Origin of the sequence: Cobetia amphilecti (assembly GCF_020217465.1) — a bacterium.
GTDB lineage: Bacteria > Pseudomonadota > Gammaproteobacteria > Pseudomonadales > Halomonadaceae > Cobetia > Cobetia amphilecti.
Genome location: NZ_CP084115.1, coordinates 2,644,814 through 2,875,499 on the forward strand (window position 1 = coordinate 2,644,814; position 230,686 = coordinate 2,875,499).

A 230,686-nucleotide genomic window follows, 5' to 3' on the forward strand; every position below is an offset into this window, starting at 1 on the left:
CAGCTTGCTCCCGCTTCCTCATCCTCCGCCGGGGTCAACGGGAAGTCTTCGCGCTGAATGAGTTGACGCAGAATGGGGAGCAGATTGAAGGATTCATTCTCCACCTCAACGCCCAACGCAAGATCGAACCAACCATCCTCGGCAGGCTCGAGCGCTCCATACCAGTTGTCTGGCGATAGATATTCAGGCTCTTGCGGGAAGTCGTCACTGAACTCAACCACACACCCCGCCTGACGTAATTGCAGGATCATATCCCACCATTCCTCAGGAGCGGAAAGACATGTCCTCCATTGCGCCGCATTTTCTGGCACCTGCCTATCTATCGGCAGCAGCAAGCTCCACGAGGGCAACTCCAACCCATCCGGTACATCGTGGTGCGCAGCGAGTTCTTCCAACGTGACCATGCCTGGCGGAATGGCGCGAATCAGCGCGATTTCCGCCTGTTGATCACGTGGTATCGTCAAACGCTGCCCATCGCGCAGCCCCTGGGCCACCTCTCCCTCCTCTGGGGGTATCTCGATACCGGCATAGCTCAGGCTCACGACACCAGCGCCCAACCGAATAGGAGTTTCGTTCCAGACATGGCGGCGCGTTGGCAGACGTGCCTGTGCGACACACATGGTGATTTTCAGCTTGGGTTTCACATCCTCGAGCGTTGTTTCCACGAGGGTTCTCGGAGAGGGGACTTGGGCTGCCAGCCCCGAGACATTCTGGAGGCGAGAGGTCAACCACTCGCTCATTTCCGGCGGTAACGCGGGAACGTGCTGGAGTTGGCGCCAAAGCTCAACATCCCCCTCCAGAGGGCCAAACTGCTTATTCTGAGGGTCAAGATAACAAAGCGACTTGCCGACACTGGCTACGATAGCCGCGGGAGACAAGATATCTTCAGGTATCGTGGACATCTGCAGCCGCTGCACACCCTGCTCATCCATCTGCCAGGTCGGGGCGATACGGCAGGTCGGCCCAATACCAAGCTGCGGGCCCGTCTGCTTCTGATGGAAAAGCAAGGGGGAGGCATCGCTTGCCAGCAGGGACCAGAGCGCTTTCGCCTGGAATGCCTTGTTCAACGTCAAACCTTTGGATTGCCCAGGAAAGTACCATTGCGAATCTTTGCTGCCATGCAATAACTGCTCGATGGCCTCCTCCTGCGCCGGCTGCCATCCCATTGCAGGAACAGGTGACAACTCCCCCACGTGAGAGACTTCAACTTTCACTGGCGAGACCCATCGATCAAGCTGCGTCTTGCTCTTGGAGGGCCTCAACCACACCGGCTGCACCGTCAGCGCGGGAAGCCCCCTGTGGCCGGACTGCACATCAAGGAACAACCCGAGACGGTGGTTGGCACCTAACTGCGTGGCTGACGGCACCGCTGGAGCTTGACTATGGTGTTGAAGCCAGATTGTCCACTCACGTTTCGCCGCCTGAGGTGACGGCGCTTGCTCCACTTCGTCGGGCTCAAGCGTGTCAGGAACCTCCAGGGCTTTCCCCAAAGGGCCGCTACTCAGGAAGGTATCGATCAATGCGACTGCGTGCTTGCAGGTACTGCCCACCGGACAACTACAAGCTGTTCGCATCTGGTGCCGAGTACCCACAGGAGCCAACATGATCATCGTGCGATAAGGGGTGCCCAGACTGCCCGCGACATCGCCAGAAAGCGTCAAACCACCCTTCTCATCCAACTCTACCTGCCACTGCTCATCCACTCGCTGCTGGCGCGCGTAACGCAGACCACGCTCCAAGGTGCCTGCATCAAACTCATCACGCCATCCATGCTGAAGGAGTGCGATATTCAAGGCGAACGATGCATTACTCAAACCAGTGGCTGCCACAGCGGCACTCTCCATAGAAATATGACGATATTGGAGCAAATTACGCGACTACTAGTAAACCAGACGGATTCGCCGCCATCGGGCAGGCTTAACAAGCCTCATGAACCGAAGCAAACCTCTATGCAAAGAGGCTTGCTCCGATAGCCAGAGAAGTGAGCGAACACCATGAGAATGAAAGTATCAGTCGCGATGCCACCTGAGACTCTTTGGTGTAGCGTCCTCCTCCATTTCGGTATCCTTGCCCTTCCAAAGCCCACCAGGACAGCTCCCCATGAAGCGTTATGAACGCTTTGCCGCCGAGATCTCCAACCTGATCCGTACCGGAATTCTCGCGCCGGGTGAGCGAGTGCCGTCGGTGCGGCAGGCCAGCAAGGCACATGGCATCAGCCCCTCTACCGTCTTTCAAGCGTATTACCTGCTGGAGAATCAAGGCCTGGTCAGTGCGCGGCCGCGCTCGGGATATTTCGTGCGTGACAATGCCTCGCGGATACTCGATGAACCGCATGTCGCCCTGCAGCAGCAAGCCCCTTCCGACGTCGCCGTCAGTGAACTGGTGTTCTCGGTACTGGGTTCACTGAGCGACAACGATACCGTCCCCTTCGGATCTGCCTTCCCGAGCCCGGAGCTCTTCCCGCTCGCGCGGCTTGCAACCAGCATGACGCGCGGGCTGCGCCAGCTATCGTCGCATGCCGTGATCTCCGACATGACCACAGGCCATCCTGACCTGTGCCGACAGATCGCTCAGCGCTACATGGTCAATGGCATGCAGCTGCCGACAGAGGAGTTGGTGATCACCAATGGCGCCATGGAGGCGCTCAATCTTGGCCTGCAATGTGTCACCCAGCCCGGAGACCTTGTCGCCATCGAAGCGCCGGCCTTCTATGCCACGCTTCAGGTGCTTGAGCGGCTCAAGTTGCGCGCAGTGGAAATTCCGGTACACCCGCGAGACGGGATTGATCTCGAGGTGCTAGAGAATCGTCTGGAGTCGCTGCCCATCAAGGCCTGCTGGTTCATGAGCCACCTGCAGAATCCGCTGGGTGCCAGCCTGAGCGATTCGCGCAAGGCCGAACTGTATGCGCTACTCTGCCGTCATCAGCTTCCGATGCTGGAGGATGATGTCTATGCGGAACTGTATTTCGATCAACGTGCCGAGGTGTCGCCCCCACAGCCCGTCAAGGCGCTGGATGTCGAGGGTCTGGTGATGCACTGCGGGTCATTCTCCAAGTGCCTGGCGCCGGGCTATCGGGTGGGCTGGATATCCGCGGGACGGCATACCCGGGAGATTTCGCGCCTCAAGCTGATGACGACCATCTCGCCATCGCTGCCTGCCCAGGTAGCCCTTGCCGACTACCTCCAGCATGGCGGCTACGACCGCCACCTCCGCAAGCTACGCCTGGCGCTCGAGACCCAGCAGACGGCCATGCTGTCAGCCATTGATCGCTACTTCCCCGAAGACACCCGCGTGACCCATCCCCACGGGGGCTACTTCCTGTGGTGCGAGCTTCCCGAGCACATCGACTCGCTGGCCCTTTTTCAGCAGGCGCTGGCCCACGGCATCAGTCTGGCGCCGGGCCCCATCTTCTCGGCCACCCAGAGCTTCAAGCATTGCATTCGCTTGAGCTACGGCCACCCGTGGGACGCGGCGTCAGAGCGCGCCATGCAGACATTGGGGGAATTGCTCAAGGCAGCCTGAAACGCGGACCGCTCAGACGAGATGCGAGAAGTACCTTGAGTATGTGCGCGCATGAGTGCGCGCAAATGCCGCAGCCCTTGCGGCCGCCTTGCCACACAGTCTTCATGCGTTATCCGCTGGGGCGAAAACAGCCTTGCGCGGCGCCTATCACTTGCTCGAGAGCCACTTGCCACGCCTGGATATCGCACCTTGCTGCGTACCTTGATTGCATCCCTGATGCCGCACGCGTGCCCCTGCAGGAAGCGCCAGAGCCCGCCATGGCAGGGCCTGTCACCAAGGGCGATGCGACAAACACCTGATCCCATCATGGTGCTGGCATCAATCAGAGTGCGCCCTCCTGCCCGGCTCGCCTTGCTGGCTGCTCGCCATACCACCTGGCTGGCCGGCTGACTGGCTCACGCGCCTTTAACGACTGATCAGAATTCGGCACGCAACTGATATGGTTTTTTCTCGCACAACTGAGCCTGTTATGGCTTCCGGTGGCTCCCTAGAGTAGCGGCGAAGATTCAGGCAGGGCCGTCCCCCTTGCCGCCTACTCAGGAGACATTGCCATGTTCGGCACCGAGGCCATCGACCTGGCCAGGATACAGTTCGCCTTCACCATCTCGTTTCACATCATCTTCCCGGCCATCACCATTGGCCTCGCCAGCTATCTGGCGGTGCTGGAAGGCATGTGGTTGAAGACAGACACACAGGTCTACCGCAACCTCTATCATTTCTGGTCGAAGATATTCGCGGTCAACTTCGCGATGGGCGTGGTGTCAGGACTGGTCATGGCCTACCAGTTCGGCACGCATTGGAGCGGTTTCTCGGCCTTTGCCGGCAGCGTGACCGGGCCGCTGCTGACCTATGAAGTGCTGACCGCCTTCTTCCTCGAAGCCGGCTTCCTCGGCGTGATGCTATTTGGCTGGAATCGCGTCGGCCGCGGCCTGCACTTCTTCTCGACCTGCATGGTCGCGCTCGGCACACTGGTCTCGATGTTCTGGATCCTGTCCTCCAACAGCTGGATGCAGACCCCTCAGGGGCATGAGGTCATCGATGGCACCGTCGTGCCGGTCGACTGGTTCGCGATCGTTTTCAACCCTTCCTTCCCCTATCGCCTGGCCCACATGGCACTGGCCGCCTTCCTGAGCACCTCGCTGTTCGTGGCAGCCTCCGCCGCCTGGTTGCTGCTCAAGAAACGCGACACCCCGGAAGTGCGCAAGATGCTGGTCATGGCGGTACTGATGTTGATGGTGACCGCCCCGCTGCAGGCCTTCGTCGGCGACATGCATGGCCTGAATACGCTCAAGCACCAACCGGCCAAGATCGCGGCCATCGAAGGCCATTGGGACAACAGCCATGGGGAACCGACGCCGTTGATCCTGTTCGGTGTGCCCGACATGCAGCGCGAAGAGACGCGCTTCGCGCTCGAGATTCCGGCCCTCGGCAGCCTGCTGTTGATGCATGACATTGACAAGCAGGTACCGGCGCTCAAGGACTTCCCCGCCGCGGACCGCCCCAATTCGGCCGTCGTGTTCTGGAGCTTCCGCCTGATGGTCGGCCTGGGCCTTGCGATGATTCTGCTCGGCCTCTCGGGTGTCTATCTGGCTCGCAAGGGCAGGCTCTTCACCTCGCAACGCTGGCTGAGGCTGGCCGTCGCCATGGGACCGGCCGGTCTGATCGCGATACTCGCGGGCTGGTTCACCACCGAGGTCGGCCGCCAGCCGTGGGTGATCTACGGATTGATGAGAACGGAAGATGCCGTCTCTGCCCACAGCACCGCTCACCTCAGCATCAGCCTGACGGCCTTTGTCACGGTCTACTTCATCGTCTTCGGCACGGGGATCAACTACCTCTTCAAGCTGATCAGGAAAGGGCCTGCGGGTGATGACAGCCACGCCCCCAGCGGCGGCCCTGGCAAGCCGCGCACACCTTCCCGCCCACTATCGGCCATCGAGGAATCTCTCGACGGCCAGACTCACTGACCGGAGCGATGAACGCTATGGGTATCGACCTTTCTGTCATCTGGGCGGGCATCATCCTGTTCGGCCTGATGATGTACGTGATCATGGATGGCTTTGACCTGGGTATCGGCATTCTTTTTCCGTGGGTGGAGGACAAGGTGGACCGCGATGTGATGATGAACACCGTGGCCCCCGTGTGGGATGGAAACGAGACATGGCTGGTCCTGGGCGGGGCCGGGCTATTTGCGGCCTTCCCACTGGCCTACGCCGTCTTGCTGGAAGCCCTAAGCATTCCTCTTGTCGCCATGTTGATCGGCCTCATCTTCCGCGGCGTCGCCTTCGAATTCCGCTTCAAGGCCTCGGACGCGAGTCGCCATTGGTGGGACAAGGCCTTCGTGGGCGGCTCTGTACTGGCCACCTTCAGTCAAGGTGTCGCACTGGGAGGCTACATCCAGGGCATCGCCTTCGATGGGGGACACTTTAGCGGCGGTTCGCTGGACTGGCTGTCCCCCTTCCCGCTGTTCTGTGGTGTGGCGCTACTGTTCACCTATGCGCTTCTCGGCAGCACCTGGTTGATCATGAAGACCGAAGGCATTCTCCAGGCACGCATGTTTTCCCTGACGCGCCCACTGACACTGTGGGTATTGATCATGATCGCGGCCGTCAGTCTGTGGACTCCGCTGGCGCACCCCGCCATCGCCGAGCGCTGGTTCACACTGCCGCAGCTGTTCTGGTTCCTGCCGGTGCCAGTGCTGGTAGTGCTGGCCGGTTATGCGCTGATCCGCGCTGTCGCCTTTGAATATCATGCCCAGCCTTTCCTGCTGGTGCTGGTCCTGATCTTCCTGGGCTACAGCGGTTTCGGCATCAGCATGTGGCCTGACATCATTCCCGGTCACGTGACGATCTGGGAAGCGGCCTCTCCGCCACAAAGCCAGGGCTTTGCCCTCGTCGGCACGCTCTTCATCCTGCCGATCATCCTGGTGTACACGGCGTGGAGCTACTTCGTGTTCAAGGGCAAGGTCCGTCATACCGATGGCTACCATTGAGAGGTGCTGACATGACATCCCCGACTCGCGAGACACATTCAGCGCCACTGCATGCCCCCATAACCAGACTCGACGACGAGCCATCCGGGACGCCCGCGCGCCCAGCCAGCTGGCTCAGCAAGATCGGCTGGCTGGTGGTGATCTGGGGAGGCAGCGTCAGCGCGCTGGGACTCGTCTCTCTGGCACTGCGCCGCTTCATGCAGGCCGCGGGCCTTACGCCCTGACAGCAGCGAAAGAAGACATCACGTAGACACAAAAAGACGCCGGAGCAGCGAATGCTTCGGCGTCTTTCTTGTTGGCCTGATGGCTTGATGAACCGATGGGCCACAATGACCTGTCAATGCAGGGCACAAACGTGACGGGTCACTTCCTCGCCCGAATCCCGGAGGCTTTAGACATCAACCTCCAGTGCGGCATAGGCGACCATCTCCACCAGCATCTCTTCGCGTGCAAACCCGGAGACGATGATGGCAGCCCGATTGGGATACGGCTCACGCACGTACTCAGCATAGATGCCATTGACCGTCGCCAGGTGCTCGCGATCAGTCACATAGATCAGCACCTGGGTCAGCGAGGAAGCGTCACCACCGGCGCATTCCAGTGTATGAATCAGATTATCCAGCGTCTGGCGGGTCTGAGCCGCAATTCCCCCCTCCACGACATTGCCAGCGGCGTCGATTGGAATCTGCGCAGTGAACAGGATGCCATTGCCGACACTCGCCCATGACAGGGGCGCACGAGAGGCAAACAGATCAGTCTTGACGGGATGAACCATGGGTTATTCCTCGAATATCTTTCGATAGGTGCACTCCATGACTCGCCGGCGCAAGAGCGGCGAATCATGGAATGTTGGGGCGTATTGAGAAGCGAGAGGTCAGTCGTTGTCGGTGATACCGGCGCCGGCACCACTGCGAGAATCTTCCGTTGCCTCGACCAGCAGGCGTGTCGAGAGCGCTTTCAGGCGTGACCAGAGTTCGTCATCCACCTCGATCCCTTCCTGCATGGCTCGTTGGCGACAGGCAAGCAGCTTCGACTCTTCATGACAGGCCAGCAGGTCAACGTCATAGTCGGAGCGAAGGGATGGCAGCAGATCGACATGGTTGGCCATCACTAGGGTGATGCCGTTATTGGGCTCATTCTCTTCTGGCACTTCACGCACGGCATAGACCCGTATCTCGGGGACCGAGCTGTTGGCCCTGAAACCCACGACCTGCTCGATCATGGGGCAGCCGATCGCCTCATCCACATCCTGGGCGTTGCGCCAGAAGGCGGTAACATTCATGCCACGCCCCGCAAGACGCGCCAGATAGCCCATGATCAGCTGCCGATTGTGGCAATGCTGGATCTTGATGACAGCGAGGCCACGCGCACGGGCCTTGGCGAAACCGAGTTCCAACGCCAGCGATGAGCTCTTCAATACGCTGTGGCCGTGACTATCGAGTACTGCGAGGTCTCCATCGGCATAGACAATTTCCGGCGGACGCTCCTCGGTGTCCTCCAGCAAGAAACGCAGTCCGCGATTGAGCGCCGCCAGCCCTTCCAGCTCATAGAGCTGCATCCAGGCCACCATGTCGGCGGCATCACCGGCGTCACCGTCTTCGAACCCCATCGCCTGAAAGGCCTTGCGACACAGTCCGTGAAGCTCGTTGTAGGAGACCTTCATGACATCCCTCCCACTGTCGTGGTGTTGCCCTGCCGAGGATCGGCGGTCATCTCTGGCCTCGTCGTGCTTGCAAGCTGCGGTGCCAGCGGGAAGCTCCAATCATCAAACGCGACAGGATCCTCTGGCTCGGCGTTGAGTTCCTCCACCAACGGCGCCCCCTGGAAGAGCGTGATACGCACCCAACGATCAGACTTCGGGTCGAAACGGCTGGCACCGAAGAACGAGAGCTTGGTCCGCAACAGGTGCATGGGCTTCATGTCCCGCGCCCACAGGTTGGCGCGTATCTCGCCAAAGCTGGTGTTGGCCATGCTCTGGATGCGGCGCACGATATCCTTGTGACGTGGGCAATGGATGAGGAATTCCACCACCAAGGCACGAGGGTGGTCTTCCAGGTACTGACTGATCGCCGCATGGGTATCCGCGACGCGCGGGGCAATCGCCAGTTTCATTTCCTTGTCGGCGCCCGCCTCCCTGTCGCGGACCCCCAGACGAGGCTCCTCCTTCTCGACCGAGCGATACCAGAACCAGTGACGATTCTCGGGAAGTGAAAAATCGAAGCGCAACGCCCAGTCGTAGTGCGTTTCGATCACCTGCTTGAGGTGAACCAGTGGCATGTCCGGGGTCAGCTCCAGACTTTCCTCCACCGCCATCAGGTCCTCATAGCGGTCGACGATGCTCGGGTACAGTTCCAGCAAGAGGGTATTCACCAGCTCCTGGGCTTCGAGCCCATGCTGCTGGTGGCTCCAGTCGATCAACTCCTGCCAGAGCTCCGGCGACAGCGGCACAAGCTCGAGCCAGGTCATCAGCTCAGGCAAGGACGCCACCGTGGCCTGGTTGCGCAAGGTCTGCTCGTGATCATCCGTGACCGTCTGGCGAAGATGGGTCTCGGCGCGCTTGAGGAGAGCCAGCAGACGTGAACGCTCCTGCTCTCCCGGCACCTGTGCCGTCACTTCGGCAAGCGCCAGTTCTCGGCTTTCCACCCAGCGCTGTACCAGCTGGGGATGATTGATCAGGAACGGCGCCATTCCGAGGCCAGTGGAGTTGCCAATGCCCAGATAACGCTTCAATGGGGTTGCCAGAGGTGCGGCGGTCTCGGGGGCCTGGGCATGGGCCATGTGCTCTATCTGCTGGATCGAGAAATGACGCAGCAGGTAGACGCCCAGCATCTGGGCAGAAAAGGGGCGATGGAAATCCGCGTTGTCCTTGAGGCGATCATAATCCGCGATGCCGAACTTGCCATTGCCGTAGACGGCCGTGGTCCGATACAGATAGCCGACCCGGGTCAGCCACTCAGGATCAGGTTGCTGGCCTGCACTCAGAGCCTTCAGGAAGCTTGCGAAGTTACGCAAGCTGCGATTGGCACGCGACAGGACCAGCAGTCTGGGATGCTGGCGTCCGGCCTCCTGCAACGGCACATTGGCCGCCATCTGCTCGAGAAGCGCATCATCCACATCACCCTCCACGACACCGAAGGTGACATCCCATGCCTCGGCGATGACGCGGTCAGAGCGTGCGGAATCCTCAAGCGCCTGGGAAAATATGACGCCGTGATAGCGCTTGCTGGGCGTCTGCAGGCAGTAGATCGCCACACCGTGACCGAGAGCATCCAGTTCGAAGCGGGTCGTGGTGATCTTCCATTTTTCATGTGCCATCTGGCGCACCAGACTTCTCACGAAACTCAGACGACTAGCATGCAGGCTGCCGAGGCGCTCCAGCTGCATCACATCGTCCGGTGCCCGCAGCCGAAGCCGCTGCTCGGTGGATGAGAGGCGTGCGCCCTGGTGATTGCGCGACATATCAACGCTCTCCTTCGTGTTCCGGGGCCGGCATGGCTGACCGCTGGCTGGTGATTCCCTGCGCACGTGCCATCGCGAAGGCTGATTGGGGTCCTGTCCACAATGAGGGCAACAGTACCAGCGAGACAGGGATGGCCGTGATGACGATGAACTGCTGAAGTGCACTGATCTGGCCGGCGCCCATATAGAGGAGTATCGCAGCCATCAACGCCATGCTGATGCCCCAGAAGGCACGCACCAGCGGGCTTGGATCATCGTGTCCGGCACTGACGACGGCGATCGCGTAGCTCATCGAGTCACCAGTGGTGGCGACGAAGATGGTGGTCAGCGTCAGGATGGCAGCTGCCATTGCGGTTCCGCCCGGCAATGCCTGCGCCACGGTGAGGGTCGCGACATCGAACTGGAAGTTGTTGAGCGCTTCGGTGAGGTCGATCACGCCGGTGAACTGATAGAAGATGCCCGCCCCGCCCAGTAGCGTGAACCAGACAGCGGTCGCCAGGGGCGCCAGTACGGCAACGGTCAGGATCATCTGGCGGATGGTTCTGCCCTTGGAAATGCGCGCCACGAAGATCGCCATCAGCGGGCCATAGCCGAGGAACCAGGCAAAGAAGAACACGGTCCACCACTGCATCCACCAGTCTGGAGCGCTCTGTGCCGTCATGGTCGACATGGTGAAGAACGAGCTCAGATACTCGCCAAAGCCCTGAGTGAAGGCATTGACCATGAACAGGGTCGGCCCGAAGACGAAGATCACCGCCGCCACACCCAGCGCCAGGAAGACGTTGAAGCGCGACATGATCTGGATGCCCTTGTCGATGCCAGTCACGGCCGAAGTGACATAGATCACCCCAAGCACTACCAGCACGCTCAGCTGCGTCGAATAGTCATTGGTCACGCCAAAGAGTTCATGCAGGCCGAAACTAACCTGGGTGGCCAGAAAACCGATGGGGCCCACCGTTCCCGCCACCACGGCGATGACGCACATGGCATCCACCACGCCCCCCAGCTTGCCCTTCATGATCTTCTCGCCGAAGACGGGATACAGCAGCGTTCTCGGCTGCAGGGGCTGGCCCTTGTCGTAATGGGCATGCGCCAGCACGATGGCAGTCAGGCTGCCCAGGATGGCCCAGGCAAGAAAGCCCCAGTGCATGAAGGATTGCGCCAGTGCAGGCGCAATGGCGCTCGCAGTGCCCGGCTCGGTATCAAAGGCAGGCGGCGTCACCAGGAAGTGGTACACCGGTTCGCCGGCAGCGAAGAAGACTCCGCCTCCCGCCAGCAAGGTGCACATGATGATCGACACCCACTTGAAGGTGGATAGCTCAGGCGTTCGCGTGCCACCGATACGGGCACTGGCCGCGGGCGTCGCGGTCAGCCCCAAAGCAATGAAGAAGGTGAGCAGCAACAGAATCTGGAAGTAGCTGCCCAGTGTTCTGGCAGTCCAGGCAAAGCCGGCACTGATGGCTTGCGCGACCCCCTCAAGATCAAACAGGGACAGGCCGACGAACAGCAGAATGAAGCCGATGCTGCAGGTCAGTACGACAGGGTCGCCAAAGCGGTACTGACCTTCCGGTAACGCATCCGACGTGGCAGCCGTCGTGGTCTTGCGAGATGAAGTCATGTGGCATTCCTCTGACGAGCTCTCGTCATTGGCAGGCATTTATTATGGTTGTTGGTTGCCGAGCGATACCCTGAGGATTCCTGGCTCGGCACAGGTGCCATGGCATAGCGTTACGGCGATCAGGCAGGCGTGGTCTCCTGACGGGTCGCGGCGCGCTCGAGGAGTGCGACCCAGTTCTTGCCCATGATGCCGGCCACTTCGTCCTCGGACATGCCTACCTTGCGCAAACCGGCAATCAGGTTGGGGAAGTCACGACTGTCTCGCAGCCAGGACAATGGACGCGGCCAGTCAGCGTTGCTGGCACTGCCTTCGCCGTAGTCCATGTCCTTGGACCAGCGACCATTGCGCATCCACTCAAGAATGGACACCGGCTGGTTCTGACACAGGTCGGTGCCGATTCCCAGGTGTTCGATGCCCATCAGGTCTGCGGTTCTGGCGATCATTTCGCAGTACTCGGTCAGAGTGCAGTCGGAGCCATTGCGCAGATGGAAGGGATACGCCGAGAACCCCAGCAGCCCATCACTCTCCGCGATGGCCTTGAGCACCTTGTCGGACTTGTTGCGCCTTGCCGGATGGAAGCTTTCCGGGTTGGCGTGGGAAATGATCACAGGGCGCTCGGATATCTCGATCGCCTCGAGCGTGGAGCGCTCTGCGCTGTGCGACATGTCGATGACCATGCCGACGCGATTCATCTCACGGATCACCTGACGTCCGAAGCGAGTGATCCCGCTGTCTTGTGCCTCATAACACCCGCAGGCCAGCAGACTCTGGTTGTTGTAGGTCAGCTGCATGATCATCAATCCGAGGTCACGCATCACCTCGACCATGTCGATATCGTCCTCGATGGGCGAGCAGTTCTGCGCCCCCAGAATGATGCCGACACGACCGCTGGCTTGCGCAACCGCGATATCCTGCGGCACATGCACGGGCATGATCAGATCAGGCCAGGCCTCGAAACGTCGATTCCACTCGCCAAGACGCGACAAGGTCTCTCGCGTCGTCTCGTGGTACACGAGAGTGGCGTGTACGGCGTCCAGCCCCCCTTCTCGCATCTGCTCGAATATCTCGCGTGACCAGTTGGAATACTGCAGGCCATCGATCGTCAGCATTGTCTTTGACATGGGGCCTCCTCACGCCTTGATGTAGCAGGTCTTCACGACGGTGTAGAACTCGCGCGCGTATCGCCCCTGCTCACGAGGCCCGAAGCTTGAAGCCTTGCGACCACCGAAGGGCACGTGGTAATCCGTCCCCGCCGTCGGCAGATTGACCATCACGCAGCCGGTCTCGGCACGCGCCTTGAAGCTGCTGGCCAGTTTCAGGGAGTTGGTGATGATGCCCGCCGTGAGCCCGAAGTGTGTGTCATTGAGCACATCGATGGCCTCTTCTGCGTCGCTCACCTTGATGACGCAGGCGATCGGACCGAAGATCTCCTCGCGATTGATGGCCATGTCGTTGGTGGTATTTACCAGCAGCGCCGGGCTCATGAAGTAGCCGTCGGTGGCGCACTCCACACGCTCGCCGCCACAGACCAGCGTTGCCCCCTCTTGCTGGGCGCGCTGCACCCAGGACAGGTTGGACTCGAGCTGCTTGGCATCGACGGCCGGCCCCATGTGCACGCCCTCTTCCAACGCGTGACCGACGCGGACCTGAGACAGGCGCTGAGTCAGCTTTTCCACGAACTCGTCATGGACCGATTCCATCACGATCAGCCGCGAAGATGCCGTGCATTTCTGGCCGGTGCCTGAGTAGGCACCATTGAAGGCTGCCTCGACGGCCAGCTCCATGTCGGCATCATCGGCGATGATCAGGGCGTTCTTGGAGCCCATTTCCAGCTGGCACTTGACCAGATTGGCAGCAGTGGCCGCCGCCACTCGACGACCCACTTCCAGAGAGCCGGTGAAGGACAGGGCATGAATGTCGGGGCTGGAGATCAGTTCATCCCCGATGCTGCTGCCCGGGCCCATCACCAAATTGAAAGTGCCTGCCGGGAGTGACTGGCGATGAATGATTTCGGTCAGCGCCCATGCGCTCGCAGGGACCAGATTGGCCGGCTTGAAGACGACCGCGTTGCCGAAGGCCAGCGCAGGCGCAATCTTCCAGACCGCTGTCGCCATCGGGAAATTCCAGGGGCTGATCACACCGACGACACCAACGGGCTCCCGACGGACCTCGACCTCAACGCCAGGACGCACCGAGTCTGCGCGCTCATCAATCTGGCGCAAGACTTCGGCACCGTAGTAATGGAAGAACTGCCCGGAGCGATGAACCTCACCCACTCCCTCCGCCAGGGTCTTGCCCTCTTCACGCGCCAGCAGCTCACCCAGCTCCGTCTTGCGGGCGATCAGCTCATCGCCGATGGCCATCAACACGGAATAACGTTGCTCGAGACCTGACTGGGCCCATTGTGCCTGGCCACGCTTGGCCGCCTGGATGGCATCGGCAACCTTATCGACACTGGCCTGCGCATAATGGCCGATGACATCGCGGGTATCGGACGGATTGAGATTGGCGATGCTGCCCTGACCTGCGACCCACTGACCATCGATGTAGAGATCGTGAACAGCGTCGTGAGTGGCGGTAGTGGTGTGGTGTGACATGTGAACCTCCTTGAACGCGGTGACAACAGATTAGGAGGACCAGAGGGATAAAGATAATCAATAATAAATACCCTATGATAAATTTCCCTTACCACTCTGAAGAGGATCGACGCGATGGTCGCAGAGCTGAAGATCACGCCGCTGCGCTATGTCTTGGCAGTGGTGGATCACGGCGGTTTTCACGCTGCTTCTCGTTATCTGCATCGCACCCAGCCGGCCCTGTCGATGGCCATCCGCGAGCTGGAAAACCGCCTGGGGGAGGCGTTGTTCGAGAAGGGTGCCAAGGCGACCCTGACCCCCTATGGCAGCTACTGCGTGCCGCGCTTTCGGGAGCTGATCAATCAGCATGATCGTCTGAGCCGGGAACTACAGGCGCGCGCCGCCAAGGAGGCAGGCCAACTGGACATGGCAGTAGTGCCGTCAGTGGCCAGCCGACTGATGCCGAAACTGCTCTCCGAGTTCGTCAGTCGCTATCCGGGAATAAAGGTCGGCCTCCACGATGGCAACGCCGATTTCGTTCGCGAGCAGGTCATCAGCGGTCAGGTCGACATCGGCATCACCAGCCTGTGGGGGTTGGAGGAAGAATTGCTCTTTCATCCGTTGTTTCATGACGAAGTCGGCGTGGTCTGCCGTGACGATCACCCCCTGGCCGAGCGCCAGACTCTGACATGGCAAGCACTGGAGACAGAATCCCTGATCGGCAATGGCACCTCGCGGCTGTTGCAGGGCACGGCGGCCAAGTCACTGCTCGAAATGCATGCCTTGTATATTTCCAACATGATTTCGCTGACAGCCACGCTGGTCGCCGGGATGGGGGTCACGACGCTGCCCCGCCTGGCGTTTCCGCAGGAATATGAGCGCCTGCGATTCATTGAGCTCGCTGAACCGCGAGTCAGTCGCGAAGTGGGCCTGATTCGCCGCAAGGGCGCCAGCTTGTCGCCGGCGGCGCAGGCCATGGAGAGCTTCATCATAGAAAGCCTCGGCGCCGGACAATGAGCCCTTCATGTCCCGCCGCCCGAGCCGTGGCCTGCGCCATTCGATGGTGACCCTGTCGCCCACGGGATGTCGGCCCGGGTGGCGGCCGTGCGAAGATAGCGCTTTGAAACGCCCAGGGCGTTACCCCCGTCAGGTTTTGACAGGAGGCATGCGTGTATTCGATTCGTCTGTGGGCCGCACGTCACGCGCGACTGCTGGAGCTCACCTATCAGGCCGTCGAGACGGAAGGGGACCATGGATCAGACGGTGGAGGGCCGGGACACCTGCATCGAGATGATCCAGCCATTGCGTGAGATTGAGGGCGTTAGCGGCGTGCATATCATGGCGCATCGCCAGGAGGCCTTCGTGCCCGAGATCATCCAGCGCGTGGGCATTCTGGGGGCGCGTAGGCCATACATGCCGCAACCTCCGCTGGACACTACAGGGTCCATTGGTTGAGCGTGACGGGACCAGCGAGCCTTTAGATAACATGCACAGCCGGAGCACCATGAACGAGATCGACATCCGCCCGGGCACGCCTACCGATATCGTGTACCTCAATGCACGTATCCCGGAGTTCACCGAAAGGGCCACCCTGGGGCGTGTGGCAAGCCGACTGCTGAATGGCTCTGCGCCTTCCTGCAGCCTGATTCTTGTGGCCTATCGACAACAGCTGCCGATTGCCTACAAGGCTGGGTATGCGCTGAATTCAGAAGAGTTTTACAGCTGGCTGGATGGCGTACTGCCTGATCACCGCCAGACAGGGATAGCCACTCGCCTACGAGAGGCACAGGAACGCTGGGCACGTGAGCAGGGTTACCAACGTATCCGGGTCAAATCAATGAAACGATATCCCGCCATGCTCAAATTGCTTGTCTCGGCGGGCTATCAGGTCTGCGCATATGAAGATGCTGGCACGCCTGAGGCCAGCAAGATCGTGTTCCAGAAAATGCTATAGGCTCGCCAGTCCAACCTGTTCGAAGCAATGTCACTATTACTCAATCAGCAATCGCTGCCTCACGCACTGACGCGGCACCTGTATCAGCGATAGTCTGAGGGTTTCCTTGAGGACATGCCTCCAATGCCTCGACTTCCTCACGCTTGCCCTTGCCGGTGACGCTTGCCGGTGACGCTTGCCGGTGACGATGGCTTCCAGGTAATCGCAGAAGTCACTCAACGCATCGTTGACATGGCTCGGCGAGCGATGAAGCTCGATTTCCACATGACCAAGCGGCAGCAAGCCTTCGTCATCGCCGACGGTTCGACAGCCGGAGGGCACGGTGGCCGAGTCACTGCTCGAGATGCATGCCCTTCATATCTCCAACATGATTTCGTTGACAGCCACGCTGGTCGCCGGAATGGGGGCACGGCGCTGCCCCGCCTGGCGTTTCCGCAGGAAAATGAACGCCTGCGGTCCATCTAACTCGCCGAACCGCGGGACAGTCGCGAAGTAGGCCTGATCCGCCGCTAAGGCGCCAGCTTGTCATCGGCGACGCAGGCCATGGAAAGCTTCATCATTGAAAGCCTCGCCGTCGAACAATGACTCTTTCATGGCCCGTCGCCTGCGCCTTGGCCTGCGCCTTTCGATAGTGACGCTGTCGCCCACGGGATGTCGTCCCGGGTGGCGGCCATGCGAAGATAGCGCTCCGAAACGCCCAGGGCGTTACCCCCGCCAGGCTTTGACAGGAGGCATGCGTGTATTCGATTCGTCTGTGGGCCGCACGTCACGCGCGACTGCTGGAGCTCACCTATCAGGCCGTCGAGCCGGTGATCATCAAACTGCAGCCGCTGTGGAAGTCCGTCGGTTACGCACGCGCCGAGAAGCCCGTCGCCAGACTGGAGCAAGCCTGCAAGGGCTTGCTGTTTGACTGTCAGATGTGTGGCCAGTGCATTCTGAGTTCGACCGGCATGTCCTGCTCAATGAACTGCCCCAAGCACCTGCGCAACGGCCCCTGCGGCGGTGTCATGCAGAATGGCAACTGTGAAGTCGAACCGGACACGCGCTGCGTGTGGGTGGAAGCCTGGGAAGGCAGCCAGCGGATGAAGGACAGCGATGCGATCCAGATCGTGCAGTTGCCGGTGGACCATCGCCTGCAGGGCTCCTCATCTTGGTTGCGCGTGGCCCGGCAAGCCGCTGAACGCCGAGAGAGCCTGAAATGACTTCCAGACTCACTATCCCCGACAACACCCAACTGCCACCTGCCGAGGACGCTGGCAACGTCGGTCGCCTGGAGCGAGTACTTCGCAGCGGTCAGTTTGCCGTCACCGCCGAGCTGGCACCGCCCGACTCGGCCGATCCACAGGAAGTGCATGCGCGCGCGCAGCTGTTTGCCGGCCATGTGGATGCCATGAACGCCACCGATGGCTCGGGCGCCAACTGCCATATGTCGAGCGTGGCGATGTGTGCCCTGCTGGCCCGCGAAGGCCATGAGACGGTGATGCAGATCTCGTGTCGTGACAGAAACCGCATCGCCATCCAGGGCGATGTACTGGGGGCTACGGCGCTGGGCATCCGCAACCTGCTGTGTCTGACCGGGGATGGCGTGCAGGTCGGGGATCACCCCGAGGCCAAGCCGGTGTTCGATCTCGACTCTCTATCACTGCTGGAAATCGTCGCCGGGCTGCGTGACAAGCACGTCTTCGCCAGCGGGCGAACACTGACCTCAGCGCCCCAGGTATTTCTGGGCGCCGCCGCCAACCCCTTCGCCCCGCCCTTCGCGTTTCGCCCTCATCGTCTGGCCAAGAAGATTGCCGCCGGCGCCCAGTTCATCCAGACACAATACTGCTTCGACCTGCCGCGCTTTCAGGACTTCATGCATCGTGCCCGTGATCTGGGGCTGTTGGAGAAATGCTTCATCCTGCCCGGCGTCGGCCCGCTGGCCTCGGCACGCACCGCCGAGTGGATGCGCCGCCATGTTCCCGGCGTGCATATCCCGGATGACGTACTCAAGCGCTTGGAAGGGGCCAGGGATCAGAAGGCGGAGGGCCGGGATATCTGCATCGAATTGATCCAGCAATTACGTGAGATCGAAGGCGTGAGCGGCGTGCATATCATGGCGCATCGTCAGGAGGCCTTCGTGCCCGAGATCGTGAAGCGCGCGGGCATTCTAGGAGCGAGTAAATCATAAACACCCGAACCTCGCCCAACCCCTTCTCCATAAACCCGCTAGCCTGTGATTGATAGCGTCACACTTCAGGAAGCAATGACAGGGTGATGACCAACAACAAGATTGATATCCGCCCGGGCACCCTTGTCGATATCGCGTCGGCGAGGCTGGTGGCGGCGTTCGTGTTCTTCTGTCTGATGTCTGTTCAGGTTTTGGCCTATGGCCAGTACTACCTCAGGAAGCCGATAAACGATACGAGATGCTGTCAAATGAATCATCTGATACCCTGAAGAGGTATCAGATGAAGTCACGGGAGAGAGCTATGCAAGCCGCTATCAAAGAGTATCGCCCAAAACCAACCGCTCGGAAGGACGACTTCTGGAGGGCTCTGGGTCTCCCCTCGCGTGGAGCCAAACTGCATGAAGCGCTGAGTGCCGGCATCTCGTACAAAGTCTATACCAAGCTCACCGAGGCCTCCGGGCTTGAGAGCAAGGAGCTGGCACGGTATGTGGTCATTCCTCCGGCAACCCTGAAGCGTCGTGCCGATACTGGCTACTTCAAACCTGCCGAGGGCGATCGGCTTTACCGTTTCGCTGAGGTGTACAAGAGCGCGATGGACTTGTTCGAAGGCGACAAGGCGAAGGCGAAAGAATGGTTGCTCAGCCCCGTGCGTGGGCTGGGGGGCCGTCGACCGGTCGAGATGGTGGCTACCACTGCTGGCGCTGAAGCCGTTCTAGATCTGATCGGCCGGCTTGAGCATGGCGTCTTTGCATGACTGTGGTGCGCGGTTATCGGCTCGTTAAGCGGAAGTGGCTAAAGACAGCCTTTGATGGGGAAGGGGCTCGGCTGTACGGCGGGCGCTGGAACAGCAAAGGTAAGGCCTGTGTGTACCTCGCGAGCACAGAGTCATTGGCCATGCTCGAGGTGATGGTTCATCTGGAAGACAACCAACTGCTGAAGGAGTATGCGCTCCTGGAGGTGACATTCCGACAAGAGGTGCTAATGCAGCTCCCGGAGGACGTTCTGCCAGCAGATTGGCGAGCTGAGCCGGCGCCACCTTCCACAGCCGAGATCGGTGACGACTGGCTTGAGGGACAGTCGAGCCTAGTTCTGGCGGTTCCGAGTGTGGTCGCGCCCCGAGAAACGAACTACCTCGTTAATCCAGAGCACCCCGATTTTCTGGCGCTGGCCCAGAATGCCGAAGAGGTAGATTTCACTCCAGATCGTCGACTGTAGCACCCGCCCCTCAGTGTCAGCGCTTCCCTGTGACCGGGAAAGCCGTGTGTTGCTCTTTCTTTCTGTCAGAAGCGCTATTGCCTCGCTCCCTCACCCCCTGAGCCAGCTACTTCTATCGTGCCATGGAAGTAGAGCCTTTCCGCAGAAAATGCCCCCCCCTATCCAACCACGAAGTGGCATGTCGTAAGCCCCCTACGCCTGATCCTTTCAGAACAGAATACTCAGGCGCAGGGATAGCCCCATCTCGATGCCCAATAAATAGTCGGAAGTGGTGATACTTACTTGGTGAGAGCCAAAAGCTCAACGGCGATATGCTGCAATAAGGCAACGCCCCTTGCCAAACGCTTCTCTCAGCGGCCCTAATGCAGCCGCCTCATTTCAGCATGACCTATCTGGTGCTACCTCCATGACAGGCTCAGGAACATCGAAACGGGCGATGATCCAGTCAACCAAGGCCTGCTTGGCTTCGGAATGCTCGGAGGGATCAACCTCTATCTGAAGTGGACCCCATCCTTTGGACCACCTGACGGGTCGCCTAAGCTCGGATCAGGTCATCATCGGCGTCAGGCCGCCTGGGTCAGTGATTGAGAGAAGTACACTTCATCAGGTATAGCATCGCCCAGCCCTTGATGGGGCCGCTCCGTGTCAGTACTTTCCTTTGACCGGGGAAGCCGTGTGTCGCCCTTTTTTGTCAGGAGCGCTATTGCCTCGCTCCTTCGCCCCCTCTGACACTGTCTTACTGTACAGCAATAGAGAGGGGACGTTGCCCTTCCAACATGATGACGCTACCCCTTGCGGAGTCGAGGAGCACAGAAAAATCAGGTGGTTAGCAATATCTCAGCAACAGCCACCTGAATAGCTAGTTATTTTCATTGCTTAGTAAATCAATCGCGTGGCTACCCAGCCCAAGGCAGGCTCACCCTCTTCCTCAAAATAAATTTGACTCCAGCCCTCGCTTTCTCCCAAAACATACACATCAGCTCCTCGAGCCAGCTGCGCTAGCCTAGTATTATCAGTTCCAGGGGCTGATCGAATGTTCACACGTGCTCCAGCGATCTTCTTATTCTGGAGTCTCGATAAGCTGGGCTGAATATTCGTCTTAGCCATATCATTTCCATTGCGCGATGCAGTGGCAAACCAAAATACCGCCCAAGCCTGATTAGCTTCTACACCACGCCCCCGGGCATAGAGGGCCCCCAGATTATTCTGTGCCATAGCATCACCCTGCCTAGCCGCCTGACTGAAGTAATCGAAGGCACGAGAAAAATCCTGCTCGACTCCGCGCCCATTTTCGTAGAGGCTACCGATATTGTTCTGAGCTCGAATATGCCCCTGATCAGCCGCCTGCTTAAACCAGCGTGCCGCTACGACCGCATCCTCCTCGACGCCAAAACCTTCTAGATACATTAACCCTAACTGGAACTGAGCACCGGCATGCCCGGACTGTGCAGCACGCTCCAGCCACTCCACGGCATCCGCTGCGTCACGCCCATCAACTTTCCCACTCAAATACAATTCGGCAAGCTTTACTTGAGCATCGAGCACATCATTACCAGCCGAAAGCCGATACCACTTATAGGCCTTGCTCAGGCTTTTCCGAACGCCGGTTCCATTCTCAAACAACTGGCCTAACGCAAACTGTGATCGTCCCTCGCCCTGTTCTGCGGCTTTTCTCCACTCATACGCCGCCGAAGCGAAGTTTCTCTGTCGAAACTCAGCCAAACCAGCACCGTAATCAGCATATGCCAGCGTGCTAGCGGCCAGCAGCACCATTCCTAGGAAGAACTTTGCTCTCATGAATCAATAGCCATGGTTAACAGAACGAAAGAAAACGCGTCGCGTCAGAAGCATGCTGCATGTGTCAGAAGATAATGCAGCATGCAACAGTTCAATTGGCGCTCATTGTTATCGAATCACGCCTGTGGTGCCACGTTCTTAACCATATCACTTAGTATCCGAGCATAGGTATTGCGAGCAGTCTGCATGATCGCTAGCTGGTCCTCCAACCGACGAATTTCTTGGTCGGTAACCCGGAGATTCTGCAGCTGTTCATGCCCCTGGTCTCCCAAGCTCTCCAAAGTATAAGTGACCCCATCGATAGTGACCGATGACTTATAACCTCGCTCTTGCTTATTAGAAACCACGGCTTCTTTTTCGCCATGCGACTCGATATACATACTGTTCAGCTGACTAGTACGTCGCTCGCTCATTGTTCTATCCTAGTAATTCTCTGTCATTTTTATCTGCCACTGGGCTCACCCACCCACCGATCCACTAATCGTGATCTCCACACGCCTATTAGGGCTTAGGCACTCCGTCACGCTCTGCTCAGCCACGATTCCCGGACAAGTCACCACGGGCTCGGCCTCCCCGTGCCCGATGGCACGGATATCACCACGGCTGATCCCGTGTGTGGAGAGGTAGCCTGCCACGTTATCGGCTCGCGACTGAGAGAGCTTCTCGTTATACGCTGCGCTACCGAAATGATCCGTATAGCCTTCTACCAACATGCGAGGAGACTCAAACTCGCTAATCGCTGACCGAGCTACCTGCGCCAGTGCGCGGCGCCCTTCCAAGGTCAACCGATCACTGTCGAAATCGAACAGCACATCACCAGAAAGTATCAGAGTCTGATCTTCCTTCTGCTCAAGAGGCACCAACAACGCCGAGCACTGCGTATCACGCCAGCGAGTGGCCTCTAGGGCCATAACTTCATCGAATTCCACCTGATACTGACAGGTGATGTAGTCTCCACTCTTTTCAGGTGTATACAGGTTGAAGACATAGTTCCACTCTCGAACACCAAAGAATCCCTCACTAAAATGCGGGTTACCTAGCAGCTGTCGCACTTGATCCTTGGACTGTCCCTGATTGATGCGCAGAATCCTCTGCGGATCGACGAAAATACCACCATCATGCCAGTTGCTGTCCAATGCTGGGAAGCCATCCCCCGCATCTCGAATATCGGTGCGATAGTTATTCTGCGAGCTGGCACAGCCCGCGATAATTACCAGGCTCGCGACACTGACAGCCCCAGAGGCCATCTTAAGCAGTACAGGTAGTCTCGATACACTCACAATCGCCTCCTTACCAATGCCAGCCAGCACCAATGCCAGCACCGAAGTTGCTCTGAGAATCCCCCGTCACCTTACCCTGGATAATGAATCGCCCATTATCAGAGAGGCGTGATACACCAATCGAAATGGCAGACTCACCTCCGTAGGTACCAGCACCTACACCCACCATGCTTTTGCCGGATATCCAAGCTTGGGGAACAGTACTCGCTGCAAGGGCACTTGCTGTACCTGCATTCGCACTCTTTTCCACTTCGTTGATGCGTCTGTGGACGTTGTTAAACTCTTGAGCGTAGTGCCGATTGAGTTCTTGCATCTGACCAACGTTTACGGCATCGCCAGCTTCGACCCCTGGCGCCACGTTGGTGATCCGTTTACCTCCACCGTCGATACCATCGACCGTCATGCTGGGGCCACCTTCGATCGTCACACCCCGGTCACTGACCGTGGTCCTTCCGGCAGCCACACTATCGACATTTAACTCCTGATTCAGAGTCACCTGCACCCCATCGTCGGAGGTCCGTGTCGTAATGTTGTTATCGCCGGTGATGGCGACGGTATCGCCCAGCTTGCGGTTCACCGCATCACCTTCATCGGCTGCGAAGTCCATACCGCCATCCAAAGAGTTATTGATGTCTCCAACCTCTTCCTTGACATCGTACAGCTGGCTGCCATTCACGACATCCGTGCTGTCAGCACTGACTTCTCCTCTGCCAACGCCGGCAATGATGGTATTGCCATCTCTATCGACATTGTCTTTGTCGATGGTGACAGAGCCAATATCCATCTTGTCGAACTCCACCTCGTCAGCGGTAGCAACTTCATAGATGGTCTGGCCGTCACTACCGGTCGACTCGATGACAGAGATATTCTTGCCCTCCGTGACCTCGGTCTTGGCTGCCGCCACATCATCTCCGATATCACCGGCCACCTGCTGGAGGTCCCCCACATTCACGGCATTCATCAGGTCATCACCGCTGATCTGATCCAGCGACTGCCCCCCTAGGCCACTACCTACGTTAGTGATCTGTATGCCACCAGCATTGATACCGCTAACGGTCACGCTCGGCCCACCAGTAATGACCAGACCACTTTCGTCCAAGACCACATTATCCCCAACGCGCACACCGTCGCCGTTCATGATGGTGTCACCGGTGGCAATACTTCCCTCAGTGCCGTCTACCGTAATGACACTGTCGCCTTCGCCCAGAGTAAGAGTGTCGTTCAAAGCCACCTGAATCACGCCCGCATTGTCGGTACCGATCTGTGCCACACTGATGTTGTTATCACCCTGGAAGTCCACCGCCCCCTCCGGCCCGATATTCACCTCATCGGCGCCGGAGCCGGTCAGGTTCCAGCCGGCGTTAGCGATCTGCTGTACGTCATATAGCTGGCTACCGTTGATGGCATCGCTGCTGATCTCGCTGACATTACCCGCGGCCACACCGGTGATCTTGCTTCCCCCCGCGTTGATACCGCCCGCCGTGACGCTCGGCCCACCAGCGATCTCGAGCCCCGTATCGCCCAGAGTCACATCATCGCCAACGCTGACACCGCCTCCATTCACGAGGGTATCGCCGACACCAATCTCACCCTTCTCGCCATCCACGTTGATAGCGGTTTCGCCATCACCCAGCGTGATGCTATCAGCTAGATTGAATGCCAGATTGGTGCCGTCGCGGTTGATAACGACATTGCCGTCCTCGCTGGTGAAGTCCACTACCTCACCGGGACCGACATTGTTGCTACCGTCTGACTGGGCCCCCTCACCATCCACCGACACGCTCCAACCAGCGTTGGCTACTGTATAGACCTGACCTAACTGGTCTTCTGTAGCCGCCTGACCACTGGTGAAGTTATCCGGATCGAAAGTCGTATTGGTCAATCCACCGACGGTACCGCTGTTGGCATCGATTACGATCTCGTTGGCCGAGCCAGTGGTCGGGTTAGCCGCCAGCGTGATCGTGCCCGCTTCTACCGAGGTGGTGGCCGTCGGATTCGCAGTGCTGTCATTTACCACCAAGCCCTCAGTATCGAGCGAGGTATCTCCTGCGGTGACGCTGTCTACGTCCAAGTCAGGATTCAGTGTGATATCAATCTTCCCGTTATCATCCTGACCGCTCTGCACCACGCTGAGGTTGCTGTCGCCCTGGAAGTCCACTGCGCCGTTCGGTCCGATGTTCACCTGATTGGCATCGGAGCCGCTCAGATTCCAGCCGGCACTGGCGGTCTGGTTGACCAGGTCTAGCTGCTCCTCAGTAGCTGCACGACCCGCTTGGGCGAAGTCGTTACCGTCCAAATCGATGTTAGCCAGACCTGTGATATCACCGGCCCCACCATCCATGGTGATGCTGTTGCCACCACCGGCTACGTTGATACTGCCTGCGCTTACCTTGGTGGAGTGGGTACCGTCATCGAGGGTCAGTCCATCGGTATCGAGCGTGCTGTTGCCGGTAGTGATGCTGTCGACGGCAATGTCGTCGTTCAGCGCGACCTGGACCTTGGCGTCATCGTCAGCGCCAGACTCGGTGACAGTGACATTGCTGTCGCCGTCAAAGGTCACCTGGCCGTTGGGACCGATGTTGTGGCTGTTGCCGTTGATGTCGGCCACGTTCCAACCGGCATTGGCGGCGGTGTTGGCCGAGCGGATGGCGTCATCGATGGTGCTCTCGCCGGTACCGCCCACATCACTCATGCTGAAGTCGTTGCCGGTGTAGTTGGCATTACCGCCCAGCACGTTGCTGGCCAGGCTGTCGCCCGCCGCCTGCAGCTGGCTGCCGTTGATGGCATCGCTGCTGGTGCTGTTGATGGCGCCATCGGCCACACCGGTGACCGTGTTGCCGGCCGCATCGATGCCACCGGTAGTGACGCTCGGCCCGCCCGCAATGGTCATGCCCTCGGCACCGTAGGCGGTGCTGTTGATGCCATCGGTAACGCTGGTGCCGGTCGCAGTCACCTCGGTGACATTGCCGGCGCCGTCGTCGACGGTCAGCCCATCGGTGTCGAGCATGCTGTTGCCGGTGGTGACGCTATCGACGGCAATATCGTCGTTCAGCGCGACCTGGACCTTGGCGTCATCATCAGCACCAGACTCGGTGACAGTGACGTTGCTGTCGCCGTCGAAGGTCACCTTGCCGTTGGGGCCGATGTTGTGGCTGTTGCCGTTGGTGTCGGCCACGTTCCAGCCGGCATTGGCGGCGGTGTTGGCCGAGCGGATGGCGTCATCGATGGTGCTCTCGCCGGTACCGCCCACATCACTCATGCTGAAGTCGTTGCCGGTGTAAGCGGCATCACCGCCCAGCACGTTGCTGGCCAGGCTGTCACCCGCCGCCTGCAGCTGGCTGCCGTTGATGGCATCACTGCTGGTGCTGTTGATGGCGCCATCGGCCACACCGGTGACCGTGTTGCCGGCCGCATCGATGCCGCCGGTAGTAACGCTCGGGCCACCGGCAATAGTCATGCCGTCAGCGCCGTACTCGGTGCTATTGATGCCGTCATCGACGATCAGGCCATCGGTGTCGAGCGTGCTGTTGCCGGTGGTGACGCTGTCGACGGCAATATCGTCGTTCAGCGCGACCTGGACCTTGGCGTCATCATCAGCACCAGACTCGGTGACAGTGACGTTGCTGTCGCCGTCGAAGGTCACCTTGCCGTTGGGGCCGATGTTGTGGATGTTGCCGTTGGTGTCGGCCACGTTCCAGCCGGCATTGGCTGCGGTGTTGGCTGACTTGATGGCGTCATCGATGGTGTCTTCACCGGTGCCGCCCACGTCACTCATGGTGAAGTCGTTGCCGGTGTAATCGGCATTGCCGCCCAGCACGTTGCTGGCCAGGCTGTCACCCGCCGCCTGCAGCTGGCTGCCGTTGATGGCATCGCCGCTGGCGCTGTTGATGGCGCCATCGGCTACGCCGGTGATCGTGTTGCCGGCCGCATCGATGCCGCCGGAGGTCACGCTCGGCCCGCCCGCAATGGTCATGCCGTCGGCGCCGTAGGCGGTGCTGTTGATGCCATCGGTAACGCTGGTGCCGGTCGCGGCCACCTCGGTGACATTGCCGGCGCCGTCATCGACGGTCAGCCCATTGGTGTCGAGCGTGCTGTTGCCGGTGGTCACGCTATCGGCTGCCACACTATCGACCGTAATGTCGTCATTCAGCGCGACCTGGACCTTGGCATCATCGTCAGCACCAGACTCGGTCACCGTGACGTTGCTGTCGCCGTCGAAGGTCACCTTGCCGTTCGGGCCGATGTTGTGGCTGTTTCCGTTGGTGTCAGCCACGTTCCAGCCGGCATTGGCGGCGGTGTTGGCCGAAGCGATCGCCTCGTCGATAGTGTTCTCGCCGGTACCGCCCACGTCACTCATGGTGAAGTCGTTGTCGGCATAGGCAGCATCACCACCCAGCACGCTGCTGGCCAGACTGTCGCCTGCCGCCTGCAGCTGGCTGCCGTTGATGGCTTCACTGCTGGTGCTGTTGATGGCGCCATCGGCTACGCCGGTGATCGTGTTGCCGGCCGCATCGATGCCGCCGGAGGTCACGCTCGGCCCGCCCGCAATGGTCATGCCGTCGGCGCCGTAGGCGGTGCTGTTGATGCCATCGGTAACGCTGGTGCCGGTCGCGGCCACCTCGGTGACATTGCCGGCGCCGTCATCGACGGTCAGCCCATTGGTGTCGAGCGTGCTGTTGCCGGTGGTCACGCTATCGGCTGCCACACTATCGACCGTAATGTCGTCATTCAGCGCGACCTGGACCTTGGCATCATCGTCAGCACCAGACTCGGTCACCGTGACGTTGCTGTCGCCGTCGAAGGTCACCTTGCCGTTCGGGCCGATGTTGTGGCTGTTTCCGTTGGTGTCAGCCACGTTCCAGCCGGCATTGGCGGCGGTGTTGGCCGAGCGAATGGCGTCATCGATGGTGCTCTCGCCGGTACCGCCCACGTCACTCATGGTGAAGTTGTTGCCGGTGTAGTCGGCATTACCACCCAGCACGTTGCTGGCCAGACTGTCGCCCGCCGCCTGCAGCTGGCTGCCGTTGATGGCATCGCTGCTGGCGCTGTTGATGGCGCCATCGGCTACGCCGGTGATCGTGTTGCCGGCCGCATCGATGCCGCCGGAGGTCACGCTCGGCCCGCCCGCAATGGTCATGCCGTCGGCGCCGTAGGCGGTGCTGTTGATGCCATCGGTAACGCTGGTGCCGGTCGCGGTCACCGCGGTGACATTACCGGCACCGTCGTCGACGGTCAGGCCATCGTTGTCCAGCGTGCTGTTGCCGGTGGTGACGCTGTCGACGGTAATATCGTCGTTCAGCGCGACCTGGACCTTGGCATCATCGTCAGCACCAGACTCGGTCACCGTGACGTTGCTGTCGCCGTCGAAGGTCACCTTGCCGTTGGGGCCGATGTTGTGGCTGTTGCCGTTGGTGTCGGCCACGTTCCAGCCGGCATTGGCGGCGGTGTTGGCTGACTTGATGGCGTCATCGATGGTGTCTTCACCGGTGCCGCCCACGTCACTCATGGTGAAGTCGTTACCGGTGTAATCGGCATTGCCGCCCAGCACGTTGCTGGCCAGGCTGTCACCCGCCGCCTGCAGCTGGCTGCCGTTGATGGCATCGCCGCTGGAGGCGTTGATGTCGCCATCGGCCACGTTGGTGACCTTGTTGCCAGCCGTATCGATACCGCCGGTGGTAACGCTCGGGCCACCGGCAATGGTCATGCCGTCGGCGCCGTACTCGGTGGTGTTGGTGCCATTGGCGACGCGGGTACCAGCGGTTGTCACCTCGGTGATATTGCCGGCACCGTCGTCGACGGTCAGCCCATCGGTATCGAGCACACTGTTACCGGTGGTCACACTGTCGGCTGTGAGGTTGGCGGCAAGATCGAAGGTGACATCGTTATCGGTGGCGGTCTTGCTGACCACGATATTGCCATCACTGTTGTTCAGATCGACGCTGTCGTTCGGCCCCACATTGGTCGAGTTGCTGCCCTGGGCACTGATGTCCCAGCCGGCATTGGCGGCGGTATTGGCCGAGGCGATCGCCTCGTCGATGGTGTTCTCGCCGGTACCGCCCACGTCACTCATGGTGAAGTCGTTGTCGGCATAAGCAGCATCACCACCCAGCACGTTGCTGGCCAGACTGTCGCCTGCCGCCTGCAGCTGGCTGCCGTTGATGGCATCACTGCTGGTGCTGTTGATGGCGCCATCGGCCACGCCGGTGACCGTGTTGCCGGCCGCATCAATACCGCCACTGGTGACGCTCGGGCCACCGGCAATGGCCATGCCATCGGCGCCATACTCGGTGCTGTCGGTGCCATCGCTGACACTGATGCCCGCGGTCGACACCTCGGTGACATTGCCGGCACCGTCGTCGACGGTCAGCCCATCGGTATCGAGCACACTGTTACCGGTGGTCACACTGTCGGCTGTGAGGTTGGCGGCCAGATCGAAGGTGACATCGTTATCGGTGGCGGTCTTGCTGACCACGATATTGCCATCACTGTTATTCAGATCGACGCTGTCGTTCGGCCCCACATTGGTCGAGTTGCTGCCCTGGGCACTGATGTCCCAGCCGGCATTGGCGGCAGTGTTGGCCGAGGCGATCGCCTCGTCGATAGTGTTCTCACCGGTACCGCCCACATCACTCATGGTGAAGTCGTTGTCGGCATAGGCAGCATCACCACCCAGCACGCTGCTGGCCAGACTGTCGCCTGCCGCCTGCAGCTGGCTGCCGTTGATGGCTTCACTGCTGGTGCTGTTGATGGCGCCATCGGCTACGCCGGTGATCGTGTTGCCGGCCGCATCGATGCCGCCGGAGGTCACGCTCGGCCCGCCCGCAATGGTCATGCCGTCGGCGCCGTAGCCGGTGCTGTCGGTGCCATCGCTGACACTGGTGCCCGCGGTCGTCACCTCGGCGACATTGCCGGCACCGTCGTCGACGGTCAGCCCATCGGTATCGAGCACACTGTTACCGGTGGTCACGCTGTCGGCTGTGAGGTTGGCGGCCAGATCGAAGGTGACATCGTTATCGGTGGCGGTCTTGCTGACCACGATATTGCCATCACTGTTATTCAGATCGACGCTGTCGTTCGGCCCCACATTGGTCGAGTTGCTGCCCTGGGCACTGATGTCCCAGCCGGCATTGGCGGCAGTGTTGGCCGAGGCGATCGCCTCGTCGATAGTGTTCTCACCGGTACCGCCCACATCACTCATGGTGAAGTCGTTGTCGGCATAAGCAGCATTACCGCCCAGCACGTTGCTGGCCAGGCTGTCGCCCGCCGCCTGCAGCTGGCTGCCGTTGATAGCATCGCTGCTGATGCTGTTGATGGCGCCATCGGCCACGCCGGTGATCGTGTTGCCGGCCGCATTGATGCCGCCGGAGGTCACGCTCGGCCCGCCCGCAATGGCCATGCCCTCGGCACCGTAGGCGGTGCTGTTGATGCCATCGGTAACGCTGGTGCCGGTCGCGGCCACCTCGGTGACATTGCCGGCGCCGTCGTCGACGGTCAGCCCATTGGTGTCGAGCGTGCTGTTGCCGGTGGTCACGCTATCGGCTGCCACACTATCGACCGTAATGTCGTCATTCAGCGCGACCTGGACCTTGGCATCATCGTCAGCACCAGACTCGGTCACCGTGACGTTGCTGTCGCCGTCGAAGGTCACCTTGCCGTTCGGGCCGATGTTGTGGCTGTTTCCGTTGGTGTCAGCCACGTTCCAGCCGGCATTGGCGGCGGTGTTGGCCGAGCGAATGGCGTCATCGATGGTGCTCTCGCCGGTACCGCCCACGTCACTCATGGTGAAGTTGTTGCCGGTGTAGTCGGCATTACCACCCAGCACGTTGCTGGCCAGACTGTCGCCCGCCGCCTGCAGCTGGCTGCCGTTGATAGCATCGCTGCTGGCGCTGTTGATGGCGCCATCGGCTACGCCGGTGATCGTGTTGCCGGCCGCATCGATGCCGCCGGAGGTCACGCTCGGCCCGCCCGCAATGGTCATGCCGTCGGCGCCGTAGGCGGTGCTGTTGATGCCATCGGTAACGCTGGTGCCGGTCGCGGCCACCTCGGTGACATTGCCGGCGCCGTCATCGACGGTCAGCCCATTGGTGTCGAGCGTGCTGTTGCCGGTGGTCACGCTATCGGCTGCCACACTATCGACCGTAATGTCGTCATTCAGCGCGACCTGGACCTTGGCATCATCGTCAGCACCAGACTCGGTCACCGTGACGTTGCTGTCGCCGTCGAAGGTCACCTTGCCGTTCGGGCCGATGTTGTGGCTGTTTCCGTTGGTGTCAGCCACGTTCCAGCCGGCATTGGCGGCGGTGTTGGCCGAAGCGATCGCCTCGTCGATAGTGTTCTCGCCGGTACCGCCCACGTCACTCATGGTGAAGTCGTTGTCGGCATAGGCAGCATCACCACCCAGCACGCTGCTGGCCAGACTGTCGCCTGCCGCCTGCAGCTGGCTGCCGTTGATGGCTTCACTGCTGGTGCTGTTGATGGCGCCATCGGCTACGCCGGTGATCGTGTTGCCGGCCGCATCGATGCCGCCGGAGGTCACGCTCGGCCCGCCCGCAATGGTCATGCCGTCGGCGCCGTAGGCGGTGCTGTTGATGCCATCGGTAACGCTGGTGCCGGTCGCGGCCACCTCGGTGACATTGCCGGCGCCGTCATCGACGGTCAGCCCATTGGTGTCGAGCGTGCTGTTGCCGGTGGTCACGCTATCGGCTGCCACACTATCGACCGTAATGTCGTCATTCAGCGCGACCTGGACCTTGGCATCATCGTCAGCACCAGACTCGGTCACCGTGACGTTGCTGTCGCCGTCGAAGGTCACCTTGCCGTTCGGGCCGATGTTGTGGCTGTTTCCGTTGGTGTCAGCCACGTTCCAGCCGGCATTGGCGGCGGTGTTGGCCGAAGCGATCGCCTCGTCGATAGTGTTCTCGCCGGTACCGCCCACGTCACTCATGGTGAAGTCGTTGTCGGCATAGGCAGCATCACCACCCAGCACGCTGCTGGCCAGACTGTCGCCTGCCGCCTGCAGCTGGCTGCCGTTGATGGCTTCACTGCTGGTGCTGTTGATGGCGCCATCGGCTACGCCGGTGATCGTGTTGCCGGCCGCATCGATGCCGCCGGAGGTCACGCTCGGTCCGCTCGCAATGGTCATGCCGTCGGCGCCGTAGGCGGTGCTGTCGGTGCCATTGCCGGCACCGTCGTCGACGGTCAGCCCATCGGTATCGAGCACACTGTTACCGGTGGTCACACTGTCGGCTGTGAGGTTGGCGGCAAGATCGAAGGTGACATCGTTATCAGTGGCGGTCTTGCTGACCACGATATTGCCATCACTGTTGTTCAGATCGACGCTGTCGTTCGGCCCCACATTGGTCGAGTTGCTGCCCTGGGCACTGATGTCCCAGCCGGCATTGGCGGCGGTATTGGCCGAGGCGATCGCCTCGTCGATGGTGTTCTCGCCGGTACCGCCCACGTCACTCATGGTGAAGTCGTTGTCGGCATAAGCAGCATCACCACCCAGCACGTTGCTGGCCAGACTGTCGCCTGCCGCCTGCAGCTGGCTGCCGTTGATGGCATCACTGCTGGTGCTGTTGATGGCGCCATCGCCCACGCCGGTGACCGTGTTGCCGGCCGCATCGATGCCGCCGGAGGTCACGCTCGGCCCGCCCGCAATGGTCATGCCGTCGGCGCCGTAGCCGGTGCTGTCGGTGCCATCGCTGACACTGGTGCCCGCAGTCGTCACCTCGGCGACATTGCCGGCACCGTCGTCGACGGTCAGCCCATCGGTATCGAGCACACTATTACCGGTGGTCACGCTGTCGGCTGTGAGGTTGGCGGCCAGATCGAAGGTGACATCGTTAACGGTGGCGGTCTTGCTGACCACGATATTGCCATCACTGTTATTCAGATCGACGCTGTCGTTCGGCCCCACATTGGTCGAGTTGCTGCCCTGGGCACTGATGTCCCAGCCGGCATTGGCGGCAGTGTTGGCCGAGGCGATCGCCTCGTCGATAGTGTTCTCACCGGTACCGCCCACATCACTCATGGTGAAGTCGTTGTCGGCATAGGCAGCATCACCACCCAGCACGCTGCTGGCCAGACTGTCGCCTGCCGCCTGCAGCTGGCTGCCGTTGATGGCTTCACTGCTGGTGCTGTTGATGGCGCCATCGGCTACGCCGGTGATCGTGTTGCCGGCCGCATCGATGCCGCCGGAGGTCACGCTCGGCCCGCCCGCAATGGTCATGCCGTCGGCGCCGTAGGCGGTGCTGTTGATGCCATCGGTAACGCTGGTGCCGGTCGCGGCCACCTCGGTGACATTGCCGGCGCCGTCATCGACGGTCAGCCCATTGGTGTCGAGCGTGCTGTTGCCGGTGGTCACGCTATCGGCTGCCACACTATCGACCGTAATGTCGTCATTCAGCGCGACCTGGACCTTGGCATCATCGTCAGCACCAGACTCGGTCACCGTGACGTTGCTGTCGCCGTCGAAGGTCACCTTGCCGTTCGGGCCGATGTTGTGGCTGTTTCCGTTGGTGTCAGCCACGTTCCAGCCGGCATTGGCGGCGGTGTTGGCCGAAGCGATCGCCTCGTCGATAGTGTTCTCGCCGGTACCGCCCACGTCACTCATGGTGAAGTCGTTGTCGTCATAGGCAGCATCACCACCCAGCACGCTGCTGGCCAGACTGCCGCCTGCCGCCTGCAGCTGGCTGCCGTTGATGGCATCGCCGCTGGAGGCGTTGATGTCGCCATCGGCCACGTTGGCAATAACCTGATCACCGGCATCGATGCCACCGGAGGTCACGCTAGGGCCACCGGCAATGGTCATGCCGGCGGCTCCGTAGGCGGTGCTTGCGGTGCCATCGGTAACGCTGGTGCCGGTCGCGGTCACCGCGGTGACATTGCCAGCGCCGTCGTCGGCGGTCACGCTGGCGACGTCGATGTCATCGGCCAGATCAAAGGTAACGTCGTTATCGGTGATCGTCTTGCTGACCTCGATATTGCCATCACTGTTGTTCAGATCGACGCTGTCGTTCGGCCCCACATTGGTCGAGTTGCTGCCCTGGGCACTGATGTCCCAGCCGGCATTGGCGGCGGTATTGGCCGAGGCGATCGCCTCGTCGATGGTGTTCTCGCCGGTACCGCCCACGTCACTCATGGTGAAGTCGTTGCCGGTGTAGTCGGCATTACCGCCCAGCACGTTGCTGGCCAGGCTGTCGCCCGCCGCCTGCAGCTGGCTGCCGTTGATAGCATCACTGCTGGTGCTGTTGATGGCGCCATCGGCCACGCCGGTGATCGTGTTGCCGGCCGCATCAATACCGCCACTGGTGACGCTCGGGCCACCGGCAATGGCCATGCCATCGGCGCCATACTCGGTGCTGTCGGTGCCATCGCTGACACTAATGCCCGCGGTCGTCACCTCGGTGACATTGCCGGCACCGTCGTCGACGGTCAGCCCATCGGTATCGAGCACACTGTTACCGGTGGTCACGCTGTCGGCTGTGAGGTTGGCGGCCAGATCGAAGGTGACATCGTTATCGGTGGCGGTCTTGCTGACCACGATATTGCCATCACTGTTATTCAGATCGACACTGTCGTTCGGCCCCACATTGGTCGAGTTGCTGCCCTGGGCACTGATGTCCCAGCCGGCATTGGCGGCAGTGTTGGCCGAGGCGATCGCCTCGTCGATAGTGTTCTCACCGGTACCGCCCACATCACTCATGGTGAAATCGTTGCCGGTGTAGTCGGCATTACCGCCCAGCACGTTGCTGGCCAGGCTGTCGCCTGCCGCCTGCAGCTGGCTGCCGTTGATGGCTTCACTACTGGTGCTGTTGATGGCGCCATCGGCCACGCCGGTGACCGTGTTGCCGGCCGCATCGATGCCGCCGGAGGTCACGCTCGGCCCGCCCGCAATGGTCATGCCGTCGGCGCCGTAGGCGGTGCTGTCGGTGCCATCGCTGACACTGATGCCCGCGGTCGTCACCTCGGTGACATTGCCGGCACCGTCGTCGACGGTCAGCCCATCGGTATCGAGCACACTGTTACCGGTGGTCACGCTGTCGGCTGTGAGATTGGCGGCCAGATCGAAGGTGACATCGTTATCGGTGGCGGTCTTGCTGACCACGATATTGCCATCACTGTTATTCAGATCGACGCTGTCGTTCGGCCCCACATTGGTCGAGTTGCTGCCCTGGGCACTGATGTCCCAGCCGGCATTGGCGGCGGTATTGGCCGAGGCGATCGCCTCGTCGATGGTGTTCTCGCCGGTACCACCCACGTCACTCATGGTGAAGTCGTTGTCGGCATAGGCAGCATCACCACCCAGCACGTTGCTGGCCAGACTGTCGCCTGCCGCCTGCAGCTGGCTGCCGTTGATGGCATCGCTGCTGGTGGCGTTCACATCTCCGTCGGCCACGCTGGCAATAACCTGATCACCGGCATCGATGCCACCGGAGGTCACGCTAGGGCCACCGGTAATGGTCATGCCGGCGGTGCCGTACTCGGTGCTGTTAGTGCCATCGTTGACGGTGAGGCCGCCGGTGTCGAGCACGCTATTGCCGGTGGTGACACTGTCCAGCTCGGTTAGGTTGCGCGCCATTACCAGGTTGAGCTGATTGCCGTCGCTATCCACGCGCAGGTTGGCGCCACTGGAAGCCTCGCCCAACGCCAGCCCACCGGAAACCGTCAACGGGGTGGTGTCTCCCAGCGTCTTATCGATGGCACCCCCGGTGTTACCGGCAAAGCTCAGACCGTCGGCCTGGGTCGCGATTTCATTACCGTCATAGGTGACAGTATCCCCGGCCACGACGAAGGTATCACCACCAACCGTCAGGTTGTTGGTCGTGACGCTGTCACCATCGACAACGGTATCGCTACCGACGCTGACGCTTCCGTCGACGCCGATATCCTCCGCGAGGTTGAACACCAGGTCGGTGCCCGCGCGGCTGATGGCGATATTGCTGTCGGTGCTGCTGAAATCCACCGAGTCGCCGGGCGCGACATTGGCACCGGCATCATTGTTGGCGGTGACATCCCAGCCCTGAGCGGCATACTCGATGGCATCGTTGAGGGTATCTTCGCCGGTGCCACCCACATTGTTCATCGTGACCTGGTGGGTCTGCGGATCATAGGCAGCGTTGCCACCCATCACGGCGGCCACAGAACCGCCGGCAGTGTCCAAGTTGTCGGCCAGTGCATCGACTGCCTGGTTGGTGCCATAAAGCTGACTGCCGTTGACGGCGTCGGTACTGGCAGCGCTGACGCGTCCGGCGGCGACGTTAGTAAGAGTACGCTCTTCACCCAAGCCCCCCACGCTAACAGTCGCTACAGGAGAGGTGCCCGCGAAGTCGTAGGTATTCTTGTCGACCGTCATTTCATCAGTGGAGACTGGCGCCGCTGTGACCGCGTTGCTCCCCAGGGCCACCGAGCCCTGGTGGTTGGCCAGGGCTCCAGCGCCGATCGCCGTGGCGGACTGGGCCTCGGCGCGCGCCCCGGAGCCCATGGCCAGGGCCTCGATGCCCTCCGCTTTGGCGCTCTGGCCGAAGGCGGCGGCGTTCTGCGCGGTGACCCCTGCGCCGGCCCCGACGGCTAGGCCGCCCTGGGCGGTGTCCGAGGCTTCGGCCCCATCGCCGATCGCCGTGGCGGACTGGGCGCGAGCCTGGGCCTCGACGCCGAGCGCCAGCGCATGCTCTTCGTCCGCACGGGTCTCATTGCCAATCGCGATACCTCCAGAGTTGCGCAAAGGGTCGAGGTTATTGGGATCATCGAAGCCTGCCTGGGCTCCAGTGCCCATGGCGATACCGTCGCTGGCATATCCACGCGCATCCGTACCTGATGCGATGGCATTGGATCCACTCGCGGAAGCCCTGGTACCGCTGGCCTGAGCATCGGTACCGCTGGCGCGGGCATCGGTGCCACTGGCCTGAGCATTAGAACCGCTCGCCTGAGCTCTGGTACCGCTAGCCTGAGTGTCGACGCCACTGGCGTTGGCATCGGTGCCGCTGGCCTGAGCGTTGGCGCCACTGGCGCTGGCACGGGTGCCGCTGGCCTGGGCGCTGACACCACTCGCCCGGGAGCCTGTACCGACAGCCATGGCGTCATCCGCCGTTGCCTCGGCATTATCACCCTGTGCCATAGCTCTTTCGGCATTTACGAGGGAATCTCTGCCGATAACGATCCCTTCGCGCGCTGTCGACTGGGAGTCCGTACCGATGACGATGGAGTTTTGGACATTAGTACCATCCTGGTCGTCCGACTCAGAGCGGGTACCAATAACGATCGAGTTTGTGCCACGGCTTTGCGAGTCCGCGCCAATGGCCACGCCGCTTTCGTCGCGCGCTTCGGTCTGTTGGCTGCCGATGACGACCGAATTATCGTTTAGCGCCTGGACATCGTGGCCCAGAACAACCGAGGAAGCCCCTTCCGCCGATACACTGGAGCCAATCGCTGTCGCATCGTCGGCCCCATTACTGGTAGAGGCATCCGGACCAATCGCTAATGACCTGACGCCTAGCGCCCCACTGTTATCTTTGTTGTTCCTGTCGGTGCCGCCATCCTCGATACTGACATAAGACAGCAAGTTCTGATCGATCTGGTCCTGCAGATCCAGGATCACGCCATCGGCGAAGTCAGGATCCGTCAGGTCGATATTATTCACTGCATACTGTAGCTGCCGTACGTTTACCGCATCAGTGTCCTGTGCGCCATCCTCCACATTAACGATACGCCGCGTCAGGCCTGTCTCGCTATTCCCCACAGAAACGGCGCTGCCCGAGAACGCACGATTGGTCAGATAGCTACTTCCATTAACATCACTTTGTAAGGCCTGGGTGCCAGAGCCCAAGGCAACATAGCCGGTGGCTGCCTCAGCGTTTTCACCCAAGGCCACGCCTGCACCACTCGTTGCTGCACCACTACCCAATGCAAGACCGTTGGTGCCGGAAGCGACAGCCTCGTGACCGATGGCAACGCCATCGGTACCCGCCGAGGCATCCTCGCCGATGCCCACAGCGCGATTCTTCCCTCCCCCATCAGCGTTGTTAGCATTCAAACCAATGCTGATATTACTGTCACCTTCCAGGCTGTTACCAGCCCCGGAGCCAAAGGAAATGTTGTCGTTCCCATCGGCAGCATTGCCCGCCCTGCTTCCCATTGCCACATTACGTTGGCCGGCAACGTTCTGACCAGCCTGGGCGCCGATGGCGATATTATTTACCTGATCGTCGGCTGTAACAGCATTTGTACCAACGCCTGCTTCCTCACCGATCGAAATATTGTTTGTAGCGGCCGCCACGGCATCTTTACCTAAAGCAATGCTAACCGCACCACCTGCTTGCGCCCCAGCGCCTGCGGCGAAGCTGTTGGCACCGCTCGCGGTGGCATTATTGCCGCCGGCGAAGCTGTTGGCACCGCTCGCAGTGGCGCCGGGGCCAATGCTGACGGCGCCACCTGTGGCGGTCGCATTGCGGCCGATGCCAACCGCATTACTTGACGCGCTGGCCCTATCTCCGATGGCAACGCTGGAGTCACCGGCTGCGATGGTGCCGACGCCAAGCGACACACTGTTCTTGCCCGAGGCAAGATTGGCGCCGGCCTTCAACGCACTGATAAACTGATTAACGCCGTCTTCGTCCACCGCCACACCGGCAATTTCGGTAATCTGGTCTGAACCGGTGGGGTTGTAGGTCCCATCGGGGTTGAGCGGCGTGCCGATTGCCGTCACCGGTACGCCATTGATCGACGTCAAGTCGGCGCCATCAACAGCCAAATCCAGAATCGTGATGGGATCGCCAGTCGTACCAATGGAAGTGGCATTCTCACCCAGGGCTAGAGTTTGCTTGCCTAAGGCAATCGAGTTTTCGGCCTTCGCCTGCGCTTGGTTGCCAATGGCCGTTCCGGACTCCAAGGCCGCGTTGGCCTGGTTCCCCACCGCCAAGGTGTTGCCCGCCTCGGCACGGGCCTGGTTGCCCAGGGCAATGCCGTTGTCTGCCAAGCTGCTAGTCGTGGCACCCAATCCTGCGGCTAAGCTGTTGGTGCCGCCAGCGACGCTGCTGGGGCCAATGGCGACAGACTCAGAGCCGTTAGCCTGAGCATCAATATCGTCAGAATTCGCACGAAAATATTTGACGCCTGGGGAGTTCTCATCGACACCCAGATTGGTCAGAGAATCGTTGATTGTAATGATGTCGGTTTCATTGTCACCGACTCGGGTGTCGAGATTGCCAAGATCGGTATCCAGGCCCGCTATATCAGTTTCATTAGTGGCAACGCGACCATCGAGGGCCGTGATGGCCGACTCATTGTCACCGACTTGGGTGTCGAGATTGCCAAGATCGACATCCAGGCCCGCAATATCAGTTTCATTAGAGGCAACGCGACCATCGAGGCCCGTGATGGCCGACTCATTGTCACCGACTCGGGTGTCGAGATTGCCAAGATCGGTATCCAGGCCCGCTATATCAGTTTCATTAGTAGCAACGCGACCATCGAGGCCAGTGATGGCCGACTTATTGTCACCGACTCGGGTGTCGAGATCGCCAAGATCGACATCCAGGCCCGCAATATCAGTTTCATTGGTGGCAACGCGACCATCGAGGCCCGTGATGGCCGATTCATTGTCACCGACTCGGGTGTCGAGATTGCCAAGATCGGCATCCAGGCCTGCAGTATCAGCTTCATTTGTGGCAACGCGACTATCTAAGCCCGCAATATCAGTTTCATTGGTGGTAACGCGCCCATCCAGGCTAGTGATGGCTGACGCATTGTTACCGATACCGGCAATATCACTGACTGTGGCAACATCCTCGCCACCGACGGTGAGCGACCCAGTGATAGTAGCGGCTCTACTCACCTCTAGGGCGCCAAGAATAGCGTCGTCGTTGATCGTCAGGTTGTCGAAAGTGGCGTCCTCTGCGGTAGCCATAGCACTCACCCCACTACCGACCAGTCCTATCGCCACGACCAAGGGGCGCAAGATACCTGCAGGTAAGACTTTCACAGCTTCCGCTGGCACCACCTGGAGCCGCTGCCCACTTGGCTTACCCTTAGAGTGAGCCGCCTCCGACGTAACTACCAGGCGGCCAAGAGTGCTGTTCCAGATGACTTTAAATATCTTGTTCATACTCACCTGCGAGGTATCGTTCTAATTGACTGACGCGACCTTAGTTTGTATTGCAGCAAGCAAACCACCCCGACCCAAAAGGGTAGTTTGATACAAGGCCTCAAATTTTCTACTGAAAATCAACACAATATTAAATATTTTTTCAAATACTTAATGATGCACAAAAAATCACACTTCAGCAATCATATTTAGGCTCTTCGACGCCAGGTGTGGAATTAGTGCCCTGGAATGGTCCAGGATATGGGCCCCGAACAGACTGGAGAATTGACATGGATGGTACTCAGGTCCTGACCCTTGGCTTGGGCTTGCAAGCGCCTTGGAAACTCAAGGACCAGCATCTGGATACCACGTCATCTCCGCATCGTCTCGAGCTTTACGTGGAAGCCGACCGGGGGAGCCTTTATGCCTGCCCGGAATGCGGCAAGGCATGCCCGGCGCATGACTTTGCCGACAAGTCCTGGCGACACCTGAACTTCTTCCAGCATCATTGCTATCTCTATGCCCGCGTCCCTCGCACCCGGTGTCCAGAGCACGGCGTCAAGCGAGTCGAGGTGCCCTGGGCTCGCCCTGATAGTGGTTTCACACTGTTGTTTGAACAGGCTGCCATGTCGTTGGTCAGGGAGATGCCTGTGCTCGCCGTCTCTCGGCAATTGGAAGTCACTGACAAGCGTTTGTGGCGCATCGTGCATCATTACGTAGGCCGTATGCTGGGAGACCTGGATCTTTCTCAGGTTGCCAATGTCGGGGTAGACGAAACGGCATCACGTCGAGGGCAACGTTACGTCACCGTATTTCTCGATATGCAACGCCAACAAGAGCCGGTGATCTTTGCTGTCCAAGGACGTGGCAAAGAGACGATCAAGGCGTTCAGCGCCTTTCTAGAGGCACATGGCGGCGCCCCGGGCAATGTGGTTGAAGTCGTGTGTGACATGTCGCCGGCCTTCCTCAATGGCACTGCTGAACATCTTCCTGATGCTCGAGTGACGGTTGACTGGTTCCATATCGTGCAGACGTTCACCAAGGCGTTGGATGAAGTGCGTAAGCGGGAACGTCGAGAAAAAACCCATCCCAAGGCCCTGCGCTGGGCAGTGCTGAAAAGCATGGATAACCACAACCTGACGGAAAAGCAGCTGGTCGCCCTCCGGGAGCTGGTTGCTGACCAAGGGGCTACCGCGAATGCATGGATTATCAAGGAAAAGCTGAGGTGGATTCGTCGCGCACCGACAGCGCGCGGGGCTCGTTGGCGCATCACGAATTACCTCAATGTGATGCGTGAGGCAGTCGCCGGCCACACGCTCCTCAAGCCAATGGCAAAAGCACTCAATACGTTGGAGCGACATGCCGACCAGGTTGTGAGGCGCTGGTGTTCAGGCCTGACGAACGCACGTCTGGAAGGCATGAACGGCCTCTTTCAGGCTGCCAGATCTCGCGCTCGCGGCTACCGAAACGAAAGCAATTTCATTGCGATGATCTACCTGATCGGCAGCCCCGTGGGGCGCATGCTGGATGAAGCCAAATCCACATGAAACGTCGAAGAGCCCATATTTACCTAGATTTGTAGAATAAGTGCACGCTAGCCATTCAGAGCCTCGTCTTGTGCGATAGAGAGCTTCGAGAATACTAATCTTGCCCGGCGGCAGTGAAGCGGATCCGGGAATTCGGACTAGGCGCTAAGCTCTGACCAGACCGACCAGGAGAGCTTGATCATGAGCAGGAAACGTCGACAGTACAGCAGAGGGTTCAAAGCCAAGATAGCCTTCGCCGCCCCCCCCAAAAAAAGGGGGGGGGCAGACCACGTCGGAGATCGCGGCCCGCTTCGAGATCCACCCAACCATGGTGAGCCAGTGGAAACGCGAACTGATGGACAACGCCACCGGCATCTTCGAGAGCCAGAATTCCAGTCTTGCCTGAGGCTACCAAACCGAGATGCCCTCCATCTCCTCCCAAGCCCTAGCCACCGAACCTGAATTCACCGACGAGGAAAACGTAGCTTGAAGGAGTTGGCACGTTAACAACTCATCACCCTAAGAAGTGAGCGAGCTCATGATCGAATGTTTCGACTTTCAGCTGAACGAAAAGCCGAAATGGTGCCACCCACTCATCATTGTCGAGAAAAGGCTGCCGTAAGGGCTATCTGGGCAAAGGCATATCACAAGGCATTCCTAACCCTCTCCGAACAACCTACGACGGAGGGCGACACATGAGACGTCGATCGCAAAACCGTCTACTGAAGGGCAACTCCCCCTCGCGTGGCTGGCAGGCACGATGCATCGAAACCGCGCTGCAGACATTGAGAGAGGACCGCCCTCACTTCCTATGTCAAGCCATCCCGGGGGGGGTCGGAAAAATGCTGGTGTCGGCGGTTCTGGCTGAAGAGCTGATACTTCTGGCAGCATCGATCAGGCTCTCTACTTGGGCCAGACAACGGCGATCGTTCAGCATGCAAGAACACAGTTTGAACAGGTGCTGAGACGCCCATTGTGAGGAAACCTCCACGACGTGGGCACCTGCGTAACCCATTACGCGCTTCAATATCGACTCGAGGAGTTGAAGACGCTTTGTCAGTGATGCCGAGTCTTGATGGCTTGAGATGAAAGTCATATGCCGCCAGCCAAACCAGCCTCGATGGCGAGCATATCCCGGGACTGAATCAATGGGGGAAAGCCCTGCCACCCCTTGAGCGACACATTCGTTTCACCTTCGCGCTTTCCGGCACATCGTGACGGACAGATGGTAGTTGTCTCCCGCTATTGCATTACCATGAGCACGAAACATACTTATCGCTCAAGGCTCCGCACCGCCCTACTCGTCACCAGGTTCCAGGCTTCGTCTACTCGCTGCGAGACGCCATCAACGATCAAGTGTGCAGCCCCCCTAACGATTCATCTGCTGGATAATCGCGACATTCTGCTGCGAACCAGGTCAGCAAGCGCCTATCACACGACGGTATAGCGCTATCAAAACCTTCCCGCACTGATGCGGCACCTCAAAGTGTCGTATGCAAGTCTGGTACGCCATCGCTAGCTTAACAGGCATCTTCTGATGCTGGCCGCTGACAGCCTAGCTCGATGGCGGGAGCAAGATCCACAGGCATGTGGATTGGTTATCGCATCCGATATTGCCCATGCCAACGCCATTGCCCTCTGCTAGAGCAGCAGAGGTATATCTCACCTGCCTAGCCGCCAGCCAGTCACCTGATGCCCACAAGAGATTAGCGAGCTTTCAGCAGGCTCGGACGCAATGGATCGTCTCGGTCAATATGGCCAGCGAAGGCGTCGGCCTACCGCGGCTTCGCGTGTGTTGTTATTTGAGCCATATCAAGACCGAGCAGTACTTTTGACAGGCATTGGGCCGAATCTCTCGTCGTCAGCACCACCATGATGCACTTTGTAATTTCTATATACTCCAAGACCCCTTTGCCAAACGCATGCTGGAAGACCTGCCGGAGCCGCACTCGCGAATCCAGTACTCAAGCTTCGCCGGCAGCCCCGTCCAGCGCTCGTCTCGTGCACTACCGATATGCCAAGCACCAAATCTCGACTACACATCAGACAGCGATGTGTTGCTGCCCTCTCCCAGACGGCCACCCAGCACTCTCCCACCCTATCATTTACCTGCGCTAGCAGCAGGGAGACGCCTTTCCGATACAGATCAGGTACTGATCTCGGGTATTCATTTCTCTCAAGACTACATCACGCTGCGGCTACCGGCACGTCAGATGACACAGTGGACATGCCAGCCCCGGGTCGCGGTATGTGAAAGGCTGTCAGGCCATCGTCGCGCCCTCTTTCGTATTCTCTTGGTCGAACACGGAACGACACACCCGTCATCAGGAGGAGGCGATGTCCTTTGAGGACAGCCACCTGCTGCCGCATGAAGACACCTCTGCATCCCTTCCCGACTGGCCATATTCCATGATGTCCCCACACCGGGCCCGGCCGGTTAGCGGCTCGTGAAGGTCATACGAGTAGGGCTATCCATCGGGGATATCTGCCCAGAGAGGCAGCGCAACCCGCTTGGCTTCCTGGATGCAAAGCCACGATATGGCGTAATCAGTCAACACCCTTTATCTCCACACCACAAATAGTGAATACAATAAATCATATAATAACGTGGCACTCACCATAATCTAACACCACAAATTACTTCCCTTTCGCCATGGCACCGCGTTACGATGTCACCTCACTTATCCTCGCACCACACCACTCGACATTCCTTCAGAGACGGAAATTTCCGGTCAGCGCGCTGCGCTCGACCCACACCTCCTGCAGCCAGCATAACCTCTTGACCTAACTCATAAAATTGGCATATTTTGCTGAATGACAAGGAACGCCGAACCCTAGAATGGCTTACCATATGACAACAAAGTGCGATTTCGCACCTATTGCCCTACAGCAAGTGATTGATTTAATTAAGCACATAAAATAACGGGGATTACATTAATTCTGGACCGAAGTAAGTTTCTAGGAAAATACTCAGGAGGCCTAGATACCGCAGGTGCTGCGCTTATTGCTTGAATTCAGGCCCTGCAACTACTCGAAGTGAGCATCACTGAATCCTTGTATCAATTTACCAGTACGCATCACGGGTCATTTTCTCGGGTTCTATCCACCCCATAAGAAAAATGCATACCCTCCGATAACACTCACCCCCTACTTAGGTCCCATGCCTCGCTCCCATAATGGCCACGATATACAACCGTGCTAATGGAGAGATGCCTGCATGTCCCTGACCAATGCCCTGTCCGATGCGCTGCCGCTGACCCTGAGCGAGTCGCCGCTGTCACTGAACCTGATCACCGCCGAAGGCCTGGAGCCGGTCAGCCCGCTGTGGCTGCGCGAGCGCACCCAGGACCCGGAGCAGCTCGATGAGGTGACCACCCAGCGTCTGTTCGATTCGCATGCCATCGACGTCAACCTCGAGCTGACCGCGGCGCGCCCGGTCGATGAGACGCACGTGGAATTCACCTTCAGTGACGGGCATTGCGAGGTGTATGACCTCACCATGCTGGCGCATGAACTGCAGGGCATCACGCCGTTCCCCAAGCCCGAGAGCTGGGATGCGAGCATCGATCAGCAGGCGCAGCGCGTCGACTGGGAGAAGATGGGCAACAATGAGGACTTCCAGAAGGCATTGAAGGCCTATCTGCGCTTTGGCTACATCATCGTGCAGAACGTACCGACCGATCCGGAGCGCATTCTGGAAGTGGCCGGTCACTTCGGCTACGTGAAGGACACCAACTTCGGCAGCTACTTCGAGGTGTACTCGCGTCCGACGGGCAATGACCTGGCCTACCGCAGCGTGGCGCTCGGGCCGCACACCGACAACCCGTATCGTGATCCGGTGCCGGGCATCCAGATGCTGCACTGCCTGGTCAACGAGACCACCGGCGGCCTGTCCACGCTGGTCGACAGCCTCAATGCGCTCAAGCAGCTCAAGGCCGAGATGCCGGAAGGCTATGAACTGCTGCGCACCACGCCGGTCGGCTTCCGCTTCCTGGATGCCGGTACCGAGCTGACCACCCGTCGCTGCGTGATTCGCGAGAATTCCGATGGTGAGCCCATCGGCGTCAACTACAGCCCGCGCCTCGATCACCTGCCGCACATGTCGCTGGAAAACACTCGCCGCTACCATCAGGCGCGCCAGCGTCTGGGGCAGCTGTTCCAGAACCCGGCCAACGAGATTCGCTTCCAACTCGAATCCGGAGAGCTGATGATGTTCGACAACACCCGCGTGCTGCATGGCCGTACGGCGTTCGACACCAATGAGGGGCACCGCCACCTGCAGGGCTGCTACATGGATAGCGATGGCCCGCGTGAGCGCTTCGCCACTACCCTGATGCGTCAGCGTCAGCAGCAGGCACAACAAGAAAACCGTGAGGAAATGGCGTAATGGATCAGGTTTCATTCACTCAGATGAAGGACGGCACCGCAGAAGACTATGCGTTGCTCGAGCGTCTTGAAGACCAGTTCAATGAAGGGCTGGTGGAGCGCCTCAAGCTTGCCCTGCGCAAGCTCGATGATGGCCTGAGCGGCTACAAGGTCAGCCGTCTGGAGCATTCTCTGCAGTCGGCGGCGCGCGCCGAAGCCGATGGCGCCGATGACGACCTGGTCGTCGCCACTCTGCTGCATGATCTCGGCGATGAGCTGGCGCCCTACAATCACTCGCAGCTGGCCGCCGCCATCATTCGCCCGTACGTACGTGCCGAAGTGACCTGGATCATCCATCACCATGGCCTGTTCCAGAAGTTCTACTACGGTCACTTCTACGGCGAGGACCGCAACGAGCGCGAGATCTACAAGGACCACCCCTGGTATCAGAAGTGCGTGGATTTCTGCGAGCGTTATGATCAGGCGGCCTTCGATCCCGACTACCCGACCCCGCCGCTGGAGCACTTCGAACCGGCACTGCGTCGCGTCTTCGCGCGCAAGCCCTTCGATCCGGACGTGATCGGCGAAGAGCCGGCCGGCGGTTTCGACAGCCGCGTCTGAGCATGTGAAGGCGGGGGCGTGAAACGCGCCTGACCTGCTCCGCTCCCCCGCTTGACCATTGCCCTCACTGGCCTGCCCAGTGGGGGCAATCTGGTTTGTGGGCGTTGCGTTGAGTGCTCCACGTCAACAAGGGGTTGAACCTCGCCACTCAACCTTCATCATCATTGGCTAACGTCAGCGTCAATGAAGGCGGTGCCGGTACGGCCGTCTTTCCCTCGCGGATCATCCCCCTTCCCCAACCCGACAGGCAGACGCATGGAACATCTCTTCATCTACGGTCCACTGGGCCCCGGCGGCCTCAACGAACATGTCATCGCCAATATCGACGGCGAATGGAGCTCGGCCTATCTACGCGGCCGACTGGAAAACACCGATCACGGCGATGAACACAACTTCCCGGGGCTGGTCGTCGACAACACGGGCCAGGTGATACGCGGCCACGTGTTCTCCTCGGCGCAATTGCCCGAGCATTGGGATGCCCTCGATGACTTCGAGGGCCCCATCTATCAGCGCACCGTCACCACCGTCATTCTCGATGACAATCGTGAACTCGAGGCCTATGTCTACGCCCTGCCGCAGTGAGACTCACGCGCGGCACGGATAGCGATTGCTGGCCCGTGGCAAGAGATGGATGGATCGTGGCTAGTGATGGATGGATCGTGGCAAGTGATGAATGGCGGCCCGCCGCCTTGCGCCCGGATGGAGTAACATTGCCCTTCGGGCGATGCATGGCCAGTCAGCGCCAGCGTCCTCATTCATGCATCACAAGGGAGATTCCTCATGCAGCTTGAAGGTTCCTGCCACTGCAAGGCCGTCACATTCCAGCTCGAATCGCCGCACCCCTATCCGTATCAGCGCTGCTATTGCTCGATCTGTCGCAAGACGGCGGGCAGCGGTGGCTACGCGATCAATCTGGCGGGCGATGCCAACACCCTGAAGGTGGAAGGCCGGGACAATCTCTCCATCTATCACGCGGTGACCGACGGAGTCGAAAGTCCGGCGGAACGCCACTTCTGCAAGCGCTGCGGCAGTGCGCTGTGGCTCTACGATGCCCGCTGGCCGGAGCTGATTCACCCTCAGGCGGGGGCGATCGACACCCCGCTGCCCGTGCCGCCGGAACATGTCCACATCATGCTCGACAGCAAGGCCAACTGGGTGGAAGTCGCGCACGAAGCGCGTGATGCTCATCACGCCGAGTATCCCGAAGAGAGCATTGCCGCCTGGCATGCGCGAATTGCCGAGCGCGACACCGACTGATATCGGCGGCGCGTCAATCAGGACCAGCAACGCCTCGATCAGGATCCGATGCGACGCTGGTCAGGATCCGTTGCGACCTCACGGCCGGCTCTACCGGGCTGAGCGTTGATGTCATTCGCTGCGTCGCGTATAAGTGCCGCCTATACAAGGCGGCACTCCTGTTCGTATCCGGTGATCCTTGGCTGATGCCTTCTCATGCCTTATCCAGGCAATCGCCCGAGCCATCAGCCAGGCCATCATCTAGGCCAATGCAGTACGACAGGAGCGCCGCGACAGCGCATCACAGTGAGGACTCTCGTGCCGGCCCGAAAGACAAGCTCCCCAGCGCCGCTGGAAAGCGCAAGCCCTCTGGATGACCTGCCCTCCCTGCGCGGGCTGGTCGCCTTTGACGTGACGGTCCGCCTGGGGTCGATGACGGCCGCCGCCAGTGAGCTGGATACCACCCAGCCCACCATCTCCCAGCGCATCCGAGCGCTGGAGGAGCACCTGGGCCATCCGCTGTTCGATCGCCAGGGCGGCCGGCTGATCCTCAATCACTACGGCGAGACCTTCCATGCCGAACTGGCAGGCGGGCTTGGCAAGGTATGCAGCGCCGTCACGGAAGCACGTCGCAAGGTGCACAAGCCGACCCCGCGTATCACCATCGCCGCGGGCGCCGGTTTCGCGCATGTCTGGCTGCGCCCGCGCCTGGAGCGGCTGGAACAGGATTTCCCCGACTGCCATTTCACGCTGCTGCCGATCGATCGTGATGAAGACCCGCAGATGCAGCAGGCCGACATCGCGATCCGCTTCGGCCCGCCGCTGACGGGCGATCATCGCGATACGCTGGTGGTCGCGGAGCGCGCCTTCCCGGTCTGCTCCCCGGACTACGCCCGGCGTCATGGGCTCGAGAAGGGGCTGGATGCCGAGGCGCTGTCGCGTATCACCCTGCTGCACCTGGACATGCGCGACACCCGCTGGCTGGACTGGGCCACCTGGTGCCGCCACGCGGGACTGCCGGTGCCGCGCCTCGACAAGGCCTTCCCCTACAACAACTTCCCGCTGACGCTCAATGCCGCCGTCAATCATCAGGGCGTCGCGCTGGGCTGGAGCCACGTCATCCAGGACCTGCTCGACAACGGCTCGCTGATCGCCCTGACGCCGCATATCTCGCGGGACCGCCACGGCTATCGCATGAGTGTCCGCCATCCTAACAGTGCCGTGATCCAACCCATCACCCGCTGGCTGACACGCGAATTTTCCGGCCTCGAGATTCCGGGGCCTACCTCAAGGCAGCCATGAGTTGCCGCAAGCCCTCGCTCCGTCCGGCGCGCGCCGCCGAGACAGGCTTCTCCCCCCGACGAACGACAGAGACTCCCATGCAGCATCTATTCATCTACGGCACCCTCGGCCCGGGCGGCCCCAACGAACACGTCATGCTCGACATTGGCGGCAGCTGGACACCCGGCACCCTCAAGGGCCGCCTGGAGGCAGCTGGCTGGGGGGCTGAGATGGGCTTTCCGGGGCTGAGACTGGATGAGGCGGGCGACACCATCCGCGGTCACGTCTTCTACTCCGACAACCTGGCCGATCACTGGCAGGCGCTGGATGATTTCGAAGGCAGCGAATACCTTCGCCAGCCGGCCACGATCACGCTGGAAGATGGCAGCACCCTGACGGCACAGGTCTACGCGCTGAGCCAGCCGTAAGCTGCTCCATGAACTGTTTCATGAACTGCTCCATAAGCTGATCAGTGCGCTGATGCCCGGCGTCGCTGCCTGGGTGTCGAGGTCTGAGCGCTGATGCCCGGCGTCGAGGTCTGAGCGCCGAGGTCTGAGCGTCAATGCCTCGGCGCGCTACAGCGAGACCTTCAGATACTCCAACACCCGTCTGGCGCGCGCCGAGAGCGGCCATTCCGCTCGCGTGAGCAACCATAGGGTATCGACCACCTCCGTGCTGCCCTCAGGCGGTGGCACCACCCGGATGGCCTGATGATCAGGGAAGGCCTCGCGGGCATGGCGCGGCACGACGCTGAAGCCCAACCCACGGGCGACCGGCTCCAGAATCAGGCTGATCTGGTTGGTGGAGCCACTGCGCGGCAATGAGCTGATGCCCGGATTGCCCGGAAAGCGCCGACTCAACAGGCGCGAGGCCATGTCCTGACCATCCGGGTGATCGATGAAGCCCAGTGTCTCGAGATCCCCCCAGTCATGGATCTCGACCCCCGCCGGCACCACCAGCTCAAGGGGCTCACGCGCCCACTCCGTCACGCTCAGGCGCGGGTCATCCGGCTTGAGCGTGACGATCCCCAGCTCGAAGCGATTCTCCAGCACGGCCTCCACCACCTCGCGCGTCGGCGCGAAGCGATGGTGGACATTGAGGCCCGGCGACTCCTGCTGAAGCGCCAGCAAGCGCGGATAGATCGCCAGGCCGATACTGCCCGGCGTGATCAACCGAATGTCGCCATGACTGTCTTCATTGCCCGCCAGGCGCTGGGCCAGGCGCTGCTCGGCGGTTTCCATCTCGCGCGCGAAATCCAGCAGTGCATGGCCGGCCGGCGTCAGTTCGATCTTGCGCGGATGACGAATCAACAGCGTGCCAAGCCGGGTTTCCAGCTGGCGCACATGCTGACTGACGGCGGCCTGGGTCAGATCGAGCCGCTCCGCGGTGCGCGTGAAGTTGCCGACACTCACCAGGGTGCGAAAGGTGCGTAGCCATTGGGGTTGCAGCATTCAAGCTCCTGGGGGCTGGAAGAATCAGAGGACAGAATCAGGGAGTCAGCGTCAGAGGAGTAGCATCAGCAAGATTGCGACGGATAACCCCTACCGCCATAAGCAAGTCTTATCATTATCATAACAGCCACGCAGTTTTCATTATTGCTCATGACGCCCAAGATGGCATCCAACGTCACGCAGGCAGTGACCGAGCCATTTCTTCACGACTCACATATCGAGGTGACTCATGAGCAACGAAAAGAACACACCGTATCCGCGCACCTTCTCCCACATCGGCCTGTCCGTTGGTGATGTGGAAGCCGCAGTCAAGTTCTACACCGAAGTGCTGGGCTGGTACGTGGTGATGGAGCCGACCACCATCACCGAAGATGACTCCGCCATCGGCGTGATGTGCAGCGATGTCTTCGGTCCGGGCTGGGGCAGCTTCCGCATCGCCCACCTGTCCACCGGCGACCGTATCGGTGTCGAGATCTTCGAATTCCCGAACCACGAGACACCGGAAAACAACTTCGAGTACTGGAAGACCGGCATCTTCCACTTCTGCGTCCAGGACCCGGACGTCGAAGGTCTGGCCGAGCGCATCGTCGCCGCCGGCGGCAAGCAGCGCATGCCGGTACGCGAGTACTTCCCGGGTGAGAAGCCGTTCCGCATGGTCTACATGGAAGACCCGTTCGGCAATATCCTCGAGGTCTATAGCCACAGCTATGAAATGACCTACGCCGCCGGTGCCTACCAGAACTGAGCACGGCCGCAGACGTCAGATACAGCAAGGCCCCGCCATGGCGGGGCCTTGCTGTATCTGACATTTGTGCTCGAGACATCCCGACAGGAACCTCGAGAGCAACTCACGATGACCTTCGTCGGGGCGAGTCCAGCGAAAGCCCACCCGCTCACGCCTCAATGGATGACGGGCATGCTGCGCACACGACGGTAAAGACTCTGACTGGCGAGTTCCGGACTGAGCAAGGCAATCCGTGCCTTCTGCACTGCAAGCTCACGTTGCAACAACGACCAGGTGCCGATGAACTCGGCACACTCACCACAGTGCACCAGGTAATCGTCAGAGCGCTCATGATATTGGTAATCCATGCTCAGGCAGTTACATACCGGGCAGGACAGAACGGCGTTGGCTTTCTCATCCATGATTCGATTCCCTGGAGCCACACTGATTGAATTCACGGCAATGATCACACGCGTTCAGGTAATCATTACGGGTGTGAAAATCCCTCATACTCTGCAAAACCCGCTGAACTCACACTATCCATGATGTGATATCTGTACAACTCTCACTTGTGGGCGACATTTCTCGAAACGTTAACCAGTGGTAACTTGCTGGCGTGTTCAGCACGTTGATCTCATCGCGACTCGCCAGTCACCATGACCGCGACGAACACCCCGATAGCAAATCACTTCTCCATGATTACACAGCGATACGCAAGACTACATTCGCTGACCGATGACGTGCCGGCTTCAGACTCGCGAAACCGCAAAGCGCGCATGCCCTGCAGGTTCTGTCGCCAAACGGGCATGAAAAAACCCACCCTGGAGGGTGGGTTTTACGTGAATCCCTTCGGCTGTTACCGCCAGCAGATCATTTCATCTTGCGCGCCGAATCATCCTGCTCGATACGGGTCAGTAGCTTGTCAAAGACGCCAGTCGCCAACAGCACAAAGGTGACGGCCAAGCCAAGCCCCATCCAGATAGCGATATTGCTCATTGTCCCTTACCCCTGCTGTTTTCTTGGTTTTTTCAGCCCTTCTGCGACGCAATATGGCGTAAATTCAATATTTGTACAACATTTGATCATGAAAACATCGACCGCCGTCAGGCGCTGAGGCTGCCGGTGCCATTCCAGACCTCTGACCGGCGTCATCACACTACCAACGGCCATGATTTGAGCAATCGCTCAACAACGGGTAGTCTTGCGTCATGAAGAAAGTGACGCGGGCTTGCCAGCGCTGATTCCTTGGCGCTGATCCGCTGGTGCTACCCCTTGACGCTACCCGTCGGTCGGCTACCTCGCTTCGCGCCCACTGCATGTCTGAAATATCACCCCAGGAGTCACCATGTCTGACACGACCTTTCCCGACGTACTGGTGTTCGACGTCAACGAGACACTGCTCGACATCACCACTCTCTCGCCGTTGTTCGCACGCGTGTTCGGTGATGAAAGCGTGTTGCGCGAATGGTTCGCACAGCTGGTGCTGTACTCGCAGACCATGACGCTCTCACAACGCTATACCCCCTTCGGTGCGCTCGGCGTGGGCGCCCTGAAGATGGTCGCCGACATTCATCAGGTCAGACTCGCGGATGACGATATCGATGAGCTCAAGTCGCGCATGGCCGAGATGCCGGCCCATCCCGATGTCGCCCCGGCGCTTGAGCGCCTCAAGCAGGCCGGTTTCCGCCTGGTGACGCTGACCAATTCCCCCGCAGGCGCCTCCCCGACGCCGCTGGAGAAGGCCGGTATCAGCGAGGCCTTCGAGCAGCACTTCAGCGTCGACAGCGTCAAGCAGTTCAAGCCAGCGCCGGCCACCTATCAGCATGTCGCCGAGCAGCTCGAGGTCGAACTGGGCGACATGTGCATGATCGCCTGCCATGTGTGGGACACCATCGGTGCCCAGGCCGCCGGCATGCAGGGTGCCCTGCTGACGCGCCCGCACAATGCCGTGCTGCCCGCCGAGAATGTGCCGACCCCGGACTTCATCGCCGCGGAGCTGATGACCCTGGCGGACCAGCTGATCGCGGCCAGGGAGGCCTGAGCGAGCCCTGGCCTCTGAGCTCTCTTGCTAGACTCTCTTTCTAGACTCTCTTTCCAAACTCTCTTTCCAAACTGAGTTTCTCAGCTCTGTCTCTGAGTGCTGCCTAGTAAATAAACGCCGCTCGCCCATTCGGGTGAGCGGCGTTGCTGTGCCTGCCTTTCTGTTCGCCCTCTCCACTATCTCGCCGTTCGATCCGCCGCCGCACACGGCAGCCTTGCCGCCTTGGCGGGACGCGCTCACTTGAGTGAACGAAAGGCCTTGAGCATCTCGTCACGTGTCGCCTGCAGCGCGGCCTGAATCTCCGCCTTGCGCTCGCTGATGCGCCACGAGGGGCCGACCACGGACACGGAGTAATGACCCTGGCTGGTCTCCAGGCCGATTCCGATCGCGCCGACTCCCTGCATATGCTCATCCTCGTCATGACCGATGCCGGTGCGACGCACCTCGGCCAGTTGCGTCAGCAGTGCCGGCATCGCGAGGGTGTTGTTCGTGTAGGCCGTGAGTTCCGTGCCCAACAGGCGCTCCACCTGTTCATCCTCGAGATGCGAGAGCAGCACCTTGCCGCTGGCTGTCGCATGCAATGACAGGAAATTGCCGGCCATCGGCGATACCCGCAGCGGCAGCGGCGACAACACCGAGTGCAGTATCAGCAGCTCGTTGCCGCTCAGACTGCAGAGCACCACCGTTTCCTCGGTGGAGCCGCTCAATGCCTCCAGAAACGACTTGGCATGCGTGGTGATGTCCAGCTGGCTATGGCGCGCCAGCCGCATCAGCGCAGAGCCGAGCCGTATCCCGCCATGGCCGTGGATTTCCAGCAGGTCTTCCTGGGCCAGCGCATCGACCAGCCGCTTGACGGTCGAGCGCGGCAGATCGTTCCTGGCGGCGATCTCCCCCAGGCTCATGCCCTGCTCACTGCCTTCCAGACTCTTGAGAATCGCCGCCACCCTGGCCACGACCTGCACGCCACTACCTTCTCTTGTGGACACAGACACAACTCCTTAACAAGCTAACTACTTGCCTAACGAAACCACCAAGTGGTACAGTGTACCGCATAACGAGACACCCAAGGTGTCTAGCGCTTCACCTCAAAACGGGAACTCTACAGTGGCCGCTCCTCAACCCTTCAATCTACGACTCGCACTCGGTCTTGTGGGCATTCTGCTCGCATCGCTGATGTCCGGTGTGGGAGAGCGTGTCACGCAGACCGTCCTGACGGATGTGGTCGGACACTTCGGCTTCTCCCACGATGAGGGCAGCTGGCTGACCACCATCTACAGCGCGGCGGAAGTCTCGATGATGCTGCTCGCCGGCTGGCTGGCCGTCACCTTCAGCCTGCGCCGCTTCGCTATCGGTGCCTGCCTGTCACTGGCCCTGTTCTCGCTGCTGGTGCCCCTGGCCGACAGCTTCCCGCTGATGGCGGGGCTGCGCGTTGCCCAGGGCCTGGCATCCGGCAGCATCCTGCCGCTGCTGATGATGTCGGCGCTGCGCTTCCTGCCGTGGCACAGCAAGCTCTATGGCCTGTCGGCCTATGCGATGACGGCCACCTTCGGCCCTTATCTGTCGGCACCGCTGGCCGCTCTCTATGGCGACCTGGGCGACTGGAATCTGGTGTTCTGGGAAACCGCGCCGGTATGTCTTCTCGCCGCCGCACTGGTCTCCTGGGGCCTGCCGCAGGACCCGCTCAAGCTGGAACGCTGCAAGCAGTTCGACTGGCTCGGTGCCTTGCTGGGCGTCACCGCCCTGTGCGCGCTGGTCGCCGGCATGACCCAGGGTGAGCGACTCGACTGGGGCAACTCGCCGTTGATCGTCGCCCTGCTGACCACGGGCGGGCTGGTCTTCGTGACCTTCCTGATCCATGAGTGGTTCCACCCGATGCCGCTCTACAAGCTGCAGCTGCTGGCACGTCGCAACTTTGCCTTCGGCATCATCACCCTGTGTACCTTCATGTTCCTGACCCTGGCCGCCGGCACCATTCCCGCCGCCTTCCTGGGGGAAGTGCAGGGCTATCGCCCCATGCAGCTGTTCCCGGTCATGTTGACCATGGCCCTGCCGCAGCTGCTGCTGGCACCGCTGGTGGCGACACTGATCAACCGCAAGAGCGTCGACAGCCGCTACGTGATGGCCACGGGCCTGGTGTTGATCCTGATCAGCTGCCTGCTGGGCTCGCAGCTCACCAGCGACTGGAATCGCGACAACTTCTATCTCATCGAGGTGCTCAACACCCTGGGCCAGCCGATGGTGGTGGTACCGCTGCTGATGAATGCCACCGGGGCGCTCAGCCCGCTGGAAGGGCCGTTCGCCACCGCGATGGTCAACTCGCTGCGCGCCCTGTTCACGGTGGTGGCCTCCACGGTCTACGGAAGCTTCCTCGTCACGCGTGAAGCCCTGCACACCACCCGCCTGGGCGAGGCACTCGGCCTGCAGGGCAATCAGCCCGCCGGACTCATCCAGGTCGATGCGGCAAGCGATATCACCACGCGCATCTCCGAGCAGGCCTCCGTGATGAGCTATGCGGATGCCTACCTCGCCATCATCCCCTTCGTGGTGGCGCTGCTGATACTGGTCATGGTGCTGCCGATTCGCGCCTATCCGCCCCAACCGGCGCCGGCACCGGCACCTCAACCAGAGCCAGCACAGCGCTCTCCGGCTCAGCCCCCTCAGGCTCAGCCCTCTCAGTCTCAGCCCCCTCAAGCACAACCCTCCGGGGCATAGACACAGACAAAGCCGGCGGCTGCCCGTCAGCCAGGATTCAGCCACTTCCCCCTTCTTCGACATAGACGACGAGATACGACACCGACATGAACAAGACACGTACCACCCTACTGTTGAGCGTTCTGGCGCTCCTGCTGGTCGCGACCTACGCGGGCCTCTACTGGAAGGGCCACGATGGCCGCGAAGCCACCAACAATGCCTATGTGCGCGCCGATAGCGTGATGGTGACCACACGCGTCGCGGGCCAGATCGACAAGGTGCTGGTGGAAGACAACGAAGTGGTCAAGGAAGGCCAGATCCTGGCCACGCTGGATGACCGCGATTACCAGGCGTCCCTGCACTCCGCCCAGGCCGATCTCGCCGCCCAGCAGGCAGCGGTCGGTGACCTGGATGCCAACATCGAGCGTCAGCACGCCGTCGTCCAGCAGTCCATCGCCGAGGTGAAGTCCACCCAGGCCTCGCTGCGTTATGCGCGCAATGATGCCAAGCGTTACCGCAGCCTGCGCATGACCAACGCCGCCTCCCAGCAGGACAAGGAAAAGGCCGATGAACAGCAGGGCATCTGGGAAGCCAATCTCGTGCAGGCCCAGGCGGCTCAGCGCTCGGCGGAAAAGCAGATCGGCGTTCTTGAAGCCCAGCGCGTGGAAGCCCTGGCCGAGGTCGAACGCTCTCGTGCAGCGCTCGAGCAGGCGGAATTGAACACCGGCTATACCGTCATTCGTGCGCCGAAGGACGGCATCGTCACCCAGCGCTCACTGCGTGTCGGCGCCTACGTGCAACCGGGTGATTCGCTGCTGGCCATCGTGCCGCACAAGGAAGCCTATGTCGTCGCCAACTATCTCGAGACCCAGATGGCCGAGATGGAGCCGGGCCAACCGGTCGAGATGACGCTGGATAGCCTGCCGGGCAAGACCTTCACTGGCCATGTCGACAGCATCGCACCGGCCTCCAGCAGCGCCTTCTCGGCCGTGGCCAGCGAGAACGCCACCGGCAACTTCACCAAGATCACCCAGCGCATGCCGGCCAAGATCGTGTTCGACCCGAACCAGCCCGACTTCGACAAGGTACGCATCGGCATGTCCGTGATCGCCCATGTCACGACCCAGCAGCCCTGAGCGCCTTGCGACAGTCCTGAACGAGGCTAGACAGTCCTGAACGAGGCTAGACAGCCCTGAACGACTTGCGACAGCCCTGAAACAGTCAAGAGAACCATCCCGGAGGGCACGCCGCCCCGGGACGCCTCTGAAGAACGCCATCACTCGATCATCAAAGGGATCAACACCATGAAAATTCGCGCCGCCGTCACCGCCACCCAAGGCCAGCCCTTCGACCTCAAGGACGTCGAACTCGCGTCCCCCAAGGGAGACGAGATTCTGGTACGTGTCGTGGCCACCGGGGTCTGCCATACCGATGCCGCCGCACGCGACCTGGGCATCGCCCCCTATCCGATCGTGCTCGGCCATGAAGGTGCCGGTGTGGTCGAGCAGATCGGTGACAATGTCCGCGACATGGAAGTGGGCGACCATGTGGTGCTGTCCTTCGCACACTGTGGCCATTGCAGCCACTGCCTGACCGGACACCCGACCGTCTGCGAGCGCGGCGGTGAGCTCAACTTCGGCGGTGTGATGGATGATGGCGGCAAGCGTCTGAGCTGTGACGGCCATGACGTCGCCACCTTCTTCGGCCAGTCGTCCTTCGCCACTCACGCCGTGGTCAGCGAGCGCAATGCCGTCAAGGTCGACAGCGATGTCGATCTCGCCCTGCTGGGTCCGCTGGGTTGCGGCATCCAGACTGGCGCCGGCACCATCCTCAATCGCCTCAAGCCGGGCTTCGGTGACAGTCTCGTCGTGTTCGGCTGTGGCGCCGTGGGCCTGAGTGCCGTGATGGCGGCCAAGATTGCCGGCTGCAAGAACATCATCGCGGTCGACCTGCACGAGAGCCGTCTGGAGCTGGCCCATGAGCTGGGCGCGACCCATAGCGTCAACGGCAAGACCGAGGACCTGGTCGGCGAGATCAAGCGCATCACCGATGGCGGCAGCGAATTCTCCCTCGAGACCACCGGCGTGCCGATGCTGGTACGCAGCTCCCTGCAGGTACTGCGTCCGCTGGGCACCTCTGCCATCGTCGGCCTGACCCACGATGTGACCCTGGACGTGCACCACGACCTGATGGCGGAAGGCAAATCGATGATCGGCGTGATCGAAGGCGACGCCGTGCCGCGCGTCTTCATCCCGCGTCTGGTCGGCTACTACAAGGAAGGCCGCTTCCCCTTCGACAAGCTGATCCAGATGTATGACTTCGATGACATCGAACAGGCCTTCGCGGATTCGAAATCAGGCCTGACCGTCAAGCCGGTGCTGCGCATCAGCACGCTGTAATCAGCGCCTGCGCCACCTGGCCTGAACCGCAAAGCCCCCGTGCGTCACTGACGCACGGGGGCTTTCTTCGTTGGGCGACACGACCTCAATCAGCACGCTCGCGCATTGCCTACGACTGACACAGCTGCCAGGCGTCGTGGTCGATATCGAGCATGGCGGCGATGGCGGCCGAGGCAATGACATGCGTCTGGCCACTGGCCTCGTCATGCACATTGAGACCGCCCTGCACCACCGTCACCTCGGCGCGCCCACGGGGAAGCTCGCGCGCCACCGCGTCCGTATCCACGGCGTCCGGCTCCTGGACCGCGATGGTGACCTCGACGCGCATCTGGTGGTGATCGATGCCGAGTGACTGGAACATCACGATGGAGGAATGATGCAGGGCGTCATGCACCGCACGGCAGGCAGCCTTGGTGTAGTCCATGCCGTAGAGGTCATTGCCGGTGCCCATCTCGAGAATGATGCGTTGCTCGCTCATGACTGACCTCCTGCCGATTGCCCGGGCGTGGAAGAAGTGGACGCCGCGCCGGCGGCCGCCATGTCGAATGACACGATGATGGCGACATTGGCGATCACGCTGACCCCGCTGCCATCCGGCTTGGCGACGTCCAGCCCGCCCTTGACCACGCGCACACTGGGCTGACCGTAGGGAAAGATGCCCAGCAGGGCATCACTGTCGACCTTGTCGGGATGCTGCACGCCGATCTCGACCTCGATCAGCATCGCCTCCTTGGGGAAGCCGAAGGCGTCCGCCGCGTTGAGCGAGTTGTGCCACAGGGCATCGCGGATGCCACGTGCCGCCGCCTCGGTGTAGTTCTGGCTGCGAATGGAGGTGCCCATGCCGAACTGGGTCACCATGCGTGTCTTGGCCACATTACCCCCTGATTTCCTGTCACGGAAAAGACGTACCACTCGCGCCGCCTATCAGCGCGGATGCTTGAAAAGCCCGATCACCCAACCTAACCCGCCCAGCAACAGGGCGCCCTGCCAATCTCCCTGGAACAGCTCGATCAGCGCCAGGACGATTGCCACCAACTGCGCACTGCGCACCGGGCTGACCGTCGCTGTGGGCTTGCGGTCATCCTGCTCTGACATGCGGCCTCCCGTCGCTGGCCCGATGTCTTCATCAGGCGATGACACCCTCGGGCGATGACAACGCCGAGCGATAACATCATAGGACGATGACAACGTCGCCCCATCGTTTCAGGAAAGCCTCAAGTAGAAAATACGACTTCCGTCCCCGAGCACCTGCAGGCACCAGCCCCGATCAGCTCATCGGGTCGTGGCAGGCGCCTCACGCGCCAGCTGGCCCCAGAAGTGGCCGCTGCCGCGCGACAGCGTCGGATCATTCATCAGGTAGGCAAAGGTGGCCATGGGGTCGAGGTCGGCAAAGGTCTCGGGGTGCAACCAGCGCGCGATGGCCTCCAGCGCGACGATGGCATAGGGCCCCTGGTGGAAGCCATGCCACAGCGCCATCACCCGGCCCTGCTTGACGGCATCCAGCGACTGCCAGCCGGGCAGTGTCTGCACCATGCGCGCCAGGTCGTGCTGGATATCCTCACCCGAGATGCCGATGCCGGCGCGCAGGCCATCGCCCTTGGCCCACTGGCCACCGGTATTGAGAATCGCCTCGGGCGGGTGTGCCAGCACCCACTCCTTGCTGAGGGTGGCACCGCTGACCGGCGCCAGTTCAGCGGCCAGATTGCGCCCGCCGGCCCGCGTGACCAGGTCCGCCACGCCGTTGTGCAGATTGGTACGACAGCAATCCACCTTCACCCCCGGTGCGATGTTGATCAGCACACGCGGGCGTTCGGAAATCGTCGCCAGACGTTCGTCAATCAGCGCCAGATGCGCCGCGATGGTGTCATCCACCTCGCGGGCACGCGCCTCGACGCCGAGCACCTCGCCCAGCAGGCGCACGCTGACCGGAGCATCCTGCAGCGGATGGTGATTGAACTCGACATACAGGTAGGGAGTGCCGACCTCGTCCAGCAGCGCCGCCAGCGGCGAGCCTTCGATACGTGAACGCTGGGAGAGATCGAACAGCACCAGGTCCGGCGTCAGCGCCAGCAGGGCCTCGCCCTCGAGGCTCGGGGTCGAGGCGCGACTCAGCGCTGGCAGCGTGGCAAGTTGCGGCCAGCGCGCTTCAAGACGCTCGGTCATTGCCGGGTCAAACACCGCCAAGGGGTAGGCCCAGCCGACGATGCGCTCAAGCGGCGCATCCAATAGCGTCAACAGCGCATACAGCTGGCGCGGCTGGGCGAGGAAGATGCGCTGCGGTGAGTCCTCAAGCGTCACCTCGCGCCCGGCGAGATCCGTGACCTGACGCGGAAAGCTGGCCTGGGTCTGCCCCTTGGCGACCGGCTCGGCGGCATGGGCAAGGTTGCCCGGTGCGCTCGAGAAGGCGCCTGCGAAGACAGTGGCGAGTGCCAGCAGGCAAGCGCCTGCCAGTCTTGTGCGCCTCGCCATCATCGTCTGGCTCCGGCATCGCGCGTGATATGGCCAATGTCGGCGTGGGCCGAGTCGGCGACGCGGTCGGTGAGTACCACCGGGTGGCCCAGCGAGCAGCTCTCGATCCGCGCCTCGATGCCGTAGGCCTCACGCAGATGCTCGGCGGTGATCACCTCCCGCGGGGCCCCGGTGGCCAGCAGGCCGGAGGGCGCGAACAGGATGATCTGATCGCAGAAACGCAGCGCCAGATTGATGTCATGCAGCGCGATCAGGCAGATGGCCTGCTGCTCCTGCACCACACCGCGCACGCCTTCGATCAAGGCCAGCTGCCAGCGCAGGTCCAGCGCACTGGTCGGCTCATCCAGCAGCAGCAGTTGTGGCTGGCGCACCAGCGCCTGGGCGAGACCGACCATCTGACGCTGGCCACCGGAGAGCGTGTCCATGCGCCGGAAGGCCAGCGAATGCAGCGACAGGCGCGCGAAGACCTGCTCGACCAGCGAATCCGTGGCCTCGCGGCTCAGTTCGGCACGCGCCGCGCGACAGGCGCTGGCCACGGCTTCATAGGCGACCAGACTGGTCGGCTGCGGCAGCGTCTGCGGCAGGTAGCCGACATGACGCATGCGATTCGCCCCGTGCAGCGACGACAGCGCAAGCTCGCCGAGGTGGATGTCGCCCTTGGCCGGGCGCATGCCGGCAATCGCCTTGAGGAAGGTCGACTTGCCGACCGCATTCGGCCCGAGCACACCGACCAGTGAGCCCGCCGGCAGCGGCGGCAGGTCGAGTTGATCGAAGATCATGCGCCGCTGATAGCCGGTGGTCAGCTGCGAGATCCTCAAGGATGCTTGCGAATCAAAGACGTGATGGCTCATCCCTGCCCCCTGCGCTGACCGAGCAGCAAGGCGAGGAAACAGGGGATACCGATCAACGAGGTCACGATCCCCACCGGCAGCACCAGTCCGGGTACCAGCGACTCACTGGCCGTGGCGGCCAGAGACAGTACCAACGCCCCCGCCAGCGCACTGCCGGGCAGATAGAAGCGATGGTCTTCCCCCAGCGCCAGACGCGCCATGTGCGGCCCGACCAGACCGATGAAGCCGATGGTGCCGACAAAGGCCACTGCCACTGCCGCCAGCAGGCTGACGCGTAGCAGCGCCGTGCGGCGCAGGCGGGTGACCGGCACGCCGAAGCTGCGCGCATGGTCTTCCCCGGCACGCAGCGCTGTCAGCGCCCAGGCACGCCGCATGGCGAAGGGCAGGCAGACGACCAAGACGCTTGCGATGATCGCGACTCGCTCCCAGGAGGCTTCCGACAGGCTGCCCATGGTCCAGAACACCAGCTGCTGCAACGCATCGGGACTGGCCACGAACTGCACCAGCGCATTGACGGCGTTGAGTACGAAGACCAGCGCGATGCCGAACAGCACGATGACCTCGCGACTGGCGCCATACAGCGAGGCCACGGCATCGATGGCCAGAATCGACAGCGCCGCGAACACGAAGGCCATCAGCGCGATGGTGTAGCTGGGCGGCAGCCCCGGCAAGGCGACATCCAGAATGATGACCAGCGAGGCGCCAAGCGTCGCCGCGGCGCCCACGCCCAATGTGAAAGGGCTGGCCAGGGCGTTGTTGAGCACGGTCTGCATCTCGGCACCCGCAAGCCCCAGAGCTGCACCGACCAGCGCCGCCATCACCGCCGTCGGCAGGCGAATCTGCCAGACGATGGCTTCATTGATCGGCCCGTGCGAACCGGGATTGATGAGTTCGCCCAGCAGATCAGACAGCGCGAGATCGGCAGGGCCGGTCATGATGTCGCCTAGGATGGCCAACAGCAGTGCCAGGCTCAGTGCGGCGAGAATCACCACACGTTTCCAGGCGAAGCGCCGGTATTGCTGGGCGAGCGTAGGCGACGATTCAGGCGCTGAGGCCTGAGCGTGCGCGGGGGGAGACATCGGACTTTTTTCAATCACCAGCAAGGTCTGCCACTAGGAGGAGGAAGTGAACTTCCATGCATCAGGGCCCACCGGAGCCGCCAGGCAGCTCGGCTATCAGCATGAATCATGCGCAGATGATAATGATTGACGCCTGCAGTCACAATGCGCACGGCCGCGACTGGCGATATGCGCGACTCGGCTCACGTCCATTCAACTCAGCCAGGCGGCGCCACCAGGCCTTCCTACACCAGTGCTTCCCACACCCGCCCTGCTCACGCCTGCCCTGCTCACGTCCGGCTCACGCACGCTTCGGCAAATACTCGACTCAGCAAATCTCAGGCTCGGTGAACAGGCCGGCAAAAACTTGGTAGCGTCATGGCGGGTTGCTATGTTCAAGATTCGCTCGTCCCTTCTCTTGCCCAGGAGTCTGACATGGCCCGCCTCACTGCAAAGGATTTTGCTCCCGAGTTGCTGGAGCTGTACGACGGATATGTGCATGGCAACATCACTCGCCGCCAGTTTCTGGATCGCGCGGCGGCCTTTGCCGTTGCGGGCATGACGGCCACCTCGATTCTGGCAAGCTTGAGCCCCGACTATGCGCTGGCTTCCCAGGTCGAGTTCACCGACCCCGATATCGTCGCCGAATACATCACCTACCCGTCCCCCGAGGGTCACGGCGAGGTGCGCGCCTATCTGGTGAAGCCCGCCAAGGCCAGCGGCCCGCTGCCGGGCGTGGTGGTGGTGCATGAGAATCGTGGCCTCAACCCCTATATCGAGGACGTGGCGCGCCGCGTGGCCAAGGCCGGCTATATCGCGCTGGCCCCGGACGGACTGAGCTCGGTGGGTGGCTATCCGGGCAATGACCCCAGGGGCAAGGAGCTGCAGGCACAGGTAGACCCTGAAAAGCTGATGAACGACTTCTTCGCCGCCATCGATTACCTGATGAGCGAGGACCGCACCACCGGCAAGATCGGCATTACCGGCTTCTGCTACGGAGGGGGCGTCTCCAATGCCGCCGCCGTGGCCTATCCGGAGCTTGCCTGTGCCGTGCCCTTCTATGGCCGCCAGCCGCGCGCCGAGGAAGTCGCCGCCATCAAGGCCCCGCTGTTGCTGCACTATGCGGAGCACGATGAGCGCGTCAATGCCGGCTGGCCCGCCTATGAAGCCGCGCTGAAGGAGCACGACAAGGTCTATGAGGCCTACATCTACCCGGACACCCACCACGGCTTCCACAACGACTCCACCCCACGCTATGACGAACAGGCCGCCAAGCTCGCCTGGGACAGAACCCTTGCCTGGTTCGAGAAGTATCTGAGCTGACCTCAGACGGCACCAGGAAGACGGCCTGCCCGCCTCAAGACAACGAAGCCAGACATCACGCTATCCCCGTGATGGCTGGCTTCGTCATTGTGAAGTGAGATCGGGGCCGATACCCCTTCAGGCTCAGGCGGGATCAGTTCACAACAGGCCTGTTCAGACTGACCTGTTCAGACCGACCTGTTCAGAACAGACCCGTTCTGAAAAAAACTCAGCTGCACAGCATGCCGCTGGCGACGATCTCGCTGAGCGTGCCCTTGCCGATGCCGCTGATGCGGGTCAGTTGACCGCTGGAACTCCACGGGCGCTGACGGATAATATCGGCGGCGCGGGCCGGCCCGATATTGGGCAGGCGATCCAGTTGATCGGCGTTGGCGGTATTGAGGTCTATACAGGTCTGACTCGCCGAACTGGAGGCGTTGGATGCACGACTGGCCACCTCTGTGCCCGCCGCCTGCGGCTGGCCGCCGTCCAGTGGCAGCAACGCCAGTGTCTCGCCAGTCACCGACAGATAGATCGGGGCGTGATCGGAGACATCGGCACGCGCCGCCTCATGACTGATGCCCAGATAGTCCGGGAAGCGGAACACATCGCCGCTGGCGCTGGGCCATTCGCTCGGCACATACCAGATGTTGTCGTAGAGCGAGGCATAGCGGCCATCGGTCTTGGAGAGCGTCGTCGCGCCCTCGGTGATCAGCGGGCGCAGGCCGAGGGTCCGCAGGTCTCCCCAGGCAGGCTCATCCGGCGCCATGTTGAAGTCGCCCATGATGATCGCCGGGGTGCCGGGCGAGATTTCCTTCATCAGGTCGTAGATATCTGCCAGCGCACGGATTTCCGGCGCGCGATCCGCCTTGCTGTCGCCGTAGACGATATGCACGTTGGCGGCGCTGAAGGCCCGCCCGCTGTCCTTCTCGACGAAGGTGGCCAGCAGCGGCTCGCGCGAGAACACATCCTCGGGATCGAGATAGACGGTCGCCCCGCCCTGATAGGCGATCGTCTTGTCGCGATACAGATAGGCGTAACGCTCGGTATAGGTGCTGCGCCCCACCGCATGGCTGACCAGGCTGTCCCACTCATCGCCGGTCAGCGCCTCAAGCTGCTGCTCGAGCTCGCTGACGACCTCCTCTTTCATCACCTCCTGCAGGCCGATCAGGTCCATATGGCTCGCCACCGCCGCGACCTGCTCGAGATGCTTGCCGTTGTTCCAGCCGGCATGCTTCAGATTCCAGCTGGCGATCACCGCATCCGCCTGACTGCTGGCCGCAGCGCCCAGCAGCACGGGCACGGTCAGTGCCATCACTACCCTTCTGGCGATGCGCTCAAGCCGAGAACCGCCAGACGGCTGCCGTCCGCGCGGGAGCTTGCTGTTGTTGCTCGTGCTGCTGTTGCTCATGCTGCTGTTGCCAGCGAAATCCAGGTGACTGCTGCTCGTATTGCTGACGCTACCGCGCTGACCCGTTCGTATCACTGCGTGACCCTTGACTGATAACTCGTACACAAAAGACCGTAAGAGACTGTATCTTATGGACTTGTCGTCAAGGTTTATAGAACCACGATATTATTTATTATCCTTTGCGCGACTCTTGATAGATGACAGGGAGCTAGCGCGTCACACCACCGTCAGCGCCGGACCTTGCCACTTGACCTTTCAGCGCCAGCTTTTACTCTCGAGCGCTGATGCTTCCTTTCTCCAGTCACGAGATCCCATGCCCCCATCGTCATCCCTTTCTCCCGGCAGCCTGCTGAATCAGCTGCGCCAGACCACGCCGCTGGTGCACAACATCACCAATCACGTCGCGATGACGCCGACCGCCAATACCCTGTTGGCCATCGGTGCCTCACCGCTGATGGCGCATGCGCAGCAGGAAATTCAGGAGATCTCCGCCATCAGTGCGGTGCTGTCGATCAATATCGGCACCCTGTCGCCCAGCTGGATCGAGGCCATGCAGCTGGCCGCGATGTGCGCCCACCGCGATGGCAAACCCTGGGTGCTGGACCCCGTCGGCATCGGCGCCTCCAGCCTGCGCCAGTATGCGTGCCGCGCTCTGCTGGAATATCGTCCCAGCGTGATTCGCGCCAATGCCTCCGAAGTGCTGGCGCTGGCCGGTGAGATGAATCAGGGTCGTGGCGTGGACAGCGGCGATGACGGTGAGGGTGCGCTGGAGCGCGCCAGTCGGGCCGCCGTCGCGCTGGCGCGCGCGCAGAACTGCGTGGTGGCGATGACCGGCCGTGTCGATGTCGTCACCGATGGCCAGCGGCAAATCACGGTGCAGGGTGGTCATGCGCTGATGGGCCGCGTCACTGCCATGGGCTGCGCGCTGAGCAGCGTGGTCGCCGCCTTCCTCGCCGCCACCCTCGCCGGGCATGACGACACCCTGCACGCCACTGCCGCCGCGCTGGCCTGCTACGCCGAGGCCGGTGAGACGGCGGGCCAGTCGGCGCAAGGCCCGGGCAGCTTCGTGCCACGCTTCATGGATGCCCTGTATACTCTCGACGCCGATTCCACCCCGCTAGCCTCCCGTCTGGAGCTGACCGATGTCACTTGATCTATCCCTTTACCTGGTCACCGACCCCGCGCTGTGCGCAGAGCACGGCCTGGAAGCCACCGTGATGGCCGCCGTGCGCGGCGGCGTCAGTGTCGTGCAGCTGCGCGACAAGCATGCCAGCGACGAAGAGATGATCGCCCAGGCCATCCACCTCAAGGTGCTGCTGGACGAGTACGAGGTGCCGCTGATCATCAATGACCGCATCGAGGTCGCGCTGGCCAGTGGCGCCGATGGCCTGCACATCGGTCAGAGCGATGGCGACCCGGTCGAGGCGCGTCGCCGTCTCGGCGAGGACGCCTTGATCGGCCTCTCGGTCCAGACGCTTGAGCAGCTCAAGGCCGTCGATGTCGAACGCATCGACTACCTCGGCCTCGGCCCGGTGCATGCCACCCCGACCAAGCCGGATCATGCCGCGCCGCTGGGCATCGAGGGGCTCACGCAGCTCGTGCGCTCAAGCCCGCTGCCGACGGTCGCCATCGGCGGCATCTCGCTGGCCAATGCCGGTGAAGTCATGACCAGCGGCACCGACGGCCTCGCCGTCGTCTCGGCGCTGTGCAGTGCCGAAGACCCCGCCGCAGCCGCCCAGCAATTCCTGGCGCAGTATCCTTTCTGATCAGAGATGAGCTGAACTGAACTGAGCTGAATTGAGCCCGCCAGTCACGACAACGCCCGCCATGGTCAGCCATGGCGGGCGTTGTCGTCTTTGCTACCTGAACTGATTGAGCGGATCAGCTGGTCGCCAGGTCACTCTCTGCATTCGCCACCAGCGCGAACTCCTCCTCGGCGGTCTTCGCCACCAGCCGATGACGGCTGAAGATGGCGTAGTAGGCGATGCCCACCACGAACAGCACCAGGGTGTAATTGAAGGCACGCGGATCGAAGGCATAGACCCCGGTCAGCGCGATCAGCGAGAGCACCAGCGCGATGGCGGACGTCACGATGCCGCCCGGGGTGCGATAGGGACGCGCCAGCGCCGGTTGACGCAGGCGCAGCAGGATATGGCTGGCCGCCATCAGCGCATAGGAGACTGTTGCCCCCACCACCGCCATGCCCAGAATCAGATCGCCCTCGCCGGTCAGCGAGACCAGGAACCCGAAGATGCCCGGCACCACCAGCGCCCAGGTCGGCGCCTTGCGCTTGCTGGTCAGCGACAGCGTCTTGGGCAGATACCCCGCCCGCGACAGCGCGAAGACCAGACGGCTGTAGCCATAGATGATCGAGAAGAACGACGCCACCAGCCCCGCCAGGGCCAACACATTGACCAGTGTCGCCAGCCCCTCGCTGCCGGTGGCCTTGAGGGCATCCACCAGCGGCACGGCGCTGCTGCCGATCGCCTCGGCCCCCGCGGCGCCGGCCAGCAGGAAGACGACCAGCACGGCGGTGAACATCAGAAACAGCATGGCGCCGATGATGCCGCGCGGGACATCACGGGCCGGGTTGCGTGATTCCTCCGCCGCCAGCGGCACCCCTTCCACGGCCAGAAACAGCCACATGCCGAAGGGCAGCGCCGCCCAGATGCCATACCAGCCATTGGGCATGAAGTCGCTGGCGCCCCAGGCATCGGTCGGAGCGATATCGAACAGGCGACTGCTGTCGAAGTCACCGATCAGCGCGACGGCGGTGGCGATGATCGCGAACACGGCCAGGCCGCTGATCACCATCATCACCTTGAGCGCCTCGCCGACCCCCGCCAGGTGAATGCCGATGAACACCAGATAGAAGATGGCGTAGATGATCGGGCCATTGATGCCCAGCAGCGATTCCACCGCGCTGCCGATGAAGATGACGATGGCCGCGGGGGCCAGCGCATATTCGATCAGCACGGCAAGACCGGTGAGGTAGCCGCCTGCCGGCCCCATCGCCTGGCGGGCGAAGCTGTAACCGCCGCCGGCGGCCGGAATGGCCGCTGACATTTCCGCCAGCGACAGCACGAGTGCCAGGTACATGATGCCCATCAACAGCGCGGCGATCGCGAAGCCGCCCCAGCCCGCCTCGCCGATGCCGAAATTCCAGCCGGCGAAATCGCCGGAAATCACATAGGAGACCCCGAGGCCCGCCAGCAGGACCCAACCTGCCGTCCCTTTCTTCAATTGGCGCCTGGCCAGATAATCCTGCTCATTCGTGTCGTGATTCGTGTCGCGAGTCATGGTGCCGCCTTGTTTCCGTCAAGCTTTTGTCATTGTTGGATCGGGAGATTCCCGCTGCTGCGCTGCCGTCCCATCAGGACAGCAGAAAGTTCTGGATACCGGTGCCGCCTTCCAGCGCCGTCTCGCCGCTTCTGTCCTTGAGACCCACGCCGGTGAGGCCGAGCTTGCGTGCCTCACGTAGCAGGTAGTGCAGACGCTGGGCGGCCATCGCGAAGTCGAGCCCTGCCGGGCGCACGTTTGAGATGCAGTTGCGGCTGGCATCGCTCAGGCCGACGCGCGGCTGCCAGGTCAGATAGAGCCCGAGGCTATCCGGAGAACTGAGGCCGGGACGTTCACCGACCATCACCAGCACTGCACGGGCATTGAGCAGCTCACCGACTTCATCGCCGATCGCGACCCGCCCCTGCTCCACCACGCTGATCGGTGCCAATGACCAGGCATCCGGCCCGTCTTCTGCCAGCGCCTCCAGCAATGCGGCGATGAAGGGCGCGGCATTGTTCTGCACCGCCAGAGACGAGAGCCCATCGACGACCACGATGGCCAGATCGGCAGGCTGGGCGTCGAGAGCGGACAGCTGCTGACGCGAATCCTCATCGAGGCGACGGCCGTAATCGGGGCGCTGCAGGTAGCTGGTGCGATCCACGGCGCGACTGTGCAGTCGCTGAATCTGCGGAGCATGCTCGAGCGCCGCGAGCTGATTGAGGTCCTCGATCAGTCGGGGAATCTCCAGCGGCAGGTGGACGGCGTCCTGGGCGCGGGCGTGCGCCAGCTGGAATTCCAACGAACGATTGGTCGGCAGGCTGATGCCGGCACGGCCAAGGCCGATGCGCGCATCCGTGAACTGGCCAAGCCGCTGCCAGGGGTTGGGCGTGACGATGGCATCGGGTTCCAGGCTGCACGAGACCGCGTCAGCAGAGGGCTGGTCAGGGTTCATGCGTCACCTCCTGTCACCTGACGCAGTGAATTGGCGAAGCGGTCGGGCATCTCGCTCGGCAGTGCCTGGGTGGCGACATCGGTGAAGATCTGCATCTCCTCGAGCCAGGCGGCGAATTCCGGTGCCGGTCCCAGACCCAGGACCCGCCGTGCATAGAGAGCATCGTGGAAGGAGGTGGTCTGATAATTGAGCATGATGTCATCCGAGCCGGGGATGCCCATGATGAAGTTGCAGCCCGCCACCCCGAGCAGCGTCAGCAGAGTATCCATGTCGTTCTGATCGGCATCGGCATGATTGGTGTAGCAGATGTCGCAGCCCATCGGCAGGCCCAGAAGCTTGCCGCAGAAGTGGTCCTCGAGGCCGGCGCGGATAATCTCCTTGCCATTGAACAGATACTCGGGGCCGATGAAGCCGACCACGGTATTGACCAGCAGCGGCGAGTACTTGCGCGCCACCGCATAGGCGCGCGCCTCGCAGGTCTGCTGGTCCAGGCCGTGATGGGCATCGGCGGACAGCGCACTGCCCTGGCCGGTCTCGAAATACATCACGTTGTCACCCACCGTGCCGCGCTTGAGCGACAGCGCGGCCTGCTGCGCCTCCGCCAGCACGGAGAGCTCGACACCGAAGCTCTCGTTGGTGGCCTGGGTGCCGCCGATGGACTGGAAGACAAGATCCACCGGGGCCCCCTGCTCGATGCACTCGAGGGTATTGGTGACGTGGGTCAGCACGCAGGACTGGGTGGGGATCGCGTACTTCTGGATCACCTCGTCCATCAGACGCATCAGCTTGATGCTCTGCGCCACGTTGTCGGTGGCCGGGTTGATGCCGATCACGGCGTCGCCGTTGCCGTAGAGCAGGCCATCGAGAATGCTGGCCGCGATGCCGGTGACGTCATCGGTGGGATGGTTGGGCTGCAGGCGGGTCGAGAGATGGCCACTCTTGCCGATGGTATTGCGAAAGGCCGTGACCACCTCGCACTTCTTCGCGACCAGAATCAGGTCCTGATTGCGCATCAGCTTGCTGACCGCGGCGGCCATTTCGGGGGTGATGCCGACGCGCACCTGCGCCAGCACCGCGGGGGTCGCGAGGTCACTCAGCAGCCAGTTGCGGAAGTCGCCGACGGTGAGATGCGCGATCGGCAGGAACGCCACCGGATCATGCTCATCGATGATCAGGCGGGTGATGTCGTCCTGTTCGTAGGGAATCAGCACGTCTTCGAGGAAGGTCTTGAGGGGCAACTCCGCCAGACACAGCTGAGCGACGACTCGCTCCTCGGCGGTTTCCGCGATCACGCCAGCAAGACGATCTCCGGAGCGGGCGGGCGTCGCCTTGGCCATCAGCTCGGCCAGATTGGCAAAACGATGGACCTGACTGCCCAGGGTGTAACGGTACTCGCGGCTCATGGGAAATTCCTTGCCCTGACGGATGTCATTTCATATCAGTCGTTTTGCAGGAATCACGCCAATCTCCCTCCATGCCTCTTTGGTCCTGCATGCGCCTTGAAGCCGCATTGCGCAGGCCTGCACCTGCACCACTGCGGTGCATGACCGCGTTCCCCCTCGGTGCAGTGAGTCGCGGGCATCAGCCGCGTGCGCCCCCCAGCTCCGTGATGATCGCCTCGCGCTGCTTGAGCGAAGCCACCCCGGCATCGCCCAGCTTGCTGGCCACCTCGCTGAGCAGTCCTTCGGCGAGAAACATGAAGGCGCTCATGCTGTTGCTGTAGAAGAGGCTGTGATTGGGCACATGGAAGCTGTAGCGCGCCAGCGGCTCCAGCGGAGAGCTGGCCGAATCGGTCAGCGCGATCACCTCGACCCCACGCTTCACCGCCACCTCGGCGCAGGCCACCACGCTTGGGGTATAGGGGAAGCAACTGGCCACCACCAGCACGTCACCAGCCGACAGCTGGGCCAGTGCATCGGCCACGCCCTGTCGACTGGCATCCAGCGGTGCCACGTCCGGGCGCAGCATGCCCAGCCCATAGGCCATGAACAGCGCCAGGGAATTGAACTGACGCATGCCGTGCAGGCGCACGCGCGGCGCCTCGGCCAGCAAGGTGGTCGCGGCCTCGAAGGCCGCGGCGTCCACCCTCTCCAGCATGCTGAGGATGTTGGCGCTCTCCTGTCGTCCCAGCCGCGCAAGCTGGGCCATGGCGCTGCTATCGGCGTCTCGCGCCAGCAGCTGCGAGGCCTGCTGGCTGTAGAAATGCTCGCCATCCGTCACCGCTTGGCGAAAGACATCCTGAAACCTGCTGAAGCCCTCGTAGCCCAGCCGCTGGGCCAGACGCGAGAAGGTCGAGGCGTTGACGCCGGTCAGCTCCGCCAGCTGGCTGATGGAAGACACCGCCGTGCGTTGCGGGGACTCGATCAACACCGCCAGCACGCGCCGGGAACTCGCGCCGAGACGAATCTCCACCTCACGACGATCGATCGCCGCCAGCAACTGCTTCAACCCCTCCAGGGTCTCCGGCGGCGAGTCAGGGGATGCGGGCCCGGGGGCTCGGGAGGATGGGGGCATGGAATACCTCCTTGGCAAGGGGCAGAACAGATGGCGGCAACGGTAGCATCTCTGGCCGGTCGAGTCCGATGGCACAAGCGACTGAATGCAATTATTTATTGCATAAACCATAAATGCACTACATATTTGCATTATGCCTTCGCATCCCTGCCACCACGGAGCCCGCATGAGCCACGTACTGCATCGTAACCTCAATCAGGAGTATCCCACCGCCGTGAAGGGCGATGGCCCCTACATCGTCGATCGAGAGGGTCGCCGTTATCTGGATGCCAGCGGTGGCGCGGCCGTGTCATGCCTGGGGCACAGCGACGAGGCGGTGGCGCAGGCCATCAAGGATCAGGTCAGCCAACTGGCCTACGCGCACACCTCGTTTTTCACCAGCGACCCGATGGAGCAGCTGGCCGACTTTCTCATCGAACGCGCTCCCGCAGGGCTCGACTCCGTCTACTTCGTCTCCGGCGGCTCGGAAGCGGTCGAGGCGGCACTCAAGCTGGCCCGTCAGTATTTCGTCGAGATCGGCCAGCCCCAGCGCAAGCATCTGATCGCGCGGCGCCAGAGCTATCACGGCAATACGCTGGGCGCGCTGGCCACCGGCGGCAACGCCTGGCGCCGTCAGCAATTCGAGCCGCTGCTGATCAACGTCAGTCACGTCAGCCCCTGCTACGCCTATCGGGACCAGCAGCCCGACGAGACGCCCGAGGCGATGGGCATTCGTCTCGCCGCGGAGCTTGAGGAGGAAATCCTGCGCCTGGGCGCCGAGAACGTGATGGCCTTCGTGGCCGAGCCGGTGGTCGGTGCGACCCTGGGCGCCGTCACCGCGGTACCGGGCTACTTCAAACGCATCCGCGAGGTCTGTGATCGCTACGGCGTGCTGCTGATTCTCGACGAGGTGATGTGCGGCATGGGGCGCGCCGGCAGTCTGTTCGCCGCCGAGCAGGAAGGTGTCACGGCAGATCTGATCACCATCGCCAAGGGCCTGGGCGCCGGCTACCAGCCGATCGGCGCGACCCTGGTCAGCCAGCGCATCCGTGATGCCATCGCCAATGGCTCCGGCTTCTTCCAGCATGGCCATACCTATATCGGCCACGCCACCGCCTGTGCCGCAGCGCTGGCGGTCCAGCAGACCATCGAATCCCGCGACCTGCTCACACGCGTCAATGTCCTCGGCGAGGGGCTCAAGGCGCGCCTGAACGAGCGCTTCGCGCATCACCCCCATGTCGGCGACATCCGCGGTCGCGGCCTCTTCCAGGGGCTGGAGCTGGTCGCGGATCGCGATTCCAGAAAGCCCTTCGACGCCTCCCTCAAGCTGCACGCGCGGCTCAAGAAGGCCGCCATGGCCGAAGGCCTGATGTGCTATCCGATGGGCGGCACCCTCGATGGCCGCCAGGGCGATCACATCCTGCTGGCACCGCCGTTCATTCTGCAGGAGTCGCATCTGGACGAGATCACCGCCAAGCTGGGGCGTGCCATCGACACCACGCTGGCCAGCCTGTGACGGCTCAGCTGCAGGCGCATTGCCTACCTAACGATCTTTGAATGGATTTGAATGGAGTGACTTTCATGGCGATCACATCGCGCCTGACCGAACTGGATGACGCCAGCATGAGCGCGGCTCAGCGCGAGGTGCTGGCCGAGATTCTCAGCGGCCCGCGCGGCAATCTGGACGGCCCCTTCCTGGCCTGGATCCACAGCCCCGAGCTTGCCAGTCATGCCCAGCGCCTCGGCGCCTTCTGCCGCTACGCCACCGGCCTCGAGCTGCGTCTCAGCGAGCTGGCGATTCTCACCACGGCGGTGTGGTGGAAATCCCAGGCTGAATGGCAGATTCACGCGCCGATCGCCGAGCAGGCCGGCCTCGCGCCAGAGGTCATCACGGCGCTGCGCGAGGAGCGTGAACCCGCATTTGAACAAGACGATGAGCGGCTGATCTATCGCGTCACCCGCGCGCTCTATGCCGATCGGCGCGTCGATGATGGCCTGTACGGCGAGGCCGTCGCGATGTTCGGCGAAACCGTGGTGGTGGAGCTGGTCGGGGTGCTGGGCTATTACGCCCTGGTGGCGATGACGCTGAATGTCTTCGCCGTCCGGCGTGGTGATGACATCCCGCTGCCCTTCGAGGAACCGAGCCGATCTTGAAACGCGTGTCTTGAAGGGCCTGGATTGCGCCACGCCCGGAACGCTTGAGTACGACACGCCCGGTAACAGCGCGTTTGCCGGGCTGTCGCGCGCAGGGCATGCTCGAAAGGCCCTCTGCTGCGCCCCGGTCACCCCCGGGGCGTGCGTCATTGCGGCGCGAATACCTCGATGACGACGCTTCGATATCGACGCCAGGATGGCAACACCTCGATAACAACACCTCGATAACAACACCTCGATAATAACAAGATGACCACAAGGTGAGCGATCAATGAGTGATAGCGAACACACGGAAGTGGCGGTGATCGGCGCAGGCGCCGTGGGTGTCGCCTGCGCCCTGTGGCTGCGGCGCAGCGGCCACGAGGTGACGATGATCGAACGCGAAGGCATCGCCAGCGGCACCTCATTCGGCAATGCCAGTACCCTGGCGGATTACGGCTGCCTGCCCATCGCCCGTCCGGAAATCTGGCGCAGCATGCCGTCGCTGCTGCTGTCACCTGACTCGCCTTTCGTCATCGACTGGAAATGCCTGCCCAGGCTCTCGCCCTGGTTGATGCGCTTCATGGGCCAGTGCAACGCCACTCGCTTTCGCGCCAACAGCGAGATACTGGCCCAGCTGCTCAGCCATACCTACACGGACTACCAGCCGCTGCTGGACGATGCCCCCGCCGCCGCCGCGATGATTCAGCGCAAGGGCTGTCTGTATGCCTACGGCAAGGCCGAGAACCTGCAGGCCGCACAGGGCGATATCCGACTGCGCGACCAGCTCGGCATCCACCAGCAGGTGCTGACGGCGGACGAGCTGATCGCGCTGGAACCGGCCATGGAAGGCCACACCGCGGGCGGCGTGCTGTTCCCCTCCTCCTGTCACCTCGATGACCCGCAGGTGTTCATCGACACCCTGGCCACCCCGCTGCGCGAAGAAGGCCGGATCGTCAGCGCCGAGGTCACCCGCCTGAGCCGACAGGCCTCCGGCATGCTGCTGGAGTACGCCGATGGCCGGCGACTCATGGCGGACAGAGTGGTGCTGGCAGCCGGGGCCTGGTCGGCACAGCTGGCGCGCCAGATCGGCGACCGGATTCCGCTGGATACCGAGCGTGGCTATCACGTCGAATTCGATCTCGATCACTCGCCGCTCAACCGCCCGACCTGCCCGGTGGAAAGCGCCTTCTACATGACGCCACTGCACAGCGCCGAGGGTGCGCGCCTGCGCGTGGCCGGCACCGTGGAGCTGAGCTCGCTTGCGGGGCCGGCCAGCCCGGCCCGTTTCGACTATCTGGAAAGCCGGGTGCGCAAGGTGCTGGGCATTGATGCCCCGGTAGCCCGCCGCTGGCTGGGCTTTCGTCCCACCCTGCCCGATTCCGTGCCGGTGATCGGCCCGTCACCCAATGAGCCACGCGTGATCCATGCCTTTGGCCATCAGCATATCGGGATGACACTGGCAGGCGTGACTGGCCGCCTGGTCAGCGAATGTTTAGCCAAAGGCTCACCAGAGTGGATCGCGCCCTGCTCTGCGGCCCGATTTTGACACTCTGGGAGGATTCACGAGGCATCCGCGATGCGGGTTCGACCGGAGGTCAGGCGCTCCAGCAACTGCTGCCACTCGCCGCACAGGGTGTCCGCATCGAAGCGCGCGGCATTGTCGCGTGCCAGCAGGGACATCTCGCTGCGGCGGGCTTCATCCGTGATCAGGTCACGGATCTCGCGCGCCAGTGCCTCATCGTCCTCGACATCCACCAGCACGCCGCTGCCGCCGGCCAGAATTTCGGCAGGCCCGGTCTCACAGTCTGTCGAGACCACCGGCAAGCCGAAGGATTGCGCTTCCAGCAGGGTCATCGGCAGCCCCTCCCAGCGTGAGCTCATCACGTACAGCGCCGCCCGCTGATACTCCTTTTCCACCTGTGAGGTGCGGCCCACGAAGACGACGCTGTCACTCAGGCCCAGTGTCCAGGCCTGGGCCTTGAGGTCATTTTCGTCCTCGCCCCAGCCGACGATGCGCAGCCGCCAGTCAGGGTGGACCGACACGACCTTGTGCCAGGCGTTCAGCAGCACATCGAAGCCCTTCTGCTCCGTCAGGCGCCCGACGGCAAGCACGGTACGCGACGCTGCGTCCTCTTCACTAGGCTTGGGAAAGTGCGGTACCGGATTCCAGATCGCGCCGACCTTGTCGCGGATGCGATAGCGCGCTCGCCAGGCCTCGGCATCCCGCTCGGTGAGCACCACGATGGCGTCGGCCAGGCGCACGGCGGTCGAGCGCCCCACCGAACGCAGGCGTGAACCATGATCGGTGGCGAGGTTGAAATGCTCCCAGCAGATGATCCGGGCGCGCTGGAACGGGGCCCACGGCGCACAGAAGGCAAACAGGATCGAATCCACCAGCACCACCACATCGGCCTGTTGATGGCGGACCTTGGTGAGCAACGCCGAACTGATTCCCAGAGAACGTCGGGCCCCGCCTCTGGCTTCCTTCAGATTCAGGCAACAGGTCGTGATGCTGTCCTCCAGGGAAAACGAACTGGTCGCTGGCCCGAACAGACTCGCGATCATCACCTCATGACCCGAGCGCGCCAGTCCGCTGGCGATTTCGCATGTGACACGTTCCGTGCCTCCGTCGCTGGAAAGATTACCGACGACAAACAGAATCTTCATTGGCTCATGCGCTCCACAGGGAAATGCTCGCCGCGAGGCAGCCGACCGCAGGCGCGATATCGCCTTGCTTTGATCGAAATGCTCAACTGCGGCGCAGAAAAAACCCGCCACCGACGAGGGTCGATGGCGGGAGATAGGGGGTATGACATGAAGCGGTCCGATCTAATGCAGAACGCTAATGCAGAATGCTAGCGCAGGAACGGTTGCGCAAAACGGCTGACAGCAAGGCTACCGGCGGTCAGCACCTCTGGACTGCTTCATGAAGAAAAATGTGTCAGGCATTTTTTGGAAAGACGGTACGTCAGCAAGACAGCACGTTAGAAAGCTAAAGCGCCAGCAAGACAGCGCGTCAGCAGGACAACACGGCAAGAGGAGCGTGCGCGGTAAGCGGGCACGGGGAGCTAGTACGAAAAGCGAGCTCGGAAAGCGAGTTCGAAAAGCGAGAGTGGCAAGCAGCCTGAGCGCTGAACGAACACTGCTAGGCATCATGCGAGATGCCAGCTCAACGCGTCTTGCCCACCCCCGCCTTCTGAGAAGCACGCTTGTCCTGAATCATGGTGAGCGTACAACGCGCGCCGTGGCATGGGTGATGAAAAGATAAATCCAATGCCGGCGCGCCAGGCTCAGCTCGATAGTTCAATGCTGGCACCTGAAGACAGGATCAGCGGTCAGCCAACGGGTGCGACGACTCAGCGTCCTGCTGGCTCGTCCGGCTGGCAGTGATGGCTTCAGTCGAGACGCGATGGATGATGCCGCAGTCTTCACAGTGATAGAGCGGCGCCTTGCCGGCCAGTCGCTGCCACCAATGGCGTTTTACGCGATGTACGCTGGCGCCCCCGCATTGGGCGCAGAAACGATATCCACTCATGACGACATTCTGCTCTCTGTTGATGGTGTTCACGGGCATCCTTCCCTTTGATAACGATCGATCGCGTTCCAGCGAGACGGCCTGTTCAGCGACACGCGGTGTGTCATTGCCAGAAGAAGCACTGTCCCGACCGATTGAGCTCTCCAGGCAGGCGCCTGTCACTCTCACTCGCGGGGCCATTATGCGCGTTAAATCCAGCAGCAGTTCCTGATATTTGCCCAACTGTCGAGAACGATTTTCTTCATCTTCCTGACGAAAATCCAACGGTGTCAATGTGTTAGCGCCCCGCCTCAGGCGGTAGCGAGTACTGACTTACGCAACTCGATATCCAGTGTGTGCTGCAGACAGCCCAGATAGGCACGCACCACGATCTGCTGATCAAATTCATGTTCGATACGCACGCGTGCCGCCTGCCCCGCCTCCATCAATGCCGCATGCGGCATGTCCAGACAGCCCTGCATCTGCTGCTCAAGAGACTCGACATTGGCCGCTTCGCACAGCCAGCCAGTGACGCCGGGATTGACCGAGCTGCGACAGCCCGGCACATCACTGACGATCGCCGGACGCCCCATCGAGGCCGCCTCCAGTACCGTGCGCGGCATGCCTTCCCGGTACGACGGCAGCACCAGCACATTGGCCTCGGCCAGGAAGGGGCGCACATCCCGCTGTTCGCCCAGGTAGTGCAACACGCCGCGCTCGCGCCAGGCAGCGATTTCCTCATCGCTGATCGCGGTGCGATTGCTGATTCCCGACGGGCCGATCAACCAGAAGCGTGCCTGCGGATAACGCTCATGCAGACGCTCGGCCGCCGTCACGTATTCCCGCACCCCCTTGTCGCCGATCAGGCGTGCGACCATCACGAAGGTCAGCGGTGGCGTCTGCGGTTGCGGCGCAAAGGCGAAGCGTTGCGGGTCGATACCGGCGCCGGGCAGCACGACAGACGGCGTGGACTTCTGCAGCCCGAGGCGCATGAACAGGCGTTGGTCATCGCGGTTCTCGAAGAACACGCAACGCGCGCCACGGTTGGCGAAGCCATACAGCGCACGCACGCGACGAAACAGCCAGCTGTCATGTATGAAGGCGGTGCCCAACCCCGAGACGTTGTTGGTATAGGGGATCTTGAGCAGCCGACACGCCAGCCCCGAATAGACATTGGCCTTGATGGTGAAGTTGAGAACATAGCGTGGCTTGAGTTTCAGCAATGTCCCCAGCAGCGCCAGCAGGCTCTTGCCCTCACCGATCAGCGAGGTCCCCTTGCCTTCCATGCCCAGCGCACGATGCTCGACCCTGAGCTCGTCCACCAGGTACGCGCTATGCGCATCGGTGGGCGCAAGGCACACCACGCGATAACCCGAATCACGCAGCCCTTCGATGACGCCGCGATGGAAGTTGTAGAGAAAGAACGACGAGTTGGAGACCAGCACCACCGTGGAGGGCTGTGCGTCACGTGTTGGCATGGGGCATTCCTTGCGTGTCATGCGAAGAAGAACATGCGCGAGCATGAGCCCGCGCGACCGGAAGCATCCGGGAGAGAAACCTTGAATAAGGGGAGCCATCGACAAGAGAAACGATCGAGAAGCGACACCAGCGCGAAAGGGAAGACGTCGTGGCTCGGGCCGGCAACTCGGTCCAGCAATTCGGTCCAGAAACCCAGTCCAGCAACTCGTTCCAGCAGGTCAGTCCAGCAACGCAGGCCGGCGTTGCTGCTGCCACAGACGCACCAGCCCTGTGTCATGCGCCATGCACACCACATAGATGACCAGGAACGGGAAGCGATAGCGCACCGCGGTGCCGTAGTTGAAGACGACGAGTCCATAGATGGTGAAGGCGCCGATCAGATACAGCAGCCAGAAGAGCGTCTTCTCACGCTGGACCTGCCAGCACTTGAGGGTCAGCCAGACGAGGAAGGCGACCACCAGCAGGTTCTCTCCCGACTGGATCAACTGCAGCACATTGGCGGCTTCCCAGGGCAACGGCTTGATCAGGAAATAGAGCGCGCCCTGGATCCCCGTCACCACGAAGTCCCCGAAGCCCTGAATGACCTCTACATCCTCGATCTTGCCGCCATCCTCCAGATACATGGCCGCGCGGAAGAAGTTGATCTGGTCCACCGCCAGCGGATAGATGACCAGCACACTGGCGGCCAGGCCGACCAGCAACCAGCAGAATCGCTTGGTCGACAGGCCCTGACGGCTGACGTCGTAGAGGAGATAGATGCCGAGGAAGATCAGCATGATCAGAGCGTTCTGGAACTTGATGATCCATAACGGCAACAGGAAGATCACCGCCCACATCGGCCGGCGTTCGATGGCCAGCAGGAAGCTGCCCAGCATGAAGCCGGTGACCAGGGTGTCGCGCAGACTCAGTGAGCTGTAGAGCACCAGGCTCGGGTAGCACAGCACGAACAGCAGTACCGCGTGGGAGATGATGCCGCGGCGAATCAGCACCATCAGCGCGCCGATATAGAGGAACTTGTTGAAGAAGCCCAGGCTGGTGATGGTTTCCGCCAGCGGCAACGGCAACAGCGCCAGAAATCCCGACGAGACCGAGACGGTCAGGGAGTGGTCCATCGCTCCCCAGTCCATGCTGCGCATGGCCAATACCTGCTCCCAGTAGCGGAACTGGTCCGGCATGTACTCGGCATCGAACAGCACATTGTTCAACAGGTACGGCACCGCACTGCTCAGACTCAGGATGATCGCGACATTGCGCGTCACCCAACCACGCAGAAAGCCCACCATCACCAGTACCAGACAGACGAGCAGGTTGGGCAGGTCGAGCAGAATGTGTTCCATGGAAAGACTTATTCTCGTGCGCCGCTGTTGGCCAGTTCGGCCTGCAGACTGGCGGATGACATGAGGGGCGCGGACGCGTCGGTATCAGCGCTGGTGGCCTGCCGACTCACCACGCCAGAGGTATCGAGGGACGGCGAGGACTGCGCGAGGCCAGCCGCAGCTCCCCCACTGCTGACCTGCCAGCTTTGGGATGAGAAGGGTGACGCGCCCTCGACCTCGGCTGCTGACAGCATCAACGACAGGCACTGCATCAATTGATGCTCGCTCAGCGCGCCCGTCTCCTCATCAGGGGCCAACGGCAACGTCACGACTCGCGCTGCCTCAATTCCGCCCTCGTGGCGTGCCTGGCAGCCGGCTTCATCGCTTTCGACCAGCACCAGTGCCGCATGCGGATACGTGAGCGCCATCCGGCGCCTCAGGCCCCGCGCCTTGCTGCCCGCCGCCACCAGTTCACTGGCCGGTGTCACGGCATGGTGCGCAATAACCGGCACGCGCCAACGATCCAGACGGCGCGCCTTGAGCGCATTGAGGTTGGCTTCCAGGCCGCTGGACAACAGGACACACGGACGATGACGCGCCAGATAGCGTGTCAGGGCTAGCACGCCCGTCAACTCAGTGTGCACGCCCAGCTCTACCAGCCGCACCCCATGTGCCAGACCTTCGATCAACTCCTCATGGGCCTGGGGCACGATGAGGTCCACCTCGTGACCCAGGCGCGTCAGCCCCGCCGCCAACGCCAGCATCTGGCGAGTCTCGAGGGTCATCTGCCGTGCCACGACCAAAAGCGCCATCCGATGCGTCTTCATTGCCACTCCTTCGCCAGTGTTAGCCTTGAGCCAGGCTTGATCGAGTCAATTCACGATGACCGCCATGCCATCTGCACATGGCGATCGACGTCAGCCCCACTTCCTTCGGTGCGTTCAGGCCAGCCGCTGATAGACACTGCGCGCCTGGCGGGCCAGCGGCGCCGGCAACCAGGTCACGACCCGGCGCGCCATGCGCTTGAACGTGCACACCAGCACCTGGCCCTTCTTCTGCGCTGACATCGAGGCCCACTCGGGGGTCATCATCTGGTGGGCGTCCACGCAATAGACGGGCCTGCCGGTCATGCGCGTGATGTTGGTGGCCTGCCCCACTTCGCTTTCGATGAACAGGCGACAGCCGGAGTCACGGTAGTAATCCGCCTTGTGACTCGAATGGCGATTCTGACGCAGCCGCTCTTCCTTGCTGGGCAGGTCGAGCATGATCAGGTGGTCATACTCGACACCGTGCCGGGCCAGCCAGGCGGTCGTCTCGGGACGATATTTTTCCAGCCGGTTGGTGACCAGCGAGTGCACACGGTAGGTCGGGATATGCAGAGGTGCCGCGTTGGTCAGGAAGTCGCGATAGCGCGGGCCGTCATCGTTCTGCTCAGGCGTCGGATCGAGGCACAGCACGCCATCGATATCCAGGCAGCTATCGGCCAGCGCCGGGTGATGAAACAGATTCCACTGGAAGGCACGCGGGTGCTCAAGCTCGACCAGATACATGTCCACCCCCACCACCGGTGCCGGGTTGGCATAGATGACGCAGGTGGTGATGTCACAGGGGCATTCTTGCGGAATGCGCGCCAGGGAGGCCTTGAGCGAGGCCCCACTGTTGAAACTGTCGTCGACCAGCAGCACACGCTGATTTTCCCAGGCGCTCTGCGCCGCCCCCCGGACCTTGCGCGTCATTCCCTTGCCGGGCGAGCCGTTGGCGATGAAGGTGTCGAGATCCGTGCAGGCCCGATTGAGCATGGCGCTGATCATGTAGGCCGGCACCATTCCACTGCGCGGGATCCCGACGATCAGATCGAAATTCCCGGCCTGCAGGCGCGACAACTGTCTGGCGATATCCGAACTCAGGTCGGCGTAACTGCGATAATTCATGTTGCGGTCCCCTTGCGACTCACGACGGCCCAAGGCCGATATCCTTCGCGCTTTTGTGTGTTGCAGCGCTTTTTTGATGTTATTGACGACGTCCTGTCATCAAACGCTTCTCTCGCCATCATCCCCCCGATAACCGGGGGCATTCAGGCGCTTTTACGCTTCTGCACTGCGCTGTCGGATGTCACACGACGGCGACGAGTGCCTATCAACCTGGTCATCACATCCTGGCGCACGAGGCGCAGCAGCCGACTGCGGTCCATGTGCGAGAGCAGCGCGACCCCCTGGCGGAAGTTGGCCAGGCGCTGCATGGGGCTCGCGGGCGCCATCACGTACTGCTTGAAGTAGTGATAGAGCGGGATATACAGGCTGTCGGAATGCGGCATATGCCGGGTATTGGCATGAAAGACGTCGATGGCCGAGATCATGTCGCGCTGATAGCGCTGTTCGGCCTCGCTTTCCTGCTGCTGCGATGTCCAGGAACCCTTGGCATTGCGGCGATAGACACAGGCAGCATCTTCGTAATAGAGAGTCTCGCCTTGCAGTGCCATGTAGGACTGCAGGAAGAAGTCCATGATCGGGGCGCCGCGATAGGACGCCATCATCGCGTCGACGGTGGCATCGACGCGTCGGAAGCTGAAGGCCGGTGACGGAATGGAGGCGCCGCGCAGCCCGATCACCGCCTCGGCAGAGATCTTCTTCACGCTATCGGCATAGCGGCAGATGAGCGAATGCTCGCCGGTGGCTTCATTGAATTCCAGCGCCGGGTGGAAGCAGACCGTCGCCTCGGGATAGGCGTCGAACAAGGCGACCTGACGGGCCAGCTTGTCGGGTTTGATCCAGTAATCATCGCCTTCGCAATAGGCAATGATGTCGCCACGCATCACCGGCATGCAGAAGGTGATCGGCCAGATATGTTGCGAGTACTGGTTCACGTCCTGCAGGATCGGCCGCACGATGTTCGGGTAACGGGCCGCATATTCCTCGATGATTTCCCGCGTGCCATCCGTCGAGACATCGTCATGCACGACGATCTCGAACGGAAAACGCGTGCGCTGCATCAGAAAGCCATCCAGCGCCATGCGAATGTAGTCGCCATGATTGAAGGCGAAGCACATCACCGAGACGCGCGGGGCGCTGAGATCGCCCTCCCACTCGGCCATGATGGCGGCTTCCTCGGCGGGCGCCGGCGGTACAGGCAAGGGGCCTGACTGCGGTGTGCCATCCATGAGGGGCGTCGCGAGTGCCCGGGCATAACTCAGTTCTAACATGCAGTATTCCCCACTTTCCGATGTGAAAGACGCTCCTGGATCCAGCCGGCGCCATACTGCCAGGCCGCGAAGCGCAACCAGCAGGACAGCAACAGATAGGCCGCCCCTGCCAGCAGGCCTGATACCACCAGCACCACCGGCGCCGGCCAGATGGCCAACAGCGCAGGCACGGCCCACCAGGTCGTGCCCGCCACCGCACAGGCCAGCAGCAGAGCCGGCAGGAAGTCGGCCAGCTGCTCGCGGATGCTGTAGTTGATCAACTCCCGCGAGAACCAGGCATTGGGGATGTAGGACACCACCGCCACCACGATCTGCCCGATCAGGATCGCCATCACGCCATGGCGCCAGGTCACCGCCAGCACCGCACAGATCAATACCTTCTTGACGATCTCGAGCCCGAGGAACAGGTCCGAGCGCCCCTTGACCTTGAGCACATTGAGATTGAGCGTGCTCAGGGGATACATGACGGCCGCGATGCACATCAGCTGCAGATAAGGCACCGCCGCCAGCCACCGCTCGGGCAACAGCGTCAGGAACAGCGGCTCGGCCAGCGCCGCCAGCAACAGCATCGCCGGGAACAGCAGATAGACCATGACCTGCAGGATCTGACGATAGGCACTCTTGAGGCGTACCGGATCCTCCTGAATGCTCGCCAGCGCCGGGAAGGTCACGTTCTGCACCGCCGTCACCAGCTGATTGATCACCAGCTCCTTGAGACGCTCGGCGAAGAAGAACAACCCCGCCACCGAGGCGGAGAACAGCTTGGCGATCAGCAGCACATAGAGATTGACGAACAGCACATCCAGCATGCGTGACAGGAACATCTTGTAGCCGAAGCGGAACATCGCCTTGAACGACACCACGTCGAATTCCAGCCGCGGCCGCCAGCTGCCCCACCACCACATCAGGGCGGTAGTGACCAGCGCCGCCGTCAACATCTGCCCCACCAGCGCCCAGACCCCGAAGCCCAGCCAGCCCAGCAGCACTGCCACCCCGCCCGACACCACGCTGCCGGGAATGCCAGCCTTCATGCGCGTGCGAAAATCCAGCGCACGGTTGAGCATCGCGCCCTGAATGACCTCGAAGGAGTTGATCAGCACCACGATGCCGCCGATACGCACCAGCACGATCAGGCGTGGCTCGGCATAGAAGTCGGCGATCAGGGGAGCGCTGGCATACAGCAGGCCGTAGGCCAGCACCCCGAAGGCGATATTGCTGAAGAAGGCGGTGCTGGCATCACGCGGCCCGAGGGTCGGCATGCGCAGAATGGCTTGCTGAAGACCGGAATCCATCATGGCCGAGGCGATGGTCAGAAAGACCAGCACCATCGCCAGCAACCCGAAATCTTCCGGCACCAGCAGCCGCGCCAGCAGCAGCGTGACCAGACTGGCCATGCCACGCCGCAATAGCTGATCGGAGAAATTCCACAGAATGCCGATAGCGGTCTTGTTGCTCAGTGACACGAGGCGTGGCCCCCCTGTTGCGAGTGGGCGGAGACATCGCGCGCCAGCGGCCCCGCCATAGACGCCGTGTCACCCGCATCATTGCCCGCGGCGCGCAGCAGCTCCAGGTCTTCTGGCAGCAGCTGGTACTCGGCGAGTCTGTCGCGTACCTCGCCCGGTGAGCACCACATCAGCATATCGATGATCGACAGGCCGGCGACGAACTCCGCCTTACGCCCCGAGCGACGCGAATCAAGCGGTGTCTGGCAGTAGTCACTCGGCTGGCTTGCGAGGAATGACAGCGTGATGCCATTGGCCGCAAAGGGCGCCGCCTGGTAGAGCTTGCGGCCGCCGATGCTGTTGATGTAACCCTCGGCCCCGCGCATCAGTGACATCTCGATCAGACGGTCCTGGGCCTTGAGACTGCGGTCGTGCTCAAGCTCACTGGTCAGCAGAAAGCGACACTCCAGCCCCAGGTAGTCACACACCCGCTCGAAGCTGTACTGGCACAGCGCCCCGATGCGGCGGTCTTCATGCTGGAACACCGCCTGCAGCAGCGGCATGACCTGTGCGTAATACGGCGCCTTGGCATAAGCGTGATGCAGCGTGGTCAGCAGGCTGTCCGGTGTCGGGCCGAAGACGAGTTCGCTGATCAAGCGGTTGGGCGATGCCTTGGGTACCGACAGCGTGAAGCGATGCGCCTTGCCGCCCAGCAGCACATTGTTGCGATGGATATAGCCACGCGGAATGAAGGCGACATCGTCATAGACGAGAAACTCGTCACAGGCATGCATCAGCTGGAAATAGCCGATATGCGGGAACAGATAGGGCTGCATGATCGCGATGTTCATGATCAGGCGGCCTTGACGTGGCGATTGACGATGATGCGCACCGCCCCGAGGATCTCGCTGACCTCAAGCCCCGAGTAGAGCGGCAGGCACAGGATACGACTGGCGATATCGGTGGAATGCACGATCTGCGGGGTGATGACATCCTCGTCCTGCAATTCGGCGGCGGGCCGCCCGAGGAAGGACAGCGATTCCAGCGACGGGCAGAAGTAACGTCGTGCCAGATAGCCTTCCTGCTGCAGACGCTGCATCACCTCGAGCAGCATGCTTTCGCTTTCGAGAATGATCGGGAAGTAGGCGTAATTCAGGCTGGCGCCGGTCTGGCGAGTCTGCAGCTGGACATTGCCGCGCAGCGCCTGGGCATAGGCATGCCAGACCAGCGCCCGGCTCTCCAGATTGCCTTCGATCTCATCCAGCACGCACAGCCCCATCGCCGCCTGGAATTCGTTCATCTTGGCGTTGATGCCCAGCTCTTCGATGCACTCCGGGCCGGTGATGCCGAAGTTGATCAACTTGCGGGCACGCTCCAGGTCTTCCTTGCGCTTGAAGATGATCGCGCCGCCTTCGATGCTGTGGAACAGCTTGGTGGCGTGGAAGCTCAGGGTGCTGGCATCGCCATGTGACAGCAGGCTGTTGCCGCGATAGGTCACGCCGAAGGCGTGGGCACCGTCATAGATGACCTTCAGATCATGCGCCTCGCCCAGCGCATCGATGGCCTCGACATCACAGGCATTGCCGAACACGTGCACCGGCACGATGGCACGGGTGCGTGGCGTGATGGCCGACTCGATGCGCGCCGGGTCCAGACACAGGGTGTCGGGGTCGATATCCGTGAAGACCGGCTGCATGCCCTCCCACTTCAGGCTGCTGGCGGTGGCGATGAAGGTGAAGGGCGTGGTGATGACCTCCGCCGATTCGTACTGGCCCGGCATCTGGGCGATGCCCAGCGCGCGATAGGCGATCTGCAGCGCCAGGGTGCCATTGCTGACCAGCAGCAGGTTCTCGACGCCCAGGTAGGTCTCCAGGCGCCGAGTGAGCTCCTGCTCGAGCGGGCCGTGGTTGGTCAACCAGCGCCCCTCGAAGATGGAATCCACATAGCGGTCGAAATTCTCCCGCTCCGGGAAGTAGGGACGCGTCACCGTAATCATGATATCGACTCCTTTCGTACATCAGATGAAGGTTGGCTCTGACAGCAGACGAGTGCCGGTGCAGCGCGTTCGCTGCCGGGTTCCTCTGGCAGCGACTCGCTACACGTTTCAGAGAAGTGCCGCACACTCGCCTGCGGAGACACTCGTCTACAGACGTCTACAGAGAGTGCAGGCCCGCTCAGCGCGAGCCGTTGCCGCTGATCACGATCTTGATGGTGCGGATCACCACCAGCAGATCGAGCCAGAAGGAAAAGTGTTTGATGTAGAAGAAGTCGTATTCCAGCTTGCGGATCATGCCTTCCACTTCAGCGGCGTAACCCTGCTCGACCTGCGCCCAGCCGGTGATGCCCGGGCGCACGACATGGCGGTAGTGGAAGAACGGCACGTCCTTGCGATACCAGTCGGCTAGATTCATCGACTCGGGGCGCGGGCCGATCAGACTCATGTCGCCCTTGAGCACATTGAACAGCTGGGGCAACTCATCGAGACGGCACTTGCGGATGAAGCGCCCGACTCGCGTGATGCGTGGATCACTGCCTTCCTGGGTGAAGCCCGCGCCCTTCATGCCGTCATACATGCTGCGGAACTTGTAGACGGTGAAGGGACGACAGTGAAAGCCCATGCGCGGCTGGCGGAAGATCACCGGCCCGGGACTGTCGAGGCGAATCGCCAGCGCCGTCAGCAACATGACGGGCGCCAGCAACGGCAGCATGAGCGCGGCGACGGTGAAGTCCATCCAGCGCTTGATGACCTCATAGTCCTCCCGCGGCGTCAGCGAGCCGAACTCGTTGGCGTAGAGGTGATCCAGCAGCACGCGACCGGTGATCATCTCGTGGGCATGGGTCGCGTGGTAGACCGGGATACGGTGGATGGTGCAGTCGGCCAGGAAGCTCTCCCACTCGCTGGGCAGCTCACCGCGCAGGTCCGCCACCACGCCGTCGATACGCGGCAGGCCGACCAGGTCAGGCCCGCGCAACGACAGCCACTCGACGCCCGGGCGGGTGCACAGACTCGGCGCCTTGCCGTAGGGCACCACCGCGAAGCGCATCCGGCGCAGTCGGGTGTCGATGTAGTAGTAGGCCGTGCACAGGCTCACCGCGAGCAGGAAGGACAGGCCGACCTGGTGACGCGAATACTCAAGCCCCAGCACGCCCAGCACCATCATCAAGGTCAGATAGGAGATGACGATCGCCGGCACGACATAGAGGTAGGAGCGCGTGCCCGGCAGGCGGGACAGGCGATTGACCGCCGTCACCGCCAGGGTGTACGCCACGCCGGTGCCGAGCAGGGCATGCCACTGATCATCGCTGGTCAGCCACCAGTGGGTGTCACCCTGCATCAGCTGGTTCAACCCTGCCTGGTACAGTGCCGGCGCGATGACCACCACCAGCATCCCGAAGATCAGCTGCAATCGCTTGCTGGCCAGCAAGCGCTCGTAGTGATGCGAGTAACGCCGCTGATGCTCCATCGACAAGGGTATACCGCTCATCGTGCTTACCTCCTCCGTGATTCAAGCGTCATGAGAGCTGCCAAGCGAGACGATGTCAGGCGTAGCTGTAGTTGTAATAACCGTAGCCATGCTTGTCGCCAGCTTGCGGTTCGATGGCATTCAGGATGGCGCCCTTGACGTGAATGCCATTGTTCTCGAGCTTCTTGCGTGCATGCTCGAGTTCGCGCACCTGGTTCATGCCAAAGCGCGCCACCATCAGACTGGCGCCGACGTGACGACCGATGATCAGCGCTTCGGTCACGGCCAGTACCGGCGGCGTGTCGATGATGATCAGGTCGTAACGCTCACCGAGTTGCTCCAGCAGCTCGGCGAAATTGGGCTGCATCAACAGCTCCGACGGGTTGGGCGGCGCGACGCCACGGCCCAGGAAATCAAGATTGTCGATGCGCGAGTGATACAGCACGCTGTCCAGCGGACTGGCACCGCTGAGCACATCCGACAGACCGCCCTGCTCGGAGGTACGCTGGAAGGCGTGATGCAGGTGGCCGCGGCGCATGTCGGCATCGATCAGCAGCACGCGCTGACCGGCCTCGGCACTCACCGCCGCCAGATTGAGGCTGACGAAGCTCTTGCCGATGCTCGGGCTCGGCCCGGTGAACATCACCGACTTGCGGCGATTGTCGAGCAGGGCGAAGTGCAGGCTGGTACGCAGGCTGCGCAGGGCCTCGATACTGATATCCGACGGCTGGGAGGTAGCCAGCACCCCCTGATAGATCTCGCGGCCGCCCTTCTCGCCCTTGAGGCGCACGCGGCGCATCATGTTGTGCTGCTGCGGCGACAGCGGCACCGTGGCGTAGACGGGCAGGTCCAGCGCCTCGATCTGCTCGGCGGTGTCGATGCCCTTGCGCATCGCATGACGCAGCAGCGCGGCCAGCGTGCCCAGCATCAGGCCGATCATGCAGAACACGGCCAGCATCAGGGACGTCTTCGGCGAGATGGGCACCGGCTGCAGCACCGCGGGGTCCAGGATGCGCACATTGCCGACGGTGCCGGCCTTCTTGAGGCGCACTTCCTCGCGCTTGTTGAGCAGCGCGACATAGATTTCCTGGCTGACGGTGACATTGCGGTTCAGGTTGAGCGCTTCGCGCTGGGCGGCCGGCAGCTGCTCGGCCTGCTTCTGCACGCGCGCCTTCTCCTGATTGAGCGAATCACGGCGTGCCACCAGCGCCCGATAGGCCGGGTGCTCGCTGGTGTAGGCACGGGACAGCTCGGCCAGGCGCAGCTTGATCTCGGTCAGCTGATTGTCCAGCCCGACGAGATTCTCCATCACCTGCTGACTCTCGGCGGTCAGATCGACCGAGTCGCGACGGCGGCGATAGTCGTTGAGTGCCGATTCCGCCTCATCGAGCTGGCCACGCAGCGTCGGGATCTGGTCGCCCAGAAAGCCGAGCTGATTGTCCGCCTCGGCAGATTCTCGCTCGATGTTCTGCTGCAGGAAGACATTGGTGATGGTGTCCAGGGTGTTGACGATGGCGGTCTGGTCACTGCCGGACAGGCTCAGCGTGACCACCCCGGTGTCGGTGCCATTGCGCACGGCGGTGAAGCGCGACTTGAGCGAGTTGATGGCGCTCAGGTCCGAGATGCTGGTCAGCGTGAAGCGTGCCCCCGGCTCGGCTGACAACTCGCGCACGAAGACCTTGATGCCCTCCGCCAGCGCGTTCTCGCCCACCTTGCCATCGACGATCGCCTGCCCCTCGGCATCCAGCAGGCGGTAGCGCTCATCGCCCAGAGCCTCGAGGGTCAGCGTCTGCTGTTGCCACGGGCCACTCAGTTCGAGCGTGGTGACCTTGAGGGTGTCATCGCCCCAGGCGTAATCCTGCCCGCCCAGGCTTGCCGGCAGGCGCAGATGGCGGTTGGAGAGCCAGTCACCGATGACCGGGTAACGCACCGGAGAGACCACGATATTGAGGCGCTCGCGGTCCACGGCCTGGCCCAGTACCAGTCGTGAGGCGAGAATTTCCAGCTCATCGCTGGTGCTGCTCTCGTCGCTGCCGGTCGCCTGACCGGCCAGCGGCCCCAGCAGGCTGGCGCTGCCACCCTTGTCCTCGACCTGGATCAGGGAATCGGCCAGGTAGATGCGCTGCTGGCTACCGACGAGATAGATGCCCAGGAGGGTGAACAGCAGCGTGCTGCCGATCAGCCACCAGCGTCGATGCCAGAGCAAGGCGAGAATGGTGCTGAAATCGAGTCGGCGCGTGGTGTCCTTGCCAGGCTGTGCAGAAGAGGATGGCATGGGAGAGGTGTACTGATTCATGACGCCGCCTTGAGTAAACGATTCAGGCCCGGCAGGCAGGTGATACGGCAGGTCGCGACGCGACCTGCCATGCGGGAGTGGGACATGACCTCAATCCTCGATGTCATCGATGACCGAGACGAAGGCCCCGGTACTGGTCACGGACGGCAGCAGCTGGCTCAGCACACGGTTCCAGCGGCTGACCGGCGCGGCGGTCACGTAGACCACATCACGCGGTTGCAGCGGGAAGCGCGCGCCCAGCATCAGCGAGGTCGCATCCGAGATATCGAGAATGAAGACCGTGGCCAGCTTGTCGGACTCCGGCGAATTTTCACGCACCACGAAGACGCCTGACGGATTGGCGCGGTCCTCATCGACCCCGCCGGCCCGCGACAGCGCATCGGTGAGGCTCAGACGTTCATTGCCCACCGGCATGTTGCCGGGCTTGAGTACCTGACCGAGCACGAAGACGTTCTGGTCTTCCGCCACCGGCACATTGATCACGTCGCCATCCTTGAGCAGACGGTTCTGACGCATGTCGCCCTGCTGCAGCAGCTGATAGAGACTCAGGTGCTCCTGCTGGCCGTCGCGCGTCAGCGTGATGTTGTGGGTATTGGCCAGTGCCGTGACCCCGCCGCTGGCACTGATGGCATCGATCAGGGTCAGCGGAACATCCGTGACCGGCACGAAGCCGGGCTCGGTCACGGCGCCACTCAGATAGACGCGTTTGGAGCGGAATTGCGCCACCGAGACATTGACCTGCGGCTCGGTGATGTAACGGGACAGCCCCGCGACCAGCGCGGCGCGCACCTCACCCACCGTCATGTCGCGAATGTTGATGCGCCCGACATAGGGGTAGAACAGCGTGCCATCCGGCTGGACGATGTAGGTCAGTGCCTCGACCGTCTGACGCTGCACACCGCTTTCCTGAGCCAGGTCCAGCGGCGTGCTCAGGTTGATGGCCAGGATGTCGCCGCCGCCCACGCGGTAGACGTACTGCTTGATGTCATCGACCAGCTCAGGCGGCGCGGGAGCGGTCTGGGCGGGGCGTGCGCGATAGTTGGAGATCAGCCCGGGGGTGATCGGCGTGACTTCCACCTGGTCGGTCAGCGGCGCGACCTCGGCTTCATAATCCATGTGCCCACCGGGCGCGAAGGCACACCCGCTCATCGCCAATACCACGGTGGCAAATGAGAACGCCCGGAGCGTCGTTCTGACCGGTATATCCATATCCTGTCTCTTCCCCTGTGATCCTGACCGCTACCGCCAGGCGCTGTTTCGGCACGCTACCGCCCCGAGGAACTGGCGTTCTCCCCTGCTGCCGATAGCGGCGCCCTGTTGGCGTACATGTCATCTGTCATGGAGTGGTCACGCCTGCCCTTCGATACCCCTGCGACATCCCCGGACACACGTCAGGCATGTGTCCATGACACATGCCCATGACCGAACTCCGAAATGGAACGTTTATTAGTATTTTAGTAATTCACTACCAGGCATCTAACACATGAAACATATTGCATTGATCGACTTTCTCATCAATCAAGACAACATGACTCATTTGATTAATCGATACTTATAAGATTGATCTCACCAACATTACTGATTACTTCTTTCTTGCACTTCTATTGACATTTCTGTTCAAGCGACTCGTTGCTTGAACCTGTCAGGAGCTACTGTCGAAAGAAGGTTTGTGCCGCCCCTTCAAGCAGGCGAGACCTGACGATCTCGTTGGCGAGTCAGCTGGCACGGCAGCGTCAGAACGGGATGAGAATTCATGCCCGCATGCATTCCATGGAGAGGTGCGATGATTGAGGTGCAACGCTCGATCGCCCGGATGCGCCATCTGCCCGACCTGGCAGGTAGCGCGGCCTCGAATGAGGCGACCGCCCAATGCCCCGCAAGGCAAGGGACACGCCGCTGGCGCGTAAGGCACCGACGGCTTCTTCAATCACGCCCAATATATCAAATCCATTTAATACAATGTGTTACTGACATTTTCTGCCTGAGCTGACGCACTATCCTGTACGTCTGTGGCAAGCTCGGGTCTGACTGACCACCCAGCGGCAATGACCCCGACCCCAGACTCGACCCCGGGACTTGATGCCTTCTCATGAGGCATTTCGCCGTACCCGGTGTCGCCCGCTGGAGCGGTACCTCTACCCGCCTGACTGCCCATCTGCGAGGCCCGGCCTGCTCTTGTCTCGTGCTTTTATCGCGCTTGTATCGCTCGACTCCTGCACATGCTGTCTGCATGCCTCAGCCCTACCCGACGACCTCGGTAGGCCGTGACATGACGCACGTCGCAGCGAAGAGAACCCTGCGCTTTACCGGCGACGTCAGATTCGCCAATAAGCGACATTACTGTCCCCTCTTCAACAGGGCTGATAATAAATCAATTGACTTCAACAGCAAGGACTTGTCGGGTCGTCGAGACGATTGTACTGGCGGTGGTAACTTTAAGCTGTTTCCCCTAATCCTCATCATTGGCAGTCAGGTACCCGACAGACGACAGATTACCCTTAGCGCATCTAATGCATATTGCGAAATAAAACTACTTTAATTTAGCAACAACTCATCATCTGACTCACCTTCGCAGAATGAGAAATCCCAACTGCACTTTGCACGGGCCCCACATACGCTCCGCAGATCCCTGGATACGCCCCGCAAACGTTTAGCAGATACCGCGCAGAAGCCTCGACCACGTCTGGGCACGCCCCAAAGATGAAAAGGCCAGGGGGTGTCAGCGACGCCCCCTGGCCTTTCCAATAGCGATCATGAGCGACGCGACGTGGCCGGCTTTCCTGAACATGCCTTTCCTGAACATGCCTTTCCGTCACTTGGGTGTCCGCTGCGGACACTCAGGGCGTCACCTCCAGCCCCGAGGTGTCCTGCGCCGGTTGGTGGCTGCCATACAGCGCCAGATGCCCGCTCAGGGCGGTATCGATGTGGTAACTGACCCCGTAACGACGCGCGTTGCGGGCGAAGGCACGCCGCAATTCAGCATCCCCCACCATTCGCCCCAACGCCTCGGCGTAGCGCTCAGGCGTGTGCTGGTCGACCACCAGGCCGTTGCCGACCCGATGCACCACCTCGGCACAGCCGCCGACATCGGTGACCAGCACCGGCAGGCCGCTGAGCGTCGCCTCCAGCAGCGAGATCGGCAGCCCTTCCCAGGCGGATGACATGATGAAGGCATCGGCGCTGGCCAGCAGCCCCGCCACATCCGAGATATTGCCCAGCAGGCTGACCTCATCATGGAGCCCGAGCGCCTCGATCTGCGCCATCAGCTGTGCCTTGTGCGGCCCCTCCCCGGCGATCCTGAGCGTGAAGGCCAGGCCCTGCGCCTTGAGTCTGGCGCAGCTTTCCAGCATCAGGGGGTATTGCTTGGCATCGGTCAGACGTCCGATCGCCGCCAGCTGCACCGGGGCCTGCTGATTCGCCTCCCGCCAACCACTGGCCTTGAGACGCGCGCCGGAGACGGCGTTGTCGATCTGTACCACCGGACGCGCCGCAATCGGCGCCAGCTTGTCGGTGCAGGCGCGACAGATACCGACGTAGGCCGTCACGCGACGATCAAACAGCCGGAACATCCAGGCCGGCGCGCCCAGCTCGATGCTGTGCACCGTCATCATCACCGGCAACTGGCGCGGCAACCCAAAGGCGAACATCAGTGCGTAATACAGGTGGCAGTGCACCACATCCGGCGCGAAGCGCGTCACTTCCCTGCGCAGCCTCGTCGCGCCTCGCCACGGGCGGCGGCGAGTCTCGATGCCCAGAAACGAGTAGCTGACATTGCCGGCACTCAGCTGGCTCAGAAAGCGATGCTCGTATTCGAGGTCACGGCCACATTCCGCGGCGGTTTCCAGAAAGGTGATATGCACACTGTGGCCAGCGGCCACCATCGCCAGACTCAGGTCCTTGACGTAGACCTCGGCGCCGCCAGAGGCGGGAGTCGAGATGACATGCATGATTCTCACGGCGATAGCCTCCTGCTGTCGTTCATGAAAAAAGTGAGGGCGGCTGCCCTCACTTGTCTGTCCACTGGCTGTCTTGCCTACCCCCCTCATCCAGGCGGTCGTCATGCCGATCAGATCACCTTCAACAGCGCCGGGGCTTCCAGGCCCTCAAGCATCGTGCGCCAGCTGGCCTCGACGGTATTGCGCGAGAAGCGGTCCAGGCCGTAATCCACATTGGCGCGCAACCTGTCGAGCACCGTCTCATTTCCCAGCACCTCATCAAGCTGACGGGTCATGGCCTCCACATCACCCTGCGCAACCAGATAGCCATTGACGCCATGCTTGATGATCTCGCCCGGCCCGGCCGGACACGCGAAGCTGACACAGGGCACGCCACAGCTCAGCGCCTCGACCAGCACCAGGCCAAAGCCCTCGAAGCGCGACGAGAGCACGAACAGGTCCGCCGCGGCGTATTCGCGCCGGATGTCCCGGCATTGGCCCGGCATCTGCATCTGATGGGTGATATTCAGGCGCTCGGCCTGCGCCATCAGGGCGCCACGCTCTGCACCCTCGCCGACGATGCGCAAGACCCAGCCATCACGGGTCGCCTCAGGCAACGCCGCCCAGGCCTCAAGCAGCAGATCGAAGCCCTTCTGCGGCTCGAGGCGGCCGACGGCCACCGCCACCCTGGGCGACCTGGCGTCTCGCAAGTCCGCCACTCGCTCAGCACTGCCCTCACGACTCTGATGCGCCTGACGCTCGGCAACGACATGCTCAAGCGGATTGAGGTTGGGCACCACGCTGAGTCGCTCGCGCGCGGCTGGATGCAGCTGCTCCCAGTACTGGCGGTCTTCATGCGACAGCACCACGATGCGGTCGGCGCGATGCGCCGCCAGACGCCGCGCCGTATCACGGCGGGCAATGCCGAGATCCGAGGTGGCATTGAAGTGCTCCCAGCACAGGTAGCGCGTGCGGCGACAGAGCAGCGTCGGCAGCAGGAAGGGCAGGAAGCCGATGCTCTCGACCACCACCACCACGTCCGGGCGCTTGCGCAGCACCACCCACAGCAGACGCAGGAACAACCACAGGCCACGCACGGCGCCCAGATGCGAGCGCTCGGGATAGAGTGATTCGTGCACGATATCGTCATGCAGCGGATAGGGACTCTCCGCCGGGCCATATTCGCTGAGAATATCGACCTGATAATCGCCACTGGCGGCCAGCATGTTGGCGGTATCGGCGCAGGCACGTTCGGTGCCGCCGGTGCGTGACTGGGCACCGGTATAGAACAGGATATGTTTATGAGTGCTCATGAGGCGTATTGGCTCCGGCGGACAAGTTGCCGGGACAGGGCCGGGCTCACTGCATAGCTCATCAACAGCGCCTGCTCCTTCAGCGAGAGCTGGCGCAGAGATGACCAGGACGCTTGTCGCACCTGATCGAGCACGACCTTGCGCACCCGCGAATCATCCGCCGTCTTGTTGATCGCCTGGCGCATGATGAAGCTGACGCCGACGAACCGCAGGCCGCGGATTTCCAGCAGGGCCATGCCGTGCGTCGCGGCGAAATGCTCGCGATAATGCTCCGCGAAGACCCGCCAGCTGCGGTGGAACTTGTCCAGCTCCTGGTTGCTGAACGGCTTGCGCGTCAGCGAGCCGTCACTGCGCTTGTCGAAGTAATACAGCACCTCGGGCAGATACAGCACGCGCTCTGCACGTCCGAACAGATCCAGGTTATAGAGGCCATCCTGCGACACGGGCAGATCAGGGAAGCTCAGCGAGCAGGCCAGGTCGGCGCGGATCGCCTTGCCCCAGGGAGACGACACGATGGTGTCATGCATGAAGTCACGAAAGGCCCGGGCCAGCGGGCGCTCTTCGGCCTGCTGGCAGAATGCCAGGCTGTCGTGATCGCCCTTGGGGCCTTGCAGGCAGTAGCGGAAGACCACCGCCTCGGGCGAGTCGAACGCCTCGATGCGGGCCTGCAGAATATCCAGCGCGCCGGGCGCGAAATGATCATCGGCATCACAGAACAGCACATAGCGGCCGCTGACCAGGCTCAGACCATGATTGCGCGTGCCACCCGGCCCCATGTTGTGAGGATTGCGGCGCAGAACCAGCCGCCCGGGGATGTCAGGCGCCTCGCCGGGCAGCGTGGACATCGAGGACTGCTGCTCCATTTGCTGCTGAGCCTGTCGCTCAGCCCACAGGAATCCATCATCCGTCGAGCAATCATCAATGATGATGTGTTCATAGGATGCCTGGTTGTCACGCAAGCTGTTGATGCAGCGCGCAAGACCATCCCCTGAATTGTGATTTGGCGTCACGATGGAAAAGTAAGGCGACTTCCCTGTATAGCGTTCCATGCCCTGCCTTCTTTATTGTTCACTGTCATTGACCAGCACAGCCGACCAGCGCCCTCGAAGCAGAGCACACACTGCACTGAAGAGTGGGTCAGTTCTTGCGACTGACTTTTATTCGCAATTTCTTGGATTTTAGTGCTTGAGTCCCGTTCATCCGCCAGAAGCTGATCCTGCACTGAAGATGACAGGTGAGCGACGTCACCCTGAGGAGTGGACACTGGAGGGATGTCCGCTCGTGAGAAAGGTAGTGGCAGAAAGTGGCAGAAAGTGGCAGCAAATGGCGACACTTCCTGCCCCGCCGTTGACCACAGACTAATAATCCCCCCCAGCCCAAACAAGCTGCGCTGTCGCCAAAAGCCGAAATCATGAGCGTTTATGCGCCAATCCTCCGGCAACTCATGCCAGATACTGAGAATCAGTGACTACTGAAATACATCCCGCCCACTGAGCCAATTGAGCCAACGCGACCAAAGCCGTCATGCCCGCGGCCTTATGTGACGCACGTCAACGTGAGCACTTTGCGCGAGTGTCATACTGCCAGAGCGCGATGCAGGCTATGATGGCAGGCATTGGTCGGCCTCCCCGCACGCGCACGGCGCCCGCTCTCAAGCGCCCTTGCCTGCCAGCGCCAGGCCTCGCGTATGTTGAAGCCAGCGCCGCCCTGCCCTTTCTGTTCTATCCCCCCTGCCCACGGAGACTTCATGGAGCCTTGGCAACTTGTCGCCATCATGATGAGTCTGGCACTCGCCAGCTATATCCAGACCCTGACCGGTTTCGCCTTCGGATTGATCGTGATGGGCCTGCTGGCGACCCTCGATGTGCTGCCCATCGAGAGCGCCGCATTGCTGTGTACTCTGCTGGGCCTGTTCAACAACGGGATGGCCATGCGCGGCCACTGGCGAGAGATCAATCCGCGTCTGGCACGCCGCCTACTGGTCACCAGCCTGCCAATGCTGCCGGTGGGCTATTTCCTGGCAGTCTGGCTGGGCAGCGAAAGAGCCCCTCTGTTGGGCATGTTGCTGGGCATCGTCATCCTGATCGCCTGTCTCGCCCTGTTGGCTCAACCGGGCCCGCGTGCCACGACATCGCCACGCTGGCACTTTCATACCGCCGGTGTGCTGTCAGGCCTGATGGGGGGATTGTTCGCGGCCAATGGCCCGCCTCTGGTGGTCGTGCTCTATCGTCAGCCGATGACCCTGATCGCCATTCGCTGCACGCTGTTCGGTGTCTTCATCGTCACCGGCATCGTGCGCATGGGCCTCAGCATCGCGGCCCCGGGGCGTATCGGCGACACCCTGCCCCAGCTGCTGCTCGTGGGTCTGTCGGGCGCCCTCGTCGTGATGCTCTTCACCGAGCTGGCGCGTCGCTTCCCACCGCCCTTGAGTGACAATCGTCTGCGTCAGGTCGCCTATGCCATTCTGCTGGTCTCGAGCGTCAATCTGATCATCAAGGGCCTGATCTGATGACTCAGCCCCCACCAGCCCAGAACGCGGCTGATCCAACGGGCGATGAAGGCTTCATCGAACTCTCGGAGAGCACGATTGACGCCATCAAGGCCGCGGGCAGAAAGTTGGATGAGGACGTGCAGGCGGGGCGCCTTCCTGCGGGCAGCTCGCGCTGGATGATGGCACCGTCGGGGGAGCGCTTCTGCATTCGTCATTCCGGCCCAGCCCTTGTTGAAGAGACTGATGAAGACTCTGATGACGAGTGTGAGCCAGACGCCGACATGCATCGCCAGTCACTGATGATTCGCTGCTGGCAGCGTCTGCTGGCGCGCGTGAAGCGCGCAGGCGTTGCGCGAGGCTGACTCATCGACAAAAGCCCTCCATACCGCTCGCGACAAAGCTCTCGATATAGTCTGCAACAAAAAAGGGACTGCCCATGGGCAGTCCCTTTTGTTTATCTCATGGCCTCAAGCGCAGTCGATCACTCCACCGTGACACTCTTGGCCAGGTTGCGCGGCTGATCGACGTCGGTGCCCTTGAGCACGGCGACGTGATAGGAGAGCAGCTGCAGCGGCACCGCGTAGACGATCGGTGCAAGGAAGCGACAGACGCCCGGCACGGTGACGACATGAACGCCTTCACCGGCCTTGAGGCTGACTTCCGGGTCCGCGAACACGAACAGCTGACCGCCGCGGGCGCGAACTTCCTGCAGATTGGATTTCAGCTTCTCCATCAGGTCATCCATCGGCGCAACCGCCACCACCGGCATGTCTTCGTCGATCAACGCCAGCGGGCCGTGCTTGAGTTCACCTGCCGCGTAGGCTTCGGCGTGGATGTAGGAGATTTCCTTGAGCTTAAGCGCCCCTTCCATGGCAATGGGATACTGGCTGCCACGGCCGAGGAACAGGGTGTGGTGACGGTGCATGAACTTCTCCGCCAGCTGCGCGATTTCCCCATCCAGCGCCAGGGATTGCTCGATCACATGCGGCAGGTCCTTGAGACGCATCAGCAGCTGACGGCTCAGCAGGTCATCCGTCTGACCATCGCCCTTGGCCTGACGCAGCGCCAGGGTGGTCAGCATCAGCGCTACCAGCTGGGTGGTGAAGGCCTTGGTGGAGGCAACACCGATTTCCGGCCCGGCGTGGGTCAGCAGTGACAGGTCGGATTCACGCACCAGCGAGCTGCCCGCCACGTTGCAGATGGCAAGGCTTGCCAGATAGTGACCGGCCTGCGGGCCTTCACGGTTGAGCTTCTGGATGTCACGCAGCGCCGCCAGTGTGTCGGCGGTCTCGCCGGACTGGGACAGGGTCAGGAACAGCGTGCCCGGCGCCGCGACCCGCTCGCGATAACGGAATTCCGAGGCCACCTCGACCTGAGCCGGAATTCCGGCGACCTCTTCCAGCCAGTAACGCGCCACCATGCCGGCGTGATAGCTGGTGCCACAGGCGATGATCTGTACCTGACGCACATCCGCGAACAGCTGCGTCAGACGCGCCACATCCACGACCTGCTTGCCTTTCTCGGCCCCATTGTCTGCCGCGAGGAAGGAGTGACGCGAGACATCGAAGGCCTCCAGACGCACGCCCTGCGGGTCCAGTCGCTCCGCCAGAGTGCGCGACAGCACGCGCGGCTGCTCCATGATCTCCTTCATCATGAAGTGGCGATACTCGCCCTTGCCGGCGGCTTCGACACTGTGTTCGTAACGCACCACTTCACGCGTGACCGGCGTCAGCTCATCGCGGTCGCCGGTACGTTCCAGCACCTGGATACCCGCCGGTGTGATGGCGACCATGTCACCTTCATCGAGATAGACGAAGCGATCGGTGACCGGCAGCAGCGCCAGCGGGTCAGAGGCGATGAAGTGCTCATCGATCCCCACGCCGACCACCAGCGGGCTGCCCTGACGGGCACCGACCAGCAGTTCGGGGTTGCGCTGCTCCATCACCGCCAGCGCGAAGGCGCCATCGAGACGCGCGGTGACCGCATTGACGGCTTCCGGCAGTGCCAGGCCGCTGCACAGTTCGCGATCGACCAGGTGCGCGACCACCTCGGTGTCGGTCTCGGAAGTGAAGACATAACCGGCGCCTTCGAGCTCGCCGCGCAGCGCTTCGTGGTTCTCGATGATGCCGTTATGGACGACGGCGACCCGCTCACTGGAGAGATGCGGGTGCGCATTGTGCTGGGCAGGACGCCCGTGGGTCGCCCAACGGGTGTGCGCCACGCCGATGGCGCCGGACAGCGGCGCCTCACGCAGCTCGTCTTCCAGCGCACGCACCTTGCCCACGGCACGCGCACGACGCAGTTCTCCGGCAGGGTCGATGACCGCCACGCCGGCGGAGTCATACCCGCGGTATTCGAGGCGATGCAGCCCCTCGATCAGAATCTTGCTGATATCACGCTGAGCCAGACCGGCAACGATGCCACACATGAGAAATTCCTCTACTGCGTGCCACCCTCATGGGGAGCGTGGCACGACTGAATGGATGTCTTTCAGGGAGTGCGTACGCAGATCAGGTACGCGTGCTGAATCTTTCAGCGACGTTCAATGCCTGCTTGAGCCTTGATGGCTGAGCACTGACGCTTGAGCACTGACGTTTGAGTAATGACGCCCGGGCTGTGATGCCAAGCCGCAAGCTCAAGCCTGATTCAGCAGCAGGGTGTCACCGCGGCCGACCGCGTAGTACATCAGGCCAGCGGCCTTCATGGCGGCGGGCTCGAACAGGTTGCGGCCATCGACCACTACCGGGAAGCCGAGCTGGGACTTCAGCCACTCGCCATCCAGGGTGCGGAATTCCTTCCACTCGGTGCAGATCACCAGCGCATCGGCACCCTTGACCGCCTGCTGACGGTCCGCAACCAGCACCAGCTCATCGCGCTCGCCGTAGATGCGGCGGCATTCCTTCATCGCTTCCGGGTCATAGGCCTGCACGGTCGCGCCAGCGGCCCACAGCGCTTCCATCAGCGTGCGGCTCGGCGCATCGCGCATGTCATCGGTGTTGGGCTTGAAGGCCAGCCCCCAGACGGCTATGGTCTTGCCCTTGAGGTCGCCATCGAAGGCCCGCGACAGCTTGTCGAACAGCGTGACCTTCTGGCGCTTGTTGACGGATTCCACGGCGGTCAGCAACTCGGCTTCATAGCCGATCTGGCTGGCAGTACGTGCCAGCGCCTGGACGTCCTTCGGGAAGCAGGAGCCACCATAGCCACAGCCCGGATAGATGAAGTGGTAGCCGATACGCGGATCACTGCCGATGCCGCGACGCACTTCCTCGATGTCCGCGCCCAGGCGCTCGGCCAGGTTGGAGATCTCGTTCATGAAGCTGATCTTGGTCGCCAGCATCGCGTTGGCGGCGTACTTGGTCAGCTCGGCGGCGCGCACATCCATGAACATCAGCTTTTCATGGTTGCGGTTGTAGGGGGCGTAGCATTCGCGCATGCGCTCACGCACCGCTTCGGAGTCGGTGCCGACCACGATGCGCGCGCCACGCGTGAAGTCGTCCAGCGCCGCGCCTTCCTTGAGGAATTCCGGGTTGGAGCAGACATCGAAATCGACGCTTGCACCACGGTCCTTGAGCACGTCGTTGACCCGCGCCTTGACACGGTCTGCCGTGCCCACCGGCACGGTGGACTTGTCGATGATGACCTTGTAGTCATTCATGTGCTCGCCGATAGTGGTGGCGACGGACAGCACATACTTGAGGTCGGCGCTGCCGTCTTCATCCGGCGGCGTACCTACGGCGATGAACTGCAGCACGCCATGCTCGACGGCTTCACGCGCGTCGGTGGTGAAGCTCAGGCGACCGGCTTCCACGTTGCGCAGCAACATGCCTTCCAGGCCCGGCTCATAGATGGGAATCTCGCCCTGCTTGAGACCCTCGATCTTGGCGGCGTCCACATCCATGCACACTACGTCGTGGCCGACGTCGGCCAGGCAGGTACCCGTGACCAGACCGACATAACCGCTTCCAAAAATCGTGATCTTCATTGATGTCATCCTTGCTGGCCTTGTCGCCAGATCGTGTCGTGATACTCAAAGTGAAACGAGGCAATGACGGCAGGATCTCGTGCACATCTGACGGCTTTTCAGCGGCAATCGAGGCGGACTCCAGGGCATTTCGCCATAAAGTTCTGTTCCCTCAAGACTCCCTCATGACTCCCTCGGGTTTCCCTCGGGTCTCTCTCAAGAGATGTCTTCGCAGGCGGAATTCCCCGCCTTCATTGGCCGAAAAAGAAATGCCGACAATGTCCTGTGCAAGAGGATTCCCCCCCATTGAACAGCGATATTTCGTGACAGCGGCGCGAGGTTACCCAACCCACGGGCCAGAAGGCTCGCAGGTGATTGCAGGTAGCTCGCAGGGAAAAGAGGCGCCGCTTGAGTCAGTGACGGGCAATCATCGCTGCCCGAAGTGTGGCTCTGTTATAAAGCAACTTCGTGAAAAGTCATCCTGTCGGGCGCAATATGATCCAAAACATGCCCCTATATAACTTGTGACTTATCTTTCTGATCCTGCCTGTCGCAACTTCCCTGATATGCCGCTTGATCAATTGACTACCCGGGCGGCAATGGCCACCTCATGGATGGCCATGCCTTCACGCTAGAGTCGTCATCAAATCAGAACCGTCAGTCAATGAGAGCCATCAGCGGCGCGGCAGTCATCAGCGAAAGTAATGCTTCGCGAAGGTCGCCAGGTGGCCATGCTTCATGGCGACCGGCGCCTTGCGCAGGAAAAAGGCCAATGACAACGGCGAGAAACGACTGCCGGTGGCGCGGGCAAACATGCGCCCCTTGGTGCGCGCCTTGGCCGGCGTGCTGTAGAAGTCGCTGCCGGAGGTGACCCCCGCATGGGCGACGATGCCCAGATTGGCTCGCATCAGACGCGCGCCCTGACGACGCGCATCGCTCAGCACGATGAACTCCTCGCCGGAGGGCTGATCAGTGCCCAGGCCGAACTGCTCATCGAAGCGTGCATGGAACTGGCAGAGATCCAGCGCCATGTCGACCGAGCGCACGCGCGCCAGTGACATCAGGCTGTGGGTCTTGAAGGACACCGGCGGCGCGGGCCGATCCGGGTCTCGCTCATGCAGCGGGAAGGCCTTGACGTGGGGGAAGCTGATCGCGGCCGCTTCGGTGCAGGTGAAGGCTTCCATCACCAGCGCGACAGCCTGGGGATGCAGCTCGATGTCGTCATCCAGCACATAGGCGTAGCGCGTGGCACAAGCGGCCAGCGCCGTGTTGCGACTCTTCGAAAGGCCCCGCCCGTCGATCGCCAGGTACTCGAAACGGCTATCGAAATTGGCCAGCGCGTATTCGCGATATTGCTCGCGGCTCGCGGGGTCTGACAGTTGATGCACGATCAGGAAACGCGCCCCGGGCAGCGCATCATGACGCGGCACGCTGTAGAGGCCGTCATCCAGGGTCGAGATCAGGAAGGTCAGCTCCGGCGCCTGGCGACGCGCGCTGTCATCCACCTGACGTGCCCCGACCAGCACGCGCGGGCGCGAGTCGAGGGTCGGCTGCGCGCTTGCATCGCCGTGGCGGGTAGCCGCCGTGGACTCGGTGGAAGGTGTCGCGGACGCCGCGACATCCTGTTCAACGATGTTTTGCATAACCGTTCACCGCGTAATGGACAAAGTTGCGACTGGCGCTGATCACATCCATCCCCAGCACCTCACGATACAGACGCCACTGATAGGCGGCGGCCTTGAACTTGTTGGACGACACGCTGCTCTCGCGACGCGTATAGCGCGCCAGCGGTTCCGGCATGCCCTGTGCCGGGCCCAGCTGACCGATGATGATCAGCCACAGCGCCAGGTCCTGACGCTTGCGGATCGTCGGCATGTAGAAGCGCCCATAACGACCGGCGTCATAGATGGCGGTCAGGCAGCCGATGGAGTTGGAGCGCAGCATGTCGTCACGCGTCAGGCGCTCGGGCGGCGCGAAGTACGAGACGTGCTCGCCCTGCTCGTCGACCATCTCGTAGCCGGTGTAGGAGAGCCCGGCGCCGGTGTCCTGCATGAAGGCGATCTGGCGTTCGATCTTCTCGGGTAGCCAGGCATCGTCGGCATCCAGAAAGGCGATATAGCGGCCCTTGGCCTCGGCGATGGCACGGTTGCGTGCCCGGCCCGGGCCACCGTTGGTGTCGGTTTCCAGCACGCGGATCTCGACGCCGGCGGTGTCCAGCGCCGCGAAGTCGTCACGCAGACGACTGGCGGCACCATCCGGCGAGGCATCGTCGCTGATCAGGATCTCGCGTACCGGCTCGCTCTGGGCCAGTACCGAGTCGACGGCGGCGTGCAGGCGGCGGTCATAGCCGTAGTTGGGCATGATGACGGAGACATCAGCCATGGGCCTTCTCCTCAAGCGGCTGTCGCTGAACGCGACGCGAGTGTGTGTCTGGGCACGTGTCTGCGGATGAGTCCTGACGCGCCTGCCTGGTAGTCGCCGCATCGCCGGGCGTCGGCGGCGCAAGACGCGAGATCAGACGCTGATATTGCGGCAACACCGCGTGCGCGCTGTAGCGATCAAAGCTCTGCCAGGCACCGTTCGAGAGACGCAGCAGAAGCTCGTCATCGAACTCGAGGCGCGCCAGCTCGTGGGCAAGCTCGGCGATGATGGCGGCATCCTCACTGCCATCCGCTTCCGCGCTGAGCATCCCGTCACGGCCATGCTCGATCAGCGCCAGCGGGCCGGAACGCACCGGGCGCGACAGGCACGGCAGCCCCTCACGCTTGGCCTCGATCACGTTCATCGGCAGGCATTCGCGCTCCGAGGTCAGCAGCAACAGGCGTGCACGCCGCAGCTCGTGGGAGACATCCCTGAGCGCGCCGGTGAACAGCACCTGCGTGCCAGCAGGCACCGTGCTGTCGTTGGCGCCCTGGAAGACGCGCAGGCCCAGCTCGTTGCACAGCGCCAGCAGACGTTCACGCTCCGGGCCGTCACCGACCACCACCAGGCGACCGCGACGATAGCCGGAATCCGCGAAGGCACGAATCGCCAGATCGAGGCGCTTGATCGGCGCCAGACGCCCGACCATCACCACATCGACCTGATGCTCGCAGCCGCTGCGTGCCTCGTCCGCCCGCTGGTCATCCAGATAATTGGGAATCACCGTCGGCGTGAGGCCGCGGCGACGCCAGCATTCGGCATCGACCTCATTGAGCACCTGCAGCACGTCGAGGTGGCGATAGGCCAGCTGCTTGACGATGCGCTTGGCACGGCGGTCGTGGTGATAGGCGCTGTGCTCCTGGGCGATGATGCGCGTGCGTGGACGCGGACGCCCCTCGCCATCGACGCCACCGGTGCCGCGTGCCGCCAGCTGCGCCGCCAGATGGAAGGCGAAGTAGCCGCTGACCATCACCTCGATCCGCTCCTCCAGCATCAGGCGACGCAGATGCGTCACCCAATGGCGGAAGTTCTGGCGCGTGCCGGTGGCGGGCAGCCCGAGGGTGCGATATTCGACACCCTCCAGACGCCCCCAGTAGGGCTCGCCTTCGCGCACCGAGACCAGCGTGACCCGGTGGCTGGCTCTCAGGTCCCGCGCCAGACCATGCATCACCTTCTCGACGCCACCACAGGCACTGATGTCCTGGATCAACAGAGCGACATGTGCCATATCAGGCTCCTCGCACGACAGGCTCGCTGTCATGAGCGGCAGTCGCGCTGTTGTCGTCGGCAGGCGCATCCGCGGCCATGGCAGCGGCCGGCGCGGCCGCAGCTGGCTTGGGCGCCACCGGTGCCGGGAAGGCGGCGTCATTGAGCTTCAGCTCACGCTGGCCCCAGACGCCGGCACGTCCCGGTGCACGACGCAGGAAGTCGCGCGTGATATCGGCGGTGATCGCCAGCTTCTCGGCGATGACCTTCTCGGCCAGCGCCGGGAAGGCCTTGTCGGCGACCAGCTGTTCGATATCGGCCACGATGCGTGCCGGGTCGAAGTTCTCGATGTCCTGCACGCTGTCGCCGAGACCGAAGTCACGCATGATGCCCGGCGCCTTGGGGCCACAGTAGGACAGCGCGTAGACCGGCGTGCCGGACATCAGCGCGAAGATGACCGAGTGGAAGCGGGTGCCGACCAGGAACTGGGCATCGCGGTAGAGATCGACCAGCGCGTCAGGGCTCGGGTCGCCCTGCACCAGTTCGACACGCGTGGCGAGGTCTTCACCGCCCGCCGTGGCCAATGCCTTCTGCAGATGATCGAACACCAGCTGGGAGATGCGCTGGTCATTCTCGATATCAGTCGGGCCCAGCACGTGCGGTACCACCAGCAGGCGCTCGATGCCCAGACGCTCGCGGGATTCCAGCAGTGAGCGCGACAGCACCTCGACACGCTCGGCGAAGGCTTGCTGATCCAGCCCCCACCAGTCACGCAGGGTGATCACGGCGTACGGCGAGGTCACGCCATTCGGCGCCTTGACCGCGGCATGCTCATCGCTGGCACGCGGGGCCATGGCGAAGGCCATGTCAGTGCCCAGCAGCGCGTGCGGCAGCTTCGGGTCGGCCTTCTGGGTCATGGCGTGGGTGATTTCCTCACGCGACACCACCAGGCAATCGCTCAGGGTGCGCAGGAAGAAGCGCTCCTGGGCCGGAGTCTTGAACGGGCCGAAGGAGTGCCCCAGCAGCAAGACGCGCTTGCCGGCCTTGCGGGCCAGCATCACCGGCGCCAGATAGCCGATCAGCGCCAGCCACGAGGACAGCGTCTTCTTGAAGCTGCCGTTGTGGAAGATATGACCACCCTTCACAACCACCAGGTCCGCGGCGTCGATGATGTCGTTGCCACTCTTGCCCTGCTTGCCGAACATCATCTTGGCGCCCAGGCCAAGCAGCGAGGTCACGAAACGCAGCTTGTCACGCATCGGCGGCATCAGCGGCTGGCCGACGGTGACGCGTTCACGGTAGCGGCGACGAATATGGCGGAACGGGCCGCGCTCGGTGGCGAACACCTGATCATCGATGGGCAGGATGTCGATGCGGTGGCCTTCGGCCTTGGCCACACCGGCGCCGGAGACATCGCTGCGGCCCTGTTCGGCATCGATCAGCTGATCGAGGAAGTCGATGGTGCCCATCAGGATGGCGGAGTCGCCCTTGTTGTCGTCATGCCATCCGTGCGTCATGCATATCTTGGCCATGCTGTTCGTCCTTCTGTCCGTAATGTCGCGATTCGAACGCGCGATGCCTGAGGGCTGTGTCTGCATGCCCGGCATCGCCGTCATGTCATCAACCGGAAGGCACAGATGCTGACCTTCCGATTCCTGCTGCGCTCGTGAAGCCCGGTCAGGCACTCGCCGCAGCGTTGTCTTCGTGTGCCTTGCCGCCGCGGGAGAGTGATGGCTGAAAGAGGATAGCCATCGCCAGCATCACCACTTCGGCGGCGACCGGCACACACAGGAAGAGGCTGTAGAGATCGACGCCCAGGAGGCTGCCGGTGTCGCCGGGCGCGTTGCCCAGCGAGTGATTGAGCGCCGCGATCGCAAGGCCCCCGCCGACCACCAGCGTGGCGCCGGTGCTCTGGCACAGCAGGCGCTTGCCGTTGAGGCGCAGCGCGGCCAGACGCGTGAAGGCGCAGGTGACGAAGGCGTGCACCAGATAGACCAGCGCGAAGGCGCGCAGCGTCAGGGTCAGGCGCGGGTAGGCGCCGCTCAGGAAGTGTTCCGCCAGCCACGGCGCGATCAGCGCCAGCCCTCCCGCCACCGGCAGCGCGAAGCCACTGGCGATGGCCAGGTACTCCTTGAGGCGCGCATCACCGTGGGTCAGCTTGGGCAGGTAGTAGCGATACAGGCTGGTGGGGAAGACATAGAGCGCGAACACGATGGAGGTCACCACCGAGACACTGGCCACCTGAGCGGGCGCAAATGCCAGCCCGGCCAGAATCACCCAGGCCTGCAGGTAGGCGAACGACATCAGGTTGTTGTAGAGAAAGCCGCGACCGCGCGCGAAATCGGCCTTGCTCGGCAGGCGACGCTGGCCTGCACCCTCTTGACCCACGCCCTCATGGCCAGCCGCCGCGTCGGCCTCGGCCCGGGCATCCGCTAGCGCATCACGTGACAGCCACATGCCCAGCGCCATCACGATGACCAGCGCGATGGCGCTGACCATCACGAAGGTCGGCACCGGCGCCAGGCCGAACATGCCGGCGGGGGTGGTCAGGTCAGCGCTGAACTCGGCGCCGGTCACAAGCTCGACGCCCTGATGATAGAGCGCCGGCCCAGCGGCGCAGGCGACGGCGATCGCCACCGCCAGCGAGATCAGCACCGTCATCAGATTGACGCGACCCAGGCGCTCCTGACGCTGCAGGCGCGAGTTGATCATCTGCAGGCCGACCTGCTCCGCCGCGGCGCGCAGCGCACAGAAGGCGAAGATGAAGGCCGACAGGCCCAGCAACGGCGCGATGCCGACGGCGAAGCCGATCGCCAGCAAGGCATACAGCGAGATGCCGACGCCCATCCAGCGGCGCAGTGCCGACGCGCTGGCGCCATCGCGGGTGACCAGCAACACCTCGTTGCCGCCCATGCGCGCCAGTACGCCCAGCAGTACCGCGTAGTTGAGGGCCAGCGCGTATTCCCCGAAGGCCTCCGGCGCCACGGCACGCGCCAGCAGCAGGCCCGCGGCGGAGGACAGGCCGCGCGCCATCAGATTGAACAGCGAGAAGATCAGCGCTTCGCTCATGACTGGCCTCCGTTGCCGACGACCAGGGCTTCATCGCTGAGGAAATAGAACTCGTAGTTGTTCAAGAAATCGTGGTCCTGATTGCCGGCCGCCACCTTCAGCGACATGAAGAACAGCGCCATCATCAGCACGCCGCTGATCAGGCTGGGCAACAGCTTGTCGCGGAAATGCTCGATCACGTCACAGATGACGAAGATGGCGAACGGCAGGAAATAATAGCTGGCACGTGCCACATGCTCACCGTAGGTGATGAACAGGGTGTAGAGCGCCACGCCGATGAACATCAGGTTGAAGGCCCAGGGGTCCAATGACAGGCGGAAATGCTTCCACAGCACCAGGGTGCCCAGGCAGATCAACAGGTAGATGACGTAGAGCTTCTCGCCACCGCCGGAGAAATCCTCGAAATAATGCGCATAGAGGCCCAGCGCGCTGAGAATGCTCTTGGCCAGCGGCCCGGCCACGAAACACAGTGGCAGCAGCCCCAGGTAGAGCCAGAACGGGTAGGCACGGCGCAGCAGCGGATAGATCACCAGCAGGGGCAGATACAGTGCCAGGGTGTAGTGAAAGCTGGTGCCGACGAGCATCAGCACCAGCGCTGGCAGCCGCATGCCGCGCTCCAGACACGCCATCGCCAGCATGAACAGCGCAATCGCCACGTGCTGCTTCACGAACCCGAAGGCCGACAGATAGATCAGCGGCAGGCAGACGAAGAACAGCAGGCACCAGGCCAGATTGCGACGGCTCATCACCAGTGCCGAGACGAAGCACGACACGTAGAGGATGGCGGTGATGATGAAGAACAGCTGCGGCTCGCCCCAGGCCCGCGCCATGCGTGCCAGGGCAGCAGGTGCGGGCTCGAGAAAGCTCAGGTCGACCTGCCAGGTGGCCATCTGGCGGTACGAGAAGTAGTCGTACCCTGCGTCGTAACGCAATGCCATGAACGCCAGACACAGCCCACCGGCCAACCAGGCACCCACCATGCGGGTGCGCTCGTTGGCGGCCAGCGGCAGGATTGCCACCAGCAGGGCCATGAAGCCGACGTAATAGCCACTGACGGTCAGCATGCTCAGCGTGCCCCGAAGCCGGTCAGCATGGTCTTGATGGTACGGCCGACGATCAGCAGGTCGAGCCACACGGAGAAGCGCTTGATGTAGTAGAAGTCGTGCTCGAGCTTCTCGCGGGTCTCGTCGGCGTCAGAGGCGTAGCCCTGAGTGACCTGTGCCCAGCCGGTGATGCCCGGACGCACCACGTGACGGTAGTTGTAGAACGGAATCTGTTCGGCGAATTCATTCACGAACTTGACCTGCTCTGGACGCGGGCCGATCAGGCTCATCTCGCCCTTGAGCACGTTGATGAACTGCGGCAGCTCATCGATGCGGGTCTTGCGGATCACGCGACCGATACGGGTCACGCGCATGTCATTGGCCTGGGCGAACTGGGCGCCGGTCTTCTCGCTGTCGTGGCACATGCTACGGAACTTGAACATGCGATACGGACGACCACCCTGGCCGACACGCTCCTGGACGAAGAACACGCCACCCGGCGAATCGAGGCGGATCAGCACGGCGGTCACCAGGCAGATCGGCAGCACGAGCGGTGCCACGGCGAGCACGGCCAGCATGTCGAACAGACGCTTGAACAGCTCATATTCACTGTTGGGGGCCAGCTGACCGAAGCTGTTCTCACGCACCTGATCGAGTTCGACACGGCCGGTCAGCGACTCGCGGACTTCGCTGGCGTCATAGACCGGAATGCGATGCAGCACGCAGTTGGCCAGGAAACGCTGCCATTCTGCCGGCATCTCGGCTTCCAGATCGGCGACCACGCCGTTGTAGCGCTCTTCGCCCAGGTCCGGCGCGCGCATCAGGTTCCAGCGTGCCCCACGGGTGGTGAACAGGCTGCGATAGTCACCGAAGGGCACCACGGCCAGCTTGCGGATGCGGGTGCGCTGCTCGGCCCAGAAGCCGATGGAGCAGATCAGCATCGCCGCAAGCCAGGAGCTGCCGAGCACGATGCGGCTGAAGCGCAGATCCAGCGCGATCAGCACGCTCATCGCCAGCAGATAGCTGATGGTGATGGCCGGCAGCACGTAGGCGAAGGCCTTGGCGCCGGGGTAGCGCGACATGTGACGAATCGCCTGCAATGCGAGCAGGAAGCCGCCGCTGGCGGCGATGACACTGTGCATGCGCATCTCGCTGACCCACGGGCGCAGGCCATTGATCAGCAGCAGCGGGACACCCACTGCCAGAATCAGACCGACGATGGCCTGACACAGCGAGTTGAACATCAGTCGCTCGTACATGCGGGAGTGGCGCTGACGCCCTTCCAGCCCGGAGCTTGCATGGTTCGTCGTGGTATTCATATGCCGTTACCCCCTTGGCTTGCGTTCGTGTTGTGGTTCCGTTCATCACGCTCGGAGCCGCTGGTGCCGTCGCTCGACGGCGTGCTACCCGATGCTTCACCCGTACTGCCTCGGCTCTCGCCTCGACTGCCGATCCCCACTGCCAACGAGGCACGCAGTCTCAGACATCGGGTTCGCGGGCTCTAATGCAAGTGGCCGCTAACCCTTGGCGCCACCCTGGTACTGATAATCGTGATAGCTGTAGCCGTAGCTGTAGGTCGTGGTGGCCTTGCGCTCGACGGCATTGAGAATCGCGCCATCGACGTGCACGCCACTGGAGGCGAAGCGCTCCAGCGCCGCTTCGATTTCCTTGGGCGAGTTATGCATGAAGCGCGTCACCATCACGCTGACACCGCACTGCTTGCCGACGATGGCGGCATCGGTGACGGCCAGGATCGGCGGTGTATCGACGATGACCATGTCGAAGTTGGCGCTGGCCCACGTCAGCAGGTCGCTGAAGCGTGACTGCAGCAGCAGCTCCGACGGATTGGAGGGCGAGGTGCCGCGTGCCACGTAGCACAGGTTGCTCGGCGCGCCATTGGCGGCCACCCCTTCGCCAAGCGCCGCAGCGGTGGTCTCGGACATCGCCAGACTCGGATCGGTGATGCCACGCACGATGCTGTCGCGGTCGGCCTTGCCGAGCAGGAAGTCGCTCAGGCCCGGTGCGGCGTCGCTGGGCGAGACACCCGCCATGCTCTGGTGGACATGGCCACGGCGCATGTCGGCATCGATGACCAGCACCCGATTGCCGGCCTGGGCACAGACGGCGGCCAGGTTGGCGGACACGAAGCTCTTGCCGATGCCCGGGCTCGGGCCACAGATCATCAGGCGATTGTCGGGGGCTTCCATCATCGCGAAGTGCAGGCTGGTGCGCAGACCGCGCAGGCCCTCGATGGAGAGATCCGCCGGGTTGCGGATCGCCAGCAGTCCCGGCGCGACGTTGTCATTGGCCGCTGTTGCGACACCGCGACCGGTGAAGCGCTTGAAGCCACGCGCCAGACGACGATTGAGGCGTGCCTGCTCTTCGGAGAGCGGCAGGGTCGCGTGGACATTGAGGCCCAGGTCGGAAAGCTCCGACGGCGTCTCGATACCGCGATGCAGCATGGAGCGCAGCAGCACGAAGACCACCCCGAGCATGCCGCCCAGCAGGGTCGCGATCACCACGATCATCGCCTTGCGCGGGCTGATCGGATGCGGCTGTGCGACGGCCTCGTCCAGAATGCGGATATTGCCGATGGTGCTGGCCTGGGCGATGTTCATTTCCTGGGTCTTGTTGAGCAGCTGCACGTAAATCTGCTGATTGACCTCGACTTCACGCTCCAGACGCAGGATTTCCTGCTGGGTGTCCGGCAGGTCACCGACCTGCTTCTCCAGCTCCTTGCGGGTCTGCTGCAGGTCCGCACGCTTCTTGCGCAGCGCCACGTAGTTGGGGTGACTGGGGTTGAACTTGCCGGACAGCTCCGCTTCTTCCAGCTGGGTCTCGTTGATCTGATTGTCGATATTGACCAGCTGCTCAAGCACCGACTTGGTCTCGAGATCCAGATTCACGCTATCGCTCTTGCCGCGATAGGCATTGAGACGGTTCTCGGCCACTTCGAGGCGCTCACGCACCGTCGGTACCTGCTTCTTGAGAAACTCGAGCGACTTCTCGGCTTCGGCGGACTGACGCTCGATGTTCTGCTGCTGGTAGGTATCGGTGATGCGCTGCAGGGTCTGCTGGGTGCGCAGCGGGTCTTCGCCGACCAGCGCCAGGCCCAGCACACCGGTTTCCTTGCCCATCTCGGCCACCGCGAAGCGCGAACGCAGCGCGTTGGTCGCTTCCAGGGTCGACTGATGCATCAGCGTGAATTCAGCGCCCCTGGCCGCGTCCAGTGCGCTGACCTTGAGCGTCACCTCGCCCAGCGGGCCATCGAAGCGTGAGGCTTCGCCAACCACACCGGTGCCCAGCGCATCGCCGTCGTACTGCAATTCGTACTCACCGCCCTCTCCCAGCGACACCAGCGTCAGCGGCACATTGTCCCAGGCCGCCGGCACTTCGAGGCTGGCCACGTCGATCGACTCGCCTGCCCAGACCATGCTGGACCCGGCAAGCCAGCTCGGACGCGCAAATTCGTGGGTGCGCAGGAAGGTGCCGATCAGCGGGTACTGATACGGCTTGACCACCAGATCCAGCTGCTCCTTCTTGACCGTCTCGCCCAGCACCAGGCGTGAGGTGATGATCTGGATCTCGGACTCGGATGGCGGCGCCTCGCCACGCAGCAGGCTGGAGACATCACGCAGCGGGTTCATGTTGCCGCCGCCCTCCTCGACCTGCACCAGCGCATCTGCCTTGTAGATCGGAGTGGCCAGCAGCGCGTAGAGCACCGCCAGCACGGTGAAGGTGCCGGTGATCAGCGCCAGCGTCAGACGGCTGTCATACAGCTGGCCCAGCATGCGGCCGAGATCAAGACTGGTGCGCGCGGGCACGCTTGACGACTCGCTGGCCGAGGCCTGACGCGTGGTGTGGGAATTGCGGTTCGACATCGTTGGGTCACTCTCCTGGTGTCCTGCCCGGCCACGGCGGTGCCGGGCAGGGACGCCTTGACGACCCCTCGCCTTACTGGCCGAGGGTATCGAGGTTGTCCTGGATTTCGGTGCTGTAGTAGATGGAACTCACCGTCGGCAGCAGCTGGGTGATCACACGGTTCCAGCGCGAGACCGGTGCGGCGGTGACATAGACGACGTCCTGCGGCTTGAGGCCGAAGTCCGCGCCCAGAATCAGCGCCGTGGAATTGCGCGCATCCAGCTGATAGACGGTGGCCAGCTTCTCGGGGTCTTCACGATCACGACGGATGACGAAGATGCCCGACGCATCGGCGGAGTTTTCTTTGATGCCGCCGGCACGCGCGATGGCATCGGTCAGCGAGATCGGGCTTCTGCCCAGCGGCAGGCTGATGGACTTGTCCACCTCGCCCATCACGAACACCTTCTGGGTACCGACGTCCGGCACGTAGAGGGTGTCGCCATCCTTGAGCAGGCGATCATTGCCCGCCTCATCGTTGGCACCATTGCGCTCGGCCAGCAGCTCATAGAGGGAGATGGTGGTCTCTTCGCCATTGCGCTTGAGCACCACGTTGTGCCAATCGGCGTCTTCGGACAGACCGCCCGCCGCCGCGATGGCGTCCAGCAGGCTCAGCGGCACATCGCTGATCGGCTGCACGCCGGGAGACTGCACCTCGCCGGTAATCCGCACCTTCTGGCTGCGGAAGGCGGCGACCTTGACGTCGATCTGCGGCGCATTCAGGTAGGGCTGCAGCTTCTCGCCGAGATCACGGCGAATCTGGTCCAGCGTCATGCCACTGACCTTGACGCGACCGACATAGGGATAGAACAGCGTGCCATCGGCGTGCACGACGTTGCCGGCTTCCTGCGCACTGCGCTCGGAACCCGTCGGCAAGGTCAGCTCGGGATGGTCATAGACGATGATGGTCAGGATGTCGCCGGGGCCGACACGGTACTGATAGTCCGGTGCCAGGCTGGCGCGCGTGCTGCTGTTGAGCTCCTGGGCCAGCGCCTTTTCAAGCTCACGACGCTGCTTGTCATCGCCACTGGATTGGCGTGATTCGGCGTCTGCGCGCGCTTGGGCCTTGATCAGGCCAAAGGTGATCGGTTCCACATCGACGATGTCGTCCACCGGCGCAGCGCTGGTGTCGTAGTCGATGTTGCCACCGGGGGCGAAGACGCACCCGGCGAGCCCGGTGAGGGCGCCGATGCTCAAGCTGGCGCCCAGAAGTCGTGCTATCAGTGCATTTTTCATCTGAAGTCCGTTGAGTCGACAGGCCCGGTGACCCGGCACCCCAGTGCCATGATCATCGCGCCTTCCCCCGCCGCACATGGCCGCCGGGATGGATTCGATAACGTCTTCAGTTCCTGCTGCGTCATGCGTGTCGCCGGCCTTGCCTGGCTGTCACGCGGCTGCCGAGGGTGGGCCCTCGTGCATTTAGGTACCGGACCCTGGCGGTCTCGGCGTCTTGGGACTGGTTGCTGCGACCTCATTCACGCTGCGCCAGTGTGACCCGCAACGCTTACAGCGATATTTCCGCCATATGAATCATGCACATGGCTTGTCATATCCCGCCGTCATCCCCAGTTAGAATGTAGGCGTATCGTTCAAGATACTCAGAACACGACCCTGAACCGCAACCGACGATGCTCAGACGGAAGGTGCATTCAATGTGCTTTCCACTTGCGGCTCTGACACCACTCTCTGCCTGGCGGCCTTCATGCCACTCTTGCTGTCATTTGGGCAATATCTTCAGCGCCATTGCAGAGCAAACTTTCTGTAGTTTTTTTACCGAAATGCGGCACACCTCTTTCGACCACAGCCCACGACCCATGGAGCTGCCAGAGGATCTGCCGATGAATCAGTAATACCAATGCCGTGGCATCGCCGTGCATTGGATCACGCCATTCGTGGCGTTTTTGGCAAGGTGACCAAACCCTGTCTGCCGTGCATTTTACCTGATACACGCCTCCCGCCAATCAGCGCTCTGTTACAAAAATCCAATAAAAACATTGGTTTGTAGCGCCACAAGTACGCTCGATGTCGCCACTTCCACGAAAGACGCGTTGCCGATGACAGACACCACGAGCCCCATTTCGTCGGCAATGCGACACACTCAAGCGCAGGATTCCAGTCGCCACGCGGACCCCGTCTGGCGTAGCGCCCGGTGGAACATCGACAGCCACGTCGCCAATCATCCACACCCCAATTACTCTTTTTTACATAAATAATCCTCAAGCGATCAACGCGAATAATACGCAAGGCTTCATGCTAGACAGTTCACATATTCTCGTTAACATGAGCCTCGCTTTGCCACGACTCATCGGCTTTGTGTCTGTGTGGAGAAGGACTTCCTGCATCAACCGCTCTGCGGCTGACACCTGACAGGACTGTCAGGCGCAGACAGCAAGGCGCAACGATGAATTTCGGCAAGCGCATGACCAGGGAATACGGTCATGACAGGAACACCTCAGGACGAGGTCGCGCCACGGAGGATGCCAGGGATGGTGTCAGGGACGGCGCTCTTCTCCTCTATCGATATCTTCAGCAGCAGGTTGGATGATCGCCAGCATCTGCTGGCAGCCTCGACGCCGATGCCTCAGTCCTTGAGTCATCACATCGTGGTCTGACATCCCTTCCTGGTCGGCTGACCGCCGACAATGCTCATCAAGGAGAGTTATCCATGCGCAAGACACATCTCGGAGCCATCATCGGCCTGACAGGTGCCCTGCTTCTCGCTGGCAATGCCATCGCGGAAGAAGAAGCGCCTCAGGGTGCGACTGGCACTATCGGTACGACCGGCACGACTGGTACGACTGGGACTACCGGCACGACTGGGACTACCGGCACCACTGGGACTACCGGCACCACCGGCACGACTGGGACTACCGGCACCACTGGGACTACCGGCACCACTGGGACTACCGGCACCACTGGTACGACCGGCACGACTGGGACTACCGGCACTACCGGCACGACTGGGACTACCGGCACTACCGGCACGACTGGTACCACCGGGACGACCGGCACCACTGGCACGACCGGCACCACTGGCACTACCGGCACTGTGCCGACAGGTAGCGCAGCCGGCACCGGTACTGCCAGCCAGAATGCCACCGGCAGCGTGACGCCGAGCGCCAGCAGCGGCAGCGTCGCTGCAGGTGCGGCCACCGGCACTGTCGGCGGCGGAACTGGCACGACCGGTACCACCGGGACAACCGGCACCACTGGTTCAACCGGGACTCGCTGATGAAGACGGCACGTGCGACGCAATGCTTCACGTTCTCAAGCCCTGCGCGGGGCGCGGCGGCTACCTCGGTGGTCTCCCGTGTCCTGCGCAGCAGGTCGTTGGCGGCATTCGGCACCCTTGCGTGTCTGGTGTCGCTTTCCGGCTGTGCCCAGATCGTCTCGAGCTCGCTCGGTGACGTGATGGGCAAGGACGAGTTTGACGCCACACGTGCCAGCGAGCTGCCCTATGCCTCTCTCAAGCTGAAGCATGCCAACAGCACCGCGCTGGTGGTTCTGGCGACGCTGGAAGGCAATGGGCGCATTGCGCGTTTCGAGAGTCGCGACCGCGGCATCCTCGAATTGCGCGATGGCGTCCTGTCTGCCACTTCAGGCTTTGCGCGTGATGTGGCAGACAGGCGTGAGCAAAGTACTACCGGGCGCGCTCTGGCGCGTCCGGCCTGGTTGATGGCCAGTGGCACGACCTATCAGGTCAGTGTCAGTGCGCTGTCCCCCTACCCGCGTCGGCTGGAGCGTCAGGATGCCGCCTCCACCGGCAGCCAGCGCCAGGACGACGTCGCCGTGATGCAGGTACACGAGGCCACGGCGCGACTCGAATGCGAGGCCGCCGCCCCCTATTCGCTGCCGCTGGCAGAACTGCCGCTGCAGCACTGCCGCGAGATTCTGAGCTGGGACGACGGCAGCACCACGCGCAATGACCTGTGGCGCGACGAGAATCGCGTCTGGGCGGCCGACATGACGGCCTGGCCCGATGGCCCGCGGTTCGGTTGGGAGGTCGCCAAGGCATGGTGATCCCCGTCTTCTCATCGCTGGCCCGTCTGTCATCACTGGCCCGTCTGAACAGCGCCGCCCGCCTGCTACCGCTCGGGCTGAGCACACTGCTGGCCGCGCCCCTGGCGAGCGCCGATGACACCCCGCTGCCGTTCAGTGCCGCGAGCACGCCGCTGGCCAGTCAGGTGCTGCAGGCGCAATGGGATGGCCTGGCGCCGTCAAAGGCGCTGGATTGGCGCTACAGCTTCGTCAGCACGCCGCTGATTCGCCAGCAGATGGCCGCGCGGGCCAACCGCATCAGCGCCGAGCTCGAACTGATCGCGGCGCGCTACGCCGTCGGCGCGAAGGACGACAGCCCTCAGGCGCGTTACGCCGAGGCGTTGCAGGCCTGGCAGGCCTATGTCGAGCAGGGCCGCGCGCCGGACACTGACGCCGTGGTGGCACGCCTGCCGGGTCAGCTCGACCCGCGCCGCGACATGCGCGACGGCCCGCAGGCGATCCGCATCGCCCCGGGCATGGTGGTCGGTGCCTGTCAGGCGCCGCGCAGCGTGGTGATTCTGGACGCCACCGGCGTTCACGAGCGCAAGTGGACGCCCAATCTCAGTCTGGACGCGCTGATCGATGAGCGCGCCGCTGCCGGCGGCATCGGGCCAGCCGTCGAGGCCAGCCTGGTGACGCCACAGGGCCAGGTGCTGACCCGCCCGGTGGCGAGCTGGAATCGTCTGACCAGCGGCGATGCCGACCTGCCCGTTGCCCCCGGCGCCAGCGTGGTGATCAGCACGCCGGGCATCGACACCGCGCAGCAGTGGGTGAACGAGGCGCTACCGGCCTGGCTTGCCAGCCGCCTGCCGGGCCATGCCTGCCAAAGCTGGCAGCTGGACGCCGCGAAGCTGCCGACGTCCCCGCGCTAGCCGACGAGGCTGCCCCGGCGCAGCACACTGCGCCTGACCGCGAACCCAATCCCTTATTCACGTACGTGAGCCGCTGGCTTGCGTGCATGCGAGACGCCCATGTCGAGTCCTTTTCGCCCTGCCAATCACGTTACGCACTCACGCCCCGAGCAGCGCCCTGCCCTGGCACGCAATGGCTGGCTGGCACTCGGCATGGCGGGCGGATTGCTGGGCGCGCAGATCGCCCATGCGGCGACCGGCGAATCCCAGAGCGACTTCGGTGGCGTGGGCCTGATGCAGACGCCCACGGCGCGTTTTGCGCCCCAGGGCGAATTGAGCTTCACCTACAGCCGCACCCAGCCCTACAAGCGGTTCAGCGTCAATGCGGCGCCCTTCGACTGGATGGAACTGGGCTTTCGCTATGTCTCGGTGGAAACCGTCAGCTATGGCGCGGCCGCCCCGGACCGCGACTACCTGGATAAATCCTTCGACACCAAGTTCCGCCTGCTGCAGGAAGGCCGCTATCAGCCCGAAGTCGCGGTGGGCCTGCGAGATCTCGGCGGTACGGGCCTGTTCAGCTCCGAGTATCTGGTCGCCAGCAAGCGCTACGGCGACCTCGACTTCAGCCTGGGCCTCGGCTGGGGCTATCTGGGTACGCGTGGCGACTTCAGCAATCCGCTGGCAGTGGTGAGAAGCAGTCTCGAGACGCGCAGTGACTCGACCAGCGATGACGGCGGCGACTTCCAGCTCGGCAGCATGTTCAGCGGCAGCCCGGCCGTCTTCGGCGGCATCGAATACCAGACGCCCTGGGACCCGCTGACCCTGATGCTGGAATACGAAGGCAACGACTACTCCGACGAGCCACTGACGGTGGAGATCGAGCAGGACTCGCCGGTCAATCTGGGCGCGACCGTCAAGGTCAATGACAACCTGTCGCTGCATGGCGGCTGGGAGCGAGGCAACACCGCCATGCTGGGGCTGTCACTGTCGACCAATCTGGCCGGGCTCGCCCAGGCCAAGGACGACGGCACGCCGGAAGCGGTCGCCCCCAGCACCCACAGCCGTTATCGCAACGACCAGACACCCGAGGCCTTCCGCGTGCGCTCGCTCAACGCGAACGCCTCCTCGGGCACGGCGCCCTCCGCCTCCACCGCCAGCGCTGCCCAACCGGCAGGCGTGGCGGCAGAGCCGTCAGCGAACAGAGAGCCATCAGCGTATGAAGAGCGTTCAGCGGGTAAGGAGCCATCAGCGCATGGAGAGCCGTCAGCGAATAAGGATCAGCAAGGCCGTCTGCTGACACTCGACTCGTTCGGCGGCGCGCCCGCGGACTCCCCGCTCGAGCCGGGCGCAGCTGACGGCCCAGAGGCAGAAGATCTCCCGCGCCTTGCCGACGTCGACTGGGACGCGCTGGCCGATACCCTGCGCGCCCAGAGCGGCCTTGAGGTGTCACAGCTGCGGGTCGAGGGCGACACCCTGATCGTCGAGGCCGAGGCGACGCGCTTCCGTGATGACCTGCAGGCCGAAGGCCGCGCCAACCGCGTGCTGCATAACCGCCTGCCCGCCGAGATCACCACCTTCCGCTATCGCCTGAGCAGCAATGGTCTGGCGCTGCGTGAAGATGAGCATCCGCGCCAGCCCTTCGTGGCCGCCGCCAATGACCGTCGCTTCGGCGCCGAATACGAGCACTCCATCACCGCCCATGCCGCCTCGCCTCATAGCTCAGACGAAGAGACACGCCAGGCGACAGGGGATGGCGTCAAGCTGGCACGCGAGCCGTTCGGCTTCAGCTGGGGCTTCTCGCCGAGCCTCAAGCAGAACTTCGGCGGCCCCGATGGCTACCTCTATCAGCTCAACCTGCAGCTGGACGCCCTGTGGCGCACCGACCGCAATGGCTGGTTCACCGGCGTGGCGTCCTATCAGCTCGCCGACAACTTCGACAGCTACGAGTACATCGCCGATTCCGAGTTGCCGCGCGTGCGCACCTACGTCGGGGAATACATCAAGGAAACCGACCTGGGCATCACCAGCCTGCAGTACAACCGCACCCATCAGTTCGGGCGCGACTGGTACGCCCAGGCCTACGGCGGCATTCTCGAGATGATGTATGCCGGGGTCGGCGCCGAGCTGCTCTATCGCCCGATGAACAGCTCGCTGGCACTGGGGCTGGACATCAACCGCGTCCGCCAGCGCGAGTTCGACCAGCAATTCGGCCTGCGTGACTACTCGGTCACCACCGGCCACGCCACCGCCTACTGGCAGTCCGGCTGGCACGATGTGCTGGTCAAGGGCTCGGTGGGGCGCTATCTGGCCGGTGATGTCGGTGCGACGCTGGACCTGTCGCGCAGCTTCTCCAACGGGGTCAGCGTCGGCGCCTGGGCGACCCTGACCGATGCCGGCGATGACTACGGCGAGGGTAGCTTCGACAAGGGGCTCTACGTCAGCATCCCGCTTGATGCCTTCTTCACCACCTCCAGCAAGGGCAGCACCGGCTTTGCCTGGGCACCGCTGACCCGCGATGGTGGCGCACGCCTCAACCGCCGCTATCAGCTGTATGACATGACGCGCGATCGTGATCCCGAGACTTACTGGGAAGGCATCGACAAGGTCTACAAGTAATCCGTGCGTGAGTGTGTTTCACTGCCGGCTGAAGCGTGCCGATGTTGGCGCCTGACTCACTGTGGCTGACCCTGACCCGATGAATATTCCGATTACCGACGTCTCGCCGGCCACTGCCGGCGCTGCGACACCCGCCAATCACGAGATCGCCTGCAGCAACTGCCAGGCCTGCTGCTGCCGGCTTGAGGTCATCCTGCTCACCGATACCGGCGTGCCGGACTACCTGATCGACGAGGATGAATGGGGCGGCGAAGTCATGCGTCGCCTCGACGATGGCTGGTGTGCCGCCGTCGACCGCGAAACGCTGATGTGCACCATCTACGACCGCCGGCCGCAGCTGTGCCGCGATTACGAGATGGGCAGCCCGGAATGCGAAGACGAGCGCCTGGAAAACGGCCTCGATCAGTAGGCCGCCTGCCAGCGCTCGTCCTGGTTGTTTCTCCCAAACACCCTGCCTGTGGTTGTCTCTCCCAAGCGCCCTGCCTGATGTGCGATCAGGCAGTGGCGTCCGGCAGCGATGGGGCCGCTCCTGCAAGGTTTTGGCTTGGCTCGGGTGCCGTGCGCATGGCGCGCATATGCCCCTTCACCTCTACCTCGCGATGCCAGCTCAGCGCCTGCTCCAGACAATGTGGCGTATGGCCGCCACGCTGGCACGCCTCCTCGAAGTAGGCGCGCAGCGCAGGGCGATAGCTCGGGTCCGAGCAGCTCTCGATCACCTGCACCGCCCGCTCGCGCGGTGCCAGACCGCGCAGATCCGCCAGCCCATGCTCGGTGACCAGGATGTCGACATCGTGCTCGGTGTGGTCCACGTGGCTGGCGAACGGCACCACGCTCGAGATATCACCGCCCTTGGCCAGTGACTTGGTGATGAACACCGACAGCTGGGCGTTGCGCGCGAAATCGCCGGAACCGCCGATACCATTCATCATCCGCGTGCCGCAGACGTGGGTGGAATTGACGTTGCCGTAGATATCGAATTCCAGCGCCGTATTGACCGCGATCACGCCGAGGCGTCGCACGATGCCCGGATGATTGGACAGCTCCTGCGGGCGCAGGATCAGGCGGTCACGATAGCGCTCGAGGTCCTTCCACAGCGTGCGGCCACGCTCCTCGGTGACCGTGATGGAGGAGCCGGAGGCGAAATCGAGCTTGCCGGCATCCAGCAGATCGAAGGTGGAATCCTGCAGCACCTCCGAGTACATGGTCAGGTGCTCGAAGGGCCCTTCCTTCAAGCCACTCATCACCGCATTGGCCATGCTGCCGATGCCCGCCTGCAGCGGCAGCAATGCCGGTGTCAGACGCCCCAGCGCGACTTCCTGCTTGAGCAGTTCGACCAGATGGCCCGCCATGCGCTGGGTGCCGTCATCCGGCGGCGTGCAGGTCGAGGGGCTGTCACTGCCGCGGGTCAGCACGATGGCAGCGATTCTGGCGGGGTCCATCGGGATATACGGCGTGCCGATGCGCGAATCCGGCGCGACCACCGGAATCGGCTGCCGGCTGGGGCGCATCTGCGGAATGTAGATGTCGTGCAGCCCTTCAAGCGCCGCCGGCGACTCGAGATTGAGCTCGATGATCACCTTGTCGGCGAGAATCGCATAGCTGGCCGAGTTGCCCACCGAGGTGGTCGGCACGATGCCGCCATCGGCGGTGATGGCGCTGGCCTCGATCACCGCGACATTCATGTCGCTCAGCTGATGATTGCGCAACAGCTCCACCGTCTCGGAGAGGTGTTGGTCCATGAACATCACTTCGCCGGCGTTGATGGCCCGCCGCAGCACCGGGTCGACCTGAAACGGCATGCGCCGCGCCAGCATGTGGGCGTCCGCCATCTGGCCGTCGAGGTCATTGCCCAGCGAGGCGCCGGTCATCAGCGTGATGGAGAACGGCTCGCGGCGCGCCTTCTCGACCAGCGCCAGCGGCAGGGCCTTGGCCTCCCCCGCCCGCGTGAAGCCACTCATGCCCACCGTCATGCCATCGTGAATCAGTTCGGCGGCCTGGCTGGCGCTCATCTGGCGCGACTGCCAGTCAGGCCAGCGGCAGCGACGCGCGACCTCGGCGTGCTGCTCCGGGGTCAGCTCGCCGACCTCCATGCGCGCCAGCAGCGAGAAGACCTCGCTTGATTCAGCTGAAGCGGCAGGCGCGGCTGATGCCTCGGGAGATGGGGAGGCTGGCGCATGCTCTGCGCAGACCGCCTGGGCATGAGGCGTGACACTGGAGCGAGAACCGGATGAAGACACGACGGCAGAACCTCCTGATAGACAAGACACCACGAAATGAGCAAACAAGGCGCTGGCAAGACGCTGACCAGACCCAGCATAGCCAAGCCTGAAATAGCCAGGTCTGTAATAACCAAGCCTGAAATAGCCAAGGCTGTAATAAACAGGTCTGTAATCACCAGGCGCTGGCTTTCAGCATCCCACGCAGTACGCCGCCCCCGCATCAGGCCTTGGTCGCAAGGCGGCGGCAGCGGCTGGAACCAGGCGGTGCACAAAGGGCGACGCAGCACGCGGCGCAGATGGCGGCGGCGAGACACGAAAAAGCCCGCTCATGAAGAGCGGGCTTTCGGGAGTCGCAGATGACGACGCGAGGCGTTACACCATGCTGTCGAAGTCCATGTTGTCGAAGCTTTCCGGCGCATCGGCGTAGCCGTAGAGCGTGTTGCGACGCTGCAGGCGGAATTCACCCAGCAGCTGCTCGTAGCGGCGCGGCACCTCGGCATTGTCACGCGTGACGATGTAGAGGTTCTCGTAGACGGCTTCGGTCAGCGGCATCTCGCGCACCTGACGCTGCCACGGCGAGGTCTCCAGCACCGTGCGCGAGACGACGGTGAAGCCCAGACCACGCGCCACGGCGTCCAGCACCATGCCGATATCGTTGGTGAAGCCCTGCTGCGGGAAGTGGCTCATGGAGCGGAATTCGCCGGCGAAGTTCTCACGTAACAAGGCACTGGCATTGTTGACGCCATCGGCGTAATTCATGAAGCCCAGCGCCATCAGCTCGTTGAGGCTGTTGCCGGCGAAGTCGGCGGGCACCACCAGGCACAGCGGCTCCTGATGCCACAGCTCGAAGTTCAGGTCCGGATGCTTGACCGGCTCGGTGACGATGCCCAGGTCGAAGCGACCCGCCAGCACGTCCTGCACGATCTCGGAATTGAAGGCGAAGCTGTAGCTGACCGTCAGCCCCGGGTGCTGCTGCTGATAGCCCAGCGTGAACGGGTAGAACATCAGCCCGACGCTAGAGGGGCTGGCCACGCGACATTCGCCGCTGTCAGGGGAGTCATCATCCAGCGAGTGCATGAACTGGGTGTGCTCGGCGAACAGCTTGATGGAGTAGTCATAGCAGCGACGCCCCGCTGCGGTCAGCGAGAACTTGCGTCCCTGGCGATTGAGCAGCGAGCGGCCCAGATACTGCTCCAGCTTGCGAATATGCTGGCTGACGCCGGGCTGGGTCATCTCCAGCTTGCGCGCGGTATGGGTAAAGCTGCCGGTCTCCACCAGTGTGATGAAGGTACGAAAATACTGGGCGTTGAACATGAAGGCACTGACCACTCACGAACGGGGGACGCGACTCGGCGCATCGTGTTGCCGGCGACGACCTGCATGACGCAACTGCCATGTCTGCACAGGTGCCACCGACCCGCAAAGCACATGATTCTACCAGAGCTGGCCGCCATGCGCAGCGCTGCGCCCCGCCACTCTCGCGTGTTAGCATCATGGACAATGCCAGCTGCCACCTTGGCTGCGTCTGCCGTGTTCAACGCCACGGCGACGCGCCAGGGCCCGGCGCTTTACCCCTGTCCTGGCCAATCTTCGGACTGGCCCGAAACACGAGATGCTTTAGATGTCTGATGCTCTGGCTGCACGCGGCGAAGCCATTCACAAGGCGCTGCTCGCCATGGAAAGCGACTGTGCCGAAAATGACCTGTTCCCGCTGGGGTACATGATTCCCCAGGTGGAACTGGTGCTGGAAAACGCCGATTACGATCCCGAGGATGTGGTCGCGGAAGACTTTGACGCCACCTTTGAAGAGTGGATGCAGCACGCCTTTGCCCAGGACAGCATGAGCGTGGACGACCGCGAGCGCATTGCTGAACTCTGGGCAGAAGCCCGGAAACGCGCCCAGACCACCGTGGGCGCCTGACACAAGGAAGACAGTCATGAATTCTGTCACCAGCGAAGCGACGACCTATTCACGTGATGCCAGCTCCATGCTGGTCTCGACCATCATCTCGCCGGAAGGCAGCCTGGAAGTGCTCTCCCAGGATGAGGTCAATCGCCTGCGCGATACCTCCTCCAACGGGTTGCATGACATCCTGCGCCGCTGTGCGCTGGCCGTGCTCAACTGCGGCAGCCAGACCGATGACAGCGTCGCGGTGCTCAACGCACACAAGAATTTCGAGATCGAGGTGCTGCAGCAGGACCGCGGCATTCGCCTCAAGCTCGACAATGCGCCCGGCGATGCCTTCGTCGACGGCAAGATGATCCGCGGCATTCGCGAGCATCTCTCCAGCGTGTTGCGTGACATCGTCTATGTGGCCAACGAGATCCAGAACACTCCGCGTTTCGATCTCACGACCACCGAAGGCACCACCAATGCGGTGTTCCATATCCTGCGCAACGCCGGGGCGCTGAAGTCCTCGCGTGAGCCGAGTCTGGTCACCTGCTGGGGTGGGCACTCCATCAACCGCGAGGAATACGAGTACACCAAGGACGTGGGTTACCACCTCGGCCTGCGTGATCTCGACATCTGCACCGGGTGCGGCCCGGGTGCCATGAAGGGCCCGATGAAGGGCGCCAACGTCGCGCACGCCAAGCAGCGTCGCACGGAAGGTCGCTATCTGGGCATCTCGGAGCCGGGCATCATCGCCGCCGAATCGCCCAACCCGATCGTCAATGAACTGATCATCATGCCGGACATCGAGAAGCGCCTTGAAGCCTTCGTGCGCACCGCACATGGCATCATCGTCTTCCCGGGCGGCGTGGGCACCGCCGAAGAGATTCTCTATCTGCTCGGCATTCTGCTGCACCCGGAAAACAGCGAGCTGCCGTTCCCGGTCATCTTCACCGGCCCGGCGTCCAGCGCCGAGTACTTCAAGCAGATCGACGAGTTCATCGCCTACACCCTGGGCGAGGAAGCGCGCTCGCGCTACACCATCATCATCGACAATCCGGTCGAGGTGGCACGCACCATGCGCGGTGGCATCGACGAGGTGGCGGAATTCCGTCGCCAGCATCAGGATGCCTTCTACTACAACTGGCGCCTGCATATCGCCCCGCACTTCCAGCAGCCCTTCGCGCCGACCCACGCCAACATGTCGGGCCTGGCGCTGCACCGCAACCAGCCGGTGCATGAACTGGCGGCCAACCTGCGTCGTGCCTTCTCGGGCATCGTCGCCGGCAACGTCAAGAAGGAAGGCATCGAGGAGATCGAGCGCGACGGCCCCTTCCGCCTGACCGCCGAAGCCGAGCTGATGGAGCGTCTCGACGCCCTGCTCACCTCCTTCGTCGCCCAGGGCCGCATGAAGCTGCCGGGCAGCGATTACGTGCCCTGCTACACCCTGTGCAAGTAAATGGCCCGGTGATGGCACGCTGAGGCGTGTCGTCACTGCACAAGCCATCACAAGAACGCCCCGATCATCGCTGATCGGGGCGTTCTTGTTGGTAGGGAAGATCTTGCTGACAGGACCGCTAGTATCGAGGCTCAGCCTTCCTCACCACGACGGCGCTGCATCCACATGCTGATCACATGCGCCAGCAGGCCCAGCGTCAGGCCATCGACCAGCACCTCAAGCGCACCTTCCTGAGGGCGGTTGAGCATCGGCGCGGCAAAGTTGAACGCCGCCATCGCCGCGAGCCCCACCACCAGCCAGACCAGTAGACGACGCATCATCGTCGGCACCTTGGCCTTGGCGGTCTCTGACAGCTGGCGATAGATGTAGATGCCCAGCGCGCTGACGGCGACGGCAAAGCCGACGATCAGCATCAGACGCGTATTCTCGCCACTCATCAGGAAACGCGGAATATTGGCGACCATTACCACCGCCAGACCCGCCAGCACGGAGACGCGCTGCGGCGTCAGGTTGCGGGCACGCGGATGATCAGGATTCAGTTTCGGCATGTGAAGCAGTCTCGATGAAAGAACGGACAACAGAAGAAGCAGGCGGCGGGCCAGCCCACCGCCGCAGGATCAGGCCGTGGCCGGCAGGGTCGGAATCCAGCTCTCGACCCACGGCAGCGCCGCGTCGTCGGCCATGAAGGTTTCCATGGCGTCGATCTCGAGGCGCTCGCCGTGACGCGTGGCGCCAAGGTCGGCCAGGCGCTCATCCAGATGACGCCCCGCGCCACAGTAGGTCTCGCCGTAGGAGCTGTCGCCCAGGGCGATCAGACCATAACGCAACCAATCCAGCGCCGGGGACTCGGCAGACAGCGCATTGAGGAAGCCGGTCAGATTGCCCGGCACATCGCCACTGCCGGTGGTGGAGGTGACGAACAGCGCCAGATCAGGGCGCGCGTCAGTCAGGTCGGCCAGTATCGGCTGGTCGAACACCTCGACCGTGTAGCCGGCCTGCTCGAACAACGGCTGAACCTGCTCGGCCACATCCAGTGAACCGCCATACATCGTGCCGACAAAAATCTTCAGAAGCGCCATGCATCCTTCCTTATTCGAACGATCACCCGCCAGTGGCGGGAACGTGAGTGCAGTGCGAAGAGTCGCGCAGACGCTCTCCGACATTTGGTCGCGATGGTAGCACAGCGCGCCTGCGAGACGCAGGCGGGCCTGGTGCGATGAATCGATAGCACCGCGTGGCCGCGAGACGCAGGACGCAGGCGGGCCTGGTCCGATGAATCGATAGCACAGCGTGGCCGCGAGACGCAGGCAGCACTCAGCAGGAGCTGGCAGCCCCGCCCTTCTGTGCGCCCCACAAACGAAACAGCGCCACCGTGAAGAACACGATGGCGCTGCGAGGGTCTTGCCAGTGAAGCATCCTGCGTTGCGAGCCTGGATCACGACCGCTGGCGATGAATCCCTGTCAGGTGCGAACTTGCGGGCTCAGAGCCTTCTGATCAGAAGCGGTACGCCACTGACAGACGCACGTCACGCCCCGGGCTGGTGATGGCGCCCGTCGTGATGCCGCGACGATCGTTGGGTTCCAGGAAGTAGGTGTTCTGGTCGGTATATTCCTTGTCGAACAGGTTGTAGATACCGGCCGTCAGGGTCAGGTCCTGCATGTCACGCGGCACCCAGCTGGCGTAGACATCGTGCGTGGCGTAACCGGCGCGCTCGCTCTGATCATCCGGCAGGTCGGTGAGGCGCTCGTAGGCGGTCACGGTCCAGCCGATCGTCATCTGCGGGTCAACGAAGGTGTAGCGGTTGTCCAGGCTCCAGCGATCACCGGTCTGGTTGCCCAGGCCCATGTCGTCGACCACGGTCTCGCCCTGATTGTCTTCCAGGTCCATGGTCAGATAGCCCAGCGTCATGTCCCAGCCGCCGATGCCGTAGGTGGCACGCGCCTCGACACCCTTGCTGGTGACGATGCCTTCCATGTTGTAGATGGTGGTTTCGCTGCCGACGGTCTCATCGGTGATGTAGTTGTCGAAGTGGGTATCGAAGTAGGTGACTTCCAGGCCAGCGCGGTCACGCTGGGTGAGGAGGTCATTGCCCTTCCAGCGCGCGCCGACTTCGGTGCTGCGCGAAGTCTCGGCCTCGAGACCCGGCTCGACGGTCAGCGTCTCGCCGACACCGACGCCATCGTCGGCCAGGATGGCTTCACGACCCTTGTTGCCGCGCACTGCCGTGGAGTAGCCGGTGAACAGCTCGACACCGCCACCGACACGCCAGTTGAGGCTCGCGTTCGGGCTGACATCAGTGTCATCCAGCGTCTCGCCATTGGCATATTCGGTCTTGTAGTCATCGACACGCGCGCCGAAGGACAGGTCCACCGCGCCCAGCGTCATGCGGTGCTGGGCGTAGAGCGCGAGGTTGCGGGCCTTCTCGTCGAAGCTGCCGGTGCTGGATTCGTCGTAGACGTAATCGCTACCCAGCGTCAGACGGTTGTTCATGTCCTCGGGGCCGAAACGGAAGGTGTTGTTCAGGTCACCGCCGTAGCTCTCGACATCCGCGTTCAGCTCAGCGCCGGTGGAGACAGTGGTGCGATCCAGCTCGGTCTTGGTGTGGAAGACGTTGGTGTGCACGTCCACCAGACGCGAGCCCGGCTCATAGTCATAGTTGGCGGTATAGGTGTCGCGGCTCAGCTCGGTGTCGACCTTCACGTTGTTGAACGGCTGACATTCCATGTTGGGACGCGTGCAGTAGATGCCGCTGTCCTCGTTGTGCTCGGCACTGATGCGCAGGCTGTGCGCGCCCTGGTCGAGCAGGCTGAACTTGCCGAAGTAGCTGCGCTGATGGCCGCCGGTACCTTCCTCTTCATCACCGCCGCCGGTGCGGTAGTCATCGCTGTTGCGTGCGCTGGTCGAGAACAGCAGGCCCGCGTTCGGCGCGACTTCACCGTAGACGGACAGCGTGCCCTTGACGGCATCTGCCGCGGACTCGGTGCTGCCCTTGACCATGCCGCCGAAGGTCTCACCCGGCTCGAGCAGGTCCTGGGCATCCTTGGTGACGAACTTGATGCTGCCGCCCAGGGCGTTGGGGCCATTGTCGGCGGCGCCCGGTCCGGCCTGGACTTCGGCGCGCTTGAGCAGCTCCGGCTCGATGTTGAAGCTGGAGCTGTGGTGGAACAGGTAGCCGTTCTGGCTGGCACCATCGACGCTGATGTTGAGGTTGGTGTCTTCCAGACCGCGTACGTAGATCATCTCCGACGAGGCGGTGGTGCCGCCGACGGTGACGGACGGCGTATCACGGAACACATCCTTGAGATCATGCGCCTGATGCAGCGCGATCTCTTCGCTATCGATGACCGCGGTCGCGTTGAGGCGATCGTCCTCGATCTGCAGCGTGTCCATCTGCAGCGTCTCTGCATTGGCAGTACTGGCACACAGCAGCGCAATGGCTGCCACCAGCGGACGCGGAGTGAAAGCAGTGGCGCGGGAAGCGCTGGCTGCCACGCACGAAGAGAGGCGATCGGTCATGAGCGGAGGGTTCCCAAGATTAATAATAATAATGATTCTCTTTGCGAACGAGATAATGCACGCGTTTGCACATTTGCGTCATCAACACTTCCCGCAACGCCGCTCTGCAACTTCTGCAATCAGGCCGCGTCATTTCTCGCCTCTTGCAGCGCCAGATTGTGCCTCAACTGCCAAAAACGGCCCGATTTGCACACTTTTTCACCCGTGCAGCCACCAAATTCACTTTTTTATCACCTGTCTGTCATCAGATACGGAACCATCGCCAGCCACTGACGTCTTAGCCGACATGCCTCGACAAGTGCCTGGCCCACGCAAATTTCTCGCTTCACGGCAGGGTTTCATCCTGCGGAGATCGGATTTGCGCAATGCATGCGACTTTAGATGCAACACTACATCCAGAGTGATATAGTTAGCGTGCTCAGATTAAGGGCGCTTGCTGTCACGCCAAGGCAGTGCCCTGTCATGGCCTCGGCCCTGAGGATATCTGCAGCAGATGCAAGACCTGTCGCCGCGCGCTGAGGTGCTCGGCTGGCAGTGACGGTTGTTGATCGATGAGCGCGTCTTTGCCCGGGGCATCCCCCTGCGGCCTGAGGGGCACGGTCATCGACAGGCAATCCGTTGTGCAGCGACTGGCGCTGCAACGGGCCCGTTTGGCCCGTACAAGGTGGGTGTTTCCCTGACGGCACACCCCGACCCTCTGAACAACCGGACCTATTCGATGAGCGATATCGACGCCTACAACACCTTCCTGATGGTCGCAGACCTCGGCAGCCTGTCCCGCGCAGCAGAACGTCTGCGCCTGCCCAAGTCCACCGTCAGCCGTCGTCTCGACGCCCTTGAGGGCCGTTTCGGCACTCGCCTGGTCGAGCGTGGTCATCGTGGCATTCGCCTGTCAGAAGCCGGCGAGACCCTTTACCGATACGCACGCTCGATGGCCAATCTCGATGATGAAGCGCACCGCGCCATCGAAGACCGCCAGTCAGACCTCACCGGTACCATCCGTATCCACGCCACGCCGTCGCTGGGTCGTCACTTCCTGGGTCACGCGCTGACCAGCTTCCTGTCGGAACACGAAGGCGTCGATATCAAGCTGAAGCTGTGGCACAACGGCCGCGAGATTCTCGAGAATCAGCCGCACCTGGTGATCGGCTTCCCGCATCTGGCCGGCAGCACCCACGTCTTCCGCCCGCTGACCCACTGGCATCAGGCGGCCTACGCGGCCTCTCACGTCGAGAACCCGGAAGAACTGCCGTGGGGCGAGCTGGAACCGCTGGTGTCCGGCACCTCCCTCTCGCGTCACCCGGAAGACCCGCGCCCGAATCACATCCAGTCAGATGACCTCGAAGTCCTCACCGACTACGTGGCCGATGGCCTGATTCGTGCCGTGCTGCCGACCGACTGGGTCAACACCCTCAGCGAGCGCAACGGCCAGTCCTTCAAGCGTCTGGAATGCAGCGAGATCCCGCCGGTCGAGATCGGCATGCTGCTGCCGCGTGGCCCGATCCCGACCCGCGTGCGCATGCTCGCCGACTGGCTCGCCCGCGAGATCGGCAAGTCAGAGCCGGAACGCGTCACCGCCAAGGCCGCCCGCCGCACCGTCAGCGAAGCCGCCACCACTGCCGGTTGATTCAAGCTTTGCAACGCTGGCTCTCACCCTCGTGGTGACATGAATCAGCGCGGCACGCAGCAAAAAAGGCCAGCCCTCAGGGGCTGGCCTTTTGCGTTCTGGCTTGTCATGTTTAGCATGTACTGAATCAACGACAGGCAGGGCTTCTCATGTGGCAACGCGACACTCTCACCCTCTCCGCCCGCAAGCGCGGTTTTCATCTCATCAGTGACGAGGTGGAGCAGGCATTGGCCGAGATGCCGCCGGTCAGTGTCGGCCTGCTGCATGTGCAGCTGCTGCACACCTCCGCCTCGCTGACGCTCAACGAGAACGCCGACCCCGACGTGCGCCACGACATGGACGCCTTCCTGCGCCGCCTGGTGCCCGGCAACCTGCCCTACTTCCGCCACACGCTCGAAGGTGATGACGACATGCCTGCCCACGTGCTCGCCAGCCTGCTCGGCACCCAGCTCACTCTGCCCGTCGAAGCCCGCCGCGGCGTCAACCGCCTCACCCTCGGCACCTGGCAAGGCATCTGGCTTGGTGAACACCGTGACCACGGCGGCAATCGTGTGTTGTTCTTGACATTAAGTGGGGTGCTTCAGAACTAGAATTGATATCGTAAAAATCCTACAGCAATAATTTCTACATCAAAGCCACCCTCTCATAACATTTACCAATATGGGTGCGAAAGGAGTAAGTTTACCTTCTACTGGCGTCATAATCTCTTCAACAATCATTTCAATAAGTTCTTCATCCTCAAGCCCTTCACTTGGATCTACTCCATTAGCCCAAAGCAGATCGTTAATAATTTTCTTCCGCTTCTCGACTAAAGATTTATTAGCATTTTCATCTTTACCTAAATTCAGTACATTGATAGCTTCAGTAGCTCTATCAGTTAGGCCCTCAACTCGACCGCTCAACTTGAAATTAAACTCAGTCTCACACTCAGGCATCAAAGGAGTAAGAGGTAATGCCTTATTACCATGTGCATGATCACACTGCCTTAACTTATTACAACTCGCCAATATATTGGTGTAATCTAAACTTTTTTCAGGAGCAATATCTCTTGCGACCACGTGTTCATTCTTAGTATCCGAACTATCCCCAGAAACATAATCACAACAATAACAACAAATAAAAAATTGCTCTTCAGCATTTTTAAAACTTAAATCTCCAACAATATCCCACTTTCCCTGCTGGAATAGCTCTTTAAACCATTCGTTTTCATTTTTATTTTTAGGTTTTGAAGAGATCCATTTTATAAAGCTTTGTGGTGGTTGCCCTTTAGATATTTTTATCACTCTTTAATTCCTTCTTTCGCAGTAAAAGCTTCAACCGAGCCAGCTCTATATTATCGCTTGGAATATTTTCACTTAAGTCTGCAAGCTTCACTCTAGCTTCACTAATCAAGCCATCATATATTAAGTCCAGAATATCGCTTATTTGTTTAGTGACATTAGCGTTTCTAGCATGAGTATTCATGACATCTAATAATACAGAGTTAGCATCCTGCCCATATTGTGATTGAACTTGTACTAATCCGTCACTTTCAACAGAATATACAAGAGCATCTTTACACTCACTAATAACAAGAGGAGAATGAGTAGTAACAATAAACTGACAGTTCGGAAAAGTTGAGGCTAGCTTACTAATAATATTGCGTTGCCAAGTAGGATGTAGGTGCATATCCACTTCATCAATTAGAACAACACCATCACCCTCAAGTGGATTATCCATCGATGGATTCATCATGGCTAAGCGTCTTGCTATATCGCCAACCAAGGCCATTAATGATTTCTCCCCTTGCGATAGCTGCAACACATTTAAAGTTTTTCCATCTTTATCTATCGACATATGCAGTCGCGGCTTTCTTCTTACTTGCAGATTATTAAAGCCAGTCATGAAGCTACTTATGGCTTTTCTAACAGCCGTTAGCTGACTATCTCGGGATGTAGAGTTTAATTCTTGTAACGTCTCTCTAAAATCCGGGTCTCGACCAAAACGATCCATCAAGTGATTTAATATTTCCTCGGAAATACCTGACTCATTCTCTGCATCTTCTCTCTCGCGGAACCATTCAAAAAAGCGACGAAAATCCACGCCCTGATTCAAGGAGTTATCATAACCATCTAGCTGGAGAAAAGTATGTTTCTCCTTAATTTTTAAAGGTATATCCAATACAACCCTCTCAACTGGATAAAATGCTATAAGAGGTAAGCTAGCTAACTTATTAGAAGACAACAATTCCTTGTAGGCGTCGGCTAAAAGCCCAACTTCATGCAAATCACTAGTGTGAAACCCTTTCTTGCCCTTCTTAACTTTAGCTATAGTCCAATTAAAACAACTACTCTCTATATCTGCTTCATCACTTGAAAATCGGCCAAAATCGTTAACAACAAACACATTGACACTACCAGAAGATGCTTCATTAAGAATGACCTCCTCAGGTATTGGACTACCACTACCCTTTAGGGTACGGAGACGAGAGACAAGCCAGCTCATCGACGTTGCCAAGGAACGTAATATTGATGTTTTGCCAGCTCCATTATTACCAATAAGAACTGTTATATTCGACGGAGCATCGGGTGTAGGAGCCAAAGGCACCGTAAGCTCCTTAAAACGTCCTATATTGTTAAGTCTTATACTTTTAACTTCCATAACACCCCCCGAAATCACTAAAAAGTCAATTACCCAATTGTTTGAAACGCAAACAACAACTCAGAATCATCCATTAATTATAGACCTTAAAATTAAATCTATAGGCTTTAGAGTAAGTATAGAGGTTTACCAGCCGAGCGTCTGCTTGACGAAGGGAATGGTCAGTTTGCGCTGGGCGGAGAGCGAGGCGTTGTCGAGTTCGCTCATCGCCGCGAACAGGCCCGGCAGGCTGCGCGGCCCGCGATGCAGGATGTAACGGGCGACTTCGTCGGGCAGTGCAAGGCCGTGATCACGTGCACGCAATTTGAGCGCTTCGAGGCGCTGGGCGTCATCCAGCCCCGAGAGGTGGAAGGTGACACCCCAGGAGAGCCGTGAGGCGAGATCCGGCAGGATGACGGGCAGCAGCCGCGGTGCGCAGCTGGCGCTGACCAGCAGATGCCGCCCGCCGTCACGCAGGCGGTTGTAGAGGTGGAACAGCGCCTCTTCCCAGCGCTGACGACCGATCACCACATCCAGGTCATCGATGGCGACCAGGTCCATCTCATCCAGCCCTTCGAGCATGTGCGGCGGGAAGTGACCCAGCTCATTGAGCGGCAGATAGAAGGCACGCTTGCCCTGCTCGCCCGCCAGATGACAGGCCGCCTGCAACAGATGGCTACGCCCACTCTGCTCGCCGCCCCACAGATAGACGAAGGGCTCCCCGCCGTCGGCAAGCTGCCCCTTGAGGGCCTCCGCCAGCGAGGTCGAGGTGAAGTGGTAGTTGTCGAAGGTCGCGGCGTCACGTACCCCGACGCCGAGTGCCATCTGTCCCTGAGTCATTGCCATCCGTCATGCTGATTGTTGTTGCCGTGATCTCGTCTCTCGATCACTGGGTATCCTCTGCCGCCGGCGGTGCTGGCTGATCGGCTGCCACCGCGGGGCGAGAATCACGCTGTTGGTCATATAAAGTACTGTTTTTATAGCGATCATGCAGATAACGCAAGAGCACCATGATCACGGCCGCTACCGGCAAGGCCAATAGAATGCCGGTAAAGCCGAACAGCTGGCCACCCGCCATCACCGCGAAGATGACCGCGACCGGATGCAGGCCGATCTTGTCGCCCAGCAGCAGCGGCTGCAGCACCACGCCTTCCAGCAGCTGACCGAGCGCGAAGACCCCGCCGACCGCCAGCAGTGCCCACCACTCGCCAAACTGGAAGAAGGCCACCGTCGCCGCGATCAGGATCCCCACGATGACGCCCAGATACGGCACGATGCTGGCAAGCCCCGCCACCAGGCCGATCAACAGCGCGAACTTGAGCCCGATGATCGCCAGGCCAATGGCATAGACGATGCCCAGACTCAGCATCACCAGCAGCTGCCCGCGCAGGAAGGCACCCAGCACCTCATCACAGTCATGCGCCAGACGCGTGGCGGTGGGCTCCATATGACGCGGCAGCAGGCCCTGCAGTTTCTCCTTCATGCGGTCCCAGTCGAGCAGCAGATAGAAGGTGACGACGGGAATCAGCGCCAGATTGCCCAGCCAGATGGCCATCGCCAGCCCGGACTTGGAGACGGTGCCCAGAAGCGCGGCGGCGAAGGTGCCGGTCTCTTTCCAGTTGCCCAGCAGCAGCGAGCGGACCTGATCGAAGTCGGCGCTAAAATCCAGCCCGGTGAATGACTGGATTTCCGGCAACACCGTCTCGCGTATCCAGTTGAAGACCACCGGCATGAAGCTGATCAACTGCGCCAGCTGACGCCCGAGCAGCGGCACCAGCACCAGCAGTGCGATCAACAGCACCACCGAGAGCACGCTGAACACCAGCGTGACCGCCAGATGGCGCGACAGGCCCTTGTCTTCCAGCCAGTCGGCCAGCGGGTCACCCAGATAGGCGAGAATCATGCCGATGAAGAACGGCATCAGAATCGGTTCGAGCATCACCAACAGGCCGAGGAAGGCCACGCCTGCGGCCAGCAACCACCATTTACGCTGCATCTTCACTCCTTGAGACAAGCCGTGGGGCACTCGTGACGGCTGACTGCCGACGGCGCACGCATCACCCATTGTTGCCTGTCGCCGAGTCACCCACAAGACACGCGCCGCTCACGCGTCTGACATTGCCTCCCCCGGCGCCATCCAAGGTGCGACAAGGCCTGCCATGACTGGCGTGGCGGCCTTTTCACATTTTGATGCGGTTTTGTGAATCGGCACAGTGTCAGCCGCGAAGCGCAATGCTACAATGGCCGCCTTTCTTTTCCCGCGATCGATCGTGTCTCACCGCCCAGGCCGCACCGACAGGAACCTCACATGACGCAACGCCCCCAGGACTCCTCGCCCAGCAAGACTTCCTTGAGCTACAAGGATGCAGGTGTCGATATCGATGCAGGCAACGCCCTCGTCGAACGCATCAAGGGTGTCGCCAAGCGCACTCACCGCCCGGAAGTGATGGGTGGTCTGGGTGGCTTCGGCGCCCTGTGCGAACTGCCCGCAGGCTACCGCCAGCCCGTGCTGGTCACCGGCACCGATGGCGTGGGCACCAAGCTGCGCCTGGCCATGGACCTCAACCGTCACGACACCATCGGCATCGATCTTGTCGCCATGTGCGTCAATGATCTGGTGGTCGCTGGTGCCGAGCCGCTGCAGTTCCTCGATTACTACGCCACCGGCAAGCTCGACATCGACATCGCCGCTGACGTCGTCACCGGTATCGGCGAAGGCTGCCTGCAGTCCGGCTGCGCGCTGGTCGGCGGCGAAACCGCTGAAATGCCGGGCATGTACGAAGGCAGCGACTACGACCTGGCCGGCTTCTGCGTCGGTGTGGTCGAGAAGTCCGAGATCCTCGACGGCAAGAAGGTCGGCGCAGGCGACGTGATTCTGGGTCTGGCCTCCTCCGGCCCGCACTCCAACGGCTACTCGCTGATCCGCAAGATTCTCGAAGTCGCCGATGCCTCTCTGCTGGAGCAGGAAATCGACGGCCAGCCGCTGGCTGACGCCCTGATGGCGCCGACGCGCATCTACGTCAAGCCGCTGCTGTCGCTGCTCAAGGAAAGCGGCCTATCCGTGCACGCCATGTCCCACATCACCGGTGGCGGCCTGCTCGAGAACATCCCGCGCGTGCTGCCGGAAGACTGCACCGCCGAGATCGACGTCGCCAGCTGGAAGCGTCCGGCCGTCTTCGACTGGCTGCAGCAGCAGGGCAACGTCGAAGAACACGAGATGCACCGCGTGCTGAACTGCGGTGTCGGCATGGTCGTGGTCGTCGCTGAATCCGACGCCACCGCCGCGCGCGCTCACCTGGAAGCCCAGGGCGAGACCGTCTTCACCCTCGGCAGCATCCGCGCCCGCAACGGCATGGAAGAGCAGGTCCAGCTGGAGAATCTGTCCGCATGATCGAACCGAATACCAACGCCTCCAACGGTGACACTCTCGGCGGCTTCGGCAACGGTTTCGAGGCGGACGATGCGCCGGTTCGCCCGCGCGTCGTGGTACTGATTTCCGGCAGCGGCAGCAATCTGCAGGCGCTGCTGGAAGCACAGGAACACGACGAGCTGGGTGGCGACGTGGTCGCGGTCATCTCCAACAAGGCCGATGCCTACGGCCTGGTGCGTGCGCGCGACGCCGGCGTCGATGCCGTGGCGCTACCGCATGAGGAGTATGAGTCCCGCGAGCATTATGACGCCGCGCTGATCAAGGTGATCGAGCGTCATGAACCGGACCTCATCGTGCTGGCCGGCTTCATGCGTATCCTGTCGCCGCTGTTCGTGCAGTACTTCTTCGGGCGTCTGATGAACATTCACCCGTCGCTGCTGCCGGCCTGGCCGGGGCTTGATACCCATCGCAAGGTATTGGAAGCCGGCGAAAAGGAACACGGCGCCAGCGTGCACTTCGTCACCGAGGAGCTCGACGGTGGTCCGGTCGCGATCCAGGCCGTCGCCAACGTGCTGGAAGGCGATGACGAAGCCAGCCTCAAGGAGCGCGTGCACACGCGTGAGCATCTGATCTACCCGATCGCGGTGCGCTGGTTCCTCGAAGGCCGCCTGAAGCTCGACGGTGAAGTGGCCAAGCTCGACGGCCACAACCTGCCGGTGGGCGGTCTGCGCCTCTCCCACGCCGATGTGGAAGAAGAACTCAGCGATGAGCTGCCGGAAGGCGAAGAAGACTGATCAGTGGCGCTGCCTTGCTGGCAAGGCTGACTGATCTGATAGCAAGCTGATGGCGCGCTGACAGCGAGCTGAAAACAGAAGACCCCGCGACATGCCGATGTCGCGGGGTCTTCTTGTTTCTACTGATTCACTTCTCTCATCGGCTTTCGCTTTCAGAAGGTGTAACTCACCCCCACCTCCCCGCGCGCCGTCACCTCATCCCAGGTCTCGATGCCGGCACCCAGATGCAGCATGGCATTGCGGCCCAGCTGCATGCGCCAGCCGCCATCGACACGCAGGTAGTTGTCGCTGCCGCGATCGAGATCTTCGGCGCGGTAGGCATTGGTCGGCAGGCTCGCCAGGCGCACCTCGGCACTGTCAGCATCGTCATCCAGACGCTTGCCGTAGGCCAGCTCACCATAGAGGCCGAAGCCCTCCGCGATGGCGCGGTCGACCATGAAGCCGGCCTCGACACGGCGATCGCGCAGCGTCTGATCCGAGACGCTCAGGGCGTTGGCGGCAGAGCCGGATTCGGTGTAGCCATCGATGTCGGACTCGGTATGGCGGTAGGCCACGAAGGGCGCGTTGTACCACAGTGAATCGGCGGCGGTGAGGCGATAATCGAGACGCGCCTCGGCGCTGAAGCCATCGCCATCGGTCTCACCGGACAGGGTGCGCGATGACTGGCCCAGTGCGACATGGCGGTCGAGGTCGTAATCGAAGTCGCCGTAGCTGGCCACCGCCTGGACGCCAAACCTGCCCAGCTGCTGACGCGCGAACAGGCTGAACACCCGGCCTTCCAGCTCAAGCTCGCTGCCATCATCGACATCGAAGTCCGCATTGCGCTGACTGACGGCAACGCCGCCCCAGGCCTGGCCGAGCGCGTTGTCCAGCGGCAGCATCACACCGACACCCGCACCGCGCTGCTCGCTGTCAAAGCCCTGCTGGCCGCTGGAAGTCTCGCCATCGCCGGTGCCGCCACTGGCCGAGCCGATGGCGAACACGCGTACGCCCTCCCCGGAGCGCCTGTCCTGCGCGCCCGGGCGCAATTCATCGCCGAGGCTGCGCTGACTGGCATTGAGCGCGCCCGTGCCCAGCTGCGGCGCCAGCCCCAGCACCGAGGGCGCGGCGAGCATCGCATAGGCGTAGTCGGCCAGAATCTCCTGGCCAGCGGTGGTCGGGTGCACGCCATCATTGAACAGCAGCTTGTCGGGGTCTTCCGCGGCGCCGCCCAGCCCGTAGGGCGTGACATTGCAGCTGTCCGAGAAACACACCTGGGTCAGCGGCACATCGCTGGCGAAGCCGAACTCGGCCGGCGAGGCCAGCACCTCCTCGAGAATGCCGACGGTATCCAGGCGGATGATGTTGACCTCGCCATCCAGCGCCGCCAGTCGCGCGCCCAGCGCATCATTAAAGACGTCTACCAGCGCGGAGATCCCCGCTGACTGGCCGGCCGGGGTGCTGCCGACATCCGGCAGATTGGAAACCATGATGGTGGTGGCACCCGCCGCTGCCAGCGCCTCCACCGCGGAGGCCAGATTGCCGGCGGAGGCGACCGCCGTGGTCGGCGAGGTGATCACGCCCTGCAGGAAGTCGTTGCCACCGCCGTTGACGTAATAGAGGGCGTCCGAGTCGGCACTGCCGCCGGTGCTGACCAGATAGCCATCCTCGACCCTGAGCACCGTGCCCGCGCCGGTACTTCCCGGCGGGATGACCACCTCGGAGCCATCCTCGTCGGTCACCGAGGCCAGAATCTGCGCCGTGGTATAGCCACCCACCGCGTAGTTGGTGCCGTCACTGAAGCCGGCCAGCTGATAGATCACCGAGGTGGAAGGCTCTGCCGCCAGCCCCAGTTCCGTGCCCAGCAGCTGGGTCGAGACGCTGCCATAGGCCGAATTTTCATAATCCGGGCCGCTGCGGTTGGTGAAACGCAGACTGTTGAGGCCGCCCAGGGTGGTATCGGGGAACTGCCCGGAATCGCTCAGGCTGTCGCCGAAGAGATAGAGATTGGAATAGGCCTGCGCGGGAGTCGCCAGCAAGGTGGTGCTGATGGCGAGAGCGAGACTCGTGAGAGTGAAACGTCGGACCAGACCGCTGGCGCTGGCCGGAGGGAATACAGCGCGATGTGAACGCGATGGCATGGCGTGCCCCTTGCTTGTGGGAGGTATCCGTCCTGCAGCCACTCTGGGGGTGGCCTGCAGACAAGCATAGGCAATAAAACGAGTGATTGAATCACATGTTTCGTTCAACTTCCGGCTAAGACTCAGCGCCTTGCGAGCATGTCACGTTCTCGCTACCTGCCATCGGCGTCTCTCTTGCCACCGTTGTCTCTTTCTTGCCACCGTCGGCACACATCGCCACGAGCAGGCACACTTCGCCACGAGCAGGCACAAAAAAAGCGCCTCCCGAAGGAGGCGCTCTTGGCTTGCCACACTCTTGTCTTGCCACACTCTTGTCTTGCCGCACTCTTGGCCTGCGGCGTGCGGGTCACTTGCGTGAACGCAGTCCCCAAGCGAGCAGCAAGGGGTATCAGGTACGCGGCAGAGTCACGCCACGCTGGCCCTGATACTTGCCGCCGCGATCCTTGTAGCTGGTCTCGCAGACTTCATCGGACTCGAGGAACAGCATCTGCGCCACGCCTTCGTTGGCGTAGATACGCGCCGGCAGGTTGGTGGTGTTGGAGAACTCGAGGGTGACGTGGCCTTCCCACTCCGGCTCCAGCGGCGTCACGTTGACGATGATGCCGCAACGCGCGTAGGTGGACTTGCCCAGGCAGATGGTCAGCACGTTACGCGGAATGCGGAAGTACTCGATGGTACGGGCCAGCGCGAAGGAGTTGGGCGGAATCACGCAGGAATCGCCCTTCACGTCCACGAAGCTCTTCTCGTCGAAGTGCTTGGGGTCCACCGTCGCCGAATGGATGTTGGTGAAGACCTTGAACTCATCCGAGCAGCGCACATCGTAGCCGTAACTGGAGGTGCCGTAGGAAATCACACGGCGCTCATCGTGAAAGCGCACCTGATCGGGCTCAAAGGGTTCGATCATGTCGTGGCTTTCGGCCATGCGACGGATCCACTTGTCGGATTTGATGCTCATCGAGCGTACCTGACTGACTGATGGGGAGAGACGCGTGAGCGCCATGAAACGCGGGCCAGCATGATACCGGCCCGCTGTGTCGCTGGAAACCTCGGCACGCGCGGCTGGCGCCTGGCGTGTCGGGCTCAGCTGAAGCTGATGCTCGGCCCTTCGTCCGCACCGGCACCTTCCAGTGACTCGGAGACCTGACGGGCGATGGCGCGGAAGCTCGCGGCCACTTCGCCGTCCGGCTCCGCGATCACGCTCGGGCGACCGCCATCGGCATTCTCGCGAATGCTCAGGGTCAGCGGCAGCTGGCCCAGCAGGCGAGTCTGGTACTCATCGGCGATACGCTCACCCCCGCCCGCGCCGAAGACCGCTTCGCTGTGGCCACACTGGCTGCAGGTGTGAGTGCTCATGTTCTCGACCACCCCCAGCACCGGCACCTTGACCTTGCGGAACATCTCGATGCCCTTCTGGGCATCCAGCAGTGCGATGTCCTGCGGCGTGGTGACGATGACGGCACCGGAGACCGGCACCTTCTGCGACAGGGTCAGCTGGATGTCACCGGTGCCCGGCGGCATGTCGATCAGCAGCACATCAAGCTCGCCCCAGGCGGTCTGGTTGAGCAGCTGCTGGAAGGCACCGGCGACCATCGGGCCACGCCAGACCATCGGGTCCTTCACGTCGACCAGATAGGCCATCGACATGGTCTTGATGCCATGCGCCTCGATGGGGCTGAAGACCTGCTCACCGGCCATCTCCGGACGCTGACCGGTCGGCACGCCGAACATCTGCGCCTGACTCGGGCCATAGATATCGGCGTCCAGCAGGCCGACCTTGAGACCCTCCGCCGCCAAAGCCAGCGCCAGATTGGCGGTGACGGTGGACTTGCCGACGCCACCCTTGCCGGAAGCGACCGCGACAATGTGCTTGATACCTTCCATACCTTGAAACTCCTGTGACGGCCTGCGCGGCGCGATGAATGTGGCGCGCAGGCGTCTGAACTGTCAGCGAAAAAAGCCGTGGAACACGATGGGCACAGTATGCCTGCCACCGCTACACGGGCCAAGCCGATGAAGCATGTCCATGGAAGCCATGCCTCAGGAAGCCATGGCCTTGGGCGCAAATCAGAAGCGCACGCCTCAGAAGCGCACGTCGACCGGCAGGAAGCGCCACTCGCCCGGCGCCATGCGACCGAGCAGAATCGCGCCCAGACGCAGACGACGCACCTCGATCACCTTGAGGCCCTGCTCCTCGACCGCGCCGCGGATACCGCCCACCGGCACCCGCTTCATGGCGATGCGCAGGCGGGTGTCGCTCTGCCAGCTGACGCTGACCTTGGGCTTGCGGCCGCGAATGTCGGCGCACAGCGCGAAGCCGATACGCTTGAGGCCTTCGTCGTCCAGCGTTCCTTCCACTTCGACGACGTATTCCTGCTCCAGCTGGTCCAGGTCATCGCCCAGCTTGCGGATCACGCCACGGTTCTGTGACCACACCGCGAGACCGGATTCGTCCTCGCCGAGCTCAGCCAGCGGCTGCTGGGACAGGAAATGCACCTTGAGCCAGTCGGCACCGCTGTTGTCGAGCGCACTGCGCGGCGCGCCGTCACGCAGGGTCAGCGGGTCCGGCAGCGGCGTGCCCGGCGGCTGATACCAGACTAGGGTCAGCGGCTCGATGGGTGCCATGCTGGCGCCTTCATCGACGGTGACTTCCTCATCGGTGACCTTGAAGAAAGGCGCTTCCACGATCTCGCCCGCGACACGTACCACCCCCTTGGCGATGAGATGCTCGGCCTCACGACGCGAGATGCCCTGCTGATGGGCCAGAAACTTGGAAAGACGGACGGGTTCGGTCATGGGGACTCTCGAGGCAGCGACGCAGGCAACAGGCAGAGCAGCAGCACGCAGAAGCGCAGATAAAAAGAAGTGGGACAGCCTGACAGGGTCATCAAGGCTAGCCCGCCATGATAACGGCATGCGCCGAGGATGGCACGGACGAGACGCGCTGAAGATGCTAGGCTGCGTGGCCAGAAATCGGCGCGGCGGCGCCTCAGAAGATCATTTGATGCGCCTTACCAGGTCCTGCGACGCTCTCCGCCAGCGCATCTGATCCACTATGCCTGGCCATCCGCCCCTCTGGCGCAAGTGATCCGGCTGCCTCTGGCACGCCTGATCATGCGCTGGCAGGCACGATGGGCTACCCGCGTCATCGTCATCACTACGCAACCGCGTGATGATAGTTGCGGAACCCTTTGCGCAGCAAAGCGTCAGAGTTGCGTTGAAGCTCACTCTGGGCCATACAAGGTCAGGGTCAGGCAAACTGATGCGCTTGCGCGTCGACTGTCGCTACCGAGGAAGCCGGTGGCCAACGCTTCAGTCTCCGTCAGTGACTCGCCAGCCGAAGGCGTGCGATCAACCCGGATTGACCCTGCGCGCCATCCCGCCTTGCTGCGCTTCCCAGGCCACGTTCACAGGTATCTTGCATGCGTTTACCCCTCACATCGCGCCGCCCACTGACTCACACTCGGCGCTACGCCATCAGCAGTGCACGCACGCTTCGTCATCTGGTACTGATCTTCGGCCTGACGCTGGCCGCGGGCTGCTCCGCGCCGCACGCCTCGGACGCGCCTGCCGCACCGACCACCGCGGCCAAGGCAGCCGTCAAGGCCGAACGGCTGGAAAGCCTGCTGGTGCAAGGCGAGAGCGATGTGCCCGAGAACCTGCTGCTCAGCAAGGCCGGCGCCAAGGCGATCGACCCCAACGGCCAGCGACCGGTGGATGACCCGCTGACCTGCCTGGCGCGTGCCGCCTACTGGGAAGCCAAGGGCGAAGGCAGAAGCGGCATGCAGGGCATCGTCAATGTGGTAATCAATCGCGCCGCCGACCCGCGCTTCCCCGATAGCCTGTGCGGCGTGGTCAAGCAGGGTGGCGAAAGCGGCAGCTGCCAGTTCTCCTGGTGGTGTGACGGTCGCTCCGACCGCATTCGCGAACCCGCCGCCTACGCCGAGGCACGCGACGTGGCCCGCCAGGCGCTCAACCATCAGCTGGAAGACGTCACCGACGGCGCCCTCTACTTCCACGCCCGCTACGCCACACCCTACTGGGCCAAGCGCTTCGTGCGCACCGCGCGCATCGGTCAGCACCTGTTCTATCGCAACTGAGTGCGAGCCGTTGCTGCTGGATGACCGCTGCTGAGAGCCAGCCGACACTGCGACCCAAAGCCGCAAACACGACGCCCCCGCTGCCATTGGCAACGGGGGCGTCGTGTTTGGGGATGCCTGAATAGCGGTGTCTGGACAGGGGAGTCCAGGCAGGGACGCTTGGATAGGGGAACGTATATAAGACGCCTGACGGATCAGGTGTCTGGCTGTGCCGCCAGCTTGGTGCGGATGAACTCGCTGTGGCTGACATGCAACAGGCCGGCAAGACGGCGGATGCGATGCTCTTCCTGCGGGTCCAGCTCGCCATCGGCGTAGGCCAGCTCCCAGAGCATGCCGATCAGCTCGCTGCGCTCCTCAAGGCTCATGTGCTCATTGAGTTGCTTGACGAAGCGGTAGTGGTCCGTGGCCTGCTCGGCATCCTGTTCGGCCTGGGTCAGCAGGCTGGCAAGTTCCTCATCCCCCAGCGAGAAGCGCTCGGCCAGCTGGCGCGCCAGGGCTTCACGTTCGCGCACATCGAGATGGTCATCGGCACGTACCACCTCGAACATCAGCACGGCCATGGCGAGTTCCGGGCCGGGCTCCTCGTTGGGACGGGCATTGCTGCCGGGCATCATCACCTGGCGGATGAGACGATTGATCTGACCGGCGACGGATAGCTGTGCTGGCATGCTGACCTCCAGGAACGGAAAATGTAGTGTCCTTGAATCCTTCATGAGGGCAGCGGCACGGGTTGCAACCTCGCAGTTGCGCACGCCAGCGTTGCCGGTGACGCGACGCGCCCTTCGCGCCGCCCGCACCTTCGCGATATAGTAGCGCCCATCCCGACGGGGCGATGCGTTCGCCCCTTATCACGAGTCATCCCGGCGAGTGGCTGCGCAGTGCGCAGCAGGCGCCCTTTACCGTCAAGACGAGGCCTCATGTCAGCGCGCAAGATTCTGGTTACCAGTGCCCTGCCCTATGCCAATGGGTCGATCCACCTGGGTCACCTGCTTGAGTACATCCAGACCGACATCTGGGTACGCTTCCAGAAAAGCCGTGGCCACGAATGCCATTACGTGTGCGCCGATGATGCCCACGGCACCGCCATCATGCTGCGTGCCGAGCAGGAAGGTATCACCGCCGAGCAGCTGATCCAGCGTGTGAGTGACGAGCATCAGGCCGACTTCGCCAAGTTCGGCGTCGGCTTTGACAACTATCACTCCACCCACTCGCCGGAAAACCGCGCCCACAGCGAGCGCATCTATCTGGCGCTGCGCGATGCCGGTCATATCGCCACACGCGATATCGAGCAGATGTTCGATCCGGTCAAGGGCCTGTTCCTCGCCGACCGCTTCATCAAGGGCACCTGCCCGAAGTGCAAGACCGAAGACCAGTACGGCGACAACTGTGAAGCCTGCGGCGCGGCCTACACGCCGGCCGAGCTGATCGATCCGGTCTCGGCCATCTCCGGCGCCACGCCGGAAATGCGCACGTCCACCCACTACTTCTTCAAGCTGCCGAACTTCGCCGATTTCCTGCAGGAGTGGACCAAGAGCGGCCGTGTGCAGAGCCAGATTTCCAACAAGCTGCAGGAATGGTTCGAGGCGGGTCTGGCCGAGTGGGACATCTCCCGCGATGCGCCCTACTTCGGCTTCGAGATTCCCGACGCGCCGGGCAAGTACTTCTACGTGTGGCTGGACGCGCCGATCGGCTACCTCGCCAGCTTCCAGAACCTGTGCGAGAAGCAGGGCATCGACTTCGACAGCTACTGGAAGGCTGATTCCGACGCCGAGGTCTATCACTTCATCGGCAAGGACATCGTCTACTTCCACGCCCTGTTCTGGCCGGCGATGCTGGAAGGTGCCGGCATGCGCACCCCGACTGGCGTCAACTGCCACGGTTTCGTGACCGTCAATGGCGCCAAGATGTCCAAGTCGCGCGGCACCTTCATCAAGGCCGACACCTATGCGCAGTTCCTCAACCCGGAATACCTGCGCTACTACTTCGCCGCCAAGCTGACCTCCGGCGTCGATGATCTCGACCTCAACCTCGACGACTTCACCGCCCGCGTGAATTCCGACCTGGTCGGCAAGGTGGTCAACATCGCCAGCCGCTGCGCCGGTTTCGTCAAGAAGTTCGGCGACGGCAAGCTGTCCGCCACCTGCGCCGAGCCGGAGCTGGTCGAGCGCTTCATCGCCGCTGGCGAAGGCATCGCAGCGGACTTCGAAGCCCGTGAATTCGCGCGCGCCATGCGCAAGGTGATGGAGCTGGCCGATGAAGCCAACACCTACATCGCCGACAAGGCGCCGTGGGCGATGGCCAAGGAAGACGGCCGCGAGCAGGAAGTGCTCGACGTCTGCTCCGTGGGTATCAACCTGTTCCGCCAGCTGATGGTCTATCTGGCGCCGGTGATTCCGGAGCTGACCGACAAGGCACGCGACTTCCTGAACCTCGAGAGCCTCGACTGGGCCAGCCGTGAAAGCGTGCTGACCGATCATGCGATCAACAAGTTCAAGCCGCTGCTGACGCGCGTCGAGCCGGAGCGCATCGACAAGATGCTCGAAGCCTCGCGCGAAGTGCTGGTCGAGGAGCAGAAGATCAAGGACGGCACCGCCAAGGCAGAAGCCGCGGCCGCGCCGAGCCCGCTCGACACCGACCCGATCGCCGACGAGATCGACTTCGACACCTTCATGAAGACCGACCTGCGCGTGGCGAAGATCGTCAAGGCGGAGCACGTCGAGAAGGCGGCCAAGCTGCTCAAGCTGACGCTGGATATCGGTGGCGAGACACGCACCGTGTTCTCCGGCATCAAGTCCGCCTACGCGCCGGAAGCGCTGGAAGGTCGCCTGACGGTGATGGTCGCCAACCTGGCGCCGCGCAAGATGCGCTTCGGCGTGTCAGAGGGCATGGTGCTGGCTGCCGGTGACGACGAAGGCATCTACCTGCTGGAGCCGCACACCGGCGCCAAGCCGGGTCAGCGCGTCACTTGATCCACTGATGATGCGCCGAGGGCTCTTTGCGATACCACGCTGAGGGCTCTTCAGCACAACGCCCCGCCAGAGACTCTCTGGCGGGGCGTTGTCGTTCATGCGTCACATCCGGTCAGCGGGACGGCTACTCATAGCGACGACCGGCATGCTCCAGCCAGCCATCCACATGACGGCCACCGGGATCATGATGCGTCCAGTGGATCACGCCGCCCTTGTCGGTCCACTCATATTCCCCGTAGAAGCCGATGCGATCACCGACCTGAAGACTGTCGATGCGTGGCGCGAGGTCGATGTTGTGCGCCACCAGAATGGTGGTGCCGCCCGCGACCCGGATCAGGAACTTCTGATGACGGCTGCCCTTGAGATCATCCCTGAGCAGACGCGTCACCTCACCCACGCCCCGCACCTGCACATCACTCTGCTGGGCACTGATGGCGCGCCTGAGTCGGCTCTCGTCCGCCGAGGAGGCGCCTTCCCCCTGCGTCGCCTCGGCCTGCGGCGACTGGAAGTCATTCCACAGCTGGGAGAGCGAGAAATTGCCATTGCCCGTCAGCTGCGAGATGCCCGCCATCGCCACCACCAGGATAATGACCCATAACGGCCGACGGCCGCGTGTTCCTGTCCTGCGCATATCCCGCTCCTTGTGCCACCCCGGATGACGTGAAAGTCTCTGATCACGCCACAATCAATAAAAGTAATAAAGGAATTCTTCTTTATTACTTCAAGAACCAAGAAAAACGCGAAACAATGGTCGTCTCATGCTGGCAACACTACGCCTCGCTTGCCACGCTACAGGCTGTCGGCCAGCAGCATCTTGCGTATAATACCGCCGCGCTCGACGATCCCCTGCCCTGCAGCTTCCTGACAGCTTGCGGCAGCAACAGCCCTGATCGCCTGCGAGTGCCGGTTCATGCATGCCGCGAGCACGGAAGCGCCTTCGAAACACCCTGACCGAGCGACGCCCCTGATGAGTGAATACCTTCTTATCCTGATCAGCACCATCCTGGTCAACAATTTCGTACTGGTGCAGTTCCTCGGCCTGTGCCCCTTCATGGGTGTCTCCAACAAGCTGGAGTCCGCGATGGGCATGTCGCTGGCCACCACCTTCGTGCTCACGCTGTCGTCGATGTGCGCCTACCTGACCTATCACTTCATCCTCGCGCCGCTGGGGCTCGAGTACCTGCGCACCATCGCCTTCATCATGGTGATCGCCGTGGTGGTGCAGTTCACCGAGATGGTGGTCAAGAAGACCAGCCCGCTGCTCTATCAGGTGCTGGGCATCTTCCTGCCGCTGATCACCACCAACTGTGCGGTACTCGGCGTGGCGCTGCTGACCCTGAACCGCAACTCCAGCTTCATGGAAGCCACGCTCTACGGCTTCGGCGCGGCCGTCGGCTTCTCGCTGGTACTGGTACTGTTCGCCGCCATGCGCGAGCGCCTGGCCGTCGCCGATGTGCCGCGTCCCTTCCAGGGGCCGGCCATCGCGATGATCACCGCCAGCCTGATGTCGCTGGCCTTCCTCGGCTTCTCCGGACTGGTGCAGATCTGACATGCTCGAATTCTTCAACGACCATACGCTGATCTCTGCCATCGTCGCACTGGTGGCCATGGCCGTCGTCTTCGGCGGTCTGCTCGGCTTTGCCGCCGTGGCCTTCAAGGTCGAGGGCGACCCCATCGTCGAGCAGATCGACCAGCTTCTGCCGCAGACCCAGTGCGGCCAGTGCGGTTACCCGGGCTGCAAGCCCTACGCCCAGGCCATCGCCGAAGGCGACGAGATCAACAAGTGCCCACCGGGCGGCGAGAGCACCATCGCCTCGCTGGCCGACCTGCTGGGCCGCGAGGCCACGCCGCTGGATGGCGACAGCGACAACACGCCCAAGGTGGCGGTGATTCGCGAGGACGAATGCATCGGTTGCACCAAGTGCATCCAGGCCTGCCCTGTCGATGCCATTCTCGGTGCCGCCAAGCACATGCACACCGTGATCGCCGACGAATGCACCGGCTGCGACCTGTGTGTCGAACCCTGCCCGGTCGATTGCATCGACATGGTGCCGGTCGCCACTGACGTGCGCAGCTGGCACTGGCCGCAACCGGCGGGCCCGACCCGCGACAATGCCAGCTTCAGCGGCAATCTGATCGTGACCGATGCCGCCGATTCTACTGCCACATCTGCAAGGAATGTCGCCTGATGGTTCTGTCGTTACTCAAATCCATGGTGACTTCCTCACGTTCCGCCGCCACTGCGGAGGCGGAACACACACAGAAGGGTCAGGGCGCGCCGCGCGTGTTCGACTTCCACGGCGGTATCCATCCGCCGGAGCACAAGGCGCTCTCCAACCGCGCCCCGCTGGTGGCCGCCCCGCTGCCCCGTGAGGTTGTGCTGCCGCTCAGCCAGCATATCGGCGCGCCCGCCCAGCCGCTGGTGGAGATCGGCCAGCGCGTCAAGACGGGTGAACTGATCGCGCGCGCGCAGGGCATGATCTCCGCCCCGGTGCATGCCAGCATTACCGGCGTGGTCACCGCCATCGAGCCGCGCCAGATTCCCCACGTCTCGGGCCTGGAAGATCAGTGCATCGTGATCGAGCGCGAGGGTGAGATCGATGAATGGGCGCGCCTGGAAGCCTGGCGCGACTGGCGTCAGCAGGAAGCCCAGGACCTGATCCAGCGTCTGCAGGACGCCGGCGTGGTCGGTCAGGGCGGCGCCGGCTTCCCCTCGGCGGTGAAGGCGCGGGTGCGTGAGCGTCACGCCATCGACACCCTGATCCTGAACGCGGCGGAGTGTGAGCCTTACATCACCGCCGATGACCTGACCATGCGCACGCATCCGGAAGCGCTGATCGAAGGGCTCGAGATTCTCGCCAGCCTGATCGGCCCCGAGTGCATCCTGATCGGCATCGAGGACAACAAGCCCGAGGCCGTCATCGCGCTGGAACAGGCGATTCGCGCCCGCCGCGCCGACAAGCGCCTGCCGCCGCTGGATTCACGCCTCGAAGTCGTGGTGGTACCGACCAGGTACCCCTCCGGCGGCGAGAAGCAGCTGATCAAGCTGCTGACGGACCGCGAAGTGCCCAGCCGTGGCCTGCCCGCCGATGTCGGCGTGGTGGTGCACAACCCGGGTACCGTGCGCGCCGTGCAGCGTGCGGTGTGCTTCGGCGAGCCGATGATCTCGCGCGTCGTCACCCTGACCGGTGAGGCGCTGCAACACCCGCACAACGTCGAGGCGCGCCTGGGCACCTCCATCGCAGACCTGCTGCGTCTGGCGGCGCCGGCGCCGACGGGCATCGCACGTCTGGTGATGGGCGGGCCGATGATGGGCTTCACGCTCGAGAGCGACGCCCTGCCGATCATAAAGACCACCAACTGTCTGCTGGCCTCCTCCCCCGAGTCACTGCCGGCACCGGCGGTCGAGCAGCCGTGCATCCGTTGCGGCATGTGCGAGCAAGCCTGCCCGGCCGAGCTGCTGCCGCAGCAGCTCTACTGGTTCTCCAAGGCACGCGAGTTCGACAAGGCCGAGCTCTACAATCTGGCGGATTGCATCGAATGCGGCGCCTGCTCCTACGTCTGTCCCAGCCAGATTCCGCTGGTGCAGTATTACCGCTTCGCCAAGGGCGAGATTCGCAGTGCCCAGCACGAGGCGCGCAAGTCCGAGCGCGCTCGTCACCGCTTCGAATTCAAGCAGGCGCGCATGGCGCGCGAGGAAGCCGAGAAGGAAGCCAAGCGTCAGCAGCGCGCTCAGGCGGCCCAGAAGTCCGCTGCCGCCCGCGCCGATGCCAGCGCCGCCGCAGACACGACTTCGGCCTCGGCAGCCGCCACAGCGGCCGCCGCTGCCCAGCCGGCACCGGCCACCGACATCAAGGCCTTCAAGACGGCGCGCGCCGCGGCCAACATCGCCCTCAAGAAGGCCGAGAAGGCCCTCAAGGCAGCGCAGGATGGCGGTGAGAGCTCCGAGAGCGATATCGCCAAGCTCGAGGCCAACGTGACCGCGGCCAAGACCAAGCTCGCCAGCGCCGAGAGCGCTCTCAAGGCCGCCAGCGAGGCAAGCGAGTCAGCTGCCCCGGCGGCTGCCGGCGCTTCGACAGCCGGCACTGCGACAACCGGTGCGGCTACTCCCGCCGCCGATCTCAAGGCGCTCAAGACGGCGCGCGCCGCGGCCAATATCGCGGTCAAGAAAGCCGAGAAGGCCCTCAAGACCGCCCAGGACAGCGGTGAGGGCGACATCTCCGCCCTCGAGACCAGCGTGGCAGAGGCCAAGGCGCGACTGGCCAAGGCCGAAGCCGACCTCAAGGCCGCCAGCGAGGCCAGCGAGTCAGCTGCCCCTGCGGCGGCCAGCACTTCCGCGACAGGCGCGGCTGCCCCGGCAGCCGATCTCAAGGCGCTCAAGACGGCACGTGCCGCGGCCAATATCGCCGTCAAGAAGGCCGAGAAGGCCCTCAAGACCGCTCAGGACAGCGGTGAGGGCGACATCCCCGCCCTCGAGGCCAGCGTGACGGATGCCAAGTCCCGTTTGGCCAAGGCTGAAGGTGATCTCAAGGCGGCGACCGACGCCGCTGGCGCTGCTCAAGGCGCTGATAAAGGCCCTGTGGCAAGCGCTGCGGCTGGCTCTGCTCAAACCACTGATACAGGTGCGGCTGGCTCTTCTGCCAACGCTGCTGCGCCGGCAGCTGCGGCACCCAGCGCCGATATCAAGGCACTCAAGACGGCACGCGCCGCGGCCAATATCGCGGTCAAGAAGGCCGAAAAGGCCCTGGCCCGCGCCAGCGAGAGCGGCGAAGGCGATATCGAGGACCTGCAGACCCTGCTGGCCACGGCCCAGGAAAACCTGCGTGCCGCCGAGGTGCGCCTCAACAGCGCGCAAGCTGGCAGCACTGACGCGACGCCTGCCGCCAAGGGTGCGGGCGAATTGATTCCCGAGGCGCCCAAGCCCGCCGCGGGTTCTGTCGGGCGCGGCAGCATGGCCAGCAACGTGACGCTCTCCCAGGCCGAGATCGAGGCATCACGCGCCGAGAACCTCGCCAAGCGTCACAAGCAGGTCAGCATCGCGGTCAAGGCGGCCGAGGCGGCCCACCGCAAGGCCGAGGCGGCATTGAGCGAGGCGGATGACGAAAACCGTCAGCGCCTGGCGACCAAGGTCGACCGCACGCGCCGCAATCTGGAACACGCCCGCGAGTCATTGGCCGAGGTGCAGGCACTGGTGGACGCCCAATGAGTGACCTGAGCCCCTCAAGCGTGCCAATGGCGACTCACCCTGAAGCACGCCTCGTGTCATTGCCCATTTACCGCAAGGATCTGACCGTCTCATGAGCCTGATGCATGCAAGCTCCCCCCATGCCCACGGGCCAACCGCCACCTCGCGCGTGATGGCCTGGGTGCTGGCCGCGACGCTGCCGGGTATCGCCGTACTGTGCTGGCACTATGGCTGGGGTGTGCTGTTCAACCTCGTCTTTGCCTGTCTGGCGGGTGTCGCCCTCGAGGCGCTGCTGCTCAAGTTGCGTGGCCGCCCGGTCAGCTTCTTCCTCAAGGACAATTCGGCGCTGGTGACCTGCGTGCTGCTGGCGGTGTCGTTGCCGCCGCTGGCGCCCTGGTGGCTGGTACTGACCGGCGTGATCGCGGCCATCGTGGTCGCCAAGCAGCTCTACGGCGGCCTGGGCCAGAATCCGTTCAACCCGGCGATGGTCGCCTATGCGCTGCTGCTGATCTCCTTCCCGGTCGAGATGTCGCGCTGGTCATCCCCGGATGGCTTCGCAATCGGCTTCACTGACAGCCTGCAACAGTTCTTCGGCGTGATCGCCACGCCAGACGCCCTGACCGGCGCCACGCCGCTGGACGCTTTCCGCAACAAGGGCGAGCTTTCCAGCAGCGAGTTCTGGGCAGACCCGAACCTGCTGCCCGCCGCCAACCTGCTGGCCTGGCAGCAGATGGCCATCGCCTGGGGTCTCGGCGGCCTGGTGCTGCTGGCGCGTCGCCTGATCACCTGGCATATCCCGGTGGCGATGCTGGGCAGCCTGGCGGTGATCTCCGCCATCTTCGCCTTCGTGGATGGCGAGCAACACGCCAGCCCCCTGATCCACCTGCTGTGCGGTGCGGCGATCTTCGGCGCCTTCTTCATCGCCACGGACCCGGTCACGGCGGCGACCTCCAACAAGGGCAAGCTCTATTACGGCGTCGGCATCGGCGTGCTGATCTACCTGATTCGCACCTTCGGCGCCTACCCTGACGCCATCGCCTTCGCGGTGCTGCTGATGAACTTCAGCGTGCCGTTCATCGATTACTACACCCAGCCACGCAGCTATGGCCACAAGAAGGCCCGTCGCGGCATCAAGCTGGAGGACAAGGCATGAGCCTGACGCCTGATCAGCCCGAACAGCAAGCCCAGGCCGCCCAGGGCCTGAAGCACACCATCGCGCGGGCCGCGCTGGGCCTGGCGGTCTTCGCCGTCGTCACCGCAGGCGTCGTCGCCGTGACCCAGATGACCACCGCCGAGACCATCGCCGACAACGAACGTGCCGCCCAGAGCGCGGCGCTGGCCGAGATCATCCCGCCGTCGCTGCACGACAATGACCTGCTCGACGCGGCCTTCGCCCTGCCGCCCTCCCAGGTGCTGGGCCTGAAGAGCGCCGATACCGGCTGGCGCGCCACCCGAAATGGCGAGACCGTCGCGGTGCTGCTGCCGGTAGTGACCGGCAAGGGTTACAGCGGCGATATCCGCCTGCTGGTCGGTATCCGTGCCGATGGCAGTGTGGCCGGAGTGCGCGCCGTCAAACACGCCGAGACCCCGGGGCTGGGCGACAAGATCGAAGCGCGCAAGTCCGACTGGATTCACGAATTCGATGACCAGACGCTCAGCTCGGTGGAGTGGAAGGTGAACAAGGATGGCGGTGATTTCGACCAGTTCACCGGTGCAACCATCACCCCGCGCGCCGTGGTGGGTGCCGTTCGTCAGGCATTGATCTACTTCATGGCGCACCGCACGGCGCTGCTGGCCGGCGACAGCGAGACGCTGACCGCGACCCGCCGCGCCGCCAGGGCCCAGCAAGACATGCAAGCTCCCACCGCTGATGGCACGCTCACGCCATCAGCGCCTTCTGAACACGGCGGAGACGAACCTCATGAGTGATATCTCGCTTGGCAAGATCAGCCGCGACGGCCTTTGGGACAACAACCCGGCGCTGGTGCAGCTGCTGGGCCTGTGTCCGCTGCTGGCCGTCACCGCCAGCGTCGTCAACGCCATCGGGCTGGGGCTTGCCACGCTGCTGGTGTTGATCGGCTCCAACGTGGCGGTGTCGCTGATCCGCAATCTGGTGCCTTCTGCAGTGCGCCTGCCGGCCTTTGTGATGATCATCGCCTCGTTCGTGACCTGTGCCGAGCTGCTGATGAAGGCCTACACCTATGAGCTCTATCAGATTCTCGGCATCTTCATTCCGCTGATCGTCACCAACTGCGCGATTCTCGGGCGTGCCGATGCCTTCGCCGCCAAGCACCCCGTGCTGCCGGCGGCCACCGATGGCCTGATGATGGGGCTGGGGTTCATGGCCGTGCTGGTACTGCTGGGTGGCATGCGTGAGCTGTTCGGCCAGGGCACGCTGTTTGCCGGCATGGAACTGCTCGTCGGGCCGATGGCCGCCGACTGGCAGCTGACGATCTTCCCGGATTACTCCTTCCTGTTCCTGGTGCTGCCGCCGGGCGCCTTCTTCTGCATGGGGCTGATCATCGCGGGCAAGAAGACCATCGATGAGCGACTCGAGCAGCGCCGCAAGGCAGCCAACGCCGATGCGCCCAAGGTGTCGCGTCGTGTGCGTGTGACCGGCACCATCTCCTGAGCCCCTCTCACACAGGCTGTCAGCCCGTTGGCTGACAGCCTGTGTCGACGACGCCCGCTTCCAAGCCCTTACCGCCGTACCCGAGATACCATGAACGCCCAGAAACGCCTCGAGATCTTCACCCGCCTGCGCAACGAGAATCCTGAGCCACGCACCGAGCTTGCCTGGTCAACGCCCTTCGAGCTTTTGATCGCGGTACTGCTGTCGGCACAGGCGACGGATGTGGGCGTCAACAAGGCCACGGCGAAGCTGTATCCGGTCGCCAATACGCCGGAGAGCATCCTCGTGCTGGGTGTCGAGGGCCTGAAGGAGTACATCAAGACGATCGGCCTGTTCAACACTAAGGCCGAGAACGTCATCAAGACCTGCCGCATGCTGATCGAACGGCATGGTGGTGAGGTGCCACAGACTCGCGAGGCGCTGGAAGCGCTGCCGGGCGTGGGCCGCAAGACCGCCAACGTGGTGCTCAACACCGCCTTCGGCCAGCCGACCATGGCGGTGGACACGCACATCTTCCGCGTCTCCAATCGTACGCGCATCGCCCCGGGCAAGAACGTGCTGGAAGTTGAGCACAAGCTGATGCGCCATGTGCCCAAGGAGTTTCTGGTCGATGCCCACCACTGGCTGATCCTGCATGGCCGCTACACCTGCGTGGCACGCAAGCCGCGCTGTGGCAGCTGCATCATCGAAGACCTCTGCGAGTACAAGGACAAGGTCGACCTGTAACGCCGCAAGGCACGAGGATTTGATGACTTCTTCATGATCAGGGGCTGGGTGACTGGGACTTGATCACCAGGCGCCTGGCGGAAGCTCCGTTCCTGCGTGAACTGCCTGCGTGAACTGCCTGCGTGGCCTGCATGCGTGATCGTTGATTGAGCATGAACCCCGTCTCCCCACCTATTCAACCGAGCGGCCACGTAGACTGAGAGCACAGACCGTCGCCTCAGGAACCTGCCATGACCGCACCTTCCGATGCCGGGGATCGCCCCTATCCGCGCCCAGAAGGCTCCGACGATTTCCGCCAGCCTGATGACAGCAGCCTGCACTCGCGCCTGCTGGAGATGTCGCCGCGTCTCGAGGCACTGGAAGCCGAGAACCACCTGCTGCGCACACTGGTCGACACCCACCCCGACATCATGTTCATCAAGGATGCCAAGGGGCTGTTTCGCTACGCCAACCGCACCCTGACCGACTTCTATGGCACTTCACGCGAGGACATCGTCGGACGTGATGACAGTCATTACACCGGCAATACCGAGCAGAGCCACTTCTTCCGGCGCAGCGTAGAGCAGGTGCTCAGCAAGTTCGAGCGCGAGACGGTCTTCGAGGATGCCACCGACGGCACCACCGGCGAGGTCAACCACTTCCGCTCCATCAAGCAGCCCTTCCATGACATTCACGGTCAGCCGCTGGTCGCCGTTCTGGCGCACAACATCACGGCAGAAGTCCGTGAGCATGAGCGCAAGACCCGCCAGATCGACCACATCTATGACACCTCGCTGGAAGGCTTCTGGGACTGGAACATCCTGACCAGTTCCGTGACGCACAATCGCCGCTGGTCACAGATTCTGGGCATCCCGGAGAGCGAGCTCAGCAACAGCCTGGAAGAATTCGCAAGCCTGCTGCACCCCGAGGACAAGCCCGAGACGATGATCGCCATCCAGGACTGCATGGCGGGCAAGACGGCCTATTATCACCGCCACCGCATGCTGACCCGCGGTGGCGACGTGGTCTGGGTGATCGACAAGGGCGATGTCATCGAGCGGGACAGCGAAGGCAATCCGTTGCGCATGATCGGCTCGATCACCGATATCACGCGTATCGTCGAGTCAGAGGCCCTGCTGCACCAGCACAGTCGCTTCGACTCGCTGACCAAGCTGGCCAACCGAGCCACCCTGATCGACAGCCTGCAGCAGGCGATCATCATCACCGACGCCCGTGACACCCACGGCGCGCTCATCTTCATCGATCTGGACCACTTCAAGAAGATCAACGACCTGCTGGGGCATACCACCGGCGACCATCTGTTGATCGAGGTGGCGCATCGCCTGAGCTCCACGGTGCGTGACAGCGACCTGGTGGCGCGCTTCGGCGGGGACGAGTTCGTCATCCTGGTACAGCCCTTGAGCCATGATCCACAGATTGCCTGTCGAGAACTGGATGAGCTGATGGAGCGCCTGCAGCAGGCGCTCAACCAGCCGTATTCGCTCTTGGGCCCACAGTCGCAGCCGCTGCAACATCACAGCTCGGCGAGTCTGGGCAGCATCATGTTCCATGATCGCCATCTGAGTGCGGAGGAGCTCATCCGGCGCGCGGATATCGCGATGTATCGCGCCAAGGAAGCCGGACGCAATCAGACCGTCCGCTTTGATCCCAGCATGCGCGTGGAGCTTGAGCGCGCCGTGCAGCTGGAAAATGATCTGCGCCGCGCCATCGAGAATGAAGAGCTCTACGTGGAACTGCAGCCGCAATTCGATCGGGGGCTCAAGCTGGTCGGCGCCGAGTGCCTGTTGCGCTGGCGACACGCCAAGCTCGGCAATATCTCGCCCTATGAATTCATTCCGCTGGCCGAGAAGAGCCAGCTGATCGACAGTCTCGGCGACTGGGTACTGGAGCAGGCCTGCAAGCTGCTGGAGGACTGGCAGAAAGGCACCGCCTTCGCCAGGCTCTATCTGTCGGTCAATGTCAGCGTCAAGCAGCTGGACTCCCCTCACTATGTCGGCAATGTCGCCAAGGCACTCAGCCAGCACACGCTTGACCCGCAATATCTGCAGCTGGAGCTGACCGAAAACGTCTTCGCCACCGACATGCCCGCCACGGTGGCACGCATGCACGAACTGCGCTCGCTGGGCCTGCGTCTGTCGCTGGATGATTTCGGCACCGGCTTCTCCTCCCTGACCTACATCAAGCACCTGCCCTTCGATGAGCTCAAGGTCGACCGCAGCTTCGTCAATGATCTCGAGAATGACGAGATGAACCGCCGCATGGTGAACTTCATGGTGCAGCTGGGGCGTGAGCTGGGCATGTGCGTGGTGGCGGAAGGCGTCGAGACCCCCAGGCAGCGCGAACTGCTGCTGGAGATGGGCTGTGATGCCCTGCAGGGCTATCTGATGGACAAGCCGATGGCGATCGAGGTATTCACCGCCAAGTATCAGCTCGGATGACAGCGCATCCGCGTCTTTCATGGCACACTGGGGCCTCTTTTCTGTCTGGACATCATGCGTTATGGAAGACTTCTTCAACTGGATCGGCACGCAACTGGGTGCTGCCATTCGCTTCATCGTCGAAGGTCTGGGCGGTTTCTTCGCCAACTTCGATGATGCCCTATCGGGATTCTTCAATGGCCTCACTGGTGAGCTAGGGCTCAGCACTTCGCTGTTCAGCCTGCTGGGATTGATTCTGGGACTTTACCTGCTCTTCAAGGGCATCACGTCACTGTTGAGAGGCTCCATCATCGGCGGGCTATTGATGACCTTCATCGGGCTGACCTTCCTGGGCTGGATGATTGCCTGACGCGCGATGACCCTTAAAGCGATGACCGTGTACGCGATGGTCTTGAAAGCGATGCCCTGACGGGACTTGCGCCAGGCTCGTGACATGAAAAAGCCCCTGCCGATCGGCAGGGGCTTTTTCATGTCAGCAGCAGTCATCGTATCGCGCGATGACTGCCGTCTGTCTTCAAGGGCCAGCTCAGCTGATCAGGCCAGTGCCTTCTCCACGACTTCATACAGGTTGTTCGAGAGCTTCTCGCCACGGATACGCTCAAGCTCTGCCTTCATCAAGTCCTGACGCTTGGCATCGAAACGCTTGTAACGCGTCAGCGGCGTGATGATGCGCGCCGCGATCTCCGGGTTCAGACGATTGAGCTCGATGACCACATCCGCCAGCAGACGATAGCCTTCGCCGTCGAGACGGTGGAAGTTGACGCGGTTCTGGCCGGCGAAGGCGCCGATCAAGGCACGCACCTTGTTGGGGTTGGTCAACGAGAAGGCCGGGTGCTCCATCAAGAAGCGCACGCGGTCCAGCACATCGGCCTGCGGACGCGTGACCTGGATCGAGAACCACTGGTCCATCACCAGCGGATCATGCGACCAGCGCTCGGCGAAGGACTTGAGCGCCGGGTCACCCAGATCGGTGCGTGAGGAGTGTACCAGCATCGTCAGCGCGGCACGCACGTCGGTCATGTTGTGGGCCGCCGCCAGCTGGGCCTGGGCCAGACGCACGCCCTCCTCGTCCTCGATGCTCATCAGATAGCTGAGCGCAGCATTCTTGAGGCTGCGACGCGCCATCTGCTCGAAGGTCGGCGCGTAGTCACCCTGCTGCGCATTGGCGTGATAGAGCGCCACGAAGTCTTCGCGCAGCGCGCTGGCCAGCTGCGCCTTGGCGGTCTTGCGCGCCCAGTGGATGGCATCGACATCGACGACGCTCTGCTGCTCGGCGATATAGGCCTCCGAGGGCAGCGTCAGCATCTCGGCCAGCACCGCACGATCGGAAGCTTCGCTCTGGAGCAGGAAGCGATAGGCGGCCAGCAGGCGCTCATCCAGCTGGGCCTCCTGCTCGCCACGCTGCCAGGCCGCCATCAGGTCTTCAAGCGCTGCCATGGCCAGACGCTGACCGGCATCCCAGCGATTGAAGCCATCGCTGTCGTGCTGCATCAGGAAGGCCAGCTGCTCACGGCTGTAGTCAAAAACCAGCTTGACCGGCGCGGAGAAGCCACGCAGCAGCGACGGCACCGGCTCGGCATCGCCGGCAAGGCCGGTGAAGACGAAGGTCTGCTCGGCTTCGGTCAGCTCCAGCACGGTTTCCGTGCCCAGCGCTTCGCCGTCGAGGGTCAGCGTCAGATCGCTGCCATCGGCACCGACCAGCCCCATGCGCACCGGGATCACCAGCGGCAGCTTCTCCGCCTGCCCCGGTGAAGGCGGCGTGGACTGACGCAGCGTGAGGGAATAGGTGCCTGCCTGGGCATCGAAGGTGCCACTGGCGGCGATGTTCGGCGTTCCGGCCTGGGAGTACCAGCGCATGAACTGGCTGAAGTCGCGGCCGGAGGCTTCGCTCATCGCGCTGATGAAGTCCTCGATGGTGGCGGCGCTGCCATCGTTGCGCGCGAAGTAGAGATCACTGCCACGGCGGAAGGCCTCTTCCCCGAGCAGGTTGGCGACCATGCGCACCACTTCGGAACCCTTCTCGTAGATGGTCAGGGTGTAGAAGTTGGAAATCTCGATATAGGACGCCGGGCGCACCGGGTGTGCGGTGGGGCCGGCATCTTCGGCGAACTGCGCGGTACGCAGCATGGCGACGTCTTCGATACGCTTGACCGGCGCCGAGTTCATGTCGGCGGAGAAGGTCTGATCGCGATAGACGGTGAAGCCTTCCTTCAGGGACAGCTGGAACCAGTCCCGGCAGGTGACGCGGTTGCCCGACCAGTTGTGGAAGTACTCATGGGCGACCACCCCTTCGACGCGCTGGAAGGCGGCGTCGGTGGTGGTATCAGGGTTGGCCAGCACGCAGGCGCTGTTGAAGATGTTGAGGCCCTTGTTCTCCATCGCGCCCATGTTGAAGTCGTTGACCGCGACGATCATGAAGATGTCGAGGTCATATTCGCGACCGTAGACTTCCTCGTCCCACTTCATGGAGGCCTTGAGGGAGTTCATGGCGTGCTGAGTCTTGTCGAGATTTTCCGGCTCGACCCAGATTTCCAGAGCGACGTCACGGCCACTCATGGTGGTGAAGCTGTCGTCATGCTTGACCAGGTCTCCCGCCACCAGCGCGAACAGATAGCACGGCTTGGGATGCGGGTCCTGCCAGGTGACGAAGTGACGACCGCCCTCGCGCTCGCCACGCTCGATGGGATTGCCGTTGGAGAGCAGGATCGGGTAACTGTCCTTGTCGGCGATGATGGTGGTGGTGAACACCGACATCACGTCAGGGCGGTCCGGGTAGTAGGTGATGCGACGGAAGCCTTCGGCCTCGCACTGGGTGCAGAACATGCCCGAGGACACATAAAGCCCTTCCAGCGCGGTATTCGCGGCCGGGTCGATCACCACCACCGTCTCGAGCTCACAGTTGGCCGGCAGGCCGGCCAGCGTCAGGTGAGTCTCGTCGAGCTTGTATTCATCACTGGCCAGCGCTCGCCCATCGACACGCACGGACTCAAGCGTCAGATGCTCGCCATTGAGCACCAGCGGCGGCGTGGCATCACTGCCCACGGCGGCATCGGGATTGGCCTCGAGGGTCAGCACGGTCGTCACACGGGTCGCGGACGGTGCCAGATCAAACGTCAGGCGGGTGTCCAGCACACGCCAGGCGGGTGCCTGATAATCGGCAAGATGAATCGCAGCAGGTTGTGACATCAAAGACTCCGCAATCAGCGCCGCGGGAGAGGACTCCTCACGGCAGGAAGACAGCGGACAGCGAGGGAGCAGACACCTCACCTGCCCGCGATGAAGCGCTCATTCGCGCGGAAGGGATTCGCCACTGACGGCAAGGTTCGCCCCCTCGCCCTTGGGCTCCGGGCGCGTGGCCAGCCAGAGTGCCAGCAGCGACAGGAAGACCAGCAGCGAGACCTTGACGGCCAGCACTGAGACGCTGAACAGGATGATCAGCATCGAGACGGCCAGCATGCTGACCGCCATGATGCGCGCGCGCAGCGGAATGGCGCGTTCGCGCTCCCAGGCCACCAGCGTCGGCCCGATCTGGGGGTGTTCCCGGATATAGCGCGCAAAGCGCGGTGAACCTCGGCTGGCACAGGCCAGCGCCAGCAGCATGAAGACGGTGGTGGGCAGCAGCGGCAGAAACATGCCAGCGAAGCCGATGCCGAAGAACAACCAGGCCAGGCCAAGCCAGCAGATACGCTTCATGCGCCGAAAGATCATCATGTCGGTTCCTCACCACCTGCGGTCACACACCGTGTGCTTCCTGCTATCAGTCAAACGCCAAGTCGTTCATGGGAAAAGTACTTTCTGACTATCCGCCTGATAGCAACTGCGTGCATGGTAACGGGCTTGCCGATATCGCGAAAGGCCACGCCCCCCGCCATGGGGGCCGCGGGCCGCTGTCTGCGGCCGGATTCGACGCCGCAATCCGTCGAGCCGGGCGTGGTTTAGCTGCGGTCAGCCGGGCTGCGTTCAGCTACGCTGAGCCAACTGCCAGAGACGCATGATGGCCTCGCAGCGGTCAGCCAGCAGCTCCGAGGTGCGTGCCAGCGCCTGCTCAAGCGGCATGGCACTGTCACACAGCGTGAAGACGGCACTGACCCCCTCATCATGGGCGGCTTGCCAGCCCTCGGCCAGTCGTCCGGCCAACACGATGGCGGGCACCCCGGCGGCTCGCGCGGCACGCGCGGCACCGATGGGGGTCTTGCCGCCCAGGCTCTGGCCATCCAGACCGCCTTCCCCGGTGATCAGCAGATCACAGCCCGCCAGACGCTCGCTCACGTTGAGGCGCTCCATCACCAGCTCGATGCCCGGACGCAATTCACCATTCAACCAGGCCGCCACCGCGTAGCCCATGCCGCCTGCGGCCCCTGCACCGGCCAACTGCTGCTGGTCTGTGCCCAGCACTTCAGCGCTCAGGCGCGCGAAGTGGGCCAGTCCCGCATCCAGCTCCTCGACCACCGCGGCATCGGCGCCCTTCTGTGGGCCGAACACGGCGCTCGCGCCGCGCGCGCCACACAGGGGGTTGTCGACATCGACCGCGGCAGACACCTTGAGGTTGGCCAGACGTGGGTCCAGCGCACTGACGTCCAGGCTCGCCAGACGCGCGAGGGCCGCGCCGCCTGCGGGCAGCTCATTGCCATCAGCGTCGAGCAGACGCAGCCCGAGCGCGCGCAGCATGCCGCTGCCGCCATCGTTGGTGGCGCTGCCGCCCAGCGTGACGATCAGTCGCTCGGCACCGGCGTCCAGCGCCGCCAGGATCAGCTCGCCCACGCCGTGCGTATCGGCGACCCGCGCGTCGCGCTCATCAGGGCTGACCAGATGCAGACCACTGGCTTCGGCCAGCTCGACGATGGCCGTGCGGCTACCCGGCTGCCAGCCCCACTGGGCGGTGACTTCACGCCCGAGCGGATCACGCACCTGAGCGCTGCGCGCCTCGATGGGGTCTGCTTCACTGGCCGCCGCCAACAACGCCGCCAGCGTGCCCTCACCGCCATCCCCCAGCGGGCAGAGATCGATCTGTGCCTCGGGCAGTACCCGGCGAACACCACGCGCCATGGCTTCGGCGGCATCACTGGCTGCCAGCGCTTCCTTGAAGCTGTCAGGAGCAATCAACAGACGCGGCGAACCAGCAGAAGCGGAGGCAGCAGAAGCGGAGGAGGCAGCAGAAGCAGAGACAGTCATGCAGACATTCCTTGTCGAAAGTGAAGGAGCGAATGGAGGCAACTCAGCACAAGATACCCCCATGATACGCTGTCATTGGTGCCATGCGGCAGCCTGAAACGCAAACTGCCACCCGTCGGTCTCCCGAGGGTGGCAGTGGCAGCACAGGCTGACAGCAGTGACTTACTTGACCAGACGCGTCTCGGTGGGCGCCAGCGTGACCTTGCCTTCGCGCTTCAGGTGACCGATGGCGCGCTTGAAGTTGGCCTTGCTGGCACCGAAGGCTTCACTGATGGCTTCCGGTTCGCTCTTGTCACCCAGCGGCAGCACGCCCTGACTGGCTTCCAGCGCGGCCAGAATGCGGTCCGCCAGCTGCTGATGGCCAGCGGGGCCCGGCGCCTGCGGCGTGAGATCGACATTGCCGTTGCCGTCATTCTTCAACACCCACAGACGCAGACGATTGCCGATGCGCAGACGCGTGAAGATACGGTCGTGGTGCACCAGGCCCCAATGGGCGTTGTCGATGATGATCTTCATACCCAGGTCGGTGCGCGCAGCGACCAGACCGGAAACTTCCTGGCCCACCGCGTAGGTGGCCGGAGTCTTGTCGAGCCAGCGATCCAGACGCATCGAGGCGACCATGCGGTCACTGTGCTTGTCGAGACCGACGTGCACCATGGCGAACTGGCCGGCCTTGAGCTCACGCTTGCGCTCGCCGTAGGGCAGTAGCAGGTCCTTGCCCAGGCCATTGTCGAGGAAGGTGCCGATGTCATTGACCTCGACCACCTTGAGCGCGGCGAATTCACCGACCATGGCACGCGGATAGCGCGTGGTGGCCAGCAGGCGGTCTTCATCATCCAGGCTGACGAAGACTTCGACTTCGTCACCGATGTCGGCCCCCGCCGGAATGAAGGGCGTCGGCAGCAGGATTTCCCCGCGATCCCCACCATCGAGGAAGACGCCGAAGCCGACCCGCTTGGTGATCGTCAGGGTGTTGCGCTGGCCGATAGCGAGCGGAGCAGACATATAACCTCTCTTTGCGCGTTGTCGGGTGCCGAAGCGGCCCGCATGGCGCAGATATTACGTACGAATAGGGTGAAACGCTTTGAAAGCGACGCGTCCGGTCGTCTCGAGTGAAGCACCGGGCTGGACAAGCGTAGCGCCAGCGACGAGACATGACGCTTTCAAAGCGAATCTGTTGATCCAGAAAACAAGCGAATCAGTGACTCTCACGACACCGCAAATCAGCGAATCAAACGAAGACAGCACCGCACGCCGATAGCGAACGGTGCTGAGAATGGCGATCGCCAGGCACTTGCGCGCTGGATCAATCGCGGAAGTTGTTGAACTGCAGCGGCAGCTCGAGGCTCTCATCGCCCTTGAGCAGCGCCATGGCGCCCTGCAGGTCATCACGCTTCTTGCCGGTGACGCGGACCTTCTCGCCCTGGATCTGCGCCTGAACCTTGAGCTTGGCATCCTTGAGCGCCTTGACGATCTTCTTGGCGGTCGGCTGGTCCAGCCCCTGACGCAGCACCAGCTGCTGACGGGCACGCACGCCAGCGGTGTCGGCGTCCTTCTCTTCCAGGCAGCGCACATCGATACCGCGCGCGATCAGACGGCCCTTGAGCAGTTCGATCATCTGACGCAGCTGGAAGTCGGCGTCGGCTTCCAGATTGACGTTCTCTTCCTTCTCGAGTTCGAAGCTGGCAGTCACGCCCTTGAAGTCAAAGCGCGTCGCGAGTTCGCGATTGGCCTGATCGACGGCATTCTGAACTTCGTGCTTGTCGAGTTCGGAGACAATATCGAATGACGGCATGGGAGCGATTCCTTTGAAGCCATGAAGAATAAACAGCGCATCCTAGCCCATGGGGGCCACGCGCGCCATGCCCCTGGCTCAGGCGGCGCCGGCATTCACCGTCGAGGGCGGCCCCGGTTGCGCTTCACCGGCATCACCGGCCGCGAGTTCCTCAGCCACCGGCGCCAGTGAATCCAGCGTCAATGCCTTGCGCATCTTCCAGGCGGCGGCCCCATCGGCATAGTAATCGCGCAGGCGACCACACTTCTCGAAGCCGTGACGCTCGTAGAGCGCGATCGCCGCGCCATTGCCGGTGTGCACCTCAAGATCGAACTGCGTACAGCCCTGCGCGATGGCCAGCTGCTCAAGCGATGTCAGCATGCGCTGGGCAAGGCCGCGGCCACGCGATTCCGGATGCAGGCAGAAGGAATAGAGTCGCGCCCGGCGTGAATTGCGACGAAACAGCACGGTGCCGTAGCCGAGCACGCTGCGCAGCGGCGTGGCGTCATCGCGCTCGACGCTACCGGCCGGCCATAGCGCGGCCATCACATCGTCCACCGCCGCTGCGGACGGGATGACATCGTCATCGGGCTGGATGATCACCAGGGTACGGGCATGGGCACGCAGAATCAGATGGGACAGCTGACGACGACTGAACCAGTCGCTGTCGAAACTGACTTCCTCGAGCTCTACCAGAGCGTCGAGATCGGCCCGGATGGCCGGGCGCAGAATGGGGGTCATGGTGCAGGCTCTCCCGCCTGTCAGCGCCCTGACGCCGTCCGAAGATCAGCGTGTCGCGGGGCGGTAGTAATGCGCTGCATTCTGGGCATGCAGGCGCCTCTTGTCTTGGTCTCTTTGCATGAAATTATTTCACTTTCCAGCCTATTGCGATGACGGGGATTGTTTCTCATGATGCGCGCATTCGGCACCGCTTCGGTGCCCGCCTTGCGAGGCTCCGCAATGTCCCGCCTGCGTATCGTGGTTGACCGTGTGTCTGACTGGCGCGCCTTCTATCCCAGTGATGATGTCATCAGCGCCCATGACTTTCTTTCCGAACTCTCAAGCGATGCGCCAGCCCAGCGCGCCGACGATGCGCCGCAGCCCGCCACCCACGTCATCAATCTGTGCGGTGGACTGGATTATCTGGGCATCGGCTATTACGTTTCGCTGCTGGCCCAGGCGCGCGGCCAGAAGGCGTTGCCGTCGGTGGAGACCCTCAATCAGCTGTCACGCAAGTCGCTGATCGACATGGAACTGGGCGGCATCCGCGTGCTGCTCGAGGAGCTGACACGCAAGGGCGCCCTGCCCGCCCCGCAAGGCGTGACGCATGGGGCTGGCAAGCCGCCACGACTCGACCTGCTGCTGACCTTCGGCGAGAGCGCAGACCCGGCGCTTGCGCGTCTCGCACGCAAGCTGTTCGAGCGCCTGCCCTGCCCGCTGCTGGAGGTGCGTCTTGAAGGCCGTGGCGATCATTGGGTGCTCAAGCGAGTGCGCCCGCAATCCCTGAGCCACCTGGCAGCGGCGGATGAAGACCGCTTCGCCCAGGCGCTCAATCGCCATTCGCGCAAGGTGTGGCGCACGCCCAAGGCACGTCGCCATTATCGCTTCGATCTCGCCATGCTGGTCGACCCGGACGAGGCACTGCCGCCGTCGAACCGTACCGCGCTCAAGCATTTCATCCGCGAAGGACGACGCCTGGGCATCGATGTCAGCCTGATCACCCGGCGCGATGAAGGCCGTCTAGCCGAGTTCGATGGCCTGTTCATCCGCGAGACGACCAGTCTGGATCACCACACCTATCGCATGGCCAAGCGTGCCGAGCATGAAGGGCTGGTGGTGATCGATGACAGCCAGTCGATCCTGCGCTGCACCAACAAGGTCTTCCTGCATGAGCTTCTCAAGGCACGCGGCCTGAGTGCCCCACAGGGTCGCCTGATCCATCGGGGCGAACTGCGCCAGCTGGCCGAGCGCGGTCAGCATATGCGCTACCCGCTGGTGATGAAGGTGCCGGATGGCGCCTTCTCCCGCGGCATCGTCAAGATCGATGGCCCCGAGACACTGGTGCGCGAAGCCGAGCGACTGTTCCATGACTCCGCCCTGCTGCTGTTGCAGGAGTGGCTGCCGACCGAGTTCGACTGGCGCATCGGCGTGCTCGACGGCAAGCTGCTGTTCGCCAGCCGTTACTACATGGCGCGTGGCCATTGGCAGATCTACGACCACAGCGGCGCGCGTACCCGCTCCGGCGGCTTCGCGACGGTCGACCCGAGCGAGGTGCCAGCGGCCGTGATCAAGGCGGCTCTGAAGGCGACACGTCTGATCGGCGACGGCCTCTATGGCGTCGACTTGAAGCAGCTGGAGGACCGCGTGGTGGTCATCGAGGTCAACGACAACCCGAATCTGGATGCCGGCGTCGAGGATGTGGTGCTGGGACGCGAGCTCTACCGGCGCGTGATGCAGGTATTTCTGGCCCGCATGCAGGCGCGCCGCCAGCCCGTACTGGGCTGATACGCCCCGAGCCTATAAGCCTGTAGCAAGCAGCGAGAAACCATAAACAAGAAGCGAGAAACAAGAAACAAGAAACACTGAAACGACAGCGCCCACCCTCCGTGACGGAGCGTGGGCGCTGTCGTGTGTGCGGTGCTGAGCTCTTGGCTATGGCTCAGCCGCGGCTCATTGCTCGCCGAGCTGGGCCTCGATCTCATAGCCGGTGAACTTGCGCAGATTGATCACGCCGCTGTCGAGAATCAGATACTGACCCTTGAGCCCTTCGAGTACGCCTTCCACCACTGGCGTCTTGTCGAAGTTGAACGAGGTGACCTTGCCCGGCGCGGTGCGCACCGGAAACTCGAAGGCCAGCGCCGTGGTGTCCAGCACCCGGATGGCGCCTTCGCCGCAATGCGCCTGAAGCACCGCCAGGCCTTCTGACATCTGGGCCAGCAAGGCATCCCGCTCGGCTTCCAGATCCAGCTCGGCCACATCGCCCTTGAGCATCGCCCGCCAGTTGGTGCGGTCGTTCAGCGCCTGCTTGAACAGCACCTCGACCAGCCCCGACTGCAGGCGATTGGACACCTCGACGATGGGCAGCGCCTGGATGGCGCCCTGATCGAACCAGCGCGTCGGCATCTGGGTCTTGCGCGTGATGCCGACCTTGAGGCCGGAAGAATTGGCCAGATAGACGATATGCGGCTGGAAGCAGTGCTCCTCGCCCCACTGCGGATCACGGCAGGTGCCTTCGGCGTAGTGGCAGGTCTCCGGCTTCATGATGCAGCCATCGCACTGCGGCAGCTTGCGAAAGCACGGATAGCAATGCCCCTGCGCGAAGCTCTTCTTGGTCTTGCGACCGCAATGGCTGCAGTGGATCTGACCGGTGAAGCTCAATCGCACCTTGTGGCCGATATAGGCATTCAGCGGCTGGGTGATCTCGCCCAGACGCAGGCCATAGTTGGCCGCCAGCGGCTCGCGCGTGACCGACGGCGCATCAAACGAGGTATCGATCGCAAGCGCCTCACCGGCGGGCACGATGGACATCTTGTGGAGGTTGCCACTCAGCGTGATGGGTGCCGCATCCTGGGCACTGGCTTCCTGAGCCGTGCCAGAGGCCTCATCCGCACTCAGGGCATCATCCAGCGTCAGTTGACCCACTTGATCTGCTCCGGCTCATCGCTTGCGGCGCTGTCGTCATCACGCGGCCCACAGGTGCCGTTGTCGATGAAGCCGACACGCGACTCGGCCGGCACGTTGTTGTGCGCTTCGTACTTGATGACGGCTTCCATGCACAGCTCGACCTGCTCCTGGGTCAGCACGCGGCCATCCGGCCATTTGCGCAGCTGCATGGACTGCTTGAGGCTCTCGTAGATGGTCGGCGTCATCTGCTCGACCATGCCGTCAAAGGACATGTTGCTCATCACATACTCTCCTGATACGGGTCCACGACTGCCGAAGGCGGACCATCGGAGTCACTGGGGATGGCCGCCATTCTAGCATTGTCGTTTCGCGCAGTGTCATTTCCGGCAGTGTCATCCCCGGGGCTGAAGCGCCAACGCTCAGGCTGCGCTGCGCCTGGGGAGCAGCCAGCCCAGCAGCAGACCGGTCAGCAGGCCGCCAAGATGCGCCTCGTTGGCGATGGCGCCCAGGCCGATGGCACTCGAGAGCGGCGTCATGCACAGCACCAGATAGATCAGCATGAAGATCATCAGCGAGCGCTGCATCTGATAGCCCAGCGCGGGGCGGCGGCGCGCGGCGATGAAGACATAGCCGATCACGGCGAAGTCGATCCCCGACAGCCCACCGAACAGCACGCTGCCGGTGGCGTATTGCGCCAGATTGGCCGCCACGCCGCTCAGCACCACGACCAGCGCGAAGCGCCAACCGCCATCGATGGCCTCGATCTGGCGCCCGAACACCCACAGCCACAGCAGGTTGAACACCAGGTGCAGTACCCCGAAGTGCATCAACGACGGCGACCAGAGCCGCCACCACTCCCCCGCCAGCGTCACGGACAGCGGCTCAGGCGCGATGTGCTGACTGCCGACAAGCTCGAAGGGCACGATGGCCAGCCACTCGAATACCGCCGCCTGGCCCAGCGCATACTGGAACAGCACCGTGACGCAGCAGGCCAGACCGACCAGCCAGGTCAACGGCGTCTGGCGCATCAGGGCGATGAGGGACTGAGAACTGCCGCCGCCACGCGTCGCGGCGCCTGCGGAGGCGTCTCGCAGCGGTTCACCGCGTGACTGGCGCTCGAGCATCGCGATGACGCGCGGCAGTTGCTCGGGGTCGGCCAGCCACAGCTCCTGGCCGCCCTCGTGGCTCTCGGCATCGTCGCCAGGCGCAGCCTCGGTCGGGCGAGCCTGGCTCAGGGTGATCTGGTGACCGATCTTCTCGGCCCACAGGGCTTCGCGCAGGGGGCGGCTGTCGAAGGATTCGGGCAGCGTCAGAACCTTGAACATGTGTGCCTCTGAAGATGACACGCGACTGAACAGACTCAGTACACGTTGATAAACAAGGAGAAGTCAGACCAGCCTGTAAAAATCTACCACAGCGCCGCAGGCGTCTGGCCTTTGTGACAGACATAAAAAAAGCCCGGTGGGGGGCACCGGACTGAGCAAGGATCATTCAAGGGAACACTTACTCAGAGTACGCAATCGGGCTTTGGTTCACTGACATGTGATTGTAAAAAACAATCGCCATTCGCCGCCAGCATCACTGGCGCTATTGGGGGCATACTTATGACCAGTGCCAATGGTCAGTGCCAATGGTCAGTGCCAATGGTCAGTGCCAATGGCCAGTGCCAATGACCAGTGCTATTGACTGGCGCCATTGGCGAATGACTGGTTCGACAGGGTGTCGCGGGACAGCTCTTCCGGCACGGGGCGTCGGGAAGGCTCACGCGGTACCGGCACCCACACGAAGTTGGCGGCATCCAGCGTGGCTTCGCCACTGAAGCGATATGCCACCAGGCGTCCGAACTTGACCGCACTGTAATCCAGGCAGGCAATGTTGGGGGCTGGCAGCGCCGGCAAGCCCTCGCACCAGTAGTGCCCGAGGAACAACGGCGGCTGCTCTGGCCCGTAGTAAGGCAGATTGGCCAGCTCCTGCTCGCTCAGCCAGCGCGATTCCAGCTCGCCGGGCAGGTTGTCGGGCTGGAAGACCACATCGCCGTAGGTGCGGGGCTCACGTGCCCAGAAGTGCGTGCGGAAGCTTCGGCGCGTGAAACCATCGCCGGAATGGATCTCGACCCCTTCCGGCAAGCGCAGGTTCGCGCCGCGCGTCATGCGGTCCAGCACGCGATAGGCGAAGCTGTCGTGCTCGATGGACTCATGCAGGAAGTCTTCATCGATGCAGCCATCGGGGTAGCGCTCCAGGAAGGTACGCACCAGTGGCTCGTCCCAGCAGGCGTGCACCACGCGCAGCCCGCTCTGGCCGGGGGCCAGCGGCGGCAGCTCCAGACACAGCGGCATGCGCATGAACCAGCGCAGCGCTTCGTCCCACTCATCGGGATGATGCTGATATTGGTCAAGCGTCTCGCGGATGATGCGGTTGTGACGTGAGGTATGCGAGCGCAGGAAATCACGATGCTCGCCGCCTGCACGCGGGCGTGCGCGCCGGCAATACGCCAGGGCGTTGTATTCGTGATTGCCCATCACGATCAGCGCTTCGCCGGCATTGACCATGCTGCTGGCCAGCTGCACCGCCAGGCGGATGCGCGGACCACGATCGATGATATCGCCGAGAAAGATGACCTTGCGGGTCGGGTGGCGATAGACGCCATCGACGATGTGATAGCCGAGCGTCTCCAGCAACGTCGCCAGAGTGGCGCCGCAGCCGTGTACATCGCCGATAAGGTCATAGCCATCCTGTGGCGCCACGAATGCTTGCATGCTGTGAGCCTTGAGGTCATTCGCCGAGGCGATTGCTCCAACCGAGCTTGGTGCGACAGATCTCGAAATAGTTGTGCTCCAGCGGATGAATCAGCGTCAGACGCTCACTCTTGCGCCGGATCTTGAGCACATCCCCGGGCTTGGCCACCACCTGGGTCTGGCCATCGCAGCTGATATGCGGATAGGTCGAGTTGCTGGCACTGATATGCAGGATGATCTCGCTGGCCGCATCGATCACGATCGGACGACTGGAAAGGGTATGCGGGAACATCGGCACCAGGGTGATCGCCTCGAGACGCGGATGCACGATGGGGCCGCCACCGGACAGCGCATAGGCGGTCGAGCCGGTCGGCGTGGCGACGATCAAGCCATCCGAGCGCTGGGAGTAGACGAACTGGCCATCGATGAACAGCTCGAACTCGATCATGCGCGCCGCCTTGCCGGGGTGCAGCACCACATCATTGAGGCCATCGGCCGCCCCGATGCGCTCGCCTTCGCGGTAAACCTCGGCCTCGAGCAGGAAGCGTTGCTCGCTGAGATAGTCACCGCCCAGCACCTCGGCCACCTTCTCCTCGAGCTCATCGGGGCGAATGTCAGTCAGAAAGCCGAGTCGCCCACGATTGACGCCGAGCACGGGCGTGCCGCTGCGGCACAACGCGCGCGCGGCGCCCAGCAGGCTGCCATCGCCGCCGACCACGATCACCAGATCACACTGCTCGCCCATCTGACGGCGGCTGGCCACCTGCAGACCGTGGTCCAGCAGCAGCGTGGCAGTGCGTTCCTCGATCACCATGGCCAGGCCACGGGAATCCAGAAAGCGAATCAAGCGCTTGAGCGTATCCACCACCTGGGCACTGCCCAGTCGGCCAATCACGCCGATCGTATTGAATTGCTGCTTCATCACGCCTCCCAGGCTGTCATGCCGGCCATTATGCGGACTCACCGCGCGAGCAGCAATGCAGCCGCGCCGCGCTTTCCCCATCGGATGTGAGGTGACCGGCTGACGCCACGCCCAGACACGTTTGAAAACCGGCCACGAACATCCAAGGCGGGAAGCTGGACGTTACCTGACTATCCCCCCGCAATTGACGCACCGCCATCCCGATCGCCACGGGCGTTGATTCTTTCCCGAACGAAGGCCTCTATCATGCAACTTGCCATTCCTCGGCGGTGCACTTACCGTCAGCTGATCAATGGACCCCCTGCCAAAGGAGCCGGCCGCCCCATGCCAGCACAGAAGCCGTCAGTCAGTCCGCCAGACGCGGAAAGCTTTGACCACGCCAGTGCGATAGAAGCCTGTGCACGCGGAGACGAGGCCGCGTTCCGCAGCCTCTATGATCTTGAATCGGGCCGCATGCTGGCGCTCGCCATGCGCCTGTTGAACAGCCGCGACCAGGCGGAAGATGCCGTCCATGACGCCTTCATCAAGCTGTGGTCCAATGCGGGCCAGTACCGCCGAGAACTCGGCAATGGTCGCGCCTGGCTGTTTACCATCCTGCGCTATCGCGCCCTGGATCAGCTGCGCGCCCAGGGGCGGACGCCTCGCGGCGACAGCGATGCGCTCGATACGCTGGCCGACCTGCTCGCCAACCCGGAAACCGCGGCCGATGACAGCCAGACGGCCCATCAGTTGAGCGACTGCCTGGGTGAACTGGAAGTGCCGCGTCGCGAACCCATTCTGCTGGCCTTCTTCAAGGGACTGACACACGAACAGATCGCCGAGAAGCTGAACGCACCGCTTGGCACCATCAAGGGACGCATCCGCGCCGGTCTCAAGCTACTGCAGGAGTGCCTGTCACGATGAATAGCCCCCTGATTCCCGAATCTCCCGAAGAACAGAACCTGCTGCTGGGTGAGCATGCCCTCGGGCTGCTGGACCCTGAGCGCGAGGCCGAAGTGCGCGCCTGGATCGAGCGCGATGACAATGCCGCACGCATGGCCCTGCGCTGGCAGCAACATTGGCTGAGCGTGAGTGATCGCCTGCCGCCGGAGCCCGCTTCCGACTCATTATGGAAGCGCATCGACGCCAGCCTGGTGCGCCTCAAGCAGTCCTCCGCCACCCGCGATGACGCCGCTCGACATGACGCAGATCAGGCAAGCGCCTCTACCAAGGCGCCCTGGCTGCTGCGCTGGCTCGGCGGCGGCCTCGGACTGGGCCTGGGGGCAGGTCTCGCCCTGGCACTGGTCATGCAGATGGGGCCCTTCTCTCCCAGCGCGCCGCTGGAGGGCACGTCACCGGAGATGGCTACCCAGACGCCTGACGGCGACGCGCAACGCATGGTCGCTATCCTGCAGACACTGGAAGATCCGGGCACGCCGACCTGGGTGGCCAATGTCACGCCCAGCGGTGGCCTGCAGCTGACACCGAAGGCCTCCATCGAGCGCCCGACGGATCGCGCCATCGAACTGTGGACCCTGACCGACCCGCAAGAAGGGCCGCGCTCACTGGGGCTGGTCGACCCGATTGCGGGCATCGAACTCAGCGCCGAGCAGATCGGCAGCATGAGCCCGGGCCAGCTGCTGGAGATGACACTGGAGCCAGAAGGCGGTTCGCCGACCGGCAAACCGACGGGCAAGATTCTCGCCATCGGTCGCCTGGTGGACCTCAATCAGCGTGATAGCTGATAGTCCTCGAGGCAGCCCTCGGGCATGACGGCTGCCGATAGTGGCGCTTTCTGACGCTGTAATTTCACAGCGAGTCTCACGGGAAAGCGCCCTATCGCTCTGCTCAAGACCTGCTCAAGGCCTTCTCAAAAGAGGGGTCCGTCGTCTAGCGTCAGTCAAATGCCAGACATGAAAAAGCCCCGCGATCGCGGGGCTTTTTCATGTCTGGCAGCGTCAGCTAGCTGGCAACAAAGCCAGTGCTCAGCTTTCAGTGCGCTCGAGCCAGGATTCGACGGTTTCCGCGCCGTGCTCTTCCTTCCACTCTTTCAGCTGCTTGTGGTTGCCACCACGCGTCTCGATGACTTCACCGGTGTGCGGGTTCTTGTAGACCTTCAGCTTGCGCTTGCGACGCACGCCACCGGTCTTGCTTTCCGGTGCGGCAGCAGCCGGTGCCTGGGACGCTTTCGGGTCCAGCAGGGTGATGACGTCACGAGTGGACTTGCCGTACTCGCCCATCAGCGCGTCCAGCTTGTCCTTGAATTCGAGTTCGTTCTTCAGACGGTCATCATTGCGCAGGCTTTCCAGCTGCTCTTGAAGTTTCTTGAGCTCTTGCTCTTTCTGCATGAAATCAGTCAACAGGGACATGAGTATCTCCAGGATGTCGGGACAGACAGTTGAGTCACGAAAACACGATGCTGAAAGAGGCTCGGCGATATTCACCTGCCGTACATGTTTAACAGCGCGTTTTCATAAAGACTTGTGCAGGACACTCGGGACAGTTAAGCGCCCACACCAGATCAAGGGCGATTATAGACCGAGTCAACTGCGAGGTGAAGTCTTAAATAACATGTTTCCAAAGTATGCAATCTTTCCGATCAATGCAATAGCCAGCAAAAAAACAGTACTCACTGCCCAGGCACTTCATTATCCCCTGTCACAACTGAAGACAGGCCTGCCAAAAGCGTCTCTGCAACAACACGAAGAAGTCTTTACCACGACCTGATATCAGGCTTGAGGGCCCGCCATCACTGGACCTCCAATATTCACGGGATATGCACAATTCATGACAACAACCCACAAGGAAGTATTATGCAACCACTTTCCCGTTGGCGTGGCGGCGTCAGATTGCAGACTTTCGATGTAGAGCTGTCATTGCCTGCGCACCTCGAAAAGCATGCACCTGAACGAACAACAGAAGTCCATACTAAAGCAGGTGGCGAACTAATAGTGGTGCAAAATGCAACACTTTCTCCAGAAAGCGTCACTTCAAAAACACCGTCAACCTGATAGAATGGTCAAAGTTGACAAAGATTGAGCCGTCATCACGCCATTCCACTCTCCCGCCACTCGCAGAGATACTCCATGCCATTTTCCCAGATGCCGACCCGCGATACGGACTCACTTTCTCTCTGGCACCCTTATACCCAGATGCAGGACATGCCAGCGCCACTGGAGGTGGTCGGCGGCACGGGAGCCCGCATGACACTGGCGGGAGATGAGACACTGCTGGATGCGACATGTTCCTGGTGGTGCATGATCCATGGCTACGGACACCCGCGTCTCGTCGCGGCCATTCAGCAGCAAGCGGCAGAACTCTGCCATGTAATGCTGGGCGGCATTCGCCATCGACCGGCCAAGGAGCTTGCCGATGCGCTGGTGCGCGTCACCCCCGAGGGCCTGAATCATGTCTTCTTCTCGGATAGCGGCTCGGTGGGCATGGAAGTCGCCATGAAGATGGCAGTGCAATATCAGCAACAGCGCAAAGACCGCGATGACACGCGCGGACGAACGCGCATGCTGTCATTGATGAAGGCCTATCACGGCGATACGGCGGGCTGCATGGCAGTGTGTGACCCCGAGGAAGGCATGCACTCATTGTTCGCCGATTTCCTGCCCAGACATCATTTCGCACCGGCGCCGACTGCCGGTTTCAGCGCCAGTCGTGACGAGGTAGCAGACGATATCAGCGCATTGCGCGCCTGCCTGGAAACACACCAGCATGAGATAGCGGCATTGTTGATGGAGCCTCTCTTGCAGGCGGCAGGTGGCCTCAACATGTACTCGCCCTACTATCTCGAGGCGGCGCGCGAGTTATGTGATGAGTTCGGAATCGTATTGATCTTCGATGAAGTCGCGACCGGTTTCGGTCGGACCGGCAAGATGTTTGCCTGTGAACACGCCAATGTCTCTCCTGACATCATGGTGCTCTCCAAGGGACTGACGGGGGGATATCTGGGACATGCCGCCACCTTGGCCCAGAGTCATATCTTCCATGCATTTGATGGCGAGGATGCCAATAGCGCCTTCATGCACGGCCCGACCTTCATGGGCAATCCGCTGGCCTGTCGGGTAGCACTGGAAAGTCTCGCGGTATTCGAGGAAGAGAATTATCTGGGCAAGATTGCCGAGCTCAATCAATTGTTGCGCGACAGCCTGCTGAATTTCTCCCACCCCGCCATTCGCGATATACGCGTATTGGGTGCCACGGCGGTGATAGAAGTGCACGATGCCAGCAGTCTGGCAGGCGCTCAGGCTCATGCCCGTGAACTGGGTGTCTGGTTACGTCCCTTCGGTCGCTGGCTCTATACCATGCCAGCCTATATCACCTCCCCGCAGGACTTGCGCCAGATCACCCATGCGATGACCAGCTACTTCGAGATCCTGGAACACTGATGCACTGATGCACTGATGCACTGATGCACAACATGACTGCCCCTGGCGCTGTTCATCAAAGGCGATGTTCATCAAAGGCGATTGCCATCAGAGGCATTCACCCCCACAGACGAGCTTCGAGTGCCTGATAATCCTCTGGCGAGAGCTGACCGCCCTTGACCAGCTTCTTGAGGAAGTGACGATAACGACGCGCGACCTTGCGCCGTGCCAGCCAGGCGACACTGGTCGCCAGCGGAATGAAGTCAGGATTCGAGATACCGTCGATCAGCCACAATCTGGGCGGCTGGTCGTCGCTGAACTGGACCACGATATTGCGATCATTGAGATCAGACGGAATCAACCAGCGTTTCTCGAGATAGCGATAGAGATTGGCCAGCTCGCTCACCAGCACCTCGGCGCTCAGGCGCTCGGGGGTCTCGAGATGCACCTCGCGCAGTCGGCGTGACGTGGAGCCGTCACTGTCGAGAATCAGATCGAAGACCAGCCCGAGCCCCTCGGCGGTGGCGACACTGCCGTGGTAGGCAGGCACATAGGACCAGTCGCGCATGCCACGTCTGACCAGGCCCTCGAAATAGCGCTGCTCGCGCTCATTCTGGCGGCTGCCCTTGTCAGGGTAACGCGGGACCTTGATGCAGCGATGGGGGTCGTTCGGGTCCTGATAGACACGCCGATCATTTCCCATGCCGATGACGCGGGCATTTTCCAGCTCCAGCATGCGCACTCCTGTTGAATAACGCCTGCGACTGCAGCCGCCGGGCAGCGTGGCATTCTACAAAAAGCCGTCATGGCACGCCAACTTGTGGCATTTGGCAGCGCCCACGTTCATCGGCCATTCAGCTTGCGTTGCCCTTCTGGTAAGATAATGCGCCGTTTTTGACGGCATTCAGGAGGAAGCCGCAGGAACACTGCGACAGCAAGGCATTCGTCACGAATGTACACGTCATGCGAGGCATTGCCCCGGGATCGGGTGGCCACGCACCCACAGTTCGCCCGCTCTGTCCGCAACACTCCCAAAGCTGGCACAACCCCACATAGAGGTACTCGCATGAATGCGGTAATTCTGGCCGTCCTGGTCATGGTCGGCCTGTCGTTGGCTCGCGTCTCGGTCGTCTTCGCGCTGGTCGCCGGCGCCCTGGTCGGCGGTCTGTTCAGTGGTCTGTCACTGACCGACACGCTCGGCGCCTTCAATGACGGTGTCGGCGGCGGCGCCAAGGTCGCGCTGGCCTACGCCACCCTCGGTGCCTTCGCCGTCGCCCTGTCTCGCTCCGGTTTGCCGGACCTGCTCGCCGCACGCCTGATCGGCCTGCTCAATGGCGAAAGCACGCCGCGCCGCCAGACGGCCATCAAGTACGGCCTGCTGGGCAGCGTGACCCTGGTCGCGATTTCCTCCCAGAACCTGATTCCGGTTCACATCGCCTTCATCCCGATCCTGATTCCGCCGCTGCTGGTCGCCATGAACCGCCTGCGCCTGGATCGTCGTGCCGCGGCCTGTGCACTGACCTTCGGCCTGACCGCGCCCTACATGCTGCTGCCGGTCGGTTTCGGCTCCATCTTCCTCAACGACATCCTGCTGGCCAATATCAATGAGGCCGGCCAGTCGCTCGGCCTCGACGTGACCCGCGGCATGGTGCCGATGGCGATGGCGATTCCGGTCGGCGGCATGTTCCTCGGCCTGCTGACGGCGCTGTTCGTCTCCTACCGCAAGCCGCGTGACTACGCGACCCGCGAGATCAAGTCCAGCAACGTACCGCACCACACGCCCATGCACACGCCGTCCAAGAGCGGCCTGATCATGGCAGGCGTCGCCATCATCGCCGCCCTCGGCATTCAGCTGTATTCCGGCTCGATGATTCTCGGCGGCCTGGTCGGCTTCGCCATCCTCTCGCTGGGTGGTCTGTTCAAGTGGAACGAAGCGGATGACCTCTTCACCTCCGGCATGCGCATGATGGCGCTGATCGGCTTCATCATGATCTCGGCGGCAGGTTTCGCGTCCGTGATGAAGGCCACCGGCGACATCCAGACCCTGGTCGATGCCTCCTTCCACATCATCGGTGACAACAAGCCGCTGGCCGCGCTGGTCATGCTGATGGTCGGCCTGTTCATCACCCTCGGCATCGGCTCCAGCTTCTCGACCATTCCGATCATTGCCGCCATCTACGTACCGCTGGCGCTGCAATTCGGCTTCTCGCCGCTGGCTACCGTCGCGCTGATCGGCACCGCCGCCGCGCTGGGGGATGCCGGCTCACCGGCCTCTGACTCGACCCTCGGCCCGACGGCCGGCCTGAATGTCGATCAGCAGCACGACCACATCTGGGACAGCGTGGTGCCGACCTTCATCCACTACAACATCCCGCTGATCGTGTTCGGCTGGGTGGCCGCGATGACGCTGTAATCCGCTGAGCGACAGTCTCGCGCCCAAGCGAGATGCCAGACATGCCAACGCCCGACAGAGAGGACCTTCCTCCCTGTCGGGCGTTGTCGTTGCTGAGCCGGCTCAGGCGCAATGAATGGACGCCGCCACTGGACAGCCATCCAGTCTTTTAGCATGATGCGCGCATGCGCAAGATCCTCCACGCCGACTGCGATTGCTTCTATGCCGCCGTCGAGATGCTCCGCCATCCCGAGTGGCGCGAGGTGCCCATCGCCATCGGCGGCCGCACCGAGCAACGCGGTGTCATCGCCACCTGCAACTATCCCGCGCGTGCCTTCGGCGTACGCTCGGCGATGTCGACTGCCCGCGCGCTGCGCCTGTGCCCTCAGCTGATTCTGGTGCCCCCGGACTTCGAGCGCTACCGCGCCGTCTCCGCCGAGATTCAGGCACTCTTCCATGAGCTGACACCCCTGGTGGAGCCCCTCTCGCTGGATGAGGCCTATCTGGATGTCAGCGCCGTGACTGACTTTCAGGGCAGCGCCACCTGGATGGCGCGCTGGTTGAAGGAAGAGGCGCTCAAGCGCACCGGCATCACCCTCTCCCTTGGCGTGGCCGCCAACAAGTTTCTGGCCAAGATCGCCAGTGACTGGGAAAAGCCCGACGGCCTGACGGTGATCACCCCCGAGACCAGCGACGCCTTCATCCGCCAGCTGCCCGTCGGCAAGCTGCACGGGGTCGGCCCGGCGACGCTGGCACGACTGACACGCCTGGGCATCACCACCTGCGAGGACATGCGCACCACGCCGTTGACGACCCTGGCCGAGCACTTCGGCAAATTCGGCACCCGCCTGCACGAACTGGCGCACGGCATCGATGAGCGACCGGTGCGTGTCGAGCGTGAGCGCAAGTCGATCAGTGTCGAGCACACCTTCGATCACGACCTGCCTGATCTACCGGCCTGCCTCGAGCGCCTGCCTGCCCTGCTCGAACGCCTGACCAGCCGTCACGCCCGTCATGACCAGCCGGTGCTGGCCAAGCAGTTCGTCAAGATCCGCTTCAGCAACTTCGAGAGCACCACGCTGGAAAGCCTGCTCCCCGCCTCGACCACCACGCTGCCGAGCGCCAACAGCTTCGCCCTGCTGATGGAGCAAGCCTGGCAACGCGGCCATCGCCCTGTCCGCCTGCTGGGCGTCGGCGTGCGCCTCAAGGCCCGTGAGGACGCCCAGCAGCTGGGATTGTTCTAGCTCGCGCCAGGCGCCCACCCCATCCCGCAAACAACAAAGCCGGCACCTGAAACAGGTACCGGCTTCTTCGTCACGACCTCAGGTCGGTGACAGACTCATGCGCTGAGCAAGCGAGGCTCAGGCGAAGACGATGGTCTTGTTGCCGTGGATCAGCACGCGATCCTGCAGGTGCCAACGCAGCCCGCGCGCCAGCACTTTCTGCTCGACATCACGGCCGATGCGCACCAGTTCCTCGGCGGTATGGCAGTGAGTGACGCGGTGGATGTCCTGCTCGATGATCGGGCCGGCATCCAGCTCTTCGGTCACGTAATGGCAGGTCGCCCCGATCAGTTTGACCCCACGCCCGAAGGCCTGGTGATACGGCTTGGCGCCCACGAAGGAAGGCAGGAAGCTGTGGTGGATGTTGATCAGGCGACCGGCATAGCGCTCACACAGGCTCGGCGGAATGATCTGCATGTAGCGCGCCAACACGATGCAATCGGCCCGGGATTCTTCCACCAGACGCTCGACTTCGGCAAAAGCCGGCGCCTTGTCATTCTTGTCGACCGGCACGTGATGGAACGGAATGCCGTGCCATTCCACCAGCGAGCGCATGTCATCGTGGTTGGAAATGACGCAGGGAATCTCGCAATCCAGATCACCGGACTGCCAGCGATGCAGCAGGTCCACCAGGCAATGGGAGTCCTTGGAGACCATCAGCACGACACGCTTCTTGGCAGCGGTGTCATGCACGCGCCACTGCATGCCGAACTCTTCACCGATCGGGGCGAAGCGCTTGCCGAGCTCAGCGGCGCTCAGGCCGATGGTTTCGGGGTTGATCTCATAGCGCATGAAGAAACGACCGGCGCCAAGATCAGAATGCTGATTGGCTTCGGTGATCCACCCGCCCTGCTCGGCGATGAAAGTGGAAACTCGGGCAACAATTCCGACCTGATCAGGGCAGGACACCACCAGGCGATAGGCGTGAGACATCGTAAGTTCAACCATTGTGATAGCGGGAATGATGTTCAGCCGGCGAAGCGCCGGCCTGCGCGAGGAATCATGACACCGCCCGTAAGCAGCCCCTCGGCAAAGGTGGGCTATTGTAGCTGATCACGCGGCCTGAAACAGTGCTGCGCCCCGATTCTGTCCATATGGTCAATACGACATTGCGATCAGCGGCCATCACGCCGGCCCACCTCAAGGCGTCACGCGGACGGCCGGGCCGCCCTCGAATCGACTCGACCGGACAACAGCGCCATTTGTGGCGCTTCGCGGGATTCCCGTATAGTTGAGCCACATTTTATAGATGGCATGACATCCATGTTGAAACCCCGCGTTCAAGTCCGTCAGAGACAACGTCCGCCGCTGCACCTGCTACCGCTGGGTGGCTGCGGCGAGATCGGCATGAATCTGACGCTGTATGGTTATCAGGATCACTGGATTGCCGTGGATTGCGGCATGATGATTCGCCAGGATCTGCCGGAAGGACCTCTGCAGGTGCCGGATATCGAGTCCCTGGCAAGCCTGGGCATCAGCCCGCAGATGCTGGTGATCACCCATGGCCACGAAGACCACATCGGCGCAGTCGCATGGCTATGGCCGAAATGGCGCTGCCCGATCATCGCCACGCCCTTGGCGGCTGGCCTGCTGCGCGCCAAGTTTGCCGAACGCGAGCTGGAAACCTCCAGCCTGCAGATCATCGAGGTGGATGAAGGTTTTGAATCCGGCCCCTTCGCGCTGCGATTGCTGCCGCTGACCCACTCCATTCCGGAAAGCTGCTCGTTGCTGATCGTCACGCCGGAATATCGCGTGATGCATACCGGCGACTGGAAGCTGGACCCGGAGCCGTTGATCGGCGAGCCCACCGATCCGGAGCGCTATCAGGCACTGGCACCGGTCGATCTGGTCGTCGGCGACTCCACCAATGCGCCGCTGGCGGGTCATTCGCGCAGCGAGGGCGAGGTGGCACGCGCACTGGAGAAGACGCTGGCCGGCTGTCGCGGACGCGTCGTCGTGACCTGCTTTGCCAGCAACCTGGCCCGCATCCTGGCGCTGGGGCGCGCCGCCGCACGCAATGGTCGCCGCATCACACTGCTGGGTCGCTCGATGGAGCGCATGGTGCGCGTCGCCCGCGGCCTCGGCTATCTGGAAGACTTCCCGCCGCTGGTACCGGTGAAGGACCTGGGCTATCTGCCCCCGGAAGAGGTCATGGTGATCGCCACCGGCAGTCAGGGCGAGCCGCGCGCAGCGCTGTCACGCCTGGCCAATTCCCGCCATCCGGACTTCGAGCTGGCCGCTGGCGACACCGTGATCTTCTCTTCCAAGGCGATTCCCGGCAATGAGCTGGCCATCGGCAAGCTGCACAACGCCCTGACACGCCTTGGCGTCGGCATCATGGAAGAGAAGCAGTTCCCGGACCTGCACGCCTCCGGGCACCCGGCGCAGGAAGAATTGCGCACCTTCTATGGCTGGCTGAAACCGGTACGTCTGCTGCCGGTGCATGGCGAATATCGACACCAGCTCGCTCACACCCAGGTGGCACAGTCCCTGGGCATCGAGGCACCGCTGATTCCCGTCAATGGTGACGTGATTCGCCTCGATGCTCAGGGGCTGTCGGTGGAAAAACGCCTGACACTGCACGAGCGCATCATCGAGCATGACAAGGTGCGTCCACTGGATTCCATGGACCGCCGTGCCCGCGCGCGTCTCGGCCGGCATGGCAGCGTCTCGCTGGCGTTGCCCGTCACGCTGCAGAAGGCCGGCTGGGTTCGCATCGGCCGCTTGATGCTGGATATCAGCGGCACCTCGAGCCTGGATGAAGACAGCTTCGCCGAGTGGCTGGATGACACCCTGGCAGGCCTGGATGCCAGCAATGAACGTGAACTCAAGCAGCAACTCGATGGCCGCATCAATCGCTGGCTGCGCAACCACCTGCGCCATGAGCCGGTGCTCTTCCTGCATATCATGGCCATGAATCAGGAGTGAGTGTCGCGCCATCATTGAAGTGATGGCCGCCTTGAGCTCACTGCCCTGCACAAAGCAGCGCATGAAAAAGCCCGCCCGGGAAATACCGGGCGGGCTTTTCTGCTGCTGGGAGGCGCTCAGGGACAGGTGATGGCGAGATTGCCGACTTGCCGACTGGCAATCTCGATCTCAAGGCGCTTCAGCCACCTCCATGACGTCAGGCCGAAGGTCTCAAACGGACTTGTTCTTCGGCGGACGGCCACGACGCTTGGGCTGATCACTGACCAGATCATCCACGGAAAGGCCAGCTTCGATCATCGCATCACGAATCTCGGCAAGCTTGCGCTCCTTGGCGATTTCTTCTTCGCGGCGCTGCTCGTCTTCTTCGGCTTTCTGCTCGATCACCTCATTGATGACCTCGGAGAGCTTGTGCAGTTGTTCCATGGACAGCTGACGCGCTGCTGCACGAGCAACATTCTTGTTACGAGCGATCTTTTCGAGAGAATCGGCTGTCATTTCGCTACCTCCACCATATGCACTGAGCTGGAATCCCTGCGAGGCATCGCATTGGATGTGATAATGCAGCAAAGTATAAGCGCTAAATATGAACTAACAAGCCTTGTCAAAAGCAAGGCAGTGTTTCCATAGGATAGACCAACAAAAACCCCGCTTGATAGCGGGGTTTTTGTGAGCGTCTGTGAGTTATCCGAGATGGCTCGATCAACATGAGCGCCACGACTGATGACGAAAAAGGACTCAGCCTCCCGTCATGTTCATGAAGCGAACGATCTGGACATCACCATCCGTCGTGAAGTGATGACGCTCGGGCTTGAGGTGCATGGCATCGATGATCGCGGCCTTGAGCGGCTCGATGTCACCCGGGTGGCGCCGCATGATGTCACGCAGATCAAGCGAGTGCTCATTGCCAAGACACAGCAACAGACGCCCCTCTACCGTGACGCGAACGCGGTTGCAGGTCGAGCAGAAGTTATGACTGTGCGGTGAGATGAATCCCACCCGTGATTCGCTGTCCGCCATGCGGAAATAGCGCGCCGGCCCCAGACTGTCTTCAAGCGTGGGAATCAGCGGATAACGCGTCTCGATGCGCGCCTGGACATCATCACTGGAGCAGAAGGTCTCGTCACGACCGTGATCCGAGACCTGGCCCAGCGGCATCTCCTCGATGAAGCTGATGTCCAACCCTTCCTCACGCGCGAATTCGACCAGCGACACCACTTCGTGATCATTGCGCCCTTTCAGCACCACTGCATTGAGCTTGATGCGGAAGCCTTCCTCGCGCGCAGCACGGATGCCGGCGATTACCTTGTTCAGGTCGCCGGTACGCGTCAGCGCCTTGAAGCGCTCCGGGTCCAGAGAATCAAGGCTGATATTCAGCCGTGACATGCCGGCGGCCTTCAACTGCGCGGCGTGCTTGGCAAGGCCCGCGCCGTTGGTGGTCATCGAGAAGTCCTTGAGCCCCTCGAGCGCGCCGATTTCATCGACCAGCTTGCCGATATCACGCCGCACCAGCGGCTCCCCGCCGGTCAGGCGAATCTTCTCGACCCCCAATTCCACGAAGGCGCGCGCCAGCAACGCGATCTCTTCGAGGCTCAAGACCTCGTCGCGCGGCAGAAAGGTCATCTCTTCGCTCATGCAATAGACGCAGCGAAAATCACAGCGGTCCGTCACTGACAGGCGAACATAGCGGATGCGACGACCGAAGTCATCGACCAGGGTTTCCATCATGACTCTCCCGAAAACTTGGGTGTTGCCAGCGCTGATTGTTTCTCTTCGCTGCTGGCCTCGGCCAATGAGTCATCAGCCTTGTGTTGCTCGGCAAGGGGGGATACCGCCTCACCCTCTGCCGTCACCACGGACTCTGGATGCCAGCGCTCGAGTGCCTCACGATCGCTCGAGCGTTCCCGCACCCAATAATCTCCTGTGGCAGTGTGCTCCTTTTTCCAGAAAGGCGCCCGCGACTTGAGGTGGTCCATCAGGAAGTCACAGCCGGCAAAGGCCGCCTGACGATGCGCACTGGCGACCAGCACCAGCACGATATTGTCGCCGGGCTCGAGCCGTCCGACACGGTGAATGATGCGCACCCCGGTGAGCGGGAAGCGCTCGCGCGCCTCTGTGATCAAGCGTTCGAGGCTGCGCTCCGTCATGCCGGGATAGTGTTCCAGCGTCAGCGCGACGACATCCGGTCGCTGGTTGAAATCACGCACCAGCCCCGTGAAGGACACCACGGCACCGATGTCGCCGCGCCCACGCGTCAGGACGTCCTGCTCGACACGCAGATCAAAATCGCTGGCCTGAATGCTGACCGAAAAGGCCTGCGAGGCTTCGTTTGCGACCTGGGTCATGTCAGCCCCCCGTCACCGGTGGGAAGAAGGCGACTTCATCACCGGCATTCAGTGGGTGGTCATCGCGCACCATGTCCTGATTGACGGCACACAGCACGCGAGTGTCATTGAGCGCTTCAAGCTGGGGGTCACGCAGCGCCAGGGTGCGCTTCAGGCCCCCGACCGTCGCTTCGGACAGCGTCGTCAGGTTCAGCGCCAGACTGTCGAGGTCCAGGCGTTCCCGCAGTTCCGCCAGGAAGAGGACCCGCACGGTGGCATCACCGCGTGCCGCCGGAGCGGCCTGTCCCGCTGTCGCTTCGATGGGCTCAGCTGTTACAGCAGGGCTTGGCCCAGTCCGGCTTGACTCAACCGGCGTCTGCTCGACAGCGGCGGCTTCCTCCGGGCGCTGCCAGTCACCACTCTTGCCGCCGGTCTTGGTCTCGAGCTGGATATCGCCGATCACGATACCCTTGTCGACCGCCTTGCACATGTCATAGAGCGTCAAGGCCGCCACCGAGGCCGCCGTCAGCGCCTCCATCTCGACACCGGTACGCCCATTGAGGCGACACAGCACCTGAATTTCCACACAGCTGTTGGCGCTGTCCAGCGTGAAGTCGACCGTCACCTTGGAGAGCATCAAGGCATGACAGAGCGGAATCAGCTCATGAGTGCGCTTGGCCGCCTGGATACCGGCAATACGCGCCGTCGCCAGCACATCCCCTTTGGGCAGGCCACCTTCGGCGAGCAGAGCGAGCGTGGCAGGCAGCATGCAGACGCGTGCGCTGGCTCGCGCCTCGCGGCGGGTTTCCTGCTTGTCCGCAACATCCACCATATGGGCTTCGCCGCGTGCGTTGAGATGAGTAAGGCTCATGAGCTGTCTCGTATCCGTATCGGGTGCGCCTGACTGGCGGCAATCTCTGAAATACCAATGCCTGAAGAAGCAGGCAGGCAAGCCCTGATGAACAGGACTGGCCAAGAAATTAGCAGACTATCTTTTCATGAATCAGCTGGCATGACCACTGCGCGGCATCGCCTAGACGATGCCGCGGCTGCCCAGCCACTGCACCATGACCGGCTCGCCGGCGTGAAGCGTGGCGCAGCCGGCGGGAATCTCGATCAGGCATTCGGCCAGCAACATCGAGGTCAGAATACCCGAGCCCTGCCGCCCCGTGGTCATCACCACCTGACGCCCCTGGTCATCCAGAACGATCTGGCCGCGATGATAGTCGACACGCTCGGCACGTGAGCGCAGCGTCTCGCCGGCGATCAGCTGCAGGCGCGGGGCTTGCCACTGCGCCAGCGTCGTCGCGGAGGCACTCGCCTCATCCTTCGCCAACCGCTGCTGGCCCGACAACAGGCGCAGCGCGGGCAGCACGAACTGCAGGAAGGTGACCATGGTCGCCACCGGATTGCCCGGCAAGCCGAAGAACGGCACCTGACCAGATGACGACGCGTCGTCGGCGGGAGTGGCACGCAACATGCCGAACGCCAGCGGGCGACCCGGACGCATGGCGATGCGCCACAGCGCGAGCTCACCACAGGCAGCGAGGGCGCTGCGAACATGATCGGCCTCGCCCACCGACACGCCGCCGGAGGTGATGACCATGTCGGCACGCGTCGCGGCATCCCGCAGGGCAGCAGTCACGCTCGCCTCGTCATCGCTCAGGATGCCAAGATCCAGCACCTCGATGCCCTGATCGCGCAGCAGCGCCACGAGGCTGAAGCGATTGGCGTCATAGATGCCGCCGGCCGACAGTGTCTCGCCGGGGGCCGTGACCTCGTCACCGGTGGAGAAGATCGCCACCGTCAGCGGCCGATAGACGGCGACCTCGGCGAGCCCGAGCGAGGCCAGCACGCCCACGGCGGCAGGCGTCAGCCACTGGCCCGGCGCCATCACCTGGCTGCCGCGCGCGATGTCCTCACCGGCCTGACGCACATTCTGGCCACGGCGAATGCTGGTCACGCCTTCGATCACCACCTGCTCGCCTGCTTCGCCCTCACCCTGTGTGGAGCGATATTCGAGCTGCTCCTGCATGACGACGGTGTCGGCGCCTGCGGGCAGGGCCGCGCCGGTCGTGATGCGCATGGCTTCCCCCGCGGCGAGCGCCCGGCCCGTCCAAGGGTGGCCCGCCAGCGAGCTGCCGATCACGCTCAGCTGGCAGTGATCGCTCAATTCGCCGCGATCGCTCAGAGGCTCGCCGCTCGCCGCGTCTGGCAATGAAGCCCGTGCCAGCGCGATGCCGTCCATCGCCGCGTTGGTCTGCGCCGGGACATCCAGCGGCGAGATGACCGTCTCGGCGAGCACACGTCCGGGCGCCTGCGCCAGGGCGACACGCTCGCTGCGTGGCGTGCGCATCACGCCCGCCAGGCTCTCCCCCAGCACGCTCAAGGCTTCATCGACACTCAGCATGCGCTCGCCGAAACGCGGATCGAAACACGACAGACTCATGCGCCCACCTCGCCACGCGGCTTGCCGCCTTCCAGACGCCAATGCACCGGCCAGGCGGCGATCCAGGCGGCCAGCGCCTGAGGATCGTCAAGGTCCAGCCGCTTGAGGTCCTGCGGCACATCATCACGAGGCGGCAGCTGCGCCGCCGGTGTCGCCAGCGCATGGATCCAGGGGTCCTCTGGGGCTCGCAGCGGCTTGCCCACGGCCTCGCGGTACAGCTCAAGCTTGGGCAGCGGCCACTGCTTGAAGCCCTCGACCAGAATCAGGTCCACCTCCAGCCCCTCGAGCTGCGCCACCAGCTGCTCCAGATCGGCCTCCGCCTGGTCCGGCGTTTCCATCATCAGCGCAAAGCGCTTGGCGGACGCCACCAGCATCGGCACGGCACCGGCCGTTCGCAGACGATGACTGTCCTTGCCCGGCGTATCGACATCAAAGGCATGATGCGCATGCTTGATCACGGCGACACGGAGGCCGCGCGCTCTCAGCTCGGGCAGCAGCTGCTCGAGCAGCGTGGTCTTGCCGGTGCCGCTCCAGGCCGCGATGCCCAGCAGCGGACACGCTGACGCCGCCAGCCGTGCCTGCCAGGCGGGCGACATCCCGACTTCATGAGAAATATCTCCACGCGGCGTGGGAGCATCACTGCGGGGGGAGGAATGTTCAGCACTGACAGCGGTATCAGCACGCTGGTCAGTCGTGGAAGAAGACTCAGGCATGAAGGTTCTCTTGATGATTCCGGCGTATGGCGGCCTGTCGACGGGGCTCACCGCAGCGCTCCCGCGCCCGCAAGGGAAAAGATGACGATGACAATGCGGGCTGAGCGGATGCCATGAAGGTGAACACGCATGGCGCTCATTTCAATGGGCAACGGCTCGATATGAGCAAGGGCTCAATGGGGCTACGACGCAGAGTGGCAAGACACCCGCCAGAACCGCCAGACACGACACTTTTGAGGTGCAACGCCAAGGCCATCAATACCGGGCAGGTAAAGACAATAACCCGCCAGACTCCTGAAGAGACGCCCCCGGCGATGACGACCTGCATCACAATGACACACCTTGGGCGTGCAAGCGGGAACGGATGACACGCAAAGGACGTCAGGAAAGAAGCGCGCTCAGCGCGAGCCGGCTTCCATCTCACGGCATTCTTCAAGGGTATTGAGATTGGCGAAGTCCTGCTCGCTGCCCGCCTGCACCTTGAGCCAGACGTGCTGATCGAACCAGCGGTCGATCTTGCGCTCGCCAGCGGCCAGCGCCGCCTGCAGCGAGGGTAGCAGGCCACGATGCATGAGACAGATCACCGGATGGTAACGGAACTCGTCTGCCGCCACGGCCAGCAGCGCAGGCCCGGCATCAACCGCGTGACCGCCCTCGACAGTGAAGCCTTCCAGCTGATCGCCGTTGGCATGATCGATCAGCGCCACACTCAGCGTCTCGACCAGTTCATTGGGCAGGTGCGGCACATCGCAGGCCACCATCATCACCCAGGGCGTCCGCGCTGCCGCCAGCGCACTGGCCATGCCCATCAGGGGGCCGTGGTAACCCGGCTCGCTATCTTCGACCAGCGGATGCCCATAGGCGGCATATTCGGCGTGCGAGCGATTGGCATTGATCAGCAGCTCGCCCACCTGAGGGGTCAGGCGCGCCAGCACATGCGCCACCAGCGGCACCTCATTGAGCGTGACCAGTCCCTTGTCGACGCCACCCATGCGCCGCGCCTGGCCACCGGCCAGCACCACCCCGGTGATATTGGCGGGCGTGAGCGAGGCCTTGAGCTGCTCGGCATCGCTCGGCAGTGGCGTGGCGTCAGAGGTGTGATTGGAGCTCGGCATGAAGGCGTATCCCGGTCGAGTGCGCAAAGGCGCAGGTAATGTCATGCAGCAGGGCTGCTGGCAGAGCATCCAGTGCAAGCGGCTGATGAACAGGGCTTTCTCAGCCCTGAAGCTTGAGGTGCTTGCACTGAAGGCTCAGCCCATGAAGACGACTCAGCCCGCTGAGGGCTCAGTGTGCAGGCTGGCAGCGCTCAGCGTCCAGCGCGCACTCGAGCCCTGGCTCAAGGCATTGTCCTGATGCGAGGACAGGATCACCGCACACCCCTGCTGGCACATCTGCTCCAGTCGCAACGCCAACTGCTCGACGGCGGCCTGGTCCAGATTGGCGGCAGGCTCATCCAGCAACAGCACCGGCGGACGCGACAACCAGGCGCGCGCCAATGCCAGTCGCGCCCGCTCGCCACCCGACAGGGAGCGGGCGGGCTGTCGGGCCTGATCGCTCAGCCCGCTCCAGCGCAGCATCTCTTCGACCTGATCACGCTGCTGGCCGGCAGAGCCGCTGTCGGGTTGCCAGCGAGCCGCCAGCACCAGATTGCCGGCCACGCTGGTGTCGAACAGATACGGCTGCTGGTGCAGGTAGCGCACCGGATGAGCGTCACGGGTCTGCCATTCAAGCTTGCCGCCAGTCGCGGGCTGCATGCCGGCCAGCACGCGCAGCAGCGTGGTCTTGCCGCTGCCGTTGTCACCCTTGAGGTGCACCCAGCCGGACGCCGGGGTCGGCGCCCAATCCAGTGCCGCCACATGCCATAACAGGCGACCTTGCGCCTCGGCGCTCTCGCCGGATGCCTGCGCCGCAGCCGGCAAGCGATATTCGAGGCCGCGCACACGCAACAGAGGGGCAACGCTTGCGTCAGCAGCGAGTACCTGGGCAGCAGACGGCGAGGCTTGCGCGAAGCCAGTCCCCGTCACCGGGCAGGAGGGGTCGCCCGGGGGAACAGACGAGGACGAAGAACTAGGGGGGAACATCATGACTCCATACGACGATTCAGCCTGACGCGATCAGTGCTGGTGTGCTTGTCTCAACGGGCTGGCAGGCGGCTTGCAGACTGTGGGGGCAGAACGTGACTGGCGGCGAGGCCGCGGGTCACGCCTGTACCACCAGTTGACCGCGACCGCGCAACAGCCCCAGCATCAGATTGAGCGCCAGTGCCAACACCAGCAATACCATGCCCAGGGCAACCCCCTGGGCATACTCGCCCTTGAGGGTTTCCAGCGCGATGGCCGTGGTGATATTGCGCGTGAAACCGGCAATGTTACCACCCACCATCATGGCGCAACCCACTTCAGCGATGATTCTACCAAACGCGGCCACCAACGCCGCCATCACGCCGAACCGGGCTTCCATCACCAGCCGCCACAGCGCCGCCCGGCGCGACGCCCCCAGCTGCAAGGCCGTCTCCCAAGCACGCTTGTCGACGCCCGCCAGCGCGGCATGCAGCATCACCACCAGAATCGGCAGGGCGAGCAGAATCTGCCCGATCACCATCGCCGGCTGGGTGAACAGCAGATGCCAGTCGCCCAGCGGGCCAGCGCGCGACAGCAGGATGAACAGCAGCAGCCCCACCACCACGGTGGGGACGGCCATCAGGGTATTGATCAGCGAGATCAGCAGCCAGCGCCCCGGGAAGGCACAGCGAACCAGCACGAAGGCGATCAACAGTGCCGGTGGCACCGCGATCAACATCGCCATCAACGAGACACGAAACGACACGCCGATGATCTCCCACAGCGCGCCATCCATGCTCAGCAGGAGGCTCATGGCCTCCTGCGTGGTTTGCCACAAGCTCACGAACGCGGCTCAGCCTGTGCACCCTGCGCCTTCACCGGCGCGCGCTCAGAGGCGCGGTCCGCTGTCTGGCGAGCATCGAAGCCGGTCTCGCCGTGGCTGGCATGGAACAGCGCCTTGCCCTTGAGACGGTAATCATCGATTGCCTGCTGCCCTTCGCTGGAAATCAGCCATTGGGCCAGCTCACGCGCACCACGGGTATTGAGCCCGTCATGATTGGCCGGGTTGACCAGAATCACCTGATAGGGGTTGAAGAGGCGCGCATCGCCCTCGACCAGAATCTCAAGCTCGAGCTTGTCTTCCATCGCAAGCCAGGTGCCACGATCGCTCAAGGTGTAATCCTGCAGCTCACTGGCCATGCTCAGTACCTTGCCCATGCCCTGGCCGACGGCCTTGTAGCCGGAGAAGTCAGGGGTGACATCGGCACTCTGCCACAGGTCCAATTCCTTCTTGTGGGTGCCGGAATCATCGCCGCGCGAGATGAAGCCGGCATTGGCGCCGGCGATCTTGCCCAGTGCCGCGTCCACATCCTGCATGCCATCAATGGCCGCCGGGTCCGCCTCGGGGCCGAGCAGCACGAAGTCGTTGTACATCACGCCATGCGGTTCGACACCGTAGCCGGCATCGACGAACTTGCGCTCGGCGCCCGGGGCGTGGGTCATCACCAGATCCACATCGCCATCCTGCCCCATGCGCAACGCCTTGCCGGTACCAACCGCGATGACCTGAATGGTGACATCGTGGGCCTGTTCATACTCCGGCAGCAGGTGATCGAGCAGGCCTGAGTTGTAGGTGCTGGTCGTGGTGGCCAGACGGATGATGTCGTCGGCTGCCTGGGCCGGCAGAATGCTCAGCGCACCGAATGACAGGCCTGCGAGGGTGGCCAGCAGGCGACGAGAAGACAAGGTATGGCGTTGCGGCATGGGGGTGCTCCCTGAATATTTTTTCTGGCGTGACGGTCTTGATGACATCAACGTGAATGCTGACTGTGCAAACGACATGCCGAAAGCGCTGTGGTGACGAAACGGACTATCCGATAAAGGCTTTCAAGGCTTTGGCAGACGGGGCTGATACATGGACTGGCACGCAAGACAGCCGGCGATGATACCGGAATCTTCTCCAGCAGGCAGACTTGCCGGCTCCCGCCTCCTGTCGTCCCTATCGTCCCTGACGCCCCTCTCGCCCTCTCGCCCTGCTGACGTCGCTATCCCTAGCGGGGCGAATGACGCTGCTGGAATGGCACTGCCGGAATGGCCGAGAAAATACTGACAATAACTCCAGGCATGACCATCACTGCCCCATGACGACCCGATTGCCGAGTCATCGCCGTGCCTTGCGTAGCGCAACGGGGCAGCCTGCCAACCCTGCCCGCCAGCGCCGCGTGCTGACAAGGCTGCAAGGCCCTGCCTGTGGCCAGCACAAGCAGAAAGAGGCAGCAATGTGGCATCCAGCGCTAGATTACCAGTGAGCAGCACGCCACAATGCCCGCATGATAGAGATGATCTCCCCTGCGACCATTACTGCCCTGTTGACCCGAGGAATGCCATGACTGCCCACGCCCCCTCCACACCCCGTGAGACCCGGCGTAGCGGCAGCGACCCCCTCCCCACCGCCTCGGTACTGATCGTCGATGACGAGCCCGGCATGCGCCGCTATCTGGAGAAGGCACTTTCCTCGCGCTTCGCGCTGATCGAGTGTGCCGACAGTGTCGAGCAGGCCGAAGCCCTGCGCTCGCGACTGCATTTCGACCTCATCCTGCTCGACATTCGCCTGCCGGGGCGCGATGGCCTGGATTGGGATGAAGCGCTTGCGCCCTCTTCGGTCAGCGATGTCATCTTCATGACCGCCTACGCCGATCTCGAGACCGCTGTGCGCGCACTGCGGGCCGGAGCCTGTGATTTCATCATCAAGCCGTTTCGTCTCGAACAGTTGCAGGCCGCGCTAGACCGCTGCCTTGAGCGCCGCCAGCTGACGCGGGAAAACTTCCTGCTCCGTCGCGACAATGCCCGCCATCAGCAGGAAGAGGCCAGCCTCAAGGGCGAGAGCCCTGCCATGCAAGAGCTGGCGCATATCATCGCGCGCGTTGCTCCCGCGCCCTCGCCAGTGCTGATTCTGGGGGAATCCGGCACCGGCAAGGAGCTGGCGGCGCGTGATCTGCATCGCCTGTCCGGTCGGCACGGCGCCTTCGTGCCGGTCAACTGCGGCGCCATCAGCCCGGAGCTGTTGGAGAGCGAGCTGTTCGGCCATCTTAAAGGTGCCTTTACCGGCGCGCACCGTGGCCGTGATGGCCTGTTCAGCTTCGCCGATGGCGGCACGCTGTTCCTGGATGAAATCGGCGAGATGCCATTGGCGATGCAGGCCAAGCTGTTGCGAGTGCTGGAGACGCGCCGCGTGCGCCCCGTCGGCGGCGAGCAGGAACAGGCGGTGGACGTGCGTATCGTCGCCGCCACTCACCGCACGCTGGAGACGGAGGTGGCCGCGGGCCGCTTCCGCGAAGACCTCTACTATCGCCTCAACGTGCTGAGCCTGACACTGCCGGCCCTGCGCGAGCGCCCGGAGGACATCCCGGCGCTGGCCCAGCATTTCTCGCGGCAGCTGTCGCGTGAGCTCAACCTCCCCGCCGTGCCCTGGCAGCATTCTGATCTCACTCGCCTGTGCCACTATTCCTGGCCCGGCAATGTGCGGGAACTCAAGAACGTCATCGAGCGCGCCTTGCTGCTCGGCCGCCTGCCCGGCGATACCCTGCCGGTCGACAGTCAGGCCGCACAGGCACCAGGCCACGAGATATGGGACGGCAGCGGGGACGCGACCACCTCCCCCAAGGAAGAGGCCGCCAGCAGCGGCTATCCACTCGAGTGGTCATTGGATGCGGTGGAAAAGGCCCATCTGTGCGCGGTACTGGAGCGACATGCCAACAACAAGTCAGCCGCCGCCCGCCAGCTGGGCATCTCGCGCAAGACGCTGGATCGCAAACTGACCACCTGGCGCGCCGAGCAGCAAATCAGTGAGGACAGTGGCGCTGAGAATGCCACTGAGAATGGCACTGAGATTGGTACTGAGAGCGGCACTGAGAGCGATCAACCCGCCCCCGCCACCTCGTCCGCCGCTCCCTACGGAGCCGACGGCAGCGCATGATCAAGCGCCTGCGCCATTACTTCGCCGGTTCGCTGCGGCGCAGGCTGCTGCTGCTGACACTGGCGCCGCTGCTGGCGCTGATGCTGGCGCTGGTCGGCCTGACCGCCTACTGGACCACGGCCTATACCGACCGCCAGCTGTACATGAACGTGCGCAGCGACCTCGATGTTGCCAGCCGCACGCTGCAGAGCCAACATCAGCGCCTGCGTGATGGCCTGGAGGCGATGCGTCGCAACCTGCGCCAGCTGGTGACACCCGATGAGCAGACCGCGCAGCTGTTGCCACGGCTGGTGCCGCGCCTAGATACCATGCGGGACACTCTCAATGCCGACTGGCTGCGCTGGCTGCCCACCGAGCAGTTGCGCCAGACGCCCGGCGTCGCCGCGCTGATTCCGCAACTGGCGCGCGGCGAAAGCCTGGATGGCCTCGACATGCTGTCCAGCGACTCACTGGCGACGCTGGACCCTGCCCTTGCCGAGCGCGCGCGCCTTGCGCTGCGCCAGACACCCTACGCACAACCCAGTGCCCGCCGCGAGGAAAACCGCGGCATGCTGCTGCGGGCGCTGGTGCCCATCCTCGATGGCGAGGGCAAGCTACTGGGCGCGCTGGATGCGGGCCGCCTGCTCAATCGCGACCCGCGTCTGGTCGATGAGATCCGCGATCTGCTCTACGGCCCCGGCACCCTGCCGGAAGATGGCACCGGCACCATCACCCTGTTTCTCGATGATGTCCGCATCGCCACCAATGTCACCGACGCCAGCGGCGAGCGTGCACTGGGCACGCGTGCCTCGCTGGAGGTGAAGCGTCAGGTGATCGGCAATGGCGAGCGCTATATCAATCGTGCCTTCGTGGTTCGTGACTGGTTCGTGGCCGCCTATGCCCCGCTGGATTCCCTGGATGGCCAGCGGATCGGCATGATCTACGCAGGCTATCCGCAGGCGCCCTACGCGCGGCTCTATCGCGAGACGCTGACGCATATCAGCTTGGTGCTGATCGCGGTCAGTCTGTTGGGGGTACTGCTGGCGTGGAGCAGCATCGAGCGCCTGATGCAGCCGATCCGACAGATTCGCCGTGTGGTGCATGCGGTGCGTGATACCCCATCCCAGGAGGGCCTGCGCATAGGCCCGCTGTCCTCTCTGGGGCCGGCGCAGCGACACGGTGATGAGCTGGATGAACTGGCCGAGGAATTCGACGCCATGCTGGCGCGACTGGAAGCGCACCGCCACGAGATACAGCTCGCGGCCCAGACGCTGGAAGCCCAGGTGGAGGATCGCACCCGCGATCTGAGCGCCCAGACCGCTACGCTGCGCGAACGCAGTCAGGCGCTGGAGGAGCACGTCCGCCTGCTGCGCGAAGCGCGTGCGCGCCTGCTGACCCGCGAGAAACTGGCGGCGCTGGGCGAGCTGACGGCGGGTATCGGCCACGAGATCAACAACCCCGCCGCGGTGATTCTGGGTCATGTCGAGTTGATCGAGGTGATACTCGGTGAACAGGCCGAGCCGGTGCGCGAGGAAATCGCCACCATCATCCATCAGGTCGAACGCATTCGCGCGCTGGTCGACAACCTGCGTCAGTACGCGCGCGACCCGCTCGCCTCAAACGACATTGGCGACGGCAACTCACTGACGCCGTCACTCGGTGCGCCTCACCTCAGCCAGATTCATCCCGATGAGGCGATCCACAGTGTCGAGGTGCTGGTCAGGCACGCGCTTGATCATCATGGCCATCAATTGCAGCATGAGCTGGCGGCGACGCGCTTGATCGAGGCCGATCGCGCGCAACTGACCCAGGTGCTGGTCAATCTGCTGATCAACGCCATCGAGATGGCGCCTGCGCCGGATACGCTGTGCATCACCAGCCGTGATCGTGATGCAGCGCTGACCGTGATGAGCGGCGAGCCAAACAGCCGTCCGGATACGTCAGTCTCAGCGCCAGCGCCAGCCTCAGTGCCAACGGAACTCGCCCCCGTGGCGGGAGTCGAGATACGCGTCATCGATCACGGCGCTGGCGTGCCCGAGCATCTCAAGTCGCGCATCTTCACGCCCTTCTTCACCACGCGCGCCAATGGCTCGGGCATCGGTCTGTCGGTCTCATCGGGCTTGATCACCCAGCTGGGGGGCAGGCTATGGCTGGAAGATACCCCCGGGGGCGGCGCCACCTTCTGCCTGTGGCTGCCGTGCATCGCACGCCGGCATCATGAGGATGATCAAGGGCGCCATCTGCTCGAGACGCTCAGCGCCGGGGGCAGCAGTCGCTCGCCTTGAGCCACAAGCAACAAATGAACTCACCCGGGCGTGACGAGGTGCACTGCCACGCACTCCCACCCGCGTGCTAGCCTGCGCGCATGCTCACTCAATCAGGCACCACTGATGTCGCACGATAGCTCCCCTACTGCCTCAGAACCTCTCACTGCCGGCAAGGCAGCACAGCCCACTGACGACAAGAAAATGGCAGACGAGGAAATGGCAGCGTCTCGCACGCTGGGCAAGCGGCTGCGCGAACTGCGCACGCGTCATGGCCTCTCTCAGCGCGAACTGGCCAAGCGTGCTCAGGTGACCAACTCGACCATCTCGCAGGTCGAGCAGGACGCGGTCAGCCCTTCCGTCAGCTCGCTGAACAAGATTCTAGAGGTATTTCCGATCTCGCTGAGCGACTTCTTCAGCGATGAGATACCCGTCGAACCACCACGCATCCTACGTGGCAACGAGCATGAGCCGATTGCGGGCTGTGGACCGGGACTCACGCTGCGACGCATTGATCGATCCCGGCAGACATCGCCACAGCCCCAGGTCGAGCTGGGCAGCCTCGCACCGGGGTGCAGCGCCTATCTGCAGGCCGCGCATGACAGCCTGGTGCTGGTGACGCACGGCGCACTGCGTATCGAGTTCCCCGCGACGGCGGCCTGCCAGGAGGCACTTCTCGAATGTGGTGATGCTGCGCGACTGCATGCCGGGGAGCGCTATCAACTGCATTGGCGCAAGCCTGAGGCGTCGCAAGCCGCAAGCCATGAACTCTCAAGCAGTGAAGTTAACCATCACGGGACCTCCGACGCTGCCGAGGCCCCAGACTGCCAGTGGCTATGCATCACACAGAGTCGCTAGCCTCTTGCAGCGCGGGAGTGAGGCTGGCCCGCAGCATCAGGCGACTGCTCGCGCGCCTCATCCCAGGGGGCATTGGTGGCCGGCTCGGCCAAGAAACGCTCCACCATGGTGTGCGGACAGAAATCTGCCAACCATTCCTCGCGAACCGGATAGCCTTCCTCTGCCAACAACTCGCTCATGCGTCGCGCGAGGCCTTCGGCGGAATGCGGCGCGATGGCGTGTTCCAGCTCGCCCTTGAGGATCTCGCGTATTCCACCACGGCAATCCACCGAGACTACCGGTGTGCCGCAGGCCAGCGCCTCCATCAGCACGATACCCATGCCCTCGACACGCGAGCTGAGCACGAACAGCTTGGCGGCACGCATCCAGGCATAGGGGTTGTCACGCTGGCCGGCGAAGATCACCCGCTCGGCGATGCCAAGACTTTCAGCCTGGGTTTCCAGGGCTTCCCGGCAATTGCCCGCCCCCACGATCACCAGCGGCTCCTTCGGATTGGCCAGGGCATAAGCCTCGAGCAACAGGGCATGGTCTTTCTGCGGCACCAGACGCGCCACATTGAGAATGAAGGGCTCAGCCGGGATATCCGTCTCATCCATGGCGGCCTGCTCGCGGATCCGGGTGATCGGACAGGCATTGACGATCGTCTCGATATGCACCGGTGTCACCCCATGCTGGCGAGCAATGTCACGTGCCCCTTGCGCCACATCCTCGGACACCGCCACCAGATGCTTGTCTTCCAGCAGGCAGCGGGCAAACATGCGCTGCTTCCACTGCGGGCCGCTAAAGTTGACGCGATTTTCCAGCACGTAACGTGCACGGGAATCCTTGAACCCCCACACCTGCTCGAAGGTTCCCAGGCCACGGAAGATGATACGGTCAACCTTGCCGTGTTCCTGCTCGAATTCCTCGAGCCAAGCGGCGAATTCCTCGCCACCGGCCTTGCCGACCCACACGAAATTGGAACGGCGGATCACGGGATTGAGCACCAGACGTGACGCCAGTGTCGTCAGGGCGCCGCCGACGGAACGCTGAACGCGCTGCTGAATCGGCACGATGTGCTGCTGGACGCTGGCATCCTGCGGTTCAAGCACCTGATCACGACCGCGCCAGATGACCATATGCGTCTCGTGGTCATTCGCGGCCAGACTGTCGGCAAGATTGACCGCCACTCGCTCCATGCCGCCCATTTTCAGACTTCTCACTACGACCAGGGTACGCAAGCATCACTCCTTCGAATGTCCGCCAGTAACGCCTTGTGTCGCGTGCAAGACATGCGAAAACGATAGCTGGCGTCTGGTGGGAAAACGAAAAATGCAACTCCCTTGTGCCAGTCGCTCAGCACACGGGAGTTGCATTTATCTGAACCGTCATTCGCGGAAATGTTCCCTGCGACCACTCATCAAATGGTAATCATTCTCCCTCTTTCGCCGGCGGCAGAATCAGGTTGAGCACGATGCCCAGAATGGCGGCCAGGCTCACGCCCTGCAGCGTGAACTGACCACCACCGACCTGCATGCCACCGATCCCGAACACCAGGATCAAGGAGGCGATCACCAGATTGCGCGGTGCGGTCAGTGAGTCCCCCGCGCGTACCAGCGTGTTCATGCCGACCACCGCGATCGAGCCGAACAGCAGGCACATGATGCCGCCCATCACCGGCGTGGGAATCGTCTGCAGCACGGCGCCGACCTTGCCGATGAAGGCCAGCGAGATCGCGACACAGGCCGCGACCGTCATCACGCGCGGATTGAAATTGCGGGTCAGCATCACCGCACCGGTCACTTCGGAATAGGTGGTATTGGGCGGACCACCGAACATTGACGCCGCCGACGTCGCCAGGCCGTCACCGAGCAGCGTGCGATGCAGCCCCGGCTTCTTCAGGTAGTCACGCCGTGTCACCGAGCCGATCGCCACCATGTCGCCGATGTGCTCGACGGCAGGCGCGATGGCGACGGGAATCATGAACAGAATGGCGGAAAATTCGAAGGTCGGCGCAGTGAAGCTTGGTAATGCCAGCCACTCAGCGGCATGCACCGGCGAGAGGTCGATCACTCCCATCACCAGCCCCAGTACATACCCCGTCAGGATACCGCCGAGGATCGGCACCAGACGCAACATGCCACGCCCGAAGATCGACAGCACCAGCGTCACGCCAAGACTGGCCAATGACAATGTCAGCGCTTGGGCATGCGAGATGTTGTCGCTGAATTCGCCGGTGGCCATCTGCACCGCCGTCGGTGCCAGCGCCAACCCGATGACCATGATCACCGGACCGACCACGACGGCCGGCAGCAGGCGATGCACGATGCCGACACCCTTGAGACGAATGCATTGCGCCAGCAGCACATAGACCAGGCCCGCGACGAACAAGCCGCCCATGGTGGCAGGAATGCCGAAGTTCGCGACCGAGCTCTGAATAGGCGCAATGAAGGCAAACGATGAGGCGAGGAAGACCGGCACGCTGGCTTTGGTCACGCACTGGAAGACCAGGGTGCCGACACCGGCCGTGAACAGGGCGACGTTGGGATCAAGCCCGGTCAGCAGCGGGACCAGCACCAGCGCACCAAAGGCGACGAACAGCATCTGCACGCCGGTGACGAGAGTCGTCAGCGAGAACCCTTCCTGTTCCGGCAAGGGCACATGGGCAGACGACGCATGGGGAGAGGAGGTATCAGAGGACGGTGATGAAGACGACATGGCAGCACTTCTTTTCACGGGCGGAGGGGTCAACCGCCTGATCCTGACTGCTCAGACAGGTCAGACAGATACAAAAACGCCCCGCGCAGATGCGCAGGGCGTTGTCATCTCTGGCGAGCGCTCAGCGCGTGCCGAAGATCTTGTCACCGGCATCGCCGAGACCCGGCACGATGTAACCGTTCTCGTCGAGGCGGTCATCGACGGAGGCGGTGTAGATCTCGATGTCCGGGTAGGATTCCTGCACCTTGGCGATCCCCTCAGGTGCCGCGACCAGCACGATGACCTTGATCTGCTGGCAGCCCTTGGCCTTGAGCATGTCCAGCGTGGCGATCATGGAACCGCCGGTCGCCAGCATCGGGTCGATCACGATGGCCAGACGCTCGTCGAGATCTGACACGAACTTCTCGAAATACGGTACCGGCTCCAGCGTCTCTTCATCACGGTACAGACCCACGACGCTGATGCGTGCCGGGGGAATCAGGTCCGTCACGCCATCCAGCATGCCCAGGCCGGCGCGCAGGATCGGGACGATGGTCACTTTCTTGCCCTTGATGGTCTGGACATCCAGCTCGTTGCCGCTCCAGGCATCAATGGTGGTAGTTTCCAGCTCCAGGTCCTGGGTTGCCTCATAGGTCAACAGCTTGGCGACCTCACTGGCCAGCTCACGGAAGCTCTTGGTGCTGATGCCTGCTGCACGCATCAGGCCGAGCTTGTGCTGGACCAGTGGATGATTGATGGCATGGACGCTCATGGAAATACCTCTTGGGACAGAAGATGGTGCAAACGATACGCAGCACTAGCCCCGCCGGCTCGGACGATAGCAGCGGGGAGGCTGGTAAATTGAGCGCATTCTAGCGGAAGCAGGCTTACAAGTTAAGTACCACCACCCTGTCCCCCCTTACCTTTAGCCACAAGGGCTAAGCCTCCGTGCCAGCAACACAATCCTCGCCCTGAGCAGGTATCCAGAGTTGTTTTCGTAACCGAACAGTAACTATTCATGGAGATAACCTTACAGCATTGCTTAGAAAGCACACAAACATTATCATATGTAAATATCAAAAGTATTTTACACGAGAGGAATTAATGCTACCTATATTTATATCATGCGATGAAAATTACTCCGCGCATCTTGCTACCACTATCATATCGGCAATCATCAATTGTAAAGAGCCTGAAAAGCTCAAATTTATCATTGGTGACGCTGGGCTCAAAGCAGACACAAGATCAACATTGACATCCATGATAGAAAAATATGGATCTCATGTGGCATTTGTTTATCTAGACGACAGTAAATTTAGTGGCCTAAAAATAAAGCGCTACGGCAAGTCAATTTACTTCAGATTCTACCTTGATGAATTGCTTGATGATGAAGAACTAGTTCTATGTTTGGATTGTGACACTGTTGTCGTTGGCGATTTATTGGATATATATAGGGAAACCAGTGGGAAAAGTTTCACAATAGCTGCTGTGGAAAATATCGGCAGATCTCCACATAGCCGTCTTGGTTTGAAAAAAGGTGATTATTTCAACTGTGGATTAATGCTTATCAATATGAAGCAGTGGAAAGAAGAAAAAATAGGAAATAAAGGGCTGGAGTTTTTATTAGCTCACCCTGAATTGTGTGCGCACAATGAACAATGCGCAATTAACAAAGTCGCCCAAGGGGAATGGTATCGCCTTCCATTAACATGGAATGCTCAACGACCTGCCTATAAAATTTTAGAAAAGCGTATGAACGAACAGCATAGGGACAAAAATGAATTCTTGGAATCAATACAGGAACCGGTCATGGTTCACTATATGGGGAAAAACAGTAAACCTTGGGATGCTCATAGCTTACATCCATTGAAAACATTATACACAATTTATCGCAACAAGACCCCATGGCCGATTAAAAGTCAGAAAACGGCACTACACAAAAAAATAAAGTTCTATGCATCACTACAGAAACTATTTCTCTACGAAAAAAGAAAAAAAATGAGCAAAAAATTGATTGATGCACATAAAGAAGCCTAACCATAGTTGGCGCGAAACTAAAGCGCCAACCATGGTTATAACCTAACACATATACCAATACGCAATCACAAAAATATATTTAACACATATATTTGGGGTGTCGCTCATATCTCATACTTCAACCCGTCACCCCACTATACTCACGACTAAAAACTACTCTATGCAAAAACCATGAAACCACATATAGAGCATTGTAATTTCATCACTTTGCAGGCAAAGTCATATATTCTCAACTAAAATGCTGATGCCCAAAGCACAGCACCAAACACTTAATATGAATACGCGGTCGAAAAAGATGATCATAAAAAGCTTGGTAAAACATAAAGTCACACGAGGCAAGTACGTAGAGCATTATATAAAGAAAGGCTATAATGCATTGCCATCATATTTTTCGAAACCCTTAGAAACCGATACATTATTCACCTTCATTGTCGGATGCGGCCATAGCGGCACAACGCTAATGGCCGCAAAGCTGAGCAACCATACAGATATCCTCGGGATTGGTAGAGAAACTGGCGTATTATCTCAAGGACGTCATTCACTTTCATCAATCAAGGCTATTCTACGTGAATGGAATTATTTTGCTGAATCATATGGCCAAAGCTGCGTTTTGGAAAAAACGCCAAAGCATATATATTCTTATGAGCGTGTACAAAAGGTATTAACAAACAATAAATTTATTGTCATGACACGAAACCCTCTGGATACGATAGCCTCTCTGTATAAACGCTTTGGAGATATAGAATACTGCATCGACAGATGGAATTATGATAATTCCAAAGCTCTGGAGCTACAAAATAAAAAAAATGTACTATTCGTGAAATATGAAGAGCTCACAGAGGAACCAGAAAAAGTACTCAAGGCTGCGCTAAACTTTTTGGGCTATACTTATGATAATAGCATTCTAGAACCCAAAGACACTATATACAGTAAAACCTCTCAAAAAAGAAACATGAAAGTGCGCGAAGAGCAAGTAAGCCAATCGATCAAACCAAATAAAGATGGATGGAAAAAAACATTCAACAAAGAGCAATCTATCTACATCATGTCAAGAGTGAGAGAAGTTTCAAGCAAACTAGGATACTCAGCATAACCTCAATTAATCGATACATTTACCCCGGATTATCAGAATCTATAGATTTATATCCGGGATAATAAAACAGAAAGATCACTGTACATTTACAGCCATCGCATACACAGGGTACGCCAGATGTCTCTTTTTAGTGCACTAGGCTGTTTCGAGAAATTATTATTCCAATAACGCTTATCTTTAACACTAGCCCCCCCTTTCCTCTTGACGCGATTCTCAACGATATCGCTTTTCATCTCATCTTCTGGCTGTTGAGCCGAAAGCATTGGATAAACTGAATAAGACTTCACTACATTACAATAATGCGTATCAATCGGAGTGCCAACAAACTTTTGTCTTACCAACTTCTTGCACCCTTGTCGTGAAAGTACATATGCGTGAGTGCCTGTTAGTCGCGCACGTACAATATTAGGAAAGGGGATCAACCACATACGCCCCAACATGCCTCCGAGATATAAAATCTCAGGCTTCTTGAATTTTAAAAAAGTATTAGCCCGTCGTATCACTTCATGTTTAAAGTTTAGTAACGTCGCATCATCTTCCAAAATTAAGACTCTTTCATAACCTCGTTCGATAGCCATGGCCGCACAAGCTTGGTGTGACTCATAGCAACCTCGCTCAGGATCTTCAGAGTCGCGTTCAGCAAGATAGAACTCTATATCAAGGCCTAATGGCGCAAACTCTTCAAGCAGCATTTGACGTCGATCTTTTCGCTCGACAAGACTGATGCAGAAAACTCCATCGACTTCCAATGTAGACATGGTCTGCTCCGTCCGTGATGACGTTCTAGGGATGATATTTACTCACTGGAAGGCAACTGCCAGTCGATCGGCTTTGTCCCACGCGCTTCCAGCCAGGCGTTAGCTTGCGAGAAGTGGCGAGAGCCGAAGAAACCGCGGTGCGCTGCGAGGGGGGATGGGTGCGGCGCGTGGAGCACCAGGTGCTTTTGGGCGTCCACAGCGCGAGCCTTCTTCTGGGCATGACTGCCCCAGAGCAGGAAGACGACACCCTGACAGTGCTGATTGATCACGTCGATGGCGCGGTCGGTGAATTGCTCCCACCCCTGCTTCTGATGCGAGGCGGCCTTGCCCTGCTCGACGGTCAGCACGCTGTTGAGCAGCAAGACGCCCTGCTTCGCCCAGCTTTCCAGGAAGCCGTGATCGACGGGTTCGACGCCGACATCGGTGGCCAGTTCCTTGTAGATGTTCTTGAGCGAAGGCGGCGGGCGCACACCGGGACGTACCGAGAAGCACAGTCCATGCGCCTGGCCCGGGCCGTGGTACGGGTCCTGGCCGAGGATCACGACCTTGACGTTGGAGAGCGGCGTCAGCCAGAAGGCACGGAACCAGTCATCGGAATGCGGATAGATGACCTTGCCGGCATCTTTCTCGGCGCGCAGAAAGTCGCGCAGACGCTGCATGTAGTCAGCCTGAAACTCTTGGCCAAGATGCGCCTGCCAATCGGCAGGCAGCACCTCGGAGCGGCCAGTCGCGGCAGTCTCCAACGGCATGTCAGCTATCGCTCTCTTGCTTCTTGAGCTGCTCGGCGATCGGCTCGACGTAGGCGATACCCATGTCCCACGGGAACTGGATCCAGCAGTTCTGCGGCACTTCGGTGATGAAGCCATCGACCAGCGGACGACCTTCCGGCTTGGCATAGACAGTCACGAAGTGCGCCTTGGGCAGCATGTCACGCACCGCACGTGCGGTATTGCCGGTGTCGACCAGGTCATCGACCAGCAGCCAGCCGTCACCGTCGTGGTCGACGCCCTTGACCACTTCCAGACCACCCTGCTCCATGTGGTCGTGATAGCTCTTGATGCACACGGTATCGATGTGGCGGATACCCAGCTCGCGGGCGATCAGGCCGGCCGGAATCAGGCCACCGCGGGTGATGGCGATGATGCCCTTGAAGTCGCGACCGCTGAGGTCGTGACATAGCGCGCGCACATCGCGGTGCAGCTGGTCCCAGGAGACGATGAAGTGGTCGTGGTAGCGTTCGGAAGACATGTGGGTCACTCGCAATGACGAAACAGAAGGAAAGCATGGTGGCTGGCGCGCCACCGCACAAGGGGAAGATCCACTCAGCCACGCCAGAGCGCGGACAAGGGCCTCAGATTCGCTGCCCGCAGCAACGACGATGGCCCTGCCAGAAGACAGGGCCATCGCGTCAAGCCGGCATTACTCGGATTCGGTGAAGCTGCACGCCGCGAAGACACTGTGGCCTTCTTCACGAATGCGCGCGGAGCCGCCGATTTCCGGCAGATCGATGATGGCTGCCGTCTCGACGACCACACCACCGGTGCGCTCGATCAGCTTGCAGGCCGCCAGCATGGTGCCGCCGGTGGCGATCAGGTCATCCATCACCAGGATGCGATCGCCTTCACGGAAGGCATCGGAGTGCAGCTCGACGGTGGACTCACCATATTCCAGCGAGTAGGTCTCGCTGATGGTCTTGAACGGCAGCTTGCCCTTCTTGCGCACCGGCACGAAGCTGCAGCCCAGCTCGTAGGCCAGCGGAGCACCGATGATGAAGCCACGCGCATCGATGGCGGCGATGGCGTCGATCTCCATCTCTTGGTAGCGGTGCACGAAGGAGTCGATCAGCTTGCGGAACGCGGCGGAGTTCTGCAGCACCGGCGTGATGTCACGGAAGTTGACACCTTCCTGGGGCCAGTCCGGCACGGTGCGGATGACAGACTTGATGTAGTCGCTGTAGATGCTCATTAGAGGGCTCCGTCGAGGAACAGGTATTTGCAGGCGAACAGGATGGCGAGAATCACCAGCCCCGGGCTCAGATCACGATAACGGCCGGAGAACAGCTTGATCACGGCGTAGCTGATGAAGCCCAGCGCGATCCCGTTGGCAATCGAGTAGGTCAGCGGCATCACCAGGGTAGCGATCACCACCGGTGCCGCTTCAGTAATGTCGTTCCAGTCGATGCGTGCCAGACCGCCCGTCATCAGGCAGGCGACATACAGCAGCGCACCGGCAGTGGCGAAGGCCGGAATCGAGGTCGCCAGCGGCGACAGGAACAGGCTGACGAGGAACAGGCCGGCAACGACCACGGCCGTCAGGCCGGTACGTCCGCCGGCGGCCACGCCGGTGGCGGATTCGATGTAGCTGGTCACGTTCGAGGTGCCCATGACAGAGCCGACCATGGTGGCGCTGGAGTCGGCCATCAAGGCCCGTCCCAGGCGCGGCAGGTGGCCACGCTCATTGGTCAGGCCAGCCTGCTGGGAGACAGCGATCAGCGTGCCCGAGGTGTCGAACAGATCGACGAACAGGAAGGCGAAGATGATCGACACCATGCCCAGATTGAAGGCGCCGGCGATATCGAGCTCTGCCAATGTCGGCAGCATGCTCGGCGGCATCGAGGCAAAGCCGTGGAAATCGTTGTTGCCGGTCAAGGTCGCCAGCAGCGTGACGAGCAGTATGCCGATCATCACCGCACCGATCACCTTGCGGTAGGACAGCGCGACGATCAAAAAGAACGAGAGCAATGCATACATGGCCGCCGGCGAGGACAGATCGCCCAGCGTGACCAGCGTGCCCGGGGCGTCGACGACGATGCCGCTGCCCTGCAGGGCGATGATCGCCATGAACAGGCCGATGCCCGCGGCGATACCGGTCTTCAGCGAGGCGGGAATGGCATTGATGATCCACTCGCGAATCTTGAAAGCGGACAGCAGGAAGAAGCTCACCCCGGACAGGAAGACCGCGCCCAGCGCGACCTGCCAGGGCACGCCCATCTGACCGGCGACCGTATAGGTGAAGAAGGCCGTCAGCCCCATGCCCGGCGCCAGCGCGATCGGGTAGTTGGCGTAGAGCCCCATGACCAGACAGCCGATGGCGGCCGCCAGACAGGTCGCGACGAACACGGCGCCGTGATCCATGCCGGTGGAGGCCAGCATCGAGGGAGCCACGAAGATGATATAGGCCATCGCGAGGAAGGAGGTAAATCCTGCGATGACTTCGGTACGCACATTGGTACCGTGCTCGGAGAGCTTGAAAAGACGTTCCAGCATTGAGGTAGCCCCTATCCTTGAGCAGTGCCTGTCCGGCAAGGCGCAGTGGTCGGTGATTGTCAGAATCAGCAGATCAAGACGAACTCGCTCGGACAGGTATGCCGCACAGGGCGTCGGATGAAGCTTTTCCCCTGTTCAGCCTGCCTGAACCACGATGCCCCGCCAGCGGCAGGGCATCGAAAGGCGCAACATGGTACCCAAAGGTCTGCAGCGAATCGAGCATTCCCGGCATATTTCCTGACCAGTCAGACGAGTTCTGGCGTCATGCCAGTGAGTTGATCCGCTGCAGACCTGCAAGCCTCATGCCAGACGGGAGGCCATGACCCGCTCGACGGTCTCGACAATCGCCTGGGTTTGCGGGTCGACTTCAAGGTTGACCTGATCACCGACGGCGCGCACGCCCATCAGGGTGCGCTCGAGCGTCTCGGGAATCAGATTGACGCAGAAGCGCGTGCCCTGCACCTCGCCGATCGTCAAGCTGACACCGTCGAGTCCCACATAGCCCTTGTCGAACAGAAAACGCATCGGCTCGGCCGGCGCCTGGAACCAGATACGCCGATTGTCGGCAGTGGCCTCGATGGCATCGATGGTCACCATCGCCATCACGTGCCCGGACATCGAGTGCCCGCCGATCTCGTCGCCGAAGCGTGCCGCTCGCTCCACGTTCACGACGCTTCCCACCTCGAGTTCGCCCAGATTGGTCAGACGCAGCGTCTCGCGCATCAGGTCAAAGCTGGCCAGTTGACCCTCAAGTGCGGTCACGGTCAGACAGCAACCGTTATGGGCCACCGAGGCCCCCAGCTCCAGCCCCGCTTCCAACCCCGCCGGCAACCGGACCTGATGCGTGCGAAAGTCAGTGCGTTCTTCAATGGCCACCACTTCCGCCATGCCTTGTACGATACCCGTGAACATGCGTGATCTTTCCTTGCACTGCTGCTTCTTGCTGTCGAGAAGCCATGAATAAGGGACGGCATGCAGCAGCGAGATGACCGGCATGCCCAGCCGAAATCCTAGCATGGTGGACTAGCCGTCGACATGCTGGCGTTGTCTGCCGTGGGAGTGCGCGGCGTTGCCGCCCTCGCCACCCGTCTCCCGTCTCCCGCCTCTCGCCTCTCGCCTCTCGCCTCTCGCCTCTCGCCACAGACGAGCACGGCTGACACCGCGAACGCAGAGTAGCCAGAGCGGGCCGCAACTCATCCCCGACTGACCGTCAAGACAGGAAAGCCGTCGCTGGCGATTGAAATCCGCGTCAAGACAAGAACCTTGTAAGATATGGCTTACAGAGCGTATCGCCAAATTGCCATATCGAACGACAGTTCGAATAAACGTCCAGCGCAAGACCAAAGTCGTTGACACCCCCAAGGTGACTGATAGAATGCGCCTCAAATCTGTTTGGCGCCGATTTGTACCCGGATTGCGGGCGCCCACCACGAGAGCTGGTCTCACGGGGTGCAAGTTCTGCTAAAAGGGTGTGTCCAGCGTTGATGGCCACCCGTCTTGGGTGGTCTTTTTTCTCCCCACTGGATCGCTCCCCTCTTCGCTGTCTGCCATGTGCGCAGACGCCGGCAGAACGTTCTGTCCTCTACAGACCTTCGCCCGCAATCCGGTTGGTGCCTTAACCACTCGGACCCCCATGATCACACTCAAGAACGTCTCCAAGACTTATGGCAGTGGTGACAAGGCCGTGGTCGCGCTCAAGGATGCCAGCCTCACGGTTCCTCAGGGCGCCATTACCGGTGTCATCGGCCTGTCCGGTGCCGGCAAGTCGACTCTCATTCGCTGCGTCAATCTGCTCGAACGCCCCACTGCCGGTAGCGTCGTCGTCGATGGCCAGGAACTGACCGAGCTCGACGAGTCCGCCCTGCGCAGCGCTCGTCACCAGATCGGCATGATCTTCCAGCATTTCAATCTGCTCTCCTCACGCACAGTCTTCGCCAATGTGGCGCTGCCGCTGGAGCTGGCTGGCATCTCGAAGGACGAGATCAAAAAGCGCGTCGAGCCATTGCTGGAGCTGACCGGCCTGAGCGACAAGGCCGGCCAGTATCCTGCCCAGCTGTCCGGGGGTCAGAAACAGCGTGTGGCCATCGCCCGCGCGCTGGCCAGCCGCCCCAAGGTGCTGCTGTGTGATGAGGCCACCTCGGCGCTCGACCCGCAGACCACCGCCTCCATCCTTGAGCTGCTCAAGGACATCAACACCAAGCTGGGCCTGACGATCCTGCTGATCACCCACGAGATGGAAGTGGTCAAGAGCATCTGCGATCAGGTCGCCCTGATCAGCGGTGGTGAACTGGTGGAAGTGGCTTCGGTGGGCGATTTCTTCACCGCACCGCAGACCCGCCTTGGCCGCGAGTTCCTCAATGACTTCCTGGAACTTGAGCCGCCGCGTGCGCTGGTCGAGCGCCTCGAAGCCACGGCCGGCCCGCACACCCACCCGGTGGTGCGCCTGGCCTTCAGCGGCGACGCCGTCTCCACTCCGCTGATCTCCCGTCTGGCACGTGAATGCCAGGTGGATGTCAGCATCCTGCAGGCCAAGGTGGAATCCATTCAGGACCGCACCCTGGGCCTGATGATCGCCGAACTGATGGGCGACAGCCGCCAGACCCAGCAAGCGCTCGATTATCTCGAATCCCACGACCTGAAAGTGGAGGTGCTCGGTCATGTCACCCGCACTGCTTGAACTCGTCCTGTCCTCCACCCTCGAGACGCTGTACATGGTCGCGGTGGCAGGTCTGATCTCCGCGGCACTCGGCATTCCACTGGGCGTGGCACTCTACACCTCGCGCCCCGGCCAGATTCTCGCGCGCCCGGCACTCAACAGCGTGCTGAGCATCATCACCAACATCGGTCGCTCGGTGCCGTTCATCATCCTGATGGTGGCGATCATCCCGCTGACGCGCCTGATCGCGGGCAGCTCGATCGGTACCAATGCCGCCATCGTGCCGCTGACCATCGCCTCGATTCCCTTCGTCGCCCGCCTGATCGAAGGCGCGCTGAATGAAGTCGGTCCGGGGCTGGTCGAGGCCGCACAGGCCATGGGCGCCACGCCGATGCAGATCATCACCAAGGTGCTGCTGCCAGAAGCACGCGGCGGCATCATCAATGGCCTGACCATCACCGTGGTGACGCTGATCAGCTATTCCGCCATGGCCGGCACCGTCGGTGGCGGCGGCCTGGGGGATCTGGGCATTCGCTACGGCTACAACCGCTTCGACCCGATGGTGATGCTGGTGACCGTGGTCATCCTCGTCGTCATGGTGCAGGGCTTCCAGAGCCTGGGCGACCATCTGGTGCGCAAGTCGAACCACAAGTAAGCGTCGCTCCATGAGCGGTGACTGATCTGGAAGTGGCGTTCGATCTACAAATCACACGGCTTTCGGTATCGTGACGACTCATCACAATGAGCCGTCACTCATAACATCCCGCGGACCCCGCCGGTCACGTCGGATCACAAGGAGAACATCGATGCGCAACATGCTGACCACGCTTTCTTCCCCGCTGCGCCTTGCCGGTGCTGCCACCCTGCTCGGCGCCACCCTGCTGGCAGGCTGCGGCAACGACGCGTCCGACGAGAACACCCTCAAGATGGGCACCGTCGCAGGCCCGGAAACCGAAGTGATGAAGGTCGCGGCCGAGATCGCCAAGGAAAAGTACGACCTGAACGTCGAGATCACCGAGTTCACCGACTACGTGTCTCCGAACGCCGCGCTGGCCGATGGCTCTCTGGACGCCAACGCCTACCAGCACCAGCCGTACATGGAATCCATGGTGCGTGAGCGTGGCTACAAGTTCGCCAGCGCCGGCAAGACCTTCGTGTACCCGATCGGTGCCTACTCCGAGAAGTACGCAGACATCAGCGAACTGCCGGACGGCGCGACCATCGCCCTGCCGAACGATCCGTCCAACGAAGGCCGCTCCCTGATCCTGATGCACGACCTGGGCATGATCGAGCTGACCGACAAGGGCAACCTCGAAGCTACGCCGATCGACGTCGCCAAGAACCCGCATGACTACCAGTTCAAGGAAATCGAGGCTGCCCAGCTGCCGCGCATCCTGCCGGACGTCGACCTGGCCTTCATCAACAACACCTTCGCCCAGCCGGCTGGCTTGAAGCCGGAAGACGCGCTGATCCGTGAAGGCGCCGAGTCTCCGTACGTCAACCTGATCGTCGTGCGTCAGGGCGATGAAGACAGCGAGAAGGTGCAGAAGCTGGTCAAGGCCTACCAGACGCCGGAAGTCGAAGCCAAGGCAGAAGAGCTGTTCAAGGGTGCGGCGGTGCCGGGCTGGAAGTAAGCCTCACCCCATGTCACTGACAGACGCCTGAACGCAAAGCGCCGACCACTGGTCGGCGCTTTTGCATCCGGTGGATGCACGCATCTCATCACGCCCAGCAGCCGGCGTAGTGCGAGAAGACACACGCGCAGGACACGCTTGAAACAGGCGACCCGCGACCGCATTCTTGCGCCATCTCGCCACCTTACCTATCCCTCAGGAGCCCTCATGGCCACTCGCCCCGACTATTCACTGCTGGTCCGCCAGCTGGATGCCATCCTCGATACCCGCGACTGGCTGACCAATGCCTCCCAGACGGCTGCCTTCGTCAACATGACGGTGGAGAACCTCAACTGGGCAGGCTTCTATGTGCAACGTCAGCCGCAAATCCTGCACCTGGGGCCGTTCCAGGGTCAGCCGGCTTGCCACCCGATTCCCTTCACCAAGGGCGTGTGTGGCGCCGCCGCTACCGAGCGCACCACCCAGCGCGTCGCGGACGTACACGCCTTCCCGGGCCATATCGCCTGTGACGCCGCCTCGCGCAGCGAGCTGGTCATCCCGGTGCTCATCGAGCAGGACGGCCAGCAAGTGCTGTGGGGTGTGCTGGACCTGGACAGCCCGAGCCCCGAGCGCTTCGACGAAGAGGACCAGGCCGGCATCGAGCGCCTGGTCGAGATCTTCATCGCCTCCAGCGACTTCGACAGCGTTCCTGCCTGACAAACTGAGCGCCCGCCTGACAGGCAGCCTGAATGTCAGCATCACGCTCTGCCGCCCGCCGCGCCACTCGCACGGCGGGCGGTTTGCGTTGTGGCCTGTCAGGCCTTGCACAGCCCCGTACGAGATGACAGGTTAAGAGCTCTCGCCCCCGACAGGAGCCAAACATGTCATCCCGGTCGCCATCTCATCCCTCGTCGCGCTCTACATCGCCCTCCACTTCGCCCTCCACCCAAGATTCGCCGCCCCCACATGCGGAGGCCTCGCTGCACAATCACGACGACGCGCATGCCGGCCTTGAGCGGGTCATCAAGCATCTCGAGCGTATCAAGGCCTTCACGGCGCGCACCGGCAATGACCTCGGTGCCAAGCGCACCCTGCTTGAGGCTTACTTCGCCGCCGACGCCAGCATTCTCGACACCGGCGTGACACCGCGCCTCGCGATGGTGCCGGGTGGCGAGGGAGAGCGTGTCTGTGAGGTATTGCCGGCACCCGATGACGCACCAGCGCGCCCGCGTCGCCTGCTGTATGTGCATGGTGGCAGCTGGATCGCAGGCTCGCCTGCCGGCCATCGTCCTCTGGCAAGCCGTCTGGGGCGAGCGGCACGCGCCGAGACCTACACGCTGGATTATCGCCTCGCACCAGAGGCCGCCTTCCCGGCCGGCCTGCAGGACGTGCTGGCCGCGTGGCGCTGGCTGTGTGACGAATACCCGCAGGACCACCTGCTGCTGGCCGGTGACAGCGCGGGCGGCAACCTCACGTTGGCGGCCCTGAATGCGCTCAAGAGCGCAGGCGAGCGGCTGCCGGATGCGGTGATCGCCTTCTCGCCCGCCACGGACCTCAGCTGGGGCAGCGCCTCGCTGTCGCGCAAGGCCGAGGTGGACCCGATTCTCGACCCCAACCTGCTGCCCTTCGTGAGCATGGCCTATGTGCAGGACGGCACCGACATGAGCGATCCGCGCATCTCGCCGCTGGAGGAAAATCTGTTTGACCTACCACCGATGCTGATCCAGTGCGGCGAGGCGGAGATCCTGCTCGATGATAGCCGTCGCTACACCACTCAGGCGCAGGACTGTGGCTCGCCCGTCACATTGAGCCTGTGGCCGGACATGCCACATGTGTTCGTCGGCTTCGCCCCGCTGCTGAGCGCTGCCAATGCCGCCCTCAAGGAAGCACGCGAATTCCTCGACACTACGCTTGCCTGAGCGGCGCCTCTCTCGCCAGATGACACGCACCGGTCACACGGCTGTAACACACCAATCCCGCAGCAGATTTTCATGACACGCACACGAAAACGCCCGACTCGATGAGCCGGGCGTTTTCTGGAATCTGGTAGGACCAGGCGGATTTGAACCGCCGACCTCCACGATGTCAACGTGGCGCTCTAACCAACTGAGCTATGGTCCTGAAGTGTGACAGATGACACAGGAACACTTGAAACATACCGTGGAACCGCTTGGTAGGACCAGGCGGATTTGAACCGCCGACCTCCACGATGTCAACGTGGCGCTCTAACCAACTGAGCTATGGTCCTGAATCAAGTGGCGTGATGTTGCCATCAGTGCCGATGCTGGTAGGACCAGGCGGATTTGAACCGCCGACCTCCACGATGTCAACGTGGCGCTCTAACCAACTGAGCTATGGTCCTATGTCAGCATGCTGAAATGCGAAGCAGTGTGATGCGAAGTGCTTTGCCCTGTCAGCGAGGACGTATTCTACGCAACTCCCGTTTTGATGCAACCCCCTGATGATAAAAAATTTTCTCGCCATTCCGCCTTGCCATGATCAGGTAAAAAGAGCGGGCACGGCACGCAAGCAAGGCACGTCATCGCGGCCAGGCCTGAAAAGGACTCACCTGGTCTGATCTGGTCTGCTCTGGCCTGCTCTGTCCGGCGCCGCCAGCCACTCCTGCCGAATGGCACAAGGTTGGCTGGCAGCGCACGGACACGACAATGACTGGCTGCAGCGCCTCGACGGCTAGAGGAAGACCCGACGCAGCGCAGCTGCCAACACGGCCCCCAGCAAGGGACCGGCGATCGGCACCCAGGCATACTGCCAGCCCGAACTGCCCTTGCCGGCAATCGGCAATACCCAATGCGCGATGCGCGGCGCCAGGTCACGCGCCGGATTCATCGCGTTGCCGGTCGGCCCACCCAGCGACAGGCCGATCGCCCAGACCAGCACACCGATCAGATACGGCAGCGCCTGATCGGTGATCAGCGCGCTGTCGACCATGCTGCCGATGGCGAAGATGAGCATCACCGTCGCGATCGCTTCACTGATGACATTGGCCGTCTTGTTGGCCACTGCCGGATCAGTACAGAAGACCGCGCGTTTGCGCAGCGGGTCTCGGGTCACCTCCCAATGCGGGTAATAGGCCGCCCACACCAGTACCGCCCCCATGAAGCAGCCGAGCAGCTCCGCCAGCATCATCCTGGCGACCTTGAGCTCGTCGGTATGCACGCCCAGCAGGTATTTCGCGATCGTCACCGCCGGATTGAGATCGCCGTAGGGCGACCCTGTCGAGGTCGAGACCAGCACCCCGACCATCACGGCAAATCCCCAGCCGGCATTGATCATCAACCAGCTGGAACCCGCTCCCTTGGTGCCCCTGAGCATCGCATTGGCGACCACGCCACCTCCCAGCAGAATCATGAAGGTGGTGCCCAGAAACTCGCCCGTCATGACGTCAGTCCACATCTTGATGACCTCCGCCACTTGCCCCCCTGTCAGTCGTCTACCGCCACCTCTCGCCCGCACGAACGCGCCCCATGACGATGGAGTGGTGCTATCGCCGGGGGATGGCGAGAAAAGGCGGAGACCCGAAATGACTTCGCCCCGTCGAGGGACGGGGCGAAGTCAGGCTACAGTGCCACAGGTGCAGGGGGCTGCTCCAGCGGATTGCGGCAAGGATTTGTTACAGCAGCAGATGCCACATGGAGGCCGCGATCAAGGCACCCGCCAGGGGGCCGGCGATCGGTACCCAGGCATACCCCCAGCCGGAGGCGCCCTTGCCGTGGATCGGCAACAAGGAGTGCGCGATACGCGGGCCCAGATCACGTGCCGGATTGATGGCATAACCTGTCGCGCCACCCAGCGAGAGGCCGATGGCCCATACCAGCATGCCGACCAGATACGGCAGCAGGCCAGCGCTGATGGTGCCGGAACCGACGATGGCGCCGATACCGAAGATCAGCACCACGGTACCGATCACTTCGCTGAGCATGTTGCCCAGGCGACACTCGACTGCCGGGTCGGTGCAGAACACCGCCCGCTTGAGGCCAGCATCGCTGGTGCGCTTCCAGTGCGGCAGATAGGCCAGCCACACCATCACGGCACCGGCGAAACAACCCAGCATCTGCGCGATGACATGCCGCGCCACATCCATGAGGGTGGCATGTACCCCGAGCAGATACTTGGCCAGCGTCACCGCCGGATTGAGGTCTGCCTGGGGCGAGCCGGTCGAGACGGCCACGAATACGCCGATCATCACGGCAAAGCCCCAGCCGGTGGTGATCACGATCCAGCCGGAACCATTGCCCTTGGTGTCAGACAACACCACATTGGCGACCACGCCACCGCCGAACAGGATAAGGAACAGACAGCCGAGAAACTCGCCTGTCATGACATCGGTCCACATGCTCAGTGGCCTCCGTCGCTTTTCACTCTTTCCACCGCTTCCAGCCAGCCGGCGTAGAGGCGCTCACGCTGCTCTTCCGCCATTTCCGGCGCGAAGGTACGCTCGCAATGCCACAGCTCGCTGATCTCATCCAGGCTTTCATACCAGCCGATATGCAGGCCAGCCAGATACGCGACGCCCAGCGCCGTGGTTTCCAGCACGCGCGGACGATCCACCTTCACGCCCAGCATGTCAGACAGGAACTGCATCACCCAGTTGTTGCTGACCATGCCGCCATCCACGCGCAGATTCGCGCAGTTGATGGCCACGTCATCCAGCATGCACTCCTGCAGGTCACGCGTCTGATAGCACACCGACTGCAGGCCGGCCGCCACGATATCGGTGATGCCGGTGCCACGGGTCAGCCCCAGAATCGCGCCACGCGCCTGCGGGTCCCAGTGCGGTGCTCCCAGGCCGGTGAAGGCCGGCACCATGTAGACGCCGTGGTCGGCCTTGGCCGCACGCGCCAGCGGTTCGGTCTCGGAGGCATCAGAAAACAGCTTCAGGCCATCACGCAGCCACTGCACGGTTGCGCCCGCCACGAAGATGCTACCTTCCATGGCATAGGTCGGCTTGCCATTGAGGCGATAGCCCACCGTGGTAAGCAGACGATTGCGGGACAGCTCCATCTTCTCGCCGGTGTTCATGATCATGAAGCAGCCAGTGCCATAGGTGCTCTTGCTCATGCCGGGCGTGAAGCAGGCCTGACCGACCAGCGCCGCCTGCTGATCGCCGGCCACACCGCGAATCGGCATCGCCGCACCGAACAGCTGCGGGTCGGTGGTGCCGAAATCATCACTGGAATCCAGCACTTCCGGCAGCAGGCTTTCCGGGATACCGAACAGCTCCAGCAACTCGCTGTCCCAGCACTGATCGACGATGTTGAACAGGCAAGTACGCGAGGCGTTGGTGGCATCGGTGACGTGACGCTTGCCAGCGGTCAGCTTCCAGATCAGATAGCTGTCGACGGTACCGAAGGCCAGCTCGCCCTTCTCGGCACGTGCGCGAACGCCTTCGACGTTCTCGAGAATCCAGCGCAGCTTGGTCGCGGAGAAATACGGGTCGATCAGCAGACCGGTCTTCTGCTGGATCATGTCACCATGACCGGCATCGGAAAGCTCACGACAGTACTCGTGGGTGCGGCGGTCCTGCCAGACGATGGCGTTGTAGACCGGCACGCCGGTCTCGCGGTCCCAGACGATGGTGGTCTCACGCTGGTTGGTGATCCCGATGGCGGCCACCTGCTCGGCGCCGACATTGGTGTTGATCAGCGACTGACGCACGGTGCGCTTCACCGACCCCCAGATATCATCGACGTTGTGCTCGACCCACCCGCTGTCCGGGAAATGCTGCGGGAATTCTTCCTGGGCCAGACCTGTCACCGTCCCTTCACGATCGAACAGGATGGCGCGGGAGCTGGTGGTACCTTGGTCGATCGCGAGAATGCGCGTGGGTCCATCGACGCGAGAGTCTTTCTCTGGCTTGGGGCTAGACATTATGACTGTCCTTGGCTTCGAGGCTGCTTCTGAGAGTACACGTCAGCGGAGACTGCGGTACTTCACTATATTGGCTCGGGTATCATGTGAGGGCGACAGGAGAAAGCGGGTTGGCTTTGTCCTCTTCGCGCTTGGCAGGCGCAGCGAGAACACTTCCTCTTGAACCATCACAACCGAACACGAAATGTTCGTCTTCGAATATCGCTGCAAACGTTAGCGCCAAATGCGCGCTATCACAAACGTATTACCAATCAATATCATTGTACCTTGGTCTCATGCCCAATGCGCCGACATGGCCTGTTGCAGCTTCGCAACACCTTGACGCCATTCGTCAAATTGCACTGACGCCCCCCTGTTGGATTAGGATGTACCCACACTGGACGACCCCACTCCCCAACGGCAACCGTGATGCGCGCTTCCTGACATGAAGTGAACTCACGTTTCGCAGCCGCTGACAACAAGAGAGCAGGATGATGCAGCCAAAGCGCCATCGCGCCATTGTCGAACTGATCACGCGTCAGGGATATGCCTCCATCGAGCAGCTGGCCAGTCACTTCGAGGTCACGCCACAGACTATTCGTCGCGACCTCAATCAGCTATCCGAGGCCGGCGCGCTCAAACGCGTGCACGGGGGCGCGGGGCTTGAGTCCAGTACCGTCAGCACCGCCTACAGCACCCGCAAGACATTGAACCTGGGCGCCAAGCGGCGCATGGCGGCGGCCTTGGCCAGGCAGATTCCCGACCACGCCTCGCTGTTCATCAACATCGGTACCAGCAACGAGATGGTGGCCGAGGCGCTATGTGATCACCACGGGCTTGAGGTCATCACCAACAACCTGAACGTGGCGGCCATCCTCCAGCACAAGGAGGATTTCAATGTCATCGTGGCCGGCGGCATGGTGCGCTCCCGCGATGGCGGCATCATCGGCGAGGCCACCATCGACTTCATCAACCAGTTCAAGGTCGACTTCGGCATCATCGGCATCAGCGGTATCGATGAAGATGGCTCGCTGCTGGAATTCGACTATCAGGAAGTGCGAGTCGCCCAGGCGATCATCCACAACTCACGCCAGGTCTTCCTGATCGCGGATCACTCCAAGTTCCAGCGCAATGCGGTCGTGCGTCAGGGCAACCTGAGCCAGCTGGATGCGCTCTTCACCGATATCCAGCCCCCGGAAAGCATCCTGACCCTGATGCGTCAGCACGAGGTCGCGCTGCATGTCGCCGGTGACGAGTCGTCGGGCGAGACTGGCGACGCTTGAGCACCAGGCCGCGCCATCCAGCCGACGAGTCGTCTCGCAACCGACTCATCTCATAATCAGGTCATCGCGCAACCAAGGGGCCAGGCAACACGCCGACGTGCGGCCTGGCCCGGCTCTCGCCCCCTTATTCCTCGGCTCCTTTCCTCCTTTCCTCCTCGCCCCCTTTCCTCCGATGAACCTCGCATATCACGAAAGCTACCCAGCTGCTGACTGTGCTCTGCCCAGCGGCACCGCTTCGTCTCCGTATATCGTGTCATGACGCTTGATCAGTCTCTGCGGGCACCATCTGCGCCGCACGCGCGGCAACATGACAGCCAGGCGCTTCATGAAAATGTCACGCCATGATCAGAGACTGAGAAAAAACACAGGCAAGACAACAGGTTGAATATCAGGCAATCCTCAGTTGCCAGAGACTCGCCCAAATGATCACTTTCGAAAGCCATCAGCGCAGAAGAATCCCCTTGATGTTCGACTTTTGCTAAGCTATGTTCACTTTCGAAAACCTATTATCGCGCACCTTGCCGGTGCAGACTCATTCGCCCCACCCGGTAGCGCCGGGCACGAGCAGGAGCAGCCCATGTCCCGCGACAACGATGCACTTCTTGACCTCTTCATCATCGGCGGCGGCATCAATGGTGCCGGTATCGCCAACGATGCCAGCGGCCGTGGCCTGAGCGTGGCCCTGTGCGAGCAGAACGACCTCGCCAGCGCGACCTCCTCCGCCAGCAGCAAGCTGATCCACGGCGGCCTGCGCTATCTGGAGCACTACGAATTCCGGCTGGTGCGCGAAGCCCTGCAGGAGCGCGAGGTACTGCTCAAGAAGGCGCCGCATATCATCTGGCCGCTGCGCTTCATCCTGCCGCACCAGCCGCATCTGCGTCCGGCGTGGATGATTCGCGCGGGCCTGTTCCTGTATGACCACATCGGCAAGCGCGAGACCCTGCCAGCCTCCAAGGGCCTCAAGTTCGGCGAGCAGAGCCCGCTGGTCAGCGAGATCAACCAGGGCTTCGAATACTCGGATTGCTGGGTCGATGATGCCCGCCTGGTCATCACCAATGCGCTGCAGGCGCGCGAGCAAGGCGCCGAGATCATGACGGGCACCCGCTGTGTCGGCGCCCGTGATGTCGAGGGCCACTGGGAGCTGACGCTTGAAGATGTCAGCAGCGGCGAGACCTTCATCCGCCGCGCACGCACCCTGGTGAATGCGGCAGGCCCGTGGGTGGAGTCCTTCATCAAGGGCGCCACCGAGCGCACGCCGCGCTACGGCATCCGCATGATCCAGGGCAGCCACCTGATCGTGCCGCGCATCAACACCGATGACCGCGCCTTCATCCTGCAGAACAAGGACAAGCGCATCGTCTTCGTGCTGCCCTATCAGGAAGACTTCAGCCTGATCGGCACCACCGACGTGCGCTACAAGGGCGACCCCTCCGAGGTGGCCTGCTCCAGCGATGAGACCGACTACATGCTCGAGGTGGTCAACCATCACTTCAAGCGCAAGCTGAGCCGCGAAGACGTGGTCTCGACCTTCTCCGGCGTGCGCCCGCTGTGCGACGATGAGTCGGCAGACCCGTCCGCGATGACGCGTGATTACACCCTGCATCTGGATGACAGCGGCGCACCGATGCTGTCCATCTTCGGCGGCAAGATCACCACCTATCGCAAGCTGGCCGAATCCGCACTCGAAGACCTCAAGCCGCTGCTGCCGAGCATGGGCGAGCCGTGGACCCACGAGAAGGCCCTGCCCGGTGGCGATATCGAGAGCCGCGCAGCCTTCACCCGCCAGCTGCAGCGCGACTACCCGTTCCTCGGCGAAGCACGCGCCCGACGCTTCGCCTCAAGCTACGGCAGCCTGTGCCTGCACTTCCTCGACGGCAAGAAGAGCGAGGCGGAGCTGGGCGAGGACTTCGGCGCCGGCCTGAGCGCCGCCGAGATCGACTACCTGGTCGAGCACGAATGGGCGCGTGAGGTGCAGGATGTCGTCTGGCGCCGCACCAAGCTGACGCTGCGCCTGAGCGATGAGCAGAAGACGCGCATCGGCGACTATCTCAAGGAACGCCTGCTGGCACGCGCCGCCTGATGAAAACCGGCTGAGCCAGCAGCAAAAGAAAGCCCGCCCCTCCTTGCCGGAGGGGCGGGCTTTTCGTTCAGGGACAGGCGGAATTTTAGGTCATGTATTGACGACTTACTGGATACCGCCCGCCGTCAGCTTGGCCGGATCGAGCAGACGCTCCAGCTCCTCGCGTGACAGCTCAGTCTCTTCCTCGGCCACATCCAGAATCGGACGCCCGGCCTGATAGGCCACCTTGGCCACTCGCGCCGCCTCGTTGTAACCGATCACCGGATTGAGCGCCGTGACCAGAATCGGATTCTTGGCCAGCGGTGCCTCGATGTTGTCCTGACGCACGTTGAAGGTGGCAATGGCCTTGTCCGCCAGCAGGCGGCTGACATTGGCACTCAGCGTGATCGAGGACAGCAGGTTGTTGGCGATCAGCGGCAGCATGACATTGAGCTGGAAGTTGCCGCTCTGCCCGGCGATGCCGATGGTGGCGTCATTGCCCATCACCTGCGCCGCCACCTGGGCGGCCGCCTCGGGAATCACCGGATTGACCTTGCCCGGCATGATGGAGCTACCCGGCTGCAGGGCCTCAAGCTCGATCTCGCCCAGCCCTGCCAGCGGGCCGGAATTCATCCAGCGCAGGTCGTTGCTGATCTTCATCATCGCCACGGCGTAGGTACGCAGATGGCCGGAGAGCTCGACTGCCGTGTCCTGGGAGGACAGCGCCGCGAAGAAGCTCTCGGCGGGACGGAAGGCATGACCGGTCTGGTGCGAGAGGCGGTCGGCGATGCGCTCGGCGAATTCCGGATGCGCGTTTATGCCACTGCCGACGGCGGTGCCGCCCTGGGCGAGGCGCTCGAGGCGCGGCAGCACCTGCTCGATACGCTCGATGGCCTGCCCGACCTGCGCCTGCCAAGCGCCCAGCTCCTGACTCATGCGAATCGGCATCGCATCCATCAGGTGAGTGCGGCCGGTCTTGACGACATCGTCCACCTCAGAGGCCTTGCGAGCGATCACCTCATGCAGATGGCGCAGCGCCGGCAACAGGGTGTCCGAGACAGCGATGACAGCGGACAGATGGATCGCCGTCGGGATGACATCATTGCTCGACTGGCCCATGTTGACGTGGTCATTGGCGCCGACGGTCACGTCCTTGTCGCCCAGATGCTGATTGGCAAGCTGCGTCAGCACCTCGTTGACATTCATGTTGGTCGAGGTGCCGGAACCGGTCTGGAAGACATCGACCGGGAATTGATCGGCATGTTCGCCGTCGATGATCTGACGCGCCGCCTTGATGATCGCCTCGGCACGCACGTCATCCAGCAGCTCCAGGTCACGGTTGACCTCGGCCGCGGCCAGCTTGATACGCGCCACGGCGCGAATGAAGGCAGCAGGTAACGGCTGGCCGCTGACGGGGAAGTTGTCGACCGCTCGCTGAGTCTGGGCGCCATAGAGTGCGCTGGCCGGCACTTCGAGTTCACCCATGCTGTCGCGTTCACGGCGGGTCTGGCTGCTCATGCTTGTCTCCCTGTGCTGTTGCATATGACGTCGCACCTGGCTGGCGTCACTGATGGGCGGCTGGCAATAACGTGATCGATGACCTGATCGCCAGCTTCGATCCCCTGATGATCACTTGGGGACGCACAGGATACCAATCAAGCCGCTTGATGAGAGTGATTATCAATAATGATCGCCATTTTTCGATCTTTCCCTTTGATCGCGCGCTCTCTGTACGCATCTCTCGTTGCCTGTTTCTCTTACCTCCCCTCTCTTGCTCGATCTCTCTTGAGCGGGCTCTCATGACCGCCCTCCGGTCTCTGCCCTGAGCGCCATCAGTAGCATTCGCAGAGCAAGGGCGCAGCGTCACAGTGCGCCGCAAGGGCCTGAAAGCCTCTGGGACGACCTTGAGGGGTCGGTTACACTGTGCAGCGCTTCCACCATGGTCATGGCCCCCTTGGCCACGCCTCTTGAATCCTGTCGACGGAATGACCGCGAACCTGATGTCCACCTCTTCGCTGCTGAAACCCGCCGTGTGTGCGGTGCGCACCATCCCTCACTTCCTCGTGCCTGCCGGAGGGGAGATCGCATCATGAAATGGTTCTCGCACAACCCTTACTTCACCTATCTGCACCGCCAGCGCCTGCATATCCTGCGCGTGACCGTCGCCCTGACGCTGTGCTTTTCCATCATCGAACTGTTCAGCCTGCCGCACAGTTCCTGGGCATTGGTCAGTACCGTGATGGTCATGGGCAACCTGCCCCACGTCGGCGGTGTCATCGACAAGGGCTGGCAACGTCTGGTCGGCACGCTGCTTGGCGGCCTGTGGGGCCTGATCCTGATTCTGGTCGCCGAGCCGCTGCCCGGCGTGGTGCCCTTCTGGAGCATCGTCGGCATCGCCCTGGCACTGAATGCCACCTTCAGCAATCGCTATGGCTACAGCTCGCTGCTGTTCTGCGTCACGCTGCTGATGGTGATCGGTGATGGCAATCATGATCTCGGCATCGGGCTGTGGCGCGTCTTCAATGTGGTGCTGGGCACCCTGATCAGCATCGTGGTCAGCATGGTGCTGCTGCCCCAGAAGGCGACAGATGTCTTCCGCTTCCTGCTGGCTGACAACCTCGACAAGCTGGCACGCCTCTACCACGGCCATACCAAGGCCGAGCGTGAGGGCGTCAATGAGGGGCTCGCGCTGGTGCGTGCCACCTCGGCACAGCTGGTCAAGCAGCGCGGGCTGGTCGATGCCGTCGCTCAGGAAGGCCGCATCAATCGTGCCGACATCGAGGAAATCCTGTCCTTCGAGCGCCGCATGATCTCGACCATCGAACTGCTGCAGGAAACCCACTGGAACACCCGCGAGGGGCATGAATTCATCGAGGGGCTGGATGGCCTGCGCGATGCCCAGCATCGTCTGGCCCGCGCGCTTGGCACCCTGGCCTTTCAGGTGCGCACCGGCCAGAGCATCGAACTGACGGTGACGCCCTTTGACCTGCAACGCTATGCCGATGTCCGCAATGTCGAGAGCCGCAACGGCCGCGCGCTGTTCAGCCCGGCAGGCTACCTGTGGCTCAACCGCGAGCTGGCACGCCTGACCGAAGCCTTGGGCGAGCGTCTGGCCTTGCTGGAGCGTCTGCCGAGCCAGCGCCTGCAACGCCGTCTGCCGGGCCATGGCCTGATCAGTGATGCCCGCCGCCTGTTCCTGCCGGAAGACCCGACACCGGGCGATACGGCAGCCCCCACCAGGCGCGAGAACAGCGCTGGCGAGCATGACTCCTCTGTCGGCAAAGCGCCTGCCAGCAAAGCGCCGGCGAGTGATGACAGCATCAGTGACAACAGCAGCGATGAGCCAGACCGCCACGACAGGCACCAGCCGGACTCGGCCGGCAATGAGACTGCCAGGAAAGACACATGAACTCAGTATCCGGAGTGACTCCCGCAAGCCAGCATGACGTGCTGATCGTCGGTGGCGGCGCGGCAGGTTTGACCCTGGCACTCAGCCTCGCCAATCGCCTGCCCCCCGGCCCGCGTCCCCGCCGCGTCACGCTGTTGCGTCCGGCGCGTGAGGCCCAGGGCGCCAGCCGCTGGGCGCAGGGCGGTATCGCGGCCGTGCTGGCGCCCGAGGACGATGTGGAATCCCATGTCGCCGACACCCTGATTGCCGGCGATGGCCTGTGCAACGAGCGCGCGGTGCGCTTCACCGTCGGTCACTCGCGGGAGGCCATCGAATGGCTGATCGCGCTTGGCGTGCCCTTCACCCCGGCCGACGCCGACGCCAGCTACCCCTTCCACCTCACCCGTGAAGGCGGGCATGGTCGCCGCCGCATCATCCACGCCGCCGACGCCACCGGGCGAGCGCTGCTCGATACGCTCAGCGCCCACGTCGAAGCCCACCCGAACATCGAGATTCTCGAAGACCTGCTGGCCGTCGACATCGCGGTCAACGCCGGCCGCGCCAGTGGTCTATGGGTGATGGATGGTACAGGCCAGCGCCAATGGCTGGCAGCCAATGACCTGGTACTGGCTACCGGCGGTGCCAGCGGCCTGTTCGCCCACGCCACCAGCCCGAGCGCCAGCGTCGGTGATGGCATGGCGATGGCGACCCGCGCCGGCGCCAGCCTGATGAACCTGGAGTTCCAGCAGTTTCATCCCACCTGCCTGTATGACCCCGATGGCACGCCCTTTCTGATCTCCGAGGCGGTACGGGGCGAAGGGGGACTGCTGCTGCGCCCGGAGGGGCATCGCTTCATGGCCGATCATGACCCGCGCCTGGAGCTGGCGCCGCGTGATGTCGTGGCACGTGCCATCCTCGCCGAGATGCGCACGCACGGCCTCGAGCATGTCTGTCTGGATATCAGCGCGCTGGGGGCCGAGGCCATCGAGCACCACTTCCCGACCATCGCCGAGCACTGCCTGGCACGCGGGATCGATATTCGTCATGCACCGATTCCCGTCGTCCCTGCCGCCCACTACAGCTGCGGCGGCATCGCCACCGGACTGGATGGCGCCAGCGACCTGCCCGGGCTGTGGGCCATCGGCGAAGTCGCCTGCACGGGCCTGCACGGCGCCAATCGCATGGCCAGCAACTCGTTGCTCGAGTGCCTGGTGCAGGCGCGCGCCTGTGGTGAAGCACTTGGGCAGCCGCGCCGCGCAGACGAGCCACGTCTGATCAGCACGCTCGACTCGCTGATGCCGCAGCACGCCACCCTGCTCACACAGCTTGCCGACAATGGTCAGATCTGGCGCTGCGTGATGCGCCTGAGCGCCGACGAGGCGCGCACGCGCCTGCAAAGCTTGCGCCAGCTGATGAGTCTGCAGGCGGGGATAGAGCGCAGCCAGCACGGCCTGAGGGAGGCGTTGCAGCAGATAGCACAGTGGGTCTCGCTGGAGGCGGGGCAAACGGCGGAGGCCGAGCAGCACAGGCAAGCTTCAGCGCCGCGGGCAGGGCTCGATCACCTTGCGCTCTATCAGGCCCTGACACTGGCACCGCTGCTGCTGCTGTGCGCCCATCAACGCCATGAGTCACGTGGACTGCACTTCATCCGCGACTTCCCGATGCCGGCGCCACGCGCCCGCGATAGCGTCATTCGGCTCTCGGCCTTCGCTGCCGCGACCTGAGCGGTTCAGCGTGGGTGGGCTCCTTGGGCAGCGACGCGCCGCAGGGTCTCCAATGGCGGCGGCTGACGCGGCAAACCATGCGGCAAGGGCGGCCACAGCAACCACAGGCGCAGCTGGTGAAGTTCTTCGCTGGAGGCGCTATCCGGCCACAGCCATACCCGCTGGGTTTTCAGGTGCTGCTGCTGGCCCGCGTCCTGCGCTCTCAAGCCCTGTAGCTCCATCCCCTGTGGCCCCACCCCCTGTGGTCCGAAGCCCTGCGGCGAGATCTCGAGCCCCAGCAGACGTGGTGAGCACCACAGGCAGCGCACGTTGACGGGCTGCCAGCTGCGTGAGGCACCATCGGCCCACCACCAGCAGAGCTGCATCTCCGGGTGACGATGGCGCGCCTCTGACGCAGTCGGGGTATCGCTGGCTTCGGTCTCGGCTTCGCTCTCTGCTTCGGTCTCAGCTTCAGCCTCGTTCTCCGGCACTGGCGCCTGGCCACCGCTGGCAAGCGCCGCATCGGCGCAGAGGCTGCCCCCCAGGGCCAGCCAGACTCGCGCCTCGGGGTCCTTGAGGCGCCGCCGAGCCTGGCGCCACCACGACACCAGCTCTCCAGCCTGCAGCAGCCAGCCCAGCCCCATCACGCTCAGCAGCGCCATGACGCTATCCGGCAGCTGAGCGAGCCCCTCAAACGCACAATGCCCCGCCTCGAAAGGCAGGGCATTGCGTAGATATTGCCACTGACAGGTCCACCAGGTACTGACAACGAACTGGCCAGTCGCCAGCTCGGCAAGCCAGACCCACAAGGCGAGACTCGCCGCCAACAGCCCGACGCGCAGGCTGGCGTGGGTCGCGAACGCCTGTCTAGAGGCCCTTGAACTGATCGCGCTCGCCATTCTCGGCATTGGCGATCACCATGTTGATCAGGCGCTGGTACTCGGCATTGCCGCACGGGTCGCGCTTCATCAGCCACACGAAGAGGTCCTGGTCCTCTTCGGCCAGCAGCTGCACATAGAGCGCCTTGTCGTCTTCGCTCAAGGCGTCGAAACGCTGCTCCAGAAACGGCAGCAGCAGCAGATCGAGCTCCCACATGCCGCGACGCGAATGCCAATGAAGCCGCTTGCGAATCACATCTTCCATTGCCTGAACCTCAGTCGTCACATCAATGCGCGCAGTATACCCGAGGGGGGCGCCAGCGGCATCCGTTGACCCGTTGCTCGGGCAGGAATTGGCAATCCGTGCCGTGATCGGCAATGATGTCCCTAGTGCGTTGTTTTCTCAGGATTTGCCCATTATGCTGAGGAGATAACAATCACAAGGATGCGTGTGCCTGTCCGGTGACAAGAGGTCGCCCGGCTGCCGCATCACGAACGCCTTTCGCGAGAAAGGTGCAGGCATGGAGAGATCCGATGACCAAGTCCGAGCTGATCGAACAGATAGCCATGCGACAGCCTGAGTTGTCGCTCAAGGATGTAGAGGCCGCGGTTCGCATCATCCTCGATGATGTGACAGACGCCCTGGCCCACGGCGGTCGCGTCGAGATTCGCGGTTTCGGCAGCTTCTCGCTGCACTACCGTGAGCCACGACTGGGGCGCAACCCCAAGACCGGTGAGCCGGTGGACCTGGATGGCAAGTTCGTCCCCCACTTCAAGCCCGGCAAGGAGCTGCGCGAGCAGGTCGATGCCAGTCGCGCCCTGGGGTATTGACGACAGCGCGACTGATGACAGTGCCAAAGATGACGGCGCGACTGACTGACAGCGCTGCCCGCAGAGGAAGACCCGGCGTGACGGGGCCGGCTGGCTCAGCGCCGGCCGACATCTGCTCAAGCCGTCATGCCAGAGACGACAGCCACCCACCTCACGGCGTCGCCGCCAAGACTCGCGCGATGGGCAGTGATACACTCGCTCCCAGATGATTCACGACTGCATTTCATGACAAGGAAACCGTTATGCGTTGGCTAAAAGGTCTCGTTCTGGCCGTGATCCTGCTGATCGTCCTGCTGGTCGGTATTCTCTTTGCCGTTCACAACCAGCAAGCCGTGCCCCTCGACCTCATCTGGGTAGAGCTGCCTGCTGCGTCCCTTTCCATGTGGCTGCTGTTCTCGCTGGCCGTCGGCGTCGTGCTTGGCATGGTCGCGATGACGGGTATGTACCTGCGCCTGCGCACGCTGTTGACCCGTGCCCAGCGTCGCAACCAGCAGCAACGCAAGGAACTGGACCAACTGCGCATCCAGGAGATCAAGGAAGTGGCATAAATGCCTGATCTGATATTGCTGGGATTGCTGATGGCGGCCATCGCCATCGGATTCTGGCTGGGGCGGCGTGATCGTCGCCCCGATGAACAAGCACCGGCTCCTGCCACCCTGTCCCGCGACTACTTCGTCGGCCTCAATCATCTGCTCAACGAGCAGCCTGATCGTGCCATCGAAACCTTCGTTCAGGCCCTGGAAGTCAACAGCGACACCGTCGATACCCACATCGCGCTGGGCAATCTCTATCGCAGTCGCGGCGAAGTCGATCGTGCCGTCAAGATTCACCAGAACCTGCTGGCCCGCCCTGCCCTGGATAGCGAACAGGGCGAGCGCGTCCAGCTGGAACTGGCCCGCGACTTCATGCGCAGCGGTGTCTATGACCGCGCCGAGAAGCTGCTGGAAACCCTCCTCAAGCAAGCGCAGCACGACAGCCATCGGCGTGCCGGCCGCCGCCTGTTGATCGACCTCCTCGAGCGGGAACGCGAATGGGAGGCCGCACTCGAAGTCGCCCACGCCATTCTGCGCCAGGAAGGCGGCATCCGCCGCGCGGCGGCCCACTGGCACTGCGAACTGGCCGCGCTGGATATCGCCGAAGGCAGCCAGGCGATGGCCCGCAAGCGCCTCAAGCAGGCGCTCTCCACCGACGAGAAATGCGTACGCGCCAACTGGATGCTGGCCGAGATCGAGTTCGATCATGCCAACTACAAGCAGTGCATCCGCCTGCTGCAGCGCATTCCGCGTCAGGACACCGGCTTCACCCCCATCATCCTCGAGCCATTGGGCAACGCCTTTCGCATGCTGGATGACGAGAGTGGCCTGGTGCGCCTGTTGCATCAGGAAGTCGAGCGCGCGCCCTACACCACGACGGTCATCAGCCTTGCGCAATTGATCGAGCGCCGCGAGGGCGTCGAGGCCGCTGCCAGCTTCGCCAGCGAGCAACTGCATCGTCACCCCAGCCTGCGCGGCGTGGACTACCTGCTTGATCTCTACCTGCTGGATGCCGATGAGCGCGAGACCGAGCGTTTCAATCTGCTCAA

General features: G+C 62.1%; 189 protein-coding genes, 3 tRNA genes and 2 pseudogenes (2 of these 194 cut by a window edge). 81 read left to right on the forward strand and 113 right to left on the reverse strand.

The features are described 5' to 3' along the window. Window positions 1–1,829, reverse strand: partial view of a DEAD/DEAH box helicase gene (locus LCW13_RS11125; RefSeq protein WP_225346897.1) — the 5' portion only. 1,678 nt of this gene lie to the left of the window's left edge; the window shows 1,829 of its 3,507 coding nt (coding positions 1–1,829); its start codon is at window positions 1,827–1,829; the stop codon falls past the left edge of the window. Between the two features lie 271 nt (window positions 1,830–2,100). Between LCW13_RS11125 and LCW13_RS11130 the strand changes: the two genes are divergently transcribed. From LCW13_RS11130 to LCW13_RS11145, 4 genes are all read left to right on the forward strand, one after another. Then, a complete protein-coding gene (locus LCW13_RS11130) occupies window positions 2,101–3,522 on the forward strand; it encodes an aminotransferase-like domain-containing protein (protein WP_225346898.1) in 1,422 nt (473 codons plus the stop codon). Between the two features lie 551 nt (window positions 3,523–4,073). After that, complete coding sequence (locus tag LCW13_RS11135; protein ID WP_225346899.1) at window positions 4,074–5,489, forward strand: cytochrome ubiquinol oxidase subunit I; 1,416 nt, start codon at window positions 4,074–4,076, stop codon at window positions 5,487–5,489. A gap of 17 nt (window positions 5,490–5,506) precedes the next feature. Further along, window positions 5,507–6,514, forward strand: a complete 1,008-nt coding sequence (cydB, locus tag LCW13_RS11140) for a cytochrome d ubiquinol oxidase subunit II (RefSeq protein ID WP_153636155.1) — start codon at window positions 5,507–5,509, stop codon at window positions 6,512–6,514. 11 nt (window positions 6,515–6,525) lie between these two features. Beyond that, window positions 6,526–6,738, forward strand: a complete 213-nt coding sequence (locus LCW13_RS11145; protein WP_153636156.1) for a DUF2474 domain-containing protein — start codon at window positions 6,526–6,528, stop codon at window positions 6,736–6,738. 167 nt (window positions 6,739–6,905) lie between these two features. Here LCW13_RS11145 and LCW13_RS11150 read toward each other — a convergent pair whose 3' ends face one another. The 6 genes from LCW13_RS11150 to LCW13_RS11175 form a co-directional block, all read right to left on the reverse strand. Continuing rightward, window positions 6,906–7,289, reverse strand: a complete 384-nt coding sequence (locus tag LCW13_RS11150) for a RidA family protein (protein ID WP_077373927.1) — start codon at window positions 7,287–7,289, stop codon at window positions 6,906–6,908. Between the two features lie 99 nt (window positions 7,290–7,388). After that, entirely contained in the window at window positions 7,389–8,177 is a 789-nt protein-coding gene (locus LCW13_RS11155) for a DUF3726 domain-containing protein (protein WP_225346900.1), read from the reverse strand. Further along, window positions 8,174–9,973, reverse strand: coding sequence for a hypothetical protein (locus LCW13_RS11160; RefSeq protein WP_225346901.1), 1,800 nt, complete (start codon window positions 9,971–9,973; stop codon window positions 8,174–8,176). Before LCW13_RS11160 ends, LCW13_RS11155 begins: the two co-directional genes overlap by 4 nt. A gap of 1 nt (window position 9,974) precedes the next feature. Beyond that, on the reverse strand, window positions 9,975–11,591 hold the full coding sequence (locus LCW13_RS11165) for a BCCT family transporter (RefSeq protein WP_175089541.1): 1,617 nt from the start codon (window positions 11,589–11,591) through the stop codon (window positions 9,975–9,977). Window positions 11,592–11,710: 119 nt separating this feature from the next. Next, the gene (locus LCW13_RS11170) at window positions 11,711–12,712 is read right to left on the reverse strand and encodes a dipeptidase (RefSeq protein ID WP_225346902.1); all 1,002 of its coding nucleotides are present in this window, start codon (window positions 12,710–12,712) and stop codon (window positions 11,711–11,713) included. 9 nt (window positions 12,713–12,721) lie between these two features. Further along, window positions 12,722–14,188, reverse strand: coding sequence for an aldehyde dehydrogenase family protein (locus tag LCW13_RS11175; RefSeq protein ID WP_225346903.1), 1,467 nt, complete (start codon window positions 14,186–14,188; stop codon window positions 12,722–12,724). Between the two features lie 114 nt (window positions 14,189–14,302). Here LCW13_RS11175 and LCW13_RS11180 point away from each other — a divergent pair, with 114 nt between their 5' ends. The 8 genes from LCW13_RS11180 to LCW13_RS11215 all read left to right on the forward strand — a co-directional run bounded on the left by LCW13_RS11180 (window position 14,303) and on the right by LCW13_RS11215 (window position 19,506). Then, on the forward strand, window positions 14,303–15,184 hold the full coding sequence (locus LCW13_RS11180) for a LysR family transcriptional regulator (protein ID WP_225346904.1): 882 nt from the start codon (window positions 14,303–14,305) through the stop codon (window positions 15,182–15,184). Between the two features lie 234 nt (window positions 15,185–15,418). After that, window positions 15,419–15,622, forward strand: a complete 204-nt coding sequence (locus tag LCW13_RS11185) for a hypothetical protein (protein ID WP_225346905.1) — start codon at window positions 15,419–15,421, stop codon at window positions 15,620–15,622. A 49-nt stretch (window positions 15,623–15,671) separates the two neighbouring features. Next, on the forward strand, window positions 15,672–16,121 hold the full coding sequence (locus LCW13_RS11190; protein WP_225346906.1) for a GNAT family N-acetyltransferase: 450 nt from the start codon (window positions 15,672–15,674) through the stop codon (window positions 16,119–16,121). Between the two features lie 737 nt (window positions 16,122–16,858). Then, window positions 16,859–17,323, forward strand: coding sequence for a methylenetetrahydrofolate reductase C-terminal domain-containing protein (locus tag LCW13_RS11195; RefSeq protein WP_225346907.1), 465 nt, complete (start codon window positions 16,859–16,861; stop codon window positions 17,321–17,323). Further along, window positions 17,320–18,291, forward strand: coding sequence for a methylenetetrahydrofolate reductase (locus LCW13_RS11200; RefSeq protein WP_225346908.1), 972 nt, complete (start codon window positions 17,320–17,322; stop codon window positions 18,289–18,291). The genes LCW13_RS11195 and LCW13_RS11200 overlap by 4 nt, the downstream gene beginning before the upstream one ends. 86 nt (window positions 18,292–18,377) lie before the next feature. Beyond that, window positions 18,378–18,560: a hypothetical protein gene (locus LCW13_RS11205; protein ID WP_225346909.1), complete on the forward strand. Its 183-nt coding sequence runs from the start codon at window positions 18,378–18,380 to the stop codon at window positions 18,558–18,560. Between the two features lie 32 nt (window positions 18,561–18,592). Then, the gene (gene parS / locus LCW13_RS11210; RefSeq protein ID WP_225346910.1) at window positions 18,593–19,045 is read left to right on the forward strand and encodes a type II RES/Xre toxin-antitoxin system antitoxin; all 453 of its coding nucleotides are present in this window, start codon (window positions 18,593–18,595) and stop codon (window positions 19,043–19,045) included. Continuing rightward, window positions 19,042–19,506: an RES family NAD+ phosphorylase gene (locus LCW13_RS11215; RefSeq protein ID WP_225346911.1), complete on the forward strand. Its 465-nt coding sequence runs from the start codon at window positions 19,042–19,044 to the stop codon at window positions 19,504–19,506. Before parS ends, LCW13_RS11215 begins: the two co-directional genes overlap by 4 nt. An 876-nt stretch (window positions 19,507–20,382) precedes the next feature. Here the strand turns inward: LCW13_RS11215 and LCW13_RS11220 are convergent. The 4 genes from LCW13_RS11220 to LCW13_RS11235 all read right to left on the reverse strand — a co-directional run bounded on the left by LCW13_RS11220 (window position 20,383) and on the right by LCW13_RS11235 (window position 37,575). After that, entirely contained in the window at window positions 20,383–21,303 is a 921-nt protein-coding gene (locus LCW13_RS11220; RefSeq protein ID WP_225346912.1) for an SH3 domain-containing protein, read from the reverse strand. A 116-nt stretch (window positions 21,304–21,419) separates the two neighbouring features. Then, entirely contained in the window at window positions 21,420–21,716 is a 297-nt protein-coding gene (locus tag LCW13_RS11225) for a DUF6447 family protein (protein WP_225346913.1), read from the reverse strand. Between the two features lie 45 nt (window positions 21,717–21,761). Continuing rightward, on the reverse strand, window positions 21,762–22,625 hold the full coding sequence (locus tag LCW13_RS11230; RefSeq protein ID WP_225346914.1) for an OmpA family protein: 864 nt from the start codon (window positions 22,623–22,625) through the stop codon (window positions 21,762–21,764). Then, a complete protein-coding gene (locus LCW13_RS11235; RefSeq protein WP_404813689.1) occupies window positions 22,594–37,575 on the reverse strand; it encodes a YadA-like family protein in 14,982 nt (4,993 codons plus the stop codon). The genes LCW13_RS11230 and LCW13_RS11235 overlap by 32 nt, the downstream gene beginning before the upstream one ends. On the opposite strand from LCW13_RS11235, the gene LCW13_RS11245 reads away from it, so the two are divergent. Next, complete coding sequence (locus LCW13_RS11245; protein ID WP_225348194.1) at window positions 37,522–37,875, forward strand: hypothetical protein; 354 nt, start codon at window positions 37,522–37,524, stop codon at window positions 37,873–37,875. The two genes, LCW13_RS11235 and LCW13_RS11245, sit on opposite strands and share 54 nt — an antisense overlap. Before the next feature lie 201 nt (window positions 37,876–38,076). Here the strand turns inward: LCW13_RS11245 and LCW13_RS17530 are convergent. After that, window positions 38,077–38,496, reverse strand: a pseudogene (locus LCW13_RS17530) (hypothetical protein); the annotation flags it as partial. Between the two features lie 381 nt (window positions 38,497–38,877). Here LCW13_RS17530 and LCW13_RS11255 point away from each other — a divergent pair. Further along, window positions 38,878–39,267, forward strand: coding sequence for a hypothetical protein (locus LCW13_RS11255; protein WP_225348195.1), 390 nt, complete (start codon window positions 38,878–38,880; stop codon window positions 39,265–39,267). A gap of 330 nt (window positions 39,268–39,597) precedes the next feature. Here LCW13_RS11255 and LCW13_RS17535 read toward each other — a convergent pair. After that, window positions 39,598–39,687: pseudogene (locus LCW13_RS17535) on the reverse strand (ESPR domain-containing protein); the annotation flags it as partial. 269 nt (window positions 39,688–39,956) lie between these two features. On the opposite strand from LCW13_RS17535, the gene LCW13_RS11265 reads away from it, so the two are divergent. From LCW13_RS11265 to LCW13_RS11295, 7 genes are all read left to right on the forward strand, one after another. Next, on the forward strand, window positions 39,957–41,213 hold the full coding sequence (locus LCW13_RS11265) for an ISL3 family transposase (RefSeq protein WP_225346886.1): 1,257 nt from the start codon (window positions 39,957–39,959) through the stop codon (window positions 41,211–41,213). Window positions 41,214–44,409: 3,196 nt separating this feature from the next. Then, window positions 44,410–45,579 carry a TauD/TfdA family dioxygenase gene (locus tag LCW13_RS11270; protein WP_225346915.1) on the forward strand — a complete coding sequence of 390 codons (1,170 nt, stop codon included), beginning with the start codon at window positions 44,410–44,412 and terminating at the stop codon, window positions 45,577–45,579. Further along, entirely contained in the window at window positions 45,579–46,178 is a 600-nt protein-coding gene (locus LCW13_RS11275) for an HD domain-containing protein (RefSeq protein ID WP_054556215.1), read from the forward strand. The genes LCW13_RS11270 and LCW13_RS11275 overlap by 1 nt, the downstream gene beginning before the upstream one ends. 255 nt (window positions 46,179–46,433) lie before the next feature. Next, window positions 46,434–46,760: a gamma-glutamylcyclotransferase family protein gene (locus LCW13_RS11280; RefSeq protein ID WP_054556216.1), complete on the forward strand. Its 327-nt coding sequence runs from the start codon at window positions 46,434–46,436 to the stop codon at window positions 46,758–46,760. 198 nt (window positions 46,761–46,958) lie between these two features. After that, window positions 46,959–47,435 carry a GFA family protein gene (locus LCW13_RS11285; protein WP_054556217.1) on the forward strand — a complete coding sequence of 159 codons (477 nt, stop codon included), beginning with the start codon at window positions 46,959–46,961 and terminating at the stop codon, window positions 47,433–47,435. 297 nt (window positions 47,436–47,732) lie between these two features. After that, the gene (locus LCW13_RS11290; protein WP_225346916.1) at window positions 47,733–48,716 is read left to right on the forward strand and encodes a LysR substrate-binding domain-containing protein; all 984 of its coding nucleotides are present in this window, start codon (window positions 47,733–47,735) and stop codon (window positions 48,714–48,716) included. A 77-nt stretch (window positions 48,717–48,793) separates the two neighbouring features. Next, window positions 48,794–49,123: a gamma-glutamylcyclotransferase family protein gene (locus LCW13_RS11295; protein ID WP_225346917.1), complete on the forward strand. Its 330-nt coding sequence runs from the start codon at window positions 48,794–48,796 to the stop codon at window positions 49,121–49,123. Between the two features lie 147 nt (window positions 49,124–49,270). Here LCW13_RS11295 and LCW13_RS11300 read toward each other — a convergent pair whose 3' ends face one another. Beyond that, window positions 49,271–50,146, reverse strand: a complete 876-nt coding sequence (locus LCW13_RS11300) for a LysR family transcriptional regulator (protein WP_054556219.1) — start codon at window positions 50,144–50,146, stop codon at window positions 49,271–49,273. Between the two features lie 229 nt (window positions 50,147–50,375). Between LCW13_RS11300 and LCW13_RS11305 the strand changes: the two genes are divergently transcribed. Beyond that, window positions 50,376–50,891: a lactoylglutathione lyase family protein gene (locus LCW13_RS11305; RefSeq protein ID WP_043333918.1), complete on the forward strand. Its 516-nt coding sequence runs from the start codon at window positions 50,376–50,378 to the stop codon at window positions 50,889–50,891. A gap of 155 nt (window positions 50,892–51,046) precedes the next feature. On the opposite strand, the gene LCW13_RS11310 is transcribed toward LCW13_RS11305, so the two are convergent. Together LCW13_RS11310 and LCW13_RS17445 are read right to left on the reverse strand one after the other, a co-directional pair. After that, window positions 51,047–51,292, reverse strand: a complete 246-nt coding sequence (locus tag LCW13_RS11310; protein ID WP_043333917.1) for a hypothetical protein — start codon at window positions 51,290–51,292, stop codon at window positions 51,047–51,049. A gap of 448 nt (window positions 51,293–51,740) precedes the next feature. Then, on the reverse strand, window positions 51,741–51,866 hold the full coding sequence (locus LCW13_RS17445) for a hypothetical protein (RefSeq protein ID WP_263643033.1): 126 nt from the start codon (window positions 51,864–51,866) through the stop codon (window positions 51,741–51,743). A 349-nt stretch (window positions 51,867–52,215) separates the two neighbouring features. Between LCW13_RS17445 and LCW13_RS11315 the strand changes: the two genes are divergently transcribed. After that, window positions 52,216–52,911, forward strand: a complete 696-nt coding sequence (locus LCW13_RS11315) for a haloacid dehalogenase type II (RefSeq protein WP_225346918.1) — start codon at window positions 52,216–52,218, stop codon at window positions 52,909–52,911. A gap of 236 nt (window positions 52,912–53,147) precedes the next feature. Here LCW13_RS11315 and LCW13_RS11320 read toward each other — a convergent pair whose 3' ends face one another. Next, window positions 53,148–53,897 (reverse strand): IclR family transcriptional regulator, encoded by a 750-nt coding sequence (locus LCW13_RS11320; RefSeq protein ID WP_225346919.1) that lies wholly within the window; start codon window positions 53,895–53,897, stop codon window positions 53,148–53,150. A gap of 118 nt (window positions 53,898–54,015) precedes the next feature. On the opposite strand from LCW13_RS11320, the gene LCW13_RS11325 reads away from it, so the two are divergent. The 3 genes from LCW13_RS11325 to LCW13_RS11335 all read left to right on the forward strand — a co-directional run bounded on the left by LCW13_RS11325 (window position 54,016) and on the right by LCW13_RS11335 (window position 58,001). Beyond that, entirely contained in the window at window positions 54,016–55,623 is a 1,608-nt protein-coding gene (locus LCW13_RS11325) for an MFS transporter (protein WP_225346920.1), read from the forward strand. Between the two features lie 86 nt (window positions 55,624–55,709). Next, window positions 55,710–56,738 carry an HlyD family secretion protein gene (locus tag LCW13_RS11330; RefSeq protein ID WP_225346921.1) on the forward strand — a complete coding sequence of 343 codons (1,029 nt, stop codon included), beginning with the start codon at window positions 55,710–55,712 and terminating at the stop codon, window positions 56,736–56,738. Window positions 56,739–56,906: 168 nt separating this feature from the next. Next, window positions 56,907–58,001 (forward strand): NAD(P)-dependent alcohol dehydrogenase, encoded by a 1,095-nt coding sequence (locus LCW13_RS11335; protein ID WP_225346922.1) that lies wholly within the window; start codon window positions 56,907–56,909, stop codon window positions 57,999–58,001. Between the two features lie 109 nt (window positions 58,002–58,110). On the opposite strand, the gene LCW13_RS11340 is transcribed toward LCW13_RS11335, so the two are convergent. The 6 genes from LCW13_RS11340 to LCW13_RS11365 all read right to left on the reverse strand — a co-directional run bounded on the left by LCW13_RS11340 (window position 58,111) and on the right by LCW13_RS11365 (window position 62,400). Further along, complete coding sequence (locus LCW13_RS11340) at window positions 58,111–58,479, reverse strand: Lin0512 family protein (RefSeq protein ID WP_054556226.1); 369 nt, start codon at window positions 58,477–58,479, stop codon at window positions 58,111–58,113. After that, window positions 58,476–58,874, reverse strand: a complete 399-nt coding sequence (locus LCW13_RS11345; protein WP_225346923.1) for a Lin0512 family protein — start codon at window positions 58,872–58,874, stop codon at window positions 58,476–58,478. The genes LCW13_RS11340 and LCW13_RS11345 overlap by 4 nt, the downstream gene beginning before the upstream one ends. A gap of 51 nt (window positions 58,875–58,925) precedes the next feature. Then, window positions 58,926–59,096 (reverse strand): hypothetical protein, encoded by a 171-nt coding sequence (locus LCW13_RS11350; protein ID WP_153636178.1) that lies wholly within the window; start codon window positions 59,094–59,096, stop codon window positions 58,926–58,928. Window positions 59,097–59,273: 177 nt separating this feature from the next. Next, complete coding sequence (locus LCW13_RS11355; RefSeq protein WP_225346924.1) at window positions 59,274–60,473, reverse strand: ABC transporter substrate-binding protein; 1,200 nt, start codon at window positions 60,471–60,473, stop codon at window positions 59,274–59,276. Then, the gene (locus LCW13_RS11360) at window positions 60,470–61,321 is read right to left on the reverse strand and encodes an ABC transporter ATP-binding protein (protein WP_225346925.1); all 852 of its coding nucleotides are present in this window, start codon (window positions 61,319–61,321) and stop codon (window positions 60,470–60,472) included. The genes LCW13_RS11355 and LCW13_RS11360 overlap by 4 nt, the downstream gene beginning before the upstream one ends. Beyond that, window positions 61,318–62,400, reverse strand: a complete 1,083-nt coding sequence (locus LCW13_RS11365; protein ID WP_225346926.1) for a FecCD family ABC transporter permease — start codon at window positions 62,398–62,400, stop codon at window positions 61,318–61,320. The genes LCW13_RS11360 and LCW13_RS11365 overlap by 4 nt, the downstream gene beginning before the upstream one ends. 414 nt (window positions 62,401–62,814) lie before the next feature. On the opposite strand from LCW13_RS11365, the gene yghX reads away from it, so the two are divergent. Continuing rightward, the gene (gene yghX, locus LCW13_RS11370; protein ID WP_131432393.1) at window positions 62,815–63,702 is read left to right on the forward strand and encodes a YghX family hydrolase; all 888 of its coding nucleotides are present in this window, start codon (window positions 62,815–62,817) and stop codon (window positions 63,700–63,702) included. Window positions 63,703–63,910: 208 nt separating this feature from the next. Here yghX and LCW13_RS11375 read toward each other — a convergent pair whose 3' ends face one another. Then, the gene (locus LCW13_RS11375) at window positions 63,911–64,996 is read right to left on the reverse strand and encodes an endonuclease/exonuclease/phosphatase family protein (protein WP_225346927.1); all 1,086 of its coding nucleotides are present in this window, start codon (window positions 64,994–64,996) and stop codon (window positions 63,911–63,913) included. A gap of 409 nt (window positions 64,997–65,405) precedes the next feature. Between LCW13_RS11375 and thiM the strand changes: the two genes are divergently transcribed. Further along, complete coding sequence (gene thiM, locus LCW13_RS11380; protein ID WP_225346928.1) at window positions 65,406–66,245, forward strand: hydroxyethylthiazole kinase; 840 nt, start codon at window positions 65,406–65,408, stop codon at window positions 66,243–66,245. Continuing rightward, window positions 66,235–66,858 carry a thiamine phosphate synthase gene (gene thiE, locus LCW13_RS11385; RefSeq protein ID WP_225346929.1) on the forward strand — a complete coding sequence of 208 codons (624 nt, stop codon included), beginning with the start codon at window positions 66,235–66,237 and terminating at the stop codon, window positions 66,856–66,858. Before thiM ends, thiE begins: the two co-directional genes overlap by 11 nt. A 115-nt stretch (window positions 66,859–66,973) precedes the next feature. On the opposite strand, the gene eat is transcribed toward thiE, so the two are convergent. The 4 genes from eat to LCW13_RS11405 all read right to left on the reverse strand — a co-directional run bounded on the left by eat (window position 66,974) and on the right by LCW13_RS11405 (window position 71,840). Continuing rightward, complete coding sequence (eat, locus tag LCW13_RS11390; protein ID WP_153636184.1) at window positions 66,974–68,392, reverse strand: ethanolamine permease; 1,419 nt, start codon at window positions 68,390–68,392, stop codon at window positions 66,974–66,976. 73 nt (window positions 68,393–68,465) lie between these two features. Then, a complete protein-coding gene (eutC, locus tag LCW13_RS11395) occupies window positions 68,466–69,326 on the reverse strand; it encodes an ethanolamine ammonia-lyase subunit EutC (protein ID WP_225346930.1) in 861 nt (286 codons plus the stop codon). After that, the gene (locus LCW13_RS11400) at window positions 69,323–70,729 is read right to left on the reverse strand and encodes an ethanolamine ammonia-lyase subunit EutB (protein ID WP_225346931.1); all 1,407 of its coding nucleotides are present in this window, start codon (window positions 70,727–70,729) and stop codon (window positions 69,323–69,325) included. Before LCW13_RS11400 ends, eutC begins: the two co-directional genes overlap by 4 nt. A 178-nt stretch (window positions 70,730–70,907) precedes the next feature. Then, window positions 70,908–71,840 (reverse strand): MurR/RpiR family transcriptional regulator, encoded by a 933-nt coding sequence (locus LCW13_RS11405; protein ID WP_107336380.1) that lies wholly within the window; start codon window positions 71,838–71,840, stop codon window positions 70,908–70,910. 166 nt (window positions 71,841–72,006) lie between these two features. Between LCW13_RS11405 and LCW13_RS11410 the strand changes: the two genes are divergently transcribed. The 3 genes from LCW13_RS11410 to LCW13_RS11420 all read left to right on the forward strand — a co-directional run bounded on the left by LCW13_RS11410 (window position 72,007) and on the right by LCW13_RS11420 (window position 75,501). Continuing rightward, window positions 72,007–73,335 (forward strand): aspartate aminotransferase family protein, encoded by a 1,329-nt coding sequence (locus LCW13_RS11410; RefSeq protein WP_225346932.1) that lies wholly within the window; start codon window positions 72,007–72,009, stop codon window positions 73,333–73,335. A 65-nt stretch (window positions 73,336–73,400) separates the two neighbouring features. Then, window positions 73,401–73,973: a carboxymuconolactone decarboxylase family protein gene (locus tag LCW13_RS11415; RefSeq protein WP_225346933.1), complete on the forward strand. Its 573-nt coding sequence runs from the start codon at window positions 73,401–73,403 to the stop codon at window positions 73,971–73,973. A 271-nt stretch (window positions 73,974–74,244) separates the two neighbouring features. Next, entirely contained in the window at window positions 74,245–75,501 is a 1,257-nt protein-coding gene (locus tag LCW13_RS11420; protein ID WP_225346934.1) for an NAD(P)/FAD-dependent oxidoreductase, read from the forward strand. 14 nt (window positions 75,502–75,515) lie between these two features. On the opposite strand, the gene LCW13_RS11425 is transcribed toward LCW13_RS11420, so the two are convergent. The 16 genes from LCW13_RS11425 to LCW13_RS11500 form a co-directional block, all read right to left on the reverse strand. After that, window positions 75,516–76,622: a glycosyltransferase family 4 protein gene (locus LCW13_RS11425; RefSeq protein ID WP_225346935.1), complete on the reverse strand. Its 1,107-nt coding sequence runs from the start codon at window positions 76,620–76,622 to the stop codon at window positions 75,516–75,518. A gap of 661 nt (window positions 76,623–77,283) precedes the next feature. Continuing rightward, entirely contained in the window at window positions 77,284–77,763 is a 480-nt protein-coding gene (locus LCW13_RS11430; RefSeq protein ID WP_225346936.1) for a hypothetical protein, read from the reverse strand. 17 nt (window positions 77,764–77,780) lie between these two features. Next, window positions 77,781–78,947 (reverse strand): glycosyltransferase family 4 protein, encoded by a 1,167-nt coding sequence (locus LCW13_RS11435; protein WP_225346937.1) that lies wholly within the window; start codon window positions 78,945–78,947, stop codon window positions 77,781–77,783. 219 nt (window positions 78,948–79,166) lie between these two features. Beyond that, a complete protein-coding gene (locus LCW13_RS11440) occupies window positions 79,167–80,285 on the reverse strand; it encodes a hypothetical protein (protein WP_225346938.1) in 1,119 nt (372 codons plus the stop codon). An 8-nt stretch (window positions 80,286–80,293) separates the two neighbouring features. Then, window positions 80,294–81,091, reverse strand: coding sequence for a glycosyltransferase family 4 protein (locus LCW13_RS11445; RefSeq protein WP_225346939.1), 798 nt, complete (start codon window positions 81,089–81,091; stop codon window positions 80,294–80,296). A gap of 114 nt (window positions 81,092–81,205) precedes the next feature. Beyond that, window positions 81,206–82,195, reverse strand: coding sequence for a phosphoribosyltransferase family protein (locus LCW13_RS11450; protein ID WP_131432407.1), 990 nt, complete (start codon window positions 82,193–82,195; stop codon window positions 81,206–81,208). A gap of 143 nt (window positions 82,196–82,338) precedes the next feature. Next, window positions 82,339–83,463, reverse strand: a complete 1,125-nt coding sequence (locus tag LCW13_RS11455) for a glycosyltransferase family 2 protein (protein ID WP_107336372.1) — start codon at window positions 83,461–83,463, stop codon at window positions 82,339–82,341. Then, window positions 83,457–84,926 carry a lipopolysaccharide biosynthesis protein gene (locus LCW13_RS11460; protein WP_225346940.1) on the reverse strand — a complete coding sequence of 490 codons (1,470 nt, stop codon included), beginning with the start codon at window positions 84,924–84,926 and terminating at the stop codon, window positions 83,457–83,459. Before LCW13_RS11460 ends, LCW13_RS11455 begins: the two co-directional genes overlap by 7 nt. Next, a complete protein-coding gene (locus LCW13_RS11465) occupies window positions 84,917–85,756 on the reverse strand; it encodes a WbqC family protein (protein WP_225346941.1) in 840 nt (279 codons plus the stop codon). Before LCW13_RS11465 ends, LCW13_RS11460 begins: the two co-directional genes overlap by 10 nt. Before the next feature lie 2 nt (window positions 85,757–85,758). Next, window positions 85,759–86,901, reverse strand: a complete 1,143-nt coding sequence (locus LCW13_RS11470; RefSeq protein ID WP_054556247.1) for a DegT/DnrJ/EryC1/StrS family aminotransferase — start codon at window positions 86,899–86,901, stop codon at window positions 85,759–85,761. A gap of 178 nt (window positions 86,902–87,079) precedes the next feature. Continuing rightward, entirely contained in the window at window positions 87,080–88,390 is a 1,311-nt protein-coding gene (locus LCW13_RS11475; RefSeq protein WP_225346942.1) for a sugar transferase, read from the reverse strand. Window positions 88,391–88,445: 55 nt separating this feature from the next. Further along, the gene (locus tag LCW13_RS11480) at window positions 88,446–90,665 is read right to left on the reverse strand and encodes a polysaccharide biosynthesis tyrosine autokinase (protein ID WP_225346943.1); all 2,220 of its coding nucleotides are present in this window, start codon (window positions 90,663–90,665) and stop codon (window positions 88,446–88,448) included. A gap of 90 nt (window positions 90,666–90,755) precedes the next feature. Next, the gene (locus LCW13_RS11485; RefSeq protein WP_225346944.1) at window positions 90,756–91,874 is read right to left on the reverse strand and encodes a polysaccharide export protein; all 1,119 of its coding nucleotides are present in this window, start codon (window positions 91,872–91,874) and stop codon (window positions 90,756–90,758) included. A 1,628-nt stretch (window positions 91,875–93,502) separates the two neighbouring features. Beyond that, window positions 93,503–94,612 (reverse strand): glycosyltransferase family 4 protein, encoded by a 1,110-nt coding sequence (locus LCW13_RS11490; RefSeq protein WP_225348150.1) that lies wholly within the window; start codon window positions 94,610–94,612, stop codon window positions 93,503–93,505. 119 nt (window positions 94,613–94,731) lie between these two features. Next, a complete protein-coding gene (locus LCW13_RS11495) occupies window positions 94,732–95,913 on the reverse strand; it encodes a glycosyltransferase family 4 protein (protein ID WP_225346945.1) in 1,182 nt (393 codons plus the stop codon). Further along, window positions 95,910–96,962 carry a glycosyltransferase family 2 protein gene (locus LCW13_RS11500; RefSeq protein WP_225346946.1) on the reverse strand — a complete coding sequence of 351 codons (1,053 nt, stop codon included), beginning with the start codon at window positions 96,960–96,962 and terminating at the stop codon, window positions 95,910–95,912. The genes LCW13_RS11495 and LCW13_RS11500 overlap by 4 nt, the downstream gene beginning before the upstream one ends. Before the next feature lie 698 nt (window positions 96,963–97,660). Between LCW13_RS11500 and LCW13_RS11505 the strand changes: the two genes are divergently transcribed. Then, window positions 97,661–98,422, forward strand: coding sequence for a sulfite exporter TauE/SafE family protein (locus tag LCW13_RS11505; protein ID WP_054556253.1), 762 nt, complete (start codon window positions 97,661–97,663; stop codon window positions 98,420–98,422). Next, window positions 98,422–98,766 carry a hypothetical protein gene (locus LCW13_RS11510; protein ID WP_225346947.1) on the forward strand — a complete coding sequence of 115 codons (345 nt, stop codon included), beginning with the start codon at window positions 98,422–98,424 and terminating at the stop codon, window positions 98,764–98,766. Before LCW13_RS11505 ends, LCW13_RS11510 begins: the two co-directional genes overlap by 1 nt. Before the next feature lie 119 nt (window positions 98,767–98,885). On the opposite strand, the gene glmS is transcribed toward LCW13_RS11510, so the two are convergent. The 12 genes from glmS to LCW13_RS11570 all read right to left on the reverse strand — a co-directional run bounded on the left by glmS (window position 98,886) and on the right by LCW13_RS11570 (window position 117,202). After that, complete coding sequence (glmS, locus tag LCW13_RS11515) at window positions 98,886–100,832, reverse strand: glutamine--fructose-6-phosphate transaminase (isomerizing) (RefSeq protein WP_225346948.1); 1,947 nt, start codon at window positions 100,830–100,832, stop codon at window positions 98,886–98,888. A gap of 207 nt (window positions 100,833–101,039) precedes the next feature. Then, a complete protein-coding gene (locus tag LCW13_RS11520; RefSeq protein WP_107336361.1) occupies window positions 101,040–102,386 on the reverse strand; it encodes a UDP-glucose dehydrogenase family protein in 1,347 nt (448 codons plus the stop codon). Window positions 102,387–103,057: 671 nt separating this feature from the next. After that, window positions 103,058–104,008 carry a glycosyltransferase family A protein gene (locus tag LCW13_RS11525; RefSeq protein ID WP_225346949.1) on the reverse strand — a complete coding sequence of 317 codons (951 nt, stop codon included), beginning with the start codon at window positions 104,006–104,008 and terminating at the stop codon, window positions 103,058–103,060. Next, window positions 103,992–104,747, reverse strand: coding sequence for a glycosyltransferase family 2 protein (locus LCW13_RS11530; RefSeq protein ID WP_043334128.1), 756 nt, complete (start codon window positions 104,745–104,747; stop codon window positions 103,992–103,994). The genes LCW13_RS11525 and LCW13_RS11530 overlap by 17 nt, the downstream gene beginning before the upstream one ends. Further along, window positions 104,740–106,014: a glycosyltransferase gene (locus tag LCW13_RS11535; RefSeq protein WP_225346950.1), complete on the reverse strand. Its 1,275-nt coding sequence runs from the start codon at window positions 106,012–106,014 to the stop codon at window positions 104,740–104,742. Before LCW13_RS11535 ends, LCW13_RS11530 begins: the two co-directional genes overlap by 8 nt. A gap of 1 nt (window position 106,015) precedes the next feature. Then, window positions 106,016–107,524 carry a polysaccharide pyruvyl transferase family protein gene (locus LCW13_RS11540; protein ID WP_225346951.1) on the reverse strand — a complete coding sequence of 503 codons (1,509 nt, stop codon included), beginning with the start codon at window positions 107,522–107,524 and terminating at the stop codon, window positions 106,016–106,018. 145 nt (window positions 107,525–107,669) lie between these two features. Next, window positions 107,670–109,061 carry a polysaccharide biosynthesis protein gene (locus LCW13_RS11545; RefSeq protein WP_225346952.1) on the reverse strand — a complete coding sequence of 464 codons (1,392 nt, stop codon included), beginning with the start codon at window positions 109,059–109,061 and terminating at the stop codon, window positions 107,670–107,672. Further along, window positions 109,058–110,125 (reverse strand): EpsG family protein, encoded by a 1,068-nt coding sequence (locus LCW13_RS11550; protein WP_107336356.1) that lies wholly within the window; start codon window positions 110,123–110,125, stop codon window positions 109,058–109,060. The genes LCW13_RS11545 and LCW13_RS11550 overlap by 4 nt, the downstream gene beginning before the upstream one ends. 2 nt (window positions 110,126–110,127) lie before the next feature. Further along, the gene (locus LCW13_RS11555) at window positions 110,128–111,423 is read right to left on the reverse strand and encodes a sugar transferase (RefSeq protein WP_225346953.1); all 1,296 of its coding nucleotides are present in this window, start codon (window positions 111,421–111,423) and stop codon (window positions 110,128–110,130) included. Between the two features lie 198 nt (window positions 111,424–111,621). Next, on the reverse strand, window positions 111,622–113,985 hold the full coding sequence (locus tag LCW13_RS11560) for a GNVR domain-containing protein (protein ID WP_225346954.1): 2,364 nt from the start codon (window positions 113,983–113,985) through the stop codon (window positions 111,622–111,624). A 73-nt stretch (window positions 113,986–114,058) separates the two neighbouring features. Then, complete coding sequence (locus tag LCW13_RS11565; protein ID WP_192837660.1) at window positions 114,059–115,258, reverse strand: polysaccharide export protein; 1,200 nt, start codon at window positions 115,256–115,258, stop codon at window positions 114,059–114,061. A gap of 1,515 nt (window positions 115,259–116,773) precedes the next feature. Then, window positions 116,774–117,202: a hypothetical protein gene (locus LCW13_RS11570; protein WP_225346955.1), complete on the reverse strand. Its 429-nt coding sequence runs from the start codon at window positions 117,200–117,202 to the stop codon at window positions 116,774–116,776. Window positions 117,203–117,253: 51 nt separating this feature from the next. Between LCW13_RS11570 and LCW13_RS11575 the strand changes: the two genes are divergently transcribed. From LCW13_RS11575 to LCW13_RS11590, 4 genes are all read left to right on the forward strand, one after another. Then, window positions 117,254–118,042 carry a YjbF family lipoprotein gene (locus tag LCW13_RS11575; RefSeq protein WP_225346956.1) on the forward strand — a complete coding sequence of 263 codons (789 nt, stop codon included), beginning with the start codon at window positions 117,254–117,256 and terminating at the stop codon, window positions 118,040–118,042. Further along, window positions 118,036–118,932 (forward strand): hypothetical protein, encoded by an 897-nt coding sequence (locus LCW13_RS11580; RefSeq protein WP_225346957.1) that lies wholly within the window; start codon window positions 118,036–118,038, stop codon window positions 118,930–118,932. The genes LCW13_RS11575 and LCW13_RS11580 overlap by 7 nt, the downstream gene beginning before the upstream one ends. A 99-nt stretch (window positions 118,933–119,031) precedes the next feature. After that, complete coding sequence (locus LCW13_RS11585) at window positions 119,032–121,527, forward strand: YjbH domain-containing protein (protein WP_225346958.1); 2,496 nt, start codon at window positions 119,032–119,034, stop codon at window positions 121,525–121,527. A 79-nt stretch (window positions 121,528–121,606) separates the two neighbouring features. Next, on the forward strand, window positions 121,607–121,936 hold the full coding sequence (locus tag LCW13_RS11590) for a YkgJ family cysteine cluster protein (RefSeq protein WP_054556269.1): 330 nt from the start codon (window positions 121,607–121,609) through the stop codon (window positions 121,934–121,936). Window positions 121,937–122,021: 85 nt separating this feature from the next. On the opposite strand, the gene LCW13_RS11595 is transcribed toward LCW13_RS11590, so the two are convergent. Beyond that, window positions 122,022–123,764, reverse strand: a complete 1,743-nt coding sequence (locus LCW13_RS11595) for an acetyl-CoA hydrolase/transferase family protein (protein ID WP_225346959.1) — start codon at window positions 123,762–123,764, stop codon at window positions 122,022–122,024. A gap of 354 nt (window positions 123,765–124,118) precedes the next feature. Next, a complete protein-coding gene (locus LCW13_RS11600; protein ID WP_043334148.1) occupies window positions 124,119–125,060 on the reverse strand; it encodes a LysR family transcriptional regulator in 942 nt (313 codons plus the stop codon). A gap of 307 nt (window positions 125,061–125,367) precedes the next feature. Between LCW13_RS11600 and LCW13_RS11605 the strand changes: the two genes are divergently transcribed. Both LCW13_RS11605 and ppnN read left to right on the forward strand, forming a co-directional pair. Then, window positions 125,368–125,667 (forward strand): hypothetical protein, encoded by a 300-nt coding sequence (locus tag LCW13_RS11605; protein ID WP_043334118.1) that lies wholly within the window; start codon window positions 125,368–125,370, stop codon window positions 125,665–125,667. 16 nt (window positions 125,668–125,683) lie between these two features. Beyond that, the gene (gene ppnN / locus LCW13_RS11610) at window positions 125,684–127,096 is read left to right on the forward strand and encodes a nucleotide 5'-monophosphate nucleosidase PpnN (protein ID WP_277876238.1); all 1,413 of its coding nucleotides are present in this window, start codon (window positions 125,684–125,686) and stop codon (window positions 127,094–127,096) included. Window positions 127,097–127,227: 131 nt separating this feature from the next. Here the strand turns inward: ppnN and LCW13_RS11615 are convergent, their stop codons facing one another. The 3 genes from LCW13_RS11615 to LCW13_RS11625 form a co-directional block, all read right to left on the reverse strand. Next, window positions 127,228–127,644 carry a hypothetical protein gene (locus tag LCW13_RS11615; RefSeq protein WP_052384630.1) on the reverse strand — a complete coding sequence of 139 codons (417 nt, stop codon included), beginning with the start codon at window positions 127,642–127,644 and terminating at the stop codon, window positions 127,228–127,230. A 69-nt stretch (window positions 127,645–127,713) separates the two neighbouring features. After that, the gene (locus tag LCW13_RS11620) at window positions 127,714–128,175 is read right to left on the reverse strand and encodes a flavodoxin domain-containing protein (protein WP_225346960.1); all 462 of its coding nucleotides are present in this window, start codon (window positions 128,173–128,175) and stop codon (window positions 127,714–127,716) included. A gap of 416 nt (window positions 128,176–128,591) precedes the next feature. Next, on the reverse strand, window positions 128,592–130,613 hold the full coding sequence (locus LCW13_RS11625; protein ID WP_225346961.1) for a TonB-dependent receptor domain-containing protein: 2,022 nt from the start codon (window positions 130,611–130,613) through the stop codon (window positions 128,592–128,594). A 718-nt stretch (window positions 130,614–131,331) separates the two neighbouring features. Between LCW13_RS11625 and LCW13_RS11630 the strand changes: the two genes are divergently transcribed. Continuing rightward, window positions 131,332–132,240, forward strand: coding sequence for a LysR family transcriptional regulator (locus tag LCW13_RS11630; protein WP_043334115.1), 909 nt, complete (start codon window positions 131,332–131,334; stop codon window positions 132,238–132,240). 149 nt (window positions 132,241–132,389) lie between these two features. Then, window positions 132,390–132,830, forward strand: a complete 441-nt coding sequence (locus tag LCW13_RS11635) for a secondary thiamine-phosphate synthase enzyme YjbQ (protein WP_225346962.1) — start codon at window positions 132,390–132,392, stop codon at window positions 132,828–132,830. Between the two features lie 39 nt (window positions 132,831–132,869). On the opposite strand, the gene LCW13_RS11640 is transcribed toward LCW13_RS11635, so the two are convergent. From LCW13_RS11640 to LCW13_RS11655, 4 genes are all read right to left on the reverse strand, one after another. Continuing rightward, window positions 132,870–133,523 carry an HNH endonuclease family protein gene (locus LCW13_RS11640; RefSeq protein ID WP_225346963.1) on the reverse strand — a complete coding sequence of 218 codons (654 nt, stop codon included), beginning with the start codon at window positions 133,521–133,523 and terminating at the stop codon, window positions 132,870–132,872. Next, complete coding sequence (locus LCW13_RS11645; RefSeq protein WP_225346964.1) at window positions 133,507–134,880, reverse strand: AAA family ATPase; 1,374 nt, start codon at window positions 134,878–134,880, stop codon at window positions 133,507–133,509. Before LCW13_RS11645 ends, LCW13_RS11640 begins: the two co-directional genes overlap by 17 nt. 126 nt (window positions 134,881–135,006) lie before the next feature. Then, window positions 135,007–135,705 carry a DnaA regulatory inactivator Hda gene (gene hda, locus LCW13_RS11650; protein ID WP_043334111.1) on the reverse strand — a complete coding sequence of 233 codons (699 nt, stop codon included), beginning with the start codon at window positions 135,703–135,705 and terminating at the stop codon, window positions 135,007–135,009. 40 nt (window positions 135,706–135,745) lie between these two features. Then, a complete protein-coding gene (locus tag LCW13_RS11655; protein ID WP_043334110.1) occupies window positions 135,746–136,855 on the reverse strand; it encodes an AI-2E family transporter in 1,110 nt (369 codons plus the stop codon). A 312-nt stretch (window positions 136,856–137,167) separates the two neighbouring features. Here LCW13_RS11655 and purM point away from each other — a divergent pair, with 312 nt between their 5' ends. Both purM and purN read left to right on the forward strand, forming a co-directional pair. Continuing rightward, on the forward strand, window positions 137,168–138,250 hold the full coding sequence (gene purM, locus LCW13_RS11660; RefSeq protein WP_054556274.1) for a phosphoribosylformylglycinamidine cyclo-ligase: 1,083 nt from the start codon (window positions 137,168–137,170) through the stop codon (window positions 138,248–138,250). Beyond that, the gene (gene purN / locus LCW13_RS11665; protein ID WP_054556275.1) at window positions 138,247–139,023 is read left to right on the forward strand and encodes a phosphoribosylglycinamide formyltransferase; all 777 of its coding nucleotides are present in this window, start codon (window positions 138,247–138,249) and stop codon (window positions 139,021–139,023) included. Before purM ends, purN begins: the two co-directional genes overlap by 4 nt. Window positions 139,024–139,175: 152 nt before the next feature. On the opposite strand, the gene LCW13_RS11670 is transcribed toward purN, so the two are convergent. From LCW13_RS11670 to LCW13_RS11685, 4 genes are all read right to left on the reverse strand, one after another. Continuing rightward, complete coding sequence (locus LCW13_RS11670; protein ID WP_225346966.1) at window positions 139,176–141,143, reverse strand: autotransporter outer membrane beta-barrel domain-containing protein; 1,968 nt, start codon at window positions 141,141–141,143, stop codon at window positions 139,176–139,178. 388 nt (window positions 141,144–141,531) lie between these two features. Beyond that, window positions 141,532–142,098, reverse strand: coding sequence for a dCTP deaminase (gene dcd / locus LCW13_RS11675; protein WP_043334107.1), 567 nt, complete (start codon window positions 142,096–142,098; stop codon window positions 141,532–141,534). A 125-nt stretch (window positions 142,099–142,223) separates the two neighbouring features. Next, the gene (gene apbC, locus LCW13_RS11680) at window positions 142,224–143,060 is read right to left on the reverse strand and encodes an iron-sulfur cluster carrier protein ApbC (protein WP_225348151.1); all 837 of its coding nucleotides are present in this window, start codon (window positions 143,058–143,060) and stop codon (window positions 142,224–142,226) included. Window positions 143,061–143,222: 162 nt separating this feature from the next. After that, window positions 143,223–143,936: an RNA pseudouridine synthase gene (locus tag LCW13_RS11685; RefSeq protein WP_225346967.1), complete on the reverse strand. Its 714-nt coding sequence runs from the start codon at window positions 143,934–143,936 to the stop codon at window positions 143,223–143,225. Window positions 143,937–144,562: 626 nt separating this feature from the next. Between LCW13_RS11685 and LCW13_RS11690 the strand changes: the two genes are divergently transcribed. Next, on the forward strand, window positions 144,563–145,240 hold the full coding sequence (locus LCW13_RS11690) for a cell wall hydrolase (RefSeq protein ID WP_082388629.1): 678 nt from the start codon (window positions 144,563–144,565) through the stop codon (window positions 145,238–145,240). 194 nt (window positions 145,241–145,434) lie between these two features. Here LCW13_RS11690 and LCW13_RS11695 read toward each other — a convergent pair whose 3' ends face one another. Further along, window positions 145,435–145,908 carry a tellurite resistance TerB family protein gene (locus tag LCW13_RS11695; RefSeq protein WP_052384628.1) on the reverse strand — a complete coding sequence of 158 codons (474 nt, stop codon included), beginning with the start codon at window positions 145,906–145,908 and terminating at the stop codon, window positions 145,435–145,437. A 249-nt stretch (window positions 145,909–146,157) separates the two neighbouring features. Here LCW13_RS11695 and metG point away from each other — a divergent pair, with 249 nt between their 5' ends. Then, window positions 146,158–148,209 (forward strand): methionine--tRNA ligase, encoded by a 2,052-nt coding sequence (metG, locus tag LCW13_RS11700; RefSeq protein WP_225346968.1) that lies wholly within the window; start codon window positions 146,158–146,160, stop codon window positions 148,207–148,209. Window positions 148,210–148,333: 124 nt separating this feature from the next. Here metG and LCW13_RS11705 read toward each other — a convergent pair whose 3' ends face one another. Beyond that, window positions 148,334–148,840 carry a DUF3465 domain-containing protein gene (locus LCW13_RS11705; RefSeq protein ID WP_043334103.1) on the reverse strand — a complete coding sequence of 169 codons (507 nt, stop codon included), beginning with the start codon at window positions 148,838–148,840 and terminating at the stop codon, window positions 148,334–148,336. Between the two features lie 29 nt (window positions 148,841–148,869). Here LCW13_RS11705 and LCW13_RS11710 point away from each other — a divergent pair, with 29 nt between their 5' ends. The 10 genes from LCW13_RS11710 (at window position 148,870) to LCW13_RS11755 (ending at window position 159,539) form a co-directional block, all read left to right on the forward strand. Beyond that, window positions 148,870–149,160, forward strand: a complete 291-nt coding sequence (locus tag LCW13_RS11710; protein WP_225346969.1) for a hypothetical protein — start codon at window positions 148,870–148,872, stop codon at window positions 149,158–149,160. Window positions 149,161–149,176: 16 nt separating this feature from the next. After that, window positions 149,177–149,758, forward strand: a complete 582-nt coding sequence (rsxA, locus tag LCW13_RS11715) for an electron transport complex subunit RsxA (protein WP_043334102.1) — start codon at window positions 149,177–149,179, stop codon at window positions 149,756–149,758. 1 nt (window position 149,759) lies between these two features. Beyond that, a complete protein-coding gene (gene rsxB, locus LCW13_RS11720) occupies window positions 149,760–150,398 on the forward strand; it encodes an electron transport complex subunit RsxB (RefSeq protein ID WP_225346970.1) in 639 nt (212 codons plus the stop codon). Further along, on the forward strand, window positions 150,398–153,415 hold the full coding sequence (gene rsxC, locus LCW13_RS11725) for an electron transport complex subunit RsxC (protein WP_225346971.1): 3,018 nt from the start codon (window positions 150,398–150,400) through the stop codon (window positions 153,413–153,415). Before rsxB ends, rsxC begins: the two co-directional genes overlap by 1 nt. A gap of 91 nt (window positions 153,416–153,506) precedes the next feature. Next, on the forward strand, window positions 153,507–154,547 hold the full coding sequence (gene rsxD, locus LCW13_RS11730; protein ID WP_225346972.1) for an electron transport complex subunit RsxD: 1,041 nt from the start codon (window positions 153,507–153,509) through the stop codon (window positions 154,545–154,547). Continuing rightward, window positions 154,544–155,323: an electron transport complex subunit RsxG gene (gene rsxG / locus LCW13_RS11735; protein ID WP_225346973.1), complete on the forward strand. Its 780-nt coding sequence runs from the start codon at window positions 154,544–154,546 to the stop codon at window positions 155,321–155,323. Before rsxD ends, rsxG begins: the two co-directional genes overlap by 4 nt. Continuing rightward, complete coding sequence (locus tag LCW13_RS11740) at window positions 155,316–156,026, forward strand: electron transport complex subunit E (RefSeq protein WP_043334099.1); 711 nt, start codon at window positions 155,316–155,318, stop codon at window positions 156,024–156,026. The genes rsxG and LCW13_RS11740 overlap by 8 nt, the downstream gene beginning before the upstream one ends. A 90-nt stretch (window positions 156,027–156,116) precedes the next feature. Beyond that, complete coding sequence (gene nth / locus LCW13_RS11745; RefSeq protein WP_225346974.1) at window positions 156,117–156,752, forward strand: endonuclease III; 636 nt, start codon at window positions 156,117–156,119, stop codon at window positions 156,750–156,752. A 230-nt stretch (window positions 156,753–156,982) separates the two neighbouring features. After that, window positions 156,983–159,190, forward strand: coding sequence for an EAL domain-containing protein (locus LCW13_RS11750; protein WP_225346975.1), 2,208 nt, complete (start codon window positions 156,983–156,985; stop codon window positions 159,188–159,190). Window positions 159,191–159,251: 61 nt separating this feature from the next. After that, on the forward strand, window positions 159,252–159,539 hold the full coding sequence (locus LCW13_RS11755) for a hypothetical protein (RefSeq protein ID WP_043334097.1): 288 nt from the start codon (window positions 159,252–159,254) through the stop codon (window positions 159,537–159,539). A gap of 185 nt (window positions 159,540–159,724) precedes the next feature. On the opposite strand, the gene pepN is transcribed toward LCW13_RS11755, so the two are convergent. From pepN to LCW13_RS11785, 6 genes are all read right to left on the reverse strand, one after another. Beyond that, entirely contained in the window at window positions 159,725–162,376 is a 2,652-nt protein-coding gene (pepN, locus tag LCW13_RS11760) for an aminopeptidase N (protein ID WP_225346976.1), read from the reverse strand. A gap of 99 nt (window positions 162,377–162,475) precedes the next feature. Further along, window positions 162,476–162,901, reverse strand: a complete 426-nt coding sequence (locus LCW13_RS11765; protein ID WP_225346977.1) for a YbaN family protein — start codon at window positions 162,899–162,901, stop codon at window positions 162,476–162,478. Window positions 162,902–163,150: 249 nt separating this feature from the next. Continuing rightward, entirely contained in the window at window positions 163,151–164,362 is a 1,212-nt protein-coding gene (locus LCW13_RS11770; protein ID WP_225346978.1) for a glycerate kinase, read from the reverse strand. A 162-nt stretch (window positions 164,363–164,524) separates the two neighbouring features. Further along, on the reverse strand, window positions 164,525–165,367 hold the full coding sequence (locus LCW13_RS11775) for a CvfB family protein (RefSeq protein ID WP_175089419.1): 843 nt from the start codon (window positions 165,365–165,367) through the stop codon (window positions 164,525–164,527). A gap of 301 nt (window positions 165,368–165,668) precedes the next feature. Next, a complete protein-coding gene (locus LCW13_RS11780; protein WP_054556286.1) occupies window positions 165,669–166,157 on the reverse strand; it encodes a YajQ family cyclic di-GMP-binding protein in 489 nt (162 codons plus the stop codon). Between the two features lie 78 nt (window positions 166,158–166,235). After that, window positions 166,236–166,877, reverse strand: a complete 642-nt coding sequence (locus LCW13_RS11785; RefSeq protein WP_225346979.1) for a GNAT family N-acetyltransferase — start codon at window positions 166,875–166,877, stop codon at window positions 166,236–166,238. Between the two features lie 168 nt (window positions 166,878–167,045). Here LCW13_RS11785 and LCW13_RS11790 point away from each other — a divergent pair, with 168 nt between their 5' ends. Next, a complete protein-coding gene (locus LCW13_RS11790) occupies window positions 167,046–168,641 on the forward strand; it encodes a RimK family protein (protein ID WP_318527660.1) in 1,596 nt (531 codons plus the stop codon). A gap of 165 nt (window positions 168,642–168,806) precedes the next feature. Here the strand turns inward: LCW13_RS11790 and LCW13_RS11795 are convergent, their stop codons facing one another. From LCW13_RS11795 to LCW13_RS11815, 5 genes are all read right to left on the reverse strand, one after another. Then, entirely contained in the window at window positions 168,807–169,778 is a 972-nt protein-coding gene (locus LCW13_RS11795; RefSeq protein ID WP_225346980.1) for a DUF2797 domain-containing protein, read from the reverse strand. Further along, entirely contained in the window at window positions 169,766–170,041 is a 276-nt protein-coding gene (locus LCW13_RS11800; RefSeq protein ID WP_043334093.1) for a YeaC family protein, read from the reverse strand. The genes LCW13_RS11795 and LCW13_RS11800 overlap by 13 nt, the downstream gene beginning before the upstream one ends. Window positions 170,042–170,179: 138 nt before the next feature. Continuing rightward, a complete protein-coding gene (locus tag LCW13_RS11805; RefSeq protein WP_225346981.1) occupies window positions 170,180–171,085 on the reverse strand; it encodes a rhomboid family intramembrane serine protease in 906 nt (301 codons plus the stop codon). 354 nt (window positions 171,086–171,439) lie between these two features. After that, the gene (locus LCW13_RS11810) at window positions 171,440–172,516 is read right to left on the reverse strand and encodes a metallophosphoesterase (protein WP_052384625.1); all 1,077 of its coding nucleotides are present in this window, start codon (window positions 172,514–172,516) and stop codon (window positions 171,440–171,442) included. A 16-nt stretch (window positions 172,517–172,532) separates the two neighbouring features. Then, a complete protein-coding gene (locus LCW13_RS11815; RefSeq protein ID WP_043334090.1) occupies window positions 172,533–173,417 on the reverse strand; it encodes an NAD(+) kinase in 885 nt (294 codons plus the stop codon). Between the two features lie 324 nt (window positions 173,418–173,741). Here LCW13_RS11815 and LCW13_RS11820 point away from each other — a divergent pair, with 324 nt between their 5' ends. Together LCW13_RS11820 and LCW13_RS11825 are read left to right on the forward strand one after the other, a co-directional pair. Then, a complete protein-coding gene (locus tag LCW13_RS11820; protein WP_225346982.1) occupies window positions 173,742–174,320 on the forward strand; it encodes a sigma-70 family RNA polymerase sigma factor in 579 nt (192 codons plus the stop codon). Beyond that, on the forward strand, window positions 174,317–175,141 hold the full coding sequence (locus LCW13_RS11825) for an anti-sigma factor (protein WP_225346983.1): 825 nt from the start codon (window positions 174,317–174,319) through the stop codon (window positions 175,139–175,141). The genes LCW13_RS11820 and LCW13_RS11825 overlap by 4 nt, the downstream gene beginning before the upstream one ends. A 240-nt stretch (window positions 175,142–175,381) precedes the next feature. On the opposite strand, the gene LCW13_RS11830 is transcribed toward LCW13_RS11825, so the two are convergent. Continuing rightward, window positions 175,382–175,765: a histone-like nucleoid-structuring protein, MvaT/MvaU family gene (locus tag LCW13_RS11830; protein WP_043336770.1), complete on the reverse strand. Its 384-nt coding sequence runs from the start codon at window positions 175,763–175,765 to the stop codon at window positions 175,382–175,384. A gap of 444 nt (window positions 175,766–176,209) precedes the next feature. Between LCW13_RS11830 and LCW13_RS11835 the strand changes: the two genes are divergently transcribed. After that, a complete protein-coding gene (locus LCW13_RS11835; protein WP_152965394.1) occupies window positions 176,210–176,407 on the forward strand; it encodes a hypothetical protein in 198 nt (65 codons plus the stop codon). 75 nt (window positions 176,408–176,482) lie between these two features. Then, window positions 176,483–177,793 carry an adenosylmethionine--8-amino-7-oxononanoate transaminase gene (gene bioA / locus LCW13_RS11840; RefSeq protein WP_225346984.1) on the forward strand — a complete coding sequence of 437 codons (1,311 nt, stop codon included), beginning with the start codon at window positions 176,483–176,485 and terminating at the stop codon, window positions 177,791–177,793. 97 nt (window positions 177,794–177,890) lie between these two features. Here the strand turns inward: bioA and LCW13_RS11845 are convergent, their stop codons facing one another. Then, window positions 177,891–178,508, reverse strand: coding sequence for a YrbL family protein (locus LCW13_RS11845; protein WP_043336773.1), 618 nt, complete (start codon window positions 178,506–178,508; stop codon window positions 177,891–177,893). Window positions 178,509–178,838: 330 nt separating this feature from the next. On the opposite strand from LCW13_RS11845, the gene LCW13_RS11850 reads away from it, so the two are divergent. Continuing rightward, entirely contained in the window at window positions 178,839–180,185 is a 1,347-nt protein-coding gene (locus LCW13_RS11850; RefSeq protein ID WP_225346985.1) for a Na+/H+ antiporter family protein, read from the forward strand. 164 nt (window positions 180,186–180,349) lie between these two features. Then, on the forward strand, window positions 180,350–181,408 hold the full coding sequence (gene dinB, locus LCW13_RS11855; RefSeq protein WP_225346986.1) for a DNA polymerase IV: 1,059 nt from the start codon (window positions 180,350–180,352) through the stop codon (window positions 181,406–181,408). A gap of 117 nt (window positions 181,409–181,525) precedes the next feature. Here the strand turns inward: dinB and purU are convergent, their stop codons facing one another. Next, window positions 181,526–182,380, reverse strand: coding sequence for a formyltetrahydrofolate deformylase (gene purU / locus LCW13_RS11860; RefSeq protein ID WP_043336780.1), 855 nt, complete (start codon window positions 182,378–182,380; stop codon window positions 181,526–181,528). Window positions 182,381–182,794: 414 nt separating this feature from the next. On the opposite strand from purU, the gene LCW13_RS11865 reads away from it, so the two are divergent. Next, complete coding sequence (locus LCW13_RS11865; protein ID WP_225348152.1) at window positions 182,795–184,375, forward strand: ribonuclease J; 1,581 nt, start codon at window positions 182,795–182,797, stop codon at window positions 184,373–184,375. A 210-nt stretch (window positions 184,376–184,585) separates the two neighbouring features. Here LCW13_RS11865 and LCW13_RS11870 read toward each other — a convergent pair whose 3' ends face one another. The 10 genes from LCW13_RS11870 to LCW13_RS11915 form a co-directional block, all read right to left on the reverse strand. After that, window positions 184,586–184,870 carry an H-NS family histone-like protein gene (locus LCW13_RS11870; protein ID WP_043336782.1) on the reverse strand — a complete coding sequence of 95 codons (285 nt, stop codon included), beginning with the start codon at window positions 184,868–184,870 and terminating at the stop codon, window positions 184,586–184,588. 240 nt (window positions 184,871–185,110) lie between these two features. Further along, window positions 185,111–186,100, reverse strand: a complete 990-nt coding sequence (moaA, locus tag LCW13_RS11875; RefSeq protein WP_054556294.1) for a GTP 3',8-cyclase MoaA — start codon at window positions 186,098–186,100, stop codon at window positions 185,111–185,113. Next, entirely contained in the window at window positions 186,097–186,717 is a 621-nt protein-coding gene (locus LCW13_RS11880; protein WP_404813626.1) for a molybdenum cofactor biosynthesis protein MoaE, read from the reverse strand. Before LCW13_RS11880 ends, moaA begins: the two co-directional genes overlap by 4 nt. Window position 186,718: 1 nt before the next feature. After that, on the reverse strand, window positions 186,719–187,567 hold the full coding sequence (gene moaC / locus LCW13_RS11885) for a cyclic pyranopterin monophosphate synthase MoaC (protein WP_225346987.1): 849 nt from the start codon (window positions 187,565–187,567) through the stop codon (window positions 186,719–186,721). 162 nt (window positions 187,568–187,729) lie between these two features. Beyond that, complete coding sequence (gene moeA / locus LCW13_RS11890) at window positions 187,730–189,145, reverse strand: molybdopterin molybdotransferase MoeA (protein WP_225346988.1); 1,416 nt, start codon at window positions 189,143–189,145, stop codon at window positions 187,730–187,732. Then, complete coding sequence (gene mobB / locus LCW13_RS11895; RefSeq protein WP_054556297.1) at window positions 189,142–189,741, reverse strand: molybdopterin-guanine dinucleotide biosynthesis protein B; 600 nt, start codon at window positions 189,739–189,741, stop codon at window positions 189,142–189,144. The genes moeA and mobB overlap by 4 nt, the downstream gene beginning before the upstream one ends. A 515-nt stretch (window positions 189,742–190,256) precedes the next feature. Next, entirely contained in the window at window positions 190,257–190,973 is a 717-nt protein-coding gene (mobA, locus tag LCW13_RS11900; protein ID WP_225346989.1) for a molybdenum cofactor guanylyltransferase, read from the reverse strand. Between the two features lie 153 nt (window positions 190,974–191,126). Further along, window positions 191,127–191,939: an ABC transporter ATP-binding protein gene (locus LCW13_RS11905; RefSeq protein ID WP_225346990.1), complete on the reverse strand. Its 813-nt coding sequence runs from the start codon at window positions 191,937–191,939 to the stop codon at window positions 191,127–191,129. 118 nt (window positions 191,940–192,057) lie between these two features. Then, window positions 192,058–192,732: an ABC transporter permease gene (locus LCW13_RS11910; RefSeq protein ID WP_199852303.1), complete on the reverse strand. Its 675-nt coding sequence runs from the start codon at window positions 192,730–192,732 to the stop codon at window positions 192,058–192,060. A gap of 26 nt (window positions 192,733–192,758) precedes the next feature. Beyond that, window positions 192,759–193,682, reverse strand: a complete 924-nt coding sequence (locus LCW13_RS11915) for a substrate-binding domain-containing protein (protein WP_225346991.1) — start codon at window positions 193,680–193,682, stop codon at window positions 192,759–192,761. 622 nt (window positions 193,683–194,304) lie between these two features. Here LCW13_RS11915 and LCW13_RS11920 point away from each other — a divergent pair. From LCW13_RS11920 to LCW13_RS17540, 3 genes are all read left to right on the forward strand, one after another. Continuing rightward, on the forward strand, window positions 194,305–195,894 hold the full coding sequence (locus tag LCW13_RS11920; RefSeq protein WP_225346992.1) for a sigma-54-dependent transcriptional regulator: 1,590 nt from the start codon (window positions 194,305–194,307) through the stop codon (window positions 195,892–195,894). After that, window positions 195,891–198,158, forward strand: a complete 2,268-nt coding sequence (locus tag LCW13_RS11925; protein WP_225346993.1) for a sensor histidine kinase — start codon at window positions 195,891–195,893, stop codon at window positions 198,156–198,158. Before LCW13_RS11920 ends, LCW13_RS11925 begins: the two co-directional genes overlap by 4 nt. A 183-nt stretch (window positions 198,159–198,341) precedes the next feature. Next, window positions 198,342–198,995 carry a helix-turn-helix domain-containing protein gene (locus LCW13_RS17540; protein ID WP_225346994.1) on the forward strand — a complete coding sequence of 218 codons (654 nt, stop codon included), beginning with the start codon at window positions 198,342–198,344 and terminating at the stop codon, window positions 198,993–198,995. Here LCW13_RS17540 and LCW13_RS11935 read toward each other — a convergent pair. From LCW13_RS11935 to upp, 3 genes are all read right to left on the reverse strand, one after another. Next, window positions 198,992–200,215 carry a glycosyltransferase gene (locus tag LCW13_RS11935; RefSeq protein WP_225346995.1) on the reverse strand — a complete coding sequence of 408 codons (1,224 nt, stop codon included), beginning with the start codon at window positions 200,213–200,215 and terminating at the stop codon, window positions 198,992–198,994. The two genes, LCW13_RS17540 and LCW13_RS11935, sit on opposite strands and share 4 nt — an antisense overlap. Window positions 200,216–200,405: 190 nt before the next feature. Then, window positions 200,406–201,692 (reverse strand): uracil-xanthine permease family protein, encoded by a 1,287-nt coding sequence (locus LCW13_RS11940; protein ID WP_225346996.1) that lies wholly within the window; start codon window positions 201,690–201,692, stop codon window positions 200,406–200,408. A gap of 121 nt (window positions 201,693–201,813) precedes the next feature. Next, window positions 201,814–202,443: a uracil phosphoribosyltransferase gene (gene upp, locus LCW13_RS11945; protein ID WP_043335602.1), complete on the reverse strand. Its 630-nt coding sequence runs from the start codon at window positions 202,441–202,443 to the stop codon at window positions 201,814–201,816. Between the two features lie 332 nt (window positions 202,444–202,775). Between upp and LCW13_RS11950 the strand changes: the two genes are divergently transcribed. Both LCW13_RS11950 and LCW13_RS11955 read left to right on the forward strand, forming a co-directional pair. Next, window positions 202,776–203,708: a glycosyltransferase family 8 protein gene (locus LCW13_RS11950; protein ID WP_225346997.1), complete on the forward strand. Its 933-nt coding sequence runs from the start codon at window positions 202,776–202,778 to the stop codon at window positions 203,706–203,708. 244 nt (window positions 203,709–203,952) lie between these two features. Continuing rightward, window positions 203,953–204,801, forward strand: coding sequence for a sulfotransferase family protein (locus LCW13_RS11955; RefSeq protein ID WP_225346998.1), 849 nt, complete (start codon window positions 203,953–203,955; stop codon window positions 204,799–204,801). An 86-nt stretch (window positions 204,802–204,887) separates the two neighbouring features. Here LCW13_RS11955 and LCW13_RS11960 read toward each other — a convergent pair whose 3' ends face one another. The 6 genes from LCW13_RS11960 to LCW13_RS11985 form a co-directional block, all read right to left on the reverse strand. Next, entirely contained in the window at window positions 204,888–205,559 is a 672-nt protein-coding gene (locus LCW13_RS11960) for a glycosyltransferase family 25 protein (protein ID WP_225346999.1), read from the reverse strand. A gap of 38 nt (window positions 205,560–205,597) precedes the next feature. Beyond that, a complete protein-coding gene (gene ung / locus LCW13_RS11965; RefSeq protein ID WP_225347000.1) occupies window positions 205,598–206,308 on the reverse strand; it encodes a uracil-DNA glycosylase in 711 nt (236 codons plus the stop codon). A 1-nt stretch (window position 206,309) separates the two neighbouring features. Then, window positions 206,310–206,807 carry a xanthine phosphoribosyltransferase gene (gpt, locus tag LCW13_RS11970; protein ID WP_043335607.1) on the reverse strand — a complete coding sequence of 166 codons (498 nt, stop codon included), beginning with the start codon at window positions 206,805–206,807 and terminating at the stop codon, window positions 206,310–206,312. 171 nt (window positions 206,808–206,978) lie between these two features. Beyond that, entirely contained in the window at window positions 206,979–207,524 is a 546-nt protein-coding gene (locus tag LCW13_RS11975) for an adenine phosphoribosyltransferase (RefSeq protein WP_043335609.1), read from the reverse strand. Then, entirely contained in the window at window positions 207,524–208,825 is a 1,302-nt protein-coding gene (locus tag LCW13_RS11980; protein WP_192837612.1) for an NCS2 family permease, read from the reverse strand. The genes LCW13_RS11975 and LCW13_RS11980 overlap by 1 nt, the downstream gene beginning before the upstream one ends. A 300-nt stretch (window positions 208,826–209,125) precedes the next feature. Continuing rightward, on the reverse strand, window positions 209,126–209,737 hold the full coding sequence (locus LCW13_RS11985; protein WP_225348153.1) for a riboflavin synthase subunit alpha: 612 nt from the start codon (window positions 209,735–209,737) through the stop codon (window positions 209,126–209,128). A gap of 721 nt (window positions 209,738–210,458) precedes the next feature. Between LCW13_RS11985 and LCW13_RS11990 the strand changes: the two genes are divergently transcribed. The 5 genes from LCW13_RS11990 to LCW13_RS12010 all read left to right on the forward strand — a co-directional run bounded on the left by LCW13_RS11990 (window position 210,459) and on the right by LCW13_RS12010 (window position 215,013). Then, a complete protein-coding gene (locus tag LCW13_RS11990; RefSeq protein ID WP_192837611.1) occupies window positions 210,459–211,502 on the forward strand; it encodes a methionine ABC transporter ATP-binding protein in 1,044 nt (347 codons plus the stop codon). After that, window positions 211,483–212,136 carry a methionine ABC transporter permease gene (locus tag LCW13_RS11995; protein WP_107336314.1) on the forward strand — a complete coding sequence of 218 codons (654 nt, stop codon included), beginning with the start codon at window positions 211,483–211,485 and terminating at the stop codon, window positions 212,134–212,136. The genes LCW13_RS11990 and LCW13_RS11995 overlap by 20 nt, the downstream gene beginning before the upstream one ends. Window positions 212,137–212,296: 160 nt before the next feature. Beyond that, window positions 212,297–213,115 (forward strand): MetQ/NlpA family ABC transporter substrate-binding protein, encoded by an 819-nt coding sequence (locus LCW13_RS12000; RefSeq protein ID WP_043335679.1) that lies wholly within the window; start codon window positions 212,297–212,299, stop codon window positions 213,113–213,115. Window positions 213,116–213,322: 207 nt separating this feature from the next. Continuing rightward, complete coding sequence (locus LCW13_RS12005; RefSeq protein ID WP_225347001.1) at window positions 213,323–213,811, forward strand: GAF domain-containing protein; 489 nt, start codon at window positions 213,323–213,325, stop codon at window positions 213,809–213,811. 164 nt (window positions 213,812–213,975) lie between these two features. After that, window positions 213,976–215,013 (forward strand): alpha/beta hydrolase, encoded by a 1,038-nt coding sequence (locus LCW13_RS12010; RefSeq protein WP_318527661.1) that lies wholly within the window; start codon window positions 213,976–213,978, stop codon window positions 215,011–215,013. 125 nt (window positions 215,014–215,138) lie between these two features. On the opposite strand, the gene LCW13_RS12015 is transcribed toward LCW13_RS12010, so the two are convergent. From LCW13_RS12015 to glpK, 6 genes are all read right to left on the reverse strand, one after another. Then, window positions 215,139–215,215: transfer RNA gene (locus tag LCW13_RS12015), tRNA-Val, on the reverse strand. Window positions 215,216–215,265: 50 nt separating this feature from the next. Next, a tRNA-Val gene (locus tag LCW13_RS12020) sits at window positions 215,266–215,342 on the reverse strand. Between the two features lie 37 nt (window positions 215,343–215,379). Continuing rightward, window positions 215,380–215,456, reverse strand: a tRNA-Val gene (locus LCW13_RS12025). A gap of 329 nt (window positions 215,457–215,785) precedes the next feature. Then, the gene (locus LCW13_RS12030) at window positions 215,786–216,508 is read right to left on the reverse strand and encodes an MIP/aquaporin family protein (protein WP_225347002.1); all 723 of its coding nucleotides are present in this window, start codon (window positions 216,506–216,508) and stop codon (window positions 215,786–215,788) included. 217 nt (window positions 216,509–216,725) lie between these two features. Further along, window positions 216,726–217,448 (reverse strand): MIP/aquaporin family protein, encoded by a 723-nt coding sequence (locus LCW13_RS12035; RefSeq protein WP_052384798.1) that lies wholly within the window; start codon window positions 217,446–217,448, stop codon window positions 216,726–216,728. Window positions 217,449–217,450: 2 nt separating this feature from the next. Beyond that, on the reverse strand, window positions 217,451–218,983 hold the full coding sequence (gene glpK / locus LCW13_RS12040; protein WP_052384799.1) for a glycerol kinase GlpK: 1,533 nt from the start codon (window positions 218,981–218,983) through the stop codon (window positions 217,451–217,453). 470 nt (window positions 218,984–219,453) lie between these two features. Here glpK and LCW13_RS12045 point away from each other — a divergent pair, with 470 nt between their 5' ends. After that, on the forward strand, window positions 219,454–220,245 hold the full coding sequence (locus tag LCW13_RS12045) for a DeoR/GlpR family transcriptional regulator (RefSeq protein ID WP_052384800.1): 792 nt from the start codon (window positions 219,454–219,456) through the stop codon (window positions 220,243–220,245). A gap of 577 nt (window positions 220,246–220,822) precedes the next feature. Then, a complete protein-coding gene (gene glpD / locus LCW13_RS12050) occupies window positions 220,823–222,325 on the forward strand; it encodes a glycerol-3-phosphate dehydrogenase (RefSeq protein WP_153636254.1) in 1,503 nt (500 codons plus the stop codon). Window positions 222,326–222,430: 105 nt separating this feature from the next. Here the strand turns inward: glpD and LCW13_RS12055 are convergent, their stop codons facing one another. Continuing rightward, complete coding sequence (locus LCW13_RS12055) at window positions 222,431–223,822, reverse strand: class II fumarate hydratase (RefSeq protein WP_225347003.1); 1,392 nt, start codon at window positions 223,820–223,822, stop codon at window positions 222,431–222,433. A gap of 571 nt (window positions 223,823–224,393) precedes the next feature. On the opposite strand from LCW13_RS12055, the gene LCW13_RS12060 reads away from it, so the two are divergent. Continuing rightward, window positions 224,394–225,713: an FUSC family protein gene (locus LCW13_RS12060; RefSeq protein WP_225347004.1), complete on the forward strand. Its 1,320-nt coding sequence runs from the start codon at window positions 224,394–224,396 to the stop codon at window positions 225,711–225,713. After that, a complete protein-coding gene (nadB, locus tag LCW13_RS12065) occupies window positions 225,710–227,416 on the forward strand; it encodes an L-aspartate oxidase (protein WP_225347006.1) in 1,707 nt (568 codons plus the stop codon). Before LCW13_RS12060 ends, nadB begins: the two co-directional genes overlap by 4 nt. Before the next feature lie 5 nt (window positions 227,417–227,421). Here nadB and LCW13_RS12070 read toward each other — a convergent pair whose 3' ends face one another. Together LCW13_RS12070 and LCW13_RS12075 are read right to left on the reverse strand one after the other, a co-directional pair. Beyond that, a complete protein-coding gene (locus tag LCW13_RS12070) occupies window positions 227,422–228,303 on the reverse strand; it encodes a hypothetical protein (protein ID WP_225347007.1) in 882 nt (293 codons plus the stop codon). Beyond that, entirely contained in the window at window positions 228,263–228,538 is a 276-nt protein-coding gene (locus LCW13_RS12075) for an FAD assembly factor SdhE (protein WP_043335628.1), read from the reverse strand. The genes LCW13_RS12070 and LCW13_RS12075 overlap by 41 nt, the downstream gene beginning before the upstream one ends. Window positions 228,539–228,807: 269 nt before the next feature. On the opposite strand from LCW13_RS12075, the gene LCW13_RS12080 reads away from it, so the two are divergent. The 3 genes from LCW13_RS12080 to lapB form a co-directional block, all read left to right on the forward strand. Next, window positions 228,808–229,104, forward strand: coding sequence for an integration host factor subunit beta (locus tag LCW13_RS12080; protein ID WP_043335630.1), 297 nt, complete (start codon window positions 228,808–228,810; stop codon window positions 229,102–229,104). 242 nt (window positions 229,105–229,346) lie between these two features. After that, window positions 229,347–229,652 (forward strand): lipopolysaccharide assembly protein LapA domain-containing protein, encoded by a 306-nt coding sequence (locus tag LCW13_RS12085; protein WP_054555462.1) that lies wholly within the window; start codon window positions 229,347–229,349, stop codon window positions 229,650–229,652. Continuing rightward, window positions 229,653–230,686, forward strand: the 5' portion of a protein-coding gene (gene lapB / locus LCW13_RS12090) for a lipopolysaccharide assembly protein LapB (RefSeq protein ID WP_043335632.1). 145 nt of this gene lie beyond the right edge of the window; 1,034 of the gene's 1,179 nt are visible here — the first part of the coding sequence; the start codon lies at window positions 229,653–229,655; its stop codon lies off the right edge, out of view.

What these genes read in the sequence shown, in the direction of transcription:
- LCW13_RS11130 (WP_225346898.1), top strand. Translation starts at nt 2,101, where the DNA reads ATGAAGCGTTATGAACGCTTTGCCGCCGAGATCTCCAACCTGATCCGT.
- LCW13_RS11775 (WP_175089419.1), bottom strand. Translation starts at nt 165,367, where the DNA reads ATGTCTGCTCCGCTCGCTATCGGCCAGCGCAACACCCTGACGATCACC.
- LCW13_RS11520 (WP_107336361.1), bottom strand. Translation starts at nt 102,386, where the DNA reads ATGAAGATCACGATTTTTGGAAGCGGTTATGTCGGTCTGGTCACGGGT.
- LCW13_RS11615 (WP_052384630.1), bottom strand. Translation starts at nt 127,644, where the DNA reads ATGCCGAAACTGAATCCTGATCATCCGCGTGCCCGCAACCTGACGCCG.
- LCW13_RS11800 (WP_043334093.1), bottom strand. Translation starts at nt 170,041, where the DNA reads ATGAGCAACATGTCCTTTGACGGCATGGTCGAGCAGATGACGCCGACC.
- nth (WP_225346974.1), top strand. Translation starts at nt 156,117, where the DNA reads ATGAACGCCCAGAAACGCCTCGAGATCTTCACCCGCCTGCGCAACGAG.
- LCW13_RS12010 (WP_318527661.1), top strand. Translation starts at nt 213,976, where the DNA reads ATGTCATCCCGGTCGCCATCTCATCCCTCGTCGCGCTCTACATCGCCC.
- LCW13_RS11580 (WP_225346957.1), top strand. Translation starts at nt 118,036, where the DNA reads ATGGTGATCCCCGTCTTCTCATCGCTGGCCCGTCTGTCATCACTGGCC.
- LCW13_RS11910 (WP_199852303.1), bottom strand. Translation starts at nt 192,732, where the DNA reads ATGAGCCTCCTGCTGAGCATGGATGGCGCGCTGTGGGAGATCATCGGC.
- LCW13_RS11505 (WP_054556253.1), top strand. Translation starts at nt 97,661, where the DNA reads ATGGAGCCTTGGCAACTTGTCGCCATCATGATGAGTCTGGCACTCGCC.
- LCW13_RS11300 (WP_054556219.1), bottom strand. Translation starts at nt 50,146, where the DNA reads ATGCTGCAACCCCAATGGCTACGCACCTTTCGCACCCTGGTGAGTGTC.
- ppnN (WP_277876238.1), top strand. Translation starts at nt 125,684, where the DNA reads ATGAATTCTGTCACCAGCGAAGCGACGACCTATTCACGTGATGCCAGC.
- LCW13_RS17445 (WP_263643033.1), bottom strand. Translation starts at nt 51,866, where the DNA reads ATGAGCAATATCGCTATCTGGATGGGGCTTGGCTTGGCCGTCACCTTT.
- moaA (WP_054556294.1), bottom strand. Translation starts at nt 186,100, where the DNA reads ATGATGGAAACCCTGGTCGATGACTTCGGTCGTCGCATCCGCTATGTT.
- LCW13_RS11810 (WP_052384625.1), bottom strand. Translation starts at nt 172,516, where the DNA reads ATGCAAGCATTCGTGGCGCCACAGGATGGCTATGACCTTATCGGCGAT.
- purU (WP_043336780.1), bottom strand. Translation starts at nt 182,380, where the DNA reads ATGTCTCACGCCTATCGCCTGGTGGTGTCCTGCCCTGATCAGGTCGGA.
- glpD (WP_153636254.1), top strand. Translation starts at nt 220,823, where the DNA reads ATGTCCCGCGACAACGATGCACTTCTTGACCTCTTCATCATCGGCGGC.
- LCW13_RS12000 (WP_043335679.1), top strand. Translation starts at nt 212,297, where the DNA reads ATGCTGACCACGCTTTCTTCCCCGCTGCGCCTTGCCGGTGCTGCCACC.
- eat (WP_153636184.1), bottom strand. Translation starts at nt 68,392, where the DNA reads ATGACTCGCGACACGAATCACGACACGAATGAGCAGGATTATCTGGCC.
- LCW13_RS12005 (WP_225347001.1), top strand. Translation starts at nt 213,323, where the DNA reads ATGGCCACTCGCCCCGACTATTCACTGCTGGTCCGCCAGCTGGATGCC.
- moeA (WP_225346988.1), bottom strand. Translation starts at nt 189,145, where the DNA reads ATGAGTCTGTCGTGTTTCGATCCGCGTTTCGGCGAGCGCATGCTGAGT.
- parS (WP_225346910.1), top strand. Translation starts at nt 18,593, where the DNA reads ATGCAAGCCGCTATCAAAGAGTATCGCCCAAAACCAACCGCTCGGAAG.
- LCW13_RS11600 (WP_043334148.1), bottom strand. Translation starts at nt 125,060, where the DNA reads ATGTTCAACGCCCAGTATTTTCGTACCTTCATCACACTGGTGGAGACC.
- LCW13_RS11455 (WP_107336372.1), bottom strand. Translation starts at nt 83,463, where the DNA reads ATGTTAGAACTGAGTTATGCCCGGGCACTCGCGACGCCCCTCATGGAT.
- rsxG (WP_225346973.1), top strand. Translation starts at nt 154,544, where the DNA reads ATGAGCCTGACGCCTGATCAGCCCGAACAGCAAGCCCAGGCCGCCCAG.
- LCW13_RS11205 (WP_225346909.1), top strand. Translation starts at nt 18,378, where the DNA reads ATGACCAACAACAAGATTGATATCCGCCCGGGCACCCTTGTCGATATC.
- LCW13_RS11415 (WP_225346933.1), top strand. Translation starts at nt 73,401, where the DNA reads ATGGCGATCACATCGCGCCTGACCGAACTGGATGACGCCAGCATGAGC.
- LCW13_RS11225 (WP_225346913.1), bottom strand. Translation starts at nt 21,716, where the DNA reads ATGAGCGAGCGACGTACTAGTCAGCTGAACAGTATGTATATCGAGTCG.
- LCW13_RS11975 (WP_043335609.1), bottom strand. Translation starts at nt 207,524, where the DNA reads ATGAGCATCTACAGCGACTACATCAAGTCTGTCATCCGCACCGTGCCG.
- LCW13_RS11495 (WP_225346945.1), bottom strand. Translation starts at nt 95,913, where the DNA reads ATGAGCACTCATAAACATATCCTGTTCTATACCGGTGCCCAGTCACGC.
- LCW13_RS11765 (WP_225346977.1), bottom strand. Translation starts at nt 162,901, where the DNA reads ATGATGATCTTTCGGCGCATGAAGCGTATCTGCTGGCTTGGCCTGGCC.
- LCW13_RS11145 (WP_153636156.1), top strand. Translation starts at nt 6,526, where the DNA reads ATGACATCCCCGACTCGCGAGACACATTCAGCGCCACTGCATGCCCCC.
- LCW13_RS11845 (WP_043336773.1), bottom strand. Translation starts at nt 178,508, where the DNA reads ATGCTGGAGCTGGAAAATGCCCGCGTCATCGGCATGGGAAATGATCGG.
- gpt (WP_043335607.1), bottom strand. Translation starts at nt 206,807, where the DNA reads ATGTCTTCCGAACGCTACCACGACCACTTCATCGTCTCCTGGGACCAG.
- LCW13_RS11770 (WP_225346978.1), bottom strand. Translation starts at nt 164,362, where the DNA reads ATGACTGTCTCTGCTTCTGCTGCCTCCTCCGCTTCTGCTGCCTCCGCT.
- eutC (WP_225346930.1), bottom strand. Translation starts at nt 69,326, where the DNA reads ATGAACCCTGACCAGCCCTCTGCTGACGCGGTCTCGTGCAGCCTGGAA.
- LCW13_RS11635 (WP_225346962.1), top strand. Translation starts at nt 132,390, where the DNA reads ATGTGGCAACGCGACACTCTCACCCTCTCCGCCCGCAAGCGCGGTTTT.
- LCW13_RS11940 (WP_225346996.1), bottom strand. Translation starts at nt 201,692, where the DNA reads ATGTCGTCTTCATCACCGTCCTCTGATACCTCCTCTCCCCATGCGTCG.
- LCW13_RS11355 (WP_225346924.1), bottom strand. Translation starts at nt 60,473, where the DNA reads ATGATGGCGAGGCGCACAAGACTGGCAGGCGCTTGCCTGCTGGCACTC.
- LCW13_RS11865 (WP_225348152.1), top strand. Translation starts at nt 182,795, where the DNA reads ATGAATCTGACGCTGTATGGTTATCAGGATCACTGGATTGCCGTGGAT.
- LCW13_RS11985 (WP_225348153.1), bottom strand. Translation starts at nt 209,737, where the DNA reads ATGTTCACGGGTATCGTACAAGGCATGGCGGAAGTGGTGGCCATTGAA.
- LCW13_RS11540 (WP_225346951.1), bottom strand. Translation starts at nt 107,524, where the DNA reads ATGGCCAAGATATGCATGACGCACGGATGGCATGACGACAACAAGGGC.
- LCW13_RS11410 (WP_225346932.1), top strand. Translation starts at nt 72,007, where the DNA reads ATGAGCCACGTACTGCATCGTAACCTCAATCAGGAGTATCCCACCGCC.
- LCW13_RS11360 (WP_225346925.1), bottom strand. Translation starts at nt 61,321, where the DNA reads ATGAGCCATCACGTCTTTGATTCGCAAGCATCCTTGAGGATCTCGCAG.
- pepN (WP_225346976.1), bottom strand. Translation starts at nt 162,376, where the DNA reads ATGTCACAACCTGCTGCGATTCATCTTGCCGATTATCAGGCACCCGCC.
- LCW13_RS11165 (WP_175089541.1), bottom strand. Translation starts at nt 11,591, where the DNA reads ATGACTTCATCTCGCAAGACCACGACGGCTGCCACGTCGGATGCGTTA.
- LCW13_RS11645 (WP_225346964.1), bottom strand. Translation starts at nt 134,880, where the DNA reads ATGGAAGTTAAAAGTATAAGACTTAACAATATAGGACGTTTTAAGGAG.
- LCW13_RS11440 (WP_225346938.1), bottom strand. Translation starts at nt 80,285, where the DNA reads ATGGAACACATTCTGCTCGACCTGCCCAACCTGCTCGTCTGTCTGGTA.
- rsxA (WP_043334102.1), top strand. Translation starts at nt 149,177, where the DNA reads ATGAGTGAATACCTTCTTATCCTGATCAGCACCATCCTGGTCAACAAT.
- LCW13_RS11310 (WP_043333917.1), bottom strand. Translation starts at nt 51,292, where the DNA reads ATGGATGAGAAAGCCAACGCCGTTCTGTCCTGCCCGGTATGTAACTGC.
- LCW13_RS11485 (WP_225346944.1), bottom strand. Translation starts at nt 91,874, where the DNA reads ATGGATATACCGGTCAGAACGACGCTCCGGGCGTTCTCATTTGCCACC.
- LCW13_RS11920 (WP_225346992.1), top strand. Translation starts at nt 194,305, where the DNA reads ATGACTGCCCACGCCCCCTCCACACCCCGTGAGACCCGGCGTAGCGGC.
- LCW13_RS11305 (WP_043333918.1), top strand. Translation starts at nt 50,376, where the DNA reads ATGAGCAACGAAAAGAACACACCGTATCCGCGCACCTTCTCCCACATC.
- LCW13_RS12045 (WP_052384800.1), top strand. Translation starts at nt 219,454, where the DNA reads ATGATGCAGCCAAAGCGCCATCGCGCCATTGTCGAACTGATCACGCGT.
- LCW13_RS11815 (WP_043334090.1), bottom strand. Translation starts at nt 173,417, where the DNA reads ATGAAGCAGCAATTCAATACGATCGGCGTGATTGGCCGACTGGGCAGT.
- purM (WP_054556274.1), top strand. Translation starts at nt 137,168, where the DNA reads ATGACGCAACGCCCCCAGGACTCCTCGCCCAGCAAGACTTCCTTGAGC.
- LCW13_RS11450 (WP_131432407.1), bottom strand. Translation starts at nt 82,195, where the DNA reads ATGAATTATCGCAGTTACGCCGACCTGAGTTCGGATATCGCCAGACAG.
- LCW13_RS11470 (WP_054556247.1), bottom strand. Translation starts at nt 86,901, where the DNA reads ATGATTACGGTGACGCGTCCCTACTTCCCGGAGCGGGAGAATTTCGAC.
- rsxC (WP_225346971.1), top strand. Translation starts at nt 150,398, where the DNA reads ATGGTTCTGTCGTTACTCAAATCCATGGTGACTTCCTCACGTTCCGCC.
- LCW13_RS11990 (WP_192837611.1), top strand. Translation starts at nt 210,459, where the DNA reads ATGATCACACTCAAGAACGTCTCCAAGACTTATGGCAGTGGTGACAAG.
- LCW13_RS11285 (WP_054556217.1), top strand. Translation starts at nt 46,959, where the DNA reads ATGCAGCTTGAAGGTTCCTGCCACTGCAAGGCCGTCACATTCCAGCTC.
- LCW13_RS12085 (WP_054555462.1), top strand. Translation starts at nt 229,347, where the DNA reads ATGCGTTGGCTAAAAGGTCTCGTTCTGGCCGTGATCCTGCTGATCGTC.
- LCW13_RS11155 (WP_225346900.1), bottom strand. Translation starts at nt 8,177, where the DNA reads ATGAAGGTCTCCTACAACGAGCTTCACGGACTGTGTCGCAAGGCCTTT.
- LCW13_RS11435 (WP_225346937.1), bottom strand. Translation starts at nt 78,947, where the DNA reads ATGCCAACACGTGACGCACAGCCCTCCACGGTGGTGCTGGTCTCCAAC.
- ung (WP_225347000.1), bottom strand. Translation starts at nt 206,308, where the DNA reads ATGCCGTTGGAGACTGCCGCGACTGGCCGCTCCGAGGTGCTGCCTGCC.
- LCW13_RS11220 (WP_225346912.1), bottom strand. Translation starts at nt 21,303, where the DNA reads ATGAGAGCAAAGTTCTTCCTAGGAATGGTGCTGCTGGCCGCTAGCACG.
- LCW13_RS11160 (WP_225346901.1), bottom strand. Translation starts at nt 9,973, where the DNA reads ATGTCGCGCAATCACCAGGGCGCACGCCTCTCATCCACCGAGCAGCGG.
- LCW13_RS17540 (WP_225346994.1), top strand. Translation starts at nt 198,342, where the DNA reads ATGGCAGACGAGGAAATGGCAGCGTCTCGCACGCTGGGCAAGCGGCTG.
- LCW13_RS11545 (WP_225346952.1), bottom strand. Translation starts at nt 109,061, where the DNA reads ATGAGCGAAGCGCTGATCTTCTCGCTGTTCAATCTGATGGCGCGCGGC.
- LCW13_RS12060 (WP_225347004.1), top strand. Translation starts at nt 224,394, where the DNA reads ATGAAATGGTTCTCGCACAACCCTTACTTCACCTATCTGCACCGCCAG.
- LCW13_RS11510 (WP_225346947.1), top strand. Translation starts at nt 98,422, where the DNA reads ATGACTCAGCCCCCACCAGCCCAGAACGCGGCTGATCCAACGGGCGAT.
- LCW13_RS11780 (WP_054556286.1), bottom strand. Translation starts at nt 166,157, where the DNA reads ATGCCGTCATTCGATATTGTCTCCGAACTCGACAAGCACGAAGTTCAG.
- metG (WP_225346968.1), top strand. Translation starts at nt 146,158, where the DNA reads ATGTCAGCGCGCAAGATTCTGGTTACCAGTGCCCTGCCCTATGCCAAT.
- LCW13_RS11530 (WP_043334128.1), bottom strand. Translation starts at nt 104,747, where the DNA reads ATGGCTGATGTCTCCGTCATCATGCCCAACTACGGCTATGACCGCCGC.
- LCW13_RS11330 (WP_225346921.1), top strand. Translation starts at nt 55,710, where the DNA reads ATGAACAAGACACGTACCACCCTACTGTTGAGCGTTCTGGCGCTCCTG.
- LCW13_RS11750 (WP_225346975.1), top strand. Translation starts at nt 156,983, where the DNA reads ATGACCGCACCTTCCGATGCCGGGGATCGCCCCTATCCGCGCCCAGAA.
- LCW13_RS12080 (WP_043335630.1), top strand. Translation starts at nt 228,808, where the DNA reads ATGACCAAGTCCGAGCTGATCGAACAGATAGCCATGCGACAGCCTGAG.
- LCW13_RS11200 (WP_225346908.1), top strand. Translation starts at nt 17,320, where the DNA reads ATGACTTCCAGACTCACTATCCCCGACAACACCCAACTGCCACCTGCC.
- LCW13_RS11585 (WP_225346958.1), top strand. Translation starts at nt 119,032, where the DNA reads ATGTCGAGTCCTTTTCGCCCTGCCAATCACGTTACGCACTCACGCCCC.
- mobA (WP_225346989.1), bottom strand. Translation starts at nt 190,973, where the DNA reads ATGCCGAGCTCCAATCACACCTCTGACGCCACGCCACTGCCGAGCGAT.
- LCW13_RS11465 (WP_225346941.1), bottom strand. Translation starts at nt 85,756, where the DNA reads ATGAACATCGCGATCATGCAGCCCTATCTGTTCCCGCATATCGGCTAT.
- LCW13_RS11870 (WP_043336782.1), bottom strand. Translation starts at nt 184,870, where the DNA reads ATGACAGCCGATTCTCTCGAAAAGATCGCTCGTAACAAGAATGTTGCT.
- LCW13_RS11880 (WP_404813626.1), bottom strand. Translation starts at nt 186,717, where the DNA reads ATGACCCAGGTCGCAAACGAAGCCTCGCAGGCCTTTTCGGTCAGCATT.
- LCW13_RS11270 (WP_225346915.1), top strand. Translation starts at nt 44,410, where the DNA reads ATGTCCCTGACCAATGCCCTGTCCGATGCGCTGCCGCTGACCCTGAGC.
- LCW13_RS11420 (WP_225346934.1), top strand. Translation starts at nt 74,245, where the DNA reads ATGAGTGATAGCGAACACACGGAAGTGGCGGTGATCGGCGCAGGCGCC.
- LCW13_RS12035 (WP_052384798.1), bottom strand. Translation starts at nt 217,448, where the DNA reads ATGTGGACCGATGTCATGACAGGCGAGTTTCTCGGCTGTCTGTTCCTT.
- mobB (WP_054556297.1), bottom strand. Translation starts at nt 189,741, where the DNA reads ATGTCGCCCGCCTGGCAGGCACGGCTGGCGGCGTCAGCGTGTCCGCTG.
- LCW13_RS12055 (WP_225347003.1), bottom strand. Translation starts at nt 223,822, where the DNA reads ATGAGCAGCCAGACCCGCCGTGAACGCGACAGCATGGGTGAACTCGAA.
- LCW13_RS11740 (WP_043334099.1), top strand. Translation starts at nt 155,316, where the DNA reads ATGAGTGATATCTCGCTTGGCAAGATCAGCCGCGACGGCCTTTGGGAC.
- upp (WP_043335602.1), bottom strand. Translation starts at nt 202,443, where the DNA reads ATGAGCGTCCATGCCATCAATCATCCACTGGTCCAGCACAAGCTCGGC.
- LCW13_RS11295 (WP_225346917.1), top strand. Translation starts at nt 48,794, where the DNA reads ATGCAGCATCTATTCATCTACGGCACCCTCGGCCCGGGCGGCCCCAAC.
- hda (WP_043334111.1), bottom strand. Translation starts at nt 135,705, where the DNA reads ATGGCAATGACTCAGGGACAGATGGCACTCGGCGTCGGGGTACGTGAC.
- LCW13_RS11670 (WP_225346966.1), bottom strand. Translation starts at nt 141,143, where the DNA reads ATGCCATCGCGTTCACATCGCGCTGTATTCCCTCCGGCCAGCGCCAGC.
- dinB (WP_225346986.1), top strand. Translation starts at nt 180,350, where the DNA reads ATGCGCAAGATCCTCCACGCCGACTGCGATTGCTTCTATGCCGCCGTC.
- nadB (WP_225347006.1), top strand. Translation starts at nt 225,710, where the DNA reads ATGAACTCAGTATCCGGAGTGACTCCCGCAAGCCAGCATGACGTGCTG.
- LCW13_RS11630 (WP_043334115.1), top strand. Translation starts at nt 131,332, where the DNA reads ATGAGCGATATCGACGCCTACAACACCTTCCTGATGGTCGCAGACCTC.
- LCW13_RS11905 (WP_225346990.1), bottom strand. Translation starts at nt 191,939, where the DNA reads ATGTTCCCCCCTAGTTCTTCGTCCTCGTCTGTTCCCCCGGGCGACCCC.
- LCW13_RS11500 (WP_225346946.1), bottom strand. Translation starts at nt 96,962, where the DNA reads ATGGAACGCTATACAGGGAAGTCGCCTTACTTTTCCATCGTGACGCCA.
- LCW13_RS11315 (WP_225346918.1), top strand. Translation starts at nt 52,216, where the DNA reads ATGTCTGACACGACCTTTCCCGACGTACTGGTGTTCGACGTCAACGAG.
- LCW13_RS11955 (WP_225346998.1), top strand. Translation starts at nt 203,953, where the DNA reads ATGCCCAAAGCACAGCACCAAACACTTAATATGAATACGCGGTCGAAA.
- LCW13_RS11620 (WP_225346960.1), bottom strand. Translation starts at nt 128,175, where the DNA reads ATGGCGCTTCTGAAGATTTTTGTCGGCACGATGTATGGCGGTTCACTG.
- LCW13_RS11590 (WP_054556269.1), top strand. Translation starts at nt 121,607, where the DNA reads ATGAATATTCCGATTACCGACGTCTCGCCGGCCACTGCCGGCGCTGCG.
- LCW13_RS11400 (WP_225346931.1), bottom strand. Translation starts at nt 70,729, where the DNA reads ATGAGCCGCGAGTACCGTTACACCCTGGGCAGTCAGGTCCATCGTTTT.
- LCW13_RS11785 (WP_225346979.1), bottom strand. Translation starts at nt 166,877, where the DNA reads ATGACCCCCATTCTGCGCCCGGCCATCCGGGCCGATCTCGACGCTCTG.
- LCW13_RS11805 (WP_225346981.1), bottom strand. Translation starts at nt 171,085, where the DNA reads ATGTTCAAGGTTCTGACGCTGCCCGAATCCTTCGACAGCCGCCCCCTG.
- LCW13_RS11480 (WP_225346943.1), bottom strand. Translation starts at nt 90,665, where the DNA reads ATGAATCAGTACACCTCTCCCATGCCATCCTCTTCTGCACAGCCTGGC.
- LCW13_RS11135 (WP_225346899.1), top strand. Translation starts at nt 4,074, where the DNA reads ATGTTCGGCACCGAGGCCATCGACCTGGCCAGGATACAGTTCGCCTTC.
- LCW13_RS11150 (WP_077373927.1), bottom strand. Translation starts at nt 7,289, where the DNA reads ATGGTTCATCCCGTCAAGACTGATCTGTTTGCCTCTCGTGCGCCCCTG.
- thiE (WP_225346929.1), top strand. Translation starts at nt 66,235, where the DNA reads ATGTCACTTGATCTATCCCTTTACCTGGTCACCGACCCCGCGCTGTGC.
- yghX (WP_131432393.1), top strand. Translation starts at nt 62,815, where the DNA reads ATGGCCCGCCTCACTGCAAAGGATTTTGCTCCCGAGTTGCTGGAGCTG.
- LCW13_RS11655 (WP_043334110.1), bottom strand. Translation starts at nt 136,855, where the DNA reads ATGCAGCGTAAATGGTGGTTGCTGGCCGCAGGCGTGGCCTTCCTCGGC.
- LCW13_RS11350 (WP_153636178.1), bottom strand. Translation starts at nt 59,096, where the DNA reads ATGTCAGAGCAGGATGACCGCAAGCCCACAGCGACGGTCAGCCCGGTG.
- dcd (WP_043334107.1), bottom strand. Translation starts at nt 142,098, where the DNA reads ATGAGCATCAAATCCGACAAGTGGATCCGTCGCATGGCCGAAAGCCAC.
- LCW13_RS11555 (WP_225346953.1), bottom strand. Translation starts at nt 111,423, where the DNA reads ATGAATACCACGACGAACCATGCAAGCTCCGGGCTGGAAGGGCGTCAG.
- LCW13_RS11375 (WP_225346927.1), bottom strand. Translation starts at nt 64,996, where the DNA reads ATGGCACTGACCGTGCCCGTGCTGCTGGGCGCTGCGGCCAGCAGTCAG.
- LCW13_RS11445 (WP_225346939.1), bottom strand. Translation starts at nt 81,091, where the DNA reads ATGAAGACGCATCGGATGGCGCTTTTGGTCGTGGCACGGCAGATGACC.
- bioA (WP_225346984.1), top strand. Translation starts at nt 176,483, where the DNA reads ATGCCATTTTCCCAGATGCCGACCCGCGATACGGACTCACTTTCTCTC.
- LCW13_RS11790 (WP_318527660.1), top strand. Translation starts at nt 167,046, where the DNA reads ATGATGCGCGCATTCGGCACCGCTTCGGTGCCCGCCTTGCGAGGCTCC.
- LCW13_RS11980 (WP_192837612.1), bottom strand. Translation starts at nt 208,825, where the DNA reads ATGCTGGAACGTCTTTTCAAGCTCTCCGAGCACGGTACCAATGTGCGT.
- LCW13_RS11560 (WP_225346954.1), bottom strand. Translation starts at nt 113,985, where the DNA reads ATGTCGAACCGCAATTCCCACACCACGCGTCAGGCCTCGGCCAGCGAG.
- LCW13_RS11825 (WP_225346983.1), top strand. Translation starts at nt 174,317, where the DNA reads ATGAATAGCCCCCTGATTCCCGAATCTCCCGAAGAACAGAACCTGCTG.
- LCW13_RS11265 (WP_225346886.1), top strand. Translation starts at nt 39,957, where the DNA reads ATGGATGGTACTCAGGTCCTGACCCTTGGCTTGGGCTTGCAAGCGCCT.
- LCW13_RS11185 (WP_225346905.1), top strand. Translation starts at nt 15,419, where the DNA reads ATGGATCAGACGGTGGAGGGCCGGGACACCTGCATCGAGATGATCCAG.
- LCW13_RS11425 (WP_225346935.1), bottom strand. Translation starts at nt 76,622, where the DNA reads ATGAAGATTCTGTTTGTCGTCGGTAATCTTTCCAGCGACGGAGGCACG.
- LCW13_RS11575 (WP_225346956.1), top strand. Translation starts at nt 117,254, where the DNA reads ATGAAGACGGCACGTGCGACGCAATGCTTCACGTTCTCAAGCCCTGCG.
- LCW13_RS11695 (WP_052384628.1), bottom strand. Translation starts at nt 145,908, where the DNA reads ATGCCAGCACAGCTATCCGTCGCCGGTCAGATCAATCGTCTCATCCGC.
- LCW13_RS11925 (WP_225346993.1), top strand. Translation starts at nt 195,891, where the DNA reads ATGATCAAGCGCCTGCGCCATTACTTCGCCGGTTCGCTGCGGCGCAGG.
- LCW13_RS11605 (WP_043334118.1), top strand. Translation starts at nt 125,368, where the DNA reads ATGTCTGATGCTCTGGCTGCACGCGGCGAAGCCATTCACAAGGCGCTG.
- LCW13_RS11960 (WP_225346999.1), bottom strand. Translation starts at nt 205,559, where the DNA reads ATGTCTACATTGGAAGTCGATGGAGTTTTCTGCATCAGTCTTGTCGAG.
- LCW13_RS11830 (WP_043336770.1), bottom strand. Translation starts at nt 175,765, where the DNA reads ATGTCCCTGTTGACTGATTTCATGCAGAAAGAGCAAGAGCTCAAGAAA.
- glmS (WP_225346948.1), bottom strand. Translation starts at nt 100,832, where the DNA reads ATGTGTGGCATCGTTGCCGGTCTGGCTCAGCGTGATATCAGCAAGATT.
- LCW13_RS12075 (WP_043335628.1), bottom strand. Translation starts at nt 228,538, where the DNA reads ATGGAAGATGTGATTCGCAAGCGGCTTCATTGGCATTCGCGTCGCGGC.
- LCW13_RS11690 (WP_082388629.1), top strand. Translation starts at nt 144,563, where the DNA reads ATGCGTTTACCCCTCACATCGCGCCGCCCACTGACTCACACTCGGCGC.
- LCW13_RS11175 (WP_225346903.1), bottom strand. Translation starts at nt 14,188, where the DNA reads ATGTCACACCACACCACTACCGCCACTCACGACGCTGTTCACGATCTC.
- LCW13_RS11490 (WP_225348150.1), bottom strand. Translation starts at nt 94,612, where the DNA reads ATGCATGTCATCTCGACTCCCGCCTCTGGCGGCGCCGAGGTCTACGTC.
- rsxD (WP_225346972.1), top strand. Translation starts at nt 153,507, where the DNA reads ATGAGCCTGATGCATGCAAGCTCCCCCCATGCCCACGGGCCAACCGCC.
- LCW13_RS11850 (WP_225346985.1), top strand. Translation starts at nt 178,839, where the DNA reads ATGAATGCGGTAATTCTGGCCGTCCTGGTCATGGTCGGCCTGTCGTTG.
- LCW13_RS11755 (WP_043334097.1), top strand. Translation starts at nt 159,252, where the DNA reads ATGGAAGACTTCTTCAACTGGATCGGCACGCAACTGGGTGCTGCCATT.
- cydB (WP_153636155.1), top strand. Translation starts at nt 5,507, where the DNA reads ATGGGTATCGACCTTTCTGTCATCTGGGCGGGCATCATCCTGTTCGGC.
- LCW13_RS11685 (WP_225346967.1), bottom strand. Translation starts at nt 143,936, where the DNA reads ATGACCGAACCCGTCCGTCTTTCCAAGTTTCTGGCCCATCAGCAGGGC.
- purN (WP_054556275.1), top strand. Translation starts at nt 138,247, where the DNA reads ATGATCGAACCGAATACCAACGCCTCCAACGGTGACACTCTCGGCGGC.
- LCW13_RS11275 (WP_054556215.1), top strand. Translation starts at nt 45,579, where the DNA reads ATGGATCAGGTTTCATTCACTCAGATGAAGGACGGCACCGCAGAAGAC.
- LCW13_RS11525 (WP_225346949.1), bottom strand. Translation starts at nt 104,008, where the DNA reads ATGCAAAACATCGTTGAACAGGATGTCGCGGCGTCCGCGACACCTTCC.
- LCW13_RS11280 (WP_054556216.1), top strand. Translation starts at nt 46,434, where the DNA reads ATGGAACATCTCTTCATCTACGGTCCACTGGGCCCCGGCGGCCTCAAC.
- moaC (WP_225346987.1), bottom strand. Translation starts at nt 187,567, where the DNA reads ATGAGCCTTACTCATCTCAACGCACGCGGCGAAGCCCATATGGTGGAT.
- LCW13_RS11170 (WP_225346902.1), bottom strand. Translation starts at nt 12,712, where the DNA reads ATGTCAAAGACAATGCTGACGATCGATGGCCTGCAGTATTCCAACTGG.
- LCW13_RS11820 (WP_225346982.1), top strand. Translation starts at nt 173,742, where the DNA reads ATGCCAGCACAGAAGCCGTCAGTCAGTCCGCCAGACGCGGAAAGCTTT.
- LCW13_RS11365 (WP_225346926.1), bottom strand. Translation starts at nt 62,400, where the DNA reads ATGTCTCCCCCCGCGCACGCTCAGGCCTCAGCGCCTGAATCGTCGCCT.
- LCW13_RS11565 (WP_192837660.1), bottom strand. Translation starts at nt 115,258, where the DNA reads ATGAAAAATGCACTGATAGCACGACTTCTGGGCGCCAGCTTGAGCATC.
- LCW13_RS11190 (WP_225346906.1), top strand. Translation starts at nt 15,672, where the DNA reads ATGAACGAGATCGACATCCGCCCGGGCACGCCTACCGATATCGTGTAC.
- LCW13_RS12070 (WP_225347007.1), bottom strand. Translation starts at nt 228,303, where the DNA reads ATGCCGAGAATGGCGAGCGCGATCAGTTCAAGGGCCTCTAGACAGGCG.
- LCW13_RS11475 (WP_225346942.1), bottom strand. Translation starts at nt 88,390, where the DNA reads ATGAGCGGTATACCCTTGTCGATGGAGCATCAGCGGCGTTACTCGCAT.
- LCW13_RS11915 (WP_225346991.1), bottom strand. Translation starts at nt 193,682, where the DNA reads ATGCCGCAACGCCATACCTTGTCTTCTCGTCGCCTGCTGGCCACCCTC.
- LCW13_RS11550 (WP_107336356.1), bottom strand. Translation starts at nt 110,125, where the DNA reads ATGCTGACCGTCAGTGGCTATTACGTCGGCTTCATGGCCCTGCTGGTG.
- LCW13_RS11995 (WP_107336314.1), top strand. Translation starts at nt 211,483, where the DNA reads ATGTCACCCGCACTGCTTGAACTCGTCCTGTCCTCCACCCTCGAGACG.
- glpK (WP_052384799.1), bottom strand. Translation starts at nt 218,983, where the DNA reads ATGTCTAGCCCCAAGCCAGAGAAAGACTCTCGCGTCGATGGACCCACG.
- rsxB (WP_225346970.1), top strand. Translation starts at nt 149,760, where the DNA reads ATGCTCGAATTCTTCAACGACCATACGCTGATCTCTGCCATCGTCGCA.
- LCW13_RS11705 (WP_043334103.1), bottom strand. Translation starts at nt 148,840, where the DNA reads ATGCGCAGGACAGGAACACGCGGCCGTCGGCCGTTATGGGTCATTATC.
- LCW13_RS11835 (WP_152965394.1), top strand. Translation starts at nt 176,210, where the DNA reads ATGCAACCACTTTCCCGTTGGCGTGGCGGCGTCAGATTGCAGACTTTC.
- LCW13_RS11335 (WP_225346922.1), top strand. Translation starts at nt 56,907, where the DNA reads ATGAAAATTCGCGCCGCCGTCACCGCCACCCAAGGCCAGCCCTTCGAC.
- LCW13_RS11215 (WP_225346911.1), top strand. Translation starts at nt 19,042, where the DNA reads ATGACTGTGGTGCGCGGTTATCGGCTCGTTAAGCGGAAGTGGCTAAAG.
- LCW13_RS11950 (WP_225346997.1), top strand. Translation starts at nt 202,776, where the DNA reads ATGCTACCTATATTTATATCATGCGATGAAAATTACTCCGCGCATCTT.
- thiM (WP_225346928.1), top strand. Translation starts at nt 65,406, where the DNA reads ATGCCCCCATCGTCATCCCTTTCTCCCGGCAGCCTGCTGAATCAGCTG.
- LCW13_RS11180 (WP_225346904.1), top strand. Translation starts at nt 14,303, where the DNA reads ATGGTCGCAGAGCTGAAGATCACGCCGCTGCGCTATGTCTTGGCAGTG.
- LCW13_RS11340 (WP_054556226.1), bottom strand. Translation starts at nt 58,479, where the DNA reads ATGAGCGAGCAACGCATCATTCTCGAGATGGGCACCGGCAATGACCTC.
- LCW13_RS11535 (WP_225346950.1), bottom strand. Translation starts at nt 106,014, where the DNA reads ATGGCACATGTCGCTCTGTTGATCCAGGACATCAGTGCCTGTGGTGGC.
- LCW13_RS12030 (WP_225347002.1), bottom strand. Translation starts at nt 216,508, where the DNA reads ATGTGGACTGACGTCATGACGGGCGAGTTTCTGGGCACCACCTTCATG.
- LCW13_RS11405 (WP_107336380.1), bottom strand. Translation starts at nt 71,840, where the DNA reads ATGCCCCCATCCTCCCGAGCCCCCGGGCCCGCATCCCCTGACTCGCCG.
- LCW13_RS11625 (WP_225346961.1), bottom strand. Translation starts at nt 130,613, where the DNA reads ATGACCGATCGCCTCTCTTCGTGCGTGGCAGCCAGCGCTTCCCGCGCC.